The organism is Vibrio frigidus (genome assembly GCF_042465995.1).
Taxonomy (GTDB): Bacteria; Pseudomonadota; Gammaproteobacteria; order Enterobacterales; family Vibrionaceae; genus Vibrio.
The window spans coordinates 1-230,686 of record NZ_JBCDMC010000001.1 but is presented as its reverse complement, the minus strand read 5'-3'; the positions used below and the strand labels follow the sequence as shown (position 1 = coordinate 230,686).

194 protein-coding genes and 5 pseudogenes (1 of these 199 cut by a window edge) are annotated in these 230,686 nt (G+C 41.5%); 107 read left to right on the top strand and 92 right to left on the bottom strand.

Annotated features, from left to right (window positions below; translation table 11 throughout):
• From AACW90_RS00995 to AACW90_RS00985, 3 genes are all read left to right on the top strand, one after another.
• Positions 1-261 carry the 3' portion of a 1-pyrroline-5-carboxylate dehydrogenase gene (locus AACW90_RS00995; RefSeq protein WP_390229542.1) on the top strand. The gene continues 429 nt to the left of window position 1, outside the view, so the window shows 261 of its 690 coding nt (coding positions 430-690); its start codon lies off the left edge, out of view; the stop codon is at positions 259-261.
• A 74-nt stretch (positions 262-335) separates the two neighbouring features.
• Positions 336-1,826: a sodium/proline symporter PutP gene (gene putP / locus AACW90_RS00990; RefSeq protein ID WP_390230799.1), complete on the top strand. Its 1,491-nt coding sequence runs from the start codon at positions 336-338 to the stop codon at positions 1,824-1,826.
• Positions 1,827-2,416: 590 nt separating this feature from the next.
• Entirely contained in the window at positions 2,417-2,899 is a 483-nt protein-coding gene (locus AACW90_RS00985; protein WP_195705791.1) for an Lrp/AsnC family transcriptional regulator, read from the top strand.
• Positions 2,900-2,921: 22 nt separating this feature from the next.
• Here AACW90_RS00985 and AACW90_RS00980 read toward each other — a convergent pair whose 3' ends face one another.
• Positions 2,922-3,287 (bottom strand): hypothetical protein, encoded by a 366-nt coding sequence (locus AACW90_RS00980; protein ID WP_390229538.1) that lies wholly within the window; start codon positions 3,285-3,287, stop codon positions 2,922-2,924.
• Between the two features lie 352 nt (positions 3,288-3,639).
• On the opposite strand from AACW90_RS00980, the gene AACW90_RS00975 reads away from it, so the two are divergent.
• On the top strand, positions 3,640-5,496 hold the full coding sequence (locus AACW90_RS00975; RefSeq protein ID WP_390229535.1) for a methyl-accepting chemotaxis protein: 1,857 nt from the start codon (positions 3,640-3,642) through the stop codon (positions 5,494-5,496).
• Between the two features lie 80 nt (positions 5,497-5,576).
• Here AACW90_RS00975 and AACW90_RS00970 read toward each other — a convergent pair whose 3' ends face one another.
• On the bottom strand, positions 5,577-6,281 hold the full coding sequence (locus AACW90_RS00970) for a DUF445 domain-containing protein (RefSeq protein ID WP_390229533.1): 705 nt from the start codon (positions 6,279-6,281) through the stop codon (positions 5,577-5,579).
• A gap of 814 nt (positions 6,282-7,095) precedes the next feature.
• On the opposite strand from AACW90_RS00970, the gene AACW90_RS00965 reads away from it, so the two are divergent.
• Both AACW90_RS00965 and ykgO read left to right on the top strand, forming a co-directional pair.
• The gene (locus tag AACW90_RS00965; RefSeq protein ID WP_390229530.1) at positions 7,096-7,353 is read left to right on the top strand and encodes a type B 50S ribosomal protein L31; all 258 of its coding nucleotides are present in this window, start codon (positions 7,096-7,098) and stop codon (positions 7,351-7,353) included.
• A gap of 13 nt (positions 7,354-7,366) precedes the next feature.
• A complete protein-coding gene (gene ykgO, locus AACW90_RS00960; protein ID WP_390229528.1) occupies positions 7,367-7,507 on the top strand; it encodes a type B 50S ribosomal protein L36 in 141 nt (46 codons plus the stop codon).
• A gap of 162 nt (positions 7,508-7,669) precedes the next feature.
• Here the strand turns inward: ykgO and AACW90_RS00955 are convergent, their stop codons facing one another.
• Positions 7,670-8,557 carry a DUF2167 domain-containing protein gene (locus AACW90_RS00955; protein WP_390229526.1) on the bottom strand — a complete coding sequence of 296 codons (888 nt, stop codon included), beginning with the start codon at positions 8,555-8,557 and terminating at the stop codon, positions 7,670-7,672.
• Between the two features lie 500 nt (positions 8,558-9,057).
• Here AACW90_RS00955 and AACW90_RS00950 point away from each other — a divergent pair, with 500 nt between their 5' ends.
• From AACW90_RS00950 to AACW90_RS00925, 6 genes and pseudogenes are all read left to right on the top strand, one after another.
• The gene (locus AACW90_RS00950; RefSeq protein ID WP_390229524.1) at positions 9,058-10,017 is read left to right on the top strand and encodes a transposase; all 960 of its coding nucleotides are present in this window, start codon (positions 9,058-9,060) and stop codon (positions 10,015-10,017) included.
• A gap of 215 nt (positions 10,018-10,232) precedes the next feature.
• A pseudogene (locus tag AACW90_RS00945) lies at positions 10,233-10,382 on the top strand (transcriptional regulator); the annotation flags it as partial.
• Positions 10,383-10,957: 575 nt separating this feature from the next.
• A complete protein-coding gene (locus AACW90_RS00940; protein WP_390229522.1) occupies positions 10,958-12,007 on the top strand; it encodes an HlyD family secretion protein in 1,050 nt (349 codons plus the stop codon).
• A gap of 18 nt (positions 12,008-12,025) precedes the next feature.
• Positions 12,026-13,036 (top strand): DUF2955 domain-containing protein, encoded by a 1,011-nt coding sequence (locus tag AACW90_RS00935; RefSeq protein WP_390229520.1) that lies wholly within the window; start codon positions 12,026-12,028, stop codon positions 13,034-13,036.
• Complete coding sequence (locus tag AACW90_RS00930) at positions 13,008-13,469, top strand: MarR family winged helix-turn-helix transcriptional regulator (RefSeq protein WP_390229518.1); 462 nt, start codon at positions 13,008-13,010, stop codon at positions 13,467-13,469. Before AACW90_RS00935 ends, AACW90_RS00930 begins: the two co-directional genes overlap by 29 nt.
• Positions 13,470-14,061: 592 nt before the next feature.
• On the top strand, positions 14,062-15,090 hold the full coding sequence (locus AACW90_RS00925; protein WP_390229516.1) for a phage integrase: 1,029 nt from the start codon (positions 14,062-14,064) through the stop codon (positions 15,088-15,090).
• 114 nt (positions 15,091-15,204) lie between these two features.
• Here the strand turns inward: AACW90_RS00925 and AACW90_RS00920 are convergent, their stop codons facing one another.
• Complete coding sequence (locus tag AACW90_RS00920) at positions 15,205-17,049, bottom strand: ABC transporter ATP-binding protein (protein WP_390229514.1); 1,845 nt, start codon at positions 17,047-17,049, stop codon at positions 15,205-15,207.
• A 407-nt stretch (positions 17,050-17,456) separates the two neighbouring features.
• Between AACW90_RS00920 and AACW90_RS00915 the strand changes: the two genes are divergently transcribed.
• The gene (locus AACW90_RS00915; protein WP_390229512.1) at positions 17,457-18,425 is read left to right on the top strand and encodes an arginine deiminase-related protein; all 969 of its coding nucleotides are present in this window, start codon (positions 17,457-17,459) and stop codon (positions 18,423-18,425) included.
• A 109-nt stretch (positions 18,426-18,534) separates the two neighbouring features.
• On the opposite strand, the gene glgX is transcribed toward AACW90_RS00915, so the two are convergent.
• Positions 18,535-20,496: a glycogen debranching protein GlgX gene (gene glgX / locus AACW90_RS00910; RefSeq protein WP_390229510.1), complete on the bottom strand. Its 1,962-nt coding sequence runs from the start codon at positions 20,494-20,496 to the stop codon at positions 18,535-18,537.
• A 474-nt stretch (positions 20,497-20,970) separates the two neighbouring features.
• On the opposite strand from glgX, the gene AACW90_RS00905 reads away from it, so the two are divergent.
• Both AACW90_RS00905 and AACW90_RS00900 read left to right on the top strand, forming a co-directional pair.
• The gene (locus AACW90_RS00905) at positions 20,971-22,308 is read left to right on the top strand and encodes a carbohydrate porin (protein ID WP_390229508.1); all 1,338 of its coding nucleotides are present in this window, start codon (positions 20,971-20,973) and stop codon (positions 22,306-22,308) included.
• Positions 22,309-22,378: 70 nt separating this feature from the next.
• On the top strand, positions 22,379-23,197 hold the full coding sequence (locus AACW90_RS00900) for a MalM family protein (protein WP_390229506.1): 819 nt from the start codon (positions 22,379-22,381) through the stop codon (positions 23,195-23,197).
• A gap of 83 nt (positions 23,198-23,280) precedes the next feature.
• Here the strand turns inward: AACW90_RS00900 and AACW90_RS00895 are convergent, their stop codons facing one another.
• Positions 23,281-25,053: an alpha-amylase family protein gene (locus AACW90_RS00895; RefSeq protein WP_390229504.1), complete on the bottom strand. Its 1,773-nt coding sequence runs from the start codon at positions 25,051-25,053 to the stop codon at positions 23,281-23,283.
• 288 nt (positions 25,054-25,341) lie between these two features.
• Here AACW90_RS00895 and AACW90_RS00890 point away from each other — a divergent pair, with 288 nt between their 5' ends.
• Positions 25,342-26,475 (top strand): tetratricopeptide repeat protein, encoded by a 1,134-nt coding sequence (locus AACW90_RS00890; RefSeq protein WP_390229502.1) that lies wholly within the window; start codon positions 25,342-25,344, stop codon positions 26,473-26,475.
• 96 nt (positions 26,476-26,571) lie between these two features.
• Here the strand turns inward: AACW90_RS00890 and sstT are convergent, their stop codons facing one another.
• From sstT to malT, 8 genes are all read right to left on the bottom strand, one after another.
• On the bottom strand, positions 26,572-27,783 hold the full coding sequence (sstT, locus tag AACW90_RS00885) for a serine/threonine transporter SstT (RefSeq protein WP_390229500.1): 1,212 nt from the start codon (positions 27,781-27,783) through the stop codon (positions 26,572-26,574).
• Between the two features lie 260 nt (positions 27,784-28,043).
• Positions 28,044-29,093 carry a ribosome small subunit-dependent GTPase A gene (gene rsgA / locus AACW90_RS00880; RefSeq protein ID WP_390229498.1) on the bottom strand — a complete coding sequence of 350 codons (1,050 nt, stop codon included), beginning with the start codon at positions 29,091-29,093 and terminating at the stop codon, positions 28,044-28,046.
• A gap of 324 nt (positions 29,094-29,417) precedes the next feature.
• The gene (locus AACW90_RS00875; protein ID WP_390229496.1) at positions 29,418-29,870 is read right to left on the bottom strand and encodes a copper chaperone PCu(A)C; all 453 of its coding nucleotides are present in this window, start codon (positions 29,868-29,870) and stop codon (positions 29,418-29,420) included.
• An 88-nt stretch (positions 29,871-29,958) separates the two neighbouring features.
• Positions 29,959-30,570 carry an SCO family protein gene (locus AACW90_RS00870; protein ID WP_390229494.1) on the bottom strand — a complete coding sequence of 204 codons (612 nt, stop codon included), beginning with the start codon at positions 30,568-30,570 and terminating at the stop codon, positions 29,959-29,961.
• Positions 30,567-30,992, bottom strand: coding sequence for a hypothetical protein (locus AACW90_RS00865; protein WP_390229492.1), 426 nt, complete (start codon positions 30,990-30,992; stop codon positions 30,567-30,569). The genes AACW90_RS00870 and AACW90_RS00865 overlap by 4 nt, the downstream gene beginning before the upstream one ends.
• A gap of 140 nt (positions 30,993-31,132) precedes the next feature.
• On the bottom strand, positions 31,133-32,047 hold the full coding sequence (locus AACW90_RS00860; protein ID WP_390229490.1) for a polyprenyl-phosphate transporter: 915 nt from the start codon (positions 32,045-32,047) through the stop codon (positions 31,133-31,135).
• Between the two features lie 336 nt (positions 32,048-32,383).
• Positions 32,384-33,067 carry a hypothetical protein gene (locus AACW90_RS00855; RefSeq protein ID WP_390229488.1) on the bottom strand — a complete coding sequence of 228 codons (684 nt, stop codon included), beginning with the start codon at positions 33,065-33,067 and terminating at the stop codon, positions 32,384-32,386.
• A 419-nt stretch (positions 33,068-33,486) separates the two neighbouring features.
• Complete coding sequence (gene malT / locus AACW90_RS00850) at positions 33,487-36,195, bottom strand: HTH-type transcriptional regulator MalT (RefSeq protein ID WP_390229486.1); 2,709 nt, start codon at positions 36,193-36,195, stop codon at positions 33,487-33,489.
• A gap of 563 nt (positions 36,196-36,758) precedes the next feature.
• On the opposite strand from malT, the gene AACW90_RS00845 reads away from it, so the two are divergent.
• The 3 genes from AACW90_RS00845 to glgB all read left to right on the top strand — a co-directional run bounded on the left by AACW90_RS00845 (position 36,759) and on the right by glgB (position 43,965).
• Complete coding sequence (locus AACW90_RS00845; RefSeq protein WP_390229484.1) at positions 36,759-39,212, top strand: glycogen/starch/alpha-glucan phosphorylase; 2,454 nt, start codon at positions 36,759-36,761, stop codon at positions 39,210-39,212.
• 160 nt (positions 39,213-39,372) lie between these two features.
• On the top strand, positions 39,373-41,550 hold the full coding sequence (gene malQ / locus AACW90_RS00840) for a 4-alpha-glucanotransferase (RefSeq protein ID WP_390229482.1): 2,178 nt from the start codon (positions 39,373-39,375) through the stop codon (positions 41,548-41,550).
• 234 nt (positions 41,551-41,784) lie between these two features.
• A complete protein-coding gene (glgB, locus tag AACW90_RS00835; RefSeq protein ID WP_390229480.1) occupies positions 41,785-43,965 on the top strand; it encodes a 1,4-alpha-glucan branching protein GlgB in 2,181 nt (726 codons plus the stop codon).
• A gap of 43 nt (positions 43,966-44,008) precedes the next feature.
• On the opposite strand, the gene AACW90_RS00830 is transcribed toward glgB, so the two are convergent.
• Both AACW90_RS00830 and AACW90_RS00825 read right to left on the bottom strand, forming a co-directional pair.
• Complete coding sequence (locus AACW90_RS00830) at positions 44,009-44,623, bottom strand: START domain-containing protein (protein WP_390229478.1); 615 nt, start codon at positions 44,621-44,623, stop codon at positions 44,009-44,011.
• A gap of 95 nt (positions 44,624-44,718) precedes the next feature.
• Positions 44,719-45,678, bottom strand: a complete 960-nt coding sequence (locus AACW90_RS00825; protein ID WP_390229476.1) for an AEC family transporter — start codon at positions 45,676-45,678, stop codon at positions 44,719-44,721.
• A 172-nt stretch (positions 45,679-45,850) separates the two neighbouring features.
• Between AACW90_RS00825 and AACW90_RS00820 the strand changes: the two genes are divergently transcribed.
• From AACW90_RS00820 to AACW90_RS00805, 4 genes are all read left to right on the top strand, one after another.
• Complete coding sequence (locus AACW90_RS00820; protein ID WP_390229474.1) at positions 45,851-46,696, top strand: alpha/beta fold hydrolase; 846 nt, start codon at positions 45,851-45,853, stop codon at positions 46,694-46,696.
• Positions 46,697-46,709: 13 nt separating this feature from the next.
• Positions 46,710-47,897 carry an MFS transporter gene (locus AACW90_RS00815; RefSeq protein ID WP_390229472.1) on the top strand — a complete coding sequence of 396 codons (1,188 nt, stop codon included), beginning with the start codon at positions 46,710-46,712 and terminating at the stop codon, positions 47,895-47,897.
• An 8-nt stretch (positions 47,898-47,905) separates the two neighbouring features.
• Entirely contained in the window at positions 47,906-48,454 is a 549-nt protein-coding gene (locus AACW90_RS00810) for a DUF1415 domain-containing protein (protein ID WP_390229470.1), read from the top strand.
• 306 nt (positions 48,455-48,760) lie between these two features.
• Positions 48,761-49,438, top strand: coding sequence for a LuxR C-terminal-related transcriptional regulator (locus tag AACW90_RS00805; protein ID WP_390229468.1), 678 nt, complete (start codon positions 48,761-48,763; stop codon positions 49,436-49,438).
• Positions 49,439-49,524: 86 nt separating this feature from the next.
• On the opposite strand, the gene AACW90_RS00800 is transcribed toward AACW90_RS00805, so the two are convergent.
• Genes AACW90_RS00800 through AACW90_RS00790 form a run of 3 tightly spaced genes read right to left on the bottom strand, consistent with a single transcriptional unit; the run spans position 49,525 to position 51,284 of the window.
• The gene (locus tag AACW90_RS00800; protein WP_390229466.1) at positions 49,525-50,361 is read right to left on the bottom strand and encodes a CsgG/HfaB family protein; all 837 of its coding nucleotides are present in this window, start codon (positions 50,359-50,361) and stop codon (positions 49,525-49,527) included.
• A 15-nt stretch (positions 50,362-50,376) separates the two neighbouring features.
• Positions 50,377-50,781, bottom strand: a complete 405-nt coding sequence (locus AACW90_RS00795; protein ID WP_390229464.1) for a curli assembly protein CsgF — start codon at positions 50,779-50,781, stop codon at positions 50,377-50,379.
• A 14-nt stretch (positions 50,782-50,795) separates the two neighbouring features.
• Positions 50,796-51,284, bottom strand: a complete 489-nt coding sequence (locus AACW90_RS00790; RefSeq protein ID WP_390229462.1) for a curli production assembly/transport protein CsgE — start codon at positions 51,282-51,284, stop codon at positions 50,796-50,798.
• A 391-nt stretch (positions 51,285-51,675) separates the two neighbouring features.
• Here AACW90_RS00790 and AACW90_RS00785 point away from each other — a divergent pair, with 391 nt between their 5' ends.
• The 3 genes from AACW90_RS00785 (at position 51,676) to AACW90_RS00775 (ending at position 53,683) form a co-directional block, all read left to right on the top strand.
• The gene (locus AACW90_RS00785) at positions 51,676-52,284 is read left to right on the top strand and encodes a curlin subunit CsgB (protein ID WP_390229460.1); all 609 of its coding nucleotides are present in this window, start codon (positions 51,676-51,678) and stop codon (positions 52,282-52,284) included.
• Between the two features lie 44 nt (positions 52,285-52,328).
• Entirely contained in the window at positions 52,329-53,336 is a 1,008-nt protein-coding gene (locus tag AACW90_RS00780; RefSeq protein ID WP_390229458.1) for a hypothetical protein, read from the top strand.
• Positions 53,337-53,428: 92 nt separating this feature from the next.
• Complete coding sequence (locus AACW90_RS00775; RefSeq protein ID WP_390229456.1) at positions 53,429-53,683, top strand: hypothetical protein; 255 nt, start codon at positions 53,429-53,431, stop codon at positions 53,681-53,683.
• A 46-nt stretch (positions 53,684-53,729) separates the two neighbouring features.
• On the opposite strand, the gene AACW90_RS00770 is transcribed toward AACW90_RS00775, so the two are convergent.
• The 12 genes from AACW90_RS00770 to AACW90_RS00715 form a co-directional block, all read right to left on the bottom strand.
• Positions 53,730-54,200, bottom strand: coding sequence for a hypothetical protein (locus AACW90_RS00770; protein ID WP_390229454.1), 471 nt, complete (start codon positions 54,198-54,200; stop codon positions 53,730-53,732).
• A gap of 10 nt (positions 54,201-54,210) precedes the next feature.
• Complete coding sequence (locus AACW90_RS00765) at positions 54,211-56,322, bottom strand: LruC domain-containing protein (RefSeq protein ID WP_390229452.1); 2,112 nt, start codon at positions 56,320-56,322, stop codon at positions 54,211-54,213.
• A 100-nt stretch (positions 56,323-56,422) separates the two neighbouring features.
• Positions 56,423-57,571 (bottom strand): glycosyltransferase family 4 protein, encoded by a 1,149-nt coding sequence (locus tag AACW90_RS00760; RefSeq protein WP_390229450.1) that lies wholly within the window; start codon positions 57,569-57,571, stop codon positions 56,423-56,425.
• Positions 57,572-58,204, bottom strand: coding sequence for a sugar transferase (locus AACW90_RS00755; RefSeq protein WP_390229448.1), 633 nt, complete (start codon positions 58,202-58,204; stop codon positions 57,572-57,574).
• Between the two features lie 17 nt (positions 58,205-58,221).
• Entirely contained in the window at positions 58,222-59,454 is a 1,233-nt protein-coding gene (locus AACW90_RS00750; RefSeq protein WP_390229446.1) for a glycosyltransferase family 2 protein, read from the bottom strand.
• A complete protein-coding gene (locus AACW90_RS00745) occupies positions 59,451-60,557 on the bottom strand; it encodes a glycosyltransferase (RefSeq protein WP_390229444.1) in 1,107 nt (368 codons plus the stop codon). Before AACW90_RS00745 ends, AACW90_RS00750 begins: the two co-directional genes overlap by 4 nt.
• 193 nt (positions 60,558-60,750) lie before the next feature.
• Positions 60,751-62,178, bottom strand: coding sequence for a GumC family protein (locus tag AACW90_RS00740; protein WP_390229442.1), 1,428 nt, complete (start codon positions 62,176-62,178; stop codon positions 60,751-60,753).
• Entirely contained in the window at positions 62,175-63,290 is a 1,116-nt protein-coding gene (locus tag AACW90_RS00735; RefSeq protein ID WP_390229440.1) for a glycosyltransferase, read from the bottom strand. The genes AACW90_RS00740 and AACW90_RS00735 overlap by 4 nt, the downstream gene beginning before the upstream one ends.
• A 35-nt stretch (positions 63,291-63,325) precedes the next feature.
• Positions 63,326-64,036 carry an acyltransferase gene (locus AACW90_RS00730; protein WP_390229438.1) on the bottom strand — a complete coding sequence of 237 codons (711 nt, stop codon included), beginning with the start codon at positions 64,034-64,036 and terminating at the stop codon, positions 63,326-63,328.
• A gap of 90 nt (positions 64,037-64,126) precedes the next feature.
• Positions 64,127-65,509 (bottom strand): O-antigen ligase family protein, encoded by a 1,383-nt coding sequence (locus tag AACW90_RS00725; protein WP_390229436.1) that lies wholly within the window; start codon positions 65,507-65,509, stop codon positions 64,127-64,129.
• Complete coding sequence (locus tag AACW90_RS00720) at positions 65,506-66,939, bottom strand: lipopolysaccharide biosynthesis protein (RefSeq protein WP_390229434.1); 1,434 nt, start codon at positions 66,937-66,939, stop codon at positions 65,506-65,508. The genes AACW90_RS00725 and AACW90_RS00720 overlap by 4 nt, the downstream gene beginning before the upstream one ends.
• Positions 66,940-66,943: 4 nt before the next feature.
• Positions 66,944-68,137: a glycosyltransferase family 4 protein gene (locus AACW90_RS00715; protein ID WP_390229432.1), complete on the bottom strand. Its 1,194-nt coding sequence runs from the start codon at positions 68,135-68,137 to the stop codon at positions 66,944-66,946.
• Between the two features lie 470 nt (positions 68,138-68,607).
• On the opposite strand from AACW90_RS00715, the gene AACW90_RS00710 reads away from it, so the two are divergent.
• Positions 68,608-71,466 (top strand): HD domain-containing phosphohydrolase, encoded by a 2,859-nt coding sequence (locus AACW90_RS00710; RefSeq protein WP_390229430.1) that lies wholly within the window; start codon positions 68,608-68,610, stop codon positions 71,464-71,466.
• Between the two features lie 209 nt (positions 71,467-71,675).
• Here AACW90_RS00710 and AACW90_RS00705 read toward each other — a convergent pair whose 3' ends face one another.
• The 5 genes from AACW90_RS00705 to AACW90_RS00685 all read right to left on the bottom strand — a co-directional run bounded on the left by AACW90_RS00705 (position 71,676) and on the right by AACW90_RS00685 (position 77,249).
• Positions 71,676-72,014: a cytosolic protein gene (locus tag AACW90_RS00705; RefSeq protein WP_390229428.1), complete on the bottom strand. Its 339-nt coding sequence runs from the start codon at positions 72,012-72,014 to the stop codon at positions 71,676-71,678.
• Positions 72,015-72,602: 588 nt separating this feature from the next.
• Positions 72,603-74,054 (bottom strand): dihydrolipoyl dehydrogenase, encoded by a 1,452-nt coding sequence (locus tag AACW90_RS00700; protein WP_390229426.1) that lies wholly within the window; start codon positions 74,052-74,054, stop codon positions 72,603-72,605.
• Between the two features lie 196 nt (positions 74,055-74,250).
• Complete coding sequence (locus AACW90_RS00695; protein ID WP_390229424.1) at positions 74,251-75,267, bottom strand: alpha/beta hydrolase; 1,017 nt, start codon at positions 75,265-75,267, stop codon at positions 74,251-74,253.
• Between the two features lie 222 nt (positions 75,268-75,489).
• Positions 75,490-76,290 (bottom strand): peroxiredoxin family protein, encoded by an 801-nt coding sequence (locus AACW90_RS00690; RefSeq protein WP_390229422.1) that lies wholly within the window; start codon positions 76,288-76,290, stop codon positions 75,490-75,492.
• A gap of 104 nt (positions 76,291-76,394) precedes the next feature.
• The gene (locus AACW90_RS00685) at positions 76,395-77,249 is read right to left on the bottom strand and encodes an alpha/beta fold hydrolase (RefSeq protein WP_390229420.1); all 855 of its coding nucleotides are present in this window, start codon (positions 77,247-77,249) and stop codon (positions 76,395-76,397) included.
• A 285-nt stretch (positions 77,250-77,534) separates the two neighbouring features.
• Here AACW90_RS00685 and AACW90_RS00680 point away from each other — a divergent pair, with 285 nt between their 5' ends.
• The 4 genes and pseudogenes from AACW90_RS00680 to AACW90_RS00665 all read left to right on the top strand — a co-directional run.
• Entirely contained in the window at positions 77,535-78,119 is a 585-nt protein-coding gene (locus tag AACW90_RS00680; protein WP_390229418.1) for a TetR/AcrR family transcriptional regulator, read from the top strand.
• A 56-nt stretch (positions 78,120-78,175) separates the two neighbouring features.
• Entirely contained in the window at positions 78,176-78,862 is a 687-nt protein-coding gene (locus tag AACW90_RS00675; RefSeq protein ID WP_390229416.1) for a haloacid dehalogenase type II, read from the top strand.
• Between the two features lie 274 nt (positions 78,863-79,136).
• Positions 79,137-80,294, top strand: a complete 1,158-nt coding sequence (locus AACW90_RS00670; protein ID WP_390229414.1) for an L-dopachrome tautomerase-related protein — start codon at positions 79,137-79,139, stop codon at positions 80,292-80,294.
• Between the two features lie 326 nt (positions 80,295-80,620).
• Positions 80,621-80,914: pseudogene (locus AACW90_RS00665) on the top strand (HAD-IA family hydrolase); the annotation flags it as partial.
• 154 nt (positions 80,915-81,068) lie between these two features.
• On the opposite strand, the gene AACW90_RS00660 reads toward AACW90_RS00665, so the two are convergent.
• From AACW90_RS00660 to malK, 11 genes and pseudogenes are all read right to left on the bottom strand, one after another.
• On the bottom strand, positions 81,069-82,310 hold the full coding sequence (locus tag AACW90_RS00660; RefSeq protein ID WP_502226688.1) for an ISL3 family transposase: 1,242 nt from the start codon (positions 82,308-82,310) through the stop codon (positions 81,069-81,071).
• 242 nt (positions 82,311-82,552) lie between these two features.
• Positions 82,553-83,641: a glycosyltransferase family 4 protein gene (locus tag AACW90_RS00655; RefSeq protein ID WP_390229412.1), complete on the bottom strand. Its 1,089-nt coding sequence runs from the start codon at positions 83,639-83,641 to the stop codon at positions 82,553-82,555.
• Positions 83,622-83,795, bottom strand: a pseudogene (locus AACW90_RS00650) (helix-turn-helix domain-containing protein); the annotation flags it as partial. The gene AACW90_RS00655 and the pseudogene AACW90_RS00650, both read right to left, overlap by 20 nt.
• A gap of 179 nt (positions 83,796-83,974) precedes the next feature.
• Positions 83,975-85,100, bottom strand: a pseudogene (locus AACW90_RS00645) (sigma-54-dependent transcriptional regulator); the annotation flags it as partial.
• Between the two features lie 79 nt (positions 85,101-85,179).
• Positions 85,180-87,438, bottom strand: coding sequence for an ATP-binding protein (locus tag AACW90_RS00640; RefSeq protein ID WP_390229410.1), 2,259 nt, complete (start codon positions 87,436-87,438; stop codon positions 85,180-85,182).
• A gap of 12 nt (positions 87,439-87,450) precedes the next feature.
• Positions 87,451-88,263, bottom strand: a complete 813-nt coding sequence (locus AACW90_RS00635) for a PhnD/SsuA/transferrin family substrate-binding protein (protein WP_390229408.1) — start codon at positions 88,261-88,263, stop codon at positions 87,451-87,453.
• Positions 88,264-88,336: 73 nt separating this feature from the next.
• Positions 88,337-89,026 (bottom strand): CpsD/CapB family tyrosine-protein kinase, encoded by a 690-nt coding sequence (locus AACW90_RS00630; RefSeq protein ID WP_390229406.1) that lies wholly within the window; start codon positions 89,024-89,026, stop codon positions 88,337-88,339.
• The gene (locus AACW90_RS00625) at positions 89,026-91,149 is read right to left on the bottom strand and encodes an SLBB domain-containing protein (RefSeq protein ID WP_390229404.1); all 2,124 of its coding nucleotides are present in this window, start codon (positions 91,147-91,149) and stop codon (positions 89,026-89,028) included. The genes AACW90_RS00630 and AACW90_RS00625 overlap by 1 nt, the downstream gene beginning before the upstream one ends.
• Positions 91,146-91,982, bottom strand: coding sequence for an OmpA family protein (locus AACW90_RS00620; RefSeq protein ID WP_390229402.1), 837 nt, complete (start codon positions 91,980-91,982; stop codon positions 91,146-91,148). Before AACW90_RS00620 ends, AACW90_RS00625 begins: the two co-directional genes overlap by 4 nt.
• 36 nt (positions 91,983-92,018) lie before the next feature.
• A complete protein-coding gene (locus AACW90_RS00615; RefSeq protein ID WP_195705727.1) occupies positions 92,019-92,345 on the bottom strand; it encodes an STAS domain-containing protein in 327 nt (108 codons plus the stop codon).
• A 301-nt stretch (positions 92,346-92,646) separates the two neighbouring features.
• The gene (gene malK / locus AACW90_RS00610; RefSeq protein WP_390229400.1) at positions 92,647-93,765 is read right to left on the bottom strand and encodes a maltose/maltodextrin ABC transporter ATP-binding protein MalK; all 1,119 of its coding nucleotides are present in this window, start codon (positions 93,763-93,765) and stop codon (positions 92,647-92,649) included.
• Positions 93,766-94,288: 523 nt separating this feature from the next.
• Here malK and malE point away from each other — a divergent pair.
• The 3 genes from malE (at position 94,289) to malG (ending at position 98,063) form a co-directional block, all read left to right on the top strand.
• Positions 94,289-95,470, top strand: coding sequence for a maltose/maltodextrin ABC transporter substrate-binding protein MalE (malE, locus tag AACW90_RS00605; protein WP_390229398.1), 1,182 nt, complete (start codon positions 94,289-94,291; stop codon positions 95,468-95,470).
• A 122-nt stretch (positions 95,471-95,592) separates the two neighbouring features.
• Positions 95,593-97,161 (top strand): maltose ABC transporter permease MalF, encoded by a 1,569-nt coding sequence (gene malF / locus AACW90_RS00600; protein ID WP_390229396.1) that lies wholly within the window; start codon positions 95,593-95,595, stop codon positions 97,159-97,161.
• An 11-nt stretch (positions 97,162-97,172) separates the two neighbouring features.
• A complete protein-coding gene (gene malG / locus AACW90_RS00595; RefSeq protein ID WP_275136859.1) occupies positions 97,173-98,063 on the top strand; it encodes a maltose ABC transporter permease MalG in 891 nt (296 codons plus the stop codon).
• Positions 98,064-98,120: 57 nt separating this feature from the next.
• Here the strand turns inward: malG and AACW90_RS00590 are convergent, their stop codons facing one another.
• The 3 genes from AACW90_RS00590 to AACW90_RS00580 all read right to left on the bottom strand — a co-directional run bounded on the left by AACW90_RS00590 (position 98,121) and on the right by AACW90_RS00580 (position 100,040).
• A complete protein-coding gene (locus AACW90_RS00590) occupies positions 98,121-98,369 on the bottom strand; it encodes a hypothetical protein (RefSeq protein ID WP_195706449.1) in 249 nt (82 codons plus the stop codon).
• A 196-nt stretch (positions 98,370-98,565) separates the two neighbouring features.
• Complete coding sequence (locus AACW90_RS00585; protein ID WP_275136860.1) at positions 98,566-99,051, bottom strand: acyl-CoA thioesterase; 486 nt, start codon at positions 99,049-99,051, stop codon at positions 98,566-98,568.
• 134 nt (positions 99,052-99,185) lie between these two features.
• A complete protein-coding gene (locus AACW90_RS00580) occupies positions 99,186-100,040 on the bottom strand; it encodes a MurR/RpiR family transcriptional regulator (protein WP_390229393.1) in 855 nt (284 codons plus the stop codon).
• A gap of 181 nt (positions 100,041-100,221) precedes the next feature.
• Here AACW90_RS00580 and murQ point away from each other — a divergent pair, with 181 nt between their 5' ends.
• From murQ to AACW90_RS00560, 4 genes are all read left to right on the top strand, one after another.
• On the top strand, positions 100,222-101,115 hold the full coding sequence (gene murQ / locus AACW90_RS00575; protein WP_390229391.1) for an N-acetylmuramic acid 6-phosphate etherase: 894 nt from the start codon (positions 100,222-100,224) through the stop codon (positions 101,113-101,115).
• A gap of 51 nt (positions 101,116-101,166) precedes the next feature.
• Positions 101,167-102,630, top strand: coding sequence for a PTS N-acetylmuramic acid transporter subunit IIBC (gene murP / locus AACW90_RS00570; RefSeq protein ID WP_390229389.1), 1,464 nt, complete (start codon positions 101,167-101,169; stop codon positions 102,628-102,630).
• 262 nt (positions 102,631-102,892) lie between these two features.
• Positions 102,893-104,125 (top strand): exonuclease subunit SbcD, encoded by a 1,233-nt coding sequence (gene sbcD / locus AACW90_RS00565; protein WP_390229387.1) that lies wholly within the window; start codon positions 102,893-102,895, stop codon positions 104,123-104,125.
• Positions 104,122-107,832 (top strand): AAA family ATPase, encoded by a 3,711-nt coding sequence (locus tag AACW90_RS00560; protein ID WP_390229384.1) that lies wholly within the window; start codon positions 104,122-104,124, stop codon positions 107,830-107,832. Before sbcD ends, AACW90_RS00560 begins: the two co-directional genes overlap by 4 nt.
• Positions 107,833-107,888: 56 nt before the next feature.
• Here AACW90_RS00560 and AACW90_RS00555 read toward each other — a convergent pair whose 3' ends face one another.
• The gene (locus AACW90_RS00555) at positions 107,889-109,772 is read right to left on the bottom strand and encodes a sigma-54-dependent Fis family transcriptional regulator (protein WP_390229382.1); all 1,884 of its coding nucleotides are present in this window, start codon (positions 109,770-109,772) and stop codon (positions 107,889-107,891) included.
• 376 nt (positions 109,773-110,148) lie between these two features.
• On the opposite strand from AACW90_RS00555, the gene AACW90_RS00550 reads away from it, so the two are divergent.
• The 6 genes from AACW90_RS00550 (at position 110,149) to AACW90_RS00525 (ending at position 116,134) form a co-directional block, all read left to right on the top strand.
• A complete protein-coding gene (locus tag AACW90_RS00550) occupies positions 110,149-111,249 on the top strand; it encodes an ABC transporter ATP-binding protein (RefSeq protein WP_195705715.1) in 1,101 nt (366 codons plus the stop codon).
• Positions 111,242-112,345, top strand: coding sequence for an ABC transporter ATP-binding protein (locus tag AACW90_RS00545; RefSeq protein WP_195705714.1), 1,104 nt, complete (start codon positions 111,242-111,244; stop codon positions 112,343-112,345). The genes AACW90_RS00550 and AACW90_RS00545 overlap by 8 nt, the downstream gene beginning before the upstream one ends.
• The gene (locus AACW90_RS00540; protein ID WP_275136868.1) at positions 112,338-113,201 is read left to right on the top strand and encodes a carbohydrate ABC transporter permease; all 864 of its coding nucleotides are present in this window, start codon (positions 112,338-112,340) and stop codon (positions 113,199-113,201) included. Before AACW90_RS00545 ends, AACW90_RS00540 begins: the two co-directional genes overlap by 8 nt.
• A gap of 20 nt (positions 113,202-113,221) precedes the next feature.
• The gene (locus tag AACW90_RS00535) at positions 113,222-114,022 is read left to right on the top strand and encodes a carbohydrate ABC transporter permease (protein WP_390229378.1); all 801 of its coding nucleotides are present in this window, start codon (positions 113,222-113,224) and stop codon (positions 114,020-114,022) included.
• Positions 114,023-114,031: 9 nt separating this feature from the next.
• The gene (locus tag AACW90_RS00530; protein WP_275136869.1) at positions 114,032-114,304 is read left to right on the top strand and encodes a DUF2160 domain-containing protein; all 273 of its coding nucleotides are present in this window, start codon (positions 114,032-114,034) and stop codon (positions 114,302-114,304) included.
• Positions 114,305-114,460: 156 nt separating this feature from the next.
• Positions 114,461-116,134, top strand: a complete 1,674-nt coding sequence (locus AACW90_RS00525) for an ABC transporter substrate-binding protein (RefSeq protein WP_390230792.1) — start codon at positions 114,461-114,463, stop codon at positions 116,132-116,134.
• A 306-nt stretch (positions 116,135-116,440) separates the two neighbouring features.
• Here AACW90_RS00525 and AACW90_RS00520 read toward each other — a convergent pair whose 3' ends face one another.
• Positions 116,441-117,523: a glycerol dehydrogenase gene (locus AACW90_RS00520; protein ID WP_390229376.1), complete on the bottom strand. Its 1,083-nt coding sequence runs from the start codon at positions 117,521-117,523 to the stop codon at positions 116,441-116,443.
• 60 nt (positions 117,524-117,583) lie between these two features.
• A complete protein-coding gene (locus AACW90_RS00515) occupies positions 117,584-119,215 on the bottom strand; it encodes a dihydroxyacetone kinase subunit DhaK (RefSeq protein WP_390229374.1) in 1,632 nt (543 codons plus the stop codon).
• 470 nt (positions 119,216-119,685) lie between these two features.
• Between AACW90_RS00515 and AACW90_RS00510 the strand changes: the two genes are divergently transcribed.
• Together AACW90_RS00510 and AACW90_RS00505 are read left to right on the top strand one after the other, a co-directional pair.
• Complete coding sequence (locus AACW90_RS00510; RefSeq protein WP_390229372.1) at positions 119,686-120,417, top strand: transporter substrate-binding domain-containing protein; 732 nt, start codon at positions 119,686-119,688, stop codon at positions 120,415-120,417.
• Positions 120,418-120,443: 26 nt separating this feature from the next.
• Complete coding sequence (locus AACW90_RS00505; RefSeq protein ID WP_390229370.1) at positions 120,444-122,861, top strand: sensor domain-containing protein; 2,418 nt, start codon at positions 120,444-120,446, stop codon at positions 122,859-122,861.
• A 79-nt stretch (positions 122,862-122,940) separates the two neighbouring features.
• Here AACW90_RS00505 and AACW90_RS00500 read toward each other — a convergent pair whose 3' ends face one another.
• The gene (locus tag AACW90_RS00500; RefSeq protein ID WP_390229369.1) at positions 122,941-123,708 is read right to left on the bottom strand and encodes a DUF4344 domain-containing metallopeptidase; all 768 of its coding nucleotides are present in this window, start codon (positions 123,706-123,708) and stop codon (positions 122,941-122,943) included.
• Between the two features lie 76 nt (positions 123,709-123,784).
• On the bottom strand, positions 123,785-125,047 hold the full coding sequence (locus AACW90_RS00495; RefSeq protein WP_390230789.1) for a hydroxymethylglutaryl-CoA reductase: 1,263 nt from the start codon (positions 125,045-125,047) through the stop codon (positions 123,785-123,787).
• 229 nt (positions 125,048-125,276) lie between these two features.
• Between AACW90_RS00495 and AACW90_RS00490 the strand changes: the two genes are divergently transcribed.
• Both AACW90_RS00490 and AACW90_RS00485 read left to right on the top strand, forming a co-directional pair.
• Positions 125,277-125,558 carry a hypothetical protein gene (locus AACW90_RS00490; RefSeq protein WP_390229367.1) on the top strand — a complete coding sequence of 94 codons (282 nt, stop codon included), beginning with the start codon at positions 125,277-125,279 and terminating at the stop codon, positions 125,556-125,558.
• A 261-nt stretch (positions 125,559-125,819) separates the two neighbouring features.
• Positions 125,820-126,545: an MBL fold metallo-hydrolase gene (locus tag AACW90_RS00485; protein ID WP_390230786.1), complete on the top strand. Its 726-nt coding sequence runs from the start codon at positions 125,820-125,822 to the stop codon at positions 126,543-126,545.
• 99 nt (positions 126,546-126,644) lie between these two features.
• Here AACW90_RS00485 and AACW90_RS00480 read toward each other — a convergent pair whose 3' ends face one another.
• Positions 126,645-128,039 carry a sensor domain-containing diguanylate cyclase gene (locus AACW90_RS00480; RefSeq protein WP_390229365.1) on the bottom strand — a complete coding sequence of 465 codons (1,395 nt, stop codon included), beginning with the start codon at positions 128,037-128,039 and terminating at the stop codon, positions 126,645-126,647.
• 239 nt (positions 128,040-128,278) lie between these two features.
• Between AACW90_RS00480 and AACW90_RS00475 the strand changes: the two genes are divergently transcribed.
• Together AACW90_RS00475 and AACW90_RS00470 are read left to right on the top strand one after the other, a co-directional pair.
• The gene (locus AACW90_RS00475; RefSeq protein WP_390229363.1) at positions 128,279-129,154 is read left to right on the top strand and encodes an AraC family transcriptional regulator; all 876 of its coding nucleotides are present in this window, start codon (positions 128,279-128,281) and stop codon (positions 129,152-129,154) included.
• A gap of 96 nt (positions 129,155-129,250) precedes the next feature.
• The gene (locus AACW90_RS00470) at positions 129,251-130,126 is read left to right on the top strand and encodes a nuclear transport factor 2 family protein (protein ID WP_390229361.1); all 876 of its coding nucleotides are present in this window, start codon (positions 129,251-129,253) and stop codon (positions 130,124-130,126) included.
• Positions 130,127-130,241: 115 nt separating this feature from the next.
• Here the strand turns inward: AACW90_RS00470 and AACW90_RS00465 are convergent, their stop codons facing one another.
• Together AACW90_RS00465 and narQ are read right to left on the bottom strand one after the other, a co-directional pair.
• Positions 130,242-130,871, bottom strand: a complete 630-nt coding sequence (locus AACW90_RS00465) for a response regulator (RefSeq protein ID WP_275136888.1) — start codon at positions 130,869-130,871, stop codon at positions 130,242-130,244.
• A gap of 34 nt (positions 130,872-130,905) precedes the next feature.
• Positions 130,906-132,591 (bottom strand): nitrate/nitrite two-component system sensor histidine kinase NarQ, encoded by a 1,686-nt coding sequence (narQ, locus tag AACW90_RS00460; RefSeq protein ID WP_390229358.1) that lies wholly within the window; start codon positions 132,589-132,591, stop codon positions 130,906-130,908.
• 243 nt (positions 132,592-132,834) lie between these two features.
• Between narQ and napF the strand changes: the two genes are divergently transcribed.
• The 8 genes from napF (at position 132,835) to AACW90_RS00420 (ending at position 139,593) form a co-directional block, all read left to right on the top strand.
• Entirely contained in the window at positions 132,835-133,383 is a 549-nt protein-coding gene (gene napF / locus AACW90_RS00455) for a ferredoxin-type protein NapF (protein ID WP_390229356.1), read from the top strand.
• Positions 133,384-133,635 (top strand): chaperone NapD, encoded by a 252-nt coding sequence (locus tag AACW90_RS00450; RefSeq protein WP_195705674.1) that lies wholly within the window; start codon positions 133,384-133,386, stop codon positions 133,633-133,635.
• Between the two features lie 10 nt (positions 133,636-133,645).
• Complete coding sequence (gene napA, locus AACW90_RS00445; protein WP_195705673.1) at positions 133,646-136,132, top strand: nitrate reductase catalytic subunit NapA; 2,487 nt, start codon at positions 133,646-133,648, stop codon at positions 136,130-136,132.
• Between the two features lie 23 nt (positions 136,133-136,155).
• Positions 136,156-136,959: a ferredoxin-type protein NapG gene (gene napG, locus AACW90_RS00440; protein WP_195705672.1), complete on the top strand. Its 804-nt coding sequence runs from the start codon at positions 136,156-136,158 to the stop codon at positions 136,957-136,959.
• Positions 136,959-137,831 (top strand): quinol dehydrogenase ferredoxin subunit NapH, encoded by an 873-nt coding sequence (gene napH, locus AACW90_RS00435; protein ID WP_390229353.1) that lies wholly within the window; start codon positions 136,959-136,961, stop codon positions 137,829-137,831. Before napG ends, napH begins: the two co-directional genes overlap by 1 nt.
• Entirely contained in the window at positions 137,821-138,255 is a 435-nt protein-coding gene (locus tag AACW90_RS00430) for a nitrate reductase cytochrome c-type subunit (RefSeq protein ID WP_275136892.1), read from the top strand. Before napH ends, AACW90_RS00430 begins: the two co-directional genes overlap by 11 nt.
• Before the next feature lie 8 nt (positions 138,256-138,263).
• The gene (gene napC, locus AACW90_RS00425) at positions 138,264-138,845 is read left to right on the top strand and encodes a cytochrome c-type protein NapC (RefSeq protein WP_390229351.1); all 582 of its coding nucleotides are present in this window, start codon (positions 138,264-138,266) and stop codon (positions 138,843-138,845) included.
• Between the two features lie 418 nt (positions 138,846-139,263).
• Positions 139,264-139,593: a hypothetical protein gene (locus AACW90_RS00420; protein ID WP_195705669.1), complete on the top strand. Its 330-nt coding sequence runs from the start codon at positions 139,264-139,266 to the stop codon at positions 139,591-139,593.
• 6 nt (positions 139,594-139,599) lie between these two features.
• On the opposite strand, the gene AACW90_RS00415 is transcribed toward AACW90_RS00420, so the two are convergent.
• Positions 139,600-140,742 (bottom strand): diguanylate cyclase domain-containing protein, encoded by a 1,143-nt coding sequence (locus AACW90_RS00415; RefSeq protein WP_390229348.1) that lies wholly within the window; start codon positions 140,740-140,742, stop codon positions 139,600-139,602.
• A 303-nt stretch (positions 140,743-141,045) separates the two neighbouring features.
• Here AACW90_RS00415 and AACW90_RS00410 point away from each other — a divergent pair, with 303 nt between their 5' ends.
• Complete coding sequence (locus tag AACW90_RS00410) at positions 141,046-143,406, top strand: Lon protease family protein (protein ID WP_390229346.1); 2,361 nt, start codon at positions 141,046-141,048, stop codon at positions 143,404-143,406.
• A gap of 94 nt (positions 143,407-143,500) precedes the next feature.
• Here the strand turns inward: AACW90_RS00410 and AACW90_RS00405 are convergent, their stop codons facing one another.
• From AACW90_RS00405 to AACW90_RS00395, 3 genes are all read right to left on the bottom strand, one after another.
• Positions 143,501-144,250: a PilZ domain-containing protein gene (locus tag AACW90_RS00405; RefSeq protein WP_390229344.1), complete on the bottom strand. Its 750-nt coding sequence runs from the start codon at positions 144,248-144,250 to the stop codon at positions 143,501-143,503.
• A gap of 232 nt (positions 144,251-144,482) precedes the next feature.
• The gene (locus AACW90_RS00400) at positions 144,483-146,168 is read right to left on the bottom strand and encodes a glycoside hydrolase family 13 protein (protein ID WP_390229342.1); all 1,686 of its coding nucleotides are present in this window, start codon (positions 146,166-146,168) and stop codon (positions 144,483-144,485) included.
• A gap of 34 nt (positions 146,169-146,202) precedes the next feature.
• On the bottom strand, positions 146,203-147,243 hold the full coding sequence (locus tag AACW90_RS00395; protein ID WP_390229340.1) for a LacI family DNA-binding transcriptional regulator: 1,041 nt from the start codon (positions 147,241-147,243) through the stop codon (positions 146,203-146,205).
• Positions 147,244-147,525: 282 nt separating this feature from the next.
• Between AACW90_RS00395 and AACW90_RS00390 the strand changes: the two genes are divergently transcribed.
• The 11 genes from AACW90_RS00390 to AACW90_RS00340 all read left to right on the top strand — a co-directional run bounded on the left by AACW90_RS00390 (position 147,526) and on the right by AACW90_RS00340 (position 158,946).
• Complete coding sequence (locus tag AACW90_RS00390; RefSeq protein ID WP_390229338.1) at positions 147,526-148,875, top strand: ABC transporter substrate-binding protein; 1,350 nt, start codon at positions 147,526-147,528, stop codon at positions 148,873-148,875.
• Between the two features lie 259 nt (positions 148,876-149,134).
• Positions 149,135-150,145 carry a carbohydrate ABC transporter permease gene (locus tag AACW90_RS00385; protein ID WP_390229336.1) on the top strand — a complete coding sequence of 337 codons (1,011 nt, stop codon included), beginning with the start codon at positions 149,135-149,137 and terminating at the stop codon, positions 150,143-150,145.
• Positions 150,146-151,309, top strand: coding sequence for a carbohydrate ABC transporter permease (locus tag AACW90_RS00380; protein WP_390229334.1), 1,164 nt, complete (start codon positions 150,146-150,148; stop codon positions 151,307-151,309). It abuts the gene before it with no gap.
• Between the two features lie 21 nt (positions 151,310-151,330).
• Positions 151,331-152,422, top strand: coding sequence for an ABC transporter ATP-binding protein (locus AACW90_RS00375; protein ID WP_390229332.1), 1,092 nt, complete (start codon positions 151,331-151,333; stop codon positions 152,420-152,422).
• 523 nt (positions 152,423-152,945) lie between these two features.
• Positions 152,946-153,437 (top strand): MarR family winged helix-turn-helix transcriptional regulator, encoded by a 492-nt coding sequence (locus tag AACW90_RS00370; RefSeq protein WP_390229330.1) that lies wholly within the window; start codon positions 152,946-152,948, stop codon positions 153,435-153,437.
• Positions 153,438-153,594: 157 nt separating this feature from the next.
• Positions 153,595-154,578, top strand: a complete 984-nt coding sequence (locus AACW90_RS00365; protein ID WP_195705659.1) for an ABC transporter substrate-binding protein — start codon at positions 153,595-153,597, stop codon at positions 154,576-154,578.
• Positions 154,579-154,647: 69 nt separating this feature from the next.
• On the top strand, positions 154,648-155,547 hold the full coding sequence (locus AACW90_RS00360) for an ABC transporter permease (protein ID WP_390229327.1): 900 nt from the start codon (positions 154,648-154,650) through the stop codon (positions 155,545-155,547).
• Positions 155,540-156,769 (top strand): quaternary amine ABC transporter ATP-binding protein, encoded by a 1,230-nt coding sequence (locus AACW90_RS00355; RefSeq protein WP_390229325.1) that lies wholly within the window; start codon positions 155,540-155,542, stop codon positions 156,767-156,769. The genes AACW90_RS00360 and AACW90_RS00355 overlap by 8 nt, the downstream gene beginning before the upstream one ends.
• A 585-nt stretch (positions 156,770-157,354) precedes the next feature.
• On the top strand, positions 157,355-157,645 hold the full coding sequence (locus AACW90_RS00350; RefSeq protein WP_390229323.1) for a putative quinol monooxygenase: 291 nt from the start codon (positions 157,355-157,357) through the stop codon (positions 157,643-157,645).
• A gap of 152 nt (positions 157,646-157,797) precedes the next feature.
• On the top strand, positions 157,798-158,196 hold the full coding sequence (locus AACW90_RS00345; protein WP_390229321.1) for an OsmC family protein: 399 nt from the start codon (positions 157,798-157,800) through the stop codon (positions 158,194-158,196).
• Positions 158,197-158,454: 258 nt separating this feature from the next.
• Complete coding sequence (locus tag AACW90_RS00340; protein WP_390229319.1) at positions 158,455-158,946, top strand: DUF2850 domain-containing protein; 492 nt, start codon at positions 158,455-158,457, stop codon at positions 158,944-158,946.
• 17 nt (positions 158,947-158,963) lie between these two features.
• Here AACW90_RS00340 and AACW90_RS00335 read toward each other — a convergent pair whose 3' ends face one another.
• Both AACW90_RS00335 and AACW90_RS00330 read right to left on the bottom strand, forming a co-directional pair.
• A complete protein-coding gene (locus tag AACW90_RS00335) occupies positions 158,964-159,860 on the bottom strand; it encodes a cation diffusion facilitator family transporter (protein WP_390229317.1) in 897 nt (298 codons plus the stop codon).
• A gap of 184 nt (positions 159,861-160,044) precedes the next feature.
• Positions 160,045-160,923 (bottom strand): LysR family transcriptional regulator, encoded by an 879-nt coding sequence (locus tag AACW90_RS00330; RefSeq protein ID WP_390229315.1) that lies wholly within the window; start codon positions 160,921-160,923, stop codon positions 160,045-160,047.
• A 168-nt stretch (positions 160,924-161,091) separates the two neighbouring features.
• Between AACW90_RS00330 and AACW90_RS00325 the strand changes: the two genes are divergently transcribed.
• Both AACW90_RS00325 and AACW90_RS00320 read left to right on the top strand, forming a co-directional pair.
• Positions 161,092-161,667, top strand: coding sequence for a class I SAM-dependent DNA methyltransferase (locus AACW90_RS00325; protein ID WP_390229313.1), 576 nt, complete (start codon positions 161,092-161,094; stop codon positions 161,665-161,667).
• A gap of 136 nt (positions 161,668-161,803) precedes the next feature.
• On the top strand, positions 161,804-162,055 hold the full coding sequence (locus tag AACW90_RS00320; protein WP_390229311.1) for a hypothetical protein: 252 nt from the start codon (positions 161,804-161,806) through the stop codon (positions 162,053-162,055).
• 261 nt (positions 162,056-162,316) lie between these two features.
• Here the strand turns inward: AACW90_RS00320 and AACW90_RS00315 are convergent, their stop codons facing one another.
• Positions 162,317-163,402, bottom strand: a complete 1,086-nt coding sequence (locus tag AACW90_RS00315) for a glycerol dehydrogenase (protein WP_390229309.1) — start codon at positions 163,400-163,402, stop codon at positions 162,317-162,319.
• Positions 163,403-163,665: 263 nt separating this feature from the next.
• On the opposite strand from AACW90_RS00315, the gene dhaK reads away from it, so the two are divergent.
• Genes dhaK through ptsP form a run of 3 tightly spaced genes read left to right on the top strand, consistent with a single transcriptional unit; the run spans position 163,666 to position 167,773 of the window.
• Positions 163,666-164,730 carry a dihydroxyacetone kinase subunit DhaK gene (dhaK, locus tag AACW90_RS00310; RefSeq protein WP_390229307.1) on the top strand — a complete coding sequence of 355 codons (1,065 nt, stop codon included), beginning with the start codon at positions 163,666-163,668 and terminating at the stop codon, positions 164,728-164,730.
• Position 164,731: 1 nt separating this feature from the next.
• Entirely contained in the window at positions 164,732-165,370 is a 639-nt protein-coding gene (gene dhaL, locus AACW90_RS00305) for a dihydroxyacetone kinase subunit DhaL (protein WP_390229305.1), read from the top strand.
• A gap of 3 nt (positions 165,371-165,373) precedes the next feature.
• Positions 165,374-167,773, top strand: coding sequence for a phosphoenolpyruvate--protein phosphotransferase (ptsP, locus tag AACW90_RS00300; protein WP_390229303.1), 2,400 nt, complete (start codon positions 165,374-165,376; stop codon positions 167,771-167,773).
• Between the two features lie 82 nt (positions 167,774-167,855).
• Here ptsP and AACW90_RS00295 read toward each other — a convergent pair whose 3' ends face one another.
• Positions 167,856-168,608 (bottom strand): AAA family ATPase, encoded by a 753-nt coding sequence (locus tag AACW90_RS00295; protein ID WP_390229301.1) that lies wholly within the window; start codon positions 168,606-168,608, stop codon positions 167,856-167,858.
• Between the two features lie 374 nt (positions 168,609-168,982).
• Positions 168,983-169,129 carry a hypothetical protein gene (locus AACW90_RS00290; protein ID WP_195705643.1) on the bottom strand — a complete coding sequence of 49 codons (147 nt, stop codon included), beginning with the start codon at positions 169,127-169,129 and terminating at the stop codon, positions 168,983-168,985.
• Positions 169,130-169,423: 294 nt separating this feature from the next.
• On the opposite strand from AACW90_RS00290, the gene AACW90_RS00285 reads away from it, so the two are divergent.
• The gene (locus tag AACW90_RS00285; RefSeq protein WP_390229299.1) at positions 169,424-170,053 is read left to right on the top strand and encodes a glutathione S-transferase family protein; all 630 of its coding nucleotides are present in this window, start codon (positions 169,424-169,426) and stop codon (positions 170,051-170,053) included.
• On the opposite strand, the gene AACW90_RS00280 is transcribed toward AACW90_RS00285, so the two are convergent.
• On the bottom strand, positions 170,050-170,340 hold the full coding sequence (locus tag AACW90_RS00280) for a DUF1496 domain-containing protein (RefSeq protein WP_390229297.1): 291 nt from the start codon (positions 170,338-170,340) through the stop codon (positions 170,050-170,052). The two genes, AACW90_RS00285 and AACW90_RS00280, sit on opposite strands and share 4 nt — an antisense overlap.
• Before the next feature lie 523 nt (positions 170,341-170,863).
• Between AACW90_RS00280 and AACW90_RS00275 the strand changes: the two genes are divergently transcribed.
• The gene (locus tag AACW90_RS00275) at positions 170,864-171,112 is read left to right on the top strand and encodes a hypothetical protein (protein WP_195705640.1); all 249 of its coding nucleotides are present in this window, start codon (positions 170,864-170,866) and stop codon (positions 171,110-171,112) included.
• 72 nt (positions 171,113-171,184) lie between these two features.
• Positions 171,185-172,078 (top strand): DMT family transporter, encoded by an 894-nt coding sequence (locus AACW90_RS00270; protein WP_390229295.1) that lies wholly within the window; start codon positions 171,185-171,187, stop codon positions 172,076-172,078.
• A gap of 151 nt (positions 172,079-172,229) precedes the next feature.
• Here AACW90_RS00270 and AACW90_RS00265 read toward each other — a convergent pair whose 3' ends face one another.
• From AACW90_RS00265 to AACW90_RS00245, 5 genes and pseudogenes are all read right to left on the bottom strand, one after another.
• Positions 172,230-172,643 carry a GNAT family N-acetyltransferase gene (locus AACW90_RS00265; RefSeq protein ID WP_390229293.1) on the bottom strand — a complete coding sequence of 138 codons (414 nt, stop codon included), beginning with the start codon at positions 172,641-172,643 and terminating at the stop codon, positions 172,230-172,232.
• A gap of 51 nt (positions 172,644-172,694) precedes the next feature.
• Entirely contained in the window at positions 172,695-173,177 is a 483-nt protein-coding gene (locus AACW90_RS00260) for a P-loop nucleotide/nucleoside kinase family protein (protein WP_390229291.1), read from the bottom strand.
• 2 nt (positions 173,178-173,179) lie between these two features.
• Positions 173,180-173,808 (bottom strand): annotated as a pseudogene (locus tag AACW90_RS00255) (DUF1349 domain-containing protein).
• Between the two features lie 31 nt (positions 173,809-173,839).
• The gene (locus AACW90_RS00250; protein ID WP_390229289.1) at positions 173,840-174,340 is read right to left on the bottom strand and encodes a GNAT family N-acetyltransferase; all 501 of its coding nucleotides are present in this window, start codon (positions 174,338-174,340) and stop codon (positions 173,840-173,842) included.
• A gap of 42 nt (positions 174,341-174,382) precedes the next feature.
• Positions 174,383-174,811, bottom strand: a complete 429-nt coding sequence (locus AACW90_RS00245) for a GNAT family N-acetyltransferase (protein ID WP_390229287.1) — start codon at positions 174,809-174,811, stop codon at positions 174,383-174,385.
• Between the two features lie 233 nt (positions 174,812-175,044).
• Between AACW90_RS00245 and AACW90_RS00240 the strand changes: the two genes are divergently transcribed.
• The 6 genes from AACW90_RS00240 to AACW90_RS00215 all read left to right on the top strand — a co-directional run bounded on the left by AACW90_RS00240 (position 175,045) and on the right by AACW90_RS00215 (position 182,097).
• A complete protein-coding gene (locus tag AACW90_RS00240) occupies positions 175,045-175,392 on the top strand; it encodes a DUF3316 domain-containing protein (RefSeq protein ID WP_390229285.1) in 348 nt (115 codons plus the stop codon).
• Between the two features lie 364 nt (positions 175,393-175,756).
• On the top strand, positions 175,757-177,286 hold the full coding sequence (norR, locus tag AACW90_RS00235; protein WP_390229283.1) for a nitric oxide reductase transcriptional regulator NorR: 1,530 nt from the start codon (positions 175,757-175,759) through the stop codon (positions 177,284-177,286).
• Positions 177,287-177,493: 207 nt separating this feature from the next.
• Positions 177,494-179,155, top strand: coding sequence for a hydroxylamine reductase (gene hcp, locus AACW90_RS00230; protein ID WP_390229281.1), 1,662 nt, complete (start codon positions 177,494-177,496; stop codon positions 179,153-179,155).
• 75 nt (positions 179,156-179,230) lie between these two features.
• Positions 179,231-180,274, top strand: a complete 1,044-nt coding sequence (locus AACW90_RS00225) for an FAD-binding oxidoreductase (protein WP_390229279.1) — start codon at positions 179,231-179,233, stop codon at positions 180,272-180,274.
• A gap of 172 nt (positions 180,275-180,446) precedes the next feature.
• On the top strand, positions 180,447-181,628 hold the full coding sequence (locus AACW90_RS00220) for a winged helix-turn-helix domain-containing protein (RefSeq protein WP_390229277.1): 1,182 nt from the start codon (positions 180,447-180,449) through the stop codon (positions 181,626-181,628).
• Positions 181,629-181,716: 88 nt separating this feature from the next.
• Positions 181,717-182,097, top strand: a complete 381-nt coding sequence (locus tag AACW90_RS00215; protein ID WP_390229275.1) for a CoA-binding protein — start codon at positions 181,717-181,719, stop codon at positions 182,095-182,097.
• Positions 182,098-182,148: 51 nt separating this feature from the next.
• On the opposite strand, the gene AACW90_RS00210 is transcribed toward AACW90_RS00215, so the two are convergent.
• The 3 genes from AACW90_RS00210 to AACW90_RS00200 form a co-directional block, all read right to left on the bottom strand.
• Positions 182,149-183,402, bottom strand: a complete 1,254-nt coding sequence (locus AACW90_RS00210) for a hypothetical protein (protein ID WP_390229273.1) — start codon at positions 183,400-183,402, stop codon at positions 182,149-182,151.
• A gap of 82 nt (positions 183,403-183,484) precedes the next feature.
• Entirely contained in the window at positions 183,485-184,468 is a 984-nt protein-coding gene (locus AACW90_RS00205) for a Gfo/Idh/MocA family protein (protein WP_390229271.1), read from the bottom strand.
• A 162-nt stretch (positions 184,469-184,630) separates the two neighbouring features.
• Positions 184,631-185,272 carry a hypothetical protein gene (locus AACW90_RS00200; protein ID WP_390229269.1) on the bottom strand — a complete coding sequence of 214 codons (642 nt, stop codon included), beginning with the start codon at positions 185,270-185,272 and terminating at the stop codon, positions 184,631-184,633.
• A 215-nt stretch (positions 185,273-185,487) separates the two neighbouring features.
• Between AACW90_RS00200 and AACW90_RS00195 the strand changes: the two genes are divergently transcribed.
• From AACW90_RS00195 to yqfB, 6 genes are all read left to right on the top strand, one after another.
• Entirely contained in the window at positions 185,488-186,630 is a 1,143-nt protein-coding gene (locus tag AACW90_RS00195; protein WP_390229267.1) for a hypothetical protein, read from the top strand.
• A gap of 211 nt (positions 186,631-186,841) precedes the next feature.
• A complete protein-coding gene (gene fusA / locus AACW90_RS00190; RefSeq protein ID WP_390229265.1) occupies positions 186,842-188,860 on the top strand; it encodes an elongation factor G in 2,019 nt (672 codons plus the stop codon).
• 389 nt (positions 188,861-189,249) lie between these two features.
• Entirely contained in the window at positions 189,250-190,101 is an 852-nt protein-coding gene (locus AACW90_RS00185) for a tetratricopeptide repeat protein (RefSeq protein ID WP_390229263.1), read from the top strand.
• Positions 190,098-190,832 carry an AzlC family ABC transporter permease gene (locus tag AACW90_RS00180; RefSeq protein WP_390229261.1) on the top strand — a complete coding sequence of 245 codons (735 nt, stop codon included), beginning with the start codon at positions 190,098-190,100 and terminating at the stop codon, positions 190,830-190,832. The genes AACW90_RS00185 and AACW90_RS00180 overlap by 4 nt, the downstream gene beginning before the upstream one ends.
• Positions 190,829-191,146 carry an AzlD domain-containing protein gene (locus AACW90_RS00175; protein WP_390229259.1) on the top strand — a complete coding sequence of 106 codons (318 nt, stop codon included), beginning with the start codon at positions 190,829-190,831 and terminating at the stop codon, positions 191,144-191,146. Before AACW90_RS00180 ends, AACW90_RS00175 begins: the two co-directional genes overlap by 4 nt.
• A 63-nt stretch (positions 191,147-191,209) precedes the next feature.
• Entirely contained in the window at positions 191,210-191,506 is a 297-nt protein-coding gene (gene yqfB / locus AACW90_RS00170) for a N(4)-acetylcytidine aminohydrolase (protein ID WP_390230783.1), read from the top strand.
• Positions 191,507-191,527: 21 nt separating this feature from the next.
• On the opposite strand, the gene AACW90_RS00165 is transcribed toward yqfB, so the two are convergent.
• Together AACW90_RS00165 and AACW90_RS00160 are read right to left on the bottom strand one after the other, a co-directional pair.
• Positions 191,528-191,806 (bottom strand): hypothetical protein, encoded by a 279-nt coding sequence (locus tag AACW90_RS00165; RefSeq protein WP_390229257.1) that lies wholly within the window; start codon positions 191,804-191,806, stop codon positions 191,528-191,530.
• Positions 191,807-192,011: 205 nt separating this feature from the next.
• A complete protein-coding gene (locus tag AACW90_RS00160) occupies positions 192,012-192,896 on the bottom strand; it encodes a LysR substrate-binding domain-containing protein (RefSeq protein ID WP_390229255.1) in 885 nt (294 codons plus the stop codon).
• Between the two features lie 90 nt (positions 192,897-192,986).
• Between AACW90_RS00160 and AACW90_RS00155 the strand changes: the two genes are divergently transcribed.
• Together AACW90_RS00155 and AACW90_RS00150 are read left to right on the top strand one after the other, a co-directional pair.
• Positions 192,987-193,919, top strand: coding sequence for a DMT family transporter (locus AACW90_RS00155; protein WP_390229253.1), 933 nt, complete (start codon positions 192,987-192,989; stop codon positions 193,917-193,919).
• A 211-nt stretch (positions 193,920-194,130) separates the two neighbouring features.
• Positions 194,131-194,874: a phosphatase gene (locus tag AACW90_RS00150; protein ID WP_390229251.1), complete on the top strand. Its 744-nt coding sequence runs from the start codon at positions 194,131-194,133 to the stop codon at positions 194,872-194,874.
• A gap of 146 nt (positions 194,875-195,020) precedes the next feature.
• Here the strand turns inward: AACW90_RS00150 and AACW90_RS00145 are convergent, their stop codons facing one another.
• A complete protein-coding gene (locus AACW90_RS00145; RefSeq protein WP_390229249.1) occupies positions 195,021-197,282 on the bottom strand; it encodes an Ig-like domain-containing protein in 2,262 nt (753 codons plus the stop codon).
• Between the two features lie 304 nt (positions 197,283-197,586).
• Positions 197,587-198,957, bottom strand: coding sequence for an MATE family efflux transporter (locus AACW90_RS00140; protein ID WP_390229247.1), 1,371 nt, complete (start codon positions 198,955-198,957; stop codon positions 197,587-197,589).
• Positions 198,958-199,057: 100 nt separating this feature from the next.
• On the opposite strand from AACW90_RS00140, the gene AACW90_RS00135 reads away from it, so the two are divergent.
• The gene (locus tag AACW90_RS00135; RefSeq protein WP_390229245.1) at positions 199,058-200,005 is read left to right on the top strand and encodes a LysR family transcriptional regulator; all 948 of its coding nucleotides are present in this window, start codon (positions 199,058-199,060) and stop codon (positions 200,003-200,005) included.
• 6 nt (positions 200,006-200,011) lie between these two features.
• On the opposite strand, the gene gloA2 is transcribed toward AACW90_RS00135, so the two are convergent.
• Together gloA2 and AACW90_RS00125 are read right to left on the bottom strand one after the other, a co-directional pair.
• Entirely contained in the window at positions 200,012-200,395 is a 384-nt protein-coding gene (gene gloA2, locus AACW90_RS00130; protein WP_390229243.1) for an SMU1112c/YaeR family gloxylase I-like metalloprotein, read from the bottom strand.
• Positions 200,396-200,405: 10 nt separating this feature from the next.
• Positions 200,406-201,323 (bottom strand): LysR family transcriptional regulator, encoded by a 918-nt coding sequence (locus tag AACW90_RS00125; protein ID WP_390229241.1) that lies wholly within the window; start codon positions 201,321-201,323, stop codon positions 200,406-200,408.
• 119 nt (positions 201,324-201,442) lie between these two features.
• Here AACW90_RS00125 and AACW90_RS00120 point away from each other — a divergent pair, with 119 nt between their 5' ends.
• Positions 201,443-202,636, top strand: a complete 1,194-nt coding sequence (locus tag AACW90_RS00120) for a glycine C-acetyltransferase (protein WP_390229239.1) — start codon at positions 201,443-201,445, stop codon at positions 202,634-202,636.
• Between the two features lie 40 nt (positions 202,637-202,676).
• On the top strand, positions 202,677-203,708 hold the full coding sequence (gene tdh, locus AACW90_RS00115) for an L-threonine 3-dehydrogenase (RefSeq protein WP_390229237.1): 1,032 nt from the start codon (positions 202,677-202,679) through the stop codon (positions 203,706-203,708).
• Between the two features lie 127 nt (positions 203,709-203,835).
• Here tdh and AACW90_RS00110 read toward each other — a convergent pair whose 3' ends face one another.
• A complete protein-coding gene (locus AACW90_RS00110; protein WP_390229235.1) occupies positions 203,836-204,705 on the bottom strand; it encodes a LysR substrate-binding domain-containing protein in 870 nt (289 codons plus the stop codon).
• 303 nt (positions 204,706-205,008) lie between these two features.
• Here AACW90_RS00110 and AACW90_RS00105 point away from each other — a divergent pair, with 303 nt between their 5' ends.
• Complete coding sequence (locus AACW90_RS00105; RefSeq protein WP_390229233.1) at positions 205,009-206,133, top strand: S-(hydroxymethyl)glutathione dehydrogenase/class III alcohol dehydrogenase; 1,125 nt, start codon at positions 205,009-205,011, stop codon at positions 206,131-206,133.
• 33 nt (positions 206,134-206,166) lie between these two features.
• On the top strand, positions 206,167-207,006 hold the full coding sequence (fghA, locus tag AACW90_RS00100; RefSeq protein WP_390229231.1) for an S-formylglutathione hydrolase: 840 nt from the start codon (positions 206,167-206,169) through the stop codon (positions 207,004-207,006).
• An 85-nt stretch (positions 207,007-207,091) separates the two neighbouring features.
• Here fghA and AACW90_RS00095 read toward each other — a convergent pair whose 3' ends face one another.
• Positions 207,092-208,474 (bottom strand): alkaline phosphatase, encoded by a 1,383-nt coding sequence (locus AACW90_RS00095; protein WP_390229229.1) that lies wholly within the window; start codon positions 208,472-208,474, stop codon positions 207,092-207,094.
• 194 nt (positions 208,475-208,668) lie between these two features.
• Positions 208,669-208,875: a hypothetical protein gene (locus AACW90_RS00090; RefSeq protein WP_390229227.1), complete on the bottom strand. Its 207-nt coding sequence runs from the start codon at positions 208,873-208,875 to the stop codon at positions 208,669-208,671.
• A gap of 329 nt (positions 208,876-209,204) precedes the next feature.
• On the opposite strand from AACW90_RS00090, the gene AACW90_RS00085 reads away from it, so the two are divergent.
• Positions 209,205-209,675, top strand: a complete 471-nt coding sequence (locus AACW90_RS00085) for a hypothetical protein (RefSeq protein ID WP_390229225.1) — start codon at positions 209,205-209,207, stop codon at positions 209,673-209,675.
• A gap of 224 nt (positions 209,676-209,899) precedes the next feature.
• Here the strand turns inward: AACW90_RS00085 and ggt are convergent, their stop codons facing one another.
• The 6 genes from ggt to fruB all read right to left on the bottom strand — a co-directional run bounded on the left by ggt (position 209,900) and on the right by fruB (position 219,532).
• Positions 209,900-211,645, bottom strand: coding sequence for a gamma-glutamyltransferase (gene ggt / locus AACW90_RS00080; RefSeq protein ID WP_390229223.1), 1,746 nt, complete (start codon positions 211,643-211,645; stop codon positions 209,900-209,902).
• A gap of 351 nt (positions 211,646-211,996) precedes the next feature.
• Entirely contained in the window at positions 211,997-213,865 is a 1,869-nt protein-coding gene (locus tag AACW90_RS00075; protein ID WP_390229221.1) for a methyl-accepting chemotaxis protein, read from the bottom strand.
• Positions 213,866-214,214: 349 nt separating this feature from the next.
• Positions 214,215-215,480, bottom strand: a complete 1,266-nt coding sequence (yjeH, locus tag AACW90_RS00070) for an L-methionine/branched-chain amino acid transporter (RefSeq protein ID WP_390229219.1) — start codon at positions 215,478-215,480, stop codon at positions 214,215-214,217.
• A gap of 181 nt (positions 215,481-215,661) precedes the next feature.
• A complete protein-coding gene (gene fruA / locus AACW90_RS00065; RefSeq protein WP_390229217.1) occupies positions 215,662-217,398 on the bottom strand; it encodes a PTS fructose transporter subunit IIBC in 1,737 nt (578 codons plus the stop codon).
• 45 nt (positions 217,399-217,443) lie between these two features.
• Positions 217,444-218,385: a 1-phosphofructokinase gene (gene pfkB, locus AACW90_RS00060; protein ID WP_390229215.1), complete on the bottom strand. Its 942-nt coding sequence runs from the start codon at positions 218,383-218,385 to the stop codon at positions 217,444-217,446.
• Positions 218,386-218,395: 10 nt separating this feature from the next.
• Complete coding sequence (gene fruB / locus AACW90_RS00055; RefSeq protein WP_390229213.1) at positions 218,396-219,532, bottom strand: fused PTS fructose transporter subunit IIA/HPr protein; 1,137 nt, start codon at positions 219,530-219,532, stop codon at positions 218,396-218,398.
• Between the two features lie 323 nt (positions 219,533-219,855).
• Here fruB and cra point away from each other — a divergent pair, with 323 nt between their 5' ends.
• The 8 genes from cra (at position 219,856) to dbpA (ending at position 228,834) form a co-directional block, all read left to right on the top strand.
• Positions 219,856-220,833: a catabolite repressor/activator gene (gene cra, locus AACW90_RS00050; RefSeq protein ID WP_195705599.1), complete on the top strand. Its 978-nt coding sequence runs from the start codon at positions 219,856-219,858 to the stop codon at positions 220,831-220,833.
• 438 nt (positions 220,834-221,271) lie between these two features.
• Positions 221,272-222,069: a transporter substrate-binding domain-containing protein gene (locus AACW90_RS00045; protein WP_390229210.1), complete on the top strand. Its 798-nt coding sequence runs from the start codon at positions 221,272-221,274 to the stop codon at positions 222,067-222,069.
• A 59-nt stretch (positions 222,070-222,128) separates the two neighbouring features.
• Positions 222,129-223,076, top strand: coding sequence for an amino acid ABC transporter permease (locus AACW90_RS00040; protein ID WP_390229208.1), 948 nt, complete (start codon positions 222,129-222,131; stop codon positions 223,074-223,076).
• A gap of 22 nt (positions 223,077-223,098) precedes the next feature.
• Positions 223,099-223,824: an amino acid ABC transporter ATP-binding protein gene (locus AACW90_RS00035; protein WP_390230779.1), complete on the top strand. Its 726-nt coding sequence runs from the start codon at positions 223,099-223,101 to the stop codon at positions 223,822-223,824.
• Positions 223,825-224,064: 240 nt separating this feature from the next.
• Entirely contained in the window at positions 224,065-224,559 is a 495-nt protein-coding gene (locus tag AACW90_RS00030; RefSeq protein WP_390229206.1) for an RNA-binding S4 domain-containing protein, read from the top strand.
• A gap of 216 nt (positions 224,560-224,775) precedes the next feature.
• Positions 224,776-226,725: an alpha-amylase family protein gene (locus AACW90_RS00025; RefSeq protein ID WP_390229204.1), complete on the top strand. Its 1,950-nt coding sequence runs from the start codon at positions 224,776-224,778 to the stop codon at positions 226,723-226,725.
• Positions 226,715-227,278, top strand: coding sequence for a sugar O-acetyltransferase (locus AACW90_RS00020; protein WP_390229202.1), 564 nt, complete (start codon positions 226,715-226,717; stop codon positions 227,276-227,278). The genes AACW90_RS00025 and AACW90_RS00020 overlap by 11 nt, the downstream gene beginning before the upstream one ends.
• A 170-nt stretch (positions 227,279-227,448) precedes the next feature.
• Positions 227,449-228,834, top strand: a complete 1,386-nt coding sequence (gene dbpA / locus AACW90_RS00015; RefSeq protein WP_390229200.1) for an ATP-dependent RNA helicase DbpA — start codon at positions 227,449-227,451, stop codon at positions 228,832-228,834.
• Positions 228,835-228,920: 86 nt separating this feature from the next.
• Here the strand turns inward: dbpA and AACW90_RS00010 are convergent, their stop codons facing one another.
• Complete coding sequence (locus tag AACW90_RS00010) at positions 228,921-229,223, bottom strand: ArsR/SmtB family transcription factor (RefSeq protein WP_390229198.1); 303 nt, start codon at positions 229,221-229,223, stop codon at positions 228,921-228,923.
• Positions 229,224-229,495: 272 nt separating this feature from the next.
• Between AACW90_RS00010 and AACW90_RS00005 the strand changes: the two genes are divergently transcribed.
• Positions 229,496-230,413: a permease gene (locus tag AACW90_RS00005; protein ID WP_390230776.1), complete on the top strand. Its 918-nt coding sequence runs from the start codon at positions 229,496-229,498 to the stop codon at positions 230,411-230,413.
• Positions 230,414-230,686: the final 273 nt, after the last annotated feature.

Here is a 230,686-nt window from a genome sequence, read left to right as displayed (position 1 = left end):
TATAAAGCGCTGATGGATAAAGATATTAAAAATTTTGCTTTTGTAGGTAATACGCAAGCGGAATTGGAGATGAATACGTTGCTTGCTTTACGTACCGGCGCGATTACGGCGCTTGTATCGGAAACGGATCTCGATGGGCTTCCACAGTCGCAAGATCCTAAATTGGTACTTCGTTTTATTACAGAACGTACTCGTACTATCAATATTACCGCGGTTGGTGGTAATGCCACGTTACTTGAATTAGGTAGCGAGCCCCGGTAATCCCCCGTACCTTTTTTATCCCCTCTAATGACGGAGGGGCATGGAAGATTTTTAAGATAGAGGATATTTTAATGATAGAAAATAGCTTTGCTATTACAGCAACATTTGCTGCATATTTAATCATGATGTTGGCGATTGGATACTATGCATATCAACGTACATCAAATTCTAGCGATTACTTTCTTGGTGGCCGTTCGTTAGGTCCTTGGCCTGCGGCGTTATCTGCAGGTGCATCCGATATGAGTGGTTGGCTCTTATTAGGCCTACCTGGATACGCGTATGCCGCAGGTATTGAAGCGTTTTGGTTGGCCGGAGGGTTGCTTATAGGCACTTGGGCAAACTGGTATATTTGTGCGAAACGCCTAAGAACCTATAGTGTAACAACGGAGTCATTGACGATTCCTGAGTTTTTAGCTCGTCGTTTCGGTGATAAATCTAAGCTCATTCAAAGTATCTCTGCATTCTTTATTTTGTTGTTTTTCCTTTTCTATACCAGTTCTGGTTTAGTTGCAGGTGGTAAATTGTTTGAGACTGTTTTTGGTCTTGATTATAGCTATGCAGTAGTAATTGGTGCTATTTGTGTGGTTTCTTACACCTTATTTGGCGGGTTCCTTGCGGTATCTTGGACGGATTTAGTGCAAGGTTTATTGATGTCGGCGGCGTTACTCATTGTGCCAATTGCGGCAATGCAAGGCGGTTTTGGTCAGTTAGCTGCAGATCTTGCCATTATTAACCCGGAATTACTCACACTTTGGAATGACTCCAAGGGTGAGCCTTTAACGGCTGTTGCCATTATTTCATTGGTCGCGTGGGGGCTAGGTTATTTCGGTCAACCTCATATCTTGGCACGCTTTAAAGCCACGCGCACAAATCGCGATCTTACCGTCGCGCGTCGCATCGCTGTAGTGTGGACGGGTATATCGATGGCGGGTGCATTACTTGTTGGTTTAGTGGGTTTAATTTACGTCACCAATTCGTCAATGGGTGAATTGGCTGATGGCGAAAAAATATTCATGGTGTTAGTGAATGCTATTTTCCATCCGGTCATCGCGGGTATCTTATTAGCAGCAATCCTTGCTGCCATAATGAGTACTGCTGATTCCCAACTACTTGTTTCATCTTCGGCACTGGCGGAAGATTTTTACAAGCAAGTATTCAAACCAAATGCTACCTCAGAAGAAGTGGTTAGAGTAGGGCGTATTGGTGTGATTTTGATATCTATCTTCGCACTGGTTCTGGCTGCAAACCCTGACAGTTCTGTTTTAGGTCTTGTTTCTTATGCTTGGGCTGGATTCGGTGCTGCATTTGGCCCGGCAATCGTGCTCAGCTTGTATTGGTCTCGGATGAATAGAAATGGTGCTCTAGCGGGTATTGTTGTAGGTGGCATCACGATTGTTGTTTGGAAACAGTTATCTGGCGGTTGGTTTGATGTGTACGAAATTGTACCAGGTATTATTTTCTCAACGATCGCGATTGTTGGTGGAAGTTTAGCATCTAGTGAGCCAGAACAAGCGGTGATAGAGCAACACAGCAAGTATAAAAGATTGTTAGAGGAGCTTGAGTAAATTTGATCTAGCTCAAACATCGCAAAAATGAGAAGTAGAGGGGCAGAGTTGTCTGCCCTTTTTTTGTGATCAAATTCTTACATATTGAAAATAAATTTAAAGTTTTTACATTAATCTAATAAATCTGGACTTTTTAGGTTTACTATTGATTCGCTTTTTATAACTCATTCATAAGTTTAGATTTTAGGAATCGACTATGCCAGATTTGTACTGTTCCGCATGTAAAAGAACAACCGCCCATAAATCAATAATGTGCAGAAACGAGATCGTTCCTGATTCATCTATTGGGCAGTTTTTCAGTTCTATCGGACAGATATTCCGTGGTAATCATTACTGTGATATGAAAGCACAACTGTTTTGCAGGGAATGCAATTGCCAACACATAAAACTAGACAGTGATATGAGCGTAACCAAAATGAATACGACAACTCAGGTGAGCCTGAATTGATTTCATAAGATTCATGTTTAGATATTACAGAATTGATAAGAAAATCCAGATAACGGGTTATCTGGATTTTTTTCTTTTGTTTCTAAGGAAAATCTTTATATTGAATGGATGAATTCTTGGATGAAGAAGGTTGAGCAAGGATATGGCTCAAAACTTAGATAGAACCGATCGCGAAATATTGCGTATCTTGCATAAAAAAGGTCGCCTCTCAATGGTCGAGTTGGCGAAACAAGTCCATTTAACAACCTCACCATGTTCCGATAGAGTTAAACGCCTTGAAAAAGAAGGTTTTATTAAAGGCTATCACGCAGAAATTAGTGCAGAAAAACTTGGTTTAGACGTGCAGGTCTTTATACATATACGTTTAGACCAATCTAGTTTTTCTATATTTGATAGGTTTGCCAAAGCGGTCAATTTGATGCCTGAAATAGAAGAGTGTTACTCACTATCAGGCGATTTTGATGCAATGATTAAGATTCGAGTTAAGAACATGAAAACGTATCAAGTTTTTATGTCTCAGAAGCTAGGTACTTTACCCGGTGTTATACAAACTCGTAGTGAAGTCGTCATCGGTGACCACAAAGATAGTTTTGGCGTTAATGCTGATATGATCACTTCGGAATAGTATTAGACAAGCCATATTGTTTTTATGGAAGGTCGACAGTGATGGTTTTACCTCCGTACTGGTGGACAAAGTCATGTGCTCGAACCGTAACGGAGTGATTTTTGGATGATATATGAATATCTGAAAGACCTCTCGTAAATGGTTGTTCATTCTCATGTGGATGATGCAGAGTTCTTGTACCTAGTACATTCCCATCTTTATCGACGATATCCCATTTATTTGCGTAGTGCTCCCAGCCGCTATCAGCATGAGAGACCGTAACATCAAATCTATAGGTATCCTTGCTCGTTTTACTCACCTGCACATCTATAATGTCGGCTTCCCCGGCAAGGGCTGAAAATGGAAGTAACAGTGCTGTGATGATGATTGCTTTGGTATGAACGTACATTGCCTAACTCCGAAAATGACAATAGGGTGTTTTTCTCGATGGAATTCACTTTACACTGTAAATGGATTCCTCTAGGGAATAAAAAGAGAATTGTCATAAAGATAGTTCTCTTTTTTTGTTTGTACAGCTTTGTAAGTAGATTTAACCTGCTATCAATAACAACGTTAGTTTTGCTAATGTAATCACCATACTATAAAAGCAATCGATTGCTTTTCGGATTCTCCGAAAACGCTCATAATTTCCTTTCATATGAACGACAATTCACTATATTATCCACAATAAAAGAAGGGGTATGACTGGGTGTGGCTAGCTAGTTATATATCGAAAATATCTATTTATATAGGATTACACAGTGTCAATTAAGAGAATGCTTTGCTCAATAGTAGGGCTGTTGGTTGTTGGGATGGTGGTTTTAATGTTCAGCACCCAACACTTAGTACAAAAAATTGAAGGTGCCATCGAAACCTCTAAACAAGTCGTCAATATTGAAGTGAATATGTTGATGTTGCGAAAAAATGAAAAAGACTTCATGTCGCGAAAAGATATTAGTTATCGTGATAAATTCCAAAATAATGTAGAAAAACTTCATACTAAAATAGACCTATTGGAACAAATGCTAGTAGAGGCTGACATTCCGAATTCTAATTTGTCCTCATTGACCTCTGCATTTGATAAATACGATAATGAGTTTCATAAGTTGGTGAGTATCCAACAAGAAATAGGTCTAAATGAAGAAGGTGGAGCGTATGGCTCTTTGAGAGTAGCAGCGCATACTATCCAAAGTATTACGCAAGAGAAAAATAACAAGCCTTTAGAGATGCAACTGCTTTTATTACGTGGTTATGAAAAGGACTTTATGCTGCGTCTTGATGAAAACTACGCAATCCAATTTAATCATCAGTTGACTAAGATGGCGGCCGATGTCGATTCAACTAACAATGAAAACATCGATCTCGCTTCTAGTTTAAACGTTTATAGAGACGCATTTAATCTTTTTGTTTCGCTATCAAAACAAAAAGGATTGACTGAAAACGAAGGCATTATAGGGGCGCTCCGCCGCGCAGTTAAGCAGAGCGAGTCGCTACTATTTGAAGAAGTCGAAGTATTAAAAGGTAAGATTGCAGTTGTTCAAAAAGAAATAAAATTAACTCTTATTTCGCTGAGTTTAGGAATAATTCTGGTTATTGCTCTGTTAGTGATCTTTATTGCCACTAAGATCGCCAACCGCCTTAAAATTGTAATTGTGACCATGAATGATATTGCTGAGGGGGAAGGGGATCTACGGGTAAAACTTGATACAAGCGGGAACGATGAAATTGCAGAATTAGGACGAGCTTTTAATGTATTTGTTAGTAAAATTCATCATACGGTCAGTACGGTTGCAAAATCTACTGAGCAGCTTGCCTCTACTTCGGAAGAAATGTCGGTTGTGATGGATCAAGCACAAACTGGTGTGTACAAACAACAACAAGATATAAGTCAGATTTCAGCTTCCATTGAAGAAATGAATGTTACCGTCCAGGATATAACGCTTAACTCAACGCAAGCGGAAGCAGCAGCAGTGCAAGCTCGGCACGACGTTTCTCAAGGGTGTGAGGCGTCTGATCTTAGTATCAATAATGTCACTGAGTTAGCGAAGGACGTTGGCGGTACAACGAATATTATCAAAAAACTGGTTACTCATAGTAACGATATAGGAGGCGTGTTGACGGTCATTCAAGAAATTGCAGCTCAAACTAATCTACTCGCACTCAATGCAGCCATTGAGGCCGCTCGAGCTGGTGAGTCAGGCCGCGGATTTGCTGTTGTGGCGGATGAAGTCAGAACGCTTGCAATGAGAACTCAGGATGCAACGAAAGAAATATCAACCATTACTGACAGTATTCAGGTTGACGCACAAAGCGCGACTAAGGTTATGGCGAATAACGAAAAACAGGCGAATAATACCGTACATCAGGCAACATTGGCCCACGATGCGTTAATGCATATTACCCAGTCCGTCGAAGTCGTCACTGACATGAATAACCAAATTTCGGTTGCGACGGAACAACAAAGCCAAACAAGCAATGAAATTAGCCATCATATGGCTGACATCAATCAAGTTTGTGTAGAATCGGCAACGGGAATGGAACAACTATCTGTCGCTAATAAGGAATTGGTACAGATGACGTTACAGCTTAAGCAACTGATTAGTAAATTTAAGTTGTAGCAAAAAATGTATTTTTTGTAAGTAGATAATAATTTGAGCACCGTTACTTATGGTGCTCAAATTTGTAGAGAGTTGGAATCTCAGGCTATAAAAGAAGAGATAATACCAATTATTCCACCAAATACACCGCCCCAGACAACAAGCCAACCTAGGTGCTTTTTGATCATATCTTGCACCATCTTCTTAACCAGTTTCGGAGTAAGCTCGTTTAAGCGCTGATCAATGATGTTTTCGATATTCGTTTGAATCTCATCCATCATTTGTGGCTGTTCGAATTGGTCTTTAAGTGCCTGTTTAACCTCTTCGCTTTGACTGATTTCTATCACTGATTGCTGCATTTTTTCAACAAATGGTTGCTTCAGTGGTAATAGTGCTTCGGTACCACCAACCATGGCAAGCATGCCACCGAATGAAGAATTGGCAATAACGTCAACGAGCGATTCAAAGGTCGGTTCGAAATCGATGTGGTTAATGACGGGCGCTAGATCGAGCTTTTTGCCGCCAATAATTTCTTGAGTGAGAAAACGGTCGATGTTCTCAGTCGTAAAGAATTGTTCCATCATCAAACTCTTTATCGCAATTTTGAATTCTTCAAATCGTGCAGGTATGACACCAGAGCCATAAAGCCCTGGTACTTTTTCAAATAGCATGTGTACGGCTAACAAGTTGGTGATCGCACCAGAGAAGGCAAAAAGCCCGGCATACAGTAGAATTTGATTATCCAATTGGTAGCCAGCAGCGAGTAAACCTAATGCAATAAGGTTAGTGATAAAACTTTTATTCATATTTTGCTCAAGAATCTGTTGTTCAAGTAATGATTGAGCGAGATTTTAGAGAGTAAAAGAATAGATGTGAAGTGATTTAATCATAGAGTCTTTATACCTTGTTAAAAAGGCGACTATTTAGGTCGCCATTCATTGTGATATTTACTCGGGCTTGTCGGGGTTTTCTTCTTTGCCAATGAATCGTAGATTGCTAGGCTCTCTGAGGTTGATACCTTGGTACGTCTGCAATAGAGTAAGGTCTTTACTCATTCTCACCGCGCTTGTGACCATCTGAATATTGTAATGATTAGGAGCGCAATCACCGTTCTGTAGAGCGATCTATATCAAAAATTATCGATAGATACGGCTAGAAAGCAGCGGAATTATACTTAAACCCTCATTACCACGGTCCTCCGTGGTAATGAATACCGAACTTAAAATGAACAGTCAGACATAACATCATGCAGTTTGATGTTCTTGTTTACAGTTCATTACGAGAATTTCGTTAGCTTTGATATGCATTACCACGCCAGTGAAGTAACGAGTGATAAAACCCCTACATAATTAGTCGGTAGACTCTAGCTGTCGGGGGGAAGGAGTTGTCCAGAGGCGTGTGATCTCAGCAGTGTGGTTAATGTGATCACTAAGCGATTCTGTTGGAACTAATAAATGAATGATCAACGGACCAACATTCTATTTGACCGATATCTAACAAAAACTGTTATGCCATAAATAATTTGCCAAACAGAATAAGAATCATTATCATTTGAGCCATGTTATAACATAACAATAGTTAACTAGATAAGTCCAATGCGACTAACTAAAGGAGAATGATATGAAACCTGACATACACCCACAATATCGCACCGTTGTATTTCATGATACCAACGTTGATAAGTATTTTTTAATCGGTTCTACTTTGCAAACTGACCGTACAATTAGTTGGGAGGATGGTAAAACTTATCCATACTTTACGGTCGAAGTATCATCAGAATCCCACCCGTTTTATACTGGCAAGCAGCGGATAGTACACAAAGAAGGTCGCGTAGCTAACTTTAACCGTCGTTTTGGTAACTTAAACTCAAAAAAATGAGGAGAAGAATTGAATGAAAGTACTAAATTCACTAAAGAGTGCCAAAAAGAGAAGTCCTGACTGTCAGATAGTCAAAAGAAAAGGACGAATTTACGTGATCTGTAAATCAAACCCACGCTTTAAGGCTGTTCAAGGAAAAAAGAATAAAAAATAGGTAAGCAGAATATTTATTAATTTATTCGTTGAGCAAAGCTCGTAAAGTATTATCAATCTTCATATTCTGGAAAGTAAAAGGGACATACATTTCAACTCGTGAGATATATGCCCTATCTTAGTGGGACCTTCCATAGGAAAAAATCGTACACATTTAATGCAGTTACGCTTTTTTCCTAGAAAGAAATCGTTTAAAGAAGGCACCTACCGCTATAAGGGCAAATATTCCAAACTTCTTCAAAAACAGAAAGGCGACCGCAATAAAACCTGTTTTTGCTATTACTTTGCCAGCCACGAGTGCGCCAAGCCCATAGGCCGCTACTGTATCTAAATCTGGATCAAAGTCGCTATATTTAGAGCCTTGGTCGAACTCTGCTAATGCGAGGACGGATTCAATACTTGAGTCTATTTCAGGTTTCTGTTCCATGTCTGCAATAAAATTGAGTACCAGAACGCCTTTTCGTCCTAGGATACGGATATTGTAGTTAAGCGTATTTATCTCTTGCTCGCCAAACCGAATTTCCTTGGCCCAGTGTAGCTTTTTTCCGTTGGCATCGTAGTACGGAGGGGAGGCCCAACCTACTAGCTCTACCGGGTCATAGCCTTCTTTTACTCTTGCCTTACTGGAGGATAGGGTGTCTTCTTTCATCTGTTGTAGAAGATCGTTATAGTTAATTTCGTCGGCATCTTCGTCAGAAACGTACCCGTCTTCTTCGTACTTGATCGTGACTGCCCATGATTCACTATCAAACGGTGACATCTGAGCAGGGAATAGCATTCCAAGTATAGGTTGATTGGGTGGGTTCCCCCAAACGTCGACAATTATCTTTTTGGAATCTTCGGCATTTAAGTAATAGAAACTGTCTGGAACGTTCAATACCGCACCAGTTCCTTCTATTTTTATGGTTCCTGTTTGTCTGTCTAATGACTCCCAGATGTCCCTTGCCCAAGTGATATATTCCTCTTCTTCTGACTTAGCACCTTCCTCGGTTGCAAAAGAAAAAAATGATAGGCTGAATAACATCAACCCCAAAATGAATCTTGGTCTCATTATCGCTCCCTTATTTTTTGTATTTAGTTAGTTTGCGTTTACATCTGACGTTGCGTATTAAAAATACGGTTATTATCCAGATAGTTGCAGTTATATCTCTTTGATATTAATCATTAAATATTCATATAATGAATGTAATTGCACATTGATTGCCTAGAAACTAACAAGCATAAGTTAAAGACAGTGCCAAAACACAATTAGTACTAAGGAAACACTCTTGTTATTTCTAGATGGATATTTTGACTAGGCTTGTTTTCTAGTCGACTTATATCTTCACTCCCGATAGGGGCACGACAAGTTCCGGCTTATTAAGTTATGGCGGATTGAGCGTCAACAAGAGCGTCAACAAGAGTGACCGTCAACAAGGACAGTCATCTTATGAAAAATAGTGTTGGTTTACATAAAACCTACTAATGCCTCGTAAAACAAAGTATCCCATGAGTGCCATAGCATTTATCCCGTTATATTAGGGGGGCACCTAACATGAAATGGAGGCCGCTATGACCACCGCTCGAAATCAACAAATCTGTGTCGAAGCAACACCTTATTATCACTGCGTATCTCGGTGTGTTCGTCGCTCATATTTATGTGGATATGATGAATTTTCGAATACAAGCTATGAGCATAGAAGAGGGTGGATAGAAGCTCGTATCAAAACACTTAGTGCTATTTACTGTATTGATATCTGCGCCTATGCGGTAATGAGCAACCATTATCATTTAGTCGTTCATATTAATAAGAGTAAGGTAGATTTACTCACTGATTTGCAAGTCATCGAGCGTTGGTCTTTATTGCACTCAAAACCTGTCATCATACAGCGATTCTTAACCAGTCAATTAAAGAGCAAAACTGAACTCAAGGTCGCTTTCGATATTATCGAACAATGGCGAGAACGCTTGTACAGCTTGAGTTGGTTTATGCGTGAGTTGAATTTTGAGATAGCGTTAAAGGCGAATAAAGAGGACAACTGCAAAGGGCATTTTTGGGAAAGCCGTTACAAAAGCCAGGCCCTACTAGACGAAAAAGCACTACTTTCGGCTATGGCGTATACTGACCTGAATCCAGTACGCGCTGGGATAGCGAAGACTCCAGAATCGTCAGAATATACCTCTTTCAAAGACCGTGTAACTGCGCTCAATAACCATCAATCAACCGCACCTAATTTGTTACCTTTTATTGGGAACCCAGCCAACGAGATGCTCTGTGGTATACCGTTTAGATTGATAGACTATATAGAGTTGGTGGACTGGACAGGAAAAACATTGAGAGATGGTAAAGCTAGCCTAAATAGCCAATTACCACCCATCTTAGAGCGGCTTAATCTGACCCAGAAAGATTGGTTAGCAGTTTGCACTCAACTGGAAAGAAAACGCGCTTTGTTAGTTGGTTGCAAAAAGAGTTTCTACAGCGCTTTACCTCAATTTAAACGAAGTCGGATACGAGGGTATCAATTAAACTGACGAAGGTTTTCCCTACATGAACGCAACAACCAGAAACAAACTAGACGCTCTGCCTCTCGTCTGCACTCATAGTGGTTTTACAATAGTAAAAGCTCGATTAAAACCGTAGAGATACGAACATTTCTTTCAAAACCAACTAAATTCACGACATTTTTTGATTTGGGAAATTTGTTTATTTTGCATTTCTTATGGTGTATGTCCTCATAGTTTAATCTGTCGATATGGATGGTTTGTTGTCGCTGAATGAAATGCAGAGGTTACCGGGTAAGTAGTTGGCTATCTCTTTTGCTGGCTCTGTTCTTACTGTGGATGAGTTGAGCGTGAAGATTGTTGGTAAGGTTGTTTTGGATTTGAGGAAGGGTTGATGTGTGTCATAGGGGTCTTTCAACTCTAGATTAGGCGTAGGTTGAGCGTTTTGTCGCGAGTACTTGAATTGTCGATAGGTACGGCTAGAAAGCAGCGAAATTATGAGGAATTCAACTAGGACATACACCTCATACCTAGTGTTTTTGAGGTGTGTGTCCTCACTTTTTTGGGGAGTCGCTATGATTGATAACCACAACGACGACACTTAGCTTGTTAAAGCGGCTATTGTTGTTCCTCTAGTAATCGCTTTCTTGGTGATTTAAGCAATATATTATTGTATGGATGCATGCATCCATCCATCCCAGCTTCTCGCTGACTTTCGAAATAACTATAAGATACCCATAACCATAGCTTAACTAATTATCTTTTAGTTAAGTTATGGTTACTGCTAACCGCTGTCCAGAAGAAACAATGAAGGGGTTGGACTTGCAACGCGAGAAGTCTTGAAAAAATTTATAGATTAAACGCCATCTTTTCTTCTATTTTACTATATCGGGGTATATTAATTGTTGTATAAGCAACAAAATAGAGTATGCTATGGTATACCCGGTTTTTGTTGTACAGGTAACAATTTATGAAAGGCATGATATACAAATATACTATCATTGCTGTACTTACTGTGACTTTAGGTTTTTCTATTTTCTTAGTTAGTTCAGATAACGTTTCACCATTCACTACGCAAGCGACTCTGCATAAGAGCATTGCGAATATCGCACCCGAAGTCTCTGGTGTAATTACCAGCGTAAATGTAATGAATGGCCAACATGTAAATGTGGGGGATATTCTGTTTAGCATTGATAAATACAGCTATGAACTAACAGTACGTCAGACAGAAGCAGAACTTCATCAGGTTCAAGAAGCCAATTCGGCCAAATGGCAAGAACTGCAATCTTCGAATCAAACTCTTGTTCAACGTAATGTGGAATGGAATAACGTAAATATAAAGTACACCCGCTATCAGAAATTACTTAGTAAAGGTTTGATTACTCAGCAAGAAGTCGACGACGTACGTATGGATGCTAACGTTGCTAAAAGTGCTGTAGAAGTTGCAAACTTGGACATATTGCGAATAAAAGCAGAGCTATCTAGCAACAAGAAAAATGCAGCAATCGAATTGGCTGAAGCCAAACTAGCAACGGCGAAACTCGACCTCTATCGTACCGATGTTGTTGCCCAAACTACTGGTACAGTTAGTAACTTACAACTTCAACAAGGAACTTACATCAATAAAGGCAGTGTTTCTTTATTTCTGGTTAACGAAACAAACCGTTGGTTAAGCGCAGACTTCAACGAAAAAGGTATGGCCCATTTACAAGCAGGGACACATGTTTGGATTACGTTTGATGCTCTTCCTGGTCAAATATTTGAAGGAAATGTGACCAACCAGGAACGAGCGATTTTTGATTCATCCAACCCAGCAAACCAACTGTCGACTGTCGAAAATGAGACTCGTTGGATACGTGAACAACAGAAAATGCGTACTCGAATTAATGTAGATAACGTAAGCTCAAACCTGATGGCTGGAGCACGTGCCAGTGTCATTGTAGATAATGGCAATAGTGTTATTGATGCGGTGGGCTATACCTGGATTAAGCTACTATCATGGTTTCGTTTTATCTATTAGGCAATAACAGGTGGCAATATGTTGATACAAAACGCGCGTAAAAATGAGACATTGAGAGTCACATTTACCGTTACACTATGCATGTTAGCGGGAAAACTACTCCATCTCGATTCAGCCGTGTATTTAGCTCTGTATCCAACCATTGTGATGACCAAAGGCAAGGACTACTCTTGGTTAGGTTTATTTAAAATGCTTTTTCCAACACTCTTGGCTGCGTCTTGTGCACTCCTAGTTTCTGACGTGTTCCATGAACATCCCTTTATCATCTGGACCGTTAGCTTGATCTTCTTTGATCTAATGCGTCGCGATGCTAATACGCCGGCGAAGTTAGGTGGCATGCTGATGCCCACCTTTAATTGGATATTAATCATTGTGTTCTCTCAACATACTGTTGCAGATATGCCTATGAGGATTCATGAGATTTTAGTTTCGATGGCTATCACTATATTGATTTCGAAGTCTATGGTTTTTCTTTTTCCTCAAGAAAATAAAGGAAAACCTCCGGTATTTACACCGCAAGTGGTTACGTATCAACATCGTTTCGTTTCCACAGGACTAGTAGGTGCCGGGTTAGCATTTCTTATGATTGTAGATTTGATCTCAGCCACCTTCTGCATGGTACCTGTGATTGCTGCTGCTACTCAATTTAGTCGAGATAAATTCAAAGAAGTCGTAGAACGCCGCTTTGTGACACAAGTGGGTGGATGTGCGGTTGCAATTATTTTTACTTTAGTAATGGCCGGCCATCAAAGTACTATCGGTTATTACACACTCGGATTAGGTAGTTTAGTTTTTATTATTGCTAACTGGATGTCACCATCACAAGGACCACCACGAGATCTACATGCTGATGCTTTACTAGCCACCATGCTGCCTATTCAACTGTATATGGGCAACACTTCATTTGGATTAGAAAGTACGTATTTAAGAGCATGGGAACTTACGGTAACTTTATGTATATTATTCATTCTCCATCAGTTAACACGCTCAAAAGGTAACCATGAACGAAAACATAACCTCCATTCCTGAATTAGATAGCAGCCTCTCGTTTATGATGGGACTTGCGTCCAAGCAATTTAGAACATTAGCCAATCAAGCCCTCACGTCAAAATTTGATATTACGTTAGAGATGGTGGGAGCACTTCGTGTACTGGCGTATCTTGGTGAAATGCCGCAACAGAAATTAGCAGAGACCTTGCATCGCGAGCGTTCGGTCACTAAGCGTTTAGTCGACAATTGTATCAAACGTGGCCTTATTGAAACATATAAAAGTAAGACCAACAAAAAAGCTCGTTACTTAGCGCTGACGGATAAAGGGTTAAAAGTAAAAGGAGAAGTCCATCAATGTCTGCGACAAGTAATCGATGATTACTACTCTCCCTTAACTATTCATGAGCAACAAATCATGATGGAACTGTGTAAGAAATTGGTTCAAGACGATATTCTTCTTGGTAGTGATTAAAGTAATCAGAACACGCCGGACACTATTTGGACTGAGTTACGGTTATTACACTAATCAACTATTATTCAATACGAAGAGACAGCAAAGGATTACTGGACTCGAGACCAAACTCTCAATTATTAATGATGTTATAAACAAATATTTCAGGAGGACAAATGCTACTTGAAAATACCAATGTAAAAGAATGCCCCTTTTGTGGTAGTACTCTATTGGCTGTTGAGCAAATCATACCTGTTTGGGGAGATATCTGTTTCGAAAAAACAATAGTATGTAATGATTGCGCTGCCTCTGCCCCTTATTATATTTGGAACCAAAGATACCTTCTTAAAATGAAAAGAAAATAGTATTATTTTTTTCAAGCTAATAGGTATTATTTTGATACGTTTTTTCCGGAAGCAATTTTGCTGTTGCTGAGGTTCAACTTGATATGTTGGTAGTTGGTACTGCAAAGTCTTTAGATAATCAGATTAGTACATCCAATAGACAAAAAATCCAATTTGTTAACCAAAATGTTCGTTCTAATTAAAATTAAACATTGTTAAATTGTACAACCTTAAATGCTGTATAAAAAAACAGGTATTTAAGGTTTTCTATGTCCGTCAGAAATCTAAAAGACAGTTCAAAAAAACCATGGCTATGCGAATGCTACCCAACTGGCCGCAGCGGTAAACGTGTCCGAAAAAGCTTTGCCACTAAAGGTGAAGCGGTCGCTTATGAACGCTATGTTATGCGAGAAATTGATGATAAGCCCTGGCTTGGTGATAAACCCGATCACCGTCGGCTTTCAGAGTTGCTTGAACGTTGGTGGGTAGTGCACGGAAACACCGTGAAGACGGGAAGCAATTCGTATGTGGTGCTTAAGAAAACTGTTGAAATGCTTGGGAACCCGATAGCGTCTCATTTTACTATGCAAGATTACCTTAATTACCGGGCGAACCGGATTAGCCATCATCCAACTAGAAAAAACATTACTCTTTCTCCAACTACTCATAATATTGAACTTAAAACGTTTAGGGCCATGTTCAATACGCTCGTTAAGTACGGTGAATGGAAGTTGCCAAACCCAGTTGTGGGTATTGATCTTATTAAAGCGTCCGAACGGGAGTTGTCTTACCTTACTAAAGACAAAACTCAGCCTTTCTTGAATAAGCTAGCGGTAGATAAAAGCCCTAAAGCCGATCAGATACTCGTTGTTTGCAAAATATGTTTGGCAACCGGTGCACGGGTAGGTGAAGCGTTAGGCTTGAAGCGAAGCCATATCACTTTAAATAAACTGACGTTCATCGATACAAAAGGTAAGAAGAACCGAAGCGTTCCTATCTCTAAAGCTCTCCATGATGAAATACTCGCGGTTGCGGTATCTGGTCACGATATTTTCGATGTTCGATATTACGCGGCATGGGAGTGTGTGAAAAGGTCATTACCAGCGTTCATTCCACAAGGGCAGGCGACGCATATTTTGCGTCATACATTCGCGAGTTATTTTATGATGAATGGGGGGGATATTTTGGTGCTTCAGCGAATTTGGGGTCATAGTAAAATTGAACAAACCATGGCTTATGCGCACTTTTCACCAGAGCATCTTATCCAGGCTGTCGAGTTGAACCCGTTAGAAAACTAGAACCAAAAAAATGGCGACAAAGTGGCGACAGAGCTCAATAACCCTCGTTTTTCGTCGCCATTTGTCGCCATTTTGCAAAATCAATAAAAATTAATTACATTAAAAATCAACAACTTAATTGATTTTCGTGTCATCGTTGATAAAACCGCCGGTTTGATGCGCCCAAAGCTGAGCGTAAATACCATCGCCTTGAATCAGCTCTTGGTGCGAACCTTGTTCAACGATCTGTCCTTTATCTAATACGATTAGCCTATCCATTGCTGCGATGGTAGAAAGGCGGTGTGCTATGGCAATGACGGTTTTACCTTGCATTAGCTCGATCAGGCTTTCCTGTATTGCCGCTTCTACTTCAGAGTCTAGTGCTGAAGTGGCTTCATCCAAAATAAGCAATGGTGCATCTTTTAGAAGGACTCGCGAAATCGCTACTCGCTGGCGTTGACCACCAGATAGTTTCACGCCTCGTTCACCAACTTGAGCATCGTATCCGCTGTTTCCATGCGGATCCGTTAGGGTGTCGATAAACTCATGTGCTTGCGCTTGAATGGTGGCTTTTAGCATCGCTTCCTCACTCGCATCTGGTTTGCCATAGAGTATATTTTCTCTAATAGAGCGGTGCAGCAATGAGGTGTCTTGGGTCACCATGCCAATATTGGCACGTAAAGAGTCCTGGGTAACTTCTGATATGACCTGACCATCAATCTTTATTTGTCCGCCTTCCACATCATGGAAGCGTAACAAAAGGTTAACTAGTGTTGATTTCCCTGCGCCAGAGCGACCAACTAATCCAACTTTCTCCCCCGGCTTTATTTTCAGGTTCAGGTGGTTGATAACCCCTTTATCTTTTTCACCATAATGGAAGCTTACGTTATCAAATTGAATGCCACCCTTATCAACCTCTAAAGGTTTCGCATCTTTTTTATCTACTATATCAATTGGTTTTGAAAGTGTGGAAATACCGTCGACCACGGTGCCCATGTTTTCAAATAGCGCCCCGACTTCCCACATTATCCACATCGACATGCCGTTTATCCGTAACGCTAAACTGATCGCGATGGCAATTGCGCCGATGGTGATTGCGTTTTCCATCCAAAGGAAAATAGAAATCGCGGCGATCGAAAAGACTAAAAAATAATTGGCAATCTCTACACAGACGTTAAAGCCTGTCACTAAGCGCATCTGCCGATAGACCGTATCCAAGAAGCCGTCCATGCCTTCTTCTGCGTATTTGGTTTCTCGTTTACTGTGAGAAAAGAGTTTGATCGTTGCAATATTGGTATAGCTGTCCACAATTCTACCCGTCATGGTAGAGCGGGCATCGGCCTGCTCGGAAGCGACAGATTTGAGTTTTGGAACAAAGTAAAATTGAATGCAAATATAGGCGGCTAGCCAAACCAACATTGGTAACATTAATCGCCAATCGGCTTGAGCCAACATGACTACAATAGAGGTAAAATAAACAATAACATAGACAAAAACATCCGCGGTTTTCATCACGGTTTCTCGGACTGCAAGGGAAGTCTGCATCACTTTTGTGGCGACACGCCCTGCAAAATCGTCCTGATAAAATGAGAGGCTTTGCTTTAATAAATATCGGTGCGCCATCCAACGAATGGACATTGGATAGTTTCCAAGCAGGCTCTGATGAATTGTCAGTGAGTAGATGGTAACGAGTATTGGCATCACAACCAGTAACACTAAACCAACCGCCCAAAGCGTGCTGCTATTTTCTGCAAGAAAGGTATCTGGGTTACTGGTCGAGAGCAAATCGACGAGCTCACCCATAAAACCAAAAAGTGAAACTTCAATAATGGCAACTATGGTACTGAGTGACGCCATTAATAGCAGCGGTTTTTCGAAACCACGAGTATAGTGCCGGCAAAATGCAAAAACACCGGTTGGCGGTTGCTGTGGTTCTTCTTTTGGGAAGGCTTTTGTTAGCCCTTCAAAAAACTTATACATTCGGTCATCCTCTTCCCATCTTGTTGTTGTTTTATCTTCAATAACGAGAAGAATTCGTTGAATAATAGATGGGTTAATTTATCAACACACACTACCCCAAACTTAAAAAAAAGGACATTATTTTCCATTTCATTTTGAATGTGCATATTTGCGTAATAATTTTGCTTACCTATGGATTTATTTAACCAAATCTAGAACGAGAAAGCGCATTGATAACATTGTTAGTGAATAGGTATGCTTAGGTGTAACACTGTATTAACAAAGTATGCTTAGGTTAGTTACCGAATTTACTCTCTATGACAGCGAAATCGCCTAGTTTGCTCGTGTAAATGGTATCAAATTCAGTTAAATGACATTTAACCTTCTGTTTACAATCGATGTAATGAATCTAAAATGGATATTTATGAATGAACTCAACTCAATCAATGCAGTATTTGCAAGGTGTCCGTTCACTTCAAAATGCGAGTTGTGTGGTGATGGTGCCGCCGAAAGAGTTTCGCTATAACGCAGAAACTGCAGAAGATAATGAATTTCAACACCGAGTCGAACTGAGCGCACAACAGGTTCGTGAAAACGCAATGGCGGAATTTAATTCGATGGTGGTTGGTTTGCGTGCCGAAGGTGTACAGGTTGTTGAATTTGATTACCCTGTAGCGGAAAGAGAGACGCCTGATGCGGTGTTCCCAAACAATTGGTTTAGTACGACGTCGACAGGTGAGTTGTTTGTTTTCCCTATGGCGTGCACAAATCGTCAGTTGGAGGTCCGCCCTGAAGCCTTGGTTAAAGCACTTGTTGATTCAGGTCGAAAGGTAACCTCTCATTCATCGTTGGCTTCTTTTATTGAGCACAACGCTTATTTAGAAAGTACTGGTGTAATGGTGATGGACCACATTAATCGTACCATCTACGCGGCGTTGTCTCACCGTTGTGATAGAGAGGTATTGGAAGAATACGCTCAAAGGGTAGGATATGAACGTGTTATTTCATTCCAAACTGCGCTGCCTTCCGGCCAACCGATTTATCACACAAATGTGATGATGGCAGTAGGAGAGTCATTTTGTGTCATTTGTGATGAGCTTATCCCTGAATTTGAACGTCGTTTTGTAATTAAGTCTTTAGCGAAGGATAAGCAAGTGATCTCTATTTCACTTGATCAGATGAATCACTTTTGTGGCAATATTCTTCAATTAGAAAATGCTAATGGCGATAAAGTGATTGCCATGTCTCAATCAGCATTTGACGCCTTTACTCCTGCGCAGAGAAACCAACTATCGACCCATGGCAAACTACTATCTTTTGATGTTTCAACCATCGAAAATATAGGTGGTGGCAGTGTTCGATGCATGTTGGGTGAGGTGTTTTTACCAAAAGGGTAAATAAATTGAGATCGAGATAGGGGATATACTGCTGTGCGCAAATTTAACGTTGATTAAAACAAAAACACCTGCGTTTGCAGGTGTTTTTTACTTGATGAGCAATGGCATTCTACTTTGCGGTTGAATGCAATATCGCCAACGACATCGGTGCCATTAATATATCACCCTCTGCGTGACGATTGACTACTTTATCCATACTAGTATCGCAAATAGTCACCCAGCGTTGATTGTAGTTATTTGGTAGTTTGAAACGAGCTGGAGCGGTGGCTTGGTTGATTAAGTAGATCAGTTCATCACCTTCTTGCTCGATTCCAAGGTGCAGAGCGACAGAATTCTGCGTGTTCCAATCATCATGTTCCATATGTTCGCCATCAGCTCGACGCCAGCCGACTCTGTTTTGATTCCGTTGTTCACCACTAAATGCCCTGATGAAGGGAACCATATACTGTTGGCGTGCTGCTAACATATCGCTGATCCAAGCCTTAAATAGATCGATACGATTACATGATCGCCAATTAATCCAACTCAACGGACTATCTTGGCAATAAGCATTGTTGTTACCATTCTGTGAGTGAGATTGAACATCTGCGGTCATGATATGAGGTATACCGAACGCAAATAACAGACTGGCGATAAAGTTACGTTTTTGCTTCTCGCGAACGGCCTTTATCATCATGTTGTCAGTATCGCCCTCAATACCATAATTATCAGAACGGTTATCACCATGTCCATCATGGTTATGTTCGCCATTTGCATCGTTGTGCTTATGGCGATATGAGACGAGATCTTGTAGCGTAAATCCGTCATGGTAGGTGATGTAGTTGATGGTTAACTTTTGAGGCCAACGACTTGCACTATAGAGATCTCTTGAACCCATGATTCTGGTGGCAAATTCTTTTAAATACCCATCATCACCACGCCAGAAACTACGGGTAATGTCGCGGAATTTATCGTTACACTCATTCCAACCATCTGGAAACCCACCCACTTGGTAGCCGTTCGGACCGATATCCCAAGGCTCAGCAATAAGTTTCACTTCTCTTAGTACTGGATCTTGCGCCACCGATTTAAAAAATGGGGAGTGATAGTTAAAGCTATCGCCATTTCTACCCAACGTTGCCGCAAGGTCAAAGCGAAATCCATCGACATGAAACTCTTCCACCCAATATCGCATGGAGTCCATTACCAAATTAAGCATCGGTTGGTGCATTAAGTCAGTGGTGTTGCCGCAGCCAGTGTAATTGGCGTAGTGGGGGCCATGTTTTATATAGTTGCGAGGGTCGAGCGCTTTAAGGTTAAAGATCACCCCACCTTCTCCTCCTTCGGCCGTGTGGTTGTATACGACGTCGAGAATCACCTCAATACCATTACGATGTAACTCACGAATAGCGGTTTTTAGTTCTACAACTGCATCGCTATCTGCATATCTTGGGTCAGGAACCATAAACAGATAGGGGTTGTAACCCCAATAATTCACTTTTCCCATTTTTAGAAGATGTTCTTCATGCATACACGCAGCAACCGGAAGGAGCTGAAGCGTAGTGATATTCTGTTTCTTGTAAAAATCGAGCATGGTACTGCTTGCTAAGCCTAAATATCTTCCCTGTTCGGATTCTATTAGGCCTTGATTTAGTTTTGACACACCTTTGACGTGAGTCTCAAACAATACGGTTTCTTCTCTTGGTATTCTAGGTGGCTCAGTACCTTGCCAGTCAAATGCAGGATCAATCACCACACATTTACTCATTCCCCAACTTTTTGGGTTTGAATAAGGTGTAGCGTAGTGTAATGGTTTTTCTAATGCCTTCGCGTAAGGGTCTGATAAAAGAAGGCTTTCTCCATCGTGTGTGGTAATTGCATAGCCGTATTTTTGACCTGCTTTTACATCCGGAATGTAGATGTGTCGTATGCCGGCATACTCATTGACGAGCGGAAATAATTCATATTCATCATCGTTAGCAAATAAGGCTAAAGATATGTCAGGGCAATTGGGCGCATGGATGGAAAAATTACATCCATTGCCGTCTAATGTAGCCCCTAAAGGGTGAGGCCGTGAGCACGTGTCTGTCATTATTTATTCTTTTTTTATAAATTGTTGGCTTGTTGCGAACTTCAAGTAAAAAGGGATGTCGAACAATAGTCAACACATCATATGTATCCATAGTAAATTAATTCTATGTCTCAATAGTAATTTATTTTATTTTTTTTCTGCCTAATGGGTAATAACAGATATATATTGAAACATGATGACATTAACACTTTGTGCAGTGGTTTGGCTCCTATTCAGCCTCTCCTACCCCCATATTTAGTGATCCAGTATACAAAATCATCTCTAATCTAATTTTCTACGCCTCTCTACTCCCCCGAAAATTTGCATAGGGCGGAGGAAGTCATCCGTTGCTCGCTTACTTATTATGCCTAACGTTGAAACAAAACGGGAGGCGACTCCCAGACAAATTCTTTTTTAATGGTTTCTTTTGTTCTGCCTTTCAAAGGAAACCTAGGAAGTATAAGAAACATAATTATTCGTTCAGGAGTTGACGAGATGAAAAAAGTAAGCGTAATTGCTACCGCAGTGGCAAGTGTATTATTTGCAGGTTCTGCGTTAGCAGAAGATAAAGTAACTGAAGGATGGACAGTAAATGGTTATGGTCATCTTCTGTATAATGTAGGCCAGTCTTTGGCTCTAGAAGAGACTTACCACCATCGTCGCGATTACCGCGCTGCGGGTGCCGCATTCTCTGGTAACCCTACTCAAGTAGAGTTTACTGTGACAAAAGGTAATAACTACGAAAGCGGTGCTTGGTCTAAATATGTTCTGAAAACAGAATACGGTAACAATGAAGGTGGTAATGGACGCGGTTTCTATACATCGTCATCGGGTAACGAAGGTCATTTAGAATCTGGACAACTTGAGTTTAAAGAAGCTTATGTTGAACTAGGCGATTTGTCTTATTTTGCTGAGGGTCTGAGCATGTGGGCAGGTCAGCGTTACCTAAACCGCCAAGCGGGTATCATCACAAAAGAATTCTGGAAACAATCCTCTGGTGTTGGTACGGGTCTTGAATATAACAACGCTGGTGTTGCAATTTTGTCTGCTGATCCAGGCGAAGGAAGCTGTACTAATCCTAATGGTGCAGAAACGAGCTCGAAGCAATGTAATTTAGATGCAGACGGTGCTAGCACAACAGTCACTTCTGCTGATTTTTACTACTATGGTGTGGAAGCATTAGCGGGTCGTTTTGATTTTGACCTTAAGTTAATGAGTCGTACAAACGTAGACGAAGCATCAACGGCTGAAAACGGTGTAGGTGCGGCAATTACTTATTCTCGTGACTATTACGGCTTGGATGGTTGGACGACGACGGCTTTAACTTATGGTCAAGGCGTTGCTGCTAACCGCGGTGTTAACTTTGGTCAATGGAGTGGTAACTGGCAGAAAGACGATGAGTCGATCTTCTTTACTTCTTACGGTGTTGTAAATATCTCTGAGAACGTACAACTAGGTACTGAAATCACTTATTGGGATTTATCTAACTCAGAAACAGATTCGGTTTGGGGTTCAGATGATGGATTGTCTCGTTTATTCTTAGGTGTAACACCATCATATAAAGTTAACGAAAACTTCCGTATGGAAGCCGTGTTAACATATTCAGTTGAAAGTATCGGTAAAGCTGAAAACTGGGGTCGTGAAGACGCAGATACGAGCTTCTACTCAGCAACTTTAGCGCCAGTATTTACTGTGAATTCAGATTACTGGGGTCGTCCACAACTTAAGCCTTACGTAACATATATGTCTTCAAGCGACAGCGGTTACGAATGGTCTAAAGGTGGCGACGATAGCGAGACTCGTGTTGGTATCGAAGCTGAGATTTGGTTCTAAGGTATTTAGAATAAATTGAGTATTAATAGGCGGCCTGAGAAGGCTGCCTACATGAGTTTTAGGAGTTTGTATGAAAAAAACAGTATTAGCTTTTTTATTTGGTAGTGTACTTTTTGGTTGCGCCTCTAGTTCAGACGAAGTGAATAAGACTGATTTACCAGTTATCAATGCAGAGGTGTGTTGTTCTAGTTATTCTGATTTTTCATGGACTCAACTAAGTACAACGGAAGAGATTGAATTTCAAATTGACGATTCAACGCCGGTGTGGCGCTTTTCGGAAGGAAAGAGTCATTTTGCTTCATTTGTTTTCGCAGAGAAATCTAGAACGGTGGAAATAACGTTAAGCAGCAAGATGAAAGAAAAATCGGTATTAGCACCGAAAGTAGTCACGTTAGACAACCGCTTTAATGTCGTTGACGAATATGAGTTAGACGATTTCAAGATAAAGTATTCTGATGCTTTTAGTCAAAATAGGTATGAAGCGACGATTACCTTTGACGCAAGTAAAACACCTTATCTCATTATATATACTCCTCAGGATCAGATTGGCCATAAAATAACCATTCCACACCCTGCGAAAGTGAGAGCAATCAATAGTGGTGACCCATTACCTATCGTCACAGACCTCAAATATGAACATAGTTATTTAGGTGAGTTGGAAATAAAGCTCAAAACTTTATCCTTAAATAACACGGTTAAAAAGGTTACTCCGAAGGCGATTTCTGTCGCTCAACCAGAATCTGTTCTATTTTATGAAACAGCAATTAAACAAGCAGTAAAAGTTGGTGACATCCCTAAAGCACTAGCACTTCTTGAAGAAGCTAAAGCATTAAATATAGAAGGTGCACAAGAAGCCTTTGTTAATGCGATTAATAGCCAGAAAAAATAGCACTCAATCAACTCGTTAAGCGGTACGACGATGGTGTCGCCGCTTAACAACGAGTAAAACGCCCCTCGATTTAGCTCCAATTTCTATACTTCAAATGCATAGGCGGCAAGAGGTGGCAGTTGTAGCACCATCTTTCCTATGCCCTCAGCCACTTCTATTTCAATTGTTCGTTGATGCTCAATCTTTTCCTTGAAAATATGGAGCCTATTTGTCAACGATAACTGCTGTATCAAAAGGGTAGGGACGACCAATGTTTGTTTACAGTGTAAATCTGCACTGAAATTTACCGCGACAATGACGGTATGTTCGTCTTTCTGCCTGGCGAATAGAAAGATGAGATCCTTCATTGGGCCCAATTGGTCTGAAAGGGGGCTGTATAGGTCGATATAATTACCCAAAAGAGCTGGGCTGTTTAGGGAATAGTTGAGGACTGAGCGATAAAAATATCTAAGTTCTTTCTCTGTGTTACTTAATAGAGCGCCATCAAATGCCCCATTATTGAACCAACGTTGGTGATGAGGCACGCCAATATAGTCAAAAATAGAGGTACGTGAGGGTTGCCCAAATCCCGCATTTTCTGCGCCGGGTTCTCCTACTTCTTGGCCAAAATAAATCATGGTAGGCGAACTGCTTATTGTCGCAGAAATTAACATTGCTGGACGAGCCAGATCAGCATTGCCTGCAAATTCGGGTGAAGCAATGCGTTGTTCATCATGGTTTTCTAAAAAGTGCAACATATGATGTTCTATATCAGCCAGTACCTTCTGAATTTGAACGATAGATTGTACCGATTTCTTTTTCTGTATTATTGTTTTAAGCGTGTCGTAAAGGCCCACTTTGTCGTAAAGATAATCCATTTTGCCTAAATGAATAAATTCCCGATAGAGCTTTGGTTGGTATACCTCGGCTAACAAGAAAGTATCCGGTTTTTTGTTTTTTATTGTCGAGTTTAAGAAGCTCCAAAATTCAACGGGTACGAGCTCCGCGACGTCATACCTGAATCCATCAACGCCCTTGTCTATCCAAAATAATGCAATGTCTCTAAATTTTTTCCATGAATCAGGAACCGATTGTTTCTGCCAAAATTCATTATGTTCTTGGTAACATTTATCGGCGAACTCAGTTGGAAGAGTTGGAAAATCTTTACTGCCGTCTGGCCTAATTCCATAATTAATCTTTACGGTTTCGTACCAATCATCACAATTCGGTTTGGCAGAGCGAGACCCATTACCTGTCCATTTTGCGGGATATTCAACATACGGAGGCGTCAATGATGAATGCGCTTCACCACCTAAAGGGATTTGCTCATCCGGAATCTGAAATGGTTCGTTTGTAATGTAATAAAAATTATTATCTCTGTGATACTCAAGATCTGTATTGTCATTTTCTCCAAAATCTAAAACAGAGTCGGGGTTATTTAGGCCATGGTATTGTCGGGCAACATGGTTCGGCACGATATCGATAATAACCTTAAGACCAACATGATGAGTTCTCTTGATTAAGGCTTCAAACTCATCCATTCGTTTTTCAATATCATTAGCGAGATCCGGGTTTACCTGATAGTAATCTTTTATGGCATAGGGAGAACCCGCGCGACCTTTGACTATTGAAGGGTGGTCATCACTAATACCTAGGTCAGAATAATCGCCTATCAGAGCATGATGGAGTACGCCAGTAAACCAGACATGAGTAACACCAAGTGCTTTGATGTGTCTTAGTGCTAACTCAGTAAAATCGGCGAACTTACCTACGCCATTTCTTTCTTTTGTGCCCCACGCAATATTTTCGTTTTCACTATTCCCAAAAAGACGGGTAAAGACATGATAAATAACTTTTTTATCTAATGAATTGGACACCTTTTGTCTCCCTATATCACTCATGTTTTCAGTACAATTCCTTTAATTATGGTTTATTCGTGTCAAAAGCTGATTTTATGTGAAAATGGCACAATACTATTTATATACAAAATGCATAGGTTCTGGCACGAAACCCGCATGACTAGGTATAGAAAAAGTCGTCAATAGTTTATAGTGTTTCTATTGTTAATAATGCCTTGTGCGTTTAATAAATCATACGAATGATAAGTTGATAAGAGCATCGTCAATGTATCATTGCTCAAGTTGTAAAAGGCTGCAGATAAGTTTATGAATTTTATGACCATTGCTGTTGGGGTTACAGGTGTATCGCTTATCCTAATTGTTGGCTGGATGACGTCACTATCCGTCAAGAAAAAAAAGCTTTCTGAAGAAAAAATTGAGCGCGAGCGCGCATATCGAAGGGCCATAGAAAGGCAACGTGAGGAAGAGAAAAAAGAGCGGCTGTTTAAGGCAGAAACTGGCCATATACCTACGCAGCTATTTTTGGCTAAAGAAGCAGAGATTAATAACCCTAGAGAGGCGCTTCATTGGTATGAACAAGCCGCAGCGCAAGATAACGAGATGGGTATGTACGGTGTGGTTCGAGTGTGTAGTCGTGCAAAAGAAGATATTGTTCTTATCGAAAAATCCAAGTTTTGGCAGATTGCGATTGAGGCTCACAATGGAAATCATCTTGCTAAATTTGAAATGGGCAAAGCATTGATTGGCGGGCAAGGTATCGAACCAAATATAGATAAAGGTATCGAGACTATTGAAGAGGTCGCCAACAATGATCATATTGAAGCGCAGATATACATGGGTGATTGGTATATTGCGGAAATGAATATGCATCCCAATCCTAAGTTGTCAGCAGAGTGGCATTTTAAAGCCGCTCAGAAAAATAGCCCAGAAGCGCAGATAAAACTCGGAGAGCATTATCGCGATGGCATCGGTGTAGAGAAAAACATTCATCGAGCGACGTATTGGTATGAGGTTGCCGCTGAGCAAGCCAACCCGAGAGCCCAATATTTTGCAGGGGATGTTTGGATAGGAAGAGGAGCGAAAGGTAATGCTATTGCCTACCTATGGTTGTTTCTTTCCGCATATTTTGGATATGAACCAGCCAAAGCGAGAAGAGATGATGTTGGGAATATTCTTGGTGTTGATGCCGTTGTAGGGCTTCAAGAAATGGCCAAACCTTTGTTGAGAAAATTGGCTGACGGTGCGATTGAAAAGCATGCGATGATCAAAGCGCTAAATAAATTGTATAAAAGAACAACTTATTTTCCTGAGATAGATGGTAATGAGTTTTTGGTATACGAAAATAATGGTAATGAACCCAAAAAGAAAAAGTCTGAAAAGAGTAACAAGGATGATGGCGAAGGGCTAGACTTCTCTTTCTCTCTCATTGATAAAAATTAAGACTTCTTCTTGTTATAACTGCTTAATGGAAAGAATGTGTAATTGAAAAAAAACCAGCCTCATAATGGCTGGTTTTTTATGTGCTAAGCGGTTACGTTACGCTTGTTCTGATTTACATACTGCTGCTGTAAATACAACATCTGTAGAACTGTTTAGCGCTGTTTCAGCTGAATCTTGAATAACACCAATAATAAAGCCAACACCAACAACTTGCATGGCAACATCATTTGAGATACCAAATAGGCTACACGCTAATGGGATAAGCAATAGAGAACCACCCGCCACACCAGAAGCACCGCATGCCGATACAGAGGCAACAATGCTTAGAAGTAATGCAGTAGGAAGGTCAATACTAATGCCCATTGTATGTACTGCTGCAAGCGTTAATACCGTAATGGTAATTGCTGCACCAGCCATATTAATGGTGGCACCTAGAGGAATCGAGACGGAATAAGTATCTTCGTCTAGGTCTAGTTTTTCGCATAAAGCCATGTTCACTGGAATGTTTGCAGCACTAGAGCGAGTGAAAAATGCGGTCACACCACTTTCGCGTAGACATCTGAATACAAGTGGATACGGATTTTCTTTGGTTTTAACCCAAACGATGATTGGATTGACAATAAGCGCGATAATGAGCATAGCACTTAATAGAACAACAAGAAGCTGAGCATACCCTGCTAATGCTGAGAATCCAGTTGTAGCAAAAGTACTCGCCACTAGGCCAAAAATACCGAATGGTGCTAGGCGGATAATAAATCGAACGATTTGTGATACGCCGTGACTTAAGTCTTCAAATACCGCTTTGGTTGTTGCAGATGCGTGGTGCAGTGCGAGACCAAGACCAACGGCCCATACAAGAATACCGATATAGTTCGCTTCTTGTAACGCGTTGATTGGATTATCAACTAATTTAAACAGAAGGGTATGAAGAACTTCTCCGATACCTTGTGGAGGTGTCGTACCTTCAGCACCTGCGACCAAAGTTAAGGTTATTGGGAATGCAAAGCTTAGTAGAACGGCAGTAAGCGCTGCTGAGAATGTACCTATCAAATATAAAATAATGATAGGACGCATATGTGTCTGTTGCCCTTGTTTTTGGTTGGCAATAGAAGCTGCTACAAGAATGAATACTAAAATTGGAGCGACAGCTTTTAGTGCACCTACGAATAGGCTACCTATTAAACCGGCATCTTTGGCATTTTCTGGCGAAATAGTGGCGAGTACTACACCGAGTACAATACCGACTAAAATTTGGATTACAAGATTGCCACTAGCAAATCTTGCGACGAGACTGTTGTTGTTTTGCATGGAATTACCTAATTATTATTTAGAATTTATTATGTCGAAACCCAATGTCTATCGCATAGGTAATCGACCTACATATATTATGTTAGATAGAGAATCTGTCTATAATTAAGTCATATTTTAATCAAATAATGACGATAATTGTGAGTAAGTTAGATGTTTATATTTTGCAATTGTTAACTAATAGTTAATGAAGTGATAAAAAGAAACCCAAGTGGACATTGTCAGCTCGGGTTTCTTTTTATTTGCTATGCAGTAATAGGTTAAATGTCATTCCCATTTTTTCTATCTTTGCTTTCGCTTTGCACGGTTCGGTACATTTTACTTAGTTGTTTGTTGTGTGCTCTTTGCTCCGATATTGTCGCACTATTTCTTGCTTGTTCTCTCATTAGCTTGAAATAGTTATCCACTCTACGTGGATCGATTGATTCGGAATCGAGCGCCTTTTGAATGGCGCAACCTGGTTCGCCATGATGTTGGCAGTCTGAAAAACGACACTGTTTGGCAACGCTCTCTACATCTGAAAACGTTTCGCTTACGCCTGATTCGCAGTCCGTGAGTTGTAACTCTCGCATTCCGGGCGTGTCTAGCAGTAATGCACCCGATGGCATCATGTGCAGTGTTCTTGATGTCGTCGTATGCCGACCTTTGCTATCGTCTTCTCGAATAGATCCAGTCGATTGTAGGTGATCATCTAACAAGGTGTTCACTAAGGTCGACTTTCCGACACCGGAAGACCCCATAAATGCGACCGTCTTGCTTTGCTTACACCAATCAAGTAGTCCGGTAGTGCTATCGCTATCTAACGCGTTAACCACTTCGATCATCAGCATATTATCAAGTGCTTGGACTTGCGCTTTTTTCTCGTCGGTATCACTACATAAATCGGCCTTGGTGAGCACGACGACAGCCTCAACCTCGGCATCATGGGCGATAGATAAATACCGTTCTATTCGGCTAAGATTGAAATCTTGATTAAGTGAACAAACAACAAAAATAGTATCTATGTTCGCTGCAATAAACTGTTCTTGTGCCTTTGGCCCTGCCGCTTTACGTCGAAACAGTGAGTGCCTATCTAACAGTCGAACAAATTGATCCGAACTATCTAGAAGTACCCAATCGCCAACGGTCATTTGAGGAAGCGAATGATGGATAGGTAATGATAACAAACCGACTCCACACAATAGCTCATAACCGGAGCGATGGTGTGCTGAGACCCGAGCGATACGGTTGTGTTCGTAGTCTTCTAACGTAAGTTGTTGTTGGAAATATGGCTGCCAACCAAGTTGTGGCAAAGTGAAATTTGAATTCATTATATAAACCCTGGATGTTGCTATGACTATCTGTTTTATTGATCAGGGGTGAATAACGTTTACGTCAATCTCATTTGATAATTTCAAAAGATGAGTATTGAATATAGAAGCTTAACCCCGGTAAATTACATCACCGGATAATAGGAAGGATTGAGCAAATAAACGCGCTTAACTCTTCGCTATTACCGAGTGGGTTCTGATTACAATCATTGTGTGTCCTCCATTTGTGACTTTGTTTTTAACTTAAAGAGAATGATAGCAAAAGAGAGGAGTATTATGAAACCTCTCTTTTATTCTATCGTGATTTGACTAAAAACGTTGTCGTTAGTGCTTCATCTTCATCCCTTGCATTACCTTTTTAATCTTCGCGGTAAAGGTTTGGCTTTCGCCGTTCGCAAAGTTAATCGTTACGTCGATCTGTCCGCCTTCTTTAAAGTCTTGTTTGAGTTCAAAGAGCATTATGTGTAGACCACCGGGCTTAAGCTCGGTCGTTCCCATTGCGGGGATATTAATCGTGTCTACTTGACGCATTTTCATTACGTCACCGTCCATAATATGGGTATGAAGCTCAACTTTTCCGGCGGCTGGTGTCGATGCTGAAATAATATTTTTTTCGATTGAATCGTTGTTTTTGACAACTAAAAAAACGGCACTTGCAGGTGCATTTGGTGGTGTTGCTCTGGCGTAAGGGTGTTGAATTTCCACATCAGATGCTAAGGCAAATGACGAGAGGAATAGTGATAAGGTTGAGGCTAAAAGTACACGTGTTTTTTTCATTTTAATTTCCCTATAATTTGGCGAATGTTACCCTCGCCTCGATATTATTTTGTTATTGCTTTTCGTTTGTTATTGCTTTGATTTCCAGTTATTCGGTTGTGAGTACATCTTCGATCGCCGCAACGATTGGCGCTGGATTCATGGTGTGGGCGACTTTGGTAATTAAAGTCCCATCCGGTGTTAAGAAATAGAAATAAGAGCTGTGATCCACTACATAACCGATAGCGGAATCTTCTAATTCTGTTTTTCTAAAAATGACACCATAGTGATCCGCAACAGGTTTTGTTGTCGCCATAGGGGCAGAAAAACCTTCAATATTGGCATGGAAGTATTGTGCATACTGATGGGCTGCGTTTGCTTCATCTCTTTCAGGATCGATGGAGATAAACATGGGTCTAAGTTGCGCCAATTGTTCTTCATTAATGCTGCTAAGCGCTCCGGATAACATCGCCAGCGATGTTGGGCAGACATCAGGGCAGCGAGTGTAACCAAAATATACGATTCGAATTCTGTTATCGTTGACGTCAAATATGTGTGTTTCAGTATCATCTTTACCGTTGAATACTGGGTCCTTAATGATCTGCATAGCCGCCTCATTTTGTTTCTCTAGAGCAACGTCGTTTTGCATATCCATATATACTTTTACGCTGTAGCCAAGCACAAAGGCGATAACTATAGCTAAAGACCAATTTCTACTCATCTTTCCATCCTAATTGCGGCATAAACTTCTTTATTACCGTCGGTCAATGTTCCTATCCATGTCATTTTATCTTGTGTGCAAACGGGCAACATTATATTGCCTATGTATCTGCCGCTAGATTGTTTAGTTAACGAGTATTTAGCGATACCCATATCCATCTCGAAACCTTGAAGAGAGAGCAGTAATGTATCGCTAGTGGTACCTTCCCAATTAACCTCAATCATGCTTTCCACCAATGGTTTGGCAAGGTCATGTTCGAGAGTGATTGTGACACCGTCTTGTTGGCATGCTGTGGTCGAGACCATACAATATTTGTCGAGATTGATGGGCTCTGCTTCTTGACTGATTGACTTGACTAGATCCGGTACAGCATAACCAAGCGCAATCGCGCCAAATATTAATAGTATTTGAACAATCTTCATAGTGGGGATTATCGTGTTGAATAAGTTAACATATTATCATGGTGATAGAGAAAAGTGATAACTGTTGTGAACAAGTTGTGAATTTTGATGAAAAATAGAACGTATTTAAACGGTACGCTCTACCTCTCTCAAATGATGGATTATTTTTTATCGGAAACCTTCTCGAGTAATAAAACAAGCCCTATAGCCAGAAACATCATCGCAATGGACAGTAACAATTGATGTGGCTGAGAAGTGAGTGCCTCAAATTGGAAGGGTGACAGGTTTTCCTGTACTAAGGGAACTTGTTCGCCGTGTGAATTTATACGCCAACTGATGGTTTCTTTCCAAGGCCATATCTTCGGCAGCGTTCCTATCATTAGCCCGGTCAAAAACATTAAGGTCGAATCTCTAAAGGATTTAAGCAGCCAAGAGAGTAGATGAGAAAATGTAAGCAAACCTAAAATGCAGCCAGCAACGAATAACAGAAGTATGTCTATTTGAATGGTTTTTGCCGCGGCGAGTATCGGTGCGTACATACCTAGTAATAAAAGAATAAAGCTGCCTGAAATGCCGGGCAAGATCATGGCACAGATAGCGATGGCGCCAGCAAAGACAAAATTGATACTGGTTGGGTCCATCTCTAATGGTTTAAGTACGGTAATAAAGTACGCAAATGCGATACCGACGACGACAATAATACCGCGAACGATATCCTTTTTTTCAACCTGTTTAAGGATGTGGAAAACAGAAACTAAGATGAGACCAAAGAAAAATGACCAGAGAGGGATAGGGTGGTTAACGAGTAACCAAGAGATAAGTTTGGCAAAGGTTAAAATACTGGTAATTATCCCACCAAAAAGGCTGATAAGAAAAAAGCCATTGATATGGTTAAATACGGCTTTAAATCCTTGTTGTTTCCATAGGATAAGTAGCCTTGGATTGACTCGTCGTATACTCTCAAGAAGGGTGTCATAGATACCGGTAATAAATGCAATGGTGCCGCCAGATACGCCTGGTACCACATCCGCTGCGCCCATCGCCATACCTTTGAAGAAGGTGATTAAGTAATTCATTAATTGATCGGTTCTGATTTAAATAGCCAATGAGTATACAAGAATTTTTGCTAGAGAGAAAAGAGTCCGTTCTTTATCGTTCTGCAACCTATCTCATAGCAATTCGCCTTGATTTGCAATATGCAATTCGCATTTTGCGAATTAGAAGGTCAAATGAGTCTTAAGTAGGTTGAATTTAGAGCCAAATGATATATATAAATTTGGCACGCATGATGCATTAGTGATAGTGACCCTTCTTAAAGCCGAGGGTCACCTAGCCAACTGACGTTGTTAGTGAATAACTATTGTTCACAATATCTATTTACCAATCGCAATTATTGCGGTTGGTTTTTTTTATTAGAACGCCCACCAAAATGCCTGATAAAAATGTTTCTTTGCATTTGTTTCAATGATTAACCCATTGCTGGATATCAATTTATCAAAAGGCCAAGTCATAACCTCTTGTATCGACGCCCTCAATGCCGCCATATTACTTAAGTGACGTTTATCAGAGTAAGAAATTTTAAGATCGCGATTTATACCATGAACCCATGTGAGTATTTTTTGACCAACAGGAAGTAAGTCTTGTACTGCAAATAAATGGTCACTTAATATGAGAGTACGACTGTCTGGATCGCAGAACATGATCTTACGTGGTTGATCAAACCCCAATAGCGCAGTTTGAAACAGGTCATTTTTCCATGTTAAAGGTGCATAATTAGATAACGCACCATCGAAATTAATATCTGAGCGTTTTTGTATCAGAGTGGGTGTCGCATAAAAAAGTGCGTCTGGGTAGGTGAGCCACCATTCGGATAGATATTGATGATAGCTTGGAGAGGCGCAAATGACAGATTTGACAGAACCAAGTCTAGAAAGTTCGTGCTGCAATTGTATGCCTAAATCGATAGGATTGTGTATTACGATTGACCCGTCTATCAGCCGAATAACCACCATTCTGTGTAGGTGCGATAAACCAAACTTGGTGTAGTGCATATCGGCATACCATAGCCTATTTGATGTCCATTCCTTTAGAATCATTTGGTTTCCGTGATAGTAAAATTAGCGTTCCCATTTGTTTTTCCATTCCCGTGAAATCGGATATCGCGTGGTATGAGACCCCCTCTTTCGTGTAATGCTGTTCGGTTAAGGTTATTTAAACCTATCATCCCGACGAAAATTGATCTACTTCCACGAAAACTAACGTCATCCCCATGAAACCTACGTCATCCCAATAAAACCTACGTCATCTCCACGAAACCTACATCATCTCCACGAAACCTACGTCATCTCCACGAAAGTGGAGATCTAATTTCACCAAGATTCCCGTTTTCACGGGAATGACGAAGTATTTAGCACTAACCGAACAGCATTACACTTTCGTGGGGATAACGAGACCAAATAGAAAAGTGACGAAACTAGTTAAGAAAACGCCGAGTCTACCTACGGGAACGACTCTATCAATAACCCATTAAATTGAGCAAATTTTCGGCAGTTTCTATCGCTTCTTTTCTATTGGCTATATTCAGCTTTTGATAAAGATTACGAATGTGTGTTTTGATTGTTGTCCCTGCCACATCTAACTCTTGTGCAATTTGCTCGTTACTGAAACCAGAGTAGATCAAGCCTAAGACCTGCCATTCTCGTTGGGTTAATGGACTGGTTCTAACCAACTCCGGAATATTCGGATGATTAAGAAGCTTGTCGATGAATTCCTCATCAAAATGAATAGAGCGGCTGCGCTGCTTACTTGATATGTCTTTTACAAGCTGTTGTGCTCTATGTTTTTCGAGATCGCCTAACGTTGATTTACTCATCAGCTTTTGTAGCAGGTGGTCAATAGAAGCACCATCAATTAAGAAGTTACCTATCATTCCCGTCTGATTTGTCATGCTTAATGCGGCTTTAAGCATATCGCTAGCCCGTTCTTCATCGTTCTGTTTTATGGCAAGGATAGCATCCACAATAAGATTTCTGTTTATATCGGTGATGAGCTTTGAAGTTTCAGCTTCATTTTGTAAAAATGTTAAGCTTATTTTTGCCTCATCATATTGACCAACGTAGATCTGCGCTCTGGTAATATTTCGCCATTGCAGCTGCAAAAAGTGATTTTTTGCTTCAGATGGTCGATTTGCTTTTATTAACCATTGCTCCGTGGATTCGACATCGTTGCGTGCTTGCCAATAAAGTATTAGGGAAAGCGATGCGTTAGCTGTCCAGTCTAGGTGGTAGGTTGACTGTTCCAATAGGTGTTCTATCTGTTCGATAAACCTTGCTGCTTTATCAAGTTCACCTCGGCCAATGGCGATACGAGCCAACATAGAATAGCTGTGTAAATGCTTGCTAGGATCCGCTTTTCCTAGTACATCAATTCCTTTGAAAGCACACTCTTCCGCTTCGTCTAGGCGATTCCAACACCAGAGTATTTGCGCTCTAGAACGCAGTAGAAACTCGTGGAGAGGCAGTTGTTGAAGCTTCTGCTCTTCAATAAGTTTAAAGGCATTATCTTGCATCTCAAATGCGGCTTGTACAAACCCTTGTGCTACTAATATTTCACTCTGTTGTAACAGTGCCCACAATGCTTGATGGTATAGCTGATGTTGACGGGCCAGTTTCTCTGTTTGTTGCATCAGAGGTAATGCGCGATCTAATTTACCTAATACGTGGTTAACTTCACCAACAATGGAAGTGGCAACAATTCGGCTACGATAGATAGTGGTATCTAACTGGCTTAATGCTAATTCAGCCAGTTCAAGAGCAAGTACAGGGTCATTTTTATTAATCGCAACTTGTGCAAGTAAGGCATTTACTTGACCTTGGTCGTTAGTGCTGAGAACTATCTTTCTACTTTTCATCTCGGAAAGAGAAACGGTTAACATATCTTCTACTTTATTGTATCGGTGCTGGCTCTGAGATAACCATGCTCGCAATAAAGATAGCTTCATATTGCTATACAAAAAGTCTTTATCTAATTGATTTATAGCATTTTCTAATACAATCAGTTCGCCATGATTAAACATCTTCCAGCCAGAGTTGGTTATGATCTTAGCAATAAGAGCGTCATCTTTTGCCTTTTGGGCATGACGAAGAGCTTGATATGGAATATCTAACTTAAGCCAGGCTATCGCGGCTTTTTGGTGCAACTTAACTTCTTCATTTGCAATGCGGGCTTTTCTCTGATGCGCAAGAAATTCACCAAAGAGGTGGTGGAATCGGTACCAATCTTGTTCACCTTCTAAGTGATAGATAAAGAGTCCAAAACGATTGAGTGATTCAATCATGCCGAGGGAGTCTTCTCGATCGGTGAGGTCTGTCACTAAGGCGTCATTAAATGTCTCTAGTACCGAACATTGCATCAGAAAATACTTCGTATCTTCATCGAGCAAATCAAAGACTTCTTCTATCAAGTAGTCCCATAAATGCGCATGGTTAAATTGAGATACAGATTCTGCTGACTGCGCAAGTGTCCGCTTATGATGCTGTGCTTGTAGGGCGATCAATTGCAGAGCCGAAGGCCAACCTTCCACGTAGGTTTGTAGGTTTGAGGCCGTGGTATCATCGATGCCTTCAGAGACGCGTTGATTAAAAAATCGGGTTGTTTCTTCGGTGTCGAAAGCGAGCAAACCATTATCGATTTCGATCATGAGATCTCTAACCCTTAGGTTAGCTGTTCCCAAAGGTGGTGTACTTCTGCTAGTGACAACAAGTGTCATGTTGTCTGGCATGTTTTTTAAGAAAAAACGCATGGCTTCGTGGATCTCATCTGAATCAATAAGATGATAATCATCTAACACCACATAGAACTCGTTGAAATAATCAGAGAGTTCAACAAAAACTTCGCCAAAGAGAGAATGAAGTGAGGAGAACTGTCGCCTCTCTGCCAGTGTTTGCGAACTGGGACATCTTCCATCTGTTGCTTTGTTGATAGCTTGAATGAAATAGTTCACAAAACGAGATGGATCGTTGTCACTCTCGTCTATGCTATACCAACCTACGGCACTTTTATTTGCCAACCATTGGGCAGCCATGGTGGTTTTGCCGTATCCCGCAGGCGAACGAAAAAGTACAAGCTTATAGAAAGGCGCTTGTTGCAGTAAATCTAGTACTCTTGGTCTGACTATCGCGTTATGCAAACGACCGGGTCTAGTTAATTTTGAAGGTATCAACATATTTATATTCAATGAGTTGTTTTGAACTGGGTGAGTCACCCCGCTCTTAGTATTTAGACAGTAGAAAGGGCTACTTATACGCTTATTTTTCTCGGTTAAGTTAATCCTACGTTAAGGGTCCCCCTGTCGTACATGACTATTCTCAAATATGTATGACCCAGCGCATGTAAATGATCATCTACGCCCCACAATTGGGTGTTCTGTCACATTATAGCTAGGATATGATGTAATTAATTATTTCATCTGTACATATTAGTATGGCTGAAACAATTCTAAGCTTTAATTATTTTGTGACCAAATCGACATATTTCAGTTACTTTTTTCGATAGGTCATTTTTAGCCGATTTATGGCTAATTGAGGTAAAGAGATGTACACGTGACCTAAATCACCTAAGTTTATTAATTTAACTGTAGTAGTGTGATTTAGATCTTGAATTGTGTAGGAGTAGGTATCTACGCCCTAACTACTCCTCCTCCGATACCACGTTTATGGGAGGATGTTCTGCTACTTAAGTCAATGCAGGATATGCCACAGATAAATTGATAATTAATGAGATTTCGCTATGAAACCAACTCAACAAAAGAAATTTGATAAAGCCTCTTTCCAAGCTAATGTTAAGAAACATCTAAGTGCAACTTATGCGACCACAATAGAACATGCAGACTCTCGAGCTTGGTATCTAGCAATGGGACGCGCATTAGCTGAATTGACCACACTTGACCTATTAGAAACGGAAAATGACAAGGCTATTCAAAACGCGAAGAGCGTTAACTATCTTTCTCTAGAATTTTTAATCGGTCGTCTAACAGGCAATAACCTGATTAGTATGGGTTTGTACGGACAAATTACAGACGCGATGACTGAACTTGGTCAGAACCTTTCTGACCTGCTTGAAGAAGAACGAGATCCATCATTAGGTAATGGTGGTTTGGGTCGTCTTGCTGCATGTTTCATGGATTCGTGTGCAGCTCAAGAATTTCCAACAATTGGTTATGGCCTTCATTATGAATATGGCCTATTCAAACAATCTTTTGAACAGGGTCATCAAAAAGAAGCACCTGATGCGTGGCGCGGTGTTGAAGGCTACCCATGGGAAGTTGCTCGTCCTGAATATGCGCAGCAAATTGGTTTTTATGGCCATGTTGATTCTGAGTTTGTTAACGGTGTAGAAAAACGTCGTTGGGTGCCAGGTATGCAGGTTCAAGGTATGCCTTGGGATCTTCCAATCGTCGGTTACGAAAGTAATACGGTTTATCCATTGCGCCTTTGGGAATGTCGTGCAATTGCACCATTCTCCTTGGAAAGTTTTAACAATGGTGATTACTTTGAAGCACAGCACGCGCTGATCGATTCGGGTAACATTACTAAAGTTCTTTATCCAAACGATAACCACGAAAAGGGTAAAACACTTCGTCTAATGCAGCAGTATTTCCACAGTGCAGCATCAATGGCAGACATCTTACGTCGTCATGACGCGGCGGGTCACAATATAGCCGACTTACCTAAATATGAAACCATTCAGCTTAACGATACGCACCCAACAATCGCTATTCCTGAATTGATGCGTATTCTGATGGATGAACGTGATCTTTCTTGGGATGCCGCATGGGCTATTTGTTCAAAAACGTTTGCTTATACAAACCATACATTATTGCCAGAAGCACTAGAAACGTGGAGTGAATCACTTATTCAGCGTCTTCTTCCTCGTCATATGGAAATCATCTATCAGATTAACCATCTATTCTTAGCCGATGTACGTGCTAAATGGCCTGGTGATGTTGAGAAACAACGTAAGCTTTCTATTATTCAAGAAGGTTTCCACCGTATGGTCCGTATGGCAAACCTATGTGTTGTTGGTTCATATGCGGTAAACGGTGTTGCGGCTCTTCACTCTGCACTGGTTAAGCGCGATCTATTCCCTGAGTTCAATGAGCTGTATCCAAACAAGCTACAAAACGTAACGAACGGTGTGACTCCTCGTCGTTGGTTGAAGTTCTGTAACCCAGGCCTTTCGGACTTAATCTCTGAGAAAATTGGTACTGAGTGGCCAGCCGATCTTGACCAACTGACACAAGTAGCAAAATTTGCAGAAGATAAAGCGTTCCAAAAACGATACATGGCTGTTAAGAAAGAAAACAAGCAGCGTCTAGCCAACTGGGTACAAGAAAACATGGGCATTGAACTTGATACCAATGCCATCTTTGATGTCCAGATTAAACGTCTTCATGAATACAAACGTCAGCATCTAAACTTGCTGCACATATTATCTTTGTATCATCGTTTGTTGAACGATCCGACATTTGATATGGCACCACGTGTTGTATTTTTTGCAGCAAAAGCGGCGCCTGGCTACCACCTTGCTAAAGAGATCATTTACGCGACAAACAAAGTGGCTGAGAAGATCAACAATGACAAGCGTGTTAATCACAAGCTCAAGGTTGTATTTATCCCAGACTACCGTGTAAGCATGGCAGAAATCATTATTCCTGCTGCTGACGTCTCCGAGCAAATCTCTACCGCAGGTAAAGAAGCGTCTGGTACAGGCAACATGAAGATGGCTCTAAACGGCGCGTTAACTATCGGTACGATGGATGGTGCAAACGTGGAGATTCGTGAAGAAGTAGGTGATGAAAATATCTACATCTTTGGTTTGGATGTTGATGGTGTGGAAGCTCTACGAGCGAGTGGCTATAACCCATTTGACTACTACAACTCAGATCCATTATTGAAAGCGTCATTGGATCTGCTTTTGAGCGATGAGTTTACACCAGGCCAACCCGGCAAGCTTCGTGCGACATTTGATAGCTTGTTAGATGGTGGTGACCCTTATCTATGTCTTGCTGATTTCTCTTCTTATGTGAAAGCACATGAAGATATGGATGCACAGTACCGTGACCAAGAAGGTTGGGCACGTAAAGCGATCTTGAATACAGCACTGGTAGGCAAGTTCAGTTCTGACCGTTCAATTCGTGACTATGTGAATAATATCTGGAAACTAGAAGCCGTTAAGCGCTAGTTATAAGATCAAAGCCAAGGTTGAAATTATCTTGGCTTTGATACCCAATCCATTAGCCGTTTCACCTTGTTGAGTTGTTGGATAGAGACTTCTACTGGATTTGGTATCTATTGCGTACCCCTACTGAAATGAAGCTGCTAGTGCAGCTTCGGAGAAAATAATGAAACAACAATCAGCACTAAAACAAGTCGCTGAAATAGCTAGAATTGCAGATAGTTATGTCAGTGCATGGGGAGAAGAAGCGACCGTTAAAGACGAGACCATCCGTCGACTGCTCGCGTCTCTAGGTTACGATACATCGAGTGATGAAAAGTTACTAAAATCTGCCGAAAAAAAGCATAGGAAAGATGTATTAGATTCGGTGCTTGTTGTTCGTGGTAGTAATCAACCTGTTGAAGTTAATTTAAACTTAGGCGTTAGTGCACGCGAAAGCGAATTTAGTTGGCGTTTGGAAACAGAGCAAGGCGAAGTACTTGAAGGGTATTTACAATCTCAAATTGTTAGAGATGAACGCGCTGAAGGCGGGTCATTAGTATTTCAATTGCCAAATCTTGCTTGGGGTTATCACAAGCTGATTGTTAGCCGCAAACGTCGTAAGACACCTTATGAAATGACATTGATTGTGACCCCGACGGCTTGTTACAAACAAGAGCAGATCGAAGCAGGCAAAAAAATGTGGGGGCCGAGCGTACAACTCTATACTCTGCGTACTCAACACAATTGGGGTATTGGTGATTTTGGAGACCTTAAACAACTTGTCGCTGAAGTGGCGTCCCGCGGTGGTGATTTCGTTGGTTTAAACCCTATTCACTCACTGTTTCCTGCTAACCCAGAGGGTGCTAGCCCATACAGCCCATCTTCGCGTCGTTGGTTGAACGTGCTCTACATAGACGTAAGTTCCGTTCCTGAGTTCGTATTAAGTGTTGACGCACAGCAAAAAGTTGGCAGCAGCGATTTCCAACATCGATTGCAAAGAGTTCGCGATGCTCATTGGGTCAATTATACTGAAGTTGCTGATCTAAAGATGAGTGTATTACCGCTTCTTTATGACGAATTTAAAACACGTCACTTAGATAAAGAAAGTGAGCGTGCAGCTGAGTTTTTGGCCTTTATCGAAGAAGGTGGAGCAAGCTTAAAACATCAAGCTGTTTTTGATGCGTTACACAGCAAGCTACACAAAGAAGACTCTTCTGTTTGGGGCTGGCCTGTTTTCCCTGAACAGTACCGTCATTTTGATAACGCCGCAGTTCAAAAGTTTATCGCGGACAATCAAGAATTAGTTCAGCTGTATTTTTATCTTCAATGGGTGGCAGATAGCCAGATCCATGAAGCGCAAGTATTGGCTGAAGAAAAAGGAATGTCCATTGGTCTTTATCGAGACTTGGCCGTTGGTGTTGCTGATTCTGGATCTGAAACTTGGGCAGACGATGGTGTACTCGTACAAGGTGCAAGTATCGGTGCTCCACCTGATGTATTAGGGCCGCTTGGTCAAAACTGGGGGCTGCCACCACTTAATCCTCTGGTACTGCAAGAAACCAGCTACGACGCGTATATAAAACTGCTTCGAGCCAATATGAAGCATTGTGGTTCACTTCGAATTGATCACGTATTAGGGCTGTTACGCCTCTGGTTAATCCCTAAAGGTGAAGGTGCAACAGAAGGGGCCTATATCTACTATCCAGTGGAAGATATGCTTGCCATTCTCGCGCTTGAATCTCATCGACATCAGTGCTCTGTGATTGGCGAAGACTTAGGTACCGTACCTGATGAAATAGTGGATATTCTTGCCGATGCAGGTGTGCATTCATACAAGGTGTTCTTCTTTGAAGTTGCGGAGGATGGCGGTTATTATTCTCCAGCGCATTACAAAGATCAGTCTATGTCTGCTCTTTGTACGCACGATATGCCGACATTACGTGGATTCTGGCACTGCGATGACCTAAAAATGGGCAAAGAACTTGGTTTATATCCAGATGAAAAGCAGCTTGAAGTTCTATTTGATGACCGTTTGAAATGTAAGCAAGAGATACTTAATAGTGTCGCTTGGCATGGCCGCTTGCCGGACTGTGTAGGAAGAGATGCAACCTTAGTGGCAATGGATCAACATTTAAGTGAGGCATTGCAGCTTCACCTTGCTTCTGGTTCTTCAACTTTGTTGAGTGTTCAGTTAGAAGATTGGCTAGAAATGGATAAGCCCGTCAATATTCCAGGTACAGTCAATGAATATCCTAACTGGCGTCGTAAGCTTTCTGTTGGGTTGGATGACATATTTGCTCGCGAAGAAGTGAATAGGATTGCGAGAAGACTTACAGAAGTGCGTCAGGAAGCTGGAAGATAGGTCAATTTCTCGCAGAAAATATCGATCAAGTCACTCCACATTTTCCGAGAGTCCGATAGAATGGGACTCGCTAATACCCGCTTTTAGCGGGTATTTTTTGGTAAGTAAGAAATAGTAACTTACGTTAGTTGTTAGTGCTTTATCAGTTATGGGAAATTCTCACTTTATCCTTCTATTATTAATGATTGAAGAAGACAATGTGAGAATAAATATTATTGCATCGGGAGACGACAGTTGAAAAAAACAGAGATTTCAAAAGAAACACAAACGTTTGATCAGCTTTCTAAAGCAGCATTTGCGGATCCGTTTTCATTCTTAGGGCCGTATCATCATGCCGACAATGTTCCTTTACGAGTTTGGATACCAGGCGCGAGTAAAGTTGAGTTAGTTGTAGGTGATGAGCCTCGCGTAGAACTAGAAAGAATCAGTGGCGATGGTTTTATCTTAAAGCAAGATAGGGATTTAAGATTTACGCATTATAAATTGGCCGTGGATTGGAATGGAACAGAGCAAATCCTCGATGACCCTTACCAATATCACGGATTATACAGAGAGTTTGAAGAGCTGCATTCCCCTGTTAAAATGTATCATTACATGGGTGCACAATTAGTTACCATGGAGCGTGATGGCGAACAAGTGAACGGTACTCGTTTCTTAGTTTATGCCCCGCATGCCTCCGCGGTCAGCCTTATCGGTCCGTTTAACTCATGGGATGGCCGTCGCAATCCTATGCAGCGTTTAGATTATGGTATTTGGGGGTTATTCGTCCCTGATCTACCAGAAGGTGCTCAGTATAAATATGAGATCAAAGGTCCTAATGGTGAAGATTTACCGCACAAAGCGGATCCATGGGGTTTTCATGCAGAGCAGTACCCTTCCTTTTCTTCTGTAGTTTACGATCACAATCGCTACGATTGGAAAGATCAGAAATGGCAGGGCAGAGAAGTAACTGAAAAACGAAAAGAAGCACTCTCTTTTTATGAATTACATGCTGGTTCATGGAAACGAAATAAAGAAGGTAATTTTCTCAACTATCGTGAATTAGCGGCTGAATTGGTTCCGTACCTGAGTGACTTAGGTTATACCCACGTAGAGTTGATGCCTATTTCAGAGTATCCATTCTATGGTTCTTGGGGTTATCAACCTGTGGGCCTATTTGCCCCAACAAGCCGTTTTGGTTCACCTGATGACTTTAAGTTTTTCGTAGATGCATGTCACGAGGCTGGTATTGGTGTCGTACTCGATTGGGTTCCTGCGCATTACCCTGCCGATAGCCATGGTTTGGCTAATTTTGATGGTACGCCACTGTACCACGACCCAGATCCTCGCCGAGGTTGGCATCAAGACTGGAATTCATACATCTATGACGTAGGTCGCGAGCACGTTCGTCGTTTCTTAGTATCGAATGCGCTCTATTGGTTTGAACAGTTCCATATCGATGGTATTCGCGTGGATGCGGTGGCTTCGACTCTTTACCTAGATTATTCTCGTAGCCATGATCAATGGATTCCAAACCAGGATGGCGGTAACGAAAACTACGATGCAATAGCCATGTTTAAATGGGTAAATGAAGAGGTGTATAAGCATTTCCCGAATGCAATGACGATCGCTGAAGAATCGACCGCTTTCCCGGGTGTCTCTGCACCGACATTTATGGGTGGTTTGGGCTTCGGATTTAAATGGAACATGGGGTGGATGCACGATAGTTTGTCTTACGTGCAAGAAGATCCGGTTCATCGTAAATATCATCACAACACAATTACATTCCCTCTTATCTATGCGCACAGTGAAAACTACGTGTTGTCACTCTCTCATGATGAAGTGGTTTATGGTAAGCGTTCAATTCATAACAAAATGCCGGGTGATGAATGGCAACAGACGGCTAACCTAAGAGCGTATTTAGGCTATATGTATGGTCAGCCAGGCAAGAAATTGAACTTCATGGGCACTGAATTTGGCCAAACTTCAGAGTGGAATCATGATGAACAATTAGAGTGGCACTTGCTTGAATTTCCTCGTCATCAAGGTGTGCAAGCACTTACTCGTGATTTAAACCATTTGTATGGCGGTGAGCCCGCGATGCACGATCAAGATTGTGATCCAAAAGGCTTTGAGTGGCGTTTGCAAGATGCAGACGATGCCAGTATTTTGGCGCATGAACGTATCAGTGAATCTGGCGAGCGCATACTTGTGATCACCAACTTTACTCCTGTACCGCATGAGGGTTTCCGCTTAGGTGTTCCTAATAAAGGTATGTACGAGTTATTGCTGAACACGGATGATGAGAAATACAATGGCAGTGGTTTTGAAGTACTTAAGTCAGTGAAAACGGATAAGATAGAAAGCGAGGGTCTAGATGACTCACTGTCTTTACATCTTCCTCCATTATCGACGCTATTTTATAAATTAGCGTAAGTATACGGATAACATTGACACTTCGTTGTATTGATAACGCCTTCTACTGATAAAGTGGGAGGCGTTTTTTTAGGTTTTGAAATGTGGTGGACACGCTGCTTATCGTGATTTCATTTGCCAACCACACGGGTATTATGCCATTAGGATTTGCATAAGCAGTATATGAGATATGAGTCATACCATTACTGAGTTTTTGCACTGTCCAATTTGCCTGCACATCGGTAATTCGCACTAATCCAGTTTGTTTAGGCAAGGATTGATGGGCGTCTTTAACCGTAAGTATCAGTGTGTTTTTGTCAGGTTGGGAGATCGTAGAATAAGTAATCATGTCTCTGTTAGAGCTAGGCCACGGGGCGGAAAATATGGTTTGAACCAAATATTCGTTAGGTGAAATTTTTTTTAAGATAGTCGCTTCTTTTGCGTGATCAACCCATTTCGATACGCTTTCTGCGTCGCTCAATAATCTCATGCAGGCTTCTAAAGAAGTCATGGTAACCATTTGAGCTCGGATCTCAATTAACCCAATCTGTTTTTCTCGTTTATGGATTATGATGTCATTATTGGTCAATACTGGCTGCCAAGGCTCTTCAGCGAGCACATTGGATGCGGGCATCAGGGAAAGAAGTATTAACCAAACCAAACCAACTTGACTGCGCAAATTTACCTATCCTTGCATAATGTTACTGAAATTGTAGGTGGATAGCGTCTAAGTCGCGCGGTATCCGTTTGATCACACATGTACTTGGCTTGGTATTACATCAAGTTTAGGCTTGAAAGAATAAAGATCCCTAAAGTGCAACTAAAAAGTGAAGCGACAGTAGTCAGCGCAATGATATTTGCTGCCAACGAAGCGTTTCCACCCATCGCTCTCGCCATGACGTAACTCGCTGCGGCTGTTGGTGCGGAGCTCATAAAGAAGATAATGCCTAACTCTACACCTCGGAAATCGAAAAAAACGGCAGTAATGGTTATCAATACCGGGGCAATAATAAGTTTATTAATGGTAGCAAACCAAGTAGTTAGTTGATCGTTTTTGAGGGATTTCATATTCAATGACCCTCCTGTACATAACAGCGCTAAGGGCAGCGTCATTCGAGCAAAATACTGACCAGCATCCATGACCATATTTGGCACTGGTACGGCTAAGAAATAGAAAGCTAGACCAAGTATGATAGAGATCACTAGTGGGTTCCTAGTGATGGTTTTAATGATGACTCCCACGGCTTGAAAGCGGCTGCCTTCATCTTGTTTAGGGCTTAATGCGATAACCGCAAGAATATTGTACAAGATAGTCATTGGTGCCACATAAATAGCGGCAAGGGCGACGCCAGTGTCGCCGTAAGCATTGGCGATATAAGCCAGTCCAATAATCGCTGTGTTTGCTCTGTAGCTCCCTTGGATTGTTACGCCGTTGTCGTTCGAATGCGGAAAGAGACGTTTCGTTAAGATAAAAACGAGAATAAAGAAGATGAGATTGGCTGTGATGCCATAACCGATAAGCGCAGTACTATTGGAAAAATCGTGTTCTGAGCCAACAATACTCAAAAACAACAAGGCTGGCAGTGTGACTTGAAAGACAAGTTTTGAAGCCACATCGATAAATGAATCATTGATAAGTGCGATGCGTTTGAATACCACGCCAAGCAATAGCATTAAACAAATAGGCCCAGTGATAGAGACGGAAAACAGTAACTGTTCAATAAAGCTACCCATAAAAATCCTTTTGATGGAGTGAGTTATCGCGGTTTGTCATTGTTGCATACCTATCAACGAATGAAAACTGAGATCAAAAATCTAGATGTTTCGAAAATGTTACTAGAACTTTAAAGCTAAACTGATATAGTGCATTCAGTCTAAAATTGGCGGAAATAAAGTAGGTAGTAACGTGAGCGGGAAAATTTACTTCAATACAGCAGGCAAGTTTAGTATTAAGAAAAAACTGATCAATGTAACGACCCGTCTTCATCATACTATTGCCCCTAATCATGCCAAAAAAACCGCCAGAAAGTTGCTGCTTACTCCCATAAGAAGTAAGCCATTCAATGATGAACCAGAAGGCTTGGTGCACGGAGAAGTAGAAACGTCTGAAGGGGTAATTAAGACCTATTCGTTGGGAAGTGGTCCAACATGGGTCCTTACGCACGGTTGGTCCGGTACTTCTAGCCAGTTTTATCCTCTGATGGAACATATCGCGTCAAAAGGCTTTACTGCGTTTGCTTACGATCATCCAGGACATGGAAAAAGCGGTGGTGCTTATGGGCATATTCCCGTGTTTGTTTTTTGCCTAGAGAAGATATTAGATAGTGTGAATGAGGTGGCTGGACTTGTAGGTCACAGCATGGGCACGGCATCAGCGCTTGAGTGTAAACATGTAAAGATTGCGAGCTGTCCAATGCTTCTGATTGCCCCGGTATTAGACTATTTAGACAATCTATTTGGCAGCGTTGAGCGGTCAGGTTATTCGATAAAATTGTTCAAAGACGTAGTCACAGAAATATCGCAGCAGTACCATTACCCTATTCATATTATTGACCCGTATCAACACTTACTGAATCGTGATGCTCAAACTGTTATTGTGCACGATGAGGCCGACAAATTGACGAAATTTTCGGTTTCAAAACAGGCATCGGAAGAAGGGGTGAAAGTGACGTTAGTTGCAACAACTGGACAAGGTCATGGGCGAGTGATGAAATGCCAACAAGTGATGGATAGTTTTGATCGATTGATTTAGGTAACGGTTTTGTATGATCGAATTTGGTAGCAAAGAGTACAAAAAGGTCAGCGTTACTATGGCGTTGGGCTCGTTTCTTATTTTTTGTAATCTCTATCTTTTCCAACCTATTCTGCCTCATCTCGCTAAAGAACTTGCTATCAGTGCGACTCAGGTTAATTGGATATTCGCTTCAACAACCTTAACGTTGTCTCTATTTCTAGTACCTTGGGCATTGGTTTCTGAATCCTTTGGGCGAAAAAAGGTGATGCTAATCGGGCTTTTTGTCCCACCTATCATCAATATCGTCATGCTGATAGATTCGAGTTTTTATAGCATGGTTATCGCACGAGCATCCATGGGGATAGTGCTGGCTGCCTTCGCTTCTGTTGCTGTTGCGTATATGGCTGAAGAGATGTCTCCAGCGGCGCTAACACAAGCCGTAGGAGGGTATATTGCTGCTAACTCCTTAGGTGGTATCACTGGAAGAATTGTCGGTGGCGTGCTCACCGATTTTTTCAGTTGGCAAGTCGCCGCGATTATTATCGCAATAGCAACGTTAATTGGTGGCTTTGCGGTACTGAAAAACCTTCCTGCGCAGAAACACTTTAAACCGCAACGAGGCGTGTTTTTTCACCACAATCGCCAGTTGATACAACATCTGAGAAATAAAGAAGTCTGGTTTGCCATGTTGATCGGTGGCTTTAACTTTGCTCTATTCGTTAATCTATTTTCAGTGATCGGGTTTAGGCTATCTGATGAGCCTTATAACTTACCCTCTAGCCTTACCTCTCTTACCTTCCTCTGTTATTTATCGGGCACGCTAAGTTCTGGCTATAGTGGAAAGTGGGCGGCAAAAAAACACCCTGTCACTGGCATGGTTTTAGGTACTATTACCACCGGTTTAGGCATGTTTCTGGCTTACTTTGATAGCATTCCTTTTATGCTCTGTGGGCTGTTGTTGATCAGCAGTGGTGCTTTTTTTACGCATGCACTTGCCTATGGTTGGGTGAGTCAAAAAGCGATAACGGCGAAAGCGACAGCAACAGCACTCTATTTAGTCCATTATTACGTTGGTGGTAGTTTAGGGGGATTCTTTCTTATCTATTGTTGGCAGCACGGAGCGTGGTTAGCCGTGATGGCGGGTGGAACACTGCTTTGCTTGGCTATATTTTCTTTGTGTTATTTGCTTATACATAACCAGACCAAAACGCTTTCATAGGAGATACTTTGAACGATAACCAAATAATAACGCAAACTCAACATTGGTTAGAAGAGGTCGTTATTGGGCTCAATCTTTGCCCCTTTGCCGCGAAACCGAATCGCAACAAACAGATTAAAATAGAGGTTTCTCATGCAGAAACTGAAGAGAAGTTGTTAGAAGATATTTTGGCGCAATTGATGACTCTGGATTCAACAACCGCAGAACAGTTAGAAACGACGTTGGTTGTGATACCCGATATGTTGCAAGATTTTTATGATTACAATTTGTTTTTAGATTGGGTTGATGCCCTCATTAAGCAACAAAATTGGGAAGGTATATTTCAAGTCGCTACGTTTCATCCCGATTACTGCTTCGGCGGAGCACATCCAGATGACGATGAAAATCTAACCAATCGCTCCCCGTTGCCCGTACTTCATCTAATTAGAGAGCAGAGCATGGAACGGGTACTGAAGCATTACCCTGACCCGGAATCCATTCCAGAGAATAATATCCAACGGGTAGAGTCTTTAAGTGACGAAGAAAAACGTCGACTTTTTCCTCATCTGTTTGAATGAGATAAACGATAGTGAGAGTTCCTATTAACTTGGTGCTTTTAGGACTAGTACTTTCATTAGGAAGTCCTTAACTTTAGGTTTAGTTAATTCAATAATTTTGCTCTTTTAACTATGTTTTATCCTTCTCAAGTATGAGATTTATAGGTAACCAGTTGATATTAAAAGTATCGTTCTGAAATAACATTCTAATGCCAAATAATTAATAAATATGAAACTTGACTTCCATCCTAACTATTCATACCTTGATTGTATTCCCTAGTGGGGGAATGAGTTGTCTATGAATTATATAATAAAAATAGTGAAGTTATGAAAAATGAAGAAAAAGTCTATGAGACTATTACACTCATAACGGAGAATAGTCTGCAATCCTCGTTGCTAAAGGATGCTTTAGAAAAATCACTCGATACCTCTATCGATATTATTGCGATTAATAATCTATCAGAGTCACTGTTCATTAAAGGTAAAAAAGTGAAGGGTTTGGTTGTGATTGATATGAGTGTCTGTTCTGAAGAGCGAATTGAAAGGTATGCTGCATGTCGAGATGCTTACTTTCCCAACAGTGGGGAAGCGTTGATAAACTGTGATAAATCTTGCCAGTATTCAGACCTCAAAAACTGGACTAACTTGGTGGGTGTATTTTATAACAGTGATGACATTCATCTGCTATCTCAGGGCATGGATAAAATATTACGTGGGGAACTCTGGTTAAGTCGCAAACTAGCACAACAATATATACTGCATTACCGCAAAACCACCAGTGTAAAAACCAGTTCCTCCTATGGCAAACTAACCAAAAGAGAGCAACAGATTATCAAGCTGATCGGCAAAGGTGATTCTAATGTTCAGATTGCTGAAAAATTATTTGTCAGCGAGAATACGGTGAAGACACATTTGCACAATGTATTTAAAAAAATCAATGTAAAAAATAGACTTCAGGCGCTTATCTGGGCGAAGGGAAATATAGGTACTGAAGAACTTGTTTAACCCATAAATTATTAAAATAGATGCCCATGAATGAACATGAGCATCTATTTTATCCGTTTCATTATTACATTTTTAAGCAGTATTTATTACAATAATTGAGGTTTCTCTTGCGAGTACCTTTTAATAATTGGATTGTCCATTTCTTCTGGATTCGCAGGTTGCCACATACCGCGCTCTATACCTTCAACCACTAAATGTATGACAGATGCATCGATTGCAGACATCACCGCAACATTGACGGGTTCATTATTTGTAAAGCCGGTTTCCACTTCTAACAAGTCTTTGTAGTCAACATATCGAAATACATCACCAGTCACCTGCAAAGATAGAATGGTTTTACTGGTGGTCACACTTAATAAAATTTGGCCAGTTCTCACGTCCACCACACGAAGGTTTACGGTGACCATATCACTACGGTATTCACTCGCACCGCCGATACCTAAGTAACGAGCACCAAAACCACCGGTTTTGACATTTGAGTCGTAAGCAACAATACCACCTTCAATGACCACATTTGCGGAACTTAAAGATGTCAATTCGGAACCATGATTAGAAAGGTTTTGGTTTTTCTTCTGTGCGGCACGAATAATTTTACGTTCTGTCAGTAGATTCTGTAATCCTTCTCTTTCTAAAGGAATAAACCAATTGGAGTCGAGTAGAGACGTAGTTAATAGCGCCGTACCACCTTGAGGGACCGCGGTCGAAAAGTTACTGTTTGGAGAAGGTTTATATTGACCAGTTTGGTCCCTAAAATCGTACACTGATACTAATATTTTCCCTCTTGGCCTAGGTAAGGCAACGAGATCTGAATAGGTTGCTCCTCGTGGCATAAGGCGTGGCGTTTCATCTGCATCAGGAATGCTCAAAGAGTTAGAGCATCCTGCTAAAACCAACAATGTGACTACCGTAATTAGTCGTTTCATCGTACTTCCTTGTAATTATAAGTCAGGGGTAAGGCCACTAACATTGATTTGAGTGGATTCTCCGGTTTCGTTGTCGATAATAACAACAACCAACCCTGAGCCTTGTTCCTGTACATTTAATGTGAAGTCTTCGGTTACAAGGCTACCGGTCGTATTACCAGTGCCAATGTCAGCTAAAAGCTGACTTAATAGTCTTGACTCTAGGCTCGATGCTAAACGATCTAGTGCGGACTCTTCTTCGAACAAATCTTCAGACTCTGGCGCTTTGTAATCGTTAATCGCATTGGCGACCCCAAAAAGGTGAGTACTGTTCCCCGAGTATCCACCAAAACTGGGGTTTACCGGTGTATAGATCATTTCTGATGCCATCGTGCTGGATGCGAAAAAGATCAGCAAACTCATTGTAAATTTAATTTTCATTACTGCCTCTTCTATTAAAACTCATCATGGTCCAAGTCAAACGTATCCTGAAATAGTCTTTCGGCTTCCCATCTGATGATGTAATCACTTACGGCACTCACTGCTTCATCGGCTTTTTCTTGTGCTTGTCGACGTCCAGGAGAAAGCGCTGCTCTATATATAGGTTTTCCAGAATGATAAACACCGACTATGCTTCCGGAAAGTGCCGTCGGTCTTTCTCTAATCTCGAAGTTTTCTTTTACATTTTCGTATCGGTCATTCAGTTTCTGAGAGAAAAAGAAGTAAAAATCTTCTCCTAGTCTTGTCATCGTTCTGTCTACAATTAATCCTGAGACTTCATCAAAGTTATTAAATGCAGGCTTTTTATCTTCAAGTTGCTGATGGTTTTCCAATGGCTTTTCATTTTCCACTTTTGATGTTTCCTCCTCTAGCTTAGCTAGAGAAAGTGGTGTGAGAACTAGAGTAGAAAACAATGTTAATACAGTGACTACTTTAATTGTCATGACAATTCCTACATTGGACATATAAGGCTAAATATAGAATTAAAAATTTCTATATAGAATATATTAATTCTATATAGAAATTTTATCAACGGTGAACCTCTTGTTTCTTGAGGGAAACATACAAGTATCATATTCGATACTGTCAGAGCAGTGTCAAATATATAGATAAAAGAAGTGTAGTCTTTATTTTAAATGCATATATAAATGTAAATAAACTTTAGCATTAGTTTTTAGAAAAAAATCTAATCAAATAAGTGTGTTTCTATTGGATTTACTCATACAAAAGCAAACAAAATGATTTAGAGAATCACTGTAAAGTTTATTGTCGAATCTGACTCAATATCCAATAATATAATCGTTCAAAGGGAACACACGGAGCAGGGAGTGCATCATGAATATTGATAAAATCATATCCAAAACCTCAGCTCTTTTTATTATTCTACTTTTTCTTCCTATGATGAGTTTGGCACACTTTGATTACTCTTCAGACAAAGAAACTACTTTTAGTAGGGGTTTTGACGGGGCTGATTCGTATGACCTATTTGTCGATTCTGGACTGGATAGTAATTATAACAACTATGCAGACATACAGATTACAGATAGTAGTAATAATCAAGTGTTGGTTAATCAAAATAGTCTTGGAACAGGAATCAATAAAGCTCAAGTTATCATAACTAATGGGTCAGGTAATAAAGCGTATTTATCGCAGTATGGCACTGATAATACTGGATTAATAGCACAAGATGGCTCCGGAAATAGAGCGTTATTGATTCAAAATGGTGAAAACCATGAAGGCTATATTGTTCAAACAGGCAACGATAACCTTGCACTTCTAAAGCAGGGATATCGAAATAGCAGCATAGGTATCGAACAAATTGGTAATAACAATGTTGCTTTGGTTGCGGACTTTGGTGGTTCCAACTACAACATTACACAGAGTGGTGGATCCAAAATAGCTGTATTTAGCAGCATGGGTCGTAATATCAGTATTAAGCAGTAACTGAATCGCTACATTATACTATCTAAGGATAAAGGACGTCTATTATGAAAAAATTAGCATTAGCAATCACACTAGCATTAACTGCTGGCAGCGTTATGGCAGCAGGACAAAATGTACAAGTAAATGATGATTTTAGAAATTTCATCAACAGTGATTATTCGGATAATCAAGCCGATGTTAGGCTGTCGGGTGGTGCTAATGGCAATATCATTGCGATTAACCAAGACAGTCAAGGCAATTACGGTCTTCAAGGTAACACCGCTGTTGTCGGAATTGAAAGTGGTGATTATAACCAAGTCTATATTACGCAAGAAAGTTCACTCAACGAAGCGAACGTTGAGTTAAAAGGTACCTATGGCAATAACGGCGATAATAACGTTGTGGCGATAAATCAGACTGGCGAACGAGATGACGCGCAAGTTATCCTCGGTGGTGACTCCGATGATAACAACGTCTATATAACTCAAGCTGGGGACTCTCAACCAAATAGAAATGTGGTTGTTGCTGGTATGCATGACTCTTCAGGCAATACAGTGAATGTGATGCAAGATAAGGATAATAATGCAGGAGTCAATATAAGAAAGTCTAATGATAACACTGTAACAATTACTCAGACTTCAGGAAATGAAGACTATAGTAGAACTAAGTTGGGTGCATATGTTGATGTGAGTGGTCGTTCGAATGGCAATACGGTTTCAATTACGCAAGGTGATGCTAACCTTGCTCTTGTAAATATAGCTAATCGTAGTAATGGAAATACAGCTACAATTATGCAAGATAACGATAACGTTGCTTATGTAGACATAGATGATTCTTGGAATAATACGGTGTATGTTGATCAAAACAACAGTAACTTTGCCGATATCGATTTAAAAGATTATTCCGATAACAACACTATTACGGTACTTCAGAATTCAAGTAATTCAGGTGCAGTGGTTTCTCTGACTCAGTCTAGTAGTAATGGTATCTATGTACAACAGACGTCTCAGGATTGGTCAAATGTTAATCTAGCAAACTCAAACGGTAACAATATTTCCATTATCCAAAACTAATATATACTATCTCTGATATGTATTATTCGCTAATAAAAGCGGCGCTATGCGCCGCTTTACTCATCCCATTTTCCGCTATAGGAAGTGAATCTATGATAGAACATAGAGGCCTTTCCATCGACTGCAGTAAACAAGACAGTCAAATACACCTGCTGATTACCTCTAAAGATGAAAGAGGACAGTTGAAGCTCTTTTCCGGTTCAGGCAACCGTCTGTCAAGTACCATCAATAAAGGGTCGACGGTTAATTACCGTATGAACGCAGAACAATTCCCTCTCACCGTGATATACGATGCAGAAGGAAAAGAGAGCCAATTTGTAATTGGTGCGGATTGTGTACCAGAATAAACGCCTTTTCTGACGTTTATATTGATAACGCATTAATGGACTAACGTTACTCTTGCCATTCAAAACGATTCTCTGTGGTACTAAATACCTTTTGCAAAGGTGGATTACCATCGTAGGTCCAGACCTCTACTAGAAATTTTGAAGTAGAGCTTGGTAATGAAAATGAAACGTCTATCACTCCGGATGCTAACGGCCCCCCAGTAACCTTGCTACCGTTATCGGCTTGATAAGTGCCATCTGAACCCGTCATAAAGCCCGAGTAAATCGACAGGTAGCTTCTTGTGGAGAACAGCCCAGATAAACTCACGTCCAACTGATAGGATTGGATAGCCTTGTAACTGAACCCATTGGGAATTGAGAGGTCTTGCATATCTCGAAGCACGACGAGTTCGATGTTTTGGGTAGAATCCGTGTCTGAATTGGAAGGGGTATCTGCCGAGGGAGATGAGCCACCGTCTGACCCACCACCGCCACAAGCTTGAAGTAAAACCAATGACATTATCCATAAATTTCTCATAACACTGCTCCTATGGTTGATAGATTTTGTTTGTGACGGCTTTGTTTGATATAAACCAATCCTTTTCCAATGTACCGCCGCTTTCGGCGAAGGTCGCAAATGCTGGGTAGGCGTTAACCAAGTCAACCCTTTCTAGTGGCCATTGCCATTCGTCAGTAATCAATAACGCCCATGGAAGATTGTCTGCGGTCTTAAAATAGATCTCGTTGTTGGCATCACTGGCATCAATACCCAGCCCCCACATTGAATCACCATCAAATTTTTCGGTTGGACTTTGGTCAGGTAGGTGAACCTCCCATTTTCTGCCCGGATGAAGAGGGAGGCCTTCTCCATGGTAGTAACCTGGCGTTGAGAAGATAAAGGGGTCATAGGGCATGCTTGCTATGTCATCAACCGCAATGCCATCGACGATTGAGATATGCAATTCAAATGTAAATGATTCATTTTCTAGACAATTGGAGAGGGTCCTGAAATAGCGACAGTCTGTCCCTTTTTCCTTGTTTAGCTCATTTGAGACGATAAAGATGGCTTCATTGCTATCAAGTTCAAGGCCACTGCTTATTTGTTGGCTGTCATTGTGTATTTGACGGGTAAGAGTGGTATCAATGTTGTTACGGCTTAAATTAGGTAATCTAATAGCAAATCCGTTGTGATAATCCGCACCAAAAGCCGCGAGTCTCCCTTTGATAAAGGATTTTTTAATCTCTCCATCTTTAAGAACTTCAGTGATCCGATAATGAATGACGACATCGTTCATATCGTAATCGGCGGTATAGGGCCAATTATCTTCGTAGGCCAACGTGGCGTATCCCATCTCACTTGGGAAGTGTCGTACGGTGATCCCTTCCGAGATAACTATGATCTGATGATCTTCAACTTCACCAGAGGTTGAACCGCCCACTGGGGATAGATTAGTTTGTTGGCTGAATCTAAATCGGCTCCATGTTAACCCCTCAACTGCCTCTATATCGGCAATAAATAAGAGTGTATTGTTTCCTTTTACTAGCACGGTATCGGAGAACACTTGTTCTCCATCATCAGTGAAATCACCATCTTGATTCCAGTCAATCCATGCGGAAAGATAACCTTGGGTCGATGCTTCTACCGTTATTAGCGCGTCGAGTCCCGCCTCTATAGCGGTAACAAAGCCAATACCATCTTCATCGTTGGTACCAACCGAATTATCACTCAGTGGCGCAACCAATCCATCTTGTTCGCCATCTGGCGCTTGAGCGCCAATCCAAGTCATGTTGTCGAGTTGATGTCTCGGTCCATTGTTCGCGAGAGTGGTTTGGTAAGTGTCTGGCGCGTCGCCAAAATCGATCGTTGAGTCTTCGTCGATGACAGGGGCATTAGCACAGCGAGCACCATCGTTCTGATTCGACATTGGGCCATCAGCAAATTTAACCGCTGTCACTAAGCCGTTGTTAATATTCGTTTGATCCGACAGATCTATTCGATAGATATAGCCGTCCTGGTTTCGAGCAACATAATAATATCCATTGACATCAAAGTAGCCAGCACCAAACGTCCCAGTTTGACCTGTGTCTCCAATATAGGTGCTGTCGCCTGTGCTGGTATCAAACTGGTAAAGGTGGCCAGAGTTGTTATCAATACCATAGAGCTGGTCGTTGCCTGGATGAAAGGCAAAATCAGTCAGGTTTTGACTCGCAATGTTCGTGATCTGTTTCACTTCCAGTGTGGCGTCACTATCTATATCAAGAGGGGATAGATCTATCTTAAATAGGCCTTTACCTTGGCGATAAAGATAATAGTGTTTATTGAAAACATCACCGACATAGAAGGTATAGTCACTCGGTAAACCAGCGCTATTTACCGTTTCAGCTTGGAAGTTTTTTCCCAAGCGAACAATCTGTTTACGTGTTGTGTCGTAGCCATAAATATAACGCCCTTCAAAATCAAATCCGACGCCATTAATGTTGCTACTGACACCCGTGTCTCCTTGTAAAAGAGTGGTCTGGCCGGTAACAAGATTTACACCATAGACTTGAACGGGTTTCGATTGGAATAGATACGCTCTGCTAGGGCAGGTGTCGAATGGTAACGCATAAACACCCTGTGATGAGATAACAAGGAGGAAAAGTACAAGTAGTTTATTCATTGAAACGTCCCTTAATAATGAAATACTATTAAAGGTATATCAATCTCTGTGCCATTTTTAATTCATTGAAAAATAAAGATAAACTATTTTATTTTTCTGATTATCTAAATTGAATCTCATTTTGAGAATGGTTTATCAAGGCGAAATATTCCAATTCCATTTCCTTCACTTGTCGCTCTAAGGAAAATTGATGGAGAATTTTTTTGTGAGCATTACTTGCCAACCTGCGTTGTAATGGCTTTGATTGAATGATTCTAAGCATGGCGCTGGGCAAGGCGTATTTGTTCTTAGGATTATATAGGATGGCGGATTGGTTGTGACTAACCACTTCTGGAATTCCCCCTATATTTGGTGCCACAATGGGTAGCGCAGAAAATCCCGCCTCTGCGATAACAAGACCAAATGCTTCGCTTCGTGCACCACTAACGAAGGCGTCGCATCCTCCTTTTAGCCAACTAACGGGGTTTTTCTGTTCACTTATAAGGTGAATGTTATTGTCTAATTCTAGCGAGTTTATATGGTCGAGTAGTGGTTGTTTCTCACGGCCTTCACCAATCACAAGTAAATGCACATTACGGGATTGGCAATTGATGGCTTGCATCGCATCGATCAACTTATCTATCCCTTTCCTTGAAATGAGTGAGCCAATAGTAACAAATAGAAAGCTGCCCTTTGGAAGATTTAATCTCTCTTTGACATTGATTATTGGAGCATGAGCAAGCGAAGAAAAATCAATACCATTATGTATCACTTTGATCTTTTTGTTGGGATAGCCATCTCCACTAAGTTTAAAACTGATAGCCTTACTTACTACAACGGTTTTTTGGGAAAAATGCAGGCCTAAACTGACCCTGTCCCTTAACGGATAATCGCAGTGCAATAGAGTGAGCATAGGCACTTTACACAGTCGGCAAACCAGCGACATCCACTGAACAGGTCCACCACTATTGGCGTGTACAATATCTACTCTGTTTTCACGAATAAGATATAGCCCTTTTCGGATGAGTCTGAACCAATTAACAAAAGAAAGTTTTGGTTTAACCCATCCAAATAGTAATGAGAAGGTATCAAGTTGACTTGGAACCGAGAGCTTGTTTAACACCCGGTGAAGCGAGGGGTTATTCGTCCAAACGATCGGCTGAAATTTCTGACGGTCAATGTGAATAATAAGGTTGAGTAGTGATTGCTCACTGCCTCTAATCCAGTCTTCACCATAGTGAACAAAAAGAATCGTCTTTCGCTCTGTCATTTAGCGTCCTCGCCCATTGAATACCACCGCGATCGTCTTAAGTAGAATAATAGAATCAGTCACTACCCACTGGTATACAGAGGTTATCGCAAGGGCATAGCTATGGTCAAAACCGACCTTTCTTCTTACGTCATTAATGCAGGTATCATAGCCTTGGTTTACTTGAGCAAGCCCAGTAATTCCGGGCAGTACGCCATAGGTTCGTTCTACAAAGAAAGGAATGGCTTGATTCAATTTTTGGTAAAAGCTAGGTCGCTCAGGTCGTGGTCCAATAAGCGACATCTCCCCTTTCAATACATTAATCAGCTGAGGGATTTCATCTATTCGTGCTTTACGCATAAATCGGCCAACAGGTGTAATGCGCGGATCGTTGTCAACGGCCCATACAGCGCCAGAACTTGCTTCTGCGTTTTGATACATTGTTCTAAACTTAATGATCTCAAAAAACGTGATGGTTTTTGACGTGCATTTACCAACGCGCAGTTGCTTATAAAATATTGGCCCTTTGGATGTTCCCTTGATGAGTAGTGCAACGACAGGAAACAGTGGCAGTAACAGTAACAAAGTGTAGGTTGCGATCAGGACATCAAAGATGCGTTTGCCGATGTAAATTTCTCGATGGTGATTGGTCATGGTTTTGCCCTCGAATCTTAAAAGTTGAATTGTCTCTTCTTGGCATGTTCTTGTGGCGATAATTTTGTAGGAGATACCTTATTGGGAGATGGTTTGTTGGTGAATAAATAAGTGATCCCACCAACGAGGTTCGCCAAATGGCCGGATAGTAGGTAAGTTAATATGGACAATACTTTACTCTTCCTTAAAAAAGGTAGGCAGCAGCAGATTAGACCGACGCTGTACGCGGTAATCTGAATGACTAACGCGAAAAGAAATAAAGGATGTTCAATGAGAAGTAGTGAACATATAAGGCAAAGTAACATCAAGTATGGCGTCAGTAGCCTTAACCCTTTTCCAGAGAAGAATGTGAAGGCCGTGCTCGCGTATTTTGGGTTGAATAAATGGATTAAACGAAGCACTTGTTGCATGTTACCTGCCGAGATCCTTAACCGTCGTGCAAAGTCGTCTTTGTGATTGGTTTCTTCCAGCTCTATCGCGTTAATTCTCGGTTCGAAGACAATGGAATACCCTTGCTCAACGATTTTCATCGGTAGGACAAAATCATCATTGATGGTGTCCAGATCAAGGGGTTGAAAAAGTGATTGTCGAAATAGGTAGAATGCACCGTGGCAACCAATAGTCGCACCTAAACAGGCCTCGCCATTTTTGATTTTAGCTTGATATTTCCAGTAGCTTGTTTCTTCATGATTACCAGATAACGTCATACAGTAATTGGGATTGACGACACCAACACGTTTGTCATTAAATGATTGGGATGCTATCTGCAATGAATCTATAGACAAAAGTGCAGATACATCACTGAGTGCCACAATATCGGATGCGGCTTTAGGTACTAATTCATTAATGACGGCTATTTTCCCTCGATTAGATGCAAAATTGATAACTTCGAAATGGACATCTTCACATATGGCTTCTTGTATAGTCAGTTGTGCTAGTTGAGCGGTGTTGTCGGTACATCCATCGCAGGCGATGATGACATTTAGTTTTTGTCGTGGGTAATCTAAACTGGCGATGTTGCGTATTTTTCCTTGAATCCATTGAGCTTCATTGTAAGCAGGAATGATAAGCGTTACCGTTGGTAAATCTCCGTCTCTTGCATTTTTTTTAAACCTTCGTGACGAAATAGAAATCGGTTTTAGTGGCCTATTATTTTTATACCAGCCTAGCAGCATAGGATAACCAACATGGCTATAGACAATTAAACAAGCGCTTACCACGCTAGATACGATCAACAGTAGTTCCATCATGCCAATTCTCCCATTGAAAGATCATCGTAAGCTTTAACCATCTGATGAATATTGTTGTTTGTAACCACAAATTCTCGCGGGAGATGCGTGGAACGGTTTGCCAACGTTCTTGCTAATGAATGAGAAAGGTCAGCAACATCGTTTGATTTTGCCAATACCCCCGTTTTTGGGCATAAGACTTCTGCTGAGGCACCAACATTAGTGACGACGGCGGGAATATTACACGCTTGCGCTTCCAACGGTGAAAGAGGTAATCCCTCGAACCGTGAAGGTAAACAAAACAGATCCAATGATTGATAAAATCGCGGCATATTTTCAACTAAACCGAGAAACAACACTCTCTCTTTTAGTTGTAACTTTTCGACCAAGTTTTCTAGATATTTTCGTTGCGAACCATCACCAGCAATAACTAATATCACCTCTTTTTCTAACAGAGCGAGGGCTTTAATTGCTAAGTCATGACCTTTTACTTGTTCTAAGCGACCGGCCATTCCGATTATTGTTTTATCGTTAGGTAATTTGAACAGTTCTCTCGCCAGTTGCTTTGAACCGGGTTTGAATTTTTTGCAGTCAACGCCATTTTTTATGACGACCGAGTTGGACCCAGAAAAACAGGCAGTAAGTTTCTCTTTGACATGAGAGGCGTCGGCAACCAGTGTTGGTTTTGCAGCCTTGAGAACCATACCTTGAATGCGTCGGTGTTTTTTGTCTTCTAGGTGCCAAGCGTCATGCTCGGTATGAATTCTAACGGCCACACCCGCCATGCGCGCTGCGTATCCAGCGTAGAGCAAAGGACCAATATGATGGGTGTGGACCACATCGGGTTTCACCGCTCTAAAAGCTTTAATTAGGGTAAGAATTAAACCTAAATGAACGCCCGGTTTTTTTCCCAAAAAAACCAATTGGTTTTGATACGCTTCAAGTCTAGGCCAGTTTTTAAGTGATTCTTCTTTCGTGCCTTCCAGACTAACAATCAATACTTGGTCATTTGGGTTAGCAAAACTCAGCAGATCTAGGGTTAGGCTTTCGAGTCCTCCTGGGGCGAGGTGTTGAACCACATGGATAACTTTTTTTCCGTGTCTGCGTGTTGAGGTCATATCCATAACGCTATCCTTCTATATATATGTGGGATTATTCCGTTTTAAATAGACTATTTGTTAAATAGATTTTTTGTTTTAAATAGACTATTTGTTTAAATAATTTGCAGGTAATGTGCCAAGTATATTTATCTTCAATAACAATAGGTTATGCTTTTATTATTGCCAGTAATTCGATTTTCTCAATATGAGAACGAATTTAATAACTGACATTAGGTATGCTACTCAACACGGGCGCGCCGGTTATCAAAATCAGTTCATCTTGTCGACGAATAGTGGTATCAAAGAGTTCGAGTAGAGTGGCCATTCCGGCACCAAGAGCGATACCTGCAAATAGTCCAGAGAGTATATATACCCAGCTAGGGAAGTTGGATGGTTGGCTAGGGGTATAGGGCAAATCTATAATCTTAACGCGTTTATTTTGTTCGAAATTACCGAGTGAGCCGGTTAGCTGCGCCATTTCAAATCGTTCGACAAGCTCATCGTAGAGCCGTCTTTTATTGGTGACACTGCGCTGTAGGTTAAATAAGATCTTTGATTGGTCGCCAAATTGGTTCGTCTCTTTGTCTAGAACAGATATCATCTGCTTCAAACTTTTGCTCTCTTCTTGGAGTGATTCGTACTGGCTTCTAATCAACTGTAAACTCTGTAGTTGAGTGATGAGTAAAGGCTGCATGTTGCCTAATTGAGACAGTTGAATGCTACTCGCAATATCCCACAACTTTTCACTAGAAAGGTTGGATGAATTTACGTTTACCATTGTTTCTCGTTCGTTCTCCAATCGAGAGAGTTCTCGATTTTTTGCTTGTACAGCGCTGTGGTTTTCAGTGTAGTTGGCTCTCAAGAGAGTGAGTTGGCTGCGAGCTTCGATAATTTGTTCTTCAATTTTTCCTACAACAGGGTTGGTTCTAGACAGTTGCTGATCAAGGCTACCCAAACTTTTTTCAACCCCTGCAAGCGTCGCTTTTTTCTCGGATAAGGTCTGTTTTAATGCCGCAAGTCTAGACAGCTTTTCGTTCTGCCTTTCAGGCGACACATTTGGGTTTATGTTTTGGAAATCCGCGAGGGCTTGTTCGGCATTATTGAGTTCTTCTAATCGCTTGTTTATGTGGAAAGTAAGAAACTCTGCAGAATCTTTGATAGACGATCTTTCCGGCGCAAGGACTTGGTCTATAAAGTGGTCACTTATGGATTCTAGTAGCGCTTTCATTCCTTGAGGTGCCGAAGCGGTGAGTTTTATCTGGACAAACTCTTTACCTAGCAGATGAACAGAAATCCTATCCGATAAGTTTCTGATCACTTTTTCCGACTCTTTGGTGCTCATAGCGGCATCAATGAGGCCAAGATCTAGGGCAACAGATTGCAAAATGTGACGACTTTTAAGTAGTGTACTTAGCGCATTTATTCTGTCTTTAAAACCAGTAGAGACAGCGATATCTTCAAGGAATGGGTTCATTTTCGCCGTTTCTTGAATAAGCATGCTGGTGTGTGAATGGTATTGTGCTGGTGCTAGTTTGCTTACGATATAGCCGGCAAAAGGCATAATGAGAACCGGCATCAATAGTATATATCGGCGTCTCCATGCCCCTTGTAGCAAAATAAGCAGCCTTATCTTTAGTTCAATCATAATAGCTCCAATAACCAATTGAGAAACTGGCTGCGCTCCGCCCAACTTTGATGACAAACGGCGTCTTTAGATATACGGGGTGATCCTGCTGCCTGATAGAGTTTTTGACGAAAATCGTGATGAGAATAGGCAACGTTAAGATGCTGTTTATAGGGCGCAAGTGCAGGGAAATCGACACTAACAATGGGTTGGCCCGAAGCCATGTATTCCATTAGCTTTAAAGGGTTACATGCCCTTATTTGAGGATTATCAATAAAAGGAAGAATGCTGACGTCCCAGTGTTGGCTGTAGCTTGGTAGATCGTGGTGTGAACGGCTTCCTAGATAGAAAATATTGTCTAAATTAGGCAGCTTTCGCTGTTCTAACTCGTTAGGGCCAATAAAAACAAAATTCCAATCTGGCATCGACTCAGCGAGAAACTGGATAAGCGGATAGTCTATCCAATTTGATAAACTGCCATAGAAACCCGCAATAGGTTTACCTATAGGAAGATCGTTCGCTCTCGGCTGCGGGTTTGTAAATAATTCGGTATCAACGCCATGGGGCAGTAAATGGGTCTTACACGCAGGGAATTTATGTTTAAGGTTTTCGCTTGCGGTCAGAATCAGATCTGCTTTATCGATGAGCCTTTTTTCATGATTGCTAACCGTATGATGGTCGACACCAGCGAGTGCATTAAAGTCATCACCACAATAGTAAACAACAGCAGATTCGCCCAAGTTACCGCAAAGATCCGCCGTGGTCGGCAGAGATGACCAAAGGATAGGTTGGTTGAGCTTTGCTTTATCGATAATGGGTTTCAGCTGATTTATCATCATATCTTTCGCGATATATCGGGCGAACGTTGACTTAGGGGCAGGAATGGTCAGTAAGTCGACCTCAATTATGTTGTGATGTTGAACCTTTGGTTTCGCATAATGGTGCGCACGACTTTTTTTTGGTAGCAGTTTTGCCCATGCTCTTTTTAGATCCTTGCTATTCCAATGGGGTTGTCTTAACCCTATAGAATTAACCCACACAACCTTTCTGTCTTTAGCTAATCGGGTGATCAGATGTTGTGTACTAGACGGCAAACCACCTAGGTCTTCACCAAATACAATAAGATCATGCATAATTCACCTCTTGTTCGATAATATGAAAGTCTGTGCTATCCAATAGCACGGATAATCTTGGCTGGATTACCTGCGGCGAGTACAAAGCAAGGCAGGCTTTTAGTCACAACACTTCCTGTCGCGACAATGGTGCCCTTGCCAATTGTGACGCCTTTATTTACGGTGACATTTGAACCCAGCCATACGTCATCTTCTAGCGTAATGTCACCTATTTGATTGCTGAGGTCTGGGTCTCCAGCCGCCCGTTTTGTCGCGTCAAATGGATGGCCAGAGTAACCAAATAGAGAGGACCTTCCGGCAATCCTTACATTATTTCCAATAAAGACTTTCGTACCGACCGCGATAGTGGTCTGCCAACCAATACCAACGTTGTTACCGATAGTGAGGCTGGGATTATGGCTAGTAGAGCGGCCACTAAACGTGGTTTGTCCAGAAATACGACAGTTTTCGCCTACGTAGATAGATAGAGGACCGGAGATAAATGGAATACCAGTGTAAAGGTAAAGATTTTTGCCACAGGAATGCACTCGTCCTTTAAATGCGGGTGTATACAGAAAAATTCGAGTTATGTTACTTAAAAAATTCTTGGTGAGAATGAGCACGAAGTAGAGTGTTTTATTGAGAGCCTTAGGTGTAGGTATGTCGAAGGTTCGTATGCTTTTTAGCAAGCTGAACAGTTTTTGATGGTGCGGATTAGGGCTCTGCTTCAACCAATTTTTAAGATTGTTGGGGGAAAGTGTCATCATGGTAACGTCTCTTTTTGATTTCTTTCAATAAGACCTTCACAGAATGTGCCACTTAATAAATGATATAAAATCAATTGGTTATAGTTGTCATCATTTTGAATTCTCATTTTGACTAGCAATTTGAGCGACACAGATGGTAAGCGCTGCAAGAATGTAGATTGGCCAATTGAACCCTTGTGTTAAAAATGTACCAGAAATTACCGTACCAATTAGGCCTGCATAAACGGCATTCGCCATTGTCTCTACATTTGCAGGGTACGGGTGTCCCTTAATTCTGTTCACGGTGTTTTTTGCTGTTCTAATTAAAGACACGATGAAACTGATGAATACAATCAAACCTAACATTCCTGTTTCGGCTAACACACCAAACCAAGTGCTGTGTACAGCATGATTCAACCCGTCCCAGTGAGCGCTATAATAGAAATAATTTGAATAGAAATTATTGAGGCCAACACCCGTTAAGGGGTTTTCTAACGACATTCGAAATGCAGCTTGCCACGCATATAAGCGGCCCATCGCAGAGGCATCTACGCCTATTTCGGCGGCGCCACCAGAGGCTCTTTCCGAGATCCCAGCAAAGAAGTAAAGAAATAGAGTGGCGGCGATACCAAGGGAAAATAACAAGGTTTTTGAACGGATTTTACCTAAAGCCAGTACGGAGAAAATGGCTAACGTTCCCAATAGCCCACCTCGGCTCTGCGTGGCAATAATAGAGTAGATAAGTATGGCGCTAGTGACAATTGCAAAAATGCGAAGCATTAAGTGATTCTTTTTGGTGATAAAGGTAGATATCGAGAACGCGAGTGGGAACATTAAAACGAGCGCCAGATCATTCGGGTCACCGAGCATTGAACCGATATCACGACCAATAGTGACACGGCTGCCTTCTACCAGGCCAATGCCATTTATCGAGTTGTAAACGGCGACACTGCCTACTAGTAAACCAGATAAATTGATCAGCAGCGTAATGTAAGAGAGATATTTGGCCTGATTGACTATCCAGATGATCGCCAACGTCATGACCATAATTTTCCAATAGATATTCTTAAAGTACTCAATGGCAATAGGTCGGTTTGACGCAAGTGCGATGCCGATCAATATGAGAACCCAAAACGCCACTAACCAAGAAAGTGAGGGATGCCAATAGGGAGTGAGTGTCTTGCTAATGACACTGTGCCATGCCAGTGCAAGCAGGGCACCTGCAGATAATAGCAATGGAATCTTCAATGGATAAAGTACGGGGATAACCTCATGAATACGAAAAAACGAGAAGATAACAAAGAGAAAGACCAACCCAAACATATGGTTAATAACAAAAAGTAGCCCTAGTGGTAAAGCGCATAAGATGAGGACGACAACGGGGTTGGGTGCGATGATCCAGATAAGCGATATAACAGCGCAGCACAGAGTAACAAGTGTTATGCCTGAATAACGACGGTCGGATAGGATGTGGGTTTTGGGTGACAGTTTCATAAGCGACCGAACTCTTTGCTATTGTTCAATCTTGGTAAAGTAATGGAGGGGATAAGACCAGAGATAATGGCTGTCGCTAGAATCACTAATGGCGCGGCGATGGTTAAGATAACTTGGGCCATTGAACCGTTCAAAGTATAGGAACCAACCATAAACAGTGCGGTGAGGGAAAAAATGAACAAGATAGGACGAACCTGATAAGGGAGGAAATAGTGTTTTTGACTTAGAGCGAAGATAAGAATCAGCTTAAGACATTGAGCAATATTGAGGGCTAATATTATCCCCCATACACCTGACTCTTTGATCATCCAAGCAACAGAAACACCGACGGTTGAAGCGACGATATTAATGACGAGCAGTGTGCCAGTTTTACGACGGTAAAGAATGCCAATATTGCCTATTTCACTCAGCTCTTTCATTAGTGCAATAGAGAGTGTTCCCAACACATACTTGGTTGATTCTGAATAGCCTTCAGGAAGCGCTAAGGTGATGAACATAGGCGCGAGATACGAGATCGACGCGGTGAGCATAGCGATCCAGACAAAACCGTATTGGGACAATTGCGCCGTTGATTGGCGACCAAAGTTTTCAATGTGCTGGAAGCGTTTTGGCATCCACCAGAGGCCGTAAGGTTGAACCAGAATACACATTGCTAATGAGAATTTTAGTGCGATGGCGTACATCGCGACATCCGCCAACGATCCGGAATAAGCAAGAATCCATCTATCAGCACCATTCAATGCGAAACCAATACTGCTCGCGAGAGCCAGTGGTAGGCAATAGCGTGCAAAGATCTTCGTTTGCTTAGCACTAGGAAAGGTGAATGACCATCTATTGATCCAATGAAGCACACCGAGTTGAATCGCATGTGAAACAACAGAGGAGAGTAAAATTCCTGATACACCAGCTTCTAGTCGTATCGCAATAATAACCAAGATTAGTTGTAAAATCGCACTTGCAGCGGTGACAAGGACAAAGCACTTTGCTCTATCTTGCATACGTAACCACGCCAACGATATTCCTAATGCCCCCTCGATAGATAAGCCAAAGGCCAGTATCGAAAATTCAGTGTGCGTAACCAGAGAAGTAAATTGAGCAAGATGATAACCAGAGAATATTAGTAATACAGGAAAAGCGAGGAACGCAATGAGTGCCGTCAACGTATAGATTTGTGCCGCGATTTTTTTCTTGTTAGAGAGAGTATTTTCTACACCTGAATAGCGATAAAGTGCTTCGTGCATGGATAGATTGATGAACAAGCCAAAAAATGCCGCGATACTGGCGAGGATTTCAAGTTTACCCACCTCTGCAATGGATAGGTTAGTGGCAATAAATGGCAACATAAACAAGGATAAACCTTTCATCAGAAATAGGCCTATTCCGTAATAGAGTATATTTCTGAAACCAGAAGGCATGGCTAATCGGATCATCACGTTACCCCTCTTTCGCGATTAGTTTTGGTGATTTCACTATGGCCCTTGCGATCTTTCTATAGCATTGTTCTGCGTGATAGTTCTCAGCTTTAATTTGTGCTTTTTGACCAAGCGCTGGAATTAAAAATGGTGAATAAATAAGTGTTTGAATAGAAAGGAAAAGATCTTCATAATCGTTGGGTTTGTATTTGATACAATCAACCTTATGAGTCAATACATTATCCCAATAGGCACCGTCATTGGGAATGACAACACACATACCTGCGGCCATCGCTTCTAGTATCGATAAACCAAAGGGTTCATTTTGGCTCGTAGAAACAAATATATTGTTTCGTGCTCTTATTTCATCCAGATTTCTAGGGTTTTGATGCCATGAAAAAAGTGGGATTTGAACAGGTGCTTGCGTAATAGAGATTTGCGTACGTTTCGGTTTTATATAACAGATGTCTGTAGGAATAGGGGTTGTATTTGCTAAGCGTTTCCCAGTCTCAATTAGTGTATCTAGCCCCTTCCATTTTAGTAGAGATGCCGCCCAAAAAAGGCGCGGTTCACCATAGGTGCACGAAGTTGGCCATTGATTGGAACTAATACCATTGTTGAAGAAAAGATAGTGTGGAGAGGAGAGGGCAAACCGTGTGAATTCCCGTGCGGAATGAGCGTGTACTCTCCAACCGAAATAATGGCTAAACGCTGACTGTATTGACGAGTGGCAGGATTCAAGCGCAAAGATGACGTCTGCTTTCGTTAGGCAATGACCAATGGACCGAGACTTCGCAACAGGGCCATGGATAAGCTGAATCAATGGAAACCGCCAGATTGCCTTTACGAGATAGAGCGACATATCAACGCCTGGGCCTGACATGCCTACCGCTGAGTTTACAGAAGGGATACGAAGTAAAGTGATGAAGAGCATGAGAGATAAATAGAACTGCTTGACCCAAAAAAGTCCCCCGTGACTGGCGGTGAAAAGAAAGGCCGGCATTCGAAGGTGAATGGTCTTTATTTGATGCGTACTTAACGAAACCTCACTCTTCCAGCAAGTCGGGCTAGCAGTAAGGACAGTGAATGAGACGGACTCGTTATCGCACTGGTTGATAGCTTCTTGCGTGGCAAGCTTTGAACCCCCGAAGAACGGAATGGGATCAAAAATTAAGCAATGATTTTGTGATTTCTCTTGATGCGTATTCTGTTCCATACCGACGTCCATATTATTGAGCAGTATGGTTAAACAGCAATCTCAGTGCCAGAATGTAAATGTAACTTAAGTTTTTGATTAATAAGTATTCGTACAAATTACCTTTTGGCAGAAAAATCGTTTTCTCAATTTGAGAATCAAAATAATATCCGTCTGTCCGTTTTTACTGTCAGCAATAAGTGACCCCAATGCGCCAACATATCCAACTTTAAGGGCTAGTTCACCAGAACGTGGGAATGAAAGATATGTATTGCTAACAAGATTGTCAAAAAGCGGTGCATCTCGAATTTAATAACACACTTCTTTTGTAATGGTACTTCGTAACTCAGAAATGCCCATGCGACCTAAGGTCGAAGAAGCGTTGTTCACCGCTTAACGAGTAAATGTCAAAAGCAAAGAGAGATGCTACCGATTCTATCAAACGCAACTATTATCATAGTAACTCTAAAATAAATAGGCCTTAACAGCAGATGAATAATGCACGTAGAACATTCCCTATTCATGTCCATATTACCACTGTCATTATTGTGCTCGTTGTTATAGTTACTGGTGCTCAAATTTGGCTAACCAATAAAGGACTAACAGACGTAATTTTTGAAACTAATAGGAATGTATTTCAAAGGATCGCGGCTCAAACGCGCAGCCAAATGACCGCGCACTATGGTGCAGCATTTACCGCAATTGGTACCTTTTCAAAGGGAAAGATTGTTCAAGCTCAAACGATAGAAAGCCGCGAAAACTCTTTACCAGAAATTGCTCATTTGCTTAGTGAATACACGCATGTCACGTCGTACTCTATTTATTACCCAAATGGAGATGTATTTTTCGTGATGAGGGTGAAAGATAGTGAGATGAGAAAACGCATGGATCTGCAGGAAGATACCATCTTCGTCGTGACTCATCGAAACTCTAATTTTGTTCGTATTAAAGGCTTGAACTCATCGTTAGTTTTCACCGAACATGTTGGTGGATCAGAAACCTTTATGTTTGACAAACAACACCAATTTCAAAATGCGGTGATAGACAAGAATCTAATTTCAGAACCAAGGTTGCTCAGAGGCGTTAATGAACCGGGGATTACCATTTATCGAGCAAGTAATAACGGAGCGGTTGTTGCCGCAGAAGTGTTACTGGCGGGTTTGCGTGATTCGCTAACCGATACATTAACTAATAAATCGTCGATAAGAGTGCTTTATGACGATTCGAAGACGGTTTTTGCATATAGCGATGCCTCTCGCTCTGAACTCCCGTTTCACGCATCGTTATCAAACCTAGACAAATTAGAAAATCCTTTAGTGCCATTCGCCATTGAGCAATATCGCCGTGATGGCAAGTTAGGGTTATTCGAGTTTGAAAAGGAACGCTGGTTCGGTAAAATCATTACGCTAAAACCACTAAAAAGTGACCATGTTCATTTGTTAATGGCAGCAAAAGCTTCAGAATTGTTCGACCAAGGTGGATTAATCAAACGCCAGACACTCTTTGGCTCGTTGTTGATTTTTGCTCTGATGTTACCTGTCATCTACTTCGTTTCCCGTTCAATTTCTAAGCCTATAAAAATGGCAACGCAAAAAGCAAAAGAGATTGAGAGCTTTAATTTTTCTACTCCTATTAACTCACAAAGTTATATAAAAGAAATCCAAGATCTCAATAATGCTCAAATCGCCACTCAAAACACAATTAGCCGATTCATCTCTTTGACGAATAATATTGCTCACGAAGAAAACCTAGAGGCACTGCTAGAACTCGTCTGTCGCGATACGATTAGCGCAGCAGAAGCCAATGGGGTGTTTCTCTATTTGTTAGATGCAGAGAATAAGTGCTTAGTGCCCAAATACGTTTGGTGGGAAGGAGCAACAAAAGCCGATATAAATCGAGCATTAGACTCTAAGGTTCCCACCGCTGAGTCGGGCCAATTTATTCGGCAGATATTCATTGAAAAGAAACACCATATATTCCAAGCCAGCGAGCTCCCGAACTTAGATATTGATTGGAACGATAGCAAAACTAGCCAGATTGTGGTTATACCTTTGAAAGATCGTGAAGGGATTGTAATTGGGTCATTTGGTGTGTTGTATGATGATGGTAAAGCACAAGCTCAGTATGAGCGATTTGCTGACTATTTAGATTCGTTACTCGGTTTTTCATCGGTTGCAATAGAAACAAACACCATGATGGCTGCTCAGCAAGCACTTCTTGACTCATTCATCAAAGTTATTGCAGGGTCATTAGACAAAAAATCACCTTATACAGGAAACCATTGCCAACGTGTTCCAATATTAACAGAGTGGTTAACTCGGGCTGTTCAAGAATCTACATTTCCGTCGTTTGAGCACTTTTCTCTTAATTCAAAAGAGTGGCAAGAGTTGAAAATGGCGAGTTGGCTACATGACTGTGGAAAAATCACGACACCCGAGTATGTGGTCGACAAAGCAACAAAACTGGAAACAATTTATAACCGAATCCACGAAGTAAGAATGCGCTTCGAGGTTCTTAAACGTGATGAAGAAATTACGAGATTGAAGTCTTTAGTGCAAGCATATCCAGTTGGATGGCGAGAACAATTACGGGAAAAATGTGAGCAGTTGAATCAAGATTTTGAATTTGTGGCTCAGCTTAATTTGGGATCAGAGTTTGTGACACAAACTGACCTTGATAGGTTAAATGAAATCGCATCACGAACGTGGACTCGAACCTTAAGTAAACAACTCGGTATATCTTCAGAAGAAATGAAACAGTACACGGAAAAAGATGAATACCCAACCGAAGAGAAGTTGCTTAGCGACCACCCTGAACATCTTATTGATTGGAATGACAAAGACAAATTTGATGACAGGTTCACAATGAAGCCGACTCAATATCAGGCGAATAAGGGAGAAGTGCACAACTTAGGCATTCAACGCGGTACATTAACAGAGGAAGAACGGTTTATTATCAACGATCACATTGTTCAAACCATCCATATTTTGGAATCGCTACCGTTCCCTCGACATATGCGAAACGTGGCAAAAATTGCGGGAGGCCACCATGAGAAAATTAATGGTGAAGGTTACCCTATGGGCTTAACGGGCTCAGAGATGTCGCTTACCACAAAAGTCATGGCCATCGCCGATATCTTTGAAGCGTTGACCAGTTCCGATCGCCCTTATAAAAAAGCAAAAACGTTATCGGAGTCGATTAAGATCATGAGCTTTATGGTTAAAGATCAACATATTGACCCTGAGCTATTCGCTTTGTTTTTAAGTTCGGGGGTTTATAAACGTTTTGCTGATGACTATTTACAGCCTGAGCAAATTGATGAAGTGAATATTAGCGATTATTTAACGTGATATCGAGGTTGAGAGCCTGTGTTCTCATTACGAAATCAGGCTAGTTAGAATTTACGATACTTTGCTCAGTGCCAGTTAACCGCAGCATTGCTTTTCTTATTGAACCTAGGATCCGGCTCCGTTCAATTCGCACCCTGTTTATCAACGAAATGCTTTCGGATGAATGGCTAGGGATGCCAATTCGCCGATTTCAACTTACTGAATTATTTTCAGTCCATTCGGGTAATAAAGGTTTGCTCGTCATCAACAAAAGCCACAAAACCGCCGTGATAGATAAAAACACGACCTCGCCCTTCAACTAGGCAAGCAAGCTGTGGGTTCAAATCTTCTTCGTTATCTTGGCTTTGAAATGTACCGGTATCGGTGATTACGCCGCTGAATGTAGGCAAAGTTCCATAAGCGCGTTTGGCTTGATCAATCATGCTCAACTCGCTGGCGGTAGAAAAGTAAGAGGGGATCGTATCGGCGTCTTCAATGAACATGGTTTTCAGTTCTTCAAAAGCTGTAATTACCAGCCAGTCGATGCCGTTAACTTGATGGATAAACATAGAGTTTCTCGTTAATTCTGATGCGGAGATTTTATCACCATCAGGGGAGAACGTAGTAGAGATTTAGTTGCTAAAGGCGGTAATTCTGTGTCATTTCCGGACATTCACTAGGCCAACTTCAAACACGGCTTTGCCCCGTTTGGGCTTAGAGCTTTAACTCACTCTAAATATGTTCATATTGGTTTGCCATAGACTTTTTCATGTGAGGAACTGGAGCGGTTTGTCATATCATGACTGTTCACGCGATTTTCCCCTGTAGCGATCTATCTCCCCCATATTACAAAAGTATTCGAGCCGCATATTGACGATTTATCCCCAAAATATAAAAGCCTCCAAATTAGGAACCCCATTTCAATGAGCCACTGCAGAGACGATTCAAATAACAGGGCCAAGACCTACGATTTCTCAGTTGTCATGGCGTCGTAAATAATCTATTTTGTTTCTGTCGCATTTAATTCAAGAAAAACACTATCGATTATTTCGAGACAGATCCATTTATGAATGGACGCAGGTTAGTAGCACCTAAAATTCAGGTTAAGTCGGAATTAATAGTTCCTTACCGATAAGTTGACAATCTCCCTCAGAGAGCTAACAACCAACTCCACATTCCATACATTGATTTATCATTGCACTGCCTAATTTCAATTTGGCATTAAGATCTCGTAGTGCAGTACGAACTCCTTCTTCGATAACGGGATGATAAAATGGCATTTCTAACATTTGCGATATCGTCATTCGATTCTGGTGTGCCCAAGCGAGTAAGTGTGCTAAATGCTCAGCTTGTGGACCTATCATTTCTGCACCTAATAAACGTCCTGTACCTTGCTCTGCATAGATGTGCAATAGACCTTTATTTTTTAACATAACACGACTGCGCCCCTGTTCTTCAAAAGAAACAGTACCTGTTTCAAAGCAATCACAACTCCCTAGATTTTCGATAACTTGCTTATAACTCAAACCAACCATGGCTAATTGTGGATCCGTAAATACAGCTGCAATTGAAGTGCGACGAAGACCTGCACGGATTTCAGGATATCGGCCTGCATTGCTGCCCGCTATCTTTCCTTGGTCAGCGGCTTCATGTAAAAGTGGTATTTGATTACTCGCATCACCCGCTATAAAAATATTTTCAATCGATGTTTGCATGGTGAATGGGTCTGCGAACGGTACACCGCGTTCGTCATTTTCGATACCTACATTCTCTAAGCCCAAATTATCAACATTAGGACGACGTCCCGTTGCAGCTAAAACATATTCAACAAGCTTAACCTGCTCGAACCCTTGCTTATCAATGTAAGTTATTTGTACATTGCCATCTTTACGGATCATCTCTTTCACATTTGCATTAGCGTCCAAATAAAACTCATCAGAAAATGTTTTTTGTGCGTAAGCCATCACTTCGGGATCGGTGAATGGTCCAACTTGACCACCCATTCCAAACATCAGTACTTCAACTCCTAAACGATGTAATGATTGCCCCAACTCTAAACCAATAACGCCAGGTCCAAATACGGCAACGGATTTTGGTAAGTCAGTACAATTAAATAAATCATCATTGATAATCAAATTATCACCTAACTCATTCCATATTCCAGGATATGCAGGGCGAGACCCTGTTGCAATAACAATTCTTTGTGCCTTTATTTCTGTATGATTATCGATAATAAGCGTATTTTTATCAATGAACGTTGCTTTACCAATAATTTTGTCTGTCTCATTAATTTCATCAACGGCTTCAAGCACAAAATTAACAAAACGATCACGCTCGTCACGCACGCGTTGCATTACTTTTTGACCATCAATCCGAACATCACCATCAATAAACACACCAAATGGTGCGGTATGTTGTGCACTATGAGCCGCTTCAGCGGCGGCAATCAATAGTTTGCTTGGCATACAGCCAACACGTGCACAAGTGGTGCCGAATTGCTCTCCTTCGATCAAAAGAACTGAATCTGTATTTTCTTTTGCCGCACGGTATGATGCTAATCCAGCCGTTCCTCCGCCGATTACGGCTACGTCTACTGTAATTTTTTTCACTTCTCACTCCAATTAAGCCCAAATTTAATAACTATTTATTTAAATTATTAAGGCTGTTTCTCTTTGTTATTTCTGGTATCTGCCAACTTAGTCGGCACTCGATAATTTGTAGTTGCTAAGTTGCTAAGTTGCTAAGTTAACAATGCTTAACCGAACAAGATTGAACGGTAGCTAGGGCTGTTGCCTAAAATATGAATTAATCACGAAGATCATTAATTATTATATCTATGGCATCTTTGGATTCTGGTAATCCAAATACAGGAAAGGCATGGAACATATTTTCATACTCATAATATTTGTAAGCTATATTTTTTCTGTCCATTTTAAGAACTAATTTATGGACATCTGCCAACAATACTTCTTCTGAACCTGCTACAAGTATTATTTCACCGACTTCTCTTAAATCACCATATATTGGAGATACTATTGGATTATTTGCTTCATAAATGCCTCTCCAATACTCTCCGAGTAGTGTAAGTGCTTTCGCGGCAAGCATGTAATCCCTTTCATCTAATGATTCTAAAATCAATGGGTTACTCATTGAAATGTCGACCCAAGGTGATATAAGTACTATTTTACTTGTTTGGTACATTTTCTTATCTCTAATTTGTTGAGCCAAAGATAAGCTCAATCCTCCTCCTGCTGAATCTCCCATTAATATAATTTTCTCATCAGACCATGAATTTGATAAATTGCTATACATCAATAACAATTCTTCGAACATTTGCTCCGCTTTTACATATGGAACGAGTGGAAAAATTGGAATGATAACTTCATAATTTAATTCTTGGCCAAGGTGTAATGCTAATTCAATATGTTCATCCATTATTTCATTAACATTTCCCCCTCCATGTAGGTAAATTAATTTATCAGTCTTTTCATTTTCATTTACATTGAAGCGATAGACGTCAGTCTCTCCAAATGAATCGACTACAAATTTTTCTTTTAACATAACAGAACTAGGGATATATTTTACGGCTTCACCTTCCTGTTTTTCATCCATAAACGCTTCCGCTAACTCTAAACTTGAAATTTGACTTGGTCCATAATTGTTACCTTCCAGCAATCTGAATACATCCATCATTAACTGTGCTTTAATACTTCTTTCATTAAAATACTGAGCATTAATACTATATGCCGCTACTAACATAGTAATAATTGTAAGAGTTGATAGTAAAACCACCTTCATTTTTTTAGAATGATTATTCTTCATTAATTTAACCTTTCTTAATCTGTCGTTATGTAACTCATAAAATAAAATAGCCAACATGTTTTTGTAGTGAGACTATTATTTGTTGCATTATTAAATGAGTTTAGGAAGCGTTACAAAATAACTTGCGCTAAATTATTTTCAAAAAAACTTAAAGAATGGGTTATTTTAAAATAAAAGCGCAAGTAGCTTTTAAGCCGATCTTATTGTGTTTTGTAGAATTTATTAATCTTTCGCAAAATTAGCGGTTACCGCCCCCATTACCGCATCTTCACTTGCGCGTAAACGATAATCCTCTGATTGATCAATCCATAGAATCTTGCAGTTCTCATCGATTAGTATCGATGTGGGAATAGACATTGGTTTATATTTCATTTTCCAAGGCAGAGGCATGGACATACCAAAAATATTAATCAGCTCATCCGACGTTGCGCCTAATGCTTTATGATGCTCAACACCGTATTGTCGGATAACATTTAGTTCAGGATCTGATACTAAAGTATGACTAATATTATCGCGTACTTTATGCACTTTTTGTTGTTCAATGGTATCGTTAGAAATACCGACTATTTGAATGTTATATTGATCTAATTGAGGCTTAAGCGCTTCAAACATAACCAGTTCTGCCGAACAATAAGGACACCATGCGCCCCTATAAAATTTCAATAACGTACGCTTACCTGCCAGTGAACTAGAGTCAAACGTTTCAGTTTTAAAGGCTAAAAGATCATCACCTACCGCGATTTTAATATCACCAATGGGGGTGTCTTTTTGGGCAAGAAAGAAAGTAAACACTGCACTGGTTGATAATACATAAAGTGCTATGACGATGATGAAAACGGTTGAAATCACCGATGTAGGAGTTAAAAAAAGTGTACTTATCGCCCCAACCGACGATAAAGAGCTAATTGCCATTGCACTCTTAAGAAATATTGGATTCTTTGGTGCTTTATTCTGCTTTAATTTAGAGAAATAATGTAGCAATGCAATATTTAATAAAACGAAACTGACGATAGAAAGTAGCATATTTTATGCTCCTATTATGTATGTAAAAAATGAAAAATGAAAAATGAAAAATGAAAAATGAAGAAGTGGCATTTCACTCCCTCACAACGTGCTTTTATAAAGTACTAGCCCAGTAGTAACTTTAAGTACTCTTCTTCGGCATCAATTTGTAGGAAGTGACCCGCCTGGTCAATTTTATCGACAGTCACATTTTTAAATGTATTTGAAAGAATTGAGCCAGGTCCTGTCCATGGTTGATTCGGATCTTGCATCGCCCAGATCAGGTTTACAGGAAGGTTTACTTTTTTCAACGCCTCCATATTTGCGAGCGTATCTTTATTCGTTAGGCTACACAGAAGGTGAGCAAATTTAACACGACCCTTTTCGGTGTTTAGTTTTGAATCAAGGAATACGGTGTCCAAGACTTCATTAGTTATTTGCTGTTGATTAACAAAAGTTGAACGAACCACAGGCCCAAGTTGATCTGCAATTATTCCTGCTTCTGCTGCGAGTTCAAACTGATCTGCGTTTGCTGCATCAATCAAACCTTGAATTGCAGGTACAGGCCAAGTATCTGCTGTTATCGCGTTGGATATTGTTGCTTTTTGGAACGCAGCTTCATTGGCCACCAACAAACCTTGAGCGACACCACCACCAATATCATGAGCCACAAGCCAGATATCCTGCCAACCTTGAGCAATAATCCAATCATTGAGTAAGTCTGAACTCGCTTGAATGCCATATTGGTTTTTATCAGCAACTATTGTTTCACCAAAACCAGGTAAATCAGGTGCAACAACAAAGTAACCACGAGCTGATAACGCTTCAATAACGTTAGTCCAAAGTAATGCACTCGCCGGAATACCGTGAATTAATAACGCGACTGGATTACCCGCCTTACCAGCTTGAAGTACAGAAAGGTCTGCACCGTTTATTTTGTATGATACACGGCTGATTATGTCTGATTTAAATGTTGTCATTTTTTATTCCAATTAGTTATTTAAAATATGGGCTGAGTAAAAGACAAATTGATTGTCTCTTCGTCGATGAGGTGAACTATAAACAAACATGAACGACTGTTCAAGTAATGTTTTGAACGATCGTTCACTTCATGCCTAGTAAATTGATTATTTAATTGATTTTATTCACTTTACTAGTGGTATTTATTTTTAATACACAGAATATCTGCTTTTCTTATTTACTCTTAGATGATAAAAAACATATAATTGAACGTATGTTCATTTTACATGACTAAGAAGTTTATTATGGTAAAAAAAGCAAAATTTAATCGTCAAGAGGTAATAAATAAAGCCACTAACCTATTTTGGAAAAAGGGCTTTCATGCTACATCAATGCGTAATCTGCAAGATGAAATCGACATGAGACCCGGCAGTATTTACGCCACCTTTGGTAGTAAAGAAGGTTTGTTTAAAGAAGTGTTGCAGAATTATACTGACATCGGTCTCGCCGAAATTAAGCAGTGCCAAGATGAGCATGATTCACCTATAGAAGCGCTTAAAGCTTTAGTGAAATCACAGGTGATAACAACACAAGATAACGGCCCAAATGGTGTTTGCATGCTGACAAAAACATTAAATGAATTAACTGATGACTCGCAAGAATTAGTCGACATCACGAAGTCACATGTAATAGAAATTGCAACAGAATTTGTGTGCCTATTAGAGAAAGCAAAAGCGCTTGGCGAGCTAGATGAAAATAAAGAGGCTCAAGCGTTAGCAAGCCATTTGCAGATCCAAATTACAGGCTTACGCACTTACGCTAAAATAATGGACGATAAAAATAAGCTAGATGAGATGATAAACAGTATGTTTAAACACTATCCTTTTTAAACACTGTTCCTTTTAAACAAAGGTGATTATTTCTTACGTTAATTGAATAAGGAAACATGATGCAGAAAACGATACTCTTTGATATTAATGAAACAGTGTTAGATCTTTCTTCTTTGAAACCCGATTTTGTGACTGTATTTGGATCTGAGGAGGCATTGCCATTATGGTTTGCCAAATTATTGCATACTTCAACGGTGTGTATTGCCACTAACGTAAGCAGTGACTTTGCAACGTTAGCCAATATTACGTTGAACACAATAGCAGTGCATTATTCGGTTAATTTAACTGATGAAGATAGGACGAGTTTGCTTAATGGTTTGGCTAATCTACAGGCTTATTCAGATATTAAACCCGCACTCGTTTTGCTCAGAGAGCATGGTTTTCGAACAGTTGCTTTTTCAAATTCATCAGCAAACCTGATTAAACAGCAAATTGAAAATGCGATGCTTACCGAATATTTTGATAGGGTTATTTCTGTAGAAACAACCGATAGCTTTAAACCCGATCCAACTGTTTATCAATTTGCAAGTGAGGTACTTAATGTACCTATTACGGCATTACGCCTGGTAGCTACACATGATTGGGATACGCACGGCGCACTTACGGCGGGACTAAAAGCCGCTTATATTGCACGCACTCAAGCGCCTTACAATCCGCTTTATCTTATGCCAGATATTAATGACAATACAATGCTTAAAATAGCACAAAAGATAATATCGGTTTCAACCAAGAAAACACCTTAACGATTCAACCCACAACGGCATTGGGTCGTATTGGTTTGCGGTGTGGAGCTTTATTCTGAAAGAGGCGATGATAAAGTGAAGCATGGGTAGAAAAGTGTGCGCTAACGATACTTCATATTTCCGTATATACCCCAGTACCAACTGATTATTCAATGATTTATTGTTTGAACTTAGCAAGCCAGCTGCTCAATAAATCTTCTTGGATGATTTACAAAAAACTACCAAATACTCGTGGCGATCTGCCCATCTACAGTATTTCAATAAATAGGAAATAATGATGAACATAAGAAAAAATGCTTTTGCTTTAATACTGGGCTCTCTTTTACTTAATTATTCAGTATCAGCAGAGCAGAGCACGCCATTACAACAACTAGAGGTTGTTGCCTACATAACAGGCGCAACACCGACAGGTATTACGGTTGCGCCTAATGGCCGTATTTTTGTCAACTTTCCAAGGTGGAGTGATGATGTTCAATTTTCAGTCGGCGAATTAATTGACGGAAAGGTTGTTGCTTACCCAGATTCAGACATCAATAATTCGACTTCAGATAAACCTGTTAACGAGCGATTGATCAGCGTGCAAAGTGTGGTTGCCGATGGTAATAATAGACTGTGGGTACTTGATACAGCGTCCCCTTTCTTTCAATCGCCAATCAAAGGCGGTGCTAAGTTAGTGGCTATCGATTTAAACGACGATAAAGTAACTCAGACTATCTTACTCTCAGATCAAGTGATCCTGCCTTCAACATATATTAACGACGTACGTTTTGATTTAAGCAAGGGGGAACAAGGTGTTGCTTATATCACTGATTCATCTATGACAGGTCCAGGTGGCCTTATCGTTGTGGATCTTAAAACAGGCCGTGCCACACGCCGTCTATCCGGGCATTACTCAACGCAAGCAGATAAAAATTTTAAGCCTGTTATCGCCGGTAAAGATTTTATGATGCGTCCAGAGCCAGGCAAAGAAAGCCCTTTTATGGTGGGCAGCGACGGTATCGCTATTTCTTCTGATGGTGAAACTCTTTACTACACCCCACTTTCAAGTCGTCATTTATACTCTATCAGTACGAAGGCTTTGCTTAATAATAATCTAAACGAGCAACAACTCGCTAAGGAGGTTATTGATCACGGCGAAAAACGTGGCGCATCAGATGGCCTAGCTGAAGACAATAAAGACAATATCTATGCAAGCGATTATGAAAATAGCGCTATCTTAAAGCGCGATCCTCAGGGGCGTTGGACTACGATTGCACAATCACCTGATATACAGTGGCCAGATACCCTAGCACTTAGCAATGATGGCTACCTGTATTTTACCACGAACCAACTGCACCTCCAGCCGGGATTTAATTACGGAAAAGATCGACGTCAGCAACCTTTCAAGGTTATGCGCATCAAAATTAATGGACAGCCAGTCTATTTAAAATAAATTTTGGCAGCAACTCCTGGCTCAGCTCTCTGAGTCAGGTCAAAAGACATGAATAAATTTTAATGCAACTGAACTAATTCAAGCGACTGGTGAACAAGCGACGGTTTTTTTGAAGCAAACAATTTGGTAGTGTTATCAAAATTTTCCATTTTAACGAGCATGCACTTAATGCACCTTAACCTTTAATAAATAATTATCACATAACTGTGAATTGACAGTATTGTAACGAATGTCAGCAGTGACTTTACGACCTTAGTTAATATTACGTTAAGCACAATAGCGGCGCATTACTCAAAGAGTATGGTTTTAGAACCGTTTCTTTTTCAAACTATTCAGAAAACCTGATTAAACAGCAAATTGAAAATGCGACTCTCACAGAATACTTTGATACTGTTATTTCTGTAGAAACAACAAATAGCTTTAAACCCAGTCCAAGAGTTTATCAGTTTGCAAGTGAGGTACTTAATGTACCTGTTACGGCATTACGCCTCGTATCTACACATGATTGGGATATGTACGGTGCACTTTCAGCGGGACTAAAAGTTGCTTATATTGCCCGCACTCAAGCTCCCTATAATCCGCTTTACCTTATATCAATGCCAACACGATGCTTAAAATAGCGAGAGAGATAATATCGGTTTCAAACGGTGATAAACATGACATTTCCATCGGGGACCTACAATGATTACGCTCATAATGCATGTTATGTTTAATCGGGGGGGAGGGCGTCAGTTAAACGCCTTCGTTTACCCTATAAAATCGGTTCTTCTCCGCTTACATGAGCTTGACAGCAGGGTAAAAGATAGAGGTCATCTCAGGCATTGATATTTGTTTGATTTTCAATTTGAAGTATTCAGTATCCCTGATACCCCTAGCTCGCTTTCTCAACATTCCAATTGATACATTACCTGCTTCTATAGCTGCGCTCGTCAATCGATAGGTGGCGTAGTTACAGATCCCTTGCTTATGCCGCTGGAGGGTTTCAGAAAATCGCCAAAGACTGAGTATTCCAGATCGCTTTGCCAACTGGCACCAGTACTCCAACTTATTGTACATTTCCTGATAGTTGGCACTGTTCCACATTTTTTGTAGCTGCTCTTTCATCATATATATAAAGCAAAGATGTTTATTTGCTTCGAGCAAGTCATCGAGCTTGTCCGATTGCGGGGAATAAAGCTTGTCAGCATTTTTTAGTAGCAAAAACAGGGAACCTTTTATGAAAGCTTTGTCGTTCCTGCTATCGGCTTTTTTACACTCAAAAGAGCGCTCTTGTCTGATGAGCTTGCTGTACAACTGCATTACGTGAAAGCGGTCAAAAACGATATCAGCATTTGGCAAATGCTCACGAACCGCTTTGATATAGGCGTCCCCCATATCCATTGCTACGGCTTTAATTTGTTTAGCTGTTGAGTCTGATAATGCCGTTAAAAACACCCCAAGAGTCGCACTTGTTCTTCCGTGCTCTACCCATATCAAGCGTCCTGTATTCATGTCATATACCACGGTCATGTAATCGTGGCCTTTTGCACTGGCGACTTTATCAACACCGATATGAGTTAAGTTCTTCAGAAGAGATGGCTCACTTGGAGGAAGGATCCGATGAAGTGCGGCCTTGTCGATATTTTTTACGGTTTCCCAGCGCAAGCCAAAGTGTTTGGCAATAACACTAATTGGCATATGTCGACACAATCCACTTATTTGTTGGCAAAATCGCTTTGAATAACGAACACCTTTTTCGACGAATTCGCTCTCCTCGATACGTCTAACCCCGTCAGCAGTACGAACCTGAGCCAACTCCATATGAACCCGACAACGAAGGCCACTAATAGGTAAATCATGGATAACTTGGGTGATGTAAGTATTAACCGTGCATGGGCTGTGAGTTTGTGGCTCTCTGACCGAAAAACGCCGATCTCTACGACAAAAGACATCAATAGATTGGGTATCGGGATCAAGTTTGAGTGATTGGATTGTTTGCCCATCAATACGCAAAAGATTGGAAATTAACTGGGTCAAAATATAAACCTACCATGCTGATTATAAAATCATTAATAATCAGTATGGTAGGTATGAATGGCCTTATGTTTCAGACTCAACAAAGCGGAGAAGAGCCATAAAATCTAATGTGTCTTGCCATCGGTAGCACGACAACTCTAAGCCATTTATGTCCAAAAATGAGTTTAGAAACAATCAAATTTTATTTTTCCAGCAGTTACAGCCTACTGAAGTCAGGTTAGCTAGGTTCAATAGAACATCGATTATCGATCTAAAACGGTTTGATATTGTTCCAAATACTGTGGGATAACGGCTTGCAGAGAGAAACGACTTTCAATTGTCTGGCGGGCTTTTGTTCGCATGGTATTTTGCGTGGGTTCTGAGGCGAGTAACCAATTGTTTAGGCAGTGGCTCAGTTCTGTCATATCGTTACCAATCCATCCATTTTCATTGCTAATGATAAGTGACTTCAATGCGCCAACGTTGGTTGAAATAACGGGAATACCTCTGCTCATTGCTTCTAATGCTGCCATCGGAAGCCCTTCAAATTTTGATGTGATAATAAGTACACCTATATCACTCCAAACGGTATTCATATCATCAATATGGCCGTGAAGCCGAATATTTCCCCCTGCCATTTTTTTAAGTTGCGACGTCATTGGCCCTGAACCGTAGAGATGAAAATCATGCTGCGGAAAGCTATTGGCGAGTTCAATGTAGCGCTCCGGTGCTTTTTCATGGCTCATTCGTCCTACAAAGGCGATATTTTTGCCAAAGTGTATGGGATAGGATTGAAGCGCGACAAAGTTATTTAGGACATGCGTTTTAGAAGGTATTTTGTTGGCAATATCTTTGCTGACGGCGAAGTTCAGAGCAGAGAGAAAAGCGGAAAAACGGTCAATCATGTCGTAGAGTTTCACTTTTCCTACTGGGGTCTCACCAGCATGATAGGTTGAAATTTGTACGGTACTTTTCGGCGGCGCTGTCCATTTACAGTGTAAACACGCAAATCGACTAACAACACTGGCTTTGTACCCATGAGCGTGGATAAGCGCAGGCCGGTGTAATTTGAGGGCGCAACGCAGCTGCGTCAACACATTTGTATCACCTTTACAGTTAGACAATTCAGACAAAAAATTGTACGGAATTTTTGCCAGCTTTAGTTTACTTAAAATCGGTTGTGAGCCTGAATATTCAGTTAAAAGTACCACTCTAATTTTTTGCTTGAATTGTATAAGACCGGAGGCCAACTCTAAAATATGGGTCTCAATGCCACCCAATACTTGGCTGTCCACTGCTAACCAAATATCATCGTTTAACAAGGTGTTAGTGTTAGATTTCGCTATATTCATCCTCTGTTTCCCAAGCTAATTTTTTACGGTAAACCGTCGATGGGCTTAACTCCAGTAGTACCGCGGCAGTCAGAACATTTCCATCACAAAAATCGATAGCTTTTTGTATCGTTTCTCTTTCAACTTGCCACATAGGCCGAATTATCGTTGACGTTTGTTTGCTTGATTCGAACGGTTCACCTGATGGAGGTAGCTCAATGACGTTAGATTCCTCGTTTTGTCGTTTTTCTAACTGTTCGACAATCTCTGGTTGTCGTGGTTTTCTACTCTCGCCATTACTGCTTATATCAACATGACTTATTTGGGACGGGAGATGTTCCATTGCGACGAGTTTGTCATCATTAAGAACGACAATGTTTCTGATGATATTCTGAAGTTGACGAACATTTCCGGGCCAACGGTAACGCTTCATAAGTTGTTGAACTGGTTTGTCTAGTCCTGTGAACTTCTTACCATCTTGTTTGGCATAGATCTTAAGAAAATGATTCGCTAGCGTAATGATATCTTTACCGCGTTCCCGAAGAGGTGGCATCTCTATCGGGATTACATGGACACGGTAATAGAGATCTTCTCGAAACCTTCCCTCTTCGACCTCTTGTAGTGGATCTCGATTCGTGGCGCAGATGATTCTAACGTCCACTTTTCTTTCTCTGCTTTCCCCAAGAGGAGTGAACGTACCCGTTTGAAGAAACCGTAGCAGTTTTTTCTGCATTTCCAGTTCCATCTCACAAAGCTCATCGAGAAAAAGTGTGCCTCCGTGAGCCTGCACTGCTGCGCCTTTTCTGTCTGCTGTCGCACCAGTAAACGCGCCTTTGATATGACCAAATATCTCGCTTTCCATTAGATCTCTAGGGATCGCGCCGCAGTTTATCGCTACAAATGGCTTATTCTTTCTATCACTCTGGTGATGAATGGCTTCCGCACACACTTCTTTTCCTGTACCGCTCTCTCCATTGATGAATACGCTGGCATTGGTTGGGGCAACAGAATCAATGATTTTATACACCCCTTGCATCTGCACGCTTGAGCCAATAAATCCATGAAACTTAGAACGGTCTAGGCTGTTCTCTAAATCCTCGACGAGATGCTCTAGTTTGGCGTTCTCTAAATGGATGCGAATAGAGGTTTTGAGCCGCTCTGCTTGAATCGGTTTTTCTAGAAAATCCTTGGCCCCTCGTTGAATTAAGCTTATAGCGACATCCACGGAACCATGAGCCGTAGCAATGATAACGGAAGAGGGGATTTCGTTTTCTTGAATCCAGTCTAGTATTTCTTGACCGCTAATATCAGGGAGCTGTAAATCAAGAATGACCAACTGAGGGGCATAGTTCCTTATAAATGCTTTTGCCTCCTTCCCAGTTTCTACATGTAGCAGGTCATAAGGTTCATCTTTGACGTACTGTTTGTATAAAATAGCGAGCGAGGTTGAGTCTTCGACAAGTAATACTTTTGGTCGCATACCTATACCCTTGTGTTTTTCATATGGGACATCATTCCTATAGAATAGACTATAAAGACGTTAAATCTGTTTTATCTCATTAAAATCCTTGTTCTTTTCTTCTTTGCAATGCATCTAATGAGTCTTGTGCAATCGAGTCTAAGTTTTCTGTGATCGCTTTTACCTTTGTGAGTTCATTATCGATACAGAGGGATTCTATTTTTTTAGCTAATTCGGCTAGGCTTGTATTGCCCAATGCGAGCGAAGAGCTCGTTAACGTGTGTGCCTCAAACTTTAGGGCAGCATAATCGGACTCTTCTAACGCGATAAGCATTTTGCGTACATTTATTTGCGCTTCGTCTATATAGTGGTCAATCAACATTGGCATTACTTCGGCACTGGTATCTTTAACCATCTGCCGTAACGTTGATTCATTAATAATTGGTTTTGAATGTGCGGTGTTATTTGTCGTTGTTGGTATCACCTTAATTATTGCCGATTTACTTTGAATCTCTATGTCACTTTCCTGTGCGACGTATCGGTTTAGTGTATTGATTAAACTTGAAAGATTGACTGGTTTTGATAAGTAATCCGTCATGCCTGCGCGAATAAATTTTTCCTTATCGCCTGATAATGCATGCGCTGTAAAAGCGATAATCGGCAATGTGGCCATGGTTTTATGGTCAATATTTCGGATCCTTTTACATGCTTCTAGTCCATCCATTTCGGGCATTGAGATATCCATGAAAATGATGTCGTATACGTTACTCTTAGCCATATGAACGGCTTCAATACCATTGTTGGCAATATCAATGTCGAGTCCAATGTGCTTAAAAAGACTCAAGATGACGAGTTGATTGGCTTTATTGTCTTCTGCGACCAAAATGCAGCTATCTAAGCACTTTGGATGTAGGTTGTTTGGCAATGCTTTGGATTGTTGGAAGTCGTCACGCGTTGCAATCTCCATGGGAAGATGAACCGTAAAGCAGCTACCTACGCCCTGAGTACTTTCTACGATGATCTCACCGTCCATTAGATTGACCAATTTTTTGCAGATGGCAAGACCTAATCCAGACCCTTCATAGTCACGAGAGAAGGTTTGATCTGCCATGGTAAATTCGTCAAATAGGTAAGGCAGCGATTTTTCAGAAATGCCGATACCGGTATCTCTTATTTTGCAGGTAATTTTTGCGTGGTTTTCAGATGTTTTTGTGGTGAATAGTTCAATATCAATGCTGCCCAATTCGGTGAATTTTAGTGCGTTGCCGATAAGATTAAGTAACACCTGCTTATATCTATATTCATCGCCGACAAGGTATTCAGGGAGATGATTGGATTTTAAGTTCAAATCTAGGCCTTTATCAAGCGCTAGTGTTTTGACATTGTCAATGACCGACTGAGTCGCGTCAGAGGGGTTGAATATCCTCCTATCGATGGTCATGTTATTCGATTCCATCCTAGAGAAGTCGAGAATATTGTTGATTAAGGATAGGAGAAACAATCCGGAGTCGGTGGCGACATTAACCAATTTTTGTTGTTCGTCATTTAACGGGGTCTGCTTGAGAGAATTAAGCAACCCAATAACGCCATTCATTGGTGTCCTGATTTCATGTGACATAGAAGCGAGGAAAAGGCTTTTGCTTTCATTTGCCTTTTCTGCTTGTTTTCGGGCGGCCTGAAGGTCTGTGTAGCTATCTTCAAGGTTTTTAGACATGATATCGAAGGCGTTTGCAACCTCACCTAGTTCGTCTTTCTGTTGTAGATTCAGCTGATAACCAGGCCCCTTCTTGCTTACCGTGTGTGCTGCTTTTCTTAGTTTGACTAAGCTTCTGGTCAGGTAGGTACCAAGTACAAAGGAAAACAGTGCCACTAGCAGAACCTCTAATGAGGCGATGCCTATTATGGCCTTGCGAGCATCATCCAACATCTTGCTAATAGCCGTGGTTGCAAAGCCTATTTCAATAGAACCATATACGGTACCATCGCTTTCAATGTCGATTTTGGTGTCAAATACACCATCGTCGACGGATCGTAAATCTTCATCAATTTGTACACCATTTTCAAGCAATTCAATATTGCCACCAGATGAGAGTGTTTGCCCGTAGCTTTTTACTTGAACATAGACCACATCTTCGAGCACCATAATGTCATTTACGAGATCATCTAACGTCGCGAGATTGGTGGTCAATACCGCATCTTTGATGGCGTGCGCAAACATGGTCGTGGTCGCATGGGTCCTTTGTATCAGTTGCTTCTCATTAGAATCGCCTAAAAAAGACATGGCACTGAAGACAAGAATGACTAAGAGAAAAGTCTCAATTGCTGCAATACCAATGATAGTCTTGTTGCGAAGGTTCATCTTATTGTCCTACTATTTCGTTTGAATGAGGTCAATGTCCAGAGCTCGTACGTCGTCCCAGTCACTATTTTTCGCGGGCATAAATGCGTTTATTTTCAATGGTTCTAGTACTTTTTTGCCCTCTGGAGTATTAGCAAGATTAGAAAAAAAGAGTTGAACTTGCTCCAATAATGTTGAGTCTATAGAAGGGTGTGCGGCAATGGCATGCGGTGTGTAACCTTTGGTTGTCCAGATAGGGTTAAGTTGTTCTCTGATTTCTGGGGGTATCGCATTGAATGTTCTCATTACCCCTCCACCTGCAGGAAAGAATCCTCTCGCTATCGCTAAATAGACTGAATCATGGGATGAAACATACTTAGGCGTGTAGTTAACGTTGGCGGCGTTTAGGTACGCTTGAGGAAGTATACTGGCCGCAAATGAAGCCGGTGCAGGGAACGCCATTTCGGAGTTATTGAGTTGCTCTATCTGCGTTATGTTGCTGTCTTTCTTTACGACAATGATGCCCTTTATCTTTTTGTCCTTGGCTTTCGCTACAGCTTGGTATCCCGGTGACTGGTTAAATACAACAAAATGATAAGGGTTCATGTAAGCAAAGTTATACTCTCCCTTAGCGAGGTTTTTTTCGAACGTAGGAATATCACTCGTCGTCTTGAATACAAATTCATGCCCTGTCTCTTCTGAAAGTGCCTTTAATATGGGCGCCCACTGTTTTGCAAGTCGGCTTGCAGACTGCTGGGGCACAATAGCAAACGTATAATGGTGTGCCCAAATAGGCGTAGAAATGAGCATTATCAAGGATATTAGGATGGTTCTAATTATTATCATTATTTGTCCCTATCAATAATCTTTATCTTTTCAAATGGTTGTAGTACTAGTTTAGGTAATAATCCACTATTTACTATACCGTGATGGAGAGAAATTGATTCTTTTTTAGTGTATTTAGAATGGCTGATCGCCATTTATGAGGAAGAAAGGCCAGCCTGTTTACCTCTCTGCTGAGTTCGAATAATAAGCTAGGCTGTTCTTTGGTATTTAAAACGGTGCCTAGTAGTTGTATCTGAGATGAATTAAGTAGCTTCATTGCTTGTTTGATGTCATGTTTGTTTGTCACTCCTGCCAGTACCGTTAAAATGGTTTGGTCACACGCATTGGCAACAATCTGTGCGGGTATATTGCTCTTATTGATATTAAGTAATGGGGACGTGTCTATCACGATACGATCGAATTCTGTGCTCCACTCTTCTATGTTCTTTTTTAGATACCCCGGCCGTTTATACGCCAGTTGAGCAGGAGAATTGAGCGGAGAAGAAATGCCTGTAAAACACTGTGTTGAGCTGACGTGCTCTAACAAAAATGCATTGGGTTCTAATGAGGGGATATCCAGTACACTAAAACTGGGTCTGTGGATATTTAGATCAACGATCAATGTGCGATAACCTGCTAGCAGATACCGCTCAGTTAAGGCGATGGCTAATGACGTTACGCCCTCACCTGATTGGCATGAAGTAATGCATAGTGAACGACAGTCAGCCAATTCAGCTTCGATAAAAATCTGTTCTATTTCGGCGTGCATTGCGGGAATGGTCATTAGATCGCTCTTATTAAAACAATGGTGGTCGCGATTTGAAGAACGTCTTTAAGGCCAAGGCGTATTTTCTCCGTTAAGCTTTCTCTTCTATCGGGAATATAAATGGTGTCCCCAGCTCGAATGACAGGCAGATTTCGAAAACTGGCTGATTTGCTAAACTCAATGAGGTCAAAGGTTCTTGCTTGGCTTTGGCTGGTGGAAATATTGACGACGCTGATTTTTTCCAAGTATGCCTCCTCGCTGGGCCCCCCAGCTTCCGCAAGGATATCGAGAATCGTCATAGAGTCGTTGAAAACGTATCTTCCGGGGTCATTTACCGCGCCTAGCACTCTTACTGTGCTCTCTTTGGAACGGTCTAACCAATTACGGTTTTTCTCTGGCATGTAAATAGTGTCGCCCGGTTTTACCTCTGGTAGTAGGGACTCGTCGCCTGTTTCAAAATACAAGGCTAGGTTCAATTTGCTCACTTTAGAATAGCTCTTGTCCCTGTGCGTGACTCGAATATTATGAATATCGGCGTCTTTTGTTGGGCCATCAGCAGCAGACAATATATCCAAAAAATGCATTTCGTTAGTGAATCGATAACGACCCGGTGCGTTGATTTGTCCAAATATATAGATAGAAGCATCAGAACTTTGTCTCACCCACTGGGATTTATTGTCTGATGGATCTTGCGGTAGGTCGTGTACGCGAACAATAGAGCCTGCTGAGATGACGGGCTGATCTGATCGTCTCGCGCCTTTCTTGATGAAATCATCTAAATTGAAGGTTTGTAGTTCTTTTTCTCCGGTTGCTCTGTTGGTTGATACGACTTCAATTTTTGTCGTGTCGGCTCTACGTGTTGGCCCACCAACATGAGCGAGCAGATCCATAAAGTCCATTTCATCTGACCACTCAATCCTACCGGGCCTAACCACTTCCCCTATCACGTTAACGGCTCGGTTAGGTGACACTTTCAGCCACGATTTTTCATTCATGTCGGTTTTTTCAGGTACAAAAATAGCGTCGCCGGGCATAATTGATGGTGGTCGGTTGGTTCCTAGACCTTCTGTGTAGGCGGTTAAGTCAAATTTGATGACTTGACCACCACTCTTAATTACGCGGATTTGTCTTGATTCTGCAAACCTTGTCGGTCCACCAGCATTGGCAAGAATGTCCATAAAGCTTGCACCCGGTTTTCCTTCAAATGCACCGGGTGCGGCAACTTCACCCATAACGTAAACGGTGTTAGCACCCGATTTAATTTCCTCTTCTTGCTTAGGAACAAAAATGGTTGATCCAGGTAACAAGGTAGGGAGGAGTTTACTATCGCCTGAATCTAGGTAGCGTTTGAGATTAAAAAGGATAGGGTTGTTATCGGTAATTACACGAATCTGTTCAACGCTAGCGTAGCGAGTCACACCGCCTGAACGCATTAATATGTCGACTAAGTTTGCCTGGGCACTATAAGAGAAAGACCCCGGTGAATTTACCTCCCCGAAAACCTTAATGGCTGATTTAGGGTCTGAACTGTCCCCTGAATTGGCCTGAGAAAGTGGGTTGAATTCTTGCTCTATATTGCCAACAAGCGGGGATGCGGGGACGAAAATTGTATCGAGTGAACGAAGTTTAGGCAGAACACTATTGTCGCCGGTATCAAGAAATTTTTTGTAATTGAAGACGCTGTTTTCCGAGCCTCTTTTTAACAGTATTTTATCTAACTGTGCACCCGAGCGAAGCCCACCAGCGGAAGTGATCGCTGCCTGAATGCCTGCATTGCTAGGGATAGTAAATTGACCGGGTGATTTCACATACCCCTGTACCATGACGATTAACTGTTTCTTAGCGACATATACCTCGGCGTTACGCAGGTCTCTAAAGGCGACAGAAAGGCGCTCTAGCACGATGTTTTTGAGCTGAACTTCATCGTATCCAGCCACAAACACAGCACCAATTTCTGGAAGGGTTATTTGTCCTTTTTGGTCGACTTGGAAACCTTTATTTAAACTGCTTTCCCCGGGAAGGTTAACTTGTATGTTATCACCGATGTTAACCGTCTCATTTGAGTCTGCTTGAGAGGCCGAGGTGAAAAGTAAGACAAATAGACAGGTTAACGTGACTAAAAATAGATTGGTGGGTTTCATAATGAGCCCCTTGTGTTTAAGGCCACGGTCGAGCTATTGCTTGAGATAATCTCAACGCTAACTCTTCTGTTGGTTAATTGAACGGCAGCGGTATCACCTTGGAAAAGCGGTGCGCTTGAACCGAGAGAATTGGATTTAATTCGAGTCGGACTCAAGCCAAAAATGGTTAGGTATCGTTTCACTTGATTTGCTCTATCTAATGCCAGTTTTTCGTTATACTCGACACTACCTGACGCATCAGCATGGCCTGTTATGGCGAGCTGTAGATGCTTATTCTCTTTCAATATGTTGGCTGCCTGCGCTAGGTTTCCCATGTATTTTGGATTGATCTCACTTGAGTTCTGGGCAAATTGATTGTCAACGTTGAGCATCGCGAATAACTCGTTAATGATACCCAGTTCTTGCTGTTGGTCTTGCTGACTTATTGGCGGTGTACAATCGGCCTGATTGGTGACATAAGTCAGCCGTTGTTCCAATTTGTTAAGGCTTTTTCTCTGAATAATAAGGTCGTTTGCTGCATCGAGTAACAGGTTACCTTCAAGCTCTCTGGCGATTCTATTTTGCCTTTCTTGATTCTGTACAACCGCAGCAGGAAAACACCATTTAGCGCCTTCCTGTACTAACATATCGAGATGAAGCTTACTAATTTGCCAGTCGAATCTTAGCCCGTGTTCTGGACCGAGTGGTTCATCAGGTAAAACAGGGGAGAAGCCAGATTCAAAATCATTTTCTGCCAAGCCACCACGACCGCTTTCTGGGTAGCTACTACTGCAAGCAACTAGATAGCTGATGCTAATAAGTATGAACAGGTGTCTATAGGCGTTGTTTTTCATGCTGGCTTCTCCTTAAGTCTCGCATAGAGATGATATCTATGCGGCCTCTCTCTTTTGGTTTACGGATATCGCTTGATTGATACGAAGCAGCGTAATAATTTCGAGTGGTTGTCCATGCACATTTTCAATTCGCATATTTCTTTCTCGTTCAACTAATCGTTTGTACATGTAAACGATGGCGCCAACACCAGAGGAATCTAAGAACAAAACATGCTTTAGGTCGATCTCGATCTCTGGATGGTTATCTTCTGAAAGGACCTGATCAATATGAGGGAGGGCTTCTTTGCTTCCATTTGCGTCCAAGTCTCCTGAAAGCTGAAGAGTAAGGAGTGTTTCACTTGCGTCTATTTTTCTAAGTTCCATGACAATGACTCTCTATGTGGTTGTGTGTAGATAGGTAAATACACTTTATGTGCCACATTGTAAGCTGTTGAAATATTGGAAGTATATTGATTTTGAAATGAGAAAATTGCGTATTCTCAATATGAGAATCGATTTGACGTGCGGTTAATTTAAGAGATTTGTCGTGTTTCGAGACCTTGGAGCGTAGTCGCGAAAGGCGCTCAGCACTTTATTAGAGGATGGGTTAGGGGTAGAAAATAAAAAACCTTGCTAAGAATGAGCAAGGTTTTAGTGGTTACAGTTTGAGCAACGTTATTAGATCTTAATCAAAATCTATTCCATTTTCTTTGTGCAGTCTTCTACATGCTCTACCATCACTATGGAAAAGGTGACAACGATTAGCGGCTAGACCAATAGAGAATTTGTCCCCAACCTCTACCGCAAGCGTGTCAGGAGCGCGGTAAATAACATCCGCATCTGCACTGTCTAAATGCAAATAGATCTGGGTTTCGTTACCTAGTTTTTCAACAATCTGAATATCACCCTCGATGGCGGCGTCGGCTTCTTCAGCATTTTGTAAATGCTCTGGGCGAATACCGAGCGACATGCGTTCGCCTTTATTGACGGTTCTCCCATCGACTGGGATCCAAAGTGTATTGCCATTAGAAAGTTGAACCTGTACACGCTGTGCTTCGACTTCTTCAATGTTCACGCTCATGAAGTTCATTTTTGGTGAACCAATAAAGCCAGCAACAAAACGATTTTCAGGGTAATGATACAGTTCGAGAGGCTTACCTACTTGAGAGACAAAACCGTCATCGAGCACAACGATTTTATCAGCCATTGTCATTGCTTCGACTTGGTCGTGCGTTACGTAGATCATGGTGCAACCAAGTTGACGTTGCAGCTTGGTGATTTCGCTGCGCATGTTTACGCGCAACGCGGCGTCAAGGTTGGACAAGGGCTCATCAAGTAGGAATACATTCGGCTGAGAAACAAGGGTACGGCCAATTGCGACACGTTGACGTTGACCACCAGAAAGTGCTTTAGGTTGTCTTTCTAGCAGATGACCAAGCTGTAATATTTCAGCAACATGAGATACACGTTTATCGATTTCAGCCTTGCTTGCTTTTGCAAGCTTAAGACCAAACGACATGTTGTCATAAAGATTCAAGTGCGGGTATAGCGCATAGGATTGGAAAACCATACCAACACCACGTTTCGATGGCTCAACGTCATTCATACGTTCTTCGCCAATATAGAGGTCACCAGAGGTGATCTCTTCTAAACCAGCGATACAGCGTAATAGCGTAGACTTACCACAGCCTGACGGACCAACGAAAACAACAAATTCACCTTCTTTGATTTCTAAATCAACATTTTTGGAGATCAGTAAGTCGCCATAAGCTTTACATACATTCTTTAACGTGACGCTCGCCATGTAGCTTGTCCTCGATTATTTTTTTGTCTTATCGTCTAACAGTATACAAATACTACGGTAGACAATAAAAAGTAGGAAACAGTTTTTGACTAAATGTTTTTAAAAAAAGAGAGAGTGAGTAAACCTACTTACGGTTATCTTAATATGAGCTTTGCTATTAACAACTAATCACTACTCTTGATGGTGTTTAGTTTCCGGTATTAATGCTATTTACACATCCTCCATTAGAATTAATTTCTAGGGGGAGTAGTGGGGGATGAGGCGTAGAAGGCGTAGAAATACAAAACAAGATCCACTTCAAATAAATGGACACGCAAAATGTGACTAGAATCTCATTTTACAGCCGTTGTGTGATGAGCTTCTCTATCTAATGCAGATGACGATCACGAAAAATTCCCATACCATACGGGGCGTAGAATATAGGATGATGATTACTTACTCGTATTTTAAGATGATACAACTCGAAATATGGCTTATCGTTTAAAAAGAGCCCTACATCTCACATATAAAAAGGATATTAAACATGAAAAAAGCCCTAAGCACTGTTGCTGTATGCACATTAGCCGCTCTTGGTTCATTAAGTGCAAACGCAGCCATTGAAGAAGGTCAACTAACTATCTGGATCAATGGTGACAAAGGCTATAATGGTCTGGCGGAAGTTGGTAAGAAATTTGAAGAAGACACAGGTATTAAAGTGACGGTTGCTCACCCTGATGCACTTCAAGACAAATTCCCTCAAACTGCGGCGACTGGCGATGGTCCAGATATCGTGTTTTGGGCTCATGACCGATTTGGTGGCTACGCAGAAGCGGGTTTACTAGCCGAAGTTAAGCCATCGAAAGAAGTAACAGATGGAATTGTAGATTTTGCGTGGGATGCGGTTAAATATGACGGTAAGCTGATCGGCTACCCAGTCGCGATAGAGTCTCTTTCTCTTATCTATAACAAAGATTTGGTTGCAACACCTCCTAAGAGTTGGGAAGAAGTCGAAGCGCTAAACGCAAAACTGCAAAAAGATGGCAAAACAGCCATTATGTGGAATCTAAAAGAACCATATTTCACATGGCCATTAATGGCGGCTGATGGTGGTTATGCGTTTAAATATACGTCATCTGGTTATGATGTAAAAGATGCGGGTATTGCTACTGATGGCGTTAAAGCGTCAATGAACTTTGTTAAAGGTCTTATAGATAAAGGTATTATCTCTTCTGATATGGACTATTCAGTATCTGAGGCAGCGTTCAATAAAGGCAACACAGCCATGACGATTAATGGTCCATGGGCTTGGGGTAATATCGAGAAATCAGGTATTAACTATGGCGTTGCAACGCTTCCAAAATTTAACGGCAAATCTTCTAAACCATTCGTTGGCGTGTTAACGGCGGGTATCAGCACGGCGTCACCTAACCAAGATCTAGCCGTAGAGTTTATCGAAAACTACCTACTTACTAACGATGGTCTTCGAATGATCAATAACGATAAACCACTCGGTGCAGTTGCTCTTAATTCTTTCCAGAAAGAATTGGATAGTGACAAGCGTATAGCGGCAACAATGGATAACGCAATGAATGGCGAAATCATGCCTAACATCCCACAAATGGGCGCGTTCTGGAGCAGTGCTAAAAATGCAATCATTAACATCGTAGATGGTCGCCAAACAGTGGATGCTGCACTTGCAGACGCAGACAAGCAAATGACAAAGTAACCGTAAACAGATAGGACCCATAAATTGCACAATCACGAAAGCAATTGAAGGTCCTATTCATTTTTAGGAGGGGGTAACCTCTCCTTAATATTTTTTATTTTTAATCGCTAGCAGGTTTTCTTATGCAGTCAATTCAAGGTTCAGGTGCAACGGCATCTGCCGCATTACCTTCAAGCCAAAAAGTGTTTATCAAATGGGCATTATTGGCATCCGTAGGTATAGTGAATGGCTATGCCACAATTCTAATGTATTCTCGCGGTGAACTCGCTTTTGCTCTGCTTACAGTAGTGCTTACTGCTCTAGCTCTTTATATTTTTGGTAGTAAAAAGACATACGCCCATCGTTATATTTATCCGGGTATAGCGGGAATGATTTTATTCATTCTTTTCCCACTTGCTTATACTGTCGGTCTAGCGTTTACAAACTATAGTGCCAAAAACCAGCTGTCATTAGAACGGGCACAGATTGTATTACTCGATAGAACTTACCAGAGTGGTGAGAGCTATCCATTTAATCTCTATAAAATTGACAATGGTCATCAACTTGTTGTCACGAAAGGCGAGCAACTCCTCGCCACTGATATGTTCACCTTAGAAGGCTTTGCGGAAACGGACCTTGACTTGAATATCGTGTCAGATATTCAGGGTGAAAAAGAGAAAATCAAAACGATTATTCAGAACAAAGCTTCTCTCGGCAATGTAGATCTGCATATGCCTGATGGTTCTGATATCCGCATGAGTGGCTTGCGTAAGTTTGCTTCTGTCGCCTCGCTGTATTCGTTGCAAGATGATGGTGAATCCATGATCAACAACAAGTCAGGTGAGACATTGAAACCCAATATGGAGGTCGGTTTTTATCAGGTCATTGATGAAAACGGTGCGTTTATTGGTAACACAATATCACCCGGATTTATCGTCAATATTGATACTGCAAACTTCGAGCGTGTTTGGAAGGATGATGGAATCAAAGAACCATTTATAAGCATCTTTATTTGGACAGTAGCGTTCTCAGCGTTGAGTGTTGGCTTAACTCTGGTCATTGGCCTTGTATTGGCGAGTGTTGTTCAATGGGAGTCATTGAAAGGGCGTGCTGCTTATCGTGTGCTGCTTATTTTGCCTTATGCTGTCCCTGCGTTTATCTCTATTCTTATCTTTAAGGGCTTATTCAACCAAAGTTTTGGTGAGATCAATATGGTTCTGGAAACCCTATTTGGATTGAGCCCGAACTGGTTCTCTGATCCTGTTTTAGCCAGAGTCATGGTCGTTATTGTTAATACATGGTTAGGGTTCCCATATATGATGATTCTTTGTATGGGGTTGCTTAAGGCAATTCCGGATGATCTTTATGAAGCATCGGCAATAGATGGCGCGGGCCCATTGAAGAACTTCACTAAGATAACGCTTCCTTTGATGCTTAAGCCGTTGACGCCATTGCTCATCGCTAGCTTTGCGTTTAACTTTAATAACTTTGTGATGATCTACCTGTTAACGGGTGGTGGTCCAAACATGATCGGGACCTCAGAGCCTGCTGGTTACACCGATTTACTGGTGAGTTATACCTATCGTATTGCATTCGAAGGTAGTGGCGGTCAAGACTTTGGTCTGGCGAGTGCGATTGCAACGCTTATCTTCCTATTGGTTGGTGGTCTGGCATTATTCAACCTACGATTCACGAAACTTTCACAGGATTAAGGAGCAATATTATGGCAATTGTACAAGGTAAAAATGTGAAATATCGTGTATGGGCAACCCATGTTGCTCTATGGATATTCTTATCAATGATAATTTTTCCGCTGTTGATGGTTATTGCTATCTCGTTCCGTGAGGGTAACTTTGCAACGGGTAGTTTGATTCCAGAGAACCCATCTCTAGAGCACTGGAAACTGGCATTAGGTTTTTCTGTAACGAACGCAGACGGCTCGATAACACCACCGCCATTCCCTGTCCTTCTGTGGTTGTGGAACTCAGTGAAAGTAGCGGCAATATCGTCTATCTTCATCGTTGCGTTGTCGACGACTTCTGCCTACGCCTTTGCGCGTATGAAGTTTGGCGGTAAGAACACTATCTTGAAAGCAATGATGATCTTCCAGATGTTTCCTGCGGTGCTGGCACTCGTCGCAATGTATGCATTATTTGATAAGTTAGGGCAGTACATACCGTTCTTAGGCTTGAATACCCATGGTGGTTTGATTTTCTCCTATCTTGGTGGCATCGCACTACATGTATGGACGATTAAAGGGTATTTCGAAACCATTGATAACTCACTCGAAGAGGCCGCGGCACTTGATGGTGCAACGCCATGGCAAGCATTTAGGTTGGTTCTGCTTCCACTTTCAGTACCAATTCTAGCGGTTGTGTTTATTCTCTCGTTCATTGGTGTTGTCGGTGAGGTACCTGTCGCGTCGTTATTATTATCTGATGTAGACAAATACACACTTGCGGTAGGTATGCAGCAGTATCTCTATCCACAAAACTATTTATGGGGCGATTTCGCGGCGGCGGCTGTATTGTCTGCTGTCCCTATTACCGCGGTATTTTTGTTAGCACAGCGTTGGCTCGTTGGTGGTCTGACGGCGGGCGGAGTGAAAGGATAAGAAGCAAAAGAGCGACTGAACGGTCGCTCTTTTTTATACCAGCAATAATATTGCTGGTTATAACTCTTTGCTAGAAGGTGCACAGCCAACGTAGCGCATTAATACATAAATACTTTCTTCATGCAGGGCCACTTTTCTAAAAAGATCTGCAAAAATACCGTCACCACCAAAACAAGTTTGGATGTAATGGTTAATATCCTCGTTTACATACCCTTCAACGTACATGGTACGTACCCACTGGTACTCTACTGCACTTAAGTTTCCTATTGTGTCATCACTTAATGTAATTAGAGATCGGTCATCTATCAATTGAAGGCCTACCGTTATTTATTGTGGATGTCTGAGTTATATACAATGAGTTGAGGATTAGAACAGAAAAGCGTTAAAGAAAAATGACAATGAACAAAATGAAAAGCCGCCGACCTAAGATATTAGGGTGGCGGCTCTTTTTAAGACTATTTTTATGGGTGTAATGATGAATTCATTGCGATATGCGCAATGATTATCTCAGCATTTTCACATGCATTTCCATCTCTTCACCTATCTCTTTGCGCATGTTCATTAATCTTATCGCAGAGTCACGCAGCTTGATGTCTTCTTCTTCTTTAGGTATCCACTCGGGTATTTTAGTCGGCTTACCATTCGCATCTACCGCTACCATGATGACAATACAGTGTGTCGTGAGCGTTTTATTCAACTCCTTAGGATCGCTTGCCTGAACATCTAGCGCGATATGCATAGAGCTAGTGCCGGTATAGATAACCTTGGCACTTACCTCAACCAAGTTTCCTACATGGATGGGGGCCACGAATCGGATGCCACCAGCATAAGCGGTGATACAATATTTTCCGCTCCAACCAGCCGAACAGGCGTATGCGGCCAAATCGATCCATTTCATAACGGCACCACCGTGCACTTTACCACCGAAATTCACATCCCCGGGTTCGGCTAGAAATCGGAGCGTTATGTCTCTTTGTTGTTCGGCCATTCTCATTCCCTTATTATTTTTGGCTGCCCGCTAAGTATCAAGCAAAAAACGACGACTTAAAAGGGGAATTAGACATGAAAAAGAAATAGGTTGAATCATCGATTGTGAAAGGTGGTAACGGCCAGCCGCATCGCTTACAGCTCGAGTTTCTTTACCGCTTCCCTAGACTCACTGATCAGAGTTTCTGCCATCTCCCCTCTTTTTTGGACAAGCGCCATAAATATGAGGTCTATAACCGTATTTTGTGCCTCTCGGGACGAGATAGATGAGCTTCTCCAGCGACTTTCATCTGCGACACAATCGAGGCAATAGTCGGCGATTTTCCTCAGTTCAGCGCCAAGTACGGAGGTTAAAGCCACGATAGGCACACCATTACTCTTTGCTGACTGAACGGCGACGGACACGTCCTTTTTATTGCCAGAAAATGAGATGACAAATTGAACATCTTTAGGGGAGAGGGTTTGAGCAACGGATACTTGTACGTGCGTGTCGAGTTCTGAGATCGTATTGATACCGATTTTTAATAGTTTATAGCTGAAATCTTTTGCCACTAATGCCGAACCACCAATACCGACCAGTTGAACTCTTTGTGCGTTATTAAGTAATTCGACAATGCTATCAAATACGTCGTAATTGATGGATTCCGTTGTTTCTCGGATAGCCTTAATTTTCTCTTCTAATAACTTGTGTGCAATATCAGGAATGGAATCTTCGATGCTAATTTCGTTGTGCAAGTTGTGAGATTCATTTGTTGCCCGCTTTCTTCCTAATTCTTGGCTCAATGCTAATTTAAGTGCTGGGAAGCCTTTGAATCCTACTTTTTGCGCGAATTTAATGACCGTAGATTGACTCACGTTTGCCTGTTGAGCCATTTCTTGAGAGGACATTTTAAGCGCTTCTGAAGGTGTATCCAATATTATCTGAGCAATACGGCGACTACTTGCCGATAAGTTATTCTTTAAATTCATTATTTTTGTTAGTAATGCCATGTTTTTTTACTCAGATTAAATATTGTAGCCATTCATAAAATCATATCAGATTGCGTTAATTCAAGCATAGAAGAATAAATTATCCCCAAAAGGAATTATTTATTGCGATGTAGGTTCAAGATATGGAATTAAATATTCCATATACTCTGTGCATAACGCGGTAAATTAGAGGAAATGTTTTGTGGATCTAGGCCAATTAGTGACAGAGAGTAGAAACGATCTGAGTAAAAATATTGACACACTGGCAACCAAAGAGATGTTGAAGGTGATCAACAGTGAAGATAAGAAGGTTGCGGAAGCGATCGAACTCATCCTCTCGGAAATCGCTGAGTCGGTCGATTTCATCGCCCATGCCTTTCAAAATAACGGCAGGCTTATTTATATTGGTGCGGGTACTTCTGGGCGACTCGGTATTCTCGATGCAAGTGAGTGCCCTCCAACGTATGGGACTGATCCTGAGCAAGTTATAGGATTGATCGCGGGTGGCCATCGGGCCATCTTACAAGCGGTAGAGAATGCGGAAGACGACAAGCAAGCAGGGCGCAATGACCTAAAAAGTATTCATCTATCAAACAAGGATGTTGTCGTTGGTATTGCGGCCAGTGGTCGTACACCTTATGTCATTTCAGCGATGGAATATGCGCGAGACTTAGGGGCAAAGGTAATCAGTCTCACCTGTAACCCAAAATCAGAAATGAATGCGATAGCCGATGTTTGTCTTACGCCAATTGTCGGCCCTGAAGTCATTACCGGTTCATCTAGAATGAAAGCCGGTACGGCTCAAAAGCTTGTTCTAAATATGCTTTCAACAGGGAGCATGATTCGCACAGGAAAGGTTTATGGGCACCTTATGGTCGATGTGGCGGCAACCAATGCAAAGTTAGTCGAACGTCAAAAGAATATAGTAATGGAAGCAACAGGGTGTGACCGAGAGACGGCAGAACACGTGTTGGTGCAAAGTGATGGCGATTGTAAAACGGCCGTCGTGATGGTGCTCACCGAAACAGATTTTAGTCACGCAGATGAATTACTTCGAAAAAATAATGGATTTATTAGAGCGGCGATCAATTGTTAAATCTTTTGAGTAAATAACCGAAATAAACGTCATTACAACAGGGAATTAATAATGGTAAAGATAAATAATACAATGATTGAAACGATCATTCGACTTGTCGGCGGAGAACGAAATATACAGCAGTGCGGTAACTGTATGACGCGTCTTCGTCTTGTGTTGAACAACGATGCGTTGGTAAATGACAGTGAACTTAAACGTGTGCCTGGCGTACTAGGTATTGTAGAAAGTGATGATCAGTTACAGATTGTTTTAGGGCCAGGAAAGGCACAAACCGCGGCGGAAATGCTGAATGCTATGATGGCTGAACGTGGTAATTCGGTTGATGAATTAGTGACGCCTGAAGGTCTTGTCCTTGATATATCAGATGTTGCCTCTGATCAGAAAAAGCAGGTGAAAGCCAAACATACTAGCGGCGTGCATAAATTCTTATCAAAATTTGCCACAATCTTTACGCCATTAATTCCTGGCTTCATCGCCGCGGGTTTGTTGTTAGGCTTTGCGACACTGTTTGAACAACTCTTCATTAAAGCAGCCGATACCCCAAGTGAAGACTTAATCTATCTGATTGGTTACATGAAGGTATTTAGTAAAGGTCTATTTAGCTTCTTGAGCATATTAATTGGATACAATGCACAGAAAGCATTTGGTGGTTCTGGTGTCAACGGGGCCATCATAGCGGCCTTGTTTGTATTGGGTTACGACCCTGAGGCGACAAAAGGTTTCTATTCAGGTATCGACAGCTTCTTTGGTCATGGTATTGACCCTAGAGGGAACATCATTGGTGTTTTGATTGCCGCCATTGTCGGGGCCAAAGTGGAATGCTTTATTCGTCGATATATGCCAGACGATCTTGATATGATTCTTACCTCGTTCTTTACGTTGTTGGTCATGGGTGCGGTCACTTTCATCATCATCATGCCTATCGGTGGTTATCTTTATAGTGGGATGACCTGGCTGTTTTTGAACCTGAACGGCAACCCAATTGGTAGTGCTATTTTGGCGGGTTTATTCTTGATTTCCGTCATGTTTGGTATCCATCAAGGATTCGTTCCTGTTTACTTTGCGCTAATGGACGTACAAGGGTTTAACTCACTGTTTCCGATTTTGGCGATGGCAGGAGGGGGCCAAGTTGGTGCCGCCTTCGCTCTGTATAAAAAAGCCGGTAAGGACTCTCTTTTACGCACTCAAATTAAGGGTTCAATCATTCCGGGTATTTTGGGTATTGGTGAACCATTGATTTATGGCGTAACGCTTCCTAGAGTGAAGCCTTTCATAACGGCGTGTATTGGGGGTGCGGCAGGGGGTTTTTATATCGGTTTGATCTCCTATTTCGGTCTTCCTGTGGGTCTAAATACGGTATTCGGACCTTCAGGTATCGTTGCTCTGCCACTTATGACATCCAATAGTGGTATCTTTATCGCGATGGCCGTTTATGGTTCGGGACTGTGTGTTTCTTATGCAGCTGGCTTTGCGGCGACTTACCTATGGGGTACAAAGGATGTCGATTTAAGTTAACCTGAGTTCAGGAATACTTAAAGAACTGGGCAATATAATAAACAGTTTAAAAGGGCACATCGATGACGATGTGCCCTTTTGTTTTTACTGAGTTATCAATTGTTAAGCGAGAACCGTAACCTTTGAAACCTCTGGTTTGCCTAAATCCTCTCGGACACTATACAAAAACTCACTTCTTTATAAGGGATCGATTGTATGAACTGCACTTAGTTGGCACAATCAAATAATCTTTAGTGAATAGCCTTTATCATAAGAACTTTCTATGCGAATTCTTCATACATCCGACTGGCATCTAGGGCAGTCATTTTTTACTAAAAGCAGGAAAAATGAACACCAAGCGTTTATTCAATGGTTGCTTAAGCTTGTTAAAGATCAGCAGGTAAATGCGGTAATCATTGCTGGCGATGTGTTTGATTCTGGCACGCCACCTAGCTATGCCCGAGAGCTATATAATCGATTCGTTGTGCAGTTGAACTCGCTTAACTGCACCTTGGTCGTATTGGGAGGAAATCATGATTCAGTCTCTATGCTGAATGAGTCTAAGCCTCTTGTTGAATGTCTGAATACCCATGTTATTGCCAATACTTCTGACGACTTAGATAGTCAGATCATCGAACTGCCTTGTTCTGGAGAAATCGGCGCGTTGCTATGTGCGGTGCCATTTGTGCGGGCAAGGGATGTCATGCAAAGTGTTGCGGGATCGTCTGGCAATGAAAAACAGAAACAGCTAGGAGAGGCGATAAAGGGTCACTACATGTCGCTCTATCAGAGAGCCGTGCAGCGCCGTAAAGAGAGGGATATACAGGTTCCCATTATCACGACAGGTCACCTGACCGCAATGGGTGTCACTAAAACCGATTCGGAGCGAGATATCTATATCGGCACACTCGATGCTTTTGCCGCCGATGGTTTTCCGCCGGCTGACTATATCGCCCTTGGTCATATTCATCGCCCGCAAATAGTGGCGAAATCAGAACATATTCGTTATTGCGGTTCACCTATTCCTTTAAGTTTTGATGAACTTAAATCGACCAAACAAGTAGTAATCGTTGAATTTGAAAAAGAGAAGCGCACGGATATAAAAATTATTGAAATCCCTATTTTCCAACGAATGGAGATAATAAAGGGTGATCTAACCTATATAGAAAAACAGCTTGAATCGTATCGTGATGCTGCTGATGATCAGCCTGTTTGGCTTGCCGTTGAGGTTGAAGTACAGGATTTTCTCTCCGATTTGCAACAAAGGGTTCAGGCATTAACAGAAGACCTTAACGTTGAGGTGCTGCAACTACGTCGAGCCAGAGGACAGCAAACACAAAGCTTGCAACAGGAGCAGCTTGAAACTCTTGCCGAACTTACTCCTTTCGATGTGTTTGAAAAGCGAGTCGAACACGAAACGCTAGACAGCGAAAATGAATCTCAAAGGTTGGCAAGAATAAAGACACGTTTTCACCAAATCGTTGAAGAAGTTGAAAACGGGGAGCAGAGCGAATGAAAATTTTAAGCCTACGTTTTCAGAATCTCAATTCACTAAAGGGAGAGTGGAAAATCGATTTCACTCAACCGCCTTTCTCTGAATATGGCCTGTTTGCCATTACCGGTCCAACGGGTGCAGGGAAGACGACGATACTGGACGCTATTTGTGTTGGCCTGTATCAAGAGACGTCGCGATTAGGGCCTATCACACCCGCGAACAATGAATTAATGACTCGTGGCGCGACGGAATGCCTTTCAGAAGTTGAATTTGAAGTGAAGGGTAAGGCTTATAGAGCGTTTTGGGGGATGAAGCGAGCCAGAGGAAAAGTGGATGGTAAGCTTCAGCCTGCTACGGTTGAATTGGCTGAGGTTGAGTCAGGTAAAGTACTGGCAAACCAGCTAAAGAAAAAGGGTGAGCTAGTAGAGGCGATTACGGGTCTGGATTTTGGTCGATTTACGAAGTCGATGCTGTTGTCTCAGGGACAATTCGCCGCATTTCTAAACGCAAAAGAGTCAGAACGTGCGGAGTTATTAGAAGAGTTAACCGGAACAGAAATCTACAGCCAGATCTCTCAAAAGGTACATGAACATTATAGCCAGGCCAAACAAGATTTGGCAGAGTTAGAAGCTCAGGCAAAAGGTGTTCATCTTCTCAATGAAGAAGAGAAACAATGGTTAACGGCAGAGCTTAATGCGTTAAGCGACAAGCAAGCGGAACAAGTAAAGCAACTTTCCGGTCTTGAGGCCAATGTAAATTGGTACGTTAATGTTGAGAAATGCAGCGCTGAGAAATTGGAGGCGCAAACCCAACTAGATGTTGTTAAACAACAGTTGGAACACGCCAAACCCGAATTTGATCGATTGGCGGCGAGTGAGCCCGCAGAGAAAATTCGTTCTCCATATATGCTTTTAAAAGAAGCGAATGCTCACTTACAGCTTGTTGAAGAACGTCTTGCGGACAAGCATCAAGTGATTCAGGCGTTAGACAATAGAACGAAAGAACTCGAACTGTTCTCAGTGAGTGCAACAGAAAAACAAGCGATAGAAAAGCAAGAGAATAACCAGTTAGAAACCTTAATTAATCAACAAATTATACCGCTTGATAATCAGATAAAATTAGAAAATAGCGCGCTTGGGACGATCAAAAAAAGGGTGTCTGAACAGGAAGAACAGTACCATGGTTTTCAAGGTATCCAGCAAAGAGCACTTGCAGATAAGCAAGAGGTAGAGCAAGCGATAGGCGTTATCACTCAATATCAAACCGACCATAAAGCCGATGCGTCACTTATTCAGCATATGGGAAAATGGAGTGAGCAACTGAATCAAATTGAGCGGCATTCAGGCAATGTTCAGCAACAAAAAAGCCATATTGAACAGTTAGGACAGCAGATAACGATTCTAATTGACCAAGGTAAAACTAAACAACAAAGGCTATCTGAAAGTCGTGCTGAATTGGAACAAAAAAAACAGCGAGTGACAAAAACGGATGCCGAAAAACAGGCATTGCAGACGACGTCTACACTTGTTGATACGTTGCCTCAGATAGAGATGCAACTGAGCGTTCTCAATCAAAAAATCGCAATAGTACAAACATTGCATGGCTATCAAACCCAATGGGTGGGTCATGAGACAGAAAAACAAGAGAAGTTAAAATCCAGGGTTGATATTAATAAACAGAAAAAAGAGAAAGAGACTCAGCGAGTTCATCTCAGAGAGCAGTATCGCTTACAAGATAGCTTGAAAGAATCGCTAGAAGAACAAGTGAAGCAAGAGAAAGCGTTACTAGAACAAGAGCAGGTATTAGCACTCTACCGAAGCCAGCTAAAAGACGATTCCCCATGCCCACTTTGTGGGTCGGAAGACCATCCATTTTCCGATAATATTGACCAACAGTTTGACGTGTCAGCGAAGCAAACAGCGTTAGAAAAAGCAGCCGAAGAACTGATGGTCATTAAGACCAACGGGCTAAATATAAAGAGCGATATTGAATCCTTAATTCGCCATATGGAGGATGGTGACAAACGGATTAATTGGCTTGAACAAGAACAGTCAACATTATTACAATTATGGCAAAAAACGGCGGTGACCATTGACTACCCAGAACCGATAAAAAACGGCCAAGCGTTGAACGCCTATGCAATGGAACGAGAAACTCAGCGTAATAAACTGTCGGACTTTACTGTGCAATTTCGCCATATTGAAGATCAGTTACAGAAAGCGAAAGAGAGCCTTTCGCAATCTGAACAAGCACACCATCAATTAGAGTCAGCGGCAAAATTACAACAACAGCAAGTCGACCATGAACAAAAAAGCAAAGATGAAGCGGTACAGCAATTACATAAACTAGAATCTGAAGCGATAAAACAACAGAGTGACCTGCTGAACAATATCTCGGATTGTGGCTATGTTATCCAACAAGAGACGAACTTAGTATCTTGGCTGGCGTTAAAACAACAAGATCTGGCTAAATGGCAAGCCAATGAGCTGCAGTTCAATGACAGACAGAAAGAACATGCGGCGCTCCAATCCAACTTGGAGGCTCATCACCATCGATTGTCTGAGATAGAGATAAGTCTAGGTGTTGAGAATAAGAAATTAAGCGATCATGAAAAAACATTGGTTGATCTGATTGATAGACGAATTGAGTTGTTCGGCGAGAGAGTCGTAGAGCAAGAAAGACAACGCAGCCTACATGCGTTTGCTCAGGCGGAACAAACGCTGGCTAACGCACAGAAACACTTCCAACAAGCTCGGCAGGAACAAAAGGCGGTAGAAGGGGAACTGAAGATCCTGAACGCCAACCTGAAAACGGCAAAAGAAAAATGTGAAGGGCAGCAGACTCAGTGGAATGGGTTGCTAGAACTCAGTCAGTTCTCCTCAACACAGGCATTTGAGTTCGCGTTATTGGATCACGAAGAACGACATCGCCTAACGGAGATGAAACAAAAATGTGTGATGGCATTGGAAAGAGCACAAGCCATATCTGATTCCGCCATCAAACAATATGATGCCTTAATGGCGGATGAGTATTCTGAAGAGTATCAAAAGGCGGACAGAACCAGCATAGAGCAGAGCTTAAGTGAGCTCAAAGCGATCATAGGACAGGCGACGAAAAGGGAAGGTGAGTTGGCGAACGAGATTCAATCGGATCAGCGCCGTCGCAAAGAGCAGCAGAACCTGTTTGATCAAATTGAGCAGTACAGAGCGGCCTATGACGATATTCAGTACTTGCATTCGCTGATTGGCTCTAGCAGTGGCGATAAATTTCGTAAGTTTGCACAAGGACTGACCTTAGATAACTTGATTCACTTGGCTAACCGTCAACTGTCTCGACTACATGGTCGATACCAGTTACAGCGTAGCCATGGAGAAGGATTAGAGCTCTCGGTAATGGACACTTGGCAGGGGGATGTAGTACGCGACACCAAAACATTATCAGGAGGCGAAAGCTTTTTAGTCAGCCTTGCTTTGGCACTCGGTTTATCTGATTTAGTGAGTCATAAAACCAGTATCGATTCGCTGTTCTTAGATGAGGGTTTTGGTACCTTAGATGCAGAAACGCTCGATTTAGCACTGGATGCATTAGACAGTTTGAATGCGTCTGGGAAGATGATTGGAGTGATAAGCCATATTGAGGCGATGAAAGAGCGGATTCCAGTTCAGCTTAAAGTAAGCAAGAAAAGTGGTTTGGGAATCAGTGAGTTGGAGTCGACTTATCGGGTCTAAAATAGTGGGTACATAGACAAGCGTCATGACCCCTTCGAATATTTGTATTTTGCTTATTATTTATGGCCACATTCGCGTAAGCGTTTATAGACAGTATTTCTGCTTACGCCTAACTCGGCCGCCGTTTTAGAAATATTGCAGCTGAGCGATTGATACAGAGTCACTATATCCTCTGCAGAGGGCTCGGCACTGATCGAATGTGCCTTATTTTCTATATCAATAATGACAGACTTAGCATTGTTTGCTTCCGCTTCTATATCTGCGAAAAAATCGTCCGGTAGATGCTCAAAGTCAATGGCTTCGTTGTCTGACATCGCTTGCCCAATCTGTATTACACTGACCAATTGGCGAATATTTCCGGGCCAACTGTGTTGACAGAAACTCTGCATCGTTCGTTCTGTTATTTGAGCGTGATGTTTGTTTTCTGCATAATAATCCAAAAGGAAATAGATCAGTTGTTTACGATCGCTTCGATGACGCAGTGCTGGTAGTTCTATATTTAATCCGCTGACTCGGTAGTACAAATCTTTGCGAAAAGTCCCAGCAGCCACTGCCTCTTTAAGGTTACAGTTGGTCGCAGAAATAAGTTTAAAATCAACAGGATAAGATTCAGTGCTACCAAGAGGGTTGACTCTTCGCTCTTGCAATACTCGCAATAGACGTGCTTGAACATTCATTGGCATGTCACCAATTTCATCCAAAAATAGAGTCCCTTTATCGGCTTTACGTATTAACCCGATATACCCTTTTTGACTTGAACCTGTGAAGGCTCCTTTTTCATAACCAAATAGCTCGGATTCAACCAATTCTTGGGGAATTGCGGCACAGTTTACCGTGATCATGTTTTGGGTGGAACGTTGGCTTGAATGGTGTAGTGCTTTGACAAAAAACTCTTTACCAACACCAGTTTCACCGTAGATCAAAATAGGAATATCTTTGTTAATAATTCGCTTGCTCTGAGCGACCGCTTTCTCAAATACAGGGTCACCAAAATTGAGTTCATCTAAATGGAATTTGTGCTGTTCTGATACATGTTTCTTTGGCTGTTTCACTAGGGTTCTAAAGTCCAATACTTTCGATTTTGGCTGGGTAGGTTTATCCAATATACCGTGAACTCTAAACCCTTTGACGGTAAGTAACGGGACCTGAAAACCCTTCGGTTGGTTTATGAGTTGGTGAACATTGATATTGAACAGTTCAGAGATGTTCACCAGTTTTAAGTCGCTACCCAATATGAGCTCAGCACGATGATTGGCGGAGATGATTAATCCGTTTTCATCAAATACTATTAATCCTGACCATTGGCTATCGATATTCTCAACGCTGGTATTAAAACGCAGTAAAAAATACTCACTCTTGAAGTGAGAAATAATGATTTGATTTTCTACCGCTTGTGACATGATTTTCACCATGCCTAACGTGTGAGAATCAGGTAAATATGTATCGCTTGATATGTCGATAACACCAAGCATCTGGCGGTCTATACCAAAAATAGGGGCAGCAGAACCGGTCATAAAACGATTGGAAATCAAAAAGTGCTCGTCGTGCTGAATTTGCACAACGTTACCCGTTTTTAATGCTGTGCCTATCGCATTTGTTCCAAATGTAGATTCTCTCCAATCCGTGCCTGGGACGAATAATTCTTCTCGGCTTTTTTTAATCTGTTGTTCGCCCCAACTCTTAAGCACATAGCCTTGATGGTCAGCTAACATGACTTGACTCTTACTATTAATCAGTAAATTTTCATAACAAGGGAGGACTTCGTTGCGAGTAGTTTCGATAAGGCGATGGTGTTCTTCAAGCAGTGATGACAGTGAACCACCTGTTATATGGTCAACATTTGGTTCTGATTGATGAGTAAGTCCGGACTCTCGACAGCGCATCCAAGATTGTTTGATCGTTGTAGCATGGTCAACTTTCGTAGCGGACTTTTTAAGCATGAATCACTTCCCATCTTCTAAAATGATGAATTTAATAGTGAGCGTATAACCTGAGTGTTTTTTCGTAGCCATAGTGTGCTTACATTTGCGAAACAATACATTAACCCCCATCACATAACTCATACAAATATCAGTAAGCTGTGCTTGAACAGTTTGGTTTACATTCTGTTCACACACTTAACAACGATTGTTCAATTAAATAACAACTGAACAGGAGGGGCAATTCATATGATATCGATAAATATTCATTTATAACAAATGGTTAGGTGATATTTTTAAATATGGCATGAATTTGGCAGTACAGCTAGGGAATTGGCAGAATTGAACAGAAAATTAATTTTGCATTGCAGTTAATCAAAATGGAGATTATCGCTGTATGTCCCTGACATTGGAAAATGTAACACAAATAGTGGACGGTCAGTATTACATTAATCAGGCAAATCTCAGTTTTGAGCCTGGATCATTTAATGTACTGCTTGGTCGAACATTGTCTGGAAAAACGAGCTTGATGCGTCTGATAGCTGGATTGGATAAACCGACTTCGGGTCGTGTATTGATGAATGGCGTAGATATGACTGGTGTTCCAGTCCAGAAGCGTAATGTATCCATGGTGTATCAGCAATTCATAAACTATCCAAGTATGACGGTGTACGACAATATCGCCTCACCGCTACGACTAGCTAAGGAGTCGGAAGCCACGATCAAACAGAAAGTGATGGAAATTTCTGACATGTTGCGCATCACCCCTTTTCTTTCTCGCTTACCTTTAGAACTTTCGGGTGGTCAACAGCAGCGTACTGCGATGGCTCGCGCGTTGGTGAAAGATGCCGACATTATTTTATTTGACGAACCTTTGGTTAATTTGGATTACAAATTACGTGAGGAATTACGTCAAGAAATGCGTAATTTATTCGCTGAGCGTAACACCATCGCTGTTTATGCAACGACAGAGCCTAACGAAGCTTTGGCGTTAGGTGGTACCACGACCATTCTTCATGAGGGGCAGATAATTCAGAGTGGCCCAACCGCCAAAACCTATCATTCGCCGTGCAATGTTATCGCGGCAACCTTATTTAATGAACCGCCTATTAATTTGATTACAGGCAACATAACCAAAGCAGAAGTGACCTTCGATAACACAGTGCATTTTCCGTTGACGTCCGAGCTTCTGTCTTTAGATGAAGGGGAATATCAATTTGGAATACGTCCGAGTCATTTAAGTTTGTTACCGAAAAATGATGATGACTTGGAAATCTCAGTCCAAGTAGAAGTGGCAGAAATTAGTGGTTCCGAAACATTCTTGCATGTGCGCAATGAGCACTTTCAAATGGTATTGCATTTATCTGGCGTGCATAACTATAACGTGGATGAAAAAATCAAGATCTATGTGCCAACCCATAAACTCAATGTATTTCAAATGGATGGTCAACTAATCCAAGCTTCCAGTCGCAGAATCGAGGGTAACTATCATGGCTGAAATCCACCTAAAATCTTTAGCGCATAGTTACGATAGGACGGCAGCGGAACCAGAATATGCAATTAGAGAGATGAACCACGTATGGCAGGATGGCGGCGCTTTTGCTCTCCTTGGACCGTCGGGTTGTGGGAAATCTACTTTGCTTAATATTATTTCTGGTTTGCTGGAGCCTTCAGATGGCGACGTATTGTTTGACGGGGTAAGAGTCAACGATATTCCACCGCAGGATCGTAATATTGCTCAGGTTTTCCAGTTTCCCGTCGTGTACGACACCATGTCTGTTTTTGACAATCTGGCATTTCCATTGCGCAATATGGGAGCCAGCGACGCAAAAATTCAATCCAAGGTTGGCGAGATTGCAGCCATACTTGAACTAACCGATGTACTGAAGAAAAAAGCCGCGAACCTTACCGCGGATGAGAAGCAGAAAGTATCGATGGGCCGAGGTTTGGTACGTGATGATGTGTCGGCTATTTTGTTTGATGAACCTCTAACGGTTATCGATCCGCAATTAAAGTGGAAACTGCGTCGAAAGTTGAAGCAAATCCACGAGCAGTTCAATACCACTATGGTGTATGTCACCCACGACCAACTTGAAGCCTCTACTTTTGCAGACAAAATAGCCTTGATGTATGAGGGTCAGGTTGTTCAGTTTGGTACGCCGCGTGAGTTGTTTGAAAAACCAAACCATACGTTTGTAGGTTACTTCATCGGTAGCCCAGGTATGAATTTTCTAGAAGTAAAACGTTGTGAAGAAGGCGTCTGTTTTGGAGAAAAGATATTTACCCTTAACGAACAAGAACTGAAAGCGTTGGAAAAGTGTGATTCAGACAACTTAAAGATAGGTATCCGGCCGGAATTTATACATGTTTGGGACAAACCAAATGGTGAAGCTTACAAAGCTGAAGTCGAATTTGTTGAAGATCTCGGAACCTATAAAATTGTTAGCCTTAATCTAGATGGACTTTTAATTAAAGCACGCCTGCAAGAAGACCAACCTGTTCCAGAAGGTAACGCTTTTATTAGCTTTCCAGATCAATGGTTAATGCTTTATGTCGACGAGTTTCTTGTCTCTAAGGGTGAAAATAATGAATAAATCTCGTTCCAACAAGGCATGGTTCCTAGTTCTACCCGTTGTTCTGCTGGTGGCGTTTAGTGCCGTTGTGCCGCTTATGACTGTGGTCAACTATTCGATTCAAGATATTTTTGACGTCAACACACGTATCTACGTTGGCACCGAATGGTACCGAGAAATTTTGAGTGACCCTAGATTACAGGATTCATTAGTACGTCAGTTTATCTTTTCCGGGGCCGTGTTACTGATAGAAATTCCTCTTGGAATCGCAGTGGCCTTAATGATGCCTAAATCTGGCAACTGGTCTGTCGTGACTTTGCTGGTATTGGCTTTACCTCTTTTAGTACCTCTGAATGTAGTGGGTACGATTTGGCAAATCTTCGGTCGTGCAGATATAGGGCTCTTTGGTTGGGCACTAAATGAAATGGGCATGAACTATAACTATGCCGCTAATCCTATGGACGCTTGGTTTACGGTACTTCTGATGGATGTCTGGCATTGGACATCGTTAGTGGCGTTGCTTGCTTATTCAGGTTTACGCGCTATCCCAGATGCCTATTACCAAGCTGCAAGTATTGACCGAGCATCTAGTTGGGCTGTTTTCCGTTATATACAACTTCCTAAACTAAAAAGTGTTCTGTTGATTGGTGTGCTACTCCGGTTCATGGATAGTTTTATGATTTATACCGAACCTTTTGTACTCACAGGTGGTGGCCCAGGCAACTCAACCACTTTCTTGAGCCAGGCATTGACTAAAATGGCAGTAGGACAATTTGATATAGGACCTGCTGGTGCATTCTCTATTATCTATTTCTTGATAATCCTATTAGTCAGTTGGCTTTTCTATACTGCTATGACCCATGGCGATAGCAAATAATTAACGCAAAGGATTCAATTATGAACAAGAGAAAAACACTGGGCCTTAGCATATATATATTATTTTTGTTACTCCCCCTTTATTGGCTGTTGATGATGTCATTCAAGAGCAATCAAGAGATCTTAGGAGGCCTTACATTTTGGCCTAACGATTTTACTTTTGCTAACTACACAACGATTTTCACTGATGCTAGTTGGTACATGGGTTATATCAACTCTATCTACTACGTATCACTGAATATGGTGATTAGTCTGATAGTAGCCCTGCCTGCTGCTTACGCATTTTCACGCTTTCGTTTTATTGGTGACAACCATTTATTCTTCTGGTTATTAACCAACCGTATGGCACCACCAGCAGTGTTCTTATTACCGTTCTTTCAACTGTATTCTTCTGTGGGTTTGTTTGATACGCACATAGGTGTCGCCTTGGCACACTGCCTATTTAACGTGCCATTAGCCGTATGGATTCTTGAAGGGTTTATGTCTGGTGTTCCGCGTGAGATTGACGAAACAGCGTATATCGATGGTTATAGTTTCCCGAAATTTTTCATGAAAATATTTATCCCTTTAATCAGCTCAGGGATTGGAGTAACGGCATTTTTCTGCTTCATGTTTAGCTGGATTGAGTTGCTACTAGCGAGAACATTGACTTCAGTGAGTGCAAAACCCATTGCGGCTGTTATGACACGTACTGTGAGTGCATCTGGTATTGATTGGGGCGTACTAGCAGCGGCTGGTGTTTTAACGATTTTACCTGGCATGTTGGTTATTTGGTTTGTTAGAAATCACGTGGCGAAGGGCTTTGCTCTTGGTCGTGTATAGGAGATAAATATGAATTGGATGGCTTGGACATTGCCTTCAGCACTATTTTATACGGGTATTGCCTGCATATTAATAGCGATGACTTGTTGGGAAGTAATGCGCCCATGTGTTGCAAGAAAAGGTTTCTTCCCTATCGAAACGACTCGTGGAGATAGGTTGTTTATAAGCTTATTAAGTGCTGCGTACATTCATCTAGGGTTCGTCGGATTTACAGAAATGTCGATTTGGGTCCCTTTTGTAGTCGCAATAATCTGGTTGTTAATTGTTATGAAATGGGGGTGAAAACATAAAAATTAAGGGGTCTTAGAGAAGGACGCGTTTGGCACTAGGTTGTGCCAATAATAAGTACATAGTTAATGTGCACTTTAAATAACAAAGGAAGAACGAATGTTTAATAAAAATAAATCAGTTTTCAAACTGGGCCGTTTGAGCATCGCGATGTTAATTGCAGGTTGTAGCAGCATGGCGCTAGCAGATCAATATAGCGACGCTGCTGAGAATTGGATCGGTACAGAATTTACACCGTCAACATTAAGTCAAAAGCAACAAATGGACGAGATGGGTTGGTTCACTGAAGCTGCAAAACCTTTTCGTGGCATGGAGATTAATGTCGCTTCTGAGACCCTTACAACTCACGAATATGAATCTAAAGTTTTAGCGAAGGCTTTCTTCGAGATTACTGGTATTAAAGTAAATCATGATTTGATTCAAGAAGGGGATGTGGTTGAAAAACTTCAAACTCAAATGCAATCAGGTCGTAATATTTACGATGCCTACGTTAATGACTCAGATTTAATCGGTACGCACTTCCGTTACGGAAAAGTGGTACCAATCAGTGACTTTATCGCTGGTGAAGGTAAAGCTGTCACCTCTCCAACCTTAGATTTAGAAGATTTTATCGGTTTGAGCTTTACTACTGGACCAGATGGAAAAATCTACCAATTACCGGATCAACAGTTTGCTAACTTGTATTGGTTCCGTGCTGACTGGTTTGAACGCGCTGATCTTAAAAAGAAATTTAAAGACGATTATGGTTACGAGCTAGGTGTGCCACTAAACTGGTCTGCTTATGAAGATATTGCCGAGTTCTTCTCTGTAAAAGTGAAAGAAATTGATGGTGAGCGTATTTATGGCCATATGGATTACGGTAAAAAAGATCCATCTCTAGGTTGGCGTTTTACCGATTCATGGCTATCAATGGCGGGTGCTGGCGACAAGGGTATCCCTAATGGTATTCCTGTTGATGAGTGGGGGATTCGCGTTGAAGGTTGTAACCCTGTCGGTTCGAGCGTCGCTCGTGGTGGTGCTACAAATGGTCCAGCCGCCGTATACGCAACGGCCAAGTATGTAGAATGGTTGAAAAAATATGCGCCACCTGAAGCTGCAGGCATGACCTTTGGTGAGTCAGGTCCTGTACCGGCTCAAGGTAGTATCGCTCAACAAATATTTTGGTATACCGCATTTACTGCAGATATGACTAAATCGGGTCTACCTGTTGTAAATGAAGATGGCACACCAAAATGGCGTATGGCTCCGTCACCAAGAGGCCCATATTGGGAAGATGGAATGAAGCTGGGTTACCAAGATACTGGTGCGTGGACTTTCTTGAATTCAACACCGGTTGATCATCGTAAAGCGGCGTGGTTGTATGCGCAGTTTGTAACTTCAAAAACACTCTCGTTGAAGAAGACTATCGTTGGTCTAACACCTATTCGTGAATCTGACCTTAATTCACAAGCGATGACAGACATGGCACCGAAACTTGGTGGTTTGGTTGAGTTTTATCGCAGTGATGCTCGTGAGCAATGGACACCAACCGGTACCAATGTTCCTGATTATCCGAAGCTTGCACAGTTATGGTGGCAATATGTTGCTGAAGCCGCTAGTGGTGAAAAAACACCGCAACAAGCAATGGATGGTCTAGCACTAGCTCAAGACAAAGTATTGAAGCGTTTAGAGCGTAGTAAAGCGCAGGGCGAATGTGGTCCTAAGCTTAACCCTGAGAAAGATCCTGAGTTTTGGTTGAGCCAACCTGGTTCACCAAAAGCGAAGTTATCTAACGAGAAACCTCAAGGTAAAACAATTGCTTATAAAGATCTAATTGGTGGTTAATCAATAAGATGTGTTAATAATAGACCGGTTACTTTAAGTGACCGGTTTTTTTTTCTATTCCGCAGGACTGAACAATTAACAGAGACACTCCTAACATCGCGATAACAAAAATACAAAGAAGAAATATTAGAGAGCGATAGTAACGAGACAAATAAACATTAAAAGAGGTAAGCGTTAGAGAGGGTATACATTGTAGTCTTGAGAGTAGGTGTCTTTAGATGTAGCAGGATTTATAATTTGGTTTAAATGCTATAAAAAACCGGCCCAGTGAAGTGAAGAGGCCGGTTTTGGACTTAATCGGTTTTTTTATTTACCCATTTCATGCGCCGTTAAGATAGCGGATAGTACGGAAGCGGCTGTCACCTCGAATGGCATATTGTGGATGGTTTCACCTTCTGCACATGACGCCTGAGCGACTTCTAATAACTTATCAAGATTAAGCTCTTTAACGCCCATCATATGTAGATTGGTTGGTAGACCAACAGATTTACAGAAAGCTAATACTTCCTGAATTTCTGCCATTGGCGCATTCTCTAAAACAAGGTGAACCAAGGTTCCAAATGCCACTTTCTCACCATGGTATAGGTGATGGCACTCTTCTAACTTGGTTAAGCCATTGTGAATCGCGTGAGCAGCAGCCAGTCCACTACTTTCAAAACCGATCCCACTGAGATAAGTATTGGCCTCAATGATATTTTCAACGGCTGGGGAAGTCAGTCCATTTTCGGCTGATAACTTGGCTTTTACCCCATCTTCGATGAGTGTGTCGTAACACAGTTTCGCAAGGGTTTGAGCGGCACGTGTAGGTGCACCACCTGCCATTGTTTGACCACCAGAACGTGCATTGGCACGAGCTTCAAAATAGGTGGATAGAGCATCACCCATACCTGAGACTAGTAATCTAACTGGAGCCGCGGCGATTATCTTGCTGTCCATAATAACCATGTTAGGGTTACGTGGAATCATCAAGTACTCACTGAACTCACCTTCTGGCGTGTAGATAACTGCTAATGCGCTCGTTGGTGCATCCGTAGAGGCAATTGTCGGTACAACGACGACAGGTACATTACAGTAAAAAGCAATGGATTTAGCCGTATCTAGAGTTTTACCACCACCGATACCGATGATAACTTGAGACTCGTTGCTTTTTGCTAGTGCAATTAGGCGATCGATTTCTACGCGGCTACATTCACCATTAAACTTCTCTAGTACTAACTCACCCTCTGATTGGGCAAAGCTTGCTGTTACTTGCTCGCCCACAAGCCCTGTTACAAAATCATCTGCAATTGCTAAGGCTTTTTGCCCAAGTGGTTTAACATAATCGCCGATGCTAGCAAGAGCGTTTTCACCTTGAACATATTTGCTTGGAGAAATGATAATCTTATCCATGGATTTTTTCCTTATTAAAAAAGTGTTCGATCAATTTGGCTTAATAATAAAAAGATCGTGTTATTTAAATATTGCAAATACGTTTTCTACCGCAACGGCACCCGGGTCTTTAACACCACGGAGGCTTTCACTGTTGAGGTAAGCTGAACGGCCTGCTTTTGCTTCTAACATTTGCGCTGTGCTATCTGCACCTACTTTTGCAGCTTCAACTGCAGAAGAAATATTCTCATCTCGTAATGCTAACAATGCGGGTTCTAATGCATCAATCATGGTGCGGTCGCCAACTTTTGCACCACCAAAGAACTTCATTTGCTCCAAACCACTAAGCAATGCTTCTGGTAAATCTTGATGTTTACCAAAATGAGTGCCAGCTGCTGTGAAGAAGATGGAAAGTAAGATACCGCTTGAACCACCCATAGACATTGCAAGGTGCTCACCAACGAGCTCAAGCAGTTTTTGGACATCGGCTAAAGGTAGGTTCTTATTGTTTAGTTCTTGCTGTACTTTTAACGCACCAGACGAGAAAGTTGATCCTGTATCACCGTCACCTACAAGGGCATCAAGACGGTTTAATTCTGACTTCAGTTCAATAATGGTGTCGCAGATTTGTCCAACAATGGATTCAACACCAGCGGATTGAGAAGGGGTAAACTCAACACTGTTTGATACTTTTTCTATGGTAATAGGTGCGCACTCATTAACGGTCATTCCGTGGGACCAAGATTCTACCGACACTGGCGCCAATAATGCTTTCTCTATGTCATCGGTCAAGACGACGCAAGATAATGAAAAGCCTTTCATATCGATGGCGGTAACGAAAGGTTTTGGCCCAAATAGATACTGCATGCTTTTGCCCAAAGACGATTCCACTACATCTTTCGTCAGCAAGCTCATTTCTAAAGGAGAGGTTCCGCCTAAATTATTTAATAATAGCGCGTGTTTTTGATTATTGGTTTTTTCTAATAATTTTTCAGCTAATATTTCAACAACCGTATTGCAGTGGTCTATATCTATGATAGCAATGCCAGGCTCACCATGAATGCCTAATCCCAGCTCCGCCTTGTGTGGAGGAACGCGATCTTCACTCTCTTCGCCCGGAACGTGACAGCTAGTAATGGCGACACCAATACTACTGACGTTTTCATTACAACTTTCGGCATTACGTCGAACGTCTTCTAAACTGGCATCTTGTTGTGCGTAATATCCAGCAACTTTATGAACGAATACTGTACCTGCAATGCCTCTAGGTTGTTTGCTGTCTTTTATTGAGATGTCATCATTGACGATGACCATTTCTACTTTGTAACCTAATTTTTTCGCTTTCTCTGCTGCTAAGCCGAAGTTTAATCTGTCCCCTGTGTAGTTTTTAACTATCAGCAAACAACCTGCTTCTCCGGTAACATAAAGAATAGCGTTCAATACTGCCTCAACACTTGGAGAGGCGAAAACGTCACCGCATACCGCCGCCGTTAACATACCTTCCCCAACAAAACCTGCGTGGGCTGGCTCATGCCCTGCACCACCGCCGGATATTAGCGCAACCTTGCTTTTATCCCAGTCTTTTCTGATGACAACACGAATATGCTCGTCTATGTTTAATCGGGTTAAATTATCATGTTGGTTGCTATAAATAAGGCCGTCGATTGCATCACTAACTAGCGTTTTACGCTCATTAAAAAATAATTTTGACATTGAAAATTCCTTGTATTTATATGTGAAATCTAAATTTCTCAGTATTCGTAGACTTGAGTCCCAGATACATACTACTGGACGCTGCACAAGCACCTCATGATGTGAGGCAATTAGAAGCGACTCTTGTGCAACAACAAACTAAAGCGAACAGACGATTAAGTTGTGCTGATTTTTGATTAACATGCCAATTTCATGCCAAATGAAGGTGTAATTTTAACTACTTGATAAATAATGATAAAAATTTAAAGTAGCGTCAGGTGTTGTCGATTTGTTCATTGTGCTGTGAGCATTTTGTTAATGCGGTGAACAATTTGTTAGCTAGGGTGAAGGGAAATAAGTGAAAAATTAACAATACGATGAGGCTTGTAGCGATATGATGGCAAATGTCTTATATTGGGGTACCGTAATTGCATTTACTGCAAATATGAGCCAATTTTAACAGTATCAATATAATTATTACGGTGAATCACTTGATATATAGATTGGCTTTTTTGAGTTTGTGTTTGTTAAGCATGTCGGTTTCGGCTAAAGAAGCGCTCGTTTTTTATGTGGTCAATTACCCACCCTATATGATCATTAATGATCAAAATGAAATATCCGGTATGGATGTCGATGTTGTTTCTGCGGCTTTTAAGGAGAGCGGGCAGCCTGTTAGCTTTGTGGTACTTCCGTGGAAACGTATTATGAAATTAATGCAGGCTGGGGAAATTGCTGGGGGACTTTCTTGCAGTAAGCGCAAAGGAAGGGAGAGCTATATGTTATTTAGTGAGTATATTAGTGAAACTCGACAAGCTGCCATCACTCTAAAAAGCATGGATACAAGTCAGATCAAACACCTTGATGATTTTAAGAATTATAGTGTGACGACTGTCTCCAGTTGGGGAACCGCGAATCAACTGCGTATGAGTCAGATTGACTATATAAACTCTAATGATATTCGTTCTGGGTTGGTCAATGTGTTACATCGCGGAGTCGATATTTTATACGGGCCTGAAATTCCTGCGATGCACGACGCAAAAAACATGGGAGACATAGATAATATTAAAGCGACGTATCTGGAGGATGTTGCTTCGAACAAACTTCATTTGTGTATTAGCAAGGGATATCCACACAGTGATGACATTTTAGTTGAATTTAATCGTGGGTTAACAATCATTAAGCAAAATGGTGCGTATAAAGACATTCAAGCGAAGTACTTCTAACTGGGGTTTTAAGGAATAACACGAATTTGAAATTAAGTATTTCCGTCAGACAAGCTATTTACGTTCTCGTTGCATCCCTTTGTTGTGGGGCGTTATCTTCTGCCGCGCAGATTTACCTTGGTTGGCAGCAAGACAGAGTTCTACAAACAGAAACGATCGCCCGTTCAGTAGATTTACATCGGGATACGCTTGGTAGCGCTGCTTACATATTAGATGAAACGCAAGCCAACGAAATATTGACCTCGCTAATACGGCAGCCTTTAATTAAGCGTGCGTTGCTTCTAGATGATTTCAAAGATGTGTTAGGTGAACAGATGCGCGGGGATACCTTTCCAATGACGGCCTCTCTTCGTTTTGTGTCTGAATTGGTTAATATTCCTTCCGAGCAAGTTTATAAAATAAGAGTTGGTTCGAATGAGGCGAGACATGCGATATTAACGATTGCCATTGATGAATCGGTCTTAGCCAATAACTTGATAAAAAAACTGATGGTTAACTTTGGTGTTTCTCTGCTATTCACTGTTTTATTGACCGCCATTCTCGTCGCGCTTAGCTACACATATATTTCCAAGCCAGTCATTCGTATAGCCTATTGGGTTAATAATTTAAATAAAGCCCAAAGCATCTCTTCTCTTCCATACACCAGAGATGATGAGTTGGGGATATTAGTTGATAGGCTCAGTAAAGAGTGGCAAGAAAATCAGTCAACCTCTTTAAAACTCAATGAGATGTTAGATAACGTGAAAAAAAGTGAACGCTTTTCACGAATGTTGATGGAAAATTCTAGTGATGCAATGTTTCTGTGCCATCACGGCTCAACTATCCATTTGGTCAATAATTTAGCTGAGAAATTAACAGGTCAAACCTCATCTGAATTGCTCGGTAATAGCTTGGCCGATTTTAGTCGAACCTATTCAGACTGTGAGCTGGAAGCCATATTTAAAAAAGTGATCGCCAAAGAAGTTCATGGGTATGAAGATACTTTAGTGTCTAACGTTCTCCAAGAGCAAAAAAGCGTGTATTTAGAGTGCAGAGCTACCGCTATAGTCATCGATGGCGAAGCATTCGTCATGGTGAATGCCCGAGACATCACAGAGAAAAAATTAGCACAAGAAAAAATTCATGAGCTTGCTTATTATGACTCGTTGACACAGCTTGCCAATAGAAGACTCTTTACCGAACAGATAGCGAGTAAAATAGAACGGCATAAAGATGATAATAGATATGGTGCCTTGCTTTATTTCGATTTGGACCAGTTTAAGAAAATTAACGATTCTCTCGGTCATTCGGTTGGTGATAGCGTATTAATTGAAGTTGCATCGCGTATCCGGGAAATTTTTGGGACCCAAGCGTTATGCGGTAGGATTGGTGGTGACGAATTTGTTATTGGCCTGATGGACCTTGCTGATAACCCCGAATATGCCGCTGAGCAAGCGTTACAGATGTCCAATAGCCTATTGTTACGTATTTCCGACCCATTGCAATTTGAAGACATAACGTTGCATACAACGGGTAGTATTGGTGTTGCTTTTTTTCCAGATGAAGCTATAGATGCTCACGAACTTCTTCGGCGCGCAGATACGGCCATGTATAAAGCAAAATCACTGGGTCGAAATGGGGTACAGTTTTTCAAAAGAGAGATGCAGTATGCAGCACAACATCTCTTGGCCTTGGAAGAAGGTATCTACGAAGCCATCAATAAAAATCAATTCGAGATATGGGTTCAGCCACAGGTTAATTCGAACGATGTTATTTTCGGAGCAGAGGTCCTCGTTAGATGGAATCATCCTCAACGTGGCTTACTGACACCACAAGCATTCATTCCTCATGCGGAAGAAACTGGACTGATTATTGATATTGATAAATGGGTCCTAAAAGAGAGTATCAAACAATTAAGGGAATGGAGGGATGACGGTGTAATGGGCGATCTTGAAAAGTTGGCTATTAACGTAAGTCCTACCTTTTTCCTCCAAGTTGATTTTGTTATCTATGTGATTAATCTGCTTGAACGGTATCAAGTGCCAGGTAATCTCGTCGTTTTAGAGATAACAGAAAATTTACTGCTGAATAATTTTGAATTGGCTAAAAACAAAATGCTGCAGTTAAAAAACAAAGGTCTTTCTTTCTCTATCGATGATTTTGGCACCGGCTACTCGTCGTTAAAGTACCTAAAAGAACTCCCACTTGACGAACTAAAGATAGATCGATCTTTTGTATCTGGTTTAACCGACGGCTCTGATACAACGTCTATTGTCGAAGTCGTAATAACAATGGCGAAGAACCTGCAGTTGGGCGTTATTGCTGAGGGTGTAGAGACTCAAGAACAATTAGATTTGCTGACTAAACTTGGCTGTAAGGCATTTCAGGGTTATCTATTGGGGTATCCAAAACCTTCCCATGAATTCACCAAACAGTTGAGTAATGAAAAGGTTGCTGAGACCTGAATAAGGTTACTCACAAAGCGTCAACGTTAAGCCTACGTCAGGTTATGTTATCTAGATGCAATTCGATGATACATCCTGATTATTGGTTTTCCTTAGGCCCTAAATAAACTAACCAATTCTGCGTCATGGTATCGAAATTATAGAGACAGTATTCCTTGCGGTCTTTTAGATAATCTTGTTCTACTTCATCCAACAAATAATTATATTTATCTGGGTTACTTCCATACACTAAACATAAGGTTGAAAAGTAGCGCTGTAAGTCAAAGCTGTGTTCGTCGATATACTCACCAAATTCATAGTAGTCAGGTCTGTCATCAGATTCAAAGGCAAACATATCGGCAGCACCGATAGCGATATCGTCGCCTGAATCGACATAATTTAATAAGATTATTGATGCAAAGTTATCAACGGCATCTTCTTCTTTTCCTAGCACTGGAATATTGTTATCTGCGATATAGGCATGGCCAGCTTCATGTAATAGTGTGTGTAATAATGTGTCTAGAGCGCCATCTTTGGCCGATTTTCCGAACTTCTTTTCGTAATCATTCTTTTCGAAGTAGTGGCGCGATTCAATATAGAAGCGATAGGGGATAAATACAGTGTGCTTTTCTGGGTCGTAAAGAGGTCCTTCTTCCCCACCAAACTCAATTAACAGGGTGTTGTTGAAAGGAAACCAGTTGTTTGATAAATCGACAATAGTGTTACTTAGACCACTCACCTTTATGTCTTGCATTGCTTTTTCTTCAGCAACGGACTGTGGAGTCGAAAATGTTATTTGTACATTTTCATTGGCGTAAGCGACAGAAAGACAGAAAAAGGTAAGAAATACAGCAGCGATGAGTTTCATAACAATCCAGTGGTCATAACATGGTCGCCTATGAGTTTAGCAAACGAACTCCAGCTTTGGCTAATCGTGGCGCGAGTTACTTTCGCGCGAGCTTATGGTGAGCTCGTGCGAAGTGTCCGGCACAAAAGGCGCCAACGATAGATAACTCTCCAGCTAAACAAAGAGCCGCGCATACTTCAGCAAGGGCTTGCGATTTGCCGGTACCATGTAACCCCATTAGATCTAAACAGGCTTTTTGGCTGGGTAATCCCGTTCCACCACCAACGGTGCCAAGCATCAAATTTGGTAAAGTGACGCTCGCATATAACCCGCCATTTTTGTCCACTTCCATACGAGTCATACCAATGGCCGACTCAGCAACACAGGCGGCATCTTGTCCACAGGCGATATACAGTGCCGCTAGCGCATTTGCATAGTGTGCATTTATCCCAATCGCCCCACTCAATGCGCCACCGACAGTGGTCATTTGACCAAACTGCATCATTTTTTCAGGTGTTGTGTGCAGATATTTTTGGATTAACTCCGCAGGAATATGGGCTTCAGCCGTCACTTTTTTTCCACGCACACTACGCAGAGTTTGAGTGTTGGCTTTTTTGTCACCTGATAAATTTCCGTCTAGAAAGGCGTACTCGGGTTCTACGGGTGTATGTGCCAAAATATATTCAAATACGGCGTTTGTTGCAATGGTCACCATATTCTGACCAGAAGCATCACCTGTTAAATATTCAAAGACAAGATACACATGATTGCCTTCAATATTGATATTAATATCCGTGAGCTTGCCGTAAGCAGTGGTGGATTCACCGACGTGTTTAAATTGGTCGTATTGAGTAACAGCCCAAGCCACAAACTGACCGGCCTCCGCTAGGCCATAAAAGGCGAAGCCTGGTGTTCTGGTCACACCTTCATTGAGAAGCATGGCACTAACACCACCTGCTGCAGTAAGCAATTTAGACCCTCGATTATAGGATGCAACCAAAGCAGCTTCTGTGGTCGCTAATGGAATAAGGAAATCATCCTTAGCAAACAACCCATTAACCCTTAACGGACCCGCTAACCCAACCGGGACCTTAATGGTACCAATAAAGTTTTCAATATTTTTATGATAAGTACTTGCCTGACGCTGCGTATGTTCATCTAATAACTCAGCTTTCAATGATAGGTTATCCAGATCACGCCAACGTCGTTCGATGTTTTTTTCTGTTAAATAAGGGCTTGGTATAAGGCTTTTCTTGGCTGGTGCGTAATTAGGGGACAGCATATGCTTCAGCTCTTGTGCTGTGATATCGCCACCAAGAATAGAAACATAGTCGCGACGATGCAGATCGAGTTTAGGCATATCTTTCTCTCGTTTGAAATTTTCGCTGATTTTACGGGTTTCTTTTTCAGACACAAGGTTTGCTTATACTGTGTTACAGTTTATTGGATTCTGGCAATATCTTACTGGTTTAAAGCATGCGCCAGCTTATAAATCGTTTTTAATTTATTATACCTTGTCCAATCAATAGATTATGGTGGAGGGTATACTATTCCAATTAACGAACGGGTCAGTACTCTAAGGACTGTTTATGAATATAGATAAAGCCAAAAAGCGCATCGCGAAGCATGTTAAAAAGGGTGATAAGGGCTATCCAATCATTTCGATAACATATTTTGGTGAGAAAATAGATTGTGCAACAGAAGTTTCGATCCAATTTACGTTGCATGAGGGTGGGGATGTCATGGAAGAGCGGTTCGCAAGTAAAACTGACGCTAGAGAAGATGAAGTGATTCAAACCACGCTGCTTAAGGTTATTGAACGAGCGAATGCCAATACGGTTTTGGAAGTAGAAGGTGTCTCTATTTTATAGTGCTTTCGCTGCAATCGAAGACTTACTATATAGAAAACAAAATCGCTACCAATTATGGTGGCGATTTTGTTTTTTAGGCATTCTAATTCTAACTGCGATTTTGTTGTTTTCAATGTTGTAACATAAATTTAACAATTCTGGCATTCTGCTGCTATAGTTGGTCCGACCAGATAGTTCGGCGTCAAGACATTAGAAGTCGAACGTTAAACCGCATAAGGACATGTTTTGCAGCTGCATAGAATTCAAGGGTATATCCAAACCATGTATCTGGCTGAATATCCAGATAAGCTCATGTTGTTAGATGGTGGTAGTCGCGCGGATATTCCTCATTTAAGAGATTTCATTGAGCATCAACTCCAACGCCCATTTACAGACCTGAAATTGGTTGTTGTCACTCATATGCATCCAGACCATGCGGGTGCCGCACATAAATTGCGGGTGCTAACAGGTTGTACTCTTTTGGCGGCAAAACGAGAGACAGATTGGTATGGTGGATGGGATGGCTGGCTGATGCATTTAACAGACTTAATGCTGGCGCTATGGGTGGCAAAGCGAATGCGTAAACCAAAACAGAACCTGTGGTATCCGCGTAAGCTAAAACCTGATGTTGAAATGCTCGATGGTGATGCTATTCCAGGTTTTGAAGATTGGCAGGTTCTGGATACGCCTGGGCACACAGATAGAGACCTTTCCGTATATCATAAGGAACAAGGGATATTATATGTCGCAGATCTTGTTGTAGAAGTAAAAAACACACTCATTGCTCCATTTCCAATTTTTCACCCTAATCAATATCGCTGCTCAATTGAGAGGGTATATGGATTAAAGCCGACGTTTTTGTTAGCCGCACATGGCGGTGAAGTCACATTTAACGCAGTGGCTTATCAACACCTATTGAATACCGCACCGAAACAGCCGATCACCCATTGGCGATTTACAAAAATAAAGATCAAAAAGTTGATGCGTAGCTTAATGCTTAGGAAGTAGAAAAACAGCGGCGATAACTATTATGTATTCGTTGAAGAAGAGAGTATGGGTCTTATTCATATCGCGTATGCTACGTTAATCTCGAATCTTCGATAAACACTAGCCTATTACAATGCAATCTCGTCCGTTATCTTTGGCCTTATAAAGTAACATATCTACTCTTTTTAATAAGGTGTAAATATCGTCGTCATCCTCCAACATAGTGACACCGACACTCACGGTTAAGATGATCGCCTTATCCGCAATTTTCAAACCTGCTTGTCTAATGTTGCTTTGTAGTCTTTCTAAGGAGGTTGAGACGCCTTGAACATTTTTGGTGGGAAATATGGCTAAAAACTCCTCGCCACCCCAGCGTCCATAGACGTCATCACTTCGGCTAAATTCATTGGCAACATGAGCAAAAACCTTTAACGCCTCGTCTCCAATAGCATGGCCATGTTTATCGTTAATGTCTTTGAAATTGTCAAAATCAAATAGTGCGACAACTAGGCCATGTTTATGTCGAAACTTATTTTTTATATAGTCTTGTAATACTTGTTCTAGAAATCCTCGATTGGCTAATCCAGTTAATGCGTCGGTATTGGCTAATATTTCGAGTTGGTCGTGGGCGTTCTTCAATGCATTGAGGTCATTATTTCGAGCAACTTCATGGCCTACCCACTCCGCGAACAATCGGATCAATTCATAATCTTGTCTTATAAATGGTTTGGTTGGCGAATTACTTGAGAAGTTGAGTGTGCCATAGCGTAGACCATCAACGAAAACTGGGACGCCTATATATGCTTCGAGTTTGAAATTTTGATAACAAGGATGGGATTCAATTTCACTCGTTGCTACGCTATGAAATCCTTTTGCTTTGTTAGCCTGAAAAACGTGCGTGCAATATGTCTCGTCTAAAGCAAAGCTCATCTGTTCTTCTAATTGGTTGTCCGGGTGTACAGCCTGTTGAATGATATAACGATTGCCATCAATTTTACTAAATATACCGATAGGTAAACCATAGTGGTCACAACCCAACAGGAGTATGGCCTCTAATCTTTGTTTGAAACTAAGCTGCTGATTAGAGGTTATGGAGTGGAGTTTGTTCAACGTCTCTTCCGCATTAAGGCGCGAAGAATCATCCTGAATCATCGCGACATAGAAGAGGTTTTTTCCTGCTGCATTCTTTATAGGGCCTCCAGTCACTTGGCACCTAAAAACATAACCAGATTTATTTTTGAAGGTAGCGATAGAAGACTCGTCGATATAGTCGGCTGTGTCGTTAAAGCGATTTTTCCCTAAATCAGAAAAATCGTGCTCATTGGCGTATAACATTCGAGTACTTTTGTTTAGTACTTCTTTGTCGCTAAAACCGAAAAGTGTTTTTGCTGCGTCGTTAATGCTGACAATTTTTCGGTCTAAGCTCGCGAGTATGACGGCTGTTTCTATATGCGCGAACACAACAGAGAGTGTTTTGACGTCCAGTGGCAATGCTGTATCAATGTGGTCAGTCATAAAATACTTAACGTCCCTATTTCGGTTGACGAGTCTAAAAGTATCGCTCTAAATGGTGATAATTGCTAAGAATAATAAATACATACATAAAAGTTTGTATGAATACATCGTATTACAGATTCAGTGAATGAATCTTGTGTCTTCGATTCCTTTCATTAAACTGGAGTGAAAGTAGTAACATCAACCTGGAAAAGTAGTGGTTCACAGACTTACATAGCTTGGTATAAATGGGGTGCGGTATGAATATTCCAGCGATTAGATTTAAACATAATAAATGCGATCAAGCCGAGTTTGAGATGGTCGAACTCGAATCTCTTTACCAACGAGATTTGAGGCAAAGGCCTGAAGAGCCACATCGTGTCACCTTTTTTATGCTTTTGTATATTGAGGAGGGCGAGGGTGTGCATATGGTGGATTTCGAAGAATATCCATTTACTTCCGGGTCTTTTGTCTTTATTCAAAGAGAGCAGGTTCATGCGTTTGATTTCTCTTCTCAACCGAAGGGGAAAATCATACTATTCACTCAAGATTTTTTGGACCGACTGCATGCCAATATGCGATTGCCGAATTACACACCGACTCATCTAAATAGTCACCATACACCTTTGATAAAACTAAATAAGCAAGATAATGGCCGATGTAAAACCTTGCTTGGTGAAATAACAAACGAGATAGCGCATTTAAAATCGGATCCGCTTATCGTTATGTATCTTTTCTCCTCTCTATCTTTGATGTTACATCGCTTACGACCAGAACTTCGCCACGATAAGCTTTCTCATGAGCAGAGCAATAAGTTCGCTCGATTTTTGGATTTGCTTTTTGAGTATTTTAAGAAAATACGCGATGCAAATTGGTATGCCAATCAAATTAATACCACATACAAAACACTCAATCAGGTATGTAAACTTGCCACTGATCTAACCGCGAAACAATTGATTGACGCGTATACAATGATAGAAATCAAAAGAAACCTAGTAGTCAGCAATATCACAACACAACAGATTGCCTATGATTTTGGGTTTGAAGACGCAAGCAATTTTGTGAAATATTTTAAGAAACACGCTGATGCGACACCAAGCCAGTTCCAGAAAGACTACTTGAAACCTTTATTGTAATAAGGTTCGATATTGACCATTTTTAGGCAAATATCTACTCTGCCCCTGTTTGGAAATAGTGACTAATATGCACTCATCCAATCAAGGGAACAAAAAATGAACAAATTAGCACTTTCAAATGTATTCGGTAATAGTCTTATTGTCGCTGGTATTTTAGGCCTTGCAGCATGCTCTTCAATAGCGAGTGAAACAGAAACAGTGTCAAACAAAGATAAAGCGGTTCAACTTATTTCGTCTATAGAAACTGGTGACCCCGCACCGATCGCTTATATCAATCCTGATCAATATATTCAACATAATTTGGGCATTAGCGACGGGCTAGCAGGTTTTGGCGCTGTCATGCAGATGCTGCCAACAGGCAGTGCTAAAGCCGATGTTAAACGTGCATTTCAAGATGGTGAGTATGTTGTTCTCCACACTGAATACAATTTCTTCGGTCCCAAAGCTGGTTTTGATGTATTTCGTTTTGAAGAAGGACAAATCGTTGAGCATTGGGATAACTTGCAAGAAATCGCACCAAAAAACCGTAGTGGGCGCACTCAGTTTGATGGAACGACTGAGGTCAAAGACTTAGAAAAAACAAAAGAAAACAAAGCACTGGTTGCCGATTTGGTTGATTCAGTTTTTATCAAAGGTGAATTTTCGAAAATTGGTCAATTTATTGGCCCTAAAGGTGACGACTACTTACAACATAACGTAGCTGTTGCTGATGGTCTAAGTGGTTTAGGTGAAGCAATGAAAGCGCTAACAATAGCTGGGTCACCAATGATTTATACTAAAAATCATAAAATATTAGGCCAAGGTAACTTTGTTATTGCGATTAGCGAAGGGGAGTTCATGAAGAAGCATGTTGCATTCTACGATTTGTTTCGAGTTGAGAATGATATGATTGTTGAACATTGGGATACGATTGAAGAGATCCCAGTTAAAGCTGAACGGAAAAACACAAACGGTAAGTTTGGTTTTAAGTAATCTTCGAAGAAGATTAGTGTTAGCTTTCTTCAGGCAATAAAGGCCTGAAGGAAACCGATGAGAGGTGACGACTGATTAAGTTCCCCCAATAAAAAGTGTTATTGGGGAGAACTGGTTAGGATTTGCCTTTATTTTCTAAATAAAGGACGGTTGCCGCAACGCGGGATTTTACGCAAAGCTTTTTAAGTAGGCTTTTGATGTGTACCTTTACCGTCGCTTCAGAGATAAATAATCGATCAGCGATTTGTCGATTACTAAAACCTCTCGCGACCTCAACAAGAATTTCTTTCTCGCGATCCGTTAGTGAGCTAAACATGTCATCACTCACAGATTTATCACGCATTATTTCCAACACATACTCGTTATATGCATTCCCTGTGACCATCGCTTGTTTAAGCAGACGAATGAGTTCATCTGGTTCGGTATCTTTAAGCAAGTAACCGTCGGCACCAGCATCGACTAACGCTTTAATATCTTGCTTGTTGTCAGAGACCGTAAGCACGATAACGGTTGATGTGACGCCTTCTTCTCGCAGTACTTTAAGGGTGTCGAGACCGGACATGCCTTTCATATTGAGATCGAGTAATATCAGGTCAGGTTCTTTTCGGCATGCTATGGTAACGGCATCGGCACCATTACTGGCCTCAGCAATAACGGTGAACTCATCTTCGAAAGATAGGAGTTGACTCACGCCTCTTCTCATTAGAGGGTGGTCATCGACTAATAGTACGTTCCAATTTGACATTTCTTTTCCTAATTTAATCCGAGTTCAGGTTTATCTACATCTGTAAGGGGAAAAGCAGCTGTACTGTACAGCCTTCACCCGGGCTACTAAATACTTTGAGCTCACCATTCAGACGATCAGCGCGTTCAGACATGATGGTTAAACCGTAATGGTTAAGCTTTTCAACGCTAGTGCAGAATCCGTTACCATTATCAACAATACTGATATTAACTGATCGATCTTGCTGGTGACAATTTATCTTTATTTCAGATGCATTTGCGTGTTTTATGGCGTTGAGCACCGCTTCTCTAATCAGCTGTATAACGTGTACCTGGTGGTTTGCGCGAAGAGATATTGATGCAAGTGTGTTTTCTAGGATTATCTCCGCCTTTGTCTGCTCTTCTAATGGTTTCAGCAGCTCTTGCAATGCTTCCTCTAGATTTGCTTTACCAATCGTCAATCTAAACGTGCTGAGCAATTCGCGTAACTGTGTATAAGTCGCACTCAGTTGCGTGTCTATCTCTTTTGCGGTTTCACCCGCTAGTTCCATATTCGGCTTCGCAAGGCTTCGATTGAGTAACGTAGTTTGAATTTTTAAGTAAGATAGAGACTGCGCAATAGAATCGTGCAACTCTCTGGCAATGGTTGCGCGCTCTTCCATTAGCAATAGTTGTTGGGTCTGTTTCTGAGTATTATTATAGTATAGACCGCGAGCAAGAATATTGGCTACGTTAGCGATGAGTTCTTGATCAGGGCAAGGGAGAATGAACTGCCATTCGAGTCTTCCCATTATATCGCCATCAATTTTTAGCGGTTCAACATGCCAAGTAGAGTTGTCTGCGTCGCCGACCAAAAGGTCCCATTCTGCATGGGCCTCTTTAACAACGAGACGTACGGCAGTCACCCCTTCCGTTGCTTGTAAGTAAGAAAGTATGTTCTTAAAGTTATCTTCTCCAAGATGGCTGACAGAAAGTTCTTGTTGGCATCCGTAGAGAACCTCAAGGGAGTTTTTAGCATGCTCTAAACGGTGAGTTTTTTCAGATATTTTTTGTTCAAGCTCAGAATAGTATTTTTCTAATTCCGTGGACATTCCGTTAAAAGCGCCAGCTAATACACCAAGCTCATTTTGACTTTTAATTCTCAATTTGAAACTGAAATTACCTGATTGGACTTCTTTGCTTGCGACCATTAATTGTCTCAGTGGTTTTACGATCTTTTTCTGAGAAAAATAGATGACATATGAAACAACCGTCAAAATAAGGATAAAAACCAAGCCATACGCGAGAGATAAAATTTGTAGTTTAAGCTGAGAGAATTTCTGCAGCTCATAGACAAAAATATCGATTTGATTGACGTAATTGGCCACTTCATCTAGGTAGGAAAATTTGTTTTCTGATAACAAGGCTGGGTGTAGTGCCTCCCAGCGTTCTAACAAATGTTGATAATTACTGACTAACGAATCTGGCGTTATCCAATTTTCAATAGCACGTAACGTTGGCGAGTTTAGAGAACGTTCATAGCTGACAATATGATCATAAAATAGGACTGATTGTGTCTCTATATCAAAGGCTAAGCGATAGCTCTGCATGCGAAGAGAACCCGCAATATTTATGGCTTCGGCATCATCTAAATTGGAGTATAACGATATCAATGTGATCAATGTTGATATCACCGATAAAAGGAGAATGATTATCATTGCTCTTGCAATTGTTTTCGTTACAGAAATCTGAGCGCGTCGCAATTAAATTTCCTCCGATTGAGCATGGAATAGAATTGGTTATTGTGTGAACTAAAGCGATGATAAATATTGATCTTGCTCAAGTTCACAAGCTAATTACCTCTTTGTAGGTATTTATTAGCCGAACCCACATCTTAGACTAAAGTTATAATGAATAAATAAAAATATTAACAAAAATGTCTACTTAAAGATGTTTGTTAATTTGGTCACTAACATAATTGTCACAGTCATTTACAGAGGAAAGTTTTGGTCGATTTAGCACGGCGTCGTTTGTTTAGCCGAATACCAAAAGCGCAATTACTGTCTGAAATTGGAAATGTACAAGTACCTCAACGGATGCCATGGCTTGTCGATGAACAGACTTTTATCGCAGGATGTAGTCGTTGTAATAAGTGTTTAGACGTATGCGAAACCGCCATCATTATTCAGGGAGACGGCGGTTTTCCTGAAGTCGATTTTGGCAAAGGTGAATGTTCCTTTTGCGAAAAATGTGCAGATACATGTCCCGAACCTCTTTTTTTTCCACGAACTGAACCTCTTGTTTCGCGGACTGAAAAACCTTGGAAACAAGTCGCAAAAATCAATGACAAGTGTTTGTCGATACAAGGTGTTGAGTGTCGAGTTTGTGGTGATAATTGCGAATATTCAGCAATTAAATTCCGACTTCAAGTGGGTGGCAGTGCAAAGCCACTAATCAATGAATTTGATTGTACTGGATGCGGAGGTTGTATTAAGCCATGTCCATCTGATGCAATCGGTATGTATAAAATGGAAAGCATAAAACAGGAAACATAGATGAGTTATCACGTGAGCAGTTTAGCGGTGCATGCCGCCGCTGACAAACTCGAAGCGGTGAAAGCTGCAATAGAGGCAATGCCAGGAACTGAAGTTCCTGGAACAAGTGAAGTGGGCAAGTTAGTTGTGGTTATCGAAGGTGATAGTCGTGACAGCCTCGCGGATCGTTTTGATAAAATTAAATTATTGCCAGGGGTGCTAGCGGCAACTCTGGTTTTCCATCAAATGGATGAGCAAGTTGAGCTTGACTGAGGAAGCAAAAATGAGTGTCAGTAGACGAAGTTTCTTGAAGGCAAATGCAGCGGTTGCTGCGGCATCGATAACGGGAGTTATACTTCCAACATCGATTGCTCAAGCTGCTGGAAAAGATAATGAAGTAAATTGGGATAAAGCACCCTGTCGTTTCTGTGGTACTGGTTGTAGTGTTTTAGTCGGTACGCAGAACGGCCGAGTAGTCGCATCTCAAGGTGACCCAGACGCACCAGTAAACCGTGGTTTGAACTGTATTAAAGGGTATTTCCTACCGAAGATCATGTACGGGAATGACCGTTTGACTCAACCGTTATTGCGTAAAACCGATGGTGTTTACGACAAGGAAGGTGAATTTACTCCAGTAAGTTGGGATGAAGCTTTCGATATAATGGAAGAGAAGTTCAAGGCAACACTGAAAGAAAAAGGACCAACGGCCGTGGGCATGTTTGGTTCTGGTCAGTGGACTGTCTGGGAAGGCTACGCCGCAGTAAAACTTTTTAAAGCGGGTTTCCGTTCTAACAACCTCGATCCTAACGCTCGTCATTGTATGGCGTCAGCGGTTGTCGGTTTTGCTCGTACCTTTGGTATGGATGAACCTATGGGTTGTTATGATGACTTAGAGTACGCAGATGCATTCGTACTTTGGGGGTCAAACATGGCGGAAATGCACCCGATCCTTTGGTCGCGCCTAACTGACCGTCGTTTGTCTGATAAGAATGTTCGTGTTGCGGTTCTATCTACCTATGAACATCGTTCTTATGAGTTAGCCGATAACCCGATTATCTTTACGCCACAAACTGACCTTGCGATTCTTAACTACATCGCTCACTACATTATTTCTAATAATAAGGTGAACCAAGACTTTATGGATAAGCACGTCAATATCCGTGAAGGTGAGACTGATATAGGTTATGGGTTGCGTCCTACTCATGCACTTGAGAAAGCGGCGAAGAATCCAGGTAGCAAAAAATCAACACCAATGTCTTTTGAGAACTATGCGAAATTCGTCGCCGATTATGATGCAGAAACCGTTTCTAAGCTTTCAGGTGTGCCTGTAGATCAGCTTGAAGAACTTGCTGAAATGTATGCTGATCCTAAAGTTAAAGTGGTGTCTTATTGGACAATGGGTTTCAACCAACATACTCGTGGAGTATGGGCAAACAACTTGGTCTATAACATTCACTTGTTAACCGGCAAGATTTCTAAGCCGGGTTGTGGGCCATTCTCGCTAACTGGTCAGCCTTCCGCATGTGGTACAGCTCGTGAAGTCGGTACGTTTGCGCACCGCTTACCAGCAGACATGGTGGTAATGAATCCTAAACACCGTGAAATGTGTGAAACCAAATGGAATATTCCTGCAGGCACCATTCCGGCAAAACCAGGTTACCACGCAGTTCTTCAAGATCGTATGTTGAAGGACCGTAAGCTAAATGCTTACTGGGTCCAATGTAACAACAACATGCAAGCTGGCCCGAACATGAACGAAGACCGCCTTCCAGGTTATCGTGATCCAGCGAACTTCATCGTTGTTTCGGATCCGTATCCAACGGTTACGGCGATGGCAGCTGACCTTATTCTTCCAACCGCTATGTGGGTAGAAAAAGAGGGGGCTTACGGTAACGCAGAGCGTCGTACGCAGTTCTGGCGTCAACAAGTCTCACCACCGGGTGAAGCTAAGTCAGATATGTGGCAAGTAATGGAGTTTTCCAAACGCTTTAAAGTAGAAGAGGTTTGGCCACAAGAACTTATCGATAAGAAACCAGAGCTTGCTGGTAAGACATTATTCCAAGTTCTATTCGAAAATGGTGAAGTGAATAAATTCAGTGTTGATGAATTAGCAGAAGGCCAATTGAATGATGAGTCACGTGATTTCGGCTTCTACGTTCAAAAAGGTTTGTTTGAAGAATATGCTTACTTCGGTCGCGGTCATGCGCACGATTTAGCACCATTCGATATGTATCATAAAGCTCGTGGTCTTCGCTGGCCTGTGGTTGATGGGAAAGAAACCTTATGGCGTTATGTTGAAGGCTATGACCCATATGTAAATGAAGGTGAAGAATATTCGTTCTACGGTAAACCAGATAAGAAAGCCGTGATATTTGCGCTTCCTTACGAGCCGGCAGCGGAATCTCCAGATGAAGAGTACGACCTATGGCTATGTACAGGTCGTGTACTTGAGCACTGGCATACAGGTTCTATGACCCGTCGTGTGCCTGAGTTGTACCGCGCTTTCCCGGATGCAGTTGTCTATATGCACCCATTGGACGCTAAGAAACGTGGTTTACGTCGTGGAGACGCAATAACAATTGCTTCGCGTCGTGGTGAAGTTACCAGTCACGTTGAGACTCGTGGGCGTAACAAGGTACCGCAAGGCCTCGTATTTATGCCGTTTTTCGATGCTAGTCAGTTAACCAACAAGCTAACCCTTGATGCGACTGACCCACTATCAAAAGAGACGGACTACAAGAAATGCGCAGTTAAGATCGGAAAAGCCTAGTTGTTGTTATGGAGCAGTAAAGAATGAAAATCTTACATTCTTTGCCATCTGCAAGTAGAAGGCGTTTCATGCGAGACGCCATTCGAACAGCGGTTGGAGTTGGTGCCGCAACGACAGTACTTGGGTTGCAAACCACACAAAGTAAAGCCGCTAATACGTCTGGTGTGCCTATTCGGCCACCCGGTGCATTAGCAGAGCAAGAGTTTTTAAACGCTTGCTTACGATGTGGTTTGTGTGTCCAAGCGTGCCCTTATGACACCTTAAAGCTGGCGACAATGTTGTCTCCAGTGGGAACTGGAACACCTTATTTCACCGCGAGAAATATTCCGTGTGAGATGTGTGACGATATTCCCTGTGTGGTTGAGTGCCCTAGTGGTGCTCTTGATAAAGGGCTCACCGACATAACGAAAGCGAGAATGGGAACCGCCGTTCTCATAGACCATGAGACATGTTTGAATTGGCAAGGGTTACGTTGTGATGTTTGCTACCGAGTATGTCCATTGATTGATGAAGCCATCACGCTAGAGCCAATACGTAACCAACGTACTGGTGTACATGCAAGTTTTATCCCAACTGTAGTGTCAGATAAATGTACTGGTTGTGGTAAATGCGAACAAGCATGTGTGCTTGAAGAAACGGCAATCAAGGTTGTTCCAATCGCGTTAGCAAAAGGTGAATTAGGTCACCACTATCGCTTAGGTTGGGAAGAGAAAGCGAAACATGGCGGTGAAAGTTTGATTCCAGAGCAACTCGATTTACCAAATCGTAAACCCCTTGGTAATCCAGATGGTATTAATCCAGATGGCATTAATAAAGGAGGTTTGTGATGGCAATGAAACCTAAGAGTGTAAAAAATCTGGCAAAAGATGCAGGTAAAGAAGCAAGAGAAAAGTTCGGTTGGTGGAGTGCCTATCGATTCTTAATCTTACGTCGACTGTGTCAGCTTTCGGTAATTGGTCTGTTTATTATGGGTCCAACGTGGGGTGTATTGGAAGGGAATTTATCTTCTAGCGTGTTGCTAGGTACGGTTCCTATGTCCGACCCTTTATTATTGCTTCAAACGATGGCAACAGGTTATTGGCCTGAAACTACAGCGATTCTCGGCGGGATAGTTGTTGCAGGGTTTTATGCTATCGCAGGACCAAGAATGTTCTGCGGATGGATATGCCCGATGAATCTGGTAACAGATTTGGCCGCATGGATAAGAAGAAAAACGGGACTTAAAGCAAGTTATCAATGGCCATCTTCACTACGCTATTGGTTATTAGCAGCAATCCTAATTGGTAGTGCTGTATCAGGCACGCTTTTATGGACATGGTTAGACCCAGTATCAGCCCTTCACCGAGGTATTATTTTCGGATTTGGTGCGGGTTCTGTGTTAATCCTTCTAGTGTTTCTTATTGACTTGCTCTTGGTTGAGCATGCTTGGTGTGGTCACTTATGTCCGTTAGGAGCCACTTATGGTGTTATCGGTCGCTATAGTCTAATGCGCGTCACTGCGACCAACAGGGAGCAGTGCAATAACTGTATGGACTGTTACAACGTTTGTCCGGAACCAAAAATATTACGGCAACCGTTGAAAGAGGGCGACAGGAAAATCATGAGTCAGGATTGTATTTCATGCGGTCGATGTATTGATGTCTGTGCTGAGAAAGTATTCGAATTTAGAATAAGAACTGGAGCTAAATATGAAGAGTAAGTTTGTCGTGTCTGCAATGCTGGCGGCTTTTGTAAGTACGGCAGCATTCGCCGAAGTGACATCACTTCGCGGCGATCAGAGTATAAGCGATAATAATGAGGTATCTACTATTAAGCAGTTACCCAAAAAACAAGATAAGTTGGCGTTGGATTATGTAAACCAACCACCACTTATCCCACACTCAACGGTTCAAGTGCAACTGAATGTAAGTAATAACGGTTGTCTCGAGTGCCATGATGTGAGTACTTATCGCAAAACTGGAGCGCCACGTGTGAGTCCAACTCACTACATGGATCGTGATAACAAAATGTTGACTGATGTAGCGCCACGCCGTTATTTTTGTCTGCAGTGTCACGTAACACAAGTTGACGCGAAACCTCTGGTCGCTAATGATTTCAAACCAGCTGGTAAATTTGGCCAGTAGGGGGCGGTATGGGAATGATTAAACGCCTATGGGCGTGGTTTACCAAGCCGAGTCATTTGGCTCTTGGAACACTTTTAACGGTTGGTTTCATTGCGGGTATTATCTTCTGGGGTGGTTTTAACACCGGTATGGAGATGTCAAACCAAGAAGAATTTTGTATTGGTTGCCATGAAATGGAAGATAATGTATATCAAGAGTACTTAGGTACCATTCACTATTCGAACCGTTCTGGTGTTCGTGCAACCTGTCCGGATTGTCACGTACCGAAAGAATGGGTTCCAAAAATGATCCGTAAGATCCAAGCAAGTAAGGAGCTATACGGGAAAGTTTTTGGTGTTGTCGACACACGTAAAAAGTTTGAAGAACATCGTTTTGAAATGGCGACGCGTGAATGGGCCCGAATGAAAGCTAACGACTCTCAAGAGTGTCGTAACTGTCATAACTTTGAGTACATGGATTACGTAGAGCAGAAACCTGTAGCGGCGCAAATACATAATTTGGCGGAAGAACAAGGTCAAACTTGTATCGATTGTCACAAAGGTATTGCTCATCAGTTACCGAAAGGACATAGCATTAAGAAAGAGTTTTAATGTTGCCTTGTTAATAAAATGGCACCCAAATGGGTAATGCCGTTCGCTTAAGAAAAAGTATTCGTCGTCATTCCCGTGAAAACGGGAATCTGGGTGGGTTTAGATCCCCACTTTCGTGAGGATGACGGAGTTTGATGTCTTAAGTTAACAGCATTACACCCAAATGGGTGCCATTTTTATGTTATCTCAAGCTTAGTAAGTTTGTGAGCAATATGAATACCTTTCCGCTGAACACTCAAAACGTCCTCGTGCACGTAGTAATGTGCTTCAATGCTTATTGACACCCGACTCATTGTATCAACAATGCTTTTTACTATTTCTTGGCACCATATTAATATGGTGTCTATCTGTAACATGACTTTGCTTGTGATTGGCGTCTATACTGTAAGTTATAGATAACTTTTTAAGGGAGGAATATATGGCTGTTACACGCATGCATACTGACCCTGGTAAACCCTATGATCCAAATAAGGAACTTACCAATAACCAACGCAAGCGCTTTTCCGATGTGGCGAATAAGGCTGAAGAGAAAAGGGAGCAGCGCGAGTTATATGATGCGGTCATTCATCCTGAGAAGTTGAGAGCTAAAGCGATCGCTCAAGCTAAAGCTCAACAACAACAGGCACAGTTAGAAAAATCGCAACGGAAGATAAAGGTACCAGAGCTTTCTTTTTGGAGAGTGTTGATGTGGTCTATTACGTTGGGTGTGTTTTGGGTTTGGGTACTGTTTATGTTTCCAAGTAGCTAACCATGGTTAAACAATATTGAGTTTAACGATTTTCTTCTCTGCTTGGTCATTTTGCGAGGAATGATAGAATCGATAACGATTTTTACCTGAATTTTTAGCGCTATACATCGCCTTATCGGCACATCGTATCAGGTCTTCTAAATTGTCTGCATCTTGCTTATATAAGGCAATTCCAATACTAAACGTAAGATGGGCGGCCAATTCTGTTTGATTGAGTTCGTCATCAAACAGAATATTGATCCTATGCACGATTCGCTGTATGTCATCAAGCGTTGGTACGTCATGCAATAAAATCATGAATTCATCACCTGCGTAACGAGCAATAGAGTAATCATCTTTTTGGGTTATGCGGTCAGCGGCTCTCATATTACTGATGATACGCTTAGAAAAAAGCTGTAATAGTTTGTCACCGCTATCGTGACCGTATGTGTCATTGATGTTTTTGAAGTTATCAATGTCCACAAACAGTAGTGCGGTAATACTATCCTGCGAGTCTGCTATTTTTAGTTTCTCTTTTGACCATATTTCAAAACTCCAGCGATTCGCTAAGCCCGTTAATCTATCTCGGTAGGCGAGTTGGTCAATACCTTCTTGATAAAGACTTTGCAGATAATCGGATGCGTTTTTATAGCCATAATTTGAAATAAGCGCAATAAGGCAGAGAGTGAACATGGACAATAAAAAAGCGGTTTCTGATAGGTTTTGTAACGAAAAATAGTCGACAGAATTGGTTGCGTTGAAAGCCAATATTGCTGCTGTCACTATAAAAAAGACAACAGTGTAGATGATGGCAGCTTTAAACTCATTGATCATTAGAATGGCAGCGACAATAGGATAGACCCAAAAAATGGTGCCATTGGGTTCAGCAATATTGATAAACGCATTCAAAAGCACGGCTACAGAAGGGACAAGCGGACTATGTTGGATATTCTTGACCACCAAGAGATAAACAATGTGCATAGAGCAAAATAAAGCGGCAATAAGATTAAACTCTGCTATCAGTTCTTTTCCTGCAATATAGTTTACGATGCTGTACGGATAGAGAAGGACTAGAGCAATAGAAGAAAAGGTGATCAACAGTTTCTTCTTTCTTGATTGGCGAATATCTGCCATTGCTTCGAGTTTAATTCCTATTAGTTGATCACGCATATTATCTGCTTCTTGGACCTTATATAAACAGATAATATTGTAGTGAATTTTGGGTGAAATTGGTCTTATTTCAAGTGAACAAACTGTGACCAATGTCGTCTTGTTACATATTTTTTGAAGCAGCATCACATTTAAAATATGTGTTAACACTGATCTTTTTTATCTATATTGACGGCTATCTAAGTTAAATTGATGCAATATTAACCACTTAGAGCCCAATTGTTGTGTAACGCACTAAAATGTAATGAAAAAGCATCTACACTGAAAAGATATCTATTACACAAATTGTCACAGGAGGTGATTATGCCAATAACTCCACTGCATTCTTCTCAACTTTATCATGTAGCAACGCTAGAAAAGTTGCCTTGCAAGTCGACCAAGGAGTTACCACCTTTAGATGAAATAGTTGGGCAAGAGAGAGCGCAGAAAGCGGTTGAATTCGCGATGTCTATCAAAGACAAAGGGTACAATATTTATGCTATAGGTCGAAATGGATTAGGCAAGCGCACCATGATATTGCGATATTTGAATCGACACCAACATGAGATTAACTCGTTGTTTGATTGGTGTTATGTCGCTAATTTTAAAGATATTCGGACACCCAAAGTACTCAAACTCCCAATTGGTATGGGGAATAAATTTAAGCACGATATCGAAAAGTTGATGGAGAAGTTAATTAAAGCAATCCCGTTGGCTTTTGATAATGAAATGTATTTCACGAGGGCTGAAAAATTAAAAAGTCAGCTTGCAAAAAAACAGGAAAGTGAGCTAGAAAATATTAGTAAAATCGCCAAAGAGAAGAATATCAGCTTAACCCTTACTACGCAGGGGGACTACCAATTTATAGCGATGGATGGCGAAAAAGAACATACTGAAGAAACGTTTGATGAATTAACAAAAAAAGATCAGGACCAGTTTGGTAAAAACATTGATGCCTTAGAGATACAGCTTCGATCTATGGTTCGCCAATTGACTGAATGGGAAGAGACATACAGCGAAAAAATTCAAAAATTGAATGATGACGTCACGTTAGATGTAATTACTCACTTCATTAAGGCCCTTAAAAAAGAGTACGCGAGATTCAGCGAAATTAAGAAATACCTAACTGATTTACAAAAAGATATCGTTGAGAATGTTGAGATATTTTTGGAGGAAAGTGATGAGCAAGGTGAAATTGCTGCTGCTTCATTAGACAAGAAGCTCCCTCGTCGATACAAGATCAATGTTCTGGTCAGCCAAAGTGCTGATGCTTTTCCTATCATTGTTGAAGAAAATCCTAATTACCATTCTATATTTGGTTATACAGAAACCGCGACGTTCAAAGGGACTGTGTTTACTGATTTTTCATTGATCAGAGCGGGCAGTTTGCATCAGGCGAACGGCGGTGTTTTGTTGATGGATGCTATAAAAGTGTTGGAGCAACCATATGTGTGGGATGGATTGAAGAGAGCACTTCGATCCAAGCAACTGAGTTTTACTTCACTAGAAAAAGAGGTGACGCTGACGGGTACCGTTTCGCTCGATCCAGAGCCTATCCCACTGGATGTAAAAATCATTCTGTTTGGCGATTATCGGACCTATCAGTTACTGCAACATTATGATCCAGAGTTTAGTGAGTTATTCAAAGTGACCGCGGATTTTGAAGACGAAATGTCACGGACTCCTGACTCGGAACTGCACTACGCACGATTTATATCCAGTATTGTTCGTGACAATAATATGCTCCATTGCGATAAAAAGGCGATGGGCAGAATTATTGAATACAGTTCACGTAGCGCAGGGGATCAAAATAAGCTGTCGCTTCATTCTGCTCACATTGCTAACTTGTTGAGAGAATCTAATTATGTGGCGAGAAATGCGCGTTCAAACTTGATCCGCGCTAACCATGTAGAGAAAGCTCTTGATAATCAGAAGATGCGTGTCAGTCGCTTGCAAGATGATGTAATGGAAAGTTTTGTTAATGGTACAACCCTTATTCGTACTGAAGGTGAAGCCGTTGGTCAGGTTAATGCTCTATCCGTATTATCAACCAGTGATTACATGTTTGGTGCCGCCAATAGAATAACCGCAACGACATCTTATGGTGATGGTGAAGTTATTGATATTGAAAGGAATGTTGATTTGGGTGGTAGTATTCATTCCAAAGGGGTACTAATTTTGTCTGCTTATTTGGCCTCTGTGTTTGGTAAAACTGCAAAGGTTCCTTTGACGACTAACATTACTTTTGAACAGTCTTACGGTGGTGTCGATGGTGATAGTGCTAGTATGGCTGAGTTTTGCGCGGTGGTTTCAGCCTTTTCTAAACAGCCTAATCGGCAGGATATTGCGATTACAGGTTCTATGAATCAGTTTGGTGAATCACAACCTATTGGTGGTGCCAACGAGAAAATTGAAGGTTTCTTCGATGTTTGTCGAGTGAAAGGACGCTCTCGAAATCAGGGGGTAATTATCCCTAAGTCGAATATTCATAACCTAATGCTACGTAAAGACATTGTACAAGCCGTCGATAAAGGGGAGTTTTTCATCTGGGCCATCGATCATGTGTCTGAAGCAATAGAGCTATTTACTGGTAAACCTGCGGGAGAGCCAAGCGAAGAGGGAAGCTATCCAATAAATACTATATTTGGAATCGCTCAAGCTAAATTGAATGCTCTGCGAAAATGATGCGATAAATAGTAAAATCTTAGGGTGATGTGTATCAACTCGTTACCATCAACCTAAGCCTTTATTTTATTTATTACTGTTACAGATTAAGTTATTACAATTTTAGGGTAAGTTTGACACCATCGAATTTAAGCAGACCCAGCAAACTCTTAACGTGGGTCGTACCCGTTTCATTGAACTTAAGTCCATATTTAGCGTAGTGCATAGAAGATTGTAAGTTGCATATAGTGCCGTACAGCGGAAGCAGCTTGACCTTAGAGTTTGGCGGTGTGCTGATATTGATCATGACCTCTTCACCGACATCATATTTCTTCCCTAGAGGGCTAGTAATGAATCGACATCCACCTTTAGATAGATCCCTTACTTCACACTCAACTTTAGTCTGACCAACCTCTGCGTGAGCTCTAAGTGCTACATCGTACCTTGGCTCTTTTCTCAGCTGGTTGATTTTCATCATGCCGGGAATAGAAACCAAAATAATCGGGATAGGCTCTTTAAGAATATGCATGATCTGCGTGCGAAAATAGATAAGAGCACCTTCTCCCTTTTGAGAGATAGCCCTGATATTCATCCAGAAACCTTCTTGGAAGAAATAGTCTTGATCCTCTTCGGATATACTTGGAATCTCCATGAGGATAAAGTTATCTGAGTGGGTACCGACGAACTTGGTCTTACCCATATATTTGATGCCAACAGGTGTCGTCAAATTAATAGTAAGTTCACTACCGTGGTCGACCATATCAATAGCATCAGTACTATTAATCGTACTTTCATTGCCATCGATAGCCGGCGGTTCTTTTACATCTATTTTATGTTGTCTTTTTTCTGAACGTTGAGCACTCACTTAATCGACTCCTGAGTGTGTATACTTGTTGAAGCTTATCATTCCTATTATATGAATAATAAAGATTATTGTTAGTGTTGCAACTCACTTTTCAAAACATGGACACACACACACGTTTGATTGAATGATTTGTGATCTCGCCGTCGACCATGAAACTAATAGCGTTGGTGTGAGGCGTCAATGCTCTGGTATGAATTCACCATGCTAATGACTTCCTCACTAGAGCTACGTGTTATTCAACGCTGAAGATATACGCTTGGTAAGGGTTAAGCGTGATCTTTTGTATCGATTCACATTCATCAGAGTAATTGTTGATGATAACCTTTTTAAGTTGGTAGTCGTAATGTCGTATTTGATGTTCATCAGTGAAATTGGCAACGATAAGTAGTGTTTTACCATCATAAAAACGAAGAAATGCATACACATCAGTGTCATTTTCGTCAAGTAATTGGTGTTTACCGTATACGATAACATCACTATATTTGTCACTCTGACGCAGCGCGATAAGTTTACGATAATGATGAAATATAGAGTTCTCATCATCTGTTGACTGTTCAGCATTGATATCAACATAATTCTCATTCATCGCCAACCAAGGTGTTCCTGTTGTAAACCCAGCATTCGTCTCTTTATTCCATTGAAGTGGGACTCTGGCGTGGTCGCGAGAGAAGTAATTTAGGAAATCGAGCGCGTCTTGTTGCGAAATACCGCTGTCCAACATTTTTTGATAATGGAATTTTGCCATTAGATCGTCGTATTCATCAATGTTAGCAAAGAACTTGTTGGTCATTCCTAACTCTTCACCCTGATAAATGTAAGGCGTCCCACTCATCATGTGAAGCACTGTGCCTAGCATTTTGGCGCTAATGATACGGTACTCGGGACTATCATTTCCGTAGCGTGAAACAGCACGTGGTTGGTCATGATTGCTCCAATATAAACTGTTCCATCCTTTTTGATAAAGGTCATTCTGCCATTTAGACATAATGGATTTAAACTCAACTAAATCAAAAGGCTTTCGCACGGCATTGTGCTCTTCTCGATCGATACTCATGTGCTCAAAATGAAATATCATGCTCATTTCATTTCGATCTGGATGTGAGTAATACCGACCATCTAACGTAGTGGTAAATGGTGTCTCACCAACGGTGAGTACATCATAATGTGAGAGAACTTTTTCGTGCATTTCACGCAGGTATTGATGAACGAGAAGGTTGTTAGACCAATGTTCCCAACCAGCGACGCCAGAATCAAAAATGGTTGCATCGGGATAGTCTGATGGTTTCCCAATCATATTGATAACATCCATTCTAAAACCACCGAGCCCCTTCTTAAGCCAGAAATGCATCATGTCATAGATTGCATCGCGTACATTGGGGTTTGCCCAGTTAAGGTCAGGTTGTTTCTTGCTAAAAAGATGGCAATAGTACTGGCCACTATTTTCATCAAAGCTCCACGCTTTGGGTGTAAAGAAAGACTCCCAATTGTTTGGCTCACTGTCATCTTTTTTAGGATCTTTCCAGATATACCAATCGCGTTTAGGGTTATCTTTACTGCTCTTGGATTCAATAAACCAAGGGTGTTCGTCGGACGTATGATTGGCAACCAAATCCATAACGATCTTGATGCCACGGACCTGCGCTTGTGCGATAAGGTTGTCCATATCCGCCATGGTGCCAAACTCTGGAGCAATCTCCATGTAGTCGGAAATATCGTAACCGTTGTCGTCCATCGGCGATTTGTATACTGGACTCAACCAAATGACATTGGCCCCTAGCAGCTTGATGTAATCGAGTTTTTCAATAATGCCTGGGATGTCACCGATACCGTCCCCGTTTGAGTCGTTAAAACTACGCGGATAGATCTGATAAACAACGGCATCGTGCCACCAACGTTTTTCGAGTTGTTCGTTACTCATGGGTACTTACTCCTTAAGCAGGCGTTTGATTAGATTAGCTGCTGTGACGATTTACTAGCTGGAACGGTAGCTCAACAGATTCATATGGAATGAGGTTTAGCGCCATCTGTGCGGCCACTCTTCCTTTTTCAGATAGGGGTTGCGAAATGGTTGTCAGACCTTTCTCTTTTGCTTCTGGAATACCATCAAAACCGACAATCTTTAATTCGTCTGGGATAGTTAATTTTAGCTCATGGGCGATGTCTAGAGCGGCCAACGCAATCTTGTCACTCATACACAGAAGAACGTCAACATGATCTGGTGCGGTAAGTGCACCTCTTAATATGGTTTTCAAGGATTCCGGTTCTAAGTGATGAATCTGCCAAACATCTTGCGTGGTTAACTCATGACCAATCTCCGCAAGTGCTTCTCTATAACCTTCGAATCGACAGCGTGAGATTGATTCATCGCTTGTGTAAAGGCTATCGAAGTTCGCGAGCGAAAGCGATAAAGAGGGTTCGAGTCGCAGACCCAAAATAAGTGTTTTGTGTCGGCTGTCCTTAAGTGCGTGACAAGCGATGTCATACGCCGCTTTTTTATTATCAATGCCGACGGACGGGGTGTTTTCTAAAGTGAAATCAACGGTAATTAATGGTTTACCTTGGCGTTGAATACGTTCGATTATACTGGAATCTACTGGCCTTCCGTACACAATAAAGCAGTCTGGGATCGTTTCAACTTGCGTACTTTGATAATTTTCGGCGTTGGAAGGCAGCAATAACATATTAACGTGCTGCGCATCTAGGGTTTGAGAGATACCGGCTAGAAATTCCGTCGCAACGGGGTCGGTAAAGTTGAAAGAAAGACTATCCGCCAATAAAACCCCAATCACCCCTGTTTTTCCTGTGCGTAAGCTTCGAGCGGTTAAGCTCGGACCGGTATATCCCAGCTCATCACATTGACGCAGAATTTTGTCTCTTAAGGCAGCCGATAGTTGATCTGGACGGTTGAACGCATTTGAAACGGTGGCGGTTGAAACGCCAAGCTTTGCCGCGACAATCTTAAGCGTTGGTTTTTTTATGTTATTCGCTTTCATGTTGCTTTCCCAATTTCGTCGACCTAAAGTTTAGGTACAATGGGATTCTAGAACGATTAAGTAATATTTAGAAATACGATTGTTGTATTATTCATGGTTAGTTTGACCCTTGTCACGAATTGCTCGTAATATCACCAAATTATATGATCTATTTAGCAATTATTGACTGAAAGTTGGTCGGTTATGTAAATGCAGTCTACTGTACTTGAATGGACTTAAACGATTAAGTCTTAACGTGAAGACAAAAGAATAATAGTAACTAAAGACATGGAGTTCGAACCAATGAAAACTACTCTACTAATGAGCGCAGTGGCTCTGGCGATACTTTCCTCATCTGCTATGGCTGCTGATCTTAAGTATGCACCAGGAGATGATGGTCGCTTTAGCTGGTCAAGCTACGACTACTTAAAGAAAGTGGATCTGCAAGGTGAAGTTATTACTATCCGCGGCCCTTGGTTGGGTCCAGATAAAGAATTAGTGCAAAGTGTCATTGCCTATTTTGAAGCAGCGACTGGTGCTGATGTTCAATACGCAGGCTCTGATTCTTTCGAACAACAAATTGCGATTGATGTACAGGCAGGAAGTGCGCCTAATATCGCTATTTTCCCGCAGCCTGGTTTGGCCGCTGATCTCGCTTCTAAAGGGTTTTTAACACCTTTAGAGCAGAGTTGGGGACCATGGATCAAAGACAATTATGCAGCAGGTACTTCATGGGTTGATCTAGGTACCTTTGCTGATAAACAGGGAAAAGACCATCTATATGGTTTCTTTTATAAAGTCGATTTGAAATCTCTAGTTTGGTATGTGCCAGAAAACTTTGAAGATGCGGGTTATGACGTTCCAGAGTCTATGGAAGAATTAAAGGCATTAACAAAGCAGATCGTTGCCGATGGAGATACACCTTGGTGTATCGGGTTGGGTAGTGGAGGCGCGACGGGGTGGCCTGCTACTGACTGGGTAGAAGATATGATGCTACGTACTCAATCACCGGCTGACTACGATGCATGGACAAAAAATGAACTTAAATTTAACGATCCTAAAGTGATCGCAGCCATTGATGAATTTGGCTGGTTTTTAAACGATAAATATGTCGATGGTGGTTCTCGTGCTGTTGCGGCAACCGACTTCCGTGATAGCCCTAAAGGCATGTTTAGCTCTCCGGCTAAGTGTTACTTGCACCGCCAAGCGTCGTTCATACCGAGTTTCTTCCCTGAAGGGACGACATTGGGTGAAGATGCAGACTTCTTCTACTTCCCAGCTTATGAAAGTAAAGATCTTGGTAAGCCAGTTCTTGGTGCTGGAACAATGTGGAGCGTGACCAAAGATTCAAAAGCAGCGAGAGAATTTATGAAGTTCCTTCGTTTACCAATTGCTCACGAAATATGGATGGCACAGTCTGGATTTTTGACTCCGTTTAAAGGTGCAAATCTTGATGCGTACGCAAACGAGGCACTGAAGAAACAAGGTCAGATTCTTCTTGGTGCAACGACATTCCGTTTTGATGGCTCAGACTTAATGCCTGGTAAAATTGGAGCAGGGTCATTCTGGACGGGAATGGTTGATTACAGTGGTGGCAAATCGTCTAAAGAGGTTGCAGACGAAATCCAAAATACTTGGGATGCAATTAAGTAATTTATTGGAATAATTGGCGGGTGCATTTGTATTTAATGTTGTTCGATTAACACACGTATTTATACAGTCGTTGTCATCTCGTGTAAAGCGGGTATCCACGTGGTGTTAGGTTCCCAGATTTGCGGGAAAAACGAAGTTAGGTTGTTTAAACGTTCGGCATTGCGTACATCTGTACCGGTTGAATCTCCACTATGATTAAGTATCAAATCGTTGGAAATTCTCCCCAATTTGGTTTTCTGTTTTCTTTAGTGAGGCTGTTATGGATCAGTTATATTCCTCCCTCTTTATCATGGTCCTCGGTGTTACTGGCTGTGTATTTTACTTTTTTGGTAGCAACATAGTACTGAATTTGATATTTCCGACTCACGGTGTTTCCAATATGCAAATGGCGAAGAATATTCGTCTAGCTGCGTCGGTGCGGCCTTGGTTATTCCTTGGTCCGGCATTAAGTTTTTTAGGATTGTATCTTGTTTACCCCGTATTTGATTCCCTTATGCTTTCATTAAGCGATAGATCAGGAGAGGATTTTGTCGGCCTAAAAAATTATATGTGGTTAGTGAATGACCGAGAATTTCGTGAGTCTCTCTTTAACAATCTTCTGTGGTTACTCGTGGTGCCAGCGGCCTCTACATTTTTTGGTCTTGTTATCGCAGCAATGACCGACAAAATCAGTTGGGGTAACATTGCCAAGAGCTTGATCTTTATGCCGATGGCTATTTCCTTTATAGGCGCATCAATTATCTGGAAATTCGTATACGATTTCCGCGCTGAAGGATCCGAGCAGATTGGTATATTGAATGCAATAGTCGAATATTTTGGTGGGACACCGCAAGCGTGGATAACCATTCCTTTTTGGAACAACTTCTTTTTAATGGTCATTCTTGTTTGGATTCAGACGGGTTTTGCAATGGTTATTTTATCTGCAGCACTTCGTGGAATTCCAGAAGAAACGGTTGAAGCGGCCGTACTAGATGGTGCGAATGGTATCCAGATTTTTTTCAAAATTTTGATTCCTCAAATTTGGGGGACGATAGCGGTTGTTTGGACAACGATCACGATAACGGTATTAAAGGTATTCGATATTGTGCTAGCCATGACTAATGGCCAATGGGACACACAAGTATTGGCCAATATGATGTTTGATTGGATGTTTAGAGGCGGTGGTGACTTCGGAAGAGGTGCCGCTATTGCAGTGGTGATTATGCTCGCTGTTGTACCCGTTATGGTGTGGAACATTCGCCAAGCCAATGCGCAAATGGAGGGTCGTTAAATGTCAGGTGCAAAGCTTAGCCTCAGTAAATTAAGGCGCTCTCCGTTAACGATTTTGGTACACCTGTCTGTTCTGCTTATCGTGGTTTTATGGACGCTGCCAACGGCAGGGCTTTTGATTTCTTCTTTTAGAGACAAAGATCAACTCGCGATATCAGGCTGGTGGACGGCATTGTCGGCCTCGGATCAAAATCTCATTGGACGCACTGCACATCCGGACACTCAGGTGCAAGAAAATGGTGTCTATCTTTTGACAGGATCGATTGGCGAAGATGGCAAAGATGTTGATGTGAGGATGTTCGGTTGGACATCTAAAGCTCCGACGGCGTATCTTCCAGGGGCATTGGCGCCCATGCGTAAAGGTCAAACCCTTACTGTAAGTGCGACTGGTCAGTATACGATGACATCGCCAGAGCCCTTTACGGGGTCTCGTGGAAAACGGGTTTTCTTTACCGCCAATATCCCACCTAAATTTAGCCTAGATAACTACCGTGAAGTACTTACCTCGGAGGGAATTGGCCAGTCATTTATAAACTCACTGACGGTGACTATTCCGGCGACTGTCATTCCTATTCTCATCGCTGCGTTTGCTGCATATGCATTGTCGTGGATGCGCATGCCCGGTCGTCCATTGCTGATAGCGCTGGTTGTTGGTTTATTGGTGGTACCTTTGCAGATGTCACTGATACCGTTGTTACGTTTGTATAACGACATAGGTGCTTTTTTTGGTGTGGGAGCAAAGACCTATCTTGGTATATGGCTGGCCCATACCGGGTTTGGTTTACCGCTAGCTATTTACCTTTTGAGAAACTATATCTCAAATCTACCGAAAGAGATCATTGAATCTGCACGTGTAGATGGTGCGACAGACTTTGAAATATTTGTTCGCATTGTATTGCCATTGTCCTTTCCTGCGTTGGCATCATTCTCTATTTTCCAGTTTTTGTGGGTGTGGAATGACCTGTTAGTCGCAACGGTATTTTTGGGAAATGGCGAAAATGAGCTGGTGCTGACAGGTCGGTTAAGAGAGCTGTTAGGTTCCCGTGGTGGTAACTGGGAAATTTTAACGGCGTCAGCATTTGTCTCTATCGCGGTACCTTTAACCGTGTTCTTTAGTTTGCAGCGTTACTTAGTACGTGGCCTTCTGGCTGGTTCAGTGAAATAATTGATTTAAGAGAAGAATTCAATGAATGGTTTAAAACTAACAAATATTAAAAAGGCCTACGGCGAAACTGAAGTTCTTCATGGTATCGACTTAGAAATCGATATTGGTGAGTTTATTGTTTTCGTTGGTCCATCCGGCTGTGGTAAATCGACTTTATTGCGAATGATTGCAGGGCTAGAAGATATCACGGATGGTGACTTAGAAATCGAAGGAGCGGTAGTTAACGACCTACCTGCGGCTATGCGTGGTATTGCTATGGTATTTCAAACCTATGCGCTTTACCCTCACATGACGGTCTATGACAATATGGCTTTTGCGATGCGAATTGCCAAAGAATCAAAAGAGGATATTGATCAAAGAGTGACGTCCGCTGCCGAAATGCTGCAACTGACGGAATACTTAGGTCGTCTACCTAAAGCACTTTCTGGTGGGCAAAGACAGCGTGTTGCAATAGGTCGAGCTATTGTCCGTAATCCCAAGGTATTTCTATTTGATGAGCCTCTATCTAATCTTGATGCCGCGTTAAGGGTTCAAACTCGTATAGAAATAGCCAATCTAAAAGAGAAGATGCCAAAAACAACCATGATCTATGTAACACATGATCAGGTTGAAGCAATGACGCTTGCAGACCGAATTGTCGTATTATCTGCGGGTCGAATAGAGCAAGTAGGCACACCTTTAGAGCTTTATACTAATCCGGCGAATGTCTTTGTTGCGAAGTTTATTGGTTCTCCTTCCATGAATATTATTAAGTCCGATATTATTGCTGGGGGTGAAATGGGTAAAATTAGGTTTGATAATAAAAGAGAAACTGATTACGCATTCCCTGTTCCTACTCATTTAGTGGGCACAATTGGACAATTGGGTATTCGACCAGAAGATTTTGAGTTAGCAACTGAGAATGAAGCTTTTGTCTCAGGTACCGTTCTTTTTGTTGAGTCGTTAGGAGAGGTGACACAACTTCACATTAATGTGCCAAATCATGAAGACGCCATTGTGATAAAAATACCGGGTATTAATGATCTACATAAAGGTGAAATTGTGCATTTGAAAGCGGCGGCAGACAAAATACATCTGTTCAATACCGATGGTATATCCGTTCGATATCTATAGCTAAATTATTAGGTTGGTGTGTTGTCCTAAGATAGGTTGATGAATTTTATATTAGAGCCAGTGGGGTACGCCCTGCTGGCTTTTTTTAGTCGCTATCCTTGTAGATACAGCAGTTTTTGCTACCAGTACTGTGTTGCTTGTCTCTGGTTCAATGTGATGCCGACGAGTGGTGGTTTTATGAAACAGTCATACTAATCATTCGTGTACATTGTATTTTTATCTGACATTTTTCGTGTATGTCACTTGCTTACGTTATTATCGCTACCAAATGGTTCAATTGCCTTCGCATTTTTATAATTTTTCTGACTGAATATCCTGTTAATGCACGTTGTGGCTCCGTTTTAGCTGCTAAAGTGTATTATAAATAGTTCGATTACAAATCATTACAGGTCGTTGCATCGGTTACCTTAAGCTTAATTTAAGGCGCATTATGGCATTTTCTTTTATCAACGCTTTTCAAGTTGTATAAAGTCAGTTATTTTCGCTGTAGTTTTGGATGTCCCTATTATTACGGAGTTACGAGTTGGAAAAGCATGAAGAAGTTTTGGTTTCACTGAGACAAATTATTAGAGCGATTGATTTGCACTCAAAAAAATTGAGCAAAGAGTCGGGTCTTACTGGCCCACAATTGATACTCATGCGTTCGATTAGAGAGTTAGGTGAAGTGACTATTAGGCAATTGTCCACTCATACTAATATGAGTCCAGCTACCGCGACAACTATACTTGATCGATTAGAACGAAATGGGCTAGCAGAGCGCATACGTAGTACGACAGACAAACGTAAAGTTCATGCGAACCTTACTGCAAAAGGGGCTGAGTTACTTAGTCATGCTCCGTTGCCCTTGCAAGAGAGCTTCATCAATAAATTCCATAGCTTAGATGAATGGGAGCAAAGTTTATTGCTGTCTTCAGTACAGCGCATAGCAAGTATGATGAATGCGGAGTCATATGATGTGGCGCCTGTATTAGAACTGGGTAATATCACGGATCCAGAAGTAACAATTGAAAAATAAAATTTTCATTAATCGTGATATTTTTGCAGTAATCGCCCCTTTTTTTCAGTGAATTATAACTACCTTTGAAATGCAAATACCTCTAATCATTTGAACACTAATCAAATTGTAGGTATGCTATTCAGCCTAATTAGGGAATATTTTCAAAGGAATTGTTATGAAACTGAAACTTGCTGCGCTCGCTTTACTTGCTAGTGCCAACGTATCTGCTAGTGAGTGTGGGAGCGTAACTATCGCCGACATGAACTGGAGTTCTGCTAGCTTAATTGCCAATGTAGATAAGTTTATTTTAGAAAATGCCTATGGTTGCGATGCGGAATTGATTCCCGGTGATACCATGCCTACGACAACATCGATGATCGAAAAAGGGCAACCAGATATAGCGCCTGAAATATGGGCTAACTCGGTAAAAGAAGCGGTTGATGCCGGTGTTAAAGAAGGTCGATTGGTCTTCGCTGGCCCATCATTAATTGATGGTGGTGAAGAAGGTTTCTGGGTGCCAAAGTATATGGTAGAGCAATACCCTGAACTTAAAACCATCGAAGGTGTTAAAAAACACGCCGCATTATTTAAGCACCCAGAAAATAAAGATGTCAGTGGCTTTTATGGCTGTCCAGCCGGTTGGGGTTGCCAAATTTCAGCGTCGAATTTATTTACAGCACTAAAACTGGCGGATGCTAATTTTGAATTGATTGATCCAGGTTCTGCTGCTGGTCTTTCAGGATCAATTGCAAAAAGTTACGAACGTAAAGAAGCTTGGTTTGGATATTATTGGGCTCCTACTGCCATTCTCGGTAAATATGAAATGGTTAAAGTCGATTTCGGTGCAGAGGTTAATGAAGCTGAGTACTTTAGTTGCACAACAATCGAAGGTTGCGAATCGCCTAAAGTTACATCTTATCCTGCATCCCCTGTCTTCACGGTCACCTCAACAGAATTTTCTAAAAAGAACCAACCGGTTATGGAGTATTTAGAAAAACGTGGATTTAAAAACTCTGATATGAACAAACTTCTAGCATGGATGGAACAAGAACAGGCAGATTCAGAAGATGCCATGTTCTACTTCTTTGAAAACTATCCGACGGTTTGGAAATCTTGGTTGTCTACGGAAGCGGCTGAGAAAGTAGCAGCAGCGCTGTAATTAGTTAATATTTAAAAATAAAAAGAGTAACTTGCTACAAGTTACTCTTTTCGCATTAAGGAATTAAAGATGGCTGATAGTAGCTGGTTGTACAGCTTTCCCGAAATGGAGCGTTCAAGTCTCCGTGCAATACGAAAAACACTTGATGGTGCTTATAAAGAGTTCTCACGTGAATATGGCGATTTAATAGAGTCTATTTTTGACCCGTTGCTCTCTTTTCTTATTTGGTTTGAAAAGCTTTTATTAAGTACACCTTGGTGGATAGTACTTATCCTTTGTACTGGCTTAGTTTACGTCGCGAGCCGTTCGGTTAAGCTTGCAGTCGCGTGCCTTGTTTCGCTGTTGCTTATCGGTTACTTTGGAATGTGGGAGGATACTATGCGGACGCTTAGTATTATTACCGTATGTACCTTCTTGGCTATAGCCATCGGGATACCAATCGGTATCGCAATGGCCCGTTCAAATCGAGTGCAGGCTGTCGTGACGCCGATGCTAGATATCATGCAAACTATGCCCGCCTTTGTATACCTAATTCCAGTTGTTATGCTACTTGGTATTGGTAAAATTCCAGGTTTAATCGCGGTTATTATTTACGCTATCCCTCCTGTAATACGCTTAACGAATTTAGGTATCCGTCTCGTTGACAAAGAAGTTCTCGAAGCCGCAACAGCGTTCGGTTCTAGCCCATGGCAAAGGTTGACTGGGGTGCAATTGCCCTTAGCCATGCCTACCATTATGGCGGGTATTAACCAAACTATTATGATGGCTCTATCCATGGTTGTTATCGCATCGATGATAGGGGTAAAAGGATTGGGTCAGCCGGTTCTAAAGTCGATAACCAATCAATACTTCACATTGGGTTTACTTAACGGCTTTGCTATTGTTGCCTTGGCGATTCTTTTTGACCGCGCATCACAAGCTTACGCAAAGCGTACTCAAGCCCATTTAGGAGACCAGAAGCATGACTGAGTCAGTAATTAAAATTTCTGGTCTATACAAAATATTTGGCCCTAACCCAAAAAAAGTTCTCCCTATGATTGCGGAAGGCTTAAGCAAGGATGAAATATTAGAAAAGACGGGACACACAGTTGGACTTAAAGACATAAACCTGGAAATTAAGAAGGCTGAAATCTTCGTTATCATGGGGCTTTCTGGTTCAGGTAAATCGACGCTAATTCGCCATTTCAACCGACTAATAGATCCGACCGAAGGCAAGATAGTGGTGGAAGGCGCAGATATTATGGAATTTGGTGTGCATGAGTTACAGGAATTTCGCCGCCACAAAATGTCGATGGTTTTTCAACGCTTTGGTCTGTTCCCACATAAAAAAGTGATCGCTAATGTTGCTTATGGACTTGAGATTCAAAAGATTGAAAAAGAAGCAAGGCTTGCGAAAGCAAGTGAATGGATAGAGACAGTTGGTTTAAAGGGGTATGAAGAGCAATATCCTTCTCAACTTTCTGGCGGTCAGCAGCAACGTGTAGGCTTAGCAAGAGCCCTCTGTACTGACGCAGAAATACTACTCATGGATGAAGCTTTCTCCGCGTTAGATCCATTGATTAGAAGTGAGATGCAGGATCAGCTAATTGATCTGCAAGAGACGCTACAAAAAACGATTATCTTTATCACCCATGACTTGGATGAAGCATTAAGGCTAGGTGATAGAATTGCCATCTTAAAAGATGGTGAGTTAGTTCAACAAGGCACGCCAGATGAAATTTTACTAGAACCTGCTAACGATTATGTCGAGGCCTTTGTAAAGGACGTGAACAGAGCAAGAGCGTTGACTGTAGAAACGGTGATGCAGCGTCCTGCGATGAGAATAACGGCCGCAACCATTGAAGGTGCGTTAGCTCAAATGAGGAAATCGACTCATGATTACGGCTATCACATCACCAAAGATGGTTTCCAAGGTATTATTACTGAGAAAGAGTTAGAGTCAGCAGTTTCACTAGAAACAAGTGGGGCTATTCACCCTGATATATATGAAGATGTTCCGACGATCTCTCCCGAATCGGCTATTGAAGATGTGTTAACCGAGACAATCTCTTCTGATTACTCTTTGCCTGTTGTTGACAGTGAAGGTAACTTCAAAGGCTCTTTAGAGAAAGAATCTGTTGCTGAATTATTTTCTGAGAAATCAAGCTCTGAGAAAGAAGCAACAGCCACTGAGAAAAAATCAAGTAGTTAGCCTGCACTTAGAATCATCGATTTGTGTTTGTTGAATGAAGCAAGACACTAAAAAGGGAGTCGATTTATCGGCTCCCTTTTTAGTGTCTTGCCTAACGTGTATTGATGTATTTAAGACTTTAATTCAATTTTTTAAAACACTGACGTCTAGGATCCCGTTATCGACCAACTGTTTTAAAATAGAGGCGTATTGATCTTATATTGTTGATCGTCACATAAGAACGCCGATTCGTCGTGCAGTACGTCATATAGCTAATAGAGAAGCCCGTTATGCTCTGATAGGACATCGGGATGCATTGGGCCCCATTGTCATCCAGATACCCTTGTATCGCGATTAAAACGCTTTTATCTCGAACAAAATTTAACCACGAAAGGTCAACAGACCCTAGCATGGCTTAAATTGATTGCCTAGCCTCAAGCTGTTCTCCTACTGCAAAGGCCAGATTTAGAATGAGTATTCATAACTAAACGGTTATTTTCGAAATATAAGTTGTTGGCTAATTTAAAAGTTAATAAGACGCGCTTTTATAATTGAACCGAATTGAATGAATATTCTATCACTCGTCATTATGAGGATGTGTAACACATGACAAAGCTGACAATTATTGCAAATATCGTTGCTAAATCAGACAAGATTGAACTGGTTAAAAGTGAATTATTGAAGTTAATTGAAACAACTCGTGCGGAAGAAGGGTGTATCAACTATGATTTGCACCAAGACAACGATAATCTGGCGCACTTTCAGTTTTTCGAGAACTGGGCGTCACGTGAGTTGTGGCAGGCTCATATGAGCAACCAGCATTTGATCGATTATGTCGCAGCAACGGAAGGCGCTGTAGAAGAAATCGTTGTCACTGAAATGACGCAAATAGCCTAACGAATTAGCACGGCAATGAAAGAAATAATAAAAGGTAGGCCAATGGCTTGCCTTTTTTTGTATAAGCTCAGACGTTTGATTTAAAGAATAAATGTAGTCAGCCTAAAATGGTTGGCCTTATACTAGAGAAAATGCCAAGAGTGGAGATTTAGATGGAAGCAGCAGTTAAGTGGGTAAATGACTTTACCTTTATCGGAAATTCCCAATCCGGTCATGCCATTGTAATGGATGGAAACGGAGGAGCATCTGCACCAAGCCCAATGGAATTAGTGTTAATGGCGGCAGGTGGATGCAGTTCCGTAGATGTTGTCGATGGTCTCAGGTCAGCGGGTCAACAAATAGATTTCTGTATTGCCAAGCTAACAACAGAAAGACGAGATACGGCACCAAGAATATTTACCAGTGTCAACATCCATTTTGAAGTCAGTGGGCGGGGGCTTGATGCTGCTGTAGTAGAAAAAGTGACTCGGGATTCATTACAGAAATACTGCTCTGTATGCTTAATGTTAGGTGAGGGTGTAACCATGACCCATTCATGGGAAGTGGTATAAAAAATTTGACGACTGGCGCAAATTTTAGGGTCCGTTATTCTACTGTGTGAATACGTAAATAACTGACCTTTAGCGACCTAATTGCTGTCTGATGTCGTTAAAAAACCTTTGCGTGGGTACTTAATCATCTAAGATTAAATCCTCATTTTACTTACAACGAAGCCGTTTTTATCAGACCCAGAATTGACCGATAATACTGTCACTATCTCGTTGGCTAGGTTAGGATTAAATGGAGAAAGATGAATCGAAGAGAACGTAATGGCATCATTGGGACAAACAACACCGCGTAAAAATAGCAAAGACGTTGATTTGGAAAGAGGCCCCAAATACGCTCTGTATGTGTGGTTATTTTTCTTTTTGGTGACCGCGGCGATAGGTATTTACGTTGCCATTAAAAGCTATAAAGAATATATCGACCCAGTACGTGTCTATGGTCATTGGTCAGAGATCGGTGCGCCTAGTTGGTCAACGGATCAATTTATACTTACACCCGAAGGAGTAATGGTTGACAGTAGATATATTGCCTCTACTTTCGAGTTTGATGGCTCGATTGCTTCTTTCAATGCAGGTGGTGAACGATATGAATATAAGGTGTTTGGGGCCAATAATGAACGACTAAAGCGTTTATCTGGTGGTGGCCATGTAGCGTCATTCATAAAACAAGGCTACGAACACACACTCCCACAAGAAGATGGTATTGGCCCTGCTAGACGTGTTTCGTTAGCTGAGCATTTTCAAAGTAAGAAATAACGTCGTTGTCTCTTGCGTTATCGAGCAATATGAAAATTTAAGCGTAAATTAAACGGCATGGTTGAAAGTTGAAGAGCGATAGACTGCCGCGTTTTTTCAATATCCTCTACGTCAATAGAACGATTCTCCTGCGTATTGATATCAACATTGACTCGAAGTTCACGTCCTACTTTTGTTAAACCGGTCAGTTTTATTTGTTGAGTGCCTTGTTTATCGACCTTGTTTATACCTTCATCAACCTGATTGCGTATCTCTTCACTTGGCGGCATCATCAGTAATTCTCGCATTGAATCCTTTAACATATCCAAAGGTACCTTGATAAAGTATACCGAAATGATACACATCATTAGTGGATCCGCATAGACAGCATATCCAGCGAACGACGTGTAGCTAAGCGCCCAAGTAACAAGGAAACCAGCAGTGACACCAACACTCAACAAGGTATCCATTTGCCATTGCATCGACTCCGCTTCAATTAGCCCAGAAGAGAACGTTCTGCTACGATTTACTATATACCACCAAGCATAACCACAACCGACGACATTGATCACACCAAATAGTGTCGCAATGCTCGCGTCCATCTCTCTACCGCCATTAGAAATGGCGATGACAGCAGAATATAATGAAACACCGACGACCGCTAATATGACAGAGGCTTTTACTGTGATTACAACCGGTTCTAAGATGGCTTTGCCAAACGGAAACTGTTTTTTTTCTGGTTTTTGAATGTACTTAGATACTGCCAGTGACAATAATGTTAACAGTAAGCTGACGGTTGAATATACACCATCAAAAATAATCACGAGTGAGCCTGTTAATAATCCAAAAAACAGTCCTCCGATAGCAAATACAGATGCTAAAAGGGCTGAGAAGATTAATACTCGATTTTCATTGTGATTAACTTGAGCACACATACAATATCCATATTATTACTGTTGGACAAGTTTTGGCCATATACGCAAGATGTTCAATGATAAAATAGAAAACTGAATGGGCTTATGACTCTTTTGATTAAAAAAATCATTAATAACAATGGGTTATTAATCTAATTTAGTGTCATTAAAATTGACGCTGACTGATTGGTTCCAATTAATATGCTTAGAAGTCAAACAAGAAGTCACTTAATTTATCGGATAACCATGTCATACCGGGGTGCTCAGACATTCCTGCAGCAGTCACCATGCAGAAATCTTCTTGAGTTAAACCGTAGGTGTGTTTGATGACAGCGATTTGTTCACTTCTTAAAAGGTGCCGAATTAGAGGTTCAGGTAATACCCCCCAAGCGCCTTCTTTTAAGATCGTGTGGAGCATATAGTCAAAGCTTGAAAATCCAATATATTTTAGCGAGAACGGTTGCAGTTCCGGGTTGTTTTTTTCATTTAGGTAGGCCATTGAAGCTTGCATTGTGTTTCGTAGATCTTGATCTGATACTCGGCGCATTTTACTTAATGGGTGTCCTTTTTTGCATACAGACATCATGCGGATCTTACCCAAAGGTTGATAAACGAGTTTTGGGTCGTCTGTTCGTTCAAAGTCTACGCCAAAGGCATAGTCGACCTGCTTTGTTTCTACCAAGTTGGCTAAATCTCCGCTGGATGCCAAAACAATATTGAATGAAGTTGCTGGGTATTTGTTATTGAGTTTATGAGCCAGTTCCTGCCAAAACTCATCGGGTAAACCGTCATCGCGAGCAATCCATATTTCCGCGTTGAAGTCACCTGAAGCCTGACAGCATGTCTGCTTAATTCTTGAGAAGGTCGATAACAAGTTTTCACAATCTTTATAGATAGCCTTACCTGCCTCAGAAAGGGACAACTTGTTTCCTGTGCGGACAAAAAGAGAAATGTTTAATTCTTTTTCGAGTGCTTTAATTGCCATGCTCAAGCTGGTTCTATTGCACTCCAGTTGCCTAGCCGCTTCTGAAACAGAGCCTAGATCAGCAACACGACAAAACGCTTCTATATGTGAGATATTCATGTTTGCTCCTAGTTTCATGGCGTTAGGATAACGAAACCAGCTGAGATTGCCTAATTGAAAGCATCAAATCTGAATAAATATGAAAAGTTTAACAATTAGTCGTGAAGCTAAGCGACAATTTGTTTACCATGGGGTAGCGAAAATTAAGGATGTACAAACGGAGACCAAATGTCATACGATTGGGATAAACGCGCAAAAAAATGGGAAATGGAATCAACGACAGCTCGCTATGCAGAGAAGGCGTTCGAACAGTTAGATAACATTATTAATGTGACCAATTTACGAGTGTTTGATTTTGGTTGTGGTACAGGATTATTAAGTCAAAAGATCTCACCATTAGCAAAAGATATAGTGGCGCTTGATTCATCGGAAGCCATGATAGAAGAGCTAGACAAAAAAATGCTGCCAAACGTAGAACCCGTTGTTGATATCCTTTCTCGAGGGTTAATTGCTCAACATCCGGCGTTTCGTGGTCAGTTTGATTGTGTTATTGCCTCTTCAGTATGCGGATTTATAGACGATTTCGATGAGGCTGCTGAGTTGATTTATTCTTTACTTGAAGATGATGGTTTATTTATCCATTGGGATTGGCTAGCGGAAAACGACAAAGACGGGTTAACAGAAAGCAGGGTAGAGCAAGTTTTAATTGATGCGGGCTTTGATACTGTTACGGTTTCTGTTCCTTTTGAGATAGAAACTGAGCAAGGTACGTTGTCCGTATTAATGGGTGTTGGTGAAAAATAGCACTAAGCAAATACTAAAAGGTTGTTAGCTATAACATTTATAGCGCATATGAATTGACCTCTTTTTGCAATTACTCCTATTATTGAAGCAAGGAATTAATTCTGTTTATCGATACTCTGATGGGATAATGAAGTTTATGAGTAGTGAATCAAAAGAACACTTGCATGCGTTGCGGATGATTTTATTGGCTTTAGATGAAGTGGTAAAATCAGGTGGTGCACCTATGTATGAAGGTGATGATAGTGCGACAAATCCTGAATCATTTAAAAAATTAGTAATGCAATTTGCTGGGAACAGAGTGAGTGAAGAGACAATGGATGAGGCATTGAAAATTCCATTGCAGGAGATTGCAGAAAGATTGATGGAAGCTTCAAAGAACAATCAATAATAGTAAAGTGAATAATTTTATAAAAGGTCGCGTTGTGCGATCTTTTTTGTTTGTGTGGCCGTCTAGCCATTGCGCTGAATGCCTATCGCAATCTACTCGCACGTCTTCCTTAGGCTCTTAATTGAGTGGAATTGGAGTATAAGGCCACCGATACAAAAAACCGCCACTAAAAAGTGGCGGGCTAAAGATACAAATTAAAATACCACAGCAAAACTATGCATAAATGTGTTCAAACTTATAAGGGAAGAACCCCATGATTGATTACATAGAACCTAGTTCATTAGCCGTTAGCATAGCCGCTAACACTAGGGCTGGAGTCACTTCAAATGGCATATTGTGAATAGTCTCACCTTCTGCACAAGAAGCCTCAGCCACTTCCATCAGCTTATCGCGATTGATTTCAGTTACGCCCATATCTTTTAGGTTTGTCGGTAGGCCTACCGACTTACAGAAATCCAATACTTCAGTTATTTCAGCCATTGCTGCATTTTCCAGCACTAATTGAGTTAGGGTACCAAATGCCACTTTCTCGCCGTGATATAGGTGATGACACTCTTCTAGTTTTGTTAAGCCGTTGTGAATAGCATGCGCTGCCGCAAGGCCTGAACTTTCAAAGCCAATACCTGATAGATAAGTATTTGCCTCGATAATGTTTTCAACGGCGATATTAGAGAGGTTTTGATCACAAGCGATTTTTGCTTTAAGACCATCTTCAATTAATGTTTCATAGCAAAGCTTTGCCAATGCTTGAGCTGCACGTGTTGGTGCTCCCCCAGCCATTGTTGACTTACCAGAGATACCATTTGCACGTGCTTCAAAGTAGGTTGAAAGTGCATCACCCATACCTGATACAAGTAAACGAGTTGGTGCACCAGCAATAATTTGTGTATCCATAATAACCATATTAGGGTTAGTTGGAATCATTAGGTATTCTGAAAATTCGCCTTCTGGCGTATAGATAACAGCGAGTGCACTTGTTGGTGCATCTGTTGATGCGATAGTCGGAACGATTACAACCGTTTTCTTCAAATAAAACGCGATAGATTTAGCGGTATCAAGTGTTTTACCACCGCCAATACCAACAACGACATCGACACCTTTTTCGTTAGCGATTTCCATTAAACGTTCAATTTCAGGACGGCTACATTCGCCTACAAATTCAGCCATGCTTAGCTCAATTCCGGCTTCTTCACAACTTTTCGTTACGGTTGCACCAACTAGACCAGTTACAAAACCATCGGCAATAGCAAGAACTTTCGTACCTAATGGTTTGACATAATCACCAATGCTTTCTAGTACGTTTGCGCCCTGAATATATTTGCTTGGTGAGATAATGATTTTGTCCATTTTAGAGACCTCTTTGAAATTTGGGTAAGGGGATAATGTTCGCTTCGCTATGAAAACAATATTTTGTATTATCAACAGTGATCCATCACGCATTTTGTGATTTTTTGTATATTTTTGTTTGTTTGATTTTGAGTTGCTTCACGTTAAACGTTTTCATTGTTGGAAAAACTACAATTTCTGACATAGTCTAGCGCGTAATGTAATATTTATCCCTATTACCCATATGTGTATAAATTTATCCAACAATCAGTGAAGTGAATGTGATGAAAAAATTAATCAATACAGTAGAAAACGTAGTGACTGAGCAAGTAGAGGGCCTTGTCCTTGCGAACCCCGCGCTTAAACTCGTGACGGATCCTTACTTTATTTACCATGAAAAAAGCCAAGGGAAAGTATCTTTGGTCTCTGGCGGTGGTAGCGGTCATGAACCATTACATGCAGGATTTATTGGTAAAGGAATGCTGACAGCGGCTTGTCCCGGTGCGGTTTTTACCTCTCCAACCCCAGATCAAATGATGGAGTGTGGTAAAGCGATTCCTAATGAAGAAGGCGTGCTCTATTTCGTCAAAAACTATACGGGTGACATCCTTAATTTTGAAATGGCAGTTGAAATGCTCCATATGGAAGGAATTAAAGTCGGTTCAGTCGTCATTGATGACGATGTGGCCGTAAAAGATTCTCTATATACTGCGGGTCGCCGTGGTGTCGCGGCAACGGTACTGATTGAAAAAATTGTTGGTGCGGCGGCGGAAGCAGGTAAAGATATTTCATATTGCGAAGCATTAGCTACCCGTCTTAATAATCGTGCTCGTTCGTTTGGTGTCGCTCTGTCTGCTTGTATTGTGCCAGCAAATGGTAAGCCTTCTTTTATACTTGCTGATGATGAAATTGAATTTGGCGTGGGTATCCATGGTGAGCCAGGCATTGAACGTCGCACATACAAAGATGTTGATACTACGACAACAGAGATGCTTGAAGAGCTTCTCGCTTCAGACACATATTCTCGCACATTAAAAACGTGGGATCGTGAAAACGGTGACTGGATAGAAACAGTGCAATCAACAGAAGCCTATCAAAAAGGTGATGAGTTAATCGTGCTCGTTAATGGCCTTGGTGGTACGCCGGAATCTGAGCTATTCGGTGCTTATCGTAAAGTTCACACAGAGTTAGAAGCAGCAGGCTATACAGTGGCTCGCACTTTAGTGGGTAACTATTGTACTTCTCTAAATATGGAAGGCTTTTCAATTACATTGTTGAAAGCAGATGCAGAAACATTAGAATTATGGGACGCTCCAGTCGATGCTCCTTCACTACGTTGGGGTTGTTAATATGTCTGAGATTACTAAAGCACAAATCGTTACTTGGCTAACAAATTGCAGTGGTATCTATTCTGAAAATCGTGACATGTTAACTGAACTGGATGCCGCGATTGGAGATGCAGATCATGGCCTGAATATGGAACGAGGATTTGGTGAAGTTGCGGCTAAACTTCCAGCGGTTGCTGATAAAGATTTAGCAACTATTTTCAAGACCACAGGTATGTCTCTACTTTCTAAGGTAGGTGGCGCTTCAGGTCCTCTTTATGGCACGTTTTTCATCCGCGCGGCGACAAAGTCTGCTGGTAAAGAGAGCCTAACACTAGCCGAATTTATTGAAGCACTTCAAGCCGGTGTAGATGGTGTTGTTGGCCGTGGTAAAGCAAACCCCGGTGACAAAACGATGTGTGATGCATGGTGGGAAGTCATCATGGCGGGCAAAACCGCATCTGAAACAGGTGTAAACGTTGGTGGTGCACTCACCAGTATGGCTGATGCAGCCGCTAAGGGCGTTGAAAAAACAATCCCTATGCAAGCTAAAAAAGGGCGTGCAAGCTACTTGGGTGAACGCAGTATTGGACACCCAGATCCAGGAGCAACATCGACTAAGTTGATGATTGAAACGCTAAATAAAGTCGTCAATGAGGCATAAATAATGGTAGGTATCGTTGTTGTATCACACAGCGAATTGCTCGCTAATGGTGTTGTTGAGCTAGCAAACCAAATGACTCAAGGTCGTTGCAAAATAGCGGCGGCTGGCGGTATCGACGACCCTGAGAATCCGATCGGTACTGATACTATTCGTATCATGATGGCTATCGAAGAGGTGTACGACGATAGCGGCGTTGTTGTGATGATGGATATGGGGTCAGCCCTTTTGAGTACAGAAACCGCATTAGAGTTAATTGACCCTGATATGGTGCCGAATATTGCTCTGTGTTCCGCTCCGATTGTTGAGGGTACGATGGCTGCGTCAGTGGCAGCATCTGCGGACTTACCAATGTCGGTAGTATTGGAAGAAGCGGCAGGCTCTTTATCTGCGAAACGTGAACATTTAGGTGAGGTGGAACAAAATATCTCATCTGCGACAGATGTTGAAGTGTCAGCAGACGCGCTAGAATTTCGTTGGACGGTGTTGAATCCACATGGTTTACATGCGCGCCCAGCGGCGGCCATTGTGGGTGTAATGGCAAAGTTTGACGCTAACATTCTATTAGAAAAAACAGATAAGAAAGTGAATGCGAAGAGCCTCAATTCTATCGCGAAACTTGGTGTTAAACTTAATGATAGTATTCGAATTCTCGCATCAGGTAACGATGCTGAAAAAGCGATAGCATCATTTGAGGCACTCGCAAACAGCCATTTTGGAGAGTCCATTGCGCAGATGAAAGTCGTTGCGCTAGACGAAGACAAACCAACAGTGGCAAAAGTTGAAGGTGCTATCTCTGGTATTTCCGTATGCGACGGGATAGCAAGTGGTCAGATTCTTGGTCTTGAAAGTGCAATGCCTGAAATACCCCAACGTGACTTCACAACTGAAGTGGATGAACTAGCTAGGTTTGCTCAAGCCGTGGCCAGTGTGTCTGCATCACTCAAGCAACAAGAAACAGGCGCAGAGAAAACACTTGGTAAAGCGCACGCCGATATTTTTGGTGCTCATAACATGATGATCACGGACCCTGATCTGGTTGCGATGGTTCAAGAAGAGATTAAGTTAGGAAGCATCGCTGAAGCGGCTCTGATGAAAGTGATGACGATACAGGCGGCAGAATATGCTCAGTCTGAAAGTGAGTACATGCGCGAACGCGAAGCGGATGTATGGGATGTCGCAAAGCAGACAATGTATTCATTTGACGGTGCAGAAACTGAGACTATTGAACTAGTGGACAATTGCATTATTGTCGCAAGTGATTTGTCACCAGCCCAGACTGCACAGCTTGATCCAACTAAGGTTGTTGGTATCTGTCTCGAGGCTGGTGGCAGGACTTCACACAGCGCAATTATAGCTCGTGCAATGGGCATTCCCTGCATCGTAAAGGCAGAGGGAGTTATTACTTCCACCACAAATGGACAAGAGGTCATTCTTGATGGAAAACGTGGTCATTTATGGCTTGCACCAGATGCAGAGAAAGCTTCATGCCTAATTGAAGAACGTAATGCCTGGATTGCCGATACCGTTGCTAAGAAAGAACAGGCGTCGAAACCTGCTATCACGGTCGATGGATTGAAAGTTGATGTTCACGCAAATATCGGTGGGCTGCAAGATGTGAAGGCGGCGCTAGCATCAGGCGCGGAAGGTGTTGGACTACTTCGCACAGAGTTTGTATTCCAGTCGAGCAAAACGTTGCCTACTGAAGAAGAACAATATGAGATCTATCGTGATATAGCGGTTGCTTTAGAGCATCGTCCATTAACTATTCGTAGTTTAGATGTTGGCGGAGATAAACCCCTACCTTCTTATCATATGGCACAAGAAGAGAACCCATTTTTAGGGTTACGAGGTGTTCGGTTGTGTTTGACGGATAACGAACTGTTCAAACCGCAGTTAAAAGCGGTATTACGTGCAGCGAAAGATAACTCAAACATTCAATTAATGATTCCAATGATAGCGGAAGTAGAAGAACTTCAAGCGGTTAAATCACTTATTGCAGATTGCCGTGATGAGTTGAATCTACCAGAAATCCTATACCCAATGAAAGTGGGTATTATGATTGAGGTACCAGCCGCGGTACTTAATGCAGACGAACTTGCTAAAGAGGCGGATTTTTTCAGTATCGGTACCAATGACTTAACTCAATACGTTATGGCCGCTGACCGTGGAAATACAGCTGTTTCTGATTTAGTCGATTATAAAAAATCAGCTGTAATTTCAGCAATTCAAATGACCTGTATTGCCGCGAAAGCAAATGGTATTCCAGTTAGCATGTGTGGTGAAATGGCCGGGGATACTGAAATGTCTGAGTTATTGATTAAGTTGGGTGTGCATAAGTTAAGTGCGAGCTCGTCGCTTATCCCTAACGTGAAAGCTAAAGTTCGTGAAATCAGCTATAAGTAAGTGATAGTAACGAAACAGAAAACGGATTTAGTTGAACGCTAAGTCCGTTTTTTTATCTGTATTCATTGTGAATGGTAGGCTATTAGTTTCGGAATGATAACAGATTCGAATATCTAACTTTATTGTTTGTCTGTGAATGCGATTTAACGGTCAGGGGCGTTACCTTTCTGTCCGTTAATTCTATTTGAAGCCAATTAAAAACCTCTCTCCAAAGTGGTGTATCTAAATCGACATCCAAGATGGTCTTCTTCTGAAATGGTTCTTGATAAAGATAGGAGTCGCTCATTAGCCCCAAGGTTTGATATTGTCGAAAATGGTTAAGTAGACTCCTGACCTGTTCAACCTGAGGGTTGCCTTCGGTGCAACGATTAATTACGAAGCCCACCTTGACCTCTTTCTTGATTAAAGCCAGATTTTTCAATATTTTTTCAATAAGGGGAAGAGTGGCATGGAGATCGATTGGTGAAGGTTGAATAGGAACAACCACATAATCTGCCAGCATTAAATATTTTTTGATATGGTTATCATCAAAGTTAGCGGGTGAGTCAATGAGAGTAAAGTCGCAATCTCTATTTACCTTTACCGACGAAGCAATATCTGAATAACCGCGAAAACTAATATTTAATTGCTGAGATTCAATCTGTTGTATCTCTTTTGCCCAAGAATGGGAAGAACTCTGTTTATCACTATCAATGATTTCAACACAATACTGAGCCATACATAATTTTGAAGCGAGATTCACCGTAAAAGTTGACTTGCCAACGCCACCTTTTAGATTTAGTACGAGTATTTTTTTTGATTTCGCATGTGTAATGCTGATTTTTTTTCGAAGCATTCGACATTCCCGAGATATCTATATTTATTTCGACACAAAGACATCAAAATACATGTATCTCAAAAATAGCATAGGCTAAGTGAAATAAGAAATAAGAAATAAGAAATAAGAAAGAGAAAAAATCTCGTTTATCGAAATGGATGGGAAGTGTGTTTTGATAGCTAACTTATAGCTCTAGTCATTGTCAGGAATTAGAACTAGGATGTGTAATTAAATTACATTTTGAGCTTTCTGTTTAATGCCCTATTCCATGTGAGGAAAGAGTTATTCATGCACAATAACAAGTTTGATATTGTGGTTACTACTGGGCTAATTAGAATGCTTTGTTGTACAACCGCTTTAAACAACTAAAGTGCCTTGAGCACCTTAGTAGCTTAAGCAATCCAAGTAAGGCTTGTTAATAATACAATGGTAGAAGTCACAGCAAACATAGTGAAAATAGCGGCAATCTCATGTAATACAGATACTATTTTGTTGCTTACTTTTGGTGCTTCGATTTGTGAAGTTAATATTGAGCTCATGTCGTTTTCCTTATTATTGATTATCAGATGACCATCACATTATCGGCATTTATGTGACCTACGTCAACCTTTAGTTGGTAATTAAATTACAGTAATGACTTGAGGCTTACGGAATGAATGTAATCAGGTGATTTTAATTCTTTAAAAACAAGATGTTAATAAAATATTAATAGTATGTTTCGATAAAATGATTTTAATCTGAGGTTACCAAAAGTGTGGAGTTGAGCTTGACTACATTATTAATAGTGGACAATATGCATATAAAATAAAACATAAAGAAATACCGAGGATTTCATGATTACTTTACATCACTTAGTTAGATCACGTTCAAAAAGAATTATATGGCTATTAGAAGAACTAAAAGTACCTTATGAAATCAAGGCGTATCAAAGAGATACTGTCACTCAACTTGCGCCACCTGAATTGCGCGCGGTACACCCTCTGGGTAAATCCCCGGTGTTAGAAGAAGACGGCAAGGTCTTGGCTGAATCAGGAGCCATAACGGAATATTTAGCACAACGTTTTGCAAGCGAAACATTGGTTCCCGCACATGGGTCCGTTGAATACCCGCTTTATTTACAATGGCTGCATTTTGCAGAAAGTTCGGCAGCGTTGCCTCTGTTAATGCATTATTTCTTGAAGGTTGATGGGTCAGAAACACGGTTTGTTTCTGATTATAGTCAAAATGAGATTAAACTCATTCTGGGTTATATGGATACGCACTTGTCTCATAATACTTGGCTCGTTGGTGACCAATTTACGGCTGCAGATATATTAATGTCATTTATTATAGAAATGGCGGCGGGATTAGGTTTTCTTGGTGACTATCCTAAACTGACAGAATATCTCGCTGCGTTAAATGAAATGCCTGCTGCGCAGAGAGCCGCTACTTTGGAGCAACAGTACGATGAAAGTGCGGCTTAATCTACTTTGTAACTAGGTGTATTTGAAATCTCTGAACGCTCCTGACCCAATGGAAACCATCTTAATGGCCCATTCGATTCGCGAGCGTTTTCTTCACTGCATATTATGTTGTTTTCTCCAACCTGCAAAACCGCACCAAGCGAGTATGCTTTGTCTTGGTAATAGCAGACTCGTTTAGCTAGTGCATTATTACTATTCCCTACAATGATGGCTTTACCAGGAGTAGAGATTGTATTTGCGTAACCAACTGTCGATAGCAGACCTAATATTAACCAATGTTTATTCATTTAATCTCCCCGTCATGACCTTTATCGTAAGATAGATAAATTTGGCTCGTAATCAATTTAAAGTTATCACAGTTTTTGATTTTAACCAGACATGAGTGCCTATCTTCTTAATTGGCTCATTTAAGTGCTTTGAACTACTCCAGTTTTAAGGCGTAAACCAATTGGCCCCTTTAAATTCGCAAAACGTGCGCCTTTCTCTGTGGCATCATGATTTCGTATTGAGCTCGCGTTTTTCTATAGACGCAAATTTAGAGTGATGTTGATCAAATAATCATGCACAAATTGCCAGGGTACATATTATTTACGTGATCTCCGTTGCGTAAATACAGCTTGATTTTAGAATATTAATGCATTTAGACCATGAGTAGAGGATATTGAGTATTAGTACGCCATACGGGTGTGTGTTTTTTGATAAAATCAAACAGTTTTAACAGTACTCTAGAAATAATAACTGCTTCTATGGATATGGTCGCAACATAATTTTCTGTACATTTTGCTATCTCTCAGGACATGGAATTTGAGAATGGCGTGGAGAACGTCGATGCTAAGCCATAAATTAAGCAACCTACTCAAACTATATCGAATTGCCAATCGAATTGAGAATTTGAATACCATCTCTCATTGTTCAAATGAGTTTCAGAAAGTGTTAATTAAGATAGATGGGCAAAAAATAGACCCGGCCGCTCGGATTTACTTAAAAGATCTGACTACCGTGCATCAAGCATGTAATGACATCGTTAAAAGAAAAATGGTGAATGTAGAGGCCGCATAACAGCGGTTTCGATGGCGGTTTTTAGACAATTGACTTATTATTGGTCAACTCAATATTAGATAGTAAATTTATATGTCGCCTCATTCTCCAATCCAGGGTGCTAGCTGGATGTTAACCGCTGGCTTAGCCTTTGCTGTAGTTAATAGCCTCGCTCAATATGTTAGTATCAATTTCTCGCTTCCGTCTACCTCTGTTGCCTTGATTCAATATGGTGTTGCGCTTGTCGTCATTCTCCCTTATCTAAAGACACTCGGTATAAAAAAATCGTTAACAACAATGAACTTAAAGATGCATATCTTCAGGGTGTTGTTGTCTGTTATCGGTATTCAATTATGGATGTGGGCGCTAGCTTATCCTGTTCCGATTTGGCAAGGTATCGCTCTCTTAATGACATCACCGCTTTTCGCTACGATTGGTTCAGGTCTATTTCTTAAAGAAAAAGTTGGGTTTGCCCGCTGGGGAGCGACCTTAGCAGGCTTCGTCGGCGCCATGATTATTTTGGAACCTTGGGGGGAGAATTTCAATATTGCTTCTTTATTGCCTATCGGCGCTGCATTTTTCTGGGCATGTTATTCGTTGATGGTGAAAAAGCTCTCTTCTGACGATTCACCATCGACAATGGTGGTCTACCTTTTGTTGTTTATTACGCCCTTTAATCTACTTCTAGCGATACCAGATTGGACGATGCCCACAACGTCAATTACCTGGGTCTTCTTACTTGGCGCTGGTGCTATGACCGCGTTGGCACAGTGGGCGATTGTAAAAGCTTACGCGGTGGCAGATGCATCATTTGTTCAACCTTTCGACAACGCAAAACTGCCATTAAATGTACTGTTAGGATGGATGGTATTTGGTTGGGTTCCACCAGGTCGATTATGGTTAGGTGCTGCGATTATTATTGCAGCAGTCGCATTTATCACACATTGGGAAAGCAGTGGTAAACGAGCATTGAGTGAAGCACGTTAAGTCTATTGGTTAATTAGTCTCTATACGCTCGTTTCTTTCATTCTCATATTCTTTATATGGTTTACTTAAGTTGTCTAGGCGCTCTTGGTAGGCCGTATTGCTCTGACGATAAAAAGCGTTGTCCTATTGCACTTTATCATTGCAAAACCCCTCATAACGATTTCATCATATAAAACTTCTTTGTTTCCACAGGAAAATCATCCATCGTCATTGCATGGGTATACCCCATCTTTTCATAAAATGTTCTCGCTTGAAAACTAAATGTATCGAGCAAACAGGAATGGCAACCTTGCTCTTTCGCATACTGTTCGAGTTCAGACAATATAGTGGCACCTAATCTATTGCCTCTCTGAGTTTCATCTACCCAAAGGTATTGGATGAGTAACCAATTACCCCATATTTCGCCTGTGACACCTGCACTTTTGTCACCGTTTTCCTTAAAACTGAAATTGGCGATTTCGTATCGTCTTAACCCTTTTAGATAGGGTGAATTATGCTTTATTAGGCCGTCCTTAATGTCCTGAATATCTTCAGCAGAAGGATTTACGACGATGGTAGAGGTCATTTTTTATTCCAAATGTTGATAATTATCGATGTCTATAATCTTGATCTTAGGTTAGTTATCGGATGATCTAATGTACGTGACTTTTTCATGTTTTGCTGGAACTTCAAACGATTGCCAGAACATCAGGAGCATTTCAGGTGTCATTTCGTAGGCTTTGTCTGAGCGGTCAGCATTGCGTTTATAGGCTCGTTGGCTGCAAACTTCGAAACTAGAATCTAGATAAATTAACTCAAAATCGAATCCTTGAGATTGTGCCCATTGGGTTATTTTTGTTCGTTCTACTTGGTTCCAAAAACCAAAGTCAAATATAACCGAAGTGTTCAGTTGCATCATCTGTATTGCTGACAATTTAAATAGTTCGGTTAATGTGTCCATACGCTCATCTAATAACTCTCTAGGCATGTGCTCACCGAATAACGGTATCATCCATTCGTCGATAGAAAAACGGAATGCCGAGTGGGTATTGACCAATTGTTTTGCATAAGTGGTTTTTCCTGAGCCGATGAAACCACAAATAAAGTAGATTTTAGCCATGTTTAGAGTGTTCCGTGCGCTTTCCAAATACAATCTTTAACTGAAATGTGGGAAAATTCAGCAGTGAATGATGAATCGATAGGACTGCATGCATAAACACCAAATTTAATAGGCTTCTTAGCCGGTAATGGTGGATTTGCTGTTCCCATGCTTGAAGATGTTTCACCTAAAGCGTGGATATGAAATACCCGCATTTGATGGAACTCTATGCCATCTGAAGAGCTTTCAATAAGGAAGTCTGGTCCTCTACGACTTAATCTATACCAAATCTCTTTTGGCAGTTCAATATCGGTTGTTGCCCAATCAGAATAGCCCATATTGGTAACAACACTCCCGAGTAATGTTCGTTTTCGTACTCGATTGAAGCTTTAAACCAATTTTCACTATCAAGATAGATAATCACGCCACATTGGTCGAACAGATTCCTATATTGGAATGTCGCTTTCACAAGGAAAGTGACATTGTTTGAAGATTCGAACTGATAGGCGGGTGCGTTGTCATTACGAAATCCATAATACGAACGCTGCCATAAATCGGTGTTCGGCTCAGTGGTGAAACGAATAGAGCGGTCGGTGATGGTTTGTGATTTGGGTTCAGATATCCAAACGCCACTATGTATATCTATGCTCATTGCGGTTCCTTTTTAGTACCAATTTAATATTTTAAGTTTTAATTCTTGCCATGTGATAGACGCTGACAAATTCACCCTTTCTAAAGGCATAATCCTTTGACTCGCCCTCAATGACAAAGCCAAATTTTTTATATAATGCAATGGCAGATGCATTGTCGATAAAAACGGTAAGCTCTAATCTTTTTAGATTTAACCAGTTGTCGGCTAATTCAATCACGGCTGATAAAAGCGCACTGCCTATACCTTTGCCTTGTTGTTCATCTTTCACACCCATACCAAAAGAGCCAGCATGTCGACGTCTTAAATTAGCAAAAACCTCGAACCCAAGGTTACCGACTATTTCGCCATCGATCTCAGCAACAAAGCTGTAAATATTATCCGGTTTATTCGCGATCCTCGATTCCCACACAGCACCGTCAGGAAAAGGGAGCTGCAATGTGTTTGAGTAGGCATTTTCGCATTGGTAAACTTGCGTAATACCTTGTGCATCTTTTGCTTCACTATGACGAATGATAATCTCTTTCTTATTCATAGATAGTCTCTCTAGCGATAGTTTATTTTTTCAGGGCGAGCTCTATAGGTTCTTATATGCGTCTGGCTTGTGAATCTGCATCATCATCTCAGGGTTATTCAATGGCTCAAAACCGAATTGTTGGTAGAGGCCGTGTGCGTCTTTGGTTGCTAACATAATTCGCCTTAATCCTTGAAGTTGAGGATGATTTATAATTTCCGAAATCAACCATTTGCTTAGTCCTTTTTGCCTATGATCTTCCAGAATAAAAACGTCGGCTAGATAAGCAAAAGTAGCTCTGTCTGTAATTAGGCGAGCAAAGCCAACCTGATGGTTTTCAGAATCAAAAAGCGCAAAGCAAAAAGCATTCTCAATGGCTCTTCGCATGGTTGTTTTCGGAATGCCTTTTGCCCAATAGCTCGTAGAGATGAATGTATAGATCACATCAAAATCCATTTCACGTGTCTCTGTGGTAATTCGATAGCCGTCCATTATGTGTCCTTAACTCTTTGTCTACGTGCCCATTTTCATTTATAAGCTTGCGCTTACCTTAAATATACTTTTATTGAGAAAAAGTGCAATTAATAGCCGGTATACGCATTCGTATTCCGACTTTATCTTTACCAATTATATACATACCTTTACCTTCTTTGACGGACTCTTTACTTAACGTTGTTTAATATGAGTACATCTCATGAGGGGATGAAATTAAAAAAGGCTAGATTATGAAAACATTATTAACGATTGCTATGACTGGTTTGGTATTAAGTACGTCTGTTTTTGCGGGTACTAGTTTGTTAAAAAGTGAGACAGAATTTCGTTCTGAAGGCTATGCGACTCAAGATCAAGCTTATGAAGCGGGCTTTGATATTGCGGATGAGTTGAAAGCGGCGTCAAACTCACAGCTTAAGTTTCAGCTTCCAACCACACTAAATGGTCAGATTCAGAAGGTAGCGATTGAAGAGGTAGAAGTTAGCCTAGAGGAATTTTCAGCTCAACGTGGCGAAGTACAATACCGAGCTATAGTTGATGTTGATTACTCTTACACAGTGAAAGAGAGCAACAATAGTTAACGGTATACATGCCGAACAATATGGCTCAATGCCGTTCGGTTAGTGCCAAATACTTCGTCATTCCCGTGAAAACGGGAATCTAAGATCCCCATTTTCATGGGGATGACGTTGGTTTTCGTGAAAATAGGCCCATTTTAATCGAGATGACAGGTTTAGATAACGTTAACCGAACGGCATTGGAACAATATGGCTAACGTATTAAAACAGCCCGACTCAATGATGAGGGACGCTCCCGACCATTGAGTCGAGCTATCTGTTTTTATTCCACAAGGCGTATTGTTAGAAAATCTTGTTTTGAATCAATTCATGGTTGATGTAAAAAAGACATCATACGTATCCAGAAAAATAATCATCTGAGATATTAATGAAGCCATCCCTAGATAAAGTGCTTTTACAGATAGCTCTTGACCTAAGCTCCTCATTACCCAAAGGACAACACTATCAAAAATTGATAGATTCGGTAAATCAGGTGCTTCCTTGCGATGCTAGTGCACTGTTCATATTGGATAAAAAAGGTTTTCTTATCCCGGTAGCAGTCAGTGGTTTATCCAGGTCCGTTTTGGGTCGAAAGTTTTTCCCGCAGAATCATCCACGCTTAGAGCAGATCCTCACCAATAAAAAACCCACTCGATTTAGCGCATCATCTAATTTGCCTGACCCTTTTGATGGTCTACTTTTGGTAACACCAGATGAACATATTGATGTTCATGATTGCATGGGGTGTAGTCTGTATGTTGAAGATAAATTGGTCGGTATATTGACATTAGATGCTTTGGAAGTTGGCGCATTCGAGAAGATAGACACTATTACTATCGAGACCTTTGCGGCCTTAGCCGCCGCGACGCTGAGGAATATAGCGTTATTTGAAACCCTGCAAGAATCCAATCGTCAGCAAAAATCGATAAACCAACAACTTATTGAGCAAGCAAGAGACAAGCAAGGCAAATTGGTGGGAGTCAGTCCACAGATGAAATATCTGAAAAACAGTATCTCTATGGTTGCAAGGTCAAATTATGCCGTATTGATTTCTGGTGAAACAGGTACGGGCAAAGAGCTTGTCGCCCATGGTGTACACGATCAATCAGAACGCCGCGATAAGCCAATGATCTATGTAAACTGTGCTGCGTTACCAGAATCTATTGCGGAAAGTGAGTTGTTTGGTCACGTGAAAGGTGCATTTACCGGGGCGACAAGTAACCGAGCAGGAAAATTTGAACTGGCTAATGGTGGTACGCTTTTTCTCGATGAAATAGGCGAGTTAGCTATTCATCTGCAAGCTAAGCTGCTTAGGGTTATTCAACAGGGTGAGGTTCAAAGAGTCGGTGCCGACAAAAATAGTTTTGTAGACGTTCGGATTATCGCAGCAACGAATAGAGATCTAGAAAAAGAAGTAGAGGAGGGGCGATTTCGACCAGATCTTTATCATCGGTTGAATGTTTTTCCTATTCATATTCCTCCCTTGCGCGAGAGAACAGGTGACATCCCTGTTTTAGCCGGTCATATATTGGACAAAGTGCGGAGTCAATTTAACCTGCCCAACTTGCATATACACCCTCGATGCTTGGATTATATGGAAGGCCAATCATGGTTAGGTAATGTTCGAGAATTAGAGCATACATTGATGAGGGTGAGCTTGAGGGCGATTCAACAAGAAGAATATGTTATTAATCGAGTGCATTTTGGTGCGGACGAAAAACCGATAAAAGCGAATAAGGAACAACCTTTCTTCCATAGAGAACCTAAACCAATGCGAGAAACGGTTGAGTCATTTCAGAGGCAACTTATTGAGCATGCACTACTAGAATCGAATGGTATTTGGGCCAGAGCAGCTGAATTCCTTCAAATGGACAGAGGAAACTTGTATCGAATGGGTAAAAAGTTGGGTGTAAAGTAACGACAATCCATAGGGATGTGAAAATGACATCGTAAATGATGTTTTTTTTACATCGTTACGTGAAGTGATTTTGGTAATAATGCAATAAAAACAAATAGATAGTTATTGGCATGGATAGTGCTTTAGTTGGGGTAAATTAAATGACCATCGACCGTTTTCAAATCCTATAAGAGTCGATGGAATAACTAGACTAACTGGAGCTTTAAAATGTTTTGTATTCAATGCGAACAAACAATTCAAACACCAATCGGTAAAGGTTGTTCATATACGCAAGGTATGTGTGGCAAAACCGCTGAGGTTTCTGACCTTCAAGATGTGTTGGTGTATTCCCTTCAAGGTGTGTCGTTTTGGGCTGAGTTAGGTCGCGCTGTAAACGTTATTGATACGGAGATTGATCAGTGGGCTCCCAAGGCGTTTTTCTCGACATTAACCAACGTGAACTTTGACCCAGTACGTGTTATCGAATTCGTTCAACAATCAAATGCCTTTAAGCAACGTTTAGAAGAAAAAGTGCGTGCAGCTGCAATGGTCACTGATTTTGAAATCCCTGAGCTTTCTCCCGCCGCGAAATTTGAGCTACCAAGTGACGAACAAGCGATTATAGAGCTTGCTCCTCAAGCGGCCGTGAATCGTGGTCACGAAAGTGAGCATGAGGATGTGATTGGTCTTCGTCTTCTATGTTTATATGGTTTAAAAGGTGCTGCTGCCTACCTTGAGCATGCACGTGTCCTCTCTCAAACTGATGATGAAGTGTATGGCGAATATCACAAAATTATGGCGTGGTTAGGCACTGACCCTACCGACCTGAAAGCATTACTGGATACATCAATGCAGATCGGTCTCGTTAACTACCGCATTATGGAGATGCTCGACAAAGGTGAAACCGATACATTTGGCCACCCAGAGCCTTCTCAGGTTAATGTTAAAACGGTTAAAGGTAAGGCTATTCTGGTTTCAGGTCATGACCTTCACGATTTAGAAAAAATTCTTCAACAAACAGAAGGCAAAGGCATCAACGTATATACAAACGGTGAAATGCTTCCTGGTCATTCTTATCCTGAACTTAAGAAATATCCGCACTTGGTAGGCAACTACGGTAGTGCATGGCAGAACCAACAGAAAGAATTCGCCAATTTCCCAGGCGCAATTGTAATGACATCTAACTGTCTTCTTAATCCTAATGTGGGCCAGTATGCAGATCGTCTATTTACTCGCAGCATTGTTGGCTGGCCGGGTGTCGCGCATCTTGAAGGTGATGATTTCAGTGCCGTTATTGATTGTGCTCTAGCGCAAGATGGGTTCCAGCACGATGAAATAGAGCAGATGATTACAGTAGGATTCGGTCGTAACGCTCTAATGGCAGCTGCACCAGCAGTGGTTGAGCAAGTTAGAGAAGGCAATATCAGCCATTTCTTCCTAGTCGGCGGTTGTGATGGTGATAAAGCAGAACGAAGCTACTACACCGATTTTACGGCTCAGGTGCCCGAAGATAGCGTCATTCTTACTTTAGCTTGCGGTAAATTTCGTTTCAATAAAGGTGAATTTGGCGACATTAATGGTATTCCACGTCTTCTTGATGTTGGCCAATGTAATGATGCGTATTCTGCTATTCAGCTCGCGATCGCGCTTTCAAAAGAGTTTGATTGTGATATCAATGAACTACCGTTAACACTGGTTCTTTCTTGGTTTGAGCAAAAGGCAATTGTCATTCTTCTTACTCTGTTTGCATTAGGATTAAAAGGCATTTACACCGGCCCAACGGCGCCAGCATTCTTAACTGATAATCTGTTAGCCATCATGCAAAAAGAATTCGATATGCGCAGTATCAGCAACGTAGAAGATGATCTGAAAACTATTCTAGCAGCTTAATTACTTTGCTTACTTTCCCGGTAATGTTCATTCATTACCGGGCTTTTTTATTTTTGTTCTTGGAGATATTTAGTGATGTTAGCGTGGCAACATACCGATTCTGTTGATCTTATTTGTAAAGATAAGTGGAGCGAAACCCCTGATACAGTTAGCTTCTCGCTGGGTAGTATAGATGATGATATAACGTTTGATTTTAAGCCCGGTCAATTCGTCACTCTTGGTTTTTCTCTGGTCGAAAGTGTCGAATATCGTGCTTATTCAATTAGCTCGTTACCAAAGAAAAATGAGCTTCAGTTTACTGTTAAGCGAGTGAAAGCTGGAAAGGTCTCCAATTACATCAATGATACCTTGGTGGTGGGAGATAAGGTTACGGTTCTGAAACCAGCTGGTAGCTTTAACAGTGTCGATTGTTTACCACAATCGAAAGTCGTTATGCTGAGTGCAGGATGCGGAATCACACCTGTCACATCGATGGTAAAGCAGTGGCTTTCTGAAAATGCCGATCTTGATATCGACTTTATCCATCAAGCAAAAAACAAAGAGAACACCATATATTTTGCTGAACTTGAAGCTCTGGCAAATGCACATCAAAATTTTCATTTGAAGCTGCTTCTAAAGGATAACGAAGGTACGGATTACCATCAGGGTCGATTTGACCAAGAATGGCTGGAACGGTTATGTCCTGATCTTCATCAACGTAGCGCTTACCTATGCGGCCCTGTCGGGTTCATGCAGGATACCAAATCTTATCTTGAGGCTCTTAGCTTCGATATGACGAACTTTTTTGAAGAAAGTTTCTCACCAGAGCAAAAGATGTGTGACATCGACCAGAAAAATGGCGTTGAACAAAGCGAAGTCGTTTCGGTATCGGTACCAAGCTTTGGTGTCGAAGTGGATGCGGAATATGGCACCATGCTGATTGACTCGCTAGAAAAAGCAGGGGTGCCCGTTATCGCGGCATGTCGAAGTGGGATGTGTGGTTCATGTAAGTGTAAAGTGAAAGTGGGTGAAGTTGAACGTACAAGTGTTGAAACGTTAACGACAGAAGAGATAGAAAAGGGCTTTGTATTAGCATGCTCTTGTATAATTAAATCTGATGTTGAGGTGAGTTTAAACTAAGTCTTGAGTCGCCGCTTTTTTGAATACTGCCACCTTAAATAAAAGGTGGCGGACTATAAACTGAAAAATTTTAAACGTTATATCTAAACCACATATGAAATAGTGATCGATAATTACAGGTTATTTGTTATTGTCTCTTTATGAGTACTCTTTCCGAGATTGTATAATTAGCATGGCAGACTCACTATCACTTCAACAGGCAAGAAAACTGGTACTGTTATCTCAAAAGCTACCAGCACGACAGCAAAAAGGAACGGCCTTAGAGGCAACTCTATCTGCTATTGAACACCTAGGTTATGTGCAAATGGATACCATCTCTGTTGTCCAAAGAGCACACCACCACACCCTTTGGAATAGAAACCCTCGTTACCAACCTACCCACTTAGATACATTGGTAAATGACAAACAAGTATTCGAGTATTGGTCACACGCTGCTGCGTACTTACCGATGCGAGATTTCCGTTACAGTCTTTATAGAAAGCACGCGATTTTAGATGGGCATCAAAGTCATTGGTACAAACGTAACCATGACGTAATGGATCATGTTTTGTTGAGAATCGAGAAAGAAGGCCCATTAATGGCAAGGGACTTCGATGGTGATGGGAATAAATTAGGTGCTTGGCAACATAAACCCGCAAAAATGGCACTAGAGAATCTGTATATGCAAGGGGATTTGATGATTTCGTCTCGAGTGAATTTTCAAAAATCCTATGATTTGACAGAACGTGTATTGCCACAAGATATAGATAAGCGTATTCCTTCTGCTCAAGAGTATGCTAGACACCTTGTATTTCGTTATTTAAAGGCGAATGGCATAGGTCAGCTTGCAGAAATGAACTATTTGCTTCAAGGCATTAAGCCGCACATCACCGCCGTTTTAGAAGAGTTAGTAGAGAATGGTGATGTAATCATAATAAACGTCGCAGCGATAGAGTATTACACTCTTCCCGAAACGCTTTCATTACTAAGCAAGCGTTATCAGATCAACAAACTGCATATACTATCTCCTTTTGACAACCTATTGATTCAGCGAAAACGAATGCAAGCTCTATTCAATTTCGACTATCTTATTGAATGTTATACACCTGAAGCGAAGAGAAAATTCGGGTATTTTTCGCTCCCAATATTATGGAATGGGCAGCTAGTCGCACGCATGGACTGTAAAGCTGTGAGGAGTGAATCAAGGCTAGATATACATCATTTGGTGCTGGAACCGAGATTGAAGAAAGTGGATGATTTTATGTCTTCACTTAAGCAAGCGCTTCCGGAATTTTTGATATTCAATGGTTGTGATAGCTTTCTGTTACATAAAGTAACGGTAGACAACAAGGTAATTGCAGTTGATCTAACCTAAGTTTGCAATGCGAATGTATTTACAGCTGTTATTGGCAAATGCTATAAACGAGAAAGCTATCGTTACGGAATAATAAGGAACAGGTTTAATGATTACTGATACCCGCGAGAAAATTGCAATTTTAGGCATCTCTGATAAAGCCGAACGTTACAGTTTCAAAGCGTACCAAAAACTGCTTGAGAATGGATTTGCAAATCTTGTGGGTGTGTCACCTAAAAAAATAGAGCTTTCCCAGATAGAACTCGTAGATACATTAGAAAAGCTATCAGGAGAGGTGCATACATTGACCCTTTATGTCGGTGCACAACGCTTAGAACCCATGATCGAGTCGATATTGTTGTTATCACCAAAGCGTATCATCCTGAATCCAGGAACTGAGAATCAAAATTTGATGACTCAAGCTGCCAAGCAAGGCATTGACGTTGTTGAAGGATGTACTTTAGTGATGCTTGCTACTGAGCAGTTTTAGACGCTTATGAATGATGAATGCGTGCTACCGAGTAAATGTAGATGAATGGATTCACAGTGTTGCTTCTAACATTTGATTTAGCTGTGCTCTAATATGAGTCTCTTGTGTGTTAAGTAATGTATTCTCGTGTCTATTAACTATATTTATGTCTCGAATTTGAGTGGTTGAATTCGATGCAAATTGATAGATATCCCTAATTAACATCATTGAGTTGCGCATAATCTTTTCGCTTAACTCTGGGCTTATCAGCGCTTCTGTCTGACTTAAGCCAAGCAAGCTTCTAATATCAATGAAATGTTGAACATAACCAGAATGATGAACCTTGTATTCATTTCGATGGATTATGGCGTCTGAAAATGAACAGATATACGGATTATATTTGAGTGTACCAAACCCCAGCACGACAACGCAGTTATCATAATAAAGCTCTAGGCGACGGTCCCAAGTATCGGTTCCTTTTCCACCCTCAATGACAAACGCTATCTCGGCTTCAGCAGACATTATATTGCCAGCACAAAGCATATACGTTTCGGCGTTTCGGTCCCTCATCAAGTCGGGGTGGTGGAGAGCTTCCAGAATCACGTTATCCAACGTAATGTTGGTGATTGAAATGGGTAATTTCTCTAAAAGCGTCATGAATCCCGCGATAGCATGTATGCCCATGTCGAGGCCAAATCCAGCTCCGCCGTTAGTGGCCAAATTAAGAAGTTGCCTCTCATTAAGCGCGGCTATCTTGTTGTTGAACCCAAATTCCTCGATCAAAGGGTGAGGATTGATTGGGTTGTCGACACCAACAGCGATGATCTTGTTGGGTAATGTATTGTTTGGGATATCCGGATGGGTCGTAAAGTCGATTAAAGGGGGAGTGACCATTGCAGTATCGATGAAGTAAAACCGATTACCATGTTCTTTCATCTCTTTAGATATTTGGTTAAAACCTTGCTCAATTTCGCTCAGTGAAAAAGACGGTTTTTCAATTACGATTAGACAATCACTGTCGGAAACGGTGGATTTTAGCTGTTTTAAGATATCCAAATGGTAGATTACCGGCGTTAAAATAAAAACGGCGGAAAGGGAGTTTAACCCCAAAGATCTTGAATAACTATCAAAGGATGAATAGCTATGGTGGTAGGCGATACCCGTTTGGTTGTTTAGCTCTTTTCGTGCACTTTCATGATCTGGAGTTGGATCGATAGCGATCAATGAGTAATGCGAATATAACTCTATCATAAGCTCTCGATAGAGTTTTATGACTGAATGTTCTGGGTTACCTAAGCCACCAAATATGAGTATTTGTTTTTTCATCGCTACCATACTGTTATGCCGTTTATCGGGTCAACTTTTCGTTATCTAAACTATCCATTGACCCGACCATATCTCCGCCGGCCTATTTGTCAGCTGGAAAAACGACGCCAGTTTGCTTACGTATTTCAGTGATGACTTCGGCTACTTCTAATGAGCGTTGTACGTAGGCGTAATTCATCGAACCATCGCGTATTTGCTCTGCAAAGGCGATAGCTTCGTAGATCATCGAATTTTCTTCCTGTCCAACGTGAACGGTTTGCGGGTTTGAATCGGTTTTTTGGATAGTAAATCCGGTACATTCGGATAGGTGATTGATTAAAATTACGCCCTCGTCACCTTGTAACTCACTGGCAATATTGCCGTCAGACACTTTTGAATGTTGAATAGACACGATGAAGTTAGGGTACTCAAGAATAACGGTCCCATGAGCATCAACGCCAGACTCTAGCAATTTCGCGCTGGCTTGAATGGCATCTGGCCTACCAAATAGAGAGACGGCGGCCGCAACGTTGTAATAACCGATGTCCATAATTGAACCGTTAGAGTATTTTGGGTTAAATGTATTTGGATTCTCACCATTGAGGTACTTTTGGTAGCGAGATGAATATTGGCAGTAGCTTAAATGAACGCTACGCAGTTTGCCTATTGAGGCAAGGCTCATTTTGAGCTCTTCAAAGTTGGGTAAAAATTCGGTTTTAAACGCCTCAAAAAGAATGACATTATATTTTTCTGCCGCGTCGTACATCTGGTTTGCTTCGTTTATATTGGAAGCAATAGGCTTCTCACAAATGACATGTTTACCATGTTCCATCATAAGAATGGCCTGTTCACAGTGCAAACTATTGGGTGAGGCTATGTAGACCGCGTCAATGCTTTTATCCGCACCGAGTTCTTCTAGGCTATTGTAGAAGTTGCAATCAGGGACTTGATGTTCTTTTGCGAAACCGTGAGCGCTCTCTAATTGACGTGAATAAATGGCAGTCAATGTGAACTGATTGCTTTGCCTAGCGGCTTCGACGAATTTCTCTGATATCCAGTTGGTTCCAATGACGGCTAAGTTGATCATCTGTTCGTATCCCCAAATTGTTTTAGCTGATTAGCAAAGCAAGTTTAGCATTGTTAGATGAAAAAGTTGGACATAGTTAACAATAACTTATGGTTTTTCACAGAAACGTTAAATGGCAGAAAAGGCCGTTGAATATGGCCGTGTTATTATTGCGCTACATGACTATTTCCTAGACATGTGGAAGCTACCAAAGGCGATTTTTTCTAGCCCAATATTGCCATCGTGTTCAAGGAAAAAAAACTCAAGTTCGTCATCTTTCCCTTTACCAACAAAATGGTGGAGAGTACCGTTCTTCGTCAATTTTTTGGTGTAAGCCGTAATAGTGGCGCGCTTTATTTTTTGTTTAGAAAGAAACTCATAGTATTCTCTTGGCCCACCAGAACGTAGATCGAGAATAACTTGATTGATTAAAGGCATAAAAGGGTAAACATTATCGGGCATGTCGGTTTGTGTATTATTTTTTTTATTTTTTATTTTTCGTGTTAAAAAATCATAGGTAAAGGCTCTCTTCTTTGACCCTATTTTTTCGGCATATTGAGTGGTGACAGGAACGACTTGCCTATCAATTTTTTTATATGTGCCTTTTTCGTTGATTTTAGCACCAATAAACATAAAAGAACCTTTAACCCGAGTCTCATAGCTACAGACGTCCTCATTGCAGTGTGAAGTCATCACCACGTCGCCAAGTGGTACTGGGCCCAGACCAACAGTAAATTCTCCATTTGCCCCTGCCATTGCTTGAGAACAAATAGGGAATAATGAAGCAATAGATGCGATACAAATTGACAATGTTTTAGTTAGCATACAATAAAATAATCAGTTGAGTTATGAATGAGTGATAGTACTAAATCTAGATGAGTTGTTAGAACAGGTCCAATAACTATTAATACTCCGTTTGATAAAAAGCGTCGTTACCGATGTACGAATCCAAAAAATACGGAGTAAATCGCTTGTAAACAACAGCTTTGTGTACAAATCAGCTACAATTAAAAAATAATAACAAAAAAAGAAAAGAGATATTGAAGATATTAGAATGTACTAGTGATATCAATGAGATTCTATTCTGTCCAAAGGTGATGGGCCGACAGAACATCGGTCACCGATTTATTCTTACAATGTCAATGTTATTCTTCGTACCTGCAGTTCATGGTCAGTCTTCACAAAGCATGGATATAACCATGTTATCAGCAGGACAAGATCATCAAGAATTATCGACCGATTTTTCTTATCAAGACGAGACCTCCTGGATCGACGATACAGAAGATTATTTCTCTGAGACTGTGCATGATTTTAGTGCTTTTTTGGATCAAGGTTTGGCGAAGCAAGATGATGAAGAGGCACTAACCAATAAGAGCTATTTCAAAATTAAGTATCGTTCAGAATATAGCCATTATGGCTATTTTAACTCCGATGAGAGCATTTCTATTCGTATTGACTTACCTCACGTAAAAAACAATTGGAATATAATCTTAGAAACCGATCCAGACGACTATGACTCTTTAGAAAGTAAGCAAAGGGGTTTAACGTCAGATGCGTCAAAAAATAGTATTGATGGCGCGATAGGAGGCGTTCGATTACAAGATGAAGAGCTTAACAATTGGCGTACCAATCTTGATTTGGGCGTCAAAATACGCCTGCCGTTTGACCCATTTGTAAGGGCTGAACTTCGTAGAGTTGAAGATTTCTCTGAGAGCTGGACAGCGCAGTTTAAACAAGACGTATTTTATTATCACTCGTTAGGATCTGGTTCATTGACCGAATTGAACTTTTATCACGCCTTAACAGAAAATGATTCTAAGATTTTTAAAGTAGGATCAAGTGCGCAATATATTTATGAGGATGATAATTGGGAGTTATTATTTCAACTTAAGTATTTCGATCGTCTAAGTAATAATCATTTATTGGAATATTCCACAGGCGTTAGTATTGAACCAAATCAGGCAGATGAAGTCGCTAACTCGTGGGTATCCGCATCTTGGCGCCAAAAAATCTACAGTAATTGGCTTTACCTATCTCTTACACCACAAGTTGATGCTCCCCGGGAATTGGATCATAAATTAAATATGGGTATTCAGTTGGAACTAGAGGCGGTGTTTTCAAAAAATAGAGACCTAGATCGTCTTAATCGGTTTATACCTCGCTCTACTCGGGTGACAGATTAGCGTTTTGCTCTTGCGGCGTTGTTACAGCTATGAATTAAGTCACATTATTTTTAAGGGAATAGGTTCAAGCTAGTTATAGGTAACCGAGTTAAAGGATCAACTTTGTATATGGCTATCCGAAAAATGACGTGGAAGACGAGTAGGCGGTGAGACCGCCAGCTCCGAAGATGTTTTGTTTTAAAAACTGTTCACGAAATTTTAGGAGTTCATCATGCCCATAAATAAAATCCGTAATATCGCTTTTATAGGTCAAACTGGTACCGGTAAAACAAGCCTTATAGAGCGTCTTCTTTTTGAATCAAAAACCATTAGTTCGCTTGGTTTTGTTGAGAAGGGAGATACGGTCACCGATTTTGATCCATTATCCATTCAGTACAAGCACAGTATAGAAGCGACCCCGGTTTCGTTGTGTTGGAACAACCATCGTATGAACTACATCGATACTCCCGGGCAGGCAGAACTACTGGGTAGAACCTATAGTATCTTTCCTGCCGTTGAATCTACGGCTCTCGTACTCGATGCAAATACCCCTCTAAACCAAGTGTCCGATAGATTATTTACTTTTGCTAAAGAACAAAAAAAGTGTCAAATGATCGTGGTAAATAAAATCGACTTAAACGCCAATAAAATCGTTGAACTAATGGCTAATATTGCAGAGCATTTTGGTGATGCTTGTTTGCCAATTAATTTACCTTCTGAAGATAGTACCTCAGTAGTTGATTGCTATTTTTCCCCAGAATATGAAAAAGCGACGCTTATTGATGACGTGACAGCGGCTCATGAACGTTTGATTGATCAAGTGATAGAAGTCGACGAAGATTTAATGGGAATCTATTTGGAACAGGGCTCTGAACTCAACCCCAATCAATTGCATGATCCATTTGAAGAGTCATTAAGGACTGGACACGTTATTCCAATCTGCTTTGTCTCTTCTGATACAGGGGCTGGAGTTGATCTATTGTTAAAAACGCTCGCTGAAATTATGCCAATGCCTAATGAGGGTAACCCACCGTTGTTAGAAAAAAAAGGCAAGCAAGTTCAAGTGAACTGTGAGTCTTTAGAACATAGTGTCGCGCATGTATACAAAGTTAGCGTGGACCCTTATATGGGAAAACTGGCTTATGTTCGCCTATTTCAAGGTGAGATAAATGCAGGCAGCCAACTCTACATTGGTGAAAATAATAAGGCGTTTAAAGTCGGGCATCTTTATCAGTTACAAGGCAAACAAAGAAGAGAGATACAAAAAGCCATTGCCGGAGACTACTGCGTGTTGGCCAAAGTGGATGACCTTCATTTCGATTCTGTGATCCATGATTCTCACGAAGAAGATGGCATACATATGCGTACGCTGACATTCCCGCAGTCCATGTATAGTTTAGCCGTGACGCCTAAAAAGCGTGGAGATGAGAAAAAAATATCTGAAATATTAAATCGCATTTCTGCCGAAGATCCGTCTTTGCGAATAGAACATCGAGTAAGAACAAACGAAACATTAATAAGTGGTCAGGGTGAATTCCATCTAAAAGTGGCCTTAGAGAAAATGGCCATGGTTTATAAACTAGAGGTAGAAACCAGTCAACCCAGTGTTGAATATTTTGAAACCGTAACAAAACCAGCAGAAGGAATGTATCGCCATAAGAAGCAAAGTGGTGGGGCTGGACAGTTTGGAGAGGTTCAGCTCAAGGTTTGCCCTCTGCCTCGAGGGGCTGGTTTTAAGTTTGTAAATAAAGTCGTTGGTGGTGCAATCCCTACTTCTCTCATCCCGGCCGTAGAAAAAGGCGTGCGTCAAGCTATCGATGAGGGTGCGATTTCTGGGAATCCGATTAAGGACATTGAAGTAACGGTATATGACGGAAAGTATCATTCGGTTGATTCTAAAGAGATCGCCTTTGTTATTGCGGGTAAAAAGGCATTTTTAGATGCAGTCAGTAATGCTGACCCCATTGTGCTAGAACCCATTGTGCAATTGGATATTCATATCCCTACACACTGCGTAGGGGATGTGTCCGGAGATCTTTCGGGTAATAGAGGATTAATCGAGGGGAGCCGGCCTGAAGCGAATAATTTCACCCTTCTTAAAGCGAAGTCGCCTATAAATGAACTACAAGAATATTCGCGTCGTATTCGCGCTATTACAGGGGGAGAAGGCAGTTTTGATATGACGTTGAGTCACTATGAAATTGCCCCCCCTGCGATACAAAAAAAGGTATGTAGAGAAGCAACTCAATAATAACGACAACTCAGTCACTTAAAGGCGTTCCTTAGGGGGTAATGCTGTTTGGTTAATGTTATCTAAACGTGTTATCCCGATAAAAATTGACCTATTTTCACGAAAACCAACGTCATCCCCATGAAAATGGGGATCTAAACCCACCTAGATTCCCGTTTTCACGGGAATAATGACGATGACTACTTTGTCTTAAATGAACGGCATTATGCCTTAGTGGACGCCTTTTTATCTTTTACGTGATAGAGGCCATTCTCGCGCACTTGCGAGCCGAGAAAAGTGGAAATAACACTTTAAATGTATGTTGTGTTTTTTACTACTTGAAAGGATGGAGTTTACCTCCTATTGTAAGGCCTTCTTATGTGCGTAATTTGGTTGTGATTGTGGTTGTGATGAAAAATTTTTTGGTGCTTTTTATAGCTTTATTTATCTCTTTTAGTGGTGCTAGCGCAGAGAAGTATTCTGAGAGCGACATTTTGGAACGTCCATTGGTCGAGCGCTATATATTGGATGAGCTTAAAGCGCTTAGACAAGACCAACAAGATCTGGAGCGTAGGTTAGTTATTCAGATTACCGACAGAGAGTTAGAAGTCGCCGATAAATCCATGAATTATGCCAATGTCACGGTAACGTATTTTTTCTACATTATTGCTGGGGTTGCCTCATTGATTGCACTGGTTGGTTGGCAATCATTAAAAGAGATCAAGCAAAGCACCAAAGAAATGGCTGATGCGCGATTGAATAAATTAGCCAAAGAGTATGAAACGAAATTTTTAGCATTAGAGAGAGATCTAAAACGTAAAACCCGTATTATTTCTGAAAATAACCAAGAAATTGAGATTATCAATGAAGTTCATAATCTTTGGTTGCGAGTTCAAAATGCTCAAACACCTGAGCAAAAAATGGAAGTTTGCGATGAGATCCTAGTCATTCGCCCAGGTGACTTAGAAGCGCTGACTCATAAAGCGGATGCGGCAATGGAAATGAGCGAATATCACTGGGCTATGAGCCTTTGTAATCGCGTACTTGAAGTTGATGATAACAATGCACACGCGCTATACCAAAGGGCTTGTTCATATGCGCGTTTAGGAGCAGAAGAACAGGCTATCTATGATCTCCACCGCTCGATTCAAGTCAGTGCATCTATTCGTGAACTTGCCGCAGAAGAGCCCGATTTAGAGTCATTACATGGGAATCTTCAATTCGACACATTAATTGAAGGGGTGGAAGGCAGTCAGGCGTGATAGCTAGGAAACGCCTTTTCTGGCAGGGAGCGTTAGCCATATTTCCACTTTCGGTGGCGGTTGTTCCATGGGGTTTTCTGGTCGGTTCGTTTGCTATGGATGTTGGACTAACACCTTTTGAGGGACAAGCACTTTCGGCAATCTTGTTTGCTGGCTCTGCGCAGTTAGTCGCTGTCGGGATGTTTAAAGCGGGCGTGGGGCTGAGTACCATGTTATTAACCACGTTTTTCATTACCTCACGACACTTTTTATACAGTGTATCAATGCGTGGTAAAATTGCACCATTGCCGATTAAGTGGCGATTATTGCTGGGTTTTTTACTGACAGATGAGCTGTTTGCCGTGGTAGGTAATCAAACCCCAGAACGATTTAAGCCGTGGTATGCACTGGGCGCTGGGCTGAGTTTTTATTTGGTTTGGAATGCGGCTACCTTGATCGGGATCGTCGCAGGGAGTCAGATTCCAAACCTAGATCAACTGGGTCTGGAATTTGCTGTTGCCGCAACCTTTATTGCATTGGTCGTCCCAACAATAAAAAGTATCCCTATTTTAATGTCCGTTGTTGTCGCGTTGGTTCTATCCGTTGCCTTGGAGTATATGAAAATTGAAGGCGCTTTAATGATATCTAGTATTTTTGGTATGTTAAGTGGCTTTGCTTGTGAACGGCTATATAGGGTTAACAGTGTAAATGACAAAAAGATAAGAGATAAAAATAGTGAGGATAAGCGATGATTTTGTTTTCTATATTCGCGATGGCGGGGCTGGTGTTTTTCAGTCGTTATCTTTTCTTAGAACCAAAATTACCCATCAAATTGAATGCAACCACTCAAAGGTTGTTAGCCTATTCTAGCCCAGCAATATTAACGGCCATTTGGGCGCCAATCGTTTTTATCCAAGACGATGAGTTGTCTATTGTTCCAACCAATCCTTATCTGTTGGGTGCGCTCTTTGCTGCCTTCATGGTCTGGAAAACGAGGAATGTACTTTGGACGACGATAGTCAGTATGGCGCTATTTTTGTTTCTAAAATTGGTTGTTTTTAGCTAACAACACGAAAGATCAACAGATCTCTAATACTAAAGTAAGGAAATATAAATGAGTTTATCAGAGATGACGTTTTTCGAACGTTTTGAAACCGACATTTTGTCAGGTAAAAAGACGATTACAATTCGAGATGAGTCAGAAAAAAATTATGCATCAGACTCCATTGTTCAGGTGTCTACACTCGAGACTGGCCGTTGGTTCTGTGCATTGAAAATTGACTCGGTAGTCGCGATTAAATTCGACGATTTGACAGAATTTCATGCGCATCAAGAAAATATGTCGCTTGTTGAGCTGAAAGCGGTTATTCGCGAAATATACCCCAATATCAATGATCTGTACGTCATTAGTTATGCTCTTGTTTAAACCTTTAAAGTCGAAAATTTGTTATACCATGAGGTTGTTTCTCACTAGTCCTCGGCGAACATTTTTGCATAGCTTGCCAAACTGTCTAATATCGTCAAAGTTTGGCGTCATTCCGCGAGATATTGCGGACTCCCAGTAAGTGAGCTCTGAATCCACTAGTTCAAGAAGTTTTTTAGGACAACCAGTGCAGTTGCTTTCTGTTCCACAGATAAAGGTGTCTGGCTCATACAAAGGTAAGGTCTCTTTCACCTGTTGTATAAGCTCTAACATTGCGGTGCATCTGTCTGGTTTCTTGTTCATCTTGTTATTTGATTCGCTCTCAGATTCATGTGGTTTTAAATCCTGACCTTATATAACTTGTACAATGGCATGGTGTCCATTTTTATAGAGTAATAGTTTATGGGTTGATTTTCGAGGTCAATTTGAAGTGTTCATATTTGAAAACCATCGATCAGAAAAATCCGTAAATCCAATAACATCAACCTTTAAAGCCATTGATATTTTTCTATGCAAATTCTTTTCGAAGCCAACTTCGTAAGGTCAGCACGCTTTCAAGCCTAAGTTTTTCTGATTGGCAGACAAAATAGAAACTTTGAGAAGGGTGTTTTACCGGTTCCCCTACCTCTACGAGTAAGCCGAGTCTAATATCGTCTTTGACAAACTGTCTATGTGTGACAAATATACCGAGTTTGCTAATGGCGGCCTGTACAGCATGGACAGAAACAACAAAGCTTAAGTTATTCCTTTGTTTGGGAATGGGTAATTGGTGAGCTTGGCACCAATAGTTCCAGTCATTTTTACGTCGGAGATTGGAGGCATAAATTGCGGGATAAGAATTTAGAAGCGATTCAACGGTTGCTTCATTGCTAACTAATTCTGGATTACACACCATTACTATTTCATCATCCCCTAGTTTTTCGCAATAATAATTCTGCCATTCATCTTTAAGGTCGTGAATAAGAGCAACATCTACCCCTTCATTATCTAAATTAAATGGGCCGACGAGATTGGAAATTCTTACATCGAGATTTGGTGCGGTTTGTTGAAAGCTAAGCATACGAGGTATCCACCAATGAACCGCGAGTGAATTGTTCATGTTTAATGTCACTCGGTTTGAATGTATTGGCTTTTGCAGAGCTTCAGAAGCATCGACTATCTGCTCTAATGCTGGTGCCACTTTCTTGTAATAGCGTTTGCCTTGGCTATTGAGTTCAACACGCCTACCTATACGTTTAAAAAGTGGTTGACCGAGTTGGGTTTCCAAGTTTTTTATTGCCTGACTCACAGCAGAGTGGCTGACGTTAAGTACGTCAGAGGCATTAGTCATGCTGCCGGTTTCAGCTACAGCAACAAATGCATAGATAGATTTCAATGGAATTAGTGAGCGCATATGTAAGTTTTTCTAACAGGTTTGGTTAATAATACTCGCTTTTTTATTCGCCGTCACTTCTCTAAGATGCCCGTATCAAAGGAGAGTAGAATGTCTAGTGAATATAAACCCACCATTTTTATGCTTGTATCTACGCTAAGCCTTTCATTATCCGGAGTTATTGCAAAATACCTAACGGGTCAGTTTAGTTTAGTTGTTTTAGTTTTTTTACGTCTATTTATTCCCGCTATTTTTATGCTATTTATGATGGCAACAACACGATTTATGTTCCCTCAGAAAAACTTAACCAAATCGTTCATTATGCGTGCCTTGTGCGTTGCTGGCTGTCAGATGTGTTTTTTATATTCACTAAACACTCTGACATTGGTAGAGAGTGTGGTGTTATTTGCGGCTGGGCCGTTGTTTATCCCTATATTTGAGAAAATACTTTTTGGTGTAAAGGTTCAAACCGTGACCAAGATAGGATTAGTTGCCACGTTTTCTGGGGTGCTAATGCTAGCAGGGGATGTAAGCAGTATCGCTTTGAAACCGGAATTGTTGGTTGGATTATGTGCAGCGATATTTAATGCGGGATCACAATTAAGTCTATATCGCTCAACTAAGGGGGATATGCCTGCTATCGCGGTTAATGCGTGGAGTTTTCTATTTAGCTCAATTGTGATTTTTCCAATAACCTTGTGGTATGGCGTATCCGATTTAGATATCCAAGTATTGTCCGAACCTGTAAATCATTGGGCTATTTGGCTAGCCGTCGTGGTGCTTACATTTGTGATAATTAGCAATCAAGTTTTCCGCTCTAAAGCCTATAAATTGGTGGATAGTAGCTCTCGGTTGGCCCCATTGATATTCACAAACTTGATCTTCACTTTAGTTTGGCAAGTGACGTTTTTTAACGAGACACTAACACAAGAAAAACTGGCCGGTGTTTCACTCATTATAATAGCGAGTGTCTTGCAAGTTTTGTGGCCAAAAATGAAGGGAGTTTGGTGTAAGCCTAAGCTGAAAAAGGCACATGACGTATAAGTAGTATTGTCTATAACGGTGTTCGTTTATCTATACGAGCGATTCCTTCTGTTTTTTTATATTCTGTCCATCATTTTATAAGCTTTCGTCATAGGCTTTGTTTCCTGTCATTAATTTTTCATAATAGAAGATGAAGAAAGAGTGATCTATATCCACAATTGTTGTTACACTTGTTGGAAATAACCCGTATAAGACAAGCGAGTGAGGCGATATGAAGTTTGAAGTTGATACACATACTCATACCTATGCAAGTGGACATGCGTATAGCACCTTAATTGAGAACGCGAAGGTGGCAAATGAGAATGGATTAAAGATTTTTTGCACGACTGATCACGCAGAAACGATGCCCGGCGCACCTCACTATTGGTTCTTTGCTAATCAACGAATTCTACCTCGGTTCTTGTCTAACGTTGGTGTTGTTCGTGGAATTGAATCGAATATTCTGAACATGTCTGGTGAAGTAGATATAAATCCAACACTAGATGAAAAGCTGGATTGGGTTATCGCGAGCTTTCATGAGCCCGTATTTTCACCCCAAGATAAAGCCATACACACTGAGACGTTAATCAACGTGATAAAGAGTGGTCGGGTGGACGCATTGGGTCATTTAGGTAACCCAAACTTTGATTTCGATTTTCATAAAGTATTAACATGTGCCAAAGAACACCACGTGGCGATTGAAATTAATAACAGCTCACTTAGGGGTCATAGCCGAGTCGGCAGTGTCGATCGCTGTTACGAAATAGCGTTAGTTGCGAAGGAAGTAGGCACTTACATTACCACGGGGTCAGATGCACATTTTTGTGTGGATATTGGTATATTAGAAAAAGCCAGTGACCTGCTTGATAGAGCGGGTATCCCTGAAACTCAAGTTATTACTCATACTGCCCGTCAGTTTTTAGATTTCCTTGGGCTTAGAAATAGACAAACAATTGTCGAGTTTGAAGATCTATAGATCGTTATTGTCATCATAATTTTGAAGCGTTGCTCGAACTGTTAGTGTGTAAGGGTCGTTAGCGAACGAAAATAGCGAATTGAAACGAATTAACGGTCAACAAAAGCTGACCGTTAATGTATATGGCAAAAAAACCAACCCCTCCTCTATTTATATATAAACTGAATAGCAGAAACGTAGCTAGGTTGTTGGAGTGATCGTGTGTACACGATGATACCTAAAATAGAGTCCGGAATATAAGTCTCTATTGAATCGCCATTCTCAAGCTTCCCTACCTTTTTATATGTACCATCATCCCACTCTAGGATTTGTAGTATTGGCATGTTGCTTGCGGACCATTGTGTGCCAGAAATCCCTTTTATATAAGTGACATCTTTGATGACCATTTGATCGGAGTAATATACTTCTCGATCTGCTTCCTGTAACCCACCACCATATCCTCCGGCTAATAACTCTCCTGTTTCAGCATCATAAATACCATCGATAATAGAACCTCCTTGAAACCGGATTTCATTATGTAAGTCACTTGAAATCTCATTGGTATAAGCGGTTGGTTGACCAACGATAAGGCTTTTTTGGGCAGTAATCATAGTGACAGATACAGGCTCAGATTCGACTCCTAGATAGGAGGCTTTTACTTTGTCCGTTTTACCGTCTATAAAATTGGCGACTTGAATGTACCCCATCATTACCGATAAATCCGCGACTATTAGCCCTGACAATTCCGCGCTCTCAGATTGCCACTGACTATCGGTTGTTACATTATATGAAGTCCCATCCGAATACGTAGCGAATGCTTGTAGTTGAGTTCCGAAATACTCGGTAATAGTAATAGAGGATGCATTGATTTCGACCCTTTGTAATACAGGCTCTGTAATATCGATCTGTATTGTGTCACTGAAAGCCTGTCCATTAGCAATGCCAGACGCGGTGAGAGTGACGGTGCCAGAAGTTAGTCCTGTTACCATTCCCTTCTCTGTCTGGTTGTTGCTTACGCTTGCTACAGTCAAATCACTGCTACTCCAACTGAGCGCATCGTTTTGCGTCACATCCAATGTTTGTCCGTTAGAAAGTGCTGCTTCCGCAGTAAGAAACAAGTTGAGCCCTTTAGGTAATGATGAATTGGACGATGCTACTGTTAGTTGGGTAACAACCGCACTCGTTACTTCAACTTGTATTGAATCGCTGAACAATTGACCATTGGCGCGACCCGATGCAGTGATGGTTGCTAAGCCCGTTGAAAGCCCAACTATTTTTCCTTTATCTATCTCATTATTGCTCATCGTCGCTATTGAATTATCACTACTACTCCAACTAAGCACACTATTTTGCGTTACATCGAGTATCTGTCCGTCAGACATGGTGGCTTCTGCATAAAGGTTTTGTGTAATGCCTGCTGCAATTGATACGTTCTCTTGCGTAATACGTAACGTGCTTACTACGGCATCAGTCACCTCTATTTGAATACTGTCCGTGAATAATTGATTATTTGCTTCGCCAGACGCGGTAATGGTTACGGTGCCATTGGTGATACCAGTCACCATTCCTTTGTTTGGCTGACGGTTGTTTACTTTGGCAATGGAGGTATCACTGCTACTCCAGATAATGGCATCATTATTGGTTACATTGAGTATTTCGCCATCAGATAATAGAGCAATAGCACTCAAATTTTCTGCTAACCCAATGGGTAGCATTTCATCAACTGCCTCCACATTGAGTTGATTTACGATGGCGTTGGTTATTTCAATGTCGATGGTTTCACTGAATGATTGACCATTAGCAATGCCAGAAGCAGTTATTACGACTGTCCCTTCTCTAACACCTGTGACGTTTCCTTTATTGTTACCATCGTTACTGACAGTAGCAAGGGTTGTATCATCGCTATTCCAAGTTATGGCATCATTTTGGGTTACGTCAATCACTTGTCCATTGGACAATGTAACTTCAGCAACGAGCCTGCTTGTAAGGCCAATAGGGGTCGTGGCGTCATAGGGGGTTACTTGCAACTGCGTGACAATAAGATCAGTAATTTCGATTTGTGCAGTACCACTAATCAGTTGGCCATTATCAATACCAGACACGGTAATGGTTACAATTCCTTGTGAATGTCCGGTGATTTTACCTTTATTTTCGTTGTCATTACTAACCGTAGCAATGGACTCATCGTCGCTACTCCAATTGACATCAGGTACTTGAGTGACGTTGACTACGTTGCCGTCTAGCGTATGGATTTCCGCAGTAAGCTGTTGAGATAAGCCAATGGGTAACGACGTACTTGCCGGTGAAATAAGTACATGTGAGATATCGGTAAGTTGATCCGCTTGCTCTGGCATTCCGTTATCACCATCGTTGCAAGCCGTTAAAGAAACCAATATAAACAGCACACTCAATAATTTACTAAATATCAATTTGAATTCCTCTGACCTTATTTTTCGATGTTGTAAGATTGACTCATTGCCCACTCTCAGTTGGGTGCTAGCGCAAGACCTCCGCGACAAGTTGCGTCTAGCCGTCGTTCTGTGAGGTATTATGGATGTTGCTCTTTGATATTTATGTCGGAAAAATCCGAATTTAGAATGGTTTTAGGAGACTATCTATGTGGCGTTCTGAAAAGGATAAGGATAAGTAAAAGGTTGATGGACTAGATAGGAGACAACGACAATTTTTTGTTGAAATTCGGTGACTCAGGATCACCGAATTCAAGTGATATGACTAAACTGTTATTTCGGGCTTATCCTTAATGGCATGGTGTGGGGTCCGAGTATTCAGCACATGCAACAACTGAATCAGTAGTAATATTCCCGTTACGCCTAAACCTACTCCAATGCCGCCCCAAATCCCGACTAGTCCATATTTTGGCATTAACCACCATGCTGCAGGTAAGCCAAACGCCCAATAGCCTATTGCCGTCATGATCGTTGGAGAGAGAACGATTTTCATTCCTCTGAGTAAATTCAGAACCAATAACTGCCAAGCATCAACCACAAAACAGAGAGCAACCACCCAAATAGAGGAGGTAAGTAGGAGAGTTAACTCCCGATTGCTTGATGGGTTACCATCATCAAGTTGAAATAGCTGAGCAATTGACTCCGGCCATAACATAAATACAACAGCCAATATAATGCTTAGCCAGGTGACGAGTATAAAACTTTGGTAAGAAATGCGTCTAATACCAGCGTGATTCCCTGCGCCAAAGTCTTTGCCGACCAAAATAGCGGCCGCCTGGGAAAAACCGAAATTGATATTCCACGTAAAACTTAAACATTGTAATAATATCTGGTGCATAGCTAATGATGCGACACTGATCATACCTGCCATCAGTGTTCCACCGTAGATCAATCCATGCTCCAAAATACTCGCCAGTGCAATAGGTACTCCCATTGTCAATAAAGGCGTAATGAGTTTAATTGAGTACTCTTCAAGTCGTAACCAAGGGGCAAAGCGATAGTATTTGTCACGCCCAAAAACCCAGTAGCCATAACCGAGTAACGAGATAATGGCTGAAATAGAGGTTCCAGCACCGAGACCTGTTATCCCAAATCCTAATTGGAAACCGAGTAAATAGCTGATAGGCACATTGAGCATCACGGTTATTACTGACATCACCATAACAGAGCGAGCGTCGCCAAAGGTACTTGTTAAGCCTCGCAACACTAATAGCAAGAGGGTGGGTAACATCGCCCATTTTAAGGCGTTGAGGTACTCCATTCCAAGAAGAATGACGTCATCTGATTGGTTTGCACTACGCAGTAGTTCTGGTGCGAAAAGCAAGCTTGTCGTGAGTAGGAAAGTACATATTACGGCTAGCATCACCGCTCCTTTAATGGCATTACGTATTTGTTGTATACCAAACTCAGGACGTGACAAGCTTTGTCCATAAGCGATAGCGATTAAGTTCGCACTACAACCAACGGTGCTTGCTGCAATAAGAAACACAAAAGAATAGACGGACGCACCTAATCCACCAGCAGCAAGTGCTTGCACACTGATGCGTGACATCATCCAGATATCGGTTAATACCAGTGCCATAGAGATGAGTTGGGAGACAATGAGTGGAAGAGCGAGAGAAAATAATTTTTGCATAGTAGCCTCTGTGTTATGTAGCACAAAGTAACGCTTTCACGGCTAGCGTTCAATTGACATTTGTGTCATGCTGACATTACATGAACTCATGCGAAAGACTATGTCACCCTATCCCCAACTTCCCTATTCTCATAAAGGTTTACAGGTTTTTGAATCTGTAGCGAGGCTTATGAGCTTTACCTTAGCAGCAAAGGAGCTACACGTTACCCAAAGTGCTGTCAGTCGACAGGTCAAACAGCTTGAGGATGATCTTAATGAATCTCTAATCATTAGACGACATCGCTCAATTGAACTGACATTAAAAGGACAGGCGCTTTATTCCGTGCTGGAAAAAAATTATCTAGCTCTAGAAGCTCTAATGGCTTCTTGGAAACAAACTAATCAGAAAAAAATCGTTATAAAGGCCGCGCTGAGTTACGCCACGCGTTTGCTTATCCCTAAAGTTCAGCAGCTACACGAGAAATTTCCCGGCTACGAGATAGTTGTGATCCCTAGCATGGACGAAGATGAAAGTGTTAACGCGAGTGAGTACGATTTACTGATATTCAATACCCGTCGTGGCTCACTTTATACCGATAACCTCGATGTACTGTACTTGCGAGAAGAGTTTATGGCTCCAGTTTGCGCACAACAATTGGTGCCGGACCAAGCCGACATAGAGACGATTATTCAGATGCCTAGGCTTCATCCAACCATGGATCACTATGACTGGATCACATGGTTAAGAAATACCCACTATGTTCACTCCTCAAAAACACGAGATACCACATTCTTAACCTTGGATATGGCGCTTAGTGCCTGCTTATCTGGTCAGGGTGTTACAGTGACCGATCTTTTGTTGGTTCTACCTGAATTGGAGTACGGGTACTTAATATGTCCAGAAGGTGCCCCTGTTCAATACAGTCCTTGGCAATATTTTTGTCACTATCGTACTAAATCACCCATCGTTGAAGAACTGATTGAATGGCTAAAGATTGAAACAGAAAAAGAGGTGCAGACCCTTAGTCGATTGGCGACTCAATACCATTGGAAAGGAGTGGTAGAGTAATCTTTACTAGGCTTGATATAGCTCTAATGGTAACCCGTCCGGATCTTTGAAAAAGGTAAATGCTTTGCCGGTATACTCGTCAATACGAATCGATTCGACTTCGATACCTTTTGCCTCTAGTTCGTATTTTGTTTTTTCTACGGAATCGACCACAAACGCTAGGTGCCTTAATCCCTGAGCCTCTGGTGTATTGGGGCGTTTAGGGGCATTAGGAAACGAGAATAGTTCAATCTGTCCGCCATCTGGTAGTGCAAGGTCCAACTTGTAGGAATCCCGGTGAGCACGGTAGTTTTCTGCGATCACTTCTAGACCCAGAATATGAGTATAAAACTGTTTTGAAACCTTATAATCTGAACAGATAATAGCAGTGTGATGGATTCGTTTAAGCACAGGTGGTCTCCTAGTTGGCGATGAGAAAATGTTCCATCGCATAATCGATGAATACACGAAATCGAGCGGGCATATATTTGGTTTGAGCGAACTGAAGAGCAATCATGCCATGATAATTGCCTTTTATCGTCCAGTCACTGAGTACTTCCTCTACCTCTCCAGACCGTATTGCTTCTTGGATAACGAAATCATGGAATATGCCAATACCTAAACTATTCTTAACGCCATTAAGTCGCATCTGTGAATGGTTTACAGCGTAACGACCTGAAACAGGAATTCGGTGTAACTCATCGTCCTTAACAAAACTCCAGACATGGTCGTTGTCAGTCTCGCCGAGATAAAGGCAATCATGTTCAATCAGTTGATTGGGATGGGTCGGATACCCTTTTTTGGTCAGATAGTCACGGCTGGCACACAAGACCAGATTCGTTTTACCCATCTCTTTTAGTACTAAATTTTCGTCGGGTTTATCCGTGAGTCGAAAAACAATATCTATACCATTTTTAAAGATATCAATGTTGCCATCTGCAGCGCGAAGTTTTAATTGTATATCAGGGTATTTTTTTAAAAAAGGAATGACAAAAGGCTGCAAAACAGAATTGAGAAATGCCTCAGGTGCAGCGACGGTAATGGGTCCACTAGGGTGATCATGGTCTTCAGTCGATAATTCAATCGCTTGTTGTGCGGAGTTCACCATAGTGATGCACTCTTCATAGATCTTTTTGCCAGCCTCGGTGATGAGCAGTTTACGTGTGGTTCTTTCAAACAGTTTTACCGATAGCGCTTTTTCTAAGCGGGTTATCGTTTTGCTCAGCGCAGAAGGCGTTACGTTGAGTTTCTTTGCTGCAGCAGTAAAACTTTTCTCCTGCTCGACTAGAATAAAAACAGCAAGATCGGGAAGAAGTGTGATCAACTTATTAGAAATCATCGTTATTTGTGCCTGCGATTCATTAATGTTTTTCCATGTGGAGGGATAATAGTCTTTATCGCGATCAGTTAGAATAGTTTTACACTATAAATACATCATTTTCAGCAAGGAATACAAACATGTCTTCAGCATTTTATGATCAGATAAATCAACAGATTGAAGAAGTAAAAGAAGAAGGGCTATATAAGTCTGAACGTATCATTACTTCTGCTCAAAAGGCCGCTGTTTCTATCTCTACTGGAGAAGAAGTATTGAACTTTTGTGCGAACAATTATCTTGGACTGGCGAATCACCCCGATCTTATACAAGCGGCAAAAGATGGCATGGATGAACATGGTTTCGGTATGGCATCTGTTCGTTTTATCTGTGGTACTCAAGACTCACATAAAGTACTGGAACAGAAATTGTCGGAATTCTTAGGTAAGGAAGATACGATCCTATATACCTCATGTTTTGATGCGAACACGGGTCTTTTTGAAACCATTTTGGGTAAAGAAGACGCGATAATCTCCGACGCATTAAACCATGCTTCTATCATCGATGGTGTTCGCCTATGTAAAGCGATGCGTTTTCGTTATGCCAACAACAATATGCAAGAACTAGAGCAACAACTCATCGATGCCGATAAGGCGGGTGCTCGTCATAAGATGATCGTAACCGACGGCGTATTCTCTATGGATGGTGTTGTCGCTAATCTTCCCGCAATTTGTGACCTAGCGGATAAATACAATGCCCTTGTTATGGTTGATGATTCGCACGCGGTTGGTTTTATGGGCGCAAACGGTCGTGGAACCCATGAACATCATGATGTGATTGACCGAATTGACATAATTACTGGCACATTAGGTAAAGCCATGGGTGGTGCTTCTGGCGGTTATACTTCTGGTAAAAAAGAAGTGGTGGATTGGCTGCGCCAACGTTCACGTCCATACCTGTTTTCTAATTCCGTTGCACCAGCAATCGTTTCGGCATCTATTCGTGTGCTGACTCTTTTAGCAGAAAGCGGAGAGTTACGTGACAATTTATGGGAAAACGCGGCCCATTTTCGTACTCGTATGGAAGGGGCGGGTTTCACTATGGGAGGCGCTGACCACGCGATTATTCCAATTATGTTGGGTGATGCGAAGATCGCAGCGGAGTTTGCTGAGCGATCCCTTGCAAAAGGCATTTATGTGGTTGGTTTCTCATTCCCTGTCGTACCAAAAGGGCAGGCACGTATCCGTACTCAGATGTCAGCAGCACATAATCGTGAAGAATTAGATAAAGCGATTGATGCATTCATTTTGGTAGGTAAAGAAATGGCGATTATCTAAGTCGGTGGCAATAACCCAACGTATCTTGAGAGATTTGAGTATGAAAATTAAAGCACTGGCAAAACTAAAACCTGAAGAAGGTATTTGGCTTACTGAAGTAGATAAGCCAGAAATGGGTCACAATGACCTGTTGATACGAATTAAGAAAACGGCAATATGTGGAACGGATGTACACATCTACAACTGGGATGATTGGTCGCAAAATACGATCCCTGTACCTATGGTTGTTGGACATGAGTACGTCGGTGAAGTGGTTGGTGTTGGTCAAGAGGTACGTGGCTTTTCACTCGGTGACCGTGTTTCTGGTGAAGGGCATATTACCTGCGGGCATTGTCGAAACTGTCGTGGTGGACGAACTCATTTATGCAGAAATACGGTGGGTGTGGGTGTAAACCGTACGGGTGCATTCTCTGAATTTCTCGTGATACCCGCGTTCAACGCATTTAAAATCCCGGATAGCATTTCGGATGATTTGGCATCGATATTTGACCCATTTGGTAACGCTATTCATACGGCTTTATCGTTTGATCTTGTCGGAGAAGATGTTCTTATCACGGGGGCTGGGCCGATTGGTATTATGGCTGCTGCCGTAGCCAAACATGTTGGGGCTCGTCATGTTGTTATTACTGATGTCAATGAATATCGCTTGGAACTGGCGCAGAAGATGGGTGTAACTCGAGCCGTCAATGTTGCCAATCAAAACCTTGAAGAGGTGATGACTGAGTTAGGAATGACGGAAGGATTTGATGTTGGCTTAGAGATGTCGGGTAACCCTTCTGCATTCAATAGCATGTTGCATGCAATGAACCACGGTGGCCGAATCGCACTACTTGGAATTCCACCGAAGGATATGGGAATAGATTGGAATCAGGTTATTTTTAAAGGGATGGTTATAAAAGGAATCTATGGTCGTGAGATGTTTGAAACTTGGTACAAAATGGCCAGTTTGATACAGTCCGGTTTAGATCTCACCCCAATCATCACTCATCACTACAAGATAGAAGACTTCCAAAAAGGCTTCGATACCATGCGTAGTGGGCAGTCCGGAAAGGTTATTCTGGATTGGGAGTAGCATAAACTCAGTAAATTACTAAGGGACCTTTTTGGTCCCTTTTTGGTCCCTTTTTTGTTTTAGTGCGTCGAAGATGCTGCATTGCAAAAAACGTCGTCAGTTTTTATCGAACAATTTCCGTATCGTTCTAATCTAACGCTTTCTCCAAGTAATCTAACAACACCCTTACCTTTGGGGATAGATGTCGATTATTAGGATAAAGAGCTGAAATCGCTTCATCAGGGGAGCGGTTTTGTTCTAATATCTGTGTCAGCCTTCCCTCTTTTATATGAGGTAAAACATAGTAATCGGGCAGTTGGATGATGCCTAACCCTTTGATGGCAGCATCAACGAGCGCGTGACCGCTATTACAAACTAAGTTCCCTTTAATTTTGATATTTTTGGGTTTTCCAGCGTCTTGAAATCGCCAGTAATCCAATGTCCCTACCAAGCAATTATGCTGATCCAATTCTGATAAAGAATGGGGAATACCAAAGGTAGAGAGGTAACTTGTGGACGCGCATACATACTGGGTTCGTGCTCCGAGCCTTTTAGCCATCATGCTTGAATCTTCTAGTGGCCCCAATCGAATCGCCAGATCATACCCCTCATCGACTAAATCAAGTTTCTGATTAGTCAGGTTTATATTTACCTTTAGTTCGGGATATTTGCTCATGAAATCATTAATCAAAGGCGCGATTGTTTTTTCACCGTAGGTGATAGGTGCGGTAATTTTTAACAAACCTCTGGGCGCGCTCTGCAAATGGGTGATGGCGCGCTCAGCGTCTTCCAACCCGTCAAGCACCTGCCGGCAGTGTTGATAATAGATTAATCCAACTTCGGTTACCGACACTTTACGCGTTGTACGGTGGAAGAGTTTGGTTGCCAATCTAGTTTCTAGTGCACTGACTTGTCTGCTAACTTGGGCCGTTGATATGCCAAGGCGTTTTGCTGCTTTGGTGAAGCTTTCCGCCTCTGTTACAGCGACAAATTCGCTAACCCCTTCCCAGTTAAACATTGTTACCCCTCAGTAATTATTTTGGCAAACACTAGCGACTATGATCGAGCTTATCATAACTGTAATCAAAAAGGGATGTAGTAATAATAGGTAAAATATAGTAATCAACTGATAAATAACGATTTTATAATTATGAGTAATTTAGAGATTCGATGTTTACTACGCTTATTATTACCATACAGTAAAAGTAATTTTCATAGCAATGGGATTATCACTCTAAAAAATGAAGACTATAATGTGTCTATACTTTTAGAGAACACAACAATACCAGACGCTTTCAGCGATCAAATTAAGGACATCAATATGACAGCACAAACAATAAAATCCAAAGCCGCCGTTGCATGGGCTGTGGGTGAACCTCTATCGATGGAAATAGTCGATGTTATGCCACCTCAAAAAGGTGAAGTTCGAATTAAGATGATAGCGACTGGCGTATGTCATACCGATGCTTTTACCCTTTCAGGTGAAGATCCAGAGGGTATTTTCCCGTGTATTTTAGGCCATGAAGGCGGCGGTATCGTTGAATCAATTGGCGAAGGCGTTACTAGCGTTCAAATTGGTGACCACGTTATTCCGCTTTACACACCAGAATGTGGCGAATGCAAATTCTGTAAATCTGGTAAGACTAATCTTTGTCAAAAAATCCGTGAAACTCAGGGTAAGGGTCTTATGCCGGATGGTACAACACGTTTTTCAAAAGACGGGGTTAAGATATTCCACTATATGGGAACCTCGACGTTCTCTGAATATACTGTATTACCTGAGATTTCTCTTGCAAAAGTAAATCCTGAAGCCCCCCTTGAAGAGGTTTGTTTACTTGGTTGTGGTGTAACAACTGGGATGGGCGCAGTAATGAATACGGCGAAAGTTGAAGAGGGTGCAACCGTCGCTATTTTTGGGATGGGTGGTATTGGATTGTCAGCAGTAATCGGTGCAACGATGGCTAAAGCGTCACGAATCATTGTTATCGATATTAACGAAAGTAAGTTTGAACTTGCTCGGAAATTAGGTGCGACTGATTGCATCAACCCAAAAGACTATGATCAACCCATTCAGGATGTCATCGTGGAGTTAACCGACGGCGGTGTCGACTACTCGTTTGAATGTATTGGTAACGTCAACGTAATGCGCTCTGCGCTCGAGTGTTGCCATAAAGGATGGGGAGAATCTATCGTGATTGGTGTTGCAGGGGCAGGACAAGAGATCTCTACTCGTCCATTCCAACTCGTAACAGGTCGTGTATGGAGAGGGTCCGCTTTTGGTGGTGTAAAAGGTCGCACGGAACTACCCGATTATGTAGAACGCTATATGGCAGGTGAGTTTAAGCTCAATGACTTTATTACTCATACGATGAGCCTAGATAAGGTGAATGAAGCGTTTGACCTCATGCACGAAGGCAAGAGCATACGTACTGTTATTCACTTTTAGTCTTTAATCAAAGCGAGCTCAGGAGTTAGAAGCGTGACGATTGAAAATATCAGCGTGAACAAGAGTTTTGGTGGCTGGCATAAACGCTATAGCCACCATTCCAAAGTACTAAATTGTCAGATGCAATTTGCCATCTATTTGCCGCCACAGGCGTCAAATGGTGAAAAAGTTCCGGTCCTGTATTGGCTGTCGGGACTGACCTGTACCGATGAAAATTTTATGCAGAAATCGGGAGTACAATCTCTAGCGTCTGAGCTTGGGATCGCGATTGTTGCGCCAGATACGAGCCCGCGTGGTGAAGATGTGGCAGATGCAGATAGTTACGATCTTGGTAAAGGTGCTGGCTTCTATCTTAATGCTACCCAAGAACCGTGGAGTAGGCATTATCATATGTATGATTATGTGCTTGAAGAGCTGCCACAATTGATCGAATCGACGTTTCCAGTGACAAATAAGCGTTCGATCGCAGGGCACTCTATGGGCGGTCACGGTGCACTTGTTATCGCACTGCGGAACTCGGGTACCTACCAATCCGTATCGGCTTTTAGTCCGATCTGTCATCCGTCTATAGTACCTTGGGGCAAAAAGGCTTTTTCTGCCTACCTTGGCCGCGATACAGAGCAATGGAGAGAGTATGATGCCAGTATTTTGCTTAGTGAGGTGACTGATTTTGTTCCTGCTTTGGTTGATCAAGGCGTAGCGGATGAGTTCCTAAATGAACAGCTAAAAACGGAATACTTAGAATCTGTTGCTACGGAAAAAGGGTACCCGTTAAAAGTTAATTACCGTGATGGCTATGATCACAGCTACTATTTTATCGCGAGCTTTATTGAAAACCATCTGCGTTTTCACGCGGAATATCTTAATAAGTAGCGGCTAATTGACCGAAAAAAGCCTCAGCAAGATTACTATCCTGCTGAGGCTTTTTCTTTCTTACAAGCAAGTCATTTCTTACACATTATTTTTGAGTAAGGCTACGAATTAACTTAGGTACATCTGTATTGTTTAATACACCTTCGAAGTACTGAGAACCCGGACCTGTCGCGAATAATGGAATCATATTCGCTGAGTGACCACCAGTGCTAGAGGCTTCTCTGACAGCACGATCGATAGCACCAGCTTGGTAGTGAGCGGCGACCATTGAGCCAATTTCCCAACCGAGTTTGTATTGATACTTCAACTTCCCTTTCTTACCCATTACGTGAGAATTTAATTCAGCAACTTGTTCATCGGTCACTTCAAAGCCTGCATATTCTTTGAATATAGCTTTAATTGAATCGGGTTCAAAACTTTTCCCATCGGCCGCTTTAACGAGTTTTCCTGCCATAAATTCAGGTGAAACAGTGATGTTTTTTAAACCTGCAATGTCCATTGGTTCGGTAACAGATAAGCCCATGGTTTCATGGTCGGCTAATACAACAATTAGTGTGTCATTGCGATCTTTTGCCCAATTTACAGTTTGTTCGACAGTGCGATCAAACTCCATAAATTCTTGCCAGACACCGGTAATATCGGCGGCATGTGCGGCGTGGTCAATTCGAGCGCCTTCAACCATAAGGAAGAACCCGTCTTTATCCTTTTTAAGGACATCTATCGCTTTTTCGGTCATCAATTCTAAGCTTGGTTCGTTACTATTTAAATCATCACGATCCAATTTATAGTTCATATAGGTTGGATTGAATAGACCTAAAAGTTTGTCTGCGCCTTTAACGGCCGCGAGTTGGTCTTTATCTTTTACGATGGTATAGCCCGTTTCTTCAAATTTTGGCAATAAATCAACACCGTCTTGTTTTTTAGGACCAAAATACTTTGAACCGCCACCTAATAAAACGTCATATCCGTGTTCTAGCATTTGACGGGCGGCGGCTGGTTGGCCTTGATAACGATCGGCGACACTTGCTGTGAATGCTGCTGGTGTCGCATCTGTTACCGTATTGGTTGATATTACCCCAACCTTTCGGCCAGCTTTTTGGAAGTCATCGAGAATGCTATCAACTTCAATGCCCTGAGGATCAACACCAATAGCGCTGTTGTTTGTTTTTACGCTCGTTGCAATGGCAGTACCAGCGGCGGCGGAATCAGTGACTTGATTATTTGCTGAGTACGTTTTAACTAAAGCAACATTGGGTAATGATTCAACGAAATGAGAACCGTCTTTGCCATATTCCATATGGCGCGCTATTTCAAGTTGCCCTAAACCCATGCCGTCACCAATGAATACAATGACGTTTTTAGGTCTTATCGTTTCTGCTTGAGCCTGTGCAAAATCTGGTGCGGCCATAACGTAGTTAGAGCCTGCCAATGCGGTAATTGTGGCTAAAGCGATGGTTTTCAATTTCATAAATGGTGCCCTTCAACTAAAAAAATAAAACCTTTAACACAAAAAGGTCAAAAATACGGTCTATATTCGAATGAATCCGTATTTTCTCTGAAGATCACATATAGATATGATATCAAAATCACATAGTTAGTATGAATTAACTATTGATAGAACACTCTGTTTAATACTGTTGAAATTGAACGCTAAATCACATCTTATTCGGTGATTTCTTTGGATAGATCTCGGAAAAAATGACCCGTTTCACGGGTTGCGTCTCGCGTAGCATGGCCAATAGCCGTTGTGGCTTCTTTGGTTGCTTTAGCTACTTCATTAGCGTCTCGTTTTATCTGATCTTTTTGAGTAACGGAGCATGCAAATAGAGTCGTGCAAAGAAATAAAGTAAAAATAGAGTACCTGTTCATTTTGGTAAAGGTCAGCCGCTATAAAAATTAGGCTATAGTTTATCATTTTGTCAGAATGACGGAAGAAAAATAGCCCCAGATGAAAGCAATGCCAGCCATTTAGGAAAAGGTATTCATCGTTATTCCCGTGAAAACGGGAATCTGGGTGGTTTAGAACCTCACTTTCGTGAGAATGACGGAGTTTGATGTCTTAAGTTAACATTCAATTCTATAACAGGTGTTGCATCCATCTGTTTCCATATATGAGATGTCAGTATGTGAATTTCGCACTATATCCAACGCAGTTTACATGGTTAGATCACGTTTTTATTAGGAACTGGAGGTTAAACATGGGCTGGACAATTCAAGGCACAACACGTTATTTATCAGAATTTGGTCTTAAGCCAGTACGCAGTCGAATAAGCGTAGAAGAAGGCAGTATTTTTCTGAGTGAATTGCTTAAAGTTGATCCTAATAACATGATGAATTCAAACGGTTACGCTTATTATATCTGTCGCCAAAAAGAAGAGGTGAAAGCGTTACTCATTACGACTTCTATTGAAGATAGTAAGTATGTAAAAGAATCGGAGGCAAAGTTTATTCGATTAGTAAAAAGTTTGGTTAAGCAAACGACAACTGGAGTGGTTAATAAAGAAGTGGATTTGGTCAATAATCATATCGAAAAAGTTGGAGTGCATACTTTTCAGATTGAAAGAAATGGTATAAATCATAGTAATTCTTTGCGATGTATATTGAGCCTAACAGAAGACGCTATTGCAGCGAAGCAATGGCTTGATAAGATCGATTACCACGCCGTATAAACACACGATATACGTTGATTCTAAGCGCAATAGTCTATCTAAAAGTGCTCAATAGGATGCCCATTGATGTCGGCTCCAGTGTATCCGAATTGTTGATCAGTTATTTTCCAGATTGGTATTTTATAGGGGCCAGTTCAGTTTATTGAAAATGGCCCTATTTTTATCCCTGCTACTTACCCTGACGTCACGGCACTTAATCAAGTAACGGTCAATTAATGGCGAAGTTAATCACCTAAAGCCACGCCTTCACGACGAGGGTCTGCACCCCCTATCAATTTGCCGTCTTTAAATAAAATGGCATGAAGACCCGAGTTGAGGTCGCGGATATTAACTTTAAATCCCATTTTTTCTAATGGTTCTTTAAAGCTTTCTGCGGATGTACCTTGCTCAAGGTCATAGGTACCGAATCTATTCACCATATGTGGCATATCGATGGCTTGTTGAATATCCATTCCCCAATCTAAGTGTGCGATCAATGTTTGCGCGACGTAACCAATAATGCGAGAGCCTCCCGGAGAACCAACGGCCATGTAAGGTTGCCCTTGTTTCATCACGATCGTTGGCGCCATAGAAGAACGAGGGCGCTTTCCTGGTTCGAGGCGGTTCGCAATGGGATAGCCATCTTTATACGTGGCAAAAGAGAAGTCGGTTAATTCATTATTGAGAATAAAACCGTTGCTCATCACTCTAGAACCAAAACCATTCTCGACGGTACTGGTCATTGACACGATATTACCTTCTTTATCGGCAATCACTAGATGCGTTGTGCTTGGTAATTCAATGGACTGATCATCGGCTAGGGCTATTTTATTCGCCCATGGTGGATCTCCGGCCGTAACCGTCGATAATGCGCTGCCTTTTTTGATCAATGACGATCGGCTAGCAAGGTAATCAGGGTCAACTAACCCTTCAGGAACGGGTACAAAATCTGAGTCCGCCATATAACGACCTCGGTCAGCAAAGGCTAATCGAGATGCATCCCCTATTATCTGCCATGAAACGGGATCTTCAGGTCCCATTACGCCTAAATCAAAATGACTAGAGATGCCCATAATTTGCCCAACAGTAAGGGCACCAGAACTTGGTGGTCCCATGCCGCAGATGTCATATTGTCGGTACGGAGCACAGGTGGTCTCTCTTTCTACAACGGCGTAGTTAGTAAAGTCGGCTTGAGATAGATAGCCAGGGTTATCGGTAATGCCGGTGACTTTCGCTACGATATCTTTGGCTATTTGACCTTGATAAAAGGCACTTTCCCCTTCTCTTGCTAAAGTCGCAAGCGTTTTCGCATAAGCGGGATTTTTTAATGTGCTGCCTTGAGCAAGAGGTTGCCCATCGGATGTGAAGAAATAGGCCTTGGTGTCTGGATAGCGGCTCAAGCGCTCTTTATCTTTTGCAATAGAAGAGGCCAGTCGTTCTGACACGGTAAACCCGTCCGTCGCCATTTTTGTTGCCGGCACAAATAACTCGGTCCAGCTCTTTTGTCCATATTTTTCATGCATCGTTGCGAGTAACTTTACCGTGCCGGGCGTACCCACAGAGCGGCCGCCGACAACAGCGTCATAAAATTTTAAAGGCTTACCATTTTCGTCTTGAAAAAGTTCGGGACGAGCAGCTAAAGGGGCCGTTTCTCTGCCATCAAACGTGGTGATTTTTTTAGATTTTGCATCATAGTAAACCAAAAAGGCACCACCACCCAAACCAGAAGATTGTGGCTCAACTAAGCCCAATACGGTTTGTATTGCAACTAAAGCGTCGGCAGCATTACCCCCATTTTTTAATACCTCATATCCTGCTTGAGCGGCCAATGGGTTTGCTGCTGCGACCATGTAGTCATTGGCGACGACAGCCTGTTTAGCTGTCACTTTGCTGGTTAACTCTGGAGCGACAGAGTCCGCCACTTGCGAGGTGGCATTGGCGTTAATGGAAAGAAAAAACAAGCCAACTGACGTTAATGTTTTTTTGTACATATATTCCCTTATTATAATGTTAACCCATTGAAATAAAGTCAATACTTGGAAAGTATGCTTATATTTTCTCTATTTAAAATCAAAGGGTTATATTGTTTTTAATAATAATTATTCAAGTCGTCTTGCTCAGTAGAGGCAAACTGCACTGGAATGGGGAAAGTATAGAAGAAGATTGAAAAGAAGTGTTTAGCATAAATAAGATATTCACAATGACAAAGCGAAAACGTCAATGAAATAACACGTTGTATGCCGTGTTTTAAGTGTAATACAGGCCCTAGTTGGGGGGATGGGTTTTCTACAATTTAAAGGGTGAGTAGATATCTACTCACCCTTTCTTTGAAGCGGATAACCTTACACTATAAATTTGTCTAAGATACCATTCTGCTCTCGAACATTGTCGCTTTGAATCTGCATTTCTTTACTAGATTCACCTGCGGCATTGGCAACGAGGTCTGACAAATCTTTGATTTTCACAGTATTAGAGTTTATTTCTTCAGCCACTAAGCTTTGTTCCTCCGCTGCGGAAGCGATCTGCATATTCATATCGGTGATACGCTGAATAGCTTCTCTAATGCGCTCTAGCGCGCTATTTGCCTCTTGTGCTTGGGTCACAGTTGTAACTGCGGTCTCTTTACTTGTACCCATCGCCTTAGCTACCGCACCTGCACCGGCTTGTAGTTGTTCAATCATGGTACGGATTTCAGTAGTGGACTCTTGAGTTCGTTGTGCCAATGTCCTCACTTCATCCGCAACAACCGCAAACCCGCGACCATAGTCTCCGGCGCGCGCGGCTTCAATTGCTGCATTGAGCGCAAGCAGGTTAGTTTGGTCTGCGATATCGTTAATCACCTGAAGTACGGTTTCAATTCTATCGGTAGCATCTTCCAATGATTTTACTTGTATGACGGCATCGTCAATGCTGGCGGATAACGCGCCAATAGATTCTGTCGTATGGCTAACGATAGCACTGCCTTCTTGTGTGGCGTTATCGGCTTCTTGAGCCGCAGACGCAGCACCTTGTGCATTACCAGCCATGTCGGTAGAAGTCGTGGCCATTTCATGCATTGCCGTCGCCAATTGTTCAATTTCACGCATCTGTTCTGTCATAGCCGCAGCCGCAGCAGACGCGCCTTCAGAACTTGATTCGGCACCTTTTAGTATCTCGTGACTTATGCCTTTGAGTTGTTTTATCTTGTCTTGTAGGCTCTCGGTAAACAGGTTGAAACCTTTTGCGAGCTCTGCAAATTCGGTGTCTGTGGTGGTGGCTAAACGTTGTGTTAGATTACCGTCACCAGTAGCAACATCTTGGATTGCATCATTAAGTGATCCTAATGGCCTCATTAATTTACCAATCAACACAAGTAGCAAGCCGATACTGATTATCAGCGAGATGGTGGTAACAATGATAGAACTTGTACGCATATCACTAACGGGTTGGAAAGCAATACCATTGTCGATTACTGAACCAACATACCAGTCAATTCCGGGTATTTTTCGAAAGTCATAAGCTAACTCATTTCCATCTGAGTTCACAATCTGCATCTTTTCAGAAATGTTCACTTGAGCGTGCATTTCAGAAAATGGTTTGCCGTTTAATTCAGTATCTGGGTGAGCAATAATCGTCCCGTCAGAGGAGACAATAAATAGGAACCCTGCATCAAAAAGGTTCACTTGGTTTATTGTTTCGGCCAAACTTGCGAGACTCACATCAAAGAACAATGCACCAACAAATTGTCCACTTTTTTTCAATGGTGTTGCAATTGAGATTACGATCTCTTTGGTAACAGAATCGGCATAGGGGGCAGTAATGATAAGTGCATTTTTTGATTTGGCGTCCTTATACCAAGGGCGAGCGCGCGCATCCCAACTAGCACCGGGGTCCCAGTTAACATCGCCACTGATCGCTTTACCGTTTGTTTCTAAACCAGCACCAACAAGTATGAAAGGTTTTTTTAGACTGGGTTTATTAATTGCTTTCTTAATGGCATCGGGGCTTAGATCATCGTTAGCCATTTCTGTTGTATAAATAGCGAGTGCTTTTTGTCCGGAGATCTTATCAGCGACATTACTTTTTACACTATCCATTGCATTGTTTAACCCATGCATGATGGTTTCAGTAAGGAGGCTTTGGGTGGTAAAAACTTGCTTTGTAGTAACTATCGCAACGGTTACAAGCATCAATAATGTTGAAGCAGCAACAATTTTGTGACTAAATTTCATATTAAATCCCTTAACAAAAGGTATTTCGGACTTTCGTCAATAAGCTTATACACAGAATAGAAAACCATCCCGTACGCTCAAGTAAATATAATTATTATTTTTTATATAAAGCCTAACTAACACTTACAAGTATAGCGGCCTAATTCCGACAATCTTTAGTTAAAAGCTCGATTTAATACCGCTTTCTTAATGAAGATAAGTAGTTCACACTTTTTGGGGTGTACGTACATTATTGCAAGACGGTTTTGAGACTAATATAAAAAATGATTTTCATATCAGCTCAGTTCTCTACATACGGATGATGCCTAATGGCTATCGAAGGAAGAAACCCCGTCTTTGATGCGAGGAGTTATTCTTTATCTGCCGGTTGTGGTCTGAAATTTTTAATATCTCTTCTTACAAAATGAACCAAAGCAAAAACAGCAATAGCATAGAGAGAAGCCCAACCGAGGCATGCAAATACCAGAATAGTGATGACCAGAGCAATGAGAGAAAGTACTTTATTCGTGTCAGTGAGCAGTTTGTACGCCGATAGCATGGCAAGCAAATAAACCAGAACAAATACCCCGTTGGCTAATTTTACCAGCGCTTCTAGATCAACACTCAAAACTTCTCCGACGAATGCACAGATAACCAAAATTCCGGTGATAGTAAGAGTAGCTACGGTAGGAACGCCACGTTTAGAGATGACCGCCATTTTGGTCTGAGGATGGCTGTTCTTAGCGATAGCGTATGCCATTCTAGATAAGCTTTGCACATATAAATTAAGGCTAGCGAAACAGGCGAAATATCCGACAAGGCTAATGAGCGTCGCCCCTTTTCTACCAAAAATTTGCTCACTTATCCAAGGGATAGATCCAGAAGAAAGCGCTTCTGTACCGTAAGCTTGGAACTTAAGAATGACAACAGAGCAACTCCAATAGATCACACCAGCAAATAGAGATCCCAAGATAATCGCGATAGGGAAATCCGTTTCGGGTTTTTTAAATTCTTCTCCCATATGAGCAAATGCTTCAATACCGACAAAACACCAGAACATCACGCCCAATGCAGATGCAATCGGAAAAATAGAATCGGTGGTTAAAACCGGCATTTTAATATCTGCGGTGCTGACACCACCATAGATCCAGAACAGAGACACAAGGGCACAGATAGCCAAAGCAACAATCGTTTGAATCCGTGCTGACGATTTGCTACCAATCAGATTGACTGCAATCAATAAGCCGATCGTGATAAGTTCAGCGACGAGGGTGTGATCAAAAGGGGCAGGAAGTAGCGGTTTTCCAAAACTACCGGCTAAGGCAATACCCGCGGGAATACCAACAGGTGTAACACTCAAAAATAACCAGCCAACGCTGCGCTCCATTCGTGGACCAAAGGCTTTGCGGACAAAATAAGCGGTGCCACCAGAACTTGGAAAACGTTTACCAAGGGCTGCGAAGGTCAGGGCGATAGGGATGATGGCGACAAATAAAATCAGCCATGCCCATAGTGACGCTTCGCCCGCGATACCTGCTGCGATTGCGGGTATCATAAATAGGCCAGTACCCAATAGGGTGGTAGATAATTGGCCAACGCCAGACCATAACGTAATTTCTTTTTTCAGCTCGCCCATAGAAACTGCTCTTAATGTATTGATATCCCAATTGGTTAGGCGGGCAAGGATACTGCAATTCTTGATGCAAGATACAATTTTTCACAGACTATTTTTGATTAATTGTTCTATCAAAAAAAACAGAGCCTCGTTATGAAGGCTCTGTTGATCTGATAACTTGAATGCAAGTCAAATAACGCAATTAAGCAATAGCTTGCTCTGTTTGCTCAGCACGGCTTTTCAAAAACGCATAACCAAACCCAGTAACTGCGGTACCTGCTGTTATGGCGATAATGTACATCAGTACGGAAGAGATAGCATTTGGAATAAACAGCACGAAGAGACCGCCGTGTGGTGCCATTAACTCGCAACCAGCAAGCATTGAAAGAGCACCCGCAACCGCTCCACCAGCCATTGTACAAGGGATAACGCGCATAGGATCACGGGCTGCAAATGGAATAGCACCTTCAGAAATAAAGCATAAACCTAATACAAATGACGCTTTACCAGCTTCGCGCTCACTCTGATTGAATTTCTTTTTCGCAAGGAAGGTCGCTAAACCCATACCGAGCGCAGGAACCATACCGGCAGCCATGACAGCGGCCATAGGTGCATAGGTTTGCGAAGCCAATAAACCAACGCCAAATGTGTAGGCGGCTTTGTTGACTGGACCCCCAAGGTCGAAACACATCATACAACCGAGAACGATACCAAGCATGATGGCATTGGCATTGCCCATGTTATTAAGGAACTCAGTCATTGCTGCCATGACGGTAGCAACCGGACCACCAACCACATAGATCATTATCAGACCAGTAAATAGGGTCGCGACAAGTGGAATAATAAGAATTGGTTTTAACGCGTCCATTGATCGAGGAAGCTGCAGTTTATCAGCGATAAACTTGGCCGAGTAGCCTGCGATAAAGCCCGCTAAGATACCCCCCAAGAAACCTGCGCCAATTGAGCTCGCTAACATACCGCCAACAAGACCGGGCGCAAGGCCTGGACGATCCGCGATAGAGAAAGCGATGTAACCAGCAAGCACAGGAATCATTAGTGCGAATGCCGATCCGCCTCCTATTGTCATCAGTGCCGCAGCAAGAGTACCTTCTTCTTTAAACGCTTCTATACCAAAGACAAACGAGAGTGCGATAATCAAACCACCAGCTACAACGACGGGTAGCATATGTGAAACCCCGGTCATCAGGTGTTGGTATATGCCTTTGCTTTCTTCTTCTTTCGCGGTAACAGTGCCATTAGATTGGGTATAAACCGTTGCTTCAGCGAAAGCTTTTTCCACTTCTTGCTTGGTTTTTTTAAGGGCTGGTCCTGTTTTCGTTTTATAGAGTTTCTTACCGTTAAAGCGATCTAAAGGTACATCGATATCTGCGGCGATAATAACTAAGTCAGCCTCTTCGATTTCCTGATCAGTCAGCTGGTTTTTTGCACCTACACTACCGCGAGTTTCTACCTTAATTTGATGGCCAAGGCGCTTTCCTTCGTTTTCTAAAGCTTCAGCTGCCATGAAAGTATGTGCAACACCTGTTGGACATGCGGTAACCGCGACAATTTTCTTAGGTTCACTATGGCTTGATACGGGTACTGAAAGTGTGTTTGCCTCGGTAGAGGTTAATTCAGTTGCCTCTAAAACGGCTTTTTCTAACCATGTTTTTGTATCTTCAGTAATTTTAGATATCTCCGCCTGATACACTTTTTTTCCGATGAACCGTGTAGTATCAATTGGCGTGTTAGCGGCGATAATGACAACGTCAGATTGCGCAATATCATTGGCAGTTAGCGTATCTCCCTGCACTACGGTAGATTGGCATTCAATTTTTGCAATCCAATCGAGTGATTTCGCTGCTTTTTCAAGTAGCCCTGCTGCAATGATGCTATTTGCAACACCACTTGGACAAGCTGTAATAATAGCTATATTCATAATAATCGACCTTGTTAATTCATTGACTAATAATAGTTTATTGTTTTAGCTCAACTGGGTAATTTGCGTCTTTTCCTGTAAGGATTTGAGCGCCTCTAGGCTTGGAACACCAACGCCTACTTGCGCGACAGCTAATGCAGAGAGGGCGGTAGAGAATTTCAATAGTTCTGGTTTCTGCATGTTTTGCATATGGCCCCAACAAAGACCGGAAACCAATGTATCGCCAGCACCAACGGTACTCACCACCGTCATTTTTGGTGGCTGAGAGCGTAACCATTCATTTTGGTTAAGCCACAACACCCCTTTGGACCCCATAGAGACCACGATGTTGTCGATGCCTTTGTCGGCAAGCTCCTGTGCAGCTTGTTGACATTCAGTCGGTGTATCCAAAGACCGACCAACAAACTCGGACAACTCTTCGTCGTTGGGTTTTATAAGCCATGGGTTTGAATTGATACCAACGGTAAGCGCTTCACGACTGCTGTCAAACAACACTTTTTTACCAAGGTTATGCAGATGCTGTATCCAACTGGCGCATAAATCGGGTGAGACACCTTTAGGCAAGCTACCCGCGATAACAAAATAATCGTGGTTCTTCGCCAGCTCGAAAAGCGTCTGCTCAAATTGCTTGATGTCGTCTTCGCTGACCTCAACACCCGGAAAGTTGATATCGCTCACTTCTCCAGATTGCTCAACTAATTTTACGTTGATGCGCGTTGCACCATCTACCCGAACAAATTTGTTGGTAGCACCGATCTCTTCAAATAATTGACAGAACATCTCCTGGTTATCACGGCCCAGAAATCCAGTGACGGTAACCTTCGCGCCTAAATCAGAAAGTACCTTCGCAACATTCACGCCTTTACCTGCAGCGTGTAATGAGCCTTGATTCACGAGGCTCACACTACCTACATTTAGCGTTCCCATACTACCAGTGAGATCCAAGGCAGGATTTAGGGTGACGGTAACGACTTTTTTGGTTGTCATAATACGATCCTTACCCTTCACCTAGGCCAGATTCAATGGCGATGCCTATTGCTTTTATTGCTTCACCAGCGTCGATGCCATCCGCGGAGAACGCCAAAGAATGTCCATGCATAACACCTAATCCGATCACCTTCATTAAGCTCTTAGCGTTGACGGTCTTTCCGTCTCCATCAAGATTCTTCACACTGATAATTGACTCAAATTTCTTTGCTTCTGCTACCAGCATTGCGCCTGGACGAGCGTGTAAACCGTGGGCATTTTTTATCTTGAAGACGGCATTATTATCGGACGTTGTGGGAGCAGACGTTTCGCCATCATCTTGTGTGAATAGAGAGACCAACTCTTGCTTAGTGGCTTGAAGAATGGTGGTTTGCTTCTGTTGGAAGACTAATTCACTGATCGTATCCAGCATGGTTTGGTGAGCGGCATTGCAAACGGAAAAAGTAATGAGTCCGTTGACGGGTTTGCCTTCAAATGAAAATACGGGGTCGACAGTAACGACAGACATTGCAGTGCGTGATACCGAGGAAACACTGCTGATCAACCATAGGCCTTTACCTAGATAGGTTGGTTTTTTACTAACAAGGTCTGCGATGAAGCTCGCCTCAACTGAATGGGTGTTTTTTAATAGGCCACCCGCAACGGCAGAAAGTTGAATCATGTCGCTTGCAGGGAAGTCTTGTAAGATCAGAGATTCACCAAAGTCTGCAGTGAATTGAACGTCACCATTTAATAGGGCGATGATTTCTTGTTTTGTAGAAGCATCTCTCAGTTTATCTTCAACACCATCAGCAGAAAGAACCTTAGTCAGTTGCTTTAATATGCCTAAATGCTCGTCAGATTTAGCGGCGATGCCTATTGCGATATAAACCGTGTTGCCGTCTTCCCAATCTACGCCTTGGGGAAAGTGATGGACAGCGACCCCGGTGCTTTTCACCAGATGACGGGTATCGGTTGTACCATGAGGTATAGCAATGCCGTTTCCAAGGAAGGTGGTGTTTTGTGCTTCCCGATTAAGCATACCTTCTACGTAGTCAACTTCTACTAATCCTTTCTTTGCGAGGTCGCTCGCTAAGACGCGAATGGCCGTGCTTTTGTCTTGAGCAGTTTGTTGAAGCTCAATATCTAATGTTGTCAGTTTTAACATGGTGTACCTCTTAGAGCTCTTTTATGTGAGCTTCAATCATCTGGTCTAATTGCTCTAAATCTTCGATTCATCGCTCGTGCAAGTTCAAAGCTGAATCGGTTCAGCAATGCTTCAAAAAAATTCAGCAAACATCTACACATGTTGCTGATACTTGTTGTTTCGCTTAACTCACTAAACCACGGTGCAAAATAAGTGATTTAAGTCATATTTCAAGTTTTGCTGAATCCTTTCAGCTTTAATACTGAATCGATTCAGCGTATAATTCAAGCTAGAATAGTAAATAATCTGTAAAATTTTGATCAACTGCACATAAAGGTAATGAAATGACATTAGTCGAAATAGCAAAGTTGGCAGGTGTCTCAAAGACTACGGCGAGTTATGTCATCAACGGTAAAGCAAAAAAATACCGTATAAGCGAGAAGACTCAACATAAAGTGATGGCTGTTGTTAATGAGCATAATTACCAACCTGACCATGCAGCTTCATCTCTGCGGGCCGGGAATAGCCGTTCATTTGGCCTTATTATTCCTGATCTGGAGAACTCGAGCTACACCAAACTTGCCAAATTACTCGAACAAAACTCGCGAAAAGCGGGTTATCAAATCTTGATTGGTTGCAGTGATGACGAAGCTGAAATTGAAGAGAGTTTGGCTACCGCACTGTTGAGCCGAAGAATTGACGCACTGTTTGTGGCGACTTGCCTACCCAATGCAAACGAATATTACTTAAAAATCCAAAAATCTGGTACGCCTGTCGTGGCAATAGACCGTCCTTTAGATGATGAATGTTTTGGGTGTGTTATCAGTGAAGACTATACCTCCGCCTATGATTTGACCAATTCAGTCTTGTCGCAGAGTGTAAAGACGGTTGGATTAATCGGTGCTCTGCCTGAATTAAGCATCTCTAAAGATCGTCAATTAGGTTTTTACGCAGCAGCGCGTATCCATAAAAAAGAATCCATCGTTGGTTATGGCAAGCATTTTAATAGAGAAGAAGGCAAAGCTGTATTGTCTCAATGGGTGCGTGAGAAAAAAGTACCTGACGCCATCGTGGTCACATCTTATACTCTTTTGGAAGGCGTGTTGGATGTGCTTTTGGAACACACCGAGCTGATGTCAAAAATAAAATTGGGCACTTTTGGCGACAACAGATTGCTCGATTTCCTGCCAATGAAAGTAAACTCGCTGCCTCAGCAATTTGAATTAATCTCTGATAGCGCGCTTGCGTTAGCACTCAATGCTTCAGCCAAACGTCAGCAGTTTGGTATTGAGTTAATACCGAGAAAATTAATACGCCGATAACGGCTGAGATACTCAAAGGCTTACTCCAACGCCGTTTCCTCAAATTTAGCTGTTTATTCTATATAAGTGGCTAAATATCGAACAATTAACATCTGCACCAATATTATCTTTTTTCTTTATTTCCGCACCATTAAGGTGCGTTCATTATGAGCGAAATACATAGAAAAAGAACATGTCAGTTTAATGTGCTTATATATTCTAATTTCTTGGGTTAAATATCTATTAATTTTCCATTTATCAAGTGTGATGTTATCGGCATAACTATTGCTATAACTAACGATAGATGCACAATTTTGGTGATTAAGAATAGATGCTCTAAAAAGTAACCTGAGTATTTATGCTGTACAAATGATATATAATGCAATATTATTTAGTAATAGTGAATAAAAAACCATTAACGGACTAATTTGTTAACAATAATAACAGGGATTTAACATAATGAAGCATAAAATAGGTAAGTTGGCCGCATATAGCGCGATAATCCTCTGCTCTGCGGGAGCGACCGCAGGACCAATATTAGACGGTATTGCTGAGTCTGGTGAACTACGCGCGTGTTTTGATGCGGGTTATATGCCATTTGAAATGAAGTCTACTAACAATAGTTATATTGGTTTTGATATCGATTTAGGTAAAGTGATGGCGAAGCAGATGGGAGTGAAATATGTGCCTGTAAACACAGCATGGGATGGCATTATTCCAGCGCTTATTACCGGTAAGTGTGACATCATTATGGCGGGTATGACGATAACGGCTCCTCGTAATATGAAGGTGAATTTTGCTGACCCATATATCGTCGTTGGCCAATCTATACTCCTAAACCCTAAGTTGAAGGGTGAGATTAACAGCTACAAAGACCTTAACGATCCTAAATATGTAGTAGCAAGTAAGCTTGGTACAACCGGTGAAACGGTAGTAAAAAGAATGTTAAGTAAGGCGAAGTATAACGCGTTTGAAACTGAAACTGATGCCGCATTGGAAGTGATAAATGGTAAGGCTGACGCGATGATCTACGACATGCCGTTTATCTCTATCTATGCTGCTCAAAATAGTGAGAAAATAAACGCAATTCTGGAACCATTCACCTACGAGCCGCTTGGTTGGGCCGTTAAACAAGGTGATCCTGATATGGTCAATTTTTTGAATAATTATCTTCGTCAAATCAAAGGTGATGGCACTTACGAGCGTATTTATGCTAAGTGGTTCAAGAGTGATGCTTGGTTAAAACAAATTAAATAGGTGGAATCAGCCAGAAATGTTCTGTTTCTGGCTCTCACTACTCTCATTTTGGTATTGATATGCTACATAAAAAGAATAATTGGGCCTGGCACTTTTTATTTGTACTCGCTCTTATCGGCATTGGTTTTTCCGTTTATTCCGCTTCGCAAAAAATAAATTATACATGGCAATGGAATCGAATTGTCCCCTATATAATTGATTCATCACCAACTGAAACGTTAGCCGATAGTGATGGTACGGTTATTACGGTCGAAAAGGACAACATTGTTATTGAATTTGACAATGGAGACCCTGCTCAACGAATTGAAAAAGCAGATGATGTATTTGTAGTAGAGGGTGATTTAGTCTTTGCTGGTGACAGAATTTCTAGCCTAAATCAGCAGAGTATGGGTGTACTTTTAATCGGATTGATTACGACGATTCAACTCTCAATTATTTCATTGTCTTTTGCCATTGTCATTGGTTTAGTTGCCGCGTTAATGCGTATATCCACAAACCCATTAAGTCGAAACTTCGCTTTTTTGTATGTTGAGATTATTCGCGGTACACCACTTCTTGTGCAGATCTTTATCGTGTATTTTTTCTTAGGCACGATCTTCGATCTAGACAGATTTACCGCAGGTATTACTGCGCTGTCTGTCTTTACAGGGGCGTATATTGCGGAAATTATTCGTTCGGGTATCCAGTCGATCCCACAGGGACAAATGGAAGCAGCACGCTCATTGGGTATGAGTTATCCCAAGGCAATGACTTACGTTATCTTACCCCAAGCATTTAAACGCACGCTACCACCTATGGCTGGACAATTGATTAACTTAATAAAAGATTCCTCATTGGTGTCGGTTATTTCCATTACGGATTTGACTAAGGCTGGTCGAGAAGTCGTTGCGGGTAGCTTTGCTACATTCGAAGTATGGTTTGCCGTTGCGGCGCTTTACCTTGTACTAACTTCTACACTATCTTTCGGTGTACAGCGCATTGAGAAGAGGCTATCAAACAGTGACTAGAGCGGATTATAAAGGCGAAGAGATGGTTGTCGCCGCAAGCGTAGATAAGATTTACGATAACGGCTGTCACGCACTAAAAAAGGTGTCCGTGACTGTAAAACGTGGAGAAGTCGTGGTAATTATTGGGCCGTCTGGTTCAGGTAAATCAACCTTCTTGCGTACACTAAACCAATTAGAGGTCGTGACGGATGGCGATATCATCATAGATGGTATCAATATGTATGACTCTTCTACTGACATCAATGTGTTACGCGAAAACGTTGGCATGGTATTCCAGTCCTTCAATCTATTCCCACATCTTTCAGTCAAAAAAAATGTGATGCTTGCTCCATTGAAGGTATCTAAGCTAGATAAAGATGAAGTAGAAAAGAAGGCTGTGCAACTGCTGACCAGAGTAGGACTAGCTGAAAAAATAGATGTCTTTCCAAGTCAGCTATCCGGCGGACAACAACAGCGTGTTGCTATTGCACGTGCGTTAGCGATGAATCCCGATCTCATGCTGTTTGATGAGCCAACATCTGCACTCGACCCAGAGATGGTTGGAGAGGTTTTAGAAGTGATGAAGTCGCTTGCGGAAGAGGGTATGACCATGGTCGTTGTTACGCATGAGATGGGTTTCGCTAGCGAAGTAGCAGACAGAGTTCTGTTTATGGAAGATGGCCAGCTGCTTGTTGACGATATCCCAGAAAACTTTTTTGAAAATCCGTCTCACCCTCGATTAAAAACGTTTCTGTCGAGTATTCTGTGAGTCGATACGCTGCTCATTTGATGTGTCATAGTAGGGTCTGTTGACCTTTCAGGCTGTTTAACAACAGATCCTATGATGTTTGCATAAACTGATATTGACCCATGCTTTTCACACGAAGCATGGGTAGTTTTTCCCTTGTTATCGACACGACGATATTTAAACCCTCTTATATCCCTCACTTTATCCACTTGCCACTGAATTTTGTTACACTACGCTCAAATATCCCTATAGGTCATTCCCATGAACGAAGAGCAAGCAGACGATCTCTCCTCTGATGAAGTAGAAGTTGAGGCGATCGGTATCGAGATCAGCAGTCAACCAATTGAACTTTATAAATTATTTAAAATAGCTAACTTGGTCAACGGTGGCGGTGAGGCAAAACATATTATCTCAGAAGGATATGTGGCTGTTAATGGTGAAATAGAGACCAGAAAACGTCGTAAAATGTTTGACGGCGATTTGGTTGAATTTAATCAAGAGTATTATGTGGTTTTGTGTGATCTTCCCGAAGGCGAACTACCCGAAGTTTTTGAAGAAGATCTGGTCGCGCAAGAGTATCAGGTGAGTGATTCGGATATTGAGTCTAACGATCATGAGATGCTAGACGCACCTATTCAAAACGAATACGAAGAGGCCCCTTTGGAAGAGACTGAATCAGAAATTAAAGAATCTGAGTCAGAACCTGAAGAGCCTACAAAAAAAAGTAGCGGTAGAAAATCGATTCAATTTTTCTAGTCTGACATAATGTAATTGCTCTTTTGATTTAATTGTCGCTAGCGATTAGCCACTGAAGTAGGGAAGGTATTCGGTGGCTGTTATCTGTTTGACTATCTATGGCGATTAGCATCACAAAATAAGACTTAATCACTTCCTTAACTGTTACTTAAACGATTAAGTTAAATATCATGCTATTTAACTGTCAATAAAGTACACGTAATAAGGGAGTTCTCAATGCTGTCACATTCGTTGAGCGAGAAAGCATTAAAACAAGTCTTGAGTTCAGTCACCCTGCCAACGTTGACCAATAAAGAAGAAAAGGTTTTTCTAGAGCGTTTAGAGCGTCATTTTCCAGAACTGGTTTCTAAGCTCCATCTACTCTATTCCGATCATTATGATTTTTTCTTTCATCTGCAAAATCTAGTCAATGGTTTGGCGTCGGCATTCGCCAGTCGTAAACCTAAATTAAAAATGAGAGACGAGCAGCGCCTTCTCGATCCCACTTGGTATCGAAGTGAAAAGATGTTGGGCATGGCACTCTACGTTGATTTGTTTGCTGGTGACTTAAAAAAACTTAAACGCAAGTTACCCTATTTTCAAAGCCTAGGTGTTAATTATGTTCACTTGATGCCGCTATACCAGTCCCCTAAAGGTGATAGTGACGGTGGTTATGCGGTATCTGATTATCGTAAAGTCGATTCAGCATTAGGAAGTGAAAAAGACCTACAGGATCTCTCTGACGCTTTTAGCGAAGCGGGTATTAGCTTGGTTCTTGATTTTGTGTTTAACCACACCTCAAATGAACATGAATGGGCAAAAAAAGCATTAACTGGCGACCCAGAGTTCGCGGATTTTTATCATTTTTTCGATGATAAAAAAGAGGTGGATGAATATAATCAAACATGTCGTGAAATTTTCCCTACGGTAAGACGAGGAAGTTTTACCTTTCTAGAACAACCAAACAAATGGGTATGGACCACATTTAACCGTTTCCAATGGGATCTTAATTATTCTAACCCTGCGGTGTTTAATGCGATTGCGGATGAAATGCTTTTTTTAGCAAATATAGGGTGTGAAGGATTGCGCCTAGATGCACTTGCGTTTATCTGGAAGGAAAAGTGGACACAATGCGAAAACTTGCCAAAAGCACATACGCTTATTCAGGCATTTAATCTCTGTTTGCAGATTGTTGCTCCCGCCGTTCAGTTCAAGTCAGAAGCGATTGTTCACCCCGATGAAGTTGCAAAATATATCGATAAGAATGAATGCCAGCTCTCATATAACCCACTTATGATGGCACTTATGTGGGAAAGTTTGGCAACCAGAGAAACCAAACTATTAACGGCTTCGCTTAAGAAGAGCTTCGAGATTTCCCCCGACTGTGCATGGGTGAATTATATCCGATGTCACGATGACATAGGATGGACGTTTGATGATGATGTGGCGAGTCAGTTGGGGATAAATGGCTTCGATCATCGTCGTTTTCTGAACCGATTTTACACGGGTCGTTTTGACGGTTCTTTTGCGAAGGGAGTACCATTTCAAGAGAACCCGACAACGGGCGACTGCCGAGTGTGCGGCTCACTGGCCTCATTAGCAGGGTTAGAAAAAGCGGTAATATCAGGTGACACGCAAGAATTGGATTTCGCCATCAAGCGGATATTACTTCTTAACAGCATAAGCTTGAGTATTGGTGGTATTCCGCTTATCTATCAAGGTGACGAGATCGGCGTGTTGAATGATCATACTTATCTAGATGATGAATTTAAAAAAGACGATTCTCGCTGGGTCAACCGACCCGCGATTACAGCAGAGATTGTCAACTTAGCGAAGCATGCGACGTCCCCACAAGGTATCATTAATCGCCAACTAAGCCAGATGATTGCTATTCGTCAATCTGAATCTGTGTTTGGCGAAGCAAGTACACAGATACTGGAAACCTACCGTTCTCACTTATTTGCTTATTCCCGTGAACATAAAAACGGAGAGAAGCTGCTCGCTATTTGCAATTTCAGTGAACATCCGCAATCAATACCAAGTTCTATTTGCGATCTGCTACAGGCGAATCAGGTGTTTGACTTGCTGACAGGGAATGATATTTCACTTAACCAAGAGATCACTATCGGAGGGTACGCTGTGCTTTGGATAAAAAAATTAGAAATTGGAACAGTTAATGAGAAGTGAAAAACAAAAAATGTTGGCTGGTGAGCCCTATCTTGCTTGGGACAAAGAACTGTATTCAGAACGTGTCGCTTGCCGTAAAACATTACAATTACTAAATAATAGCTTACCAAATAGTGACGAATGGAAGGCATCGATCAAGCAACTGATTTCAAATGCGACGGATGATACTTATATCGAACCACCTTTTCGATGTGATTACGGTAGCAATATCCGTGTAGGTAAGAATTTTTATGCTAATTTTAACTGCATTATATTAGATGTGAATCGAGTTGATATTGGTGATAACGTGCTCTTTGCGCCCAATGTTCAAGTTTATACTGCGGGTCATCCAACGGATGTGAAAAGCAGAGTTGAAGAGGGTGTTGAATTTGGCTTACCGATCACAATCGGTGATAATGTGTGGATAGGTGGCGGCGTAATCATCTGTCCGGGCGTGACAATTGGGGCCAATTCCGTGATTGGTGCAGGTGCCGTAGTCACCAAAGATGTACCGGAAAATGTAGTTGCAGCAGGTAATCCGTGCAGGGTTATTAAGAAGATAGATAACAGCTAAATGCGATATTTTTGTATTTGTGATTTTATACAGCCTAAAGTAGCGATAACTTAAATATCCCGAGTTTAGCTGAACAATAATGATTAGAGTAACTAACAGTTGTAATAGCGCATCGATACAGTTATCGTGCGCTTCCAATTTCGTCACTCCCTAACCGATAGGACATTCCCTTGAGCCAGATACCATTTTCTACTCTTTCTTTATCGCCTGCTTTATTGCAAAACTTGGAGACATTGGGTTATACCTCAATGACACCCATTCAAGCAAAAGCATTACCCCTTATGCTTAAAGGCGTTGACGTTATTGGGCAAGGAAAAACCGGCTCAGGCAAGACGGCTGCGTTTGGACTTAGCTTATTGACTAACCTCAATGTAAAACGCTTTAGAGTTCAATGCTTAGTATTGTGCCCAACAAGGGAACTCGCTGATCAGGTAGCAAAAGAGATCCGATCGTTGGCGCGTTCTATTCACAATATTAAGGTATTGACACTTTGTGGCGGTATGCCAATGGGTCCACAGATTGGTTCACTTGAACACGGTGCTCATATTTTGGTCGGCACACCTGGTCGTATTTTGGATCACCTTGAGAGAGGACGTATTGACCTTTCTGAGCTCAACACTTTGGTTTTGGATGAAGCTGACAGAATGTTGGATATGGGCTTCCAAGATGCACTAGATGCGATAATCGGTGAAGCACCAACAGAAAGACAAACACTCCTATTTAGTGCGACCTTCCCAGAACAGATTCAAACAGTGGCTAACAAAATAATGAAGAAGCCTGAGTTGGTTAAGGTTGAGGCAACCCATGATAACTCAAGTATTTCGCAATTCTTCTACAAAGTAGGCAATGATACGGACAGATTAAATGCGGTCAAAAAGCTGCTATTGTCGCATCGACCTGAATCTTCTGTGATCTTCTGTAATACAAAACGCGAAGTTCAAGAGGTTGCCGAAGAGCTGTATCAAGAAGGGTTTGACGTTATCGACCTTCATGGTGATTTAGAGCAAAGAGACCGAAATCAAGCTCTGGTTCAGTTTTCAAATAAAAGTATTTCCATCTTAATTGCTACTGATGTCGCAGCTCGTGGACTTGATGTTGATAACCTAGATATGGTTATCAACTATCAATTATCTCGCGATCCAGAGGTTCACGTACACCGTATAGGTCGTACCGGCCGTGCGGGTAGTAAAGGTATGGCGTGTAGTTTGTTTAGCAGCAATGAAATGCATCGAGTTGCACAGATAGATGAGTATATGGATCTTCCTATCGACCCCATTGCGCTGCCGAATGAAGAGGTATTGAGTGAGCCAACATACCAAGCCGAAATGGTGACTATAGAAATCTCTGGCGGTAAAAAGCAAAAAGTACGCGCAGGTGATATTCTTGGAGCATTGACTGGCCAAGACGGCATAGATGGCAAAAAAGTGGGCAAAATTAATCTTTTTGACATGCGTTCTTATGTAGCGGTACATAAAAATGTCGTTAAAGAAGCACTCAAAAAGCTAGAAAATGGCAAACTTAAAGGCCGCAAGTTCAGAGCACGGATTCTTCGTTAATCGTTTTCAAGCATAATTGCATTCAAGTTGTCTCGAGGTATATTCGTAACCGAATGTGCCTCGTTTTAGTTTCTAGCCCTATGGCGTTAAGGTTCTAGGGCCGTCTCGTCTGCACAACACTCTTCTCTTAGATAACTGATCACGCCTTCTAAGTTCTCATACTCTGCTACACAGTATAGTGTGCGGCCTTCTCGTCGTTGTTTAATCAGGTCGGCGGAAGCGAGGCTAGAAATATGATGAGACAAAGTAGAATTTGGGATTTTCAATACCTCTTGGATTTTCCCAACAGCAATACCTTGAAAGCCTGCCTTAACCACCGTTTTATATATGCACAAACGGGTAGGGTGACCAAGTTCTTTCAGTGCTTTTGCAACGCTTTCTAGATTCATTCATTACTCCTAATTTATAGTTCGATAATATTCGAAATGTGGGGAATGTTCAACCCACTTTACGGTTCTGTCGCAAGATTGAGTCTATATACAAGAACATTGCATGTTTCAATCACTGAAATACCTATACTAACTTTCAATGACTTAACTACAGGTATAATGGATCAAAGTAGGTCCTCTCCATGTTTATATTTCGATAATTATGGAAATATATTGACGACATTAATTTGCGATAGTATATTTCGGTTATTCTAGAAATACAGAGATAAAGCATTATGAATATTACACAAGACATGGTCATGGATACCTTGGGCATGTTTGCCTTTTTAGCGGTAGAACTCACCATTCTTTTTCTATTGATTAGCTACCTTGTTGGTGTATTACAGGAATACATCCCACCAGAAAAAATACAGAGTATTCTGAGTGGTAAGAACGGTAAAGGGTATCTCGTAGCGGGTTTCCTCGGCGCGATTACACCGTTCTGCTCATGCTCAACCATTCCTTTCTTGAAGGGTTTGTTACGGGCGAAAGCGGGCTTCGGAACTATGATGGTTTTCCTATTTGCGAGCCCACTGTTAAATCCAATAATCATCGGGCTGTTTGCTGTAACGTTTGGACTAAAAGTCACCGCGTTCTACTTTGCTATCGCGATGGGTGTATCCGTTGTAGCAGGCTACACACTTGAAAAGTTTGGCTTTGAAAAATACGTAAAACCAGAAGCGTATATTACCCCTGAAGCAAAAGGGTGTGCTTCCTCATGTGGTGGAAAAGTAAAGACGGTAAGCAAATGGATAAAGATTTGGAATAGCACATGGACAGATTTTAAAAAGGTGCTTCCTTATCTAGTGGGTGGTATTGCGCTTGGCTCGATGATTTATGGTTTTATGCCAACAGAGTTTGTTGCGAGTATTGCAAGTGAAGACAATCCATTTGCTATTCCGGTCGCCGCGATAATTGGTATTCCATTGTATATCCGTGCGGAAGCTGTGATTCCCCTAAGTGCAGCGTTGGCCGCTAAAGGGATGGGACTTGGGGCCGTAATGGCGTTAATTATTGGCAGTGCAGGTGCAAGTTTAACGGAAGTGATTTTGCTTAAATCTATCTTCAAAAATCAGATGGTGGCCGCGTTCCTATTCGTTATTCTAAGCATGGCAATCGGTGCTGGATTCCTATACCAGTTCATCTTCTAATTGGAAAAAGCCCACCCTTCAGGGTGTAATCCTGTTCACTTAAGACATCAACCTCCGTCATCCTCACGAAAACCGACGTCATCTCCATGAAAATGGGGATCTAAACTCACCAAGATTCCCGTTTTCACGGGAATGACGATGACTACGGTATTGACCGCCCACATAGGTAACAGATCTGACCGGGCACATGGGTAACAGGTGTTAATGTGTAAGCTTCATAGAGGAGAAGCTTATGCCTTGGAATGAGACCTGTATCATGAGTCAAAGAACACA

Bases quoted from the DNA above. Each gene is read 5' to 3' on its own strand.
- AACW90_RS00985 (WP_195705791.1), top strand. From the start codon at position 2,417: ATGGCTCAAAACTTAGATAGAACCGATCGCGAAATATTGCGTATCTTG.
- AACW90_RS00980 (WP_390229538.1), bottom strand. From the start codon at position 3,287: ATGTACGTTCATACCAAAGCAATCATCATCACAGCACTGTTACTTCCA.
- AACW90_RS00970 (WP_390229533.1), bottom strand. From the start codon at position 6,281: ATGAATAAAAGTTTTATCACTAACCTTATTGCATTAGGTTTACTCGCT.
- AACW90_RS00965 (WP_390229530.1), top strand. From the start codon at position 7,096: ATGAAACCTGACATACACCCACAATATCGCACCGTTGTATTTCATGAT.
- ykgO (WP_390229528.1), top strand. From the start codon at position 7,367: ATGAAAGTACTAAATTCACTAAAGAGTGCCAAAAAGAGAAGTCCTGAC.
- AACW90_RS00955 (WP_390229526.1), bottom strand. From the start codon at position 8,557: ATGAGACCAAGATTCATTTTGGGGTTGATGTTATTCAGCCTATCATTT.
- AACW90_RS00950 (WP_390229524.1), top strand. From the start codon at position 9,058: ATGACCACCGCTCGAAATCAACAAATCTGTGTCGAAGCAACACCTTAT.
- AACW90_RS00940 (WP_390229522.1), top strand. From the start codon at position 10,958: ATGAAAGGCATGATATACAAATATACTATCATTGCTGTACTTACTGTG.
- AACW90_RS00935 (WP_390229520.1), top strand. From the start codon at position 12,026: ATGTTGATACAAAACGCGCGTAAAAATGAGACATTGAGAGTCACATTT.
- AACW90_RS00930 (WP_390229518.1), top strand. From the start codon at position 13,008: ATGAACGAAAACATAACCTCCATTCCTGAATTAGATAGCAGCCTCTCG.
- AACW90_RS00925 (WP_390229516.1), top strand. From the start codon at position 14,062: ATGTCCGTCAGAAATCTAAAAGACAGTTCAAAAAAACCATGGCTATGC.
- AACW90_RS00920 (WP_390229514.1), bottom strand. From the start codon at position 17,049: ATGTATAAGTTTTTTGAAGGGCTAACAAAAGCCTTCCCAAAAGAAGAA.
- AACW90_RS00915 (WP_390229512.1), top strand. From the start codon at position 17,457: ATGAACTCAACTCAATCAATGCAGTATTTGCAAGGTGTCCGTTCACTT.
- glgX (WP_390229510.1), bottom strand. From the start codon at position 20,496: ATGACAGACACGTGCTCACGGCCTCACCCTTTAGGGGCTACATTAGAC.
- AACW90_RS00905 (WP_390229508.1), top strand. From the start codon at position 20,971: ATGAAAAAAGTAAGCGTAATTGCTACCGCAGTGGCAAGTGTATTATTT.
- AACW90_RS00900 (WP_390229506.1), top strand. From the start codon at position 22,379: ATGAAAAAAACAGTATTAGCTTTTTTATTTGGTAGTGTACTTTTTGGT.
- AACW90_RS00890 (WP_390229502.1), top strand. From the start codon at position 25,342: ATGAATTTTATGACCATTGCTGTTGGGGTTACAGGTGTATCGCTTATC.
- sstT (WP_390229500.1), bottom strand. From the start codon at position 27,783: ATGCAAAACAACAACAGTCTCGTCGCAAGATTTGCTAGTGGCAATCTT.
- rsgA (WP_390229498.1), bottom strand. From the start codon at position 29,093: ATGAATTCAAATTTCACTTTGCCACAACTTGGTTGGCAGCCATATTTC.
- AACW90_RS00875 (WP_390229496.1), bottom strand. From the start codon at position 29,870: ATGAAAAAAACACGTGTACTTTTAGCCTCAACCTTATCACTATTCCTC.
- AACW90_RS00870 (WP_390229494.1), bottom strand. From the start codon at position 30,570: ATGAGTAGAAATTGGTCTTTAGCTATAGTTATCGCCTTTGTGCTTGGC.
- AACW90_RS00865 (WP_390229492.1), bottom strand. From the start codon at position 30,992: ATGAAGATTGTTCAAATACTATTAATATTTGGCGCGATTGCGCTTGGT.
- AACW90_RS00860 (WP_390229490.1), bottom strand. From the start codon at position 32,047: ATGAATTACTTAATCACCTTCTTCAAAGGTATGGCGATGGGCGCAGCG.
- AACW90_RS00855 (WP_390229488.1), bottom strand. From the start codon at position 33,067: ATGATTCTAAAGGAATGGACATCAAATAGGCTATGGTATGCCGATATG.
- malT (WP_390229486.1), bottom strand. From the start codon at position 36,195: ATGTTGATACCTTCAAAATTAACTAGACCCGGTCGTTTGCATAACGCG.
- AACW90_RS00845 (WP_390229484.1), top strand. From the start codon at position 36,759: ATGAAACCAACTCAACAAAAGAAATTTGATAAAGCCTCTTTCCAAGCT.
- malQ (WP_390229482.1), top strand. From the start codon at position 39,373: ATGAAACAACAATCAGCACTAAAACAAGTCGCTGAAATAGCTAGAATT.
- AACW90_RS00825 (WP_390229476.1), bottom strand. From the start codon at position 45,678: ATGGGTAGCTTTATTGAACAGTTACTGTTTTCCGTCTCTATCACTGGG.
- AACW90_RS00815 (WP_390229472.1), top strand. From the start codon at position 46,710: ATGATCGAATTTGGTAGCAAAGAGTACAAAAAGGTCAGCGTTACTATG.
- AACW90_RS00805 (WP_390229468.1), top strand. From the start codon at position 48,761: ATGAAAAATGAAGAAAAAGTCTATGAGACTATTACACTCATAACGGAG.
- AACW90_RS00800 (WP_390229466.1), bottom strand. From the start codon at position 50,361: ATGAAACGACTAATTACGGTAGTCACATTGTTGGTTTTAGCAGGATGC.
- AACW90_RS00795 (WP_390229464.1), bottom strand. From the start codon at position 50,781: ATGAAAATTAAATTTACAATGAGTTTGCTGATCTTTTTCGCATCCAGC.
- AACW90_RS00790 (WP_390229462.1), bottom strand. From the start codon at position 51,284: ATGACAATTAAAGTAGTCACTGTATTAACATTGTTTTCTACTCTAGTT.
- AACW90_RS00785 (WP_390229460.1), top strand. From the start codon at position 51,676: ATGAATATTGATAAAATCATATCCAAAACCTCAGCTCTTTTTATTATT.
- AACW90_RS00780 (WP_390229458.1), top strand. From the start codon at position 52,329: ATGAAAAAATTAGCATTAGCAATCACACTAGCATTAACTGCTGGCAGC.
- AACW90_RS00775 (WP_390229456.1), top strand. From the start codon at position 53,429: ATGATAGAACATAGAGGCCTTTCCATCGACTGCAGTAAACAAGACAGT.
- AACW90_RS00770 (WP_390229454.1), bottom strand. From the start codon at position 54,200: ATGAGAAATTTATGGATAATGTCATTGGTTTTACTTCAAGCTTGTGGC.
- AACW90_RS00765 (WP_390229452.1), bottom strand. From the start codon at position 56,322: ATGAATAAACTACTTGTACTTTTCCTCCTTGTTATCTCATCACAGGGT.
- AACW90_RS00760 (WP_390229450.1), bottom strand. From the start codon at position 57,571: ATGACAGAGCGAAAGACGATTCTTTTTGTTCACTATGGTGAAGACTGG.
- AACW90_RS00755 (WP_390229448.1), bottom strand. From the start codon at position 58,204: ATGACCAATCACCATCGAGAAATTTACATCGGCAAACGCATCTTTGAT.
- AACW90_RS00750 (WP_390229446.1), bottom strand. From the start codon at position 59,454: ATGATGGAACTACTGTTGATCGTATCTAGCGTGGTAAGCGCTTGTTTA.
- AACW90_RS00745 (WP_390229444.1), bottom strand. From the start codon at position 60,557: ATGGATATGACCTCAACACGCAGACACGGAAAAAAAGTTATCCATGTG.
- AACW90_RS00740 (WP_390229442.1), bottom strand. From the start codon at position 62,178: ATGATTGAACTAAAGATAAGGCTGCTTATTTTGCTACAAGGGGCATGG.
- AACW90_RS00735 (WP_390229440.1), bottom strand. From the start codon at position 63,290: ATGCATGATCTTATTGTATTTGGTGAAGACCTAGGTGGTTTGCCGTCT.
- AACW90_RS00730 (WP_390229438.1), bottom strand. From the start codon at position 64,036: ATGATGACACTTTCCCCCAACAATCTTAAAAATTGGTTGAAGCAGAGC.
- AACW90_RS00725 (WP_390229436.1), bottom strand. From the start codon at position 65,509: ATGAAACTGTCACCCAAAACCCACATCCTATCCGACCGTCGTTATTCA.
- AACW90_RS00720 (WP_390229434.1), bottom strand. From the start codon at position 66,939: ATGATCCGATTAGCCATGCCTTCTGGTTTCAGAAATATACTCTATTAC.
- AACW90_RS00715 (WP_390229432.1), bottom strand. From the start codon at position 68,137: ATGGAACAGAATACGCATCAAGAGAAATCACAAAATCATTGCTTAATT.
- AACW90_RS00710 (WP_390229430.1), top strand. From the start codon at position 68,608: ATGAATAATGCACGTAGAACATTCCCTATTCATGTCCATATTACCACT.
- AACW90_RS00705 (WP_390229428.1), bottom strand. From the start codon at position 72,014: ATGTTTATCCATCAAGTTAACGGCATCGACTGGCTGGTAATTACAGCT.
- AACW90_RS00695 (WP_390229424.1), bottom strand. From the start codon at position 75,267: ATGAAGAATAATCATTCTAAAAAAATGAAGGTGGTTTTACTATCAACT.
- AACW90_RS00690 (WP_390229422.1), bottom strand. From the start codon at position 76,290: ATGCTACTTTCTATCGTCAGTTTCGTTTTATTAAATATTGCATTGCTA.
- AACW90_RS00685 (WP_390229420.1), bottom strand. From the start codon at position 77,249: ATGACAACATTTAAATCAGACATAATCAGCCGTGTATCATACAAAATA.
- AACW90_RS00680 (WP_390229418.1), top strand. From the start codon at position 77,535: ATGGTAAAAAAAGCAAAATTTAATCGTCAAGAGGTAATAAATAAAGCC.
- AACW90_RS00675 (WP_390229416.1), top strand. From the start codon at position 78,176: ATGATGCAGAAAACGATACTCTTTGATATTAATGAAACAGTGTTAGAT.
- AACW90_RS00670 (WP_390229414.1), top strand. From the start codon at position 79,137: ATGATGAACATAAGAAAAAATGCTTTTGCTTTAATACTGGGCTCTCTT.
- AACW90_RS00655 (WP_390229412.1), bottom strand. From the start codon at position 83,641: ATGAATATAGCGAAATCTAACACTAACACCTTGTTAAACGATGATATT.
- AACW90_RS00640 (WP_390229410.1), bottom strand. From the start codon at position 87,438: ATGAACCTTCGCAACAAGACTATCATTGGTATTGCAGCAATTGAGACT.
- AACW90_RS00635 (WP_390229408.1), bottom strand. From the start codon at position 88,263: ATGATAATAATTAGAACCATCCTAATATCCTTGATAATGCTCATTTCT.
- AACW90_RS00630 (WP_390229406.1), bottom strand. From the start codon at position 89,026: ATGACCATTCCCGCAATGCACGCCGAAATAGAACAGATTTTTATCGAA.
- AACW90_RS00625 (WP_390229404.1), bottom strand. From the start codon at position 91,149: ATGAAACCCACCAATCTATTTTTAGTCACGTTAACCTGTCTATTTGTC.
- AACW90_RS00620 (WP_390229402.1), bottom strand. From the start codon at position 91,982: ATGAAAAACAACGCCTATAGACACCTGTTCATACTTATTAGCATCAGC.
- AACW90_RS00615 (WP_195705727.1), bottom strand. From the start codon at position 92,345: ATGGAACTTAGAAAAATAGACGCAAGTGAAACACTCCTTACTCTTCAG.
- malK (WP_390229400.1), bottom strand. From the start codon at position 93,765: ATGGCGAGCGTCACGTTAAAGAATGTATGTAAAGCTTATGGCGACTTA.
- malE (WP_390229398.1), top strand. From the start codon at position 94,289: ATGAAAAAAGCCCTAAGCACTGTTGCTGTATGCACATTAGCCGCTCTT.
- malF (WP_390229396.1), top strand. From the start codon at position 95,593: ATGCAGTCAATTCAAGGTTCAGGTGCAACGGCATCTGCCGCATTACCT.
- malG (WP_275136859.1), top strand. From the start codon at position 97,173: ATGGCAATTGTACAAGGTAAAAATGTGAAATATCGTGTATGGGCAACC.
- AACW90_RS00585 (WP_275136860.1), bottom strand. From the start codon at position 99,051: ATGGCCGAACAACAAAGAGACATAACGCTCCGATTTCTAGCCGAACCC.
- AACW90_RS00580 (WP_390229393.1), bottom strand. From the start codon at position 100,040: ATGGCATTACTAACAAAAATAATGAATTTAAAGAATAACTTATCGGCA.
- murP (WP_390229389.1), top strand. From the start codon at position 101,167: ATGGTAAAGATAAATAATACAATGATTGAAACGATCATTCGACTTGTC.
- sbcD (WP_390229387.1), top strand. From the start codon at position 102,893: ATGCGAATTCTTCATACATCCGACTGGCATCTAGGGCAGTCATTTTTT.
- AACW90_RS00560 (WP_390229384.1), top strand. From the start codon at position 104,122: ATGAAAATTTTAAGCCTACGTTTTCAGAATCTCAATTCACTAAAGGGA.
- AACW90_RS00555 (WP_390229382.1), bottom strand. From the start codon at position 109,772: ATGCTTAAAAAGTCCGCTACGAAAGTTGACCATGCTACAACGATCAAA.
- AACW90_RS00550 (WP_195705715.1), top strand. From the start codon at position 110,149: ATGTCCCTGACATTGGAAAATGTAACACAAATAGTGGACGGTCAGTAT.
- AACW90_RS00545 (WP_195705714.1), top strand. From the start codon at position 111,242: ATGGCTGAAATCCACCTAAAATCTTTAGCGCATAGTTACGATAGGACG.
- AACW90_RS00540 (WP_275136868.1), top strand. From the start codon at position 112,338: ATGAATAAATCTCGTTCCAACAAGGCATGGTTCCTAGTTCTACCCGTT.
- AACW90_RS00535 (WP_390229378.1), top strand. From the start codon at position 113,222: ATGAACAAGAGAAAAACACTGGGCCTTAGCATATATATATTATTTTTG.
- AACW90_RS00530 (WP_275136869.1), top strand. From the start codon at position 114,032: ATGAATTGGATGGCTTGGACATTGCCTTCAGCACTATTTTATACGGGT.
- AACW90_RS00525 (WP_390230792.1), top strand. From the start codon at position 114,461: ATGTTAATTGCAGGTTGTAGCAGCATGGCGCTAGCAGATCAATATAGC.
- AACW90_RS00520 (WP_390229376.1), bottom strand. From the start codon at position 117,523: ATGGATAAGATTATCATTTCTCCAAGCAAATATGTTCAAGGTGAAAAC.
- AACW90_RS00515 (WP_390229374.1), bottom strand. From the start codon at position 119,215: ATGTCAAAATTATTTTTTAATGAGCGTAAAACGCTAGTTAGTGATGCA.
- AACW90_RS00500 (WP_390229369.1), bottom strand. From the start codon at position 123,708: ATGAAACTCATCGCTGCTGTATTTCTTACCTTTTTCTGTCTTTCTGTC.
- AACW90_RS00495 (WP_390230789.1), bottom strand. From the start codon at position 125,047: ATGCCTAAACTCGATCTGCATCGTCGCGACTATGTTTCTATTCTTGGT.
- AACW90_RS00490 (WP_390229367.1), top strand. From the start codon at position 125,277: ATGAATATAGATAAAGCCAAAAAGCGCATCGCGAAGCATGTTAAAAAG.
- AACW90_RS00485 (WP_390230786.1), top strand. From the start codon at position 125,820: ATGTATCTGGCTGAATATCCAGATAAGCTCATGTTGTTAGATGGTGGT.
- AACW90_RS00480 (WP_390229365.1), bottom strand. From the start codon at position 128,039: ATGACTGACCACATTGATACAGCATTGCCACTGGACGTCAAAACACTC.
- AACW90_RS00475 (WP_390229363.1), top strand. From the start codon at position 128,279: ATGAATATTCCAGCGATTAGATTTAAACATAATAAATGCGATCAAGCC.
- AACW90_RS00470 (WP_390229361.1), top strand. From the start codon at position 129,251: ATGAACAAATTAGCACTTTCAAATGTATTCGGTAATAGTCTTATTGTC.
- AACW90_RS00465 (WP_275136888.1), bottom strand. From the start codon at position 130,871: ATGTCAAATTGGAACGTACTATTAGTCGATGACCACCCTCTAATGAGA.
- AACW90_RS00450 (WP_195705674.1), top strand. From the start codon at position 133,384: ATGAGTTATCACGTGAGCAGTTTAGCGGTGCATGCCGCCGCTGACAAA.
- napA (WP_195705673.1), top strand. From the start codon at position 133,646: ATGAGTGTCAGTAGACGAAGTTTCTTGAAGGCAAATGCAGCGGTTGCT.
- napG (WP_195705672.1), top strand. From the start codon at position 136,156: ATGAAAATCTTACATTCTTTGCCATCTGCAAGTAGAAGGCGTTTCATG.
- napH (WP_390229353.1), top strand. From the start codon at position 136,959: ATGGCAATGAAACCTAAGAGTGTAAAAAATCTGGCAAAAGATGCAGGT.
- AACW90_RS00430 (WP_275136892.1), top strand. From the start codon at position 137,821: ATGAAGAGTAAGTTTGTCGTGTCTGCAATGCTGGCGGCTTTTGTAAGT.
- napC (WP_390229351.1), top strand. From the start codon at position 138,264: ATGGGAATGATTAAACGCCTATGGGCGTGGTTTACCAAGCCGAGTCAT.
- AACW90_RS00420 (WP_195705669.1), top strand. From the start codon at position 139,264: ATGGCTGTTACACGCATGCATACTGACCCTGGTAAACCCTATGATCCA.
- AACW90_RS00415 (WP_390229348.1), bottom strand. From the start codon at position 140,742: ATGCGTGATCAACTAATAGGAATTAAACTCGAAGCAATGGCAGATATT.
- AACW90_RS00410 (WP_390229346.1), top strand. From the start codon at position 141,046: ATGCCAATAACTCCACTGCATTCTTCTCAACTTTATCATGTAGCAACG.
- AACW90_RS00400 (WP_390229342.1), bottom strand. From the start codon at position 146,168: ATGAGTAACGAACAACTCGAAAAACGTTGGTGGCACGATGCCGTTGTT.
- AACW90_RS00395 (WP_390229340.1), bottom strand. From the start codon at position 147,243: ATGAAAGCGAATAACATAAAAAAACCAACGCTTAAGATTGTCGCGGCA.
- AACW90_RS00390 (WP_390229338.1), top strand. From the start codon at position 147,526: ATGAAAACTACTCTACTAATGAGCGCAGTGGCTCTGGCGATACTTTCC.
- AACW90_RS00385 (WP_390229336.1), top strand. From the start codon at position 149,135: ATGGATCAGTTATATTCCTCCCTCTTTATCATGGTCCTCGGTGTTACT.
- AACW90_RS00380 (WP_390229334.1), top strand. From the start codon at position 150,146: ATGTCAGGTGCAAAGCTTAGCCTCAGTAAATTAAGGCGCTCTCCGTTA.
- AACW90_RS00375 (WP_390229332.1), top strand. From the start codon at position 151,331: ATGAATGGTTTAAAACTAACAAATATTAAAAAGGCCTACGGCGAAACT.
- AACW90_RS00365 (WP_195705659.1), top strand. From the start codon at position 153,595: ATGAAACTGAAACTTGCTGCGCTCGCTTTACTTGCTAGTGCCAACGTA.
- AACW90_RS00360 (WP_390229327.1), top strand. From the start codon at position 154,648: ATGGCTGATAGTAGCTGGTTGTACAGCTTTCCCGAAATGGAGCGTTCA.
- AACW90_RS00355 (WP_390229325.1), top strand. From the start codon at position 155,540: ATGACTGAGTCAGTAATTAAAATTTCTGGTCTATACAAAATATTTGGC.
- AACW90_RS00350 (WP_390229323.1), top strand. From the start codon at position 157,355: ATGACAAAGCTGACAATTATTGCAAATATCGTTGCTAAATCAGACAAG.
- AACW90_RS00345 (WP_390229321.1), top strand. From the start codon at position 157,798: ATGGAAGCAGCAGTTAAGTGGGTAAATGACTTTACCTTTATCGGAAAT.
- AACW90_RS00340 (WP_390229319.1), top strand. From the start codon at position 158,455: ATGGCATCATTGGGACAAACAACACCGCGTAAAAATAGCAAAGACGTT.
- AACW90_RS00335 (WP_390229317.1), bottom strand. From the start codon at position 159,860: ATGTGTGCTCAAGTTAATCACAATGAAAATCGAGTATTAATCTTCTCA.
- AACW90_RS00330 (WP_390229315.1), bottom strand. From the start codon at position 160,923: ATGAATATCTCACATATAGAAGCGTTTTGTCGTGTTGCTGATCTAGGC.
- AACW90_RS00325 (WP_390229313.1), top strand. From the start codon at position 161,092: ATGTCATACGATTGGGATAAACGCGCAAAAAAATGGGAAATGGAATCA.
- AACW90_RS00320 (WP_390229311.1), top strand. From the start codon at position 161,804: ATGAGTAGTGAATCAAAAGAACACTTGCATGCGTTGCGGATGATTTTA.
- AACW90_RS00315 (WP_390229309.1), bottom strand. From the start codon at position 163,402: ATGGACAAAATCATTATCTCACCAAGCAAATATATTCAGGGCGCAAAC.
- dhaK (WP_390229307.1), top strand. From the start codon at position 163,666: ATGAAAAAATTAATCAATACAGTAGAAAACGTAGTGACTGAGCAAGTA.
- dhaL (WP_390229305.1), top strand. From the start codon at position 164,732: ATGTCTGAGATTACTAAAGCACAAATCGTTACTTGGCTAACAAATTGC.
- ptsP (WP_390229303.1), top strand. From the start codon at position 165,374: ATGGTAGGTATCGTTGTTGTATCACACAGCGAATTGCTCGCTAATGGT.
- AACW90_RS00295 (WP_390229301.1), bottom strand. From the start codon at position 168,608: ATGCTTCGAAAAAAAATCAGCATTACACATGCGAAATCAAAAAAAATA.
- AACW90_RS00290 (WP_195705643.1), bottom strand. From the start codon at position 169,129: ATGAGCTCAATATTAACTTCACAAATCGAAGCACCAAAAGTAAGCAAC.
- AACW90_RS00285 (WP_390229299.1), top strand. From the start codon at position 169,424: ATGATTACTTTACATCACTTAGTTAGATCACGTTCAAAAAGAATTATA.
- AACW90_RS00280 (WP_390229297.1), bottom strand. From the start codon at position 170,340: ATGAATAAACATTGGTTAATATTAGGTCTGCTATCGACAGTTGGTTAC.
- AACW90_RS00275 (WP_195705640.1), top strand. From the start codon at position 170,864: ATGGCGTGGAGAACGTCGATGCTAAGCCATAAATTAAGCAACCTACTC.
- AACW90_RS00270 (WP_390229295.1), top strand. From the start codon at position 171,185: ATGTCGCCTCATTCTCCAATCCAGGGTGCTAGCTGGATGTTAACCGCT.
- AACW90_RS00265 (WP_390229293.1), bottom strand. From the start codon at position 172,643: ATGACCTCTACCATCGTCGTAAATCCTTCTGCTGAAGATATTCAGGAC.
- AACW90_RS00260 (WP_390229291.1), bottom strand. From the start codon at position 173,177: ATGGCTAAAATCTACTTTATTTGTGGTTTCATCGGCTCAGGAAAAACC.
- AACW90_RS00250 (WP_390229289.1), bottom strand. From the start codon at position 174,340: ATGAATAAGAAAGAGATTATCATTCGTCATAGTGAAGCAAAAGATGCA.
- AACW90_RS00245 (WP_390229287.1), bottom strand. From the start codon at position 174,811: ATGGACGGCTATCGAATTACCACAGAGACACGTGAAATGGATTTTGAT.
- AACW90_RS00240 (WP_390229285.1), top strand. From the start codon at position 175,045: ATGAAAACATTATTAACGATTGCTATGACTGGTTTGGTATTAAGTACG.
- norR (WP_390229283.1), top strand. From the start codon at position 175,757: ATGAAGCCATCCCTAGATAAAGTGCTTTTACAGATAGCTCTTGACCTA.
- hcp (WP_390229281.1), top strand. From the start codon at position 177,494: ATGTTTTGTATTCAATGCGAACAAACAATTCAAACACCAATCGGTAAA.
- AACW90_RS00225 (WP_390229279.1), top strand. From the start codon at position 179,231: ATGTTAGCGTGGCAACATACCGATTCTGTTGATCTTATTTGTAAAGAT.
- AACW90_RS00220 (WP_390229277.1), top strand. From the start codon at position 180,447: ATGGCAGACTCACTATCACTTCAACAGGCAAGAAAACTGGTACTGTTA.
- AACW90_RS00215 (WP_390229275.1), top strand. From the start codon at position 181,717: ATGATTACTGATACCCGCGAGAAAATTGCAATTTTAGGCATCTCTGAT.
- AACW90_RS00210 (WP_390229273.1), bottom strand. From the start codon at position 183,402: ATGAAAAAACAAATACTCATATTTGGTGGCTTAGGTAACCCAGAACAT.
- AACW90_RS00205 (WP_390229271.1), bottom strand. From the start codon at position 184,468: ATGATCAACTTAGCCGTCATTGGAACCAACTGGATATCAGAGAAATTC.
- AACW90_RS00200 (WP_390229269.1), bottom strand. From the start codon at position 185,272: ATGCTAACTAAAACATTGTCAATTTGTATCGCATCTATTGCTTCATTA.
- fusA (WP_390229265.1), top strand. From the start codon at position 186,842: ATGCCCATAAATAAAATCCGTAATATCGCTTTTATAGGTCAAACTGGT.
- AACW90_RS00185 (WP_390229263.1), top strand. From the start codon at position 189,250: ATGAAAAATTTTTTGGTGCTTTTTATAGCTTTATTTATCTCTTTTAGT.
- AACW90_RS00175 (WP_390229259.1), top strand. From the start codon at position 190,829: ATGATTTTGTTTTCTATATTCGCGATGGCGGGGCTGGTGTTTTTCAGT.
- yqfB (WP_390230783.1), top strand. From the start codon at position 191,210: ATGACGTTTTTCGAACGTTTTGAAACCGACATTTTGTCAGGTAAAAAG.
- AACW90_RS00165 (WP_390229257.1), bottom strand. From the start codon at position 191,806: ATGAACAAGAAACCAGACAGATGCACCGCAATGTTAGAGCTTATACAA.
- AACW90_RS00160 (WP_390229255.1), bottom strand. From the start codon at position 192,896: ATGCGCTCACTAATTCCATTGAAATCTATCTATGCATTTGTTGCTGTA.
- AACW90_RS00155 (WP_390229253.1), top strand. From the start codon at position 192,987: ATGTCTAGTGAATATAAACCCACCATTTTTATGCTTGTATCTACGCTA.
- AACW90_RS00150 (WP_390229251.1), top strand. From the start codon at position 194,131: ATGAAGTTTGAAGTTGATACACATACTCATACCTATGCAAGTGGACAT.
- AACW90_RS00140 (WP_390229247.1), bottom strand. From the start codon at position 198,957: ATGCAAAAATTATTTTCTCTCGCTCTTCCACTCATTGTCTCCCAACTC.
- AACW90_RS00135 (WP_390229245.1), top strand. From the start codon at position 199,058: ATGTCACCCTATCCCCAACTTCCCTATTCTCATAAAGGTTTACAGGTT.
- AACW90_RS00125 (WP_390229241.1), bottom strand. From the start codon at position 201,323: ATGATTTCTAATAAGTTGATCACACTTCTTCCCGATCTTGCTGTTTTT.
- AACW90_RS00120 (WP_390229239.1), top strand. From the start codon at position 201,443: ATGTCTTCAGCATTTTATGATCAGATAAATCAACAGATTGAAGAAGTA.
- tdh (WP_390229237.1), top strand. From the start codon at position 202,677: ATGAAAATTAAAGCACTGGCAAAACTAAAACCTGAAGAAGGTATTTGG.
- AACW90_RS00110 (WP_390229235.1), bottom strand. From the start codon at position 204,705: ATGTTTAACTGGGAAGGGGTTAGCGAATTTGTCGCTGTAACAGAGGCG.
- AACW90_RS00105 (WP_390229233.1), top strand. From the start codon at position 205,009: ATGACAGCACAAACAATAAAATCCAAAGCCGCCGTTGCATGGGCTGTG.
- AACW90_RS00095 (WP_390229229.1), bottom strand. From the start codon at position 208,474: ATGAAATTGAAAACCATCGCTTTAGCCACAATTACCGCATTGGCAGGC.
- AACW90_RS00090 (WP_390229227.1), bottom strand. From the start codon at position 208,875: ATGAACAGGTACTCTATTTTTACTTTATTTCTTTGCACGACTCTATTT.
- AACW90_RS00085 (WP_390229225.1), top strand. From the start codon at position 209,205: ATGGGCTGGACAATTCAAGGCACAACACGTTATTTATCAGAATTTGGT.
- ggt (WP_390229223.1), bottom strand. From the start codon at position 211,645: ATGTACAAAAAAACATTAACGTCAGTTGGCTTGTTTTTTCTTTCCATT.
- AACW90_RS00075 (WP_390229221.1), bottom strand. From the start codon at position 213,865: ATGAAATTTAGTCACAAAATTGTTGCTGCTTCAACATTATTGATGCTT.
- yjeH (WP_390229219.1), bottom strand. From the start codon at position 215,480: ATGGGCGAGCTGAAAAAAGAAATTACGTTATGGTCTGGCGTTGGCCAA.
- fruA (WP_390229217.1), bottom strand. From the start codon at position 217,398: ATGAATATAGCTATTATTACAGCTTGTCCAAGTGGTGTTGCAAATAGC.
- pfkB (WP_390229215.1), bottom strand. From the start codon at position 218,385: ATGACAACCAAAAAAGTCGTTACCGTCACCCTAAATCCTGCCTTGGAT.
- fruB (WP_390229213.1), bottom strand. From the start codon at position 219,532: ATGTTAAAACTGACAACATTAGATATTGAGCTTCAACAAACTGCTCAA.
- cra (WP_195705599.1), top strand. From the start codon at position 219,856: ATGACATTAGTCGAAATAGCAAAGTTGGCAGGTGTCTCAAAGACTACG.
- AACW90_RS00045 (WP_390229210.1), top strand. From the start codon at position 221,272: ATGAAGCATAAAATAGGTAAGTTGGCCGCATATAGCGCGATAATCCTC.
- AACW90_RS00040 (WP_390229208.1), top strand. From the start codon at position 222,129: ATGCTACATAAAAAGAATAATTGGGCCTGGCACTTTTTATTTGTACTC.
- AACW90_RS00035 (WP_390230779.1), top strand. From the start codon at position 223,099: ATGGTTGTCGCCGCAAGCGTAGATAAGATTTACGATAACGGCTGTCAC.
- AACW90_RS00030 (WP_390229206.1), top strand. From the start codon at position 224,065: ATGAACGAAGAGCAAGCAGACGATCTCTCCTCTGATGAAGTAGAAGTT.
- AACW90_RS00025 (WP_390229204.1), top strand. From the start codon at position 224,776: ATGCTGTCACATTCGTTGAGCGAGAAAGCATTAAAACAAGTCTTGAGT.
- AACW90_RS00020 (WP_390229202.1), top strand. From the start codon at position 226,715: ATGAGAAGTGAAAAACAAAAAATGTTGGCTGGTGAGCCCTATCTTGCT.
- AACW90_RS00010 (WP_390229198.1), bottom strand. From the start codon at position 229,223: ATGAATCTAGAAAGCGTTGCAAAAGCACTGAAAGAACTTGGTCACCCT.